The 230,686-nt window shown below is 65.6% G+C and carries 201 protein-coding genes, 1 tRNA gene, 6 rRNA genes and 2 riboswitches (2 of these 210 cut by a window edge); of the genes, 110 read left to right on the forward strand and 98 right to left on the reverse strand.

All coding sequences use genetic code 11. The features are described 5' to 3' along the window. Positions 1–843, forward strand: partial view of a DEAD/DEAH box helicase gene (locus tag C3B78_RS18070; protein WP_104999289.1) — the 3' end only. The gene continues 2,598 nt to the left of window position 1, outside the view; 843 of the gene's 3,441 nt are visible here — the last part of the coding sequence; the start codon falls outside the window, past its left edge; the stop codon is at positions 841–843. A 261-nt stretch (positions 844–1,104) separates the two neighbouring features. Here the strand turns inward: C3B78_RS18070 and C3B78_RS18075 are convergent, their stop codons facing one another. Beyond that, positions 1,105–2,394, reverse strand: coding sequence for an ammonium transporter (locus C3B78_RS18075; protein WP_104999290.1), 1,290 nt, complete (start codon positions 2,392–2,394; stop codon positions 1,105–1,107). Positions 2,395–2,800: 406 nt separating this feature from the next. Between C3B78_RS18075 and C3B78_RS18080 the strand changes: the two genes are divergently transcribed. The 7 genes from C3B78_RS18080 (at position 2,801) to C3B78_RS18105 (ending at position 12,775) form a co-directional block, all read left to right on the forward strand. Then, positions 2,801–3,853, forward strand: coding sequence for a HupE/UreJ family protein (locus C3B78_RS18080; RefSeq protein WP_158677290.1), 1,053 nt, complete (start codon positions 2,801–2,803; stop codon positions 3,851–3,853). Beyond that, positions 3,850–7,491 carry an outer membrane protein assembly factor BamB family protein gene (locus C3B78_RS18085; RefSeq protein ID WP_104999292.1) on the forward strand — a complete coding sequence of 1,214 codons (3,642 nt, stop codon included), beginning with the start codon at positions 3,850–3,852 and terminating at the stop codon, positions 7,489–7,491. The genes C3B78_RS18080 and C3B78_RS18085 overlap by 4 nt, the downstream gene beginning before the upstream one ends. 242 nt (positions 7,492–7,733) lie before the next feature. Continuing rightward, positions 7,734–8,867, forward strand: a complete 1,134-nt coding sequence (locus tag C3B78_RS18090; protein WP_234005457.1) for a Gfo/Idh/MocA family protein — start codon at positions 7,734–7,736, stop codon at positions 8,865–8,867. Next, entirely contained in the window at positions 8,867–9,610 is a 744-nt protein-coding gene (locus tag C3B78_RS18095) for a ThuA domain-containing protein (protein WP_104999293.1), read from the forward strand. The genes C3B78_RS18090 and C3B78_RS18095 overlap by 1 nt, the downstream gene beginning before the upstream one ends. Before the next feature lie 15 nt (positions 9,611–9,625). Next, positions 9,626–9,808 carry a hypothetical protein gene (locus C3B78_RS19780; RefSeq protein ID WP_158677291.1) on the forward strand — a complete coding sequence of 61 codons (183 nt, stop codon included), beginning with the start codon at positions 9,626–9,628 and terminating at the stop codon, positions 9,806–9,808. A gap of 98 nt (positions 9,809–9,906) precedes the next feature. Next, on the forward strand, positions 9,907–11,808 hold the full coding sequence (locus tag C3B78_RS18100) for an alpha-amylase family glycosyl hydrolase (protein ID WP_104999882.1): 1,902 nt from the start codon (positions 9,907–9,909) through the stop codon (positions 11,806–11,808). A gap of 109 nt (positions 11,809–11,917) precedes the next feature. Next, positions 11,918–12,775 carry a prephenate dehydratase gene (locus C3B78_RS18105; RefSeq protein ID WP_104999294.1) on the forward strand — a complete coding sequence of 286 codons (858 nt, stop codon included), beginning with the start codon at positions 11,918–11,920 and terminating at the stop codon, positions 12,773–12,775. On the opposite strand, the gene C3B78_RS18110 is transcribed toward C3B78_RS18105, so the two are convergent. Further along, entirely contained in the window at positions 12,757–14,667 is a 1,911-nt protein-coding gene (locus tag C3B78_RS18110; RefSeq protein ID WP_104999295.1) for an FAD-binding monooxygenase, read from the reverse strand. The two genes, C3B78_RS18105 and C3B78_RS18110, sit on opposite strands and share 19 nt — an antisense overlap. Before the next feature lie 220 nt (positions 14,668–14,887). On the opposite strand from C3B78_RS18110, the gene C3B78_RS18115 reads away from it, so the two are divergent. The 6 genes from C3B78_RS18115 to C3B78_RS18140 are packed head-to-tail and all read left to right on the forward strand — an operon-like array spanning position 14,888 to position 21,337. Then, on the forward strand, positions 14,888–16,363 hold the full coding sequence (locus tag C3B78_RS18115) for a fumarylacetoacetate hydrolase family protein (RefSeq protein ID WP_104999296.1): 1,476 nt from the start codon (positions 14,888–14,890) through the stop codon (positions 16,361–16,363). Continuing rightward, on the forward strand, positions 16,356–17,051 hold the full coding sequence (locus C3B78_RS18120) for a GntR family transcriptional regulator (protein ID WP_104999297.1): 696 nt from the start codon (positions 16,356–16,358) through the stop codon (positions 17,049–17,051). The genes C3B78_RS18115 and C3B78_RS18120 overlap by 8 nt, the downstream gene beginning before the upstream one ends. A gap of 58 nt (positions 17,052–17,109) precedes the next feature. Beyond that, positions 17,110–18,624 carry a 5-carboxymethyl-2-hydroxymuconate semialdehyde dehydrogenase gene (gene hpaE / locus C3B78_RS18125; RefSeq protein ID WP_104999298.1) on the forward strand — a complete coding sequence of 505 codons (1,515 nt, stop codon included), beginning with the start codon at positions 17,110–17,112 and terminating at the stop codon, positions 18,622–18,624. A 38-nt stretch (positions 18,625–18,662) separates the two neighbouring features. Beyond that, positions 18,663–19,760, forward strand: coding sequence for a 3,4-dihydroxyphenylacetate 2,3-dioxygenase (gene hpaD / locus C3B78_RS18130; protein ID WP_104999299.1), 1,098 nt, complete (start codon positions 18,663–18,665; stop codon positions 19,758–19,760). Between the two features lie 3 nt (positions 19,761–19,763). Further along, positions 19,764–20,549: a 2-oxo-hept-4-ene-1,7-dioate hydratase gene (hpaH, locus tag C3B78_RS18135; RefSeq protein ID WP_104999300.1), complete on the forward strand. Its 786-nt coding sequence runs from the start codon at positions 19,764–19,766 to the stop codon at positions 20,547–20,549. Beyond that, positions 20,534–21,337 (forward strand): HpcH/HpaI aldolase family protein, encoded by an 804-nt coding sequence (locus C3B78_RS18140; RefSeq protein WP_199775287.1) that lies wholly within the window; start codon positions 20,534–20,536, stop codon positions 21,335–21,337. The genes hpaH and C3B78_RS18140 overlap by 16 nt, the downstream gene beginning before the upstream one ends. Before the next feature lie 73 nt (positions 21,338–21,410). On the opposite strand, the gene C3B78_RS18145 is transcribed toward C3B78_RS18140, so the two are convergent. Beyond that, the gene (locus C3B78_RS18145; protein WP_104999301.1) at positions 21,411–21,668 is read right to left on the reverse strand and encodes a metal-sensitive transcriptional regulator; all 258 of its coding nucleotides are present in this window, start codon (positions 21,666–21,668) and stop codon (positions 21,411–21,413) included. A 121-nt stretch (positions 21,669–21,789) separates the two neighbouring features. Here C3B78_RS18145 and C3B78_RS18150 point away from each other — a divergent pair, with 121 nt between their 5' ends. The 6 genes from C3B78_RS18150 to C3B78_RS18175 all read left to right on the forward strand — a co-directional run bounded on the left by C3B78_RS18150 (position 21,790) and on the right by C3B78_RS18175 (position 26,861). Further along, positions 21,790–22,422, forward strand: a complete 633-nt coding sequence (locus tag C3B78_RS18150; RefSeq protein WP_104999302.1) for a rhodanese-like domain-containing protein — start codon at positions 21,790–21,792, stop codon at positions 22,420–22,422. Further along, positions 22,419–23,315 (forward strand): sulfite exporter TauE/SafE family protein, encoded by an 897-nt coding sequence (locus C3B78_RS18155; protein ID WP_104999303.1) that lies wholly within the window; start codon positions 22,419–22,421, stop codon positions 23,313–23,315. Before C3B78_RS18150 ends, C3B78_RS18155 begins: the two co-directional genes overlap by 4 nt. A 117-nt stretch (positions 23,316–23,432) precedes the next feature. Next, entirely contained in the window at positions 23,433–23,729 is a 297-nt protein-coding gene (locus tag C3B78_RS18160; RefSeq protein WP_104999304.1) for a rhodanese-like domain-containing protein, read from the forward strand. 103 nt (positions 23,730–23,832) lie between these two features. Further along, the gene (locus C3B78_RS18165) at positions 23,833–23,970 is read left to right on the forward strand and encodes a hypothetical protein (RefSeq protein ID WP_442778249.1); all 138 of its coding nucleotides are present in this window, start codon (positions 23,833–23,835) and stop codon (positions 23,968–23,970) included. A gap of 228 nt (positions 23,971–24,198) precedes the next feature. Further along, positions 24,199–25,608 (forward strand): MBL fold metallo-hydrolase, encoded by a 1,410-nt coding sequence (locus C3B78_RS18170; protein WP_104999305.1) that lies wholly within the window; start codon positions 24,199–24,201, stop codon positions 25,606–25,608. A gap of 11 nt (positions 25,609–25,619) precedes the next feature. Next, positions 25,620–26,861, forward strand: a complete 1,242-nt coding sequence (locus tag C3B78_RS18175; protein WP_104999306.1) for an MFS transporter — start codon at positions 25,620–25,622, stop codon at positions 26,859–26,861. Positions 26,862–26,872: 11 nt separating this feature from the next. Here C3B78_RS18175 and C3B78_RS18180 read toward each other — a convergent pair whose 3' ends face one another. The 7 genes from C3B78_RS18180 to C3B78_RS18210 form a co-directional block, all read right to left on the reverse strand. Further along, positions 26,873–27,259, reverse strand: a complete 387-nt coding sequence (locus C3B78_RS18180; RefSeq protein ID WP_104999307.1) for a hypothetical protein — start codon at positions 27,257–27,259, stop codon at positions 26,873–26,875. A gap of 206 nt (positions 27,260–27,465) precedes the next feature. Then, entirely contained in the window at positions 27,466–27,891 is a 426-nt protein-coding gene (locus C3B78_RS18185) for a heat shock protein transcriptional repressor HspR (RefSeq protein ID WP_104999308.1), read from the reverse strand. A gap of 14 nt (positions 27,892–27,905) precedes the next feature. After that, positions 27,906–28,877: a DnaJ C-terminal domain-containing protein gene (locus C3B78_RS18190; RefSeq protein WP_199775288.1), complete on the reverse strand. Its 972-nt coding sequence runs from the start codon at positions 28,875–28,877 to the stop codon at positions 27,906–27,908. 95 nt (positions 28,878–28,972) lie between these two features. Then, positions 28,973–29,653, reverse strand: coding sequence for a nucleotide exchange factor GrpE (locus C3B78_RS18195; protein WP_104999310.1), 681 nt, complete (start codon positions 29,651–29,653; stop codon positions 28,973–28,975). Positions 29,654–29,655: 2 nt separating this feature from the next. Next, entirely contained in the window at positions 29,656–31,533 is a 1,878-nt protein-coding gene (gene dnaK, locus C3B78_RS18200; RefSeq protein WP_104999311.1) for a molecular chaperone DnaK, read from the reverse strand. 250 nt (positions 31,534–31,783) lie between these two features. Further along, positions 31,784–32,074: a hypothetical protein gene (locus tag C3B78_RS18205; protein ID WP_104999312.1), complete on the reverse strand. Its 291-nt coding sequence runs from the start codon at positions 32,072–32,074 to the stop codon at positions 31,784–31,786. A 127-nt stretch (positions 32,075–32,201) separates the two neighbouring features. Next, positions 32,202–34,409 (reverse strand): MMPL family transporter, encoded by a 2,208-nt coding sequence (locus tag C3B78_RS18210; protein ID WP_104999313.1) that lies wholly within the window; start codon positions 34,407–34,409, stop codon positions 32,202–32,204. Between the two features lie 202 nt (positions 34,410–34,611). Here C3B78_RS18210 and C3B78_RS18215 point away from each other — a divergent pair, with 202 nt between their 5' ends. From C3B78_RS18215 to pabB, 7 genes are all read left to right on the forward strand, one after another. Then, on the forward strand, positions 34,612–35,145 hold the full coding sequence (locus tag C3B78_RS18215; protein WP_104999314.1) for a MarR family winged helix-turn-helix transcriptional regulator: 534 nt from the start codon (positions 34,612–34,614) through the stop codon (positions 35,143–35,145). Between the two features lie 71 nt (positions 35,146–35,216). Then, a complete protein-coding gene (locus C3B78_RS18220; protein WP_104999315.1) occupies positions 35,217–36,035 on the forward strand; it encodes a methyltransferase domain-containing protein in 819 nt (272 codons plus the stop codon). A 50-nt stretch (positions 36,036–36,085) separates the two neighbouring features. After that, positions 36,086–36,709: a LysE family transporter gene (locus C3B78_RS18225; RefSeq protein ID WP_104999316.1), complete on the forward strand. Its 624-nt coding sequence runs from the start codon at positions 36,086–36,088 to the stop codon at positions 36,707–36,709. 116 nt (positions 36,710–36,825) lie between these two features. Then, on the forward strand, positions 36,826–37,371 hold the full coding sequence (locus tag C3B78_RS18230) for a low molecular weight protein-tyrosine-phosphatase (RefSeq protein ID WP_234005458.1): 546 nt from the start codon (positions 36,826–36,828) through the stop codon (positions 37,369–37,371). Between the two features lie 110 nt (positions 37,372–37,481). Then, positions 37,482–38,558 carry a GTP-binding protein gene (locus C3B78_RS18235; RefSeq protein WP_104999317.1) on the forward strand — a complete coding sequence of 359 codons (1,077 nt, stop codon included), beginning with the start codon at positions 37,482–37,484 and terminating at the stop codon, positions 38,556–38,558. Next, positions 38,555–38,677 (forward strand): type B 50S ribosomal protein L36, encoded by a 123-nt coding sequence (gene ykgO / locus C3B78_RS18240; RefSeq protein WP_104999318.1) that lies wholly within the window; start codon positions 38,555–38,557, stop codon positions 38,675–38,677. Before C3B78_RS18235 ends, ykgO begins: the two co-directional genes overlap by 4 nt. A 16-nt stretch (positions 38,678–38,693) precedes the next feature. Further along, entirely contained in the window at positions 38,694–40,781 is a 2,088-nt protein-coding gene (gene pabB, locus C3B78_RS18245; RefSeq protein ID WP_104999319.1) for an aminodeoxychorismate synthase component I, read from the forward strand. Positions 40,782–40,787: 6 nt separating this feature from the next. On the opposite strand, the gene cls is transcribed toward pabB, so the two are convergent. Further along, on the reverse strand, positions 40,788–42,227 hold the full coding sequence (gene cls, locus C3B78_RS18250; protein ID WP_104999320.1) for a cardiolipin synthase: 1,440 nt from the start codon (positions 42,225–42,227) through the stop codon (positions 40,788–40,790). A 132-nt stretch (positions 42,228–42,359) separates the two neighbouring features. Between cls and C3B78_RS18255 the strand changes: the two genes are divergently transcribed. Then, complete coding sequence (locus tag C3B78_RS18255; RefSeq protein ID WP_104999321.1) at positions 42,360–43,289, forward strand: aminodeoxychorismate lyase; 930 nt, start codon at positions 42,360–42,362, stop codon at positions 43,287–43,289. 65 nt (positions 43,290–43,354) lie between these two features. After that, positions 43,355–43,819 carry a pyridoxamine 5'-phosphate oxidase family protein gene (locus C3B78_RS18260; protein ID WP_104999885.1) on the forward strand — a complete coding sequence of 155 codons (465 nt, stop codon included), beginning with the start codon at positions 43,355–43,357 and terminating at the stop codon, positions 43,817–43,819. 42 nt (positions 43,820–43,861) lie between these two features. Here C3B78_RS18260 and C3B78_RS18265 read toward each other — a convergent pair whose 3' ends face one another. Continuing rightward, positions 43,862–44,560 (reverse strand): TetR/AcrR family transcriptional regulator C-terminal domain-containing protein, encoded by a 699-nt coding sequence (locus tag C3B78_RS18265; protein ID WP_104999322.1) that lies wholly within the window; start codon positions 44,558–44,560, stop codon positions 43,862–43,864. 246 nt (positions 44,561–44,806) lie between these two features. On the opposite strand from C3B78_RS18265, the gene C3B78_RS18270 reads away from it, so the two are divergent. The 4 genes from C3B78_RS18270 (at position 44,807) to C3B78_RS18285 (ending at position 47,362) form a co-directional block, all read left to right on the forward strand. Next, positions 44,807–45,061 (forward strand): hypothetical protein, encoded by a 255-nt coding sequence (locus C3B78_RS18270; RefSeq protein ID WP_104999323.1) that lies wholly within the window; start codon positions 44,807–44,809, stop codon positions 45,059–45,061. A gap of 279 nt (positions 45,062–45,340) precedes the next feature. Next, positions 45,341–45,455, forward strand: a riboswitch (SAM riboswitch). Positions 45,456–45,468: 13 nt separating this feature from the next. Then, complete coding sequence (locus tag C3B78_RS18275; RefSeq protein WP_104999324.1) at positions 45,469–45,747, forward strand: DUF1737 domain-containing protein; 279 nt, start codon at positions 45,469–45,471, stop codon at positions 45,745–45,747. Next, entirely contained in the window at positions 45,744–46,154 is a 411-nt protein-coding gene (locus C3B78_RS18280) for a rhodanese-like domain-containing protein (protein ID WP_104999325.1), read from the forward strand. Before C3B78_RS18275 ends, C3B78_RS18280 begins: the two co-directional genes overlap by 4 nt. Further along, entirely contained in the window at positions 46,154–47,362 is a 1,209-nt protein-coding gene (locus C3B78_RS18285) for an O-succinylhomoserine sulfhydrylase (protein ID WP_104999326.1), read from the forward strand. The genes C3B78_RS18280 and C3B78_RS18285 overlap by 1 nt, the downstream gene beginning before the upstream one ends. Before the next feature lie 41 nt (positions 47,363–47,403). Here C3B78_RS18285 and C3B78_RS18290 read toward each other — a convergent pair whose 3' ends face one another. Beyond that, complete coding sequence (locus tag C3B78_RS18290) at positions 47,404–47,706, reverse strand: DUF1905 domain-containing protein (RefSeq protein WP_158677292.1); 303 nt, start codon at positions 47,704–47,706, stop codon at positions 47,404–47,406. Between the two features lie 183 nt (positions 47,707–47,889). Between C3B78_RS18290 and C3B78_RS18295 the strand changes: the two genes are divergently transcribed. Further along, the gene (locus C3B78_RS18295; RefSeq protein ID WP_104999328.1) at positions 47,890–49,590 is read left to right on the forward strand and encodes an HNH endonuclease signature motif containing protein; all 1,701 of its coding nucleotides are present in this window, start codon (positions 47,890–47,892) and stop codon (positions 49,588–49,590) included. 32 nt (positions 49,591–49,622) lie between these two features. Here the strand turns inward: C3B78_RS18295 and C3B78_RS18300 are convergent, their stop codons facing one another. The 5 genes from C3B78_RS18300 to C3B78_RS18325 form a co-directional block, all read right to left on the reverse strand. Beyond that, entirely contained in the window at positions 49,623–50,852 is a 1,230-nt protein-coding gene (locus C3B78_RS18300; RefSeq protein ID WP_104999329.1) for a glutamate--cysteine ligase 2, read from the reverse strand. A 67-nt stretch (positions 50,853–50,919) separates the two neighbouring features. Continuing rightward, entirely contained in the window at positions 50,920–52,443 is a 1,524-nt protein-coding gene (locus C3B78_RS18305) for a UDP-N-acetylglucosamine 1-carboxyvinyltransferase (RefSeq protein WP_104999330.1), read from the reverse strand. A 578-nt stretch (positions 52,444–53,021) separates the two neighbouring features. Then, complete coding sequence (locus C3B78_RS18315) at positions 53,022–53,822, reverse strand: energy-coupling factor transporter transmembrane component T family protein (RefSeq protein ID WP_104999331.1); 801 nt, start codon at positions 53,820–53,822, stop codon at positions 53,022–53,024. Next, positions 53,819–55,375 carry an ABC transporter ATP-binding protein gene (locus tag C3B78_RS18320; protein ID WP_104999332.1) on the reverse strand — a complete coding sequence of 519 codons (1,557 nt, stop codon included), beginning with the start codon at positions 55,373–55,375 and terminating at the stop codon, positions 53,819–53,821. Before C3B78_RS18320 ends, C3B78_RS18315 begins: the two co-directional genes overlap by 4 nt. Continuing rightward, entirely contained in the window at positions 55,375–55,998 is a 624-nt protein-coding gene (locus C3B78_RS18325; protein WP_104999333.1) for an ECF transporter S component, read from the reverse strand. The genes C3B78_RS18320 and C3B78_RS18325 overlap by 1 nt, the downstream gene beginning before the upstream one ends. 64 nt (positions 55,999–56,062) lie before the next feature. Continuing rightward, positions 56,063–56,203, reverse strand: a riboswitch (TPP riboswitch). A gap of 85 nt (positions 56,204–56,288) precedes the next feature. Between C3B78_RS18325 and C3B78_RS18330 the strand changes: the two genes are divergently transcribed. The 5 genes from C3B78_RS18330 to C3B78_RS18350 all read left to right on the forward strand — a co-directional run bounded on the left by C3B78_RS18330 (position 56,289) and on the right by C3B78_RS18350 (position 59,213). Beyond that, a complete protein-coding gene (locus tag C3B78_RS18330; RefSeq protein ID WP_104999334.1) occupies positions 56,289–56,831 on the forward strand; it encodes a heme-degrading domain-containing protein in 543 nt (180 codons plus the stop codon). Between the two features lie 130 nt (positions 56,832–56,961). Then, positions 56,962–57,513 carry a DUF4383 domain-containing protein gene (locus C3B78_RS18335; RefSeq protein WP_104999335.1) on the forward strand — a complete coding sequence of 184 codons (552 nt, stop codon included), beginning with the start codon at positions 56,962–56,964 and terminating at the stop codon, positions 57,511–57,513. Further along, positions 57,500–58,597: an iron-containing redox enzyme family protein gene (locus C3B78_RS18340; protein ID WP_104999336.1), complete on the forward strand. Its 1,098-nt coding sequence runs from the start codon at positions 57,500–57,502 to the stop codon at positions 58,595–58,597. Before C3B78_RS18335 ends, C3B78_RS18340 begins: the two co-directional genes overlap by 14 nt. A 58-nt stretch (positions 58,598–58,655) precedes the next feature. After that, a complete protein-coding gene (locus C3B78_RS18345; protein ID WP_104999337.1) occupies positions 58,656–58,871 on the forward strand; it encodes a CDGSH iron-sulfur domain-containing protein in 216 nt (71 codons plus the stop codon). Positions 58,872–58,949: 78 nt separating this feature from the next. After that, positions 58,950–59,213: a DUF4235 domain-containing protein gene (locus C3B78_RS18350; protein ID WP_104999338.1), complete on the forward strand. Its 264-nt coding sequence runs from the start codon at positions 58,950–58,952 to the stop codon at positions 59,211–59,213. 18 nt (positions 59,214–59,231) lie between these two features. Here C3B78_RS18350 and mnhG read toward each other — a convergent pair whose 3' ends face one another. The 6 genes from mnhG to C3B78_RS18380 are packed head-to-tail and all read right to left on the reverse strand — an operon-like array spanning position 59,232 to position 65,630. Further along, positions 59,232–59,633 (reverse strand): monovalent cation/H(+) antiporter subunit G, encoded by a 402-nt coding sequence (mnhG, locus tag C3B78_RS18355; RefSeq protein WP_104999339.1) that lies wholly within the window; start codon positions 59,631–59,633, stop codon positions 59,232–59,234. Then, positions 59,623–59,901, reverse strand: coding sequence for a monovalent cation/H+ antiporter complex subunit F (locus C3B78_RS18360; RefSeq protein ID WP_104999340.1), 279 nt, complete (start codon positions 59,899–59,901; stop codon positions 59,623–59,625). Before C3B78_RS18360 ends, mnhG begins: the two co-directional genes overlap by 11 nt. After that, entirely contained in the window at positions 59,898–60,443 is a 546-nt protein-coding gene (locus C3B78_RS18365; protein WP_104999341.1) for a Na+/H+ antiporter subunit E, read from the reverse strand. The genes C3B78_RS18360 and C3B78_RS18365 overlap by 4 nt, the downstream gene beginning before the upstream one ends. Next, on the reverse strand, positions 60,440–62,044 hold the full coding sequence (locus C3B78_RS18370) for a Na+/H+ antiporter subunit D (RefSeq protein ID WP_104999342.1): 1,605 nt from the start codon (positions 62,042–62,044) through the stop codon (positions 60,440–60,442). The genes C3B78_RS18365 and C3B78_RS18370 overlap by 4 nt, the downstream gene beginning before the upstream one ends. After that, positions 62,041–62,562, reverse strand: coding sequence for a Na(+)/H(+) antiporter subunit C (locus tag C3B78_RS18375; protein ID WP_104999343.1), 522 nt, complete (start codon positions 62,560–62,562; stop codon positions 62,041–62,043). Before C3B78_RS18375 ends, C3B78_RS18370 begins: the two co-directional genes overlap by 4 nt. Further along, positions 62,559–65,630: a Na+/H+ antiporter subunit A gene (locus tag C3B78_RS18380; RefSeq protein ID WP_104999886.1), complete on the reverse strand. Its 3,072-nt coding sequence runs from the start codon at positions 65,628–65,630 to the stop codon at positions 62,559–62,561. Before C3B78_RS18380 ends, C3B78_RS18375 begins: the two co-directional genes overlap by 4 nt. A 194-nt stretch (positions 65,631–65,824) precedes the next feature. Between C3B78_RS18380 and C3B78_RS18385 the strand changes: the two genes are divergently transcribed. The 3 genes from C3B78_RS18385 (at position 65,825) to C3B78_RS18395 (ending at position 68,998) form a co-directional block, all read left to right on the forward strand. Further along, complete coding sequence (locus C3B78_RS18385; protein ID WP_104999344.1) at positions 65,825–67,228, forward strand: MFS transporter; 1,404 nt, start codon at positions 65,825–65,827, stop codon at positions 67,226–67,228. Positions 67,229–67,328: 100 nt separating this feature from the next. Beyond that, on the forward strand, positions 67,329–67,811 hold the full coding sequence (locus C3B78_RS18390; RefSeq protein ID WP_104999345.1) for a cation:proton antiporter regulatory subunit: 483 nt from the start codon (positions 67,329–67,331) through the stop codon (positions 67,809–67,811). A gap of 5 nt (positions 67,812–67,816) precedes the next feature. Then, the gene (locus C3B78_RS18395; RefSeq protein ID WP_104999346.1) at positions 67,817–68,998 is read left to right on the forward strand and encodes a cation:proton antiporter; all 1,182 of its coding nucleotides are present in this window, start codon (positions 67,817–67,819) and stop codon (positions 68,996–68,998) included. 30 nt (positions 68,999–69,028) lie between these two features. Here the strand turns inward: C3B78_RS18395 and dcd are convergent, their stop codons facing one another. Further along, complete coding sequence (gene dcd, locus C3B78_RS18400) at positions 69,029–69,604, reverse strand: dCTP deaminase (protein ID WP_104999347.1); 576 nt, start codon at positions 69,602–69,604, stop codon at positions 69,029–69,031. Between the two features lie 146 nt (positions 69,605–69,750). Here dcd and C3B78_RS18405 point away from each other — a divergent pair, with 146 nt between their 5' ends. After that, a complete protein-coding gene (locus tag C3B78_RS18405) occupies positions 69,751–71,463 on the forward strand; it encodes a CAP domain-containing protein (protein ID WP_104999348.1) in 1,713 nt (570 codons plus the stop codon). A 3-nt stretch (positions 71,464–71,466) separates the two neighbouring features. Here C3B78_RS18405 and C3B78_RS18410 read toward each other — a convergent pair whose 3' ends face one another. After that, positions 71,467–71,946 carry an SRPBCC family protein gene (locus C3B78_RS18410; RefSeq protein WP_104999349.1) on the reverse strand — a complete coding sequence of 160 codons (480 nt, stop codon included), beginning with the start codon at positions 71,944–71,946 and terminating at the stop codon, positions 71,467–71,469. Positions 71,947–72,183: 237 nt separating this feature from the next. On the opposite strand from C3B78_RS18410, the gene C3B78_RS18415 reads away from it, so the two are divergent. The 3 genes from C3B78_RS18415 to C3B78_RS18420 all read left to right on the forward strand — a co-directional run bounded on the left by C3B78_RS18415 (position 72,184) and on the right by C3B78_RS18420 (position 73,648). Next, a tRNA-Gly gene (locus C3B78_RS18415) sits at positions 72,184–72,257 on the forward strand. Between the two features lie 99 nt (positions 72,258–72,356). Beyond that, complete coding sequence (locus C3B78_RS19910; RefSeq protein ID WP_199775289.1) at positions 72,357–72,497, forward strand: hypothetical protein; 141 nt, start codon at positions 72,357–72,359, stop codon at positions 72,495–72,497. Continuing rightward, complete coding sequence (locus C3B78_RS18420; RefSeq protein ID WP_104999350.1) at positions 72,497–73,648, forward strand: N(5)-(carboxyethyl)ornithine synthase; 1,152 nt, start codon at positions 72,497–72,499, stop codon at positions 73,646–73,648. The genes C3B78_RS19910 and C3B78_RS18420 overlap by 1 nt, the downstream gene beginning before the upstream one ends. Before the next feature lie 7 nt (positions 73,649–73,655). On the opposite strand, the gene C3B78_RS18425 is transcribed toward C3B78_RS18420, so the two are convergent. Further along, positions 73,656–75,050 (reverse strand): MFS transporter, encoded by a 1,395-nt coding sequence (locus tag C3B78_RS18425; protein ID WP_104999351.1) that lies wholly within the window; start codon positions 75,048–75,050, stop codon positions 73,656–73,658. 142 nt (positions 75,051–75,192) lie between these two features. Here C3B78_RS18425 and C3B78_RS18430 point away from each other — a divergent pair, with 142 nt between their 5' ends. Together C3B78_RS18430 and C3B78_RS18435 are read left to right on the forward strand one after the other, a co-directional pair. Then, on the forward strand, positions 75,193–76,047 hold the full coding sequence (locus tag C3B78_RS18430) for a LysR family transcriptional regulator (RefSeq protein WP_104999352.1): 855 nt from the start codon (positions 75,193–75,195) through the stop codon (positions 76,045–76,047). Positions 76,048–76,206: 159 nt separating this feature from the next. Continuing rightward, positions 76,207–76,524 carry a hypothetical protein gene (locus tag C3B78_RS18435; RefSeq protein WP_104999353.1) on the forward strand — a complete coding sequence of 106 codons (318 nt, stop codon included), beginning with the start codon at positions 76,207–76,209 and terminating at the stop codon, positions 76,522–76,524. Positions 76,525–76,638: 114 nt separating this feature from the next. Here the strand turns inward: C3B78_RS18435 and C3B78_RS18440 are convergent, their stop codons facing one another. Then, complete coding sequence (locus C3B78_RS18440) at positions 76,639–80,145, reverse strand: bifunctional proline dehydrogenase/L-glutamate gamma-semialdehyde dehydrogenase (RefSeq protein WP_199775290.1); 3,507 nt, start codon at positions 80,143–80,145, stop codon at positions 76,639–76,641. 312 nt (positions 80,146–80,457) lie between these two features. Beyond that, positions 80,458–81,921 (reverse strand): amino acid permease, encoded by a 1,464-nt coding sequence (locus tag C3B78_RS18445; protein ID WP_104999354.1) that lies wholly within the window; start codon positions 81,919–81,921, stop codon positions 80,458–80,460. Between the two features lie 153 nt (positions 81,922–82,074). Here C3B78_RS18445 and C3B78_RS18450 point away from each other — a divergent pair, with 153 nt between their 5' ends. The 4 genes from C3B78_RS18450 to C3B78_RS18465 all read left to right on the forward strand — a co-directional run bounded on the left by C3B78_RS18450 (position 82,075) and on the right by C3B78_RS18465 (position 85,714). Then, positions 82,075–82,989, forward strand: coding sequence for a LysR substrate-binding domain-containing protein (locus tag C3B78_RS18450; protein ID WP_104999355.1), 915 nt, complete (start codon positions 82,075–82,077; stop codon positions 82,987–82,989). Between the two features lie 144 nt (positions 82,990–83,133). After that, positions 83,134–83,559 carry an aspartate 1-decarboxylase gene (gene panD / locus C3B78_RS18455; RefSeq protein ID WP_197432448.1) on the forward strand — a complete coding sequence of 142 codons (426 nt, stop codon included), beginning with the start codon at positions 83,134–83,136 and terminating at the stop codon, positions 83,557–83,559. A gap of 66 nt (positions 83,560–83,625) precedes the next feature. Beyond that, positions 83,626–84,552 (forward strand): AEC family transporter, encoded by a 927-nt coding sequence (locus C3B78_RS18460; protein ID WP_104999357.1) that lies wholly within the window; start codon positions 83,626–83,628, stop codon positions 84,550–84,552. Positions 84,553–84,571: 19 nt separating this feature from the next. Continuing rightward, the gene (locus C3B78_RS18465) at positions 84,572–85,714 is read left to right on the forward strand and encodes an FAD-dependent oxidoreductase (RefSeq protein ID WP_104999358.1); all 1,143 of its coding nucleotides are present in this window, start codon (positions 84,572–84,574) and stop codon (positions 85,712–85,714) included. Positions 85,715–85,720: 6 nt separating this feature from the next. Here C3B78_RS18465 and C3B78_RS18470 read toward each other — a convergent pair whose 3' ends face one another. The 3 genes from C3B78_RS18470 to C3B78_RS18480 all read right to left on the reverse strand — a co-directional run bounded on the left by C3B78_RS18470 (position 85,721) and on the right by C3B78_RS18480 (position 91,198). Next, a complete protein-coding gene (locus C3B78_RS18470) occupies positions 85,721–87,199 on the reverse strand; it encodes an MFS transporter (protein ID WP_104999359.1) in 1,479 nt (492 codons plus the stop codon). A gap of 59 nt (positions 87,200–87,258) precedes the next feature. Next, positions 87,259–89,889: a trehalase-like domain-containing protein gene (locus C3B78_RS18475; RefSeq protein WP_199775291.1), complete on the reverse strand. Its 2,631-nt coding sequence runs from the start codon at positions 89,887–89,889 to the stop codon at positions 87,259–87,261. A gap of 319 nt (positions 89,890–90,208) precedes the next feature. Continuing rightward, positions 90,209–91,198 carry an LLM class flavin-dependent oxidoreductase gene (locus C3B78_RS18480; RefSeq protein ID WP_104999889.1) on the reverse strand — a complete coding sequence of 330 codons (990 nt, stop codon included), beginning with the start codon at positions 91,196–91,198 and terminating at the stop codon, positions 90,209–90,211. Between the two features lie 143 nt (positions 91,199–91,341). On the opposite strand from C3B78_RS18480, the gene C3B78_RS18485 reads away from it, so the two are divergent. The 6 genes from C3B78_RS18485 (at position 91,342) to C3B78_RS18510 (ending at position 98,864) form a co-directional block, all read left to right on the forward strand. Beyond that, positions 91,342–92,214 carry an aldo/keto reductase gene (locus tag C3B78_RS18485; RefSeq protein WP_104999360.1) on the forward strand — a complete coding sequence of 291 codons (873 nt, stop codon included), beginning with the start codon at positions 91,342–91,344 and terminating at the stop codon, positions 92,212–92,214. 24 nt (positions 92,215–92,238) lie between these two features. Further along, positions 92,239–92,937, forward strand: a complete 699-nt coding sequence (locus C3B78_RS18490; RefSeq protein WP_104999361.1) for a type 1 glutamine amidotransferase domain-containing protein — start codon at positions 92,239–92,241, stop codon at positions 92,935–92,937. Between the two features lie 308 nt (positions 92,938–93,245). Then, a complete protein-coding gene (locus C3B78_RS18495; RefSeq protein ID WP_104999362.1) occupies positions 93,246–93,869 on the forward strand; it encodes a TetR/AcrR family transcriptional regulator in 624 nt (207 codons plus the stop codon). 132 nt (positions 93,870–94,001) lie between these two features. Then, on the forward strand, positions 94,002–95,519 hold the full coding sequence (locus tag C3B78_RS18500) for an aldehyde dehydrogenase family protein (RefSeq protein ID WP_104999363.1): 1,518 nt from the start codon (positions 94,002–94,004) through the stop codon (positions 95,517–95,519). Further along, positions 95,520–97,163, forward strand: coding sequence for a GMC family oxidoreductase (locus C3B78_RS18505; protein WP_104999364.1), 1,644 nt, complete (start codon positions 95,520–95,522; stop codon positions 97,161–97,163). It begins immediately after the preceding gene. Positions 97,164–97,253: 90 nt separating this feature from the next. After that, positions 97,254–98,864: an APC family permease gene (locus C3B78_RS18510; RefSeq protein ID WP_104999365.1), complete on the forward strand. Its 1,611-nt coding sequence runs from the start codon at positions 97,254–97,256 to the stop codon at positions 98,862–98,864. A gap of 152 nt (positions 98,865–99,016) precedes the next feature. Here C3B78_RS18510 and C3B78_RS18515 read toward each other — a convergent pair whose 3' ends face one another. Beyond that, the gene (locus C3B78_RS18515) at positions 99,017–100,246 is read right to left on the reverse strand and encodes an ROK family transcriptional regulator (RefSeq protein WP_104999366.1); all 1,230 of its coding nucleotides are present in this window, start codon (positions 100,244–100,246) and stop codon (positions 99,017–99,019) included. A gap of 80 nt (positions 100,247–100,326) precedes the next feature. Between C3B78_RS18515 and C3B78_RS18520 the strand changes: the two genes are divergently transcribed. The 7 genes from C3B78_RS18520 (at position 100,327) to C3B78_RS18550 (ending at position 108,924) form a co-directional block, all read left to right on the forward strand. After that, positions 100,327–101,604, forward strand: coding sequence for an ABC transporter substrate-binding protein (locus tag C3B78_RS18520; RefSeq protein WP_199775292.1), 1,278 nt, complete (start codon positions 100,327–100,329; stop codon positions 101,602–101,604). Between the two features lie 39 nt (positions 101,605–101,643). After that, positions 101,644–102,582 (forward strand): carbohydrate ABC transporter permease, encoded by a 939-nt coding sequence (locus C3B78_RS18525; RefSeq protein WP_104999368.1) that lies wholly within the window; start codon positions 101,644–101,646, stop codon positions 102,580–102,582. After that, the gene (locus tag C3B78_RS18530; protein WP_104999369.1) at positions 102,579–103,469 is read left to right on the forward strand and encodes a carbohydrate ABC transporter permease; all 891 of its coding nucleotides are present in this window, start codon (positions 102,579–102,581) and stop codon (positions 103,467–103,469) included. The genes C3B78_RS18525 and C3B78_RS18530 overlap by 4 nt, the downstream gene beginning before the upstream one ends. Positions 103,470–103,561: 92 nt before the next feature. After that, positions 103,562–105,238, forward strand: a complete 1,677-nt coding sequence (locus C3B78_RS18535) for a glycoside hydrolase family 13 protein (protein ID WP_104999370.1) — start codon at positions 103,562–103,564, stop codon at positions 105,236–105,238. Then, positions 105,238–106,035: a polyphosphate--glucose phosphotransferase gene (gene ppgK, locus C3B78_RS18540; protein WP_104999371.1), complete on the forward strand. Its 798-nt coding sequence runs from the start codon at positions 105,238–105,240 to the stop codon at positions 106,033–106,035. The genes C3B78_RS18535 and ppgK overlap by 1 nt, the downstream gene beginning before the upstream one ends. 152 nt (positions 106,036–106,187) lie before the next feature. Then, positions 106,188–107,861 carry a helicase HerA-like domain-containing protein gene (locus tag C3B78_RS18545; RefSeq protein WP_104999372.1) on the forward strand — a complete coding sequence of 558 codons (1,674 nt, stop codon included), beginning with the start codon at positions 106,188–106,190 and terminating at the stop codon, positions 107,859–107,861. A 70-nt stretch (positions 107,862–107,931) separates the two neighbouring features. After that, complete coding sequence (locus C3B78_RS18550; protein WP_199775293.1) at positions 107,932–108,924, forward strand: hypothetical protein; 993 nt, start codon at positions 107,932–107,934, stop codon at positions 108,922–108,924. A gap of 139 nt (positions 108,925–109,063) precedes the next feature. Here C3B78_RS18550 and C3B78_RS18555 read toward each other — a convergent pair whose 3' ends face one another. From C3B78_RS18555 to C3B78_RS18635, 17 genes are all read right to left on the reverse strand, one after another. Next, a complete protein-coding gene (locus tag C3B78_RS18555) occupies positions 109,064–109,882 on the reverse strand; it encodes an endonuclease domain-containing protein (RefSeq protein ID WP_199775294.1) in 819 nt (272 codons plus the stop codon). A gap of 222 nt (positions 109,883–110,104) precedes the next feature. Next, positions 110,105–112,132 (reverse strand): NHL domain-containing thioredoxin family protein, encoded by a 2,028-nt coding sequence (locus C3B78_RS18560; protein ID WP_104999373.1) that lies wholly within the window; start codon positions 112,130–112,132, stop codon positions 110,105–110,107. Continuing rightward, positions 112,132–114,300: a cytochrome c oxidase assembly protein gene (locus tag C3B78_RS18565; RefSeq protein ID WP_104999374.1), complete on the reverse strand. Its 2,169-nt coding sequence runs from the start codon at positions 114,298–114,300 to the stop codon at positions 112,132–112,134. Before C3B78_RS18565 ends, C3B78_RS18560 begins: the two co-directional genes overlap by 1 nt. A 114-nt stretch (positions 114,301–114,414) precedes the next feature. Next, positions 114,415–114,702, reverse strand: coding sequence for an HU family DNA-binding protein (locus C3B78_RS18570; protein ID WP_009358243.1), 288 nt, complete (start codon positions 114,700–114,702; stop codon positions 114,415–114,417). A 470-nt stretch (positions 114,703–115,172) separates the two neighbouring features. Further along, positions 115,173–115,289, reverse strand: a 5S ribosomal RNA gene (gene rrf, locus C3B78_RS18575). Positions 115,290–115,519: 230 nt separating this feature from the next. After that, positions 115,520–118,645 (reverse strand): 23S ribosomal RNA (locus tag C3B78_RS18580). Positions 118,646–119,140: 495 nt separating this feature from the next. Next, positions 119,141–120,663: ribosomal RNA gene (locus C3B78_RS18585) — 16S ribosomal RNA — on the reverse strand. The 16S, 23S and 5S rRNA genes sit together here, the layout of an rRNA operon. Before the next feature lie 563 nt (positions 120,664–121,226). Further along, entirely contained in the window at positions 121,227–124,304 is a 3,078-nt protein-coding gene (locus tag C3B78_RS18590; protein WP_104999375.1) for a glycoside hydrolase family 2 TIM barrel-domain containing protein, read from the reverse strand. A gap of 121 nt (positions 124,305–124,425) precedes the next feature. Beyond that, positions 124,426–125,433, reverse strand: coding sequence for a LacI family DNA-binding transcriptional regulator (locus tag C3B78_RS18595; protein ID WP_104999376.1), 1,008 nt, complete (start codon positions 125,431–125,433; stop codon positions 124,426–124,428). 114 nt (positions 125,434–125,547) lie between these two features. Next, positions 125,548–125,664: ribosomal RNA gene (rrf, locus tag C3B78_RS18600) — 5S ribosomal RNA — on the reverse strand. Between the two features lie 233 nt (positions 125,665–125,897). After that, a 23S ribosomal RNA gene (locus C3B78_RS18605) occupies positions 125,898–129,023 on the reverse strand. 495 nt (positions 129,024–129,518) lie between these two features. Next, positions 129,519–131,041, reverse strand: a 16S ribosomal RNA gene (locus tag C3B78_RS18610). A 665-nt stretch (positions 131,042–131,706) separates the two neighbouring features. Next, entirely contained in the window at positions 131,707–132,012 is a 306-nt protein-coding gene (gene rpsN, locus C3B78_RS18615; protein ID WP_009358853.1) for a 30S ribosomal protein S14, read from the reverse strand. 2 nt (positions 132,013–132,014) lie between these two features. Then, positions 132,015–132,182 carry a 50S ribosomal protein L33 gene (gene rpmG / locus C3B78_RS18620; protein ID WP_013602737.1) on the reverse strand — a complete coding sequence of 56 codons (168 nt, stop codon included), beginning with the start codon at positions 132,180–132,182 and terminating at the stop codon, positions 132,015–132,017. After that, positions 132,182–132,418, reverse strand: coding sequence for a 50S ribosomal protein L28 (gene rpmB, locus C3B78_RS18625; protein WP_013602738.1), 237 nt, complete (start codon positions 132,416–132,418; stop codon positions 132,182–132,184). Before rpmB ends, rpmG begins: the two co-directional genes overlap by 1 nt. A gap of 253 nt (positions 132,419–132,671) precedes the next feature. Next, positions 132,672–133,433 (reverse strand): SGNH/GDSL hydrolase family protein, encoded by a 762-nt coding sequence (locus C3B78_RS18630; protein ID WP_104999377.1) that lies wholly within the window; start codon positions 133,431–133,433, stop codon positions 132,672–132,674. A gap of 52 nt (positions 133,434–133,485) precedes the next feature. After that, positions 133,486–133,965 (reverse strand): MarR family winged helix-turn-helix transcriptional regulator, encoded by a 480-nt coding sequence (locus tag C3B78_RS18635; RefSeq protein ID WP_104999378.1) that lies wholly within the window; start codon positions 133,963–133,965, stop codon positions 133,486–133,488. Positions 133,966–134,035: 70 nt separating this feature from the next. Between C3B78_RS18635 and C3B78_RS18640 the strand changes: the two genes are divergently transcribed. Continuing rightward, positions 134,036–134,323: a YciI family protein gene (locus C3B78_RS18640; protein ID WP_104999379.1), complete on the forward strand. Its 288-nt coding sequence runs from the start codon at positions 134,036–134,038 to the stop codon at positions 134,321–134,323. A 41-nt stretch (positions 134,324–134,364) separates the two neighbouring features. On the opposite strand, the gene C3B78_RS18645 is transcribed toward C3B78_RS18640, so the two are convergent. Beyond that, positions 134,365–135,210: an SGNH/GDSL hydrolase family protein gene (locus C3B78_RS18645; protein ID WP_104999380.1), complete on the reverse strand. Its 846-nt coding sequence runs from the start codon at positions 135,208–135,210 to the stop codon at positions 134,365–134,367. Between the two features lie 340 nt (positions 135,211–135,550). Here C3B78_RS18645 and C3B78_RS20180 point away from each other — a divergent pair, with 340 nt between their 5' ends. Beyond that, positions 135,551–136,507: a glycoside hydrolase family 16 protein gene (locus C3B78_RS20180; RefSeq protein ID WP_234005459.1), complete on the forward strand. Its 957-nt coding sequence runs from the start codon at positions 135,551–135,553 to the stop codon at positions 136,505–136,507. Between the two features lie 22 nt (positions 136,508–136,529). Here the strand turns inward: C3B78_RS20180 and C3B78_RS18655 are convergent, their stop codons facing one another. The 8 genes from C3B78_RS18655 to C3B78_RS18690 form a co-directional block, all read right to left on the reverse strand. Beyond that, positions 136,530–137,585: a siderophore-interacting protein gene (locus C3B78_RS18655; RefSeq protein WP_104999381.1), complete on the reverse strand. Its 1,056-nt coding sequence runs from the start codon at positions 137,583–137,585 to the stop codon at positions 136,530–136,532. Continuing rightward, positions 137,582–138,397, reverse strand: a complete 816-nt coding sequence (locus C3B78_RS18660) for an ABC transporter ATP-binding protein (protein WP_104999382.1) — start codon at positions 138,395–138,397, stop codon at positions 137,582–137,584. Before C3B78_RS18660 ends, C3B78_RS18655 begins: the two co-directional genes overlap by 4 nt. Position 138,398: 1 nt before the next feature. After that, a complete protein-coding gene (locus C3B78_RS18665; protein WP_234005460.1) occupies positions 138,399–139,505 on the reverse strand; it encodes a FecCD family ABC transporter permease in 1,107 nt (368 codons plus the stop codon). Positions 139,506–139,507: 2 nt separating this feature from the next. Then, positions 139,508–140,599: a FecCD family ABC transporter permease gene (locus C3B78_RS18670; protein WP_104999383.1), complete on the reverse strand. Its 1,092-nt coding sequence runs from the start codon at positions 140,597–140,599 to the stop codon at positions 139,508–139,510. 25 nt (positions 140,600–140,624) lie between these two features. Beyond that, a complete protein-coding gene (locus C3B78_RS18675; protein ID WP_104999384.1) occupies positions 140,625–141,716 on the reverse strand; it encodes an iron-siderophore ABC transporter substrate-binding protein in 1,092 nt (363 codons plus the stop codon). A 207-nt stretch (positions 141,717–141,923) separates the two neighbouring features. Next, complete coding sequence (locus C3B78_RS18680) at positions 141,924–145,373, reverse strand: ATP-binding protein (RefSeq protein WP_104999385.1); 3,450 nt, start codon at positions 145,371–145,373, stop codon at positions 141,924–141,926. Continuing rightward, complete coding sequence (locus tag C3B78_RS18685) at positions 145,370–146,176, reverse strand: DUF4194 domain-containing protein (RefSeq protein ID WP_104999386.1); 807 nt, start codon at positions 146,174–146,176, stop codon at positions 145,370–145,372. The genes C3B78_RS18680 and C3B78_RS18685 overlap by 4 nt, the downstream gene beginning before the upstream one ends. Then, positions 146,173–147,627 (reverse strand): DUF3375 family protein, encoded by a 1,455-nt coding sequence (locus tag C3B78_RS18690; protein WP_104999387.1) that lies wholly within the window; start codon positions 147,625–147,627, stop codon positions 146,173–146,175. Before C3B78_RS18690 ends, C3B78_RS18685 begins: the two co-directional genes overlap by 4 nt. A 229-nt stretch (positions 147,628–147,856) precedes the next feature. On the opposite strand from C3B78_RS18690, the gene C3B78_RS18695 reads away from it, so the two are divergent. From C3B78_RS18695 to C3B78_RS18705, 3 genes are all read left to right on the forward strand, one after another. Further along, positions 147,857–148,159, forward strand: a complete 303-nt coding sequence (locus C3B78_RS18695; RefSeq protein ID WP_104999388.1) for a hypothetical protein — start codon at positions 147,857–147,859, stop codon at positions 148,157–148,159. A 61-nt stretch (positions 148,160–148,220) separates the two neighbouring features. Next, a complete protein-coding gene (locus tag C3B78_RS18700; RefSeq protein ID WP_104999389.1) occupies positions 148,221–150,266 on the forward strand; it encodes an acyl-CoA dehydrogenase family protein in 2,046 nt (681 codons plus the stop codon). Positions 150,267–150,330: 64 nt separating this feature from the next. Next, positions 150,331–151,170 carry a YrzE family protein gene (locus tag C3B78_RS18705; RefSeq protein WP_104999390.1) on the forward strand — a complete coding sequence of 280 codons (840 nt, stop codon included), beginning with the start codon at positions 150,331–150,333 and terminating at the stop codon, positions 151,168–151,170. Here C3B78_RS18705 and C3B78_RS18710 read toward each other — a convergent pair whose 3' ends face one another. Beyond that, positions 151,171–151,569, reverse strand: coding sequence for a YchJ family protein (locus C3B78_RS18710; protein ID WP_234005461.1), 399 nt, complete (start codon positions 151,567–151,569; stop codon positions 151,171–151,173). A 163-nt stretch (positions 151,570–151,732) separates the two neighbouring features. Between C3B78_RS18710 and C3B78_RS18715 the strand changes: the two genes are divergently transcribed. The 5 genes from C3B78_RS18715 to C3B78_RS18735 all read left to right on the forward strand — a co-directional run bounded on the left by C3B78_RS18715 (position 151,733) and on the right by C3B78_RS18735 (position 156,781). Further along, positions 151,733–152,524, forward strand: a complete 792-nt coding sequence (locus C3B78_RS18715; RefSeq protein WP_104999391.1) for a hypothetical protein — start codon at positions 151,733–151,735, stop codon at positions 152,522–152,524. 27 nt (positions 152,525–152,551) lie between these two features. Then, entirely contained in the window at positions 152,552–153,556 is a 1,005-nt protein-coding gene (locus tag C3B78_RS18720; protein WP_104999392.1) for an aldo/keto reductase family protein, read from the forward strand. A gap of 199 nt (positions 153,557–153,755) precedes the next feature. Further along, positions 153,756–154,880 (forward strand): sulfite oxidase, encoded by a 1,125-nt coding sequence (locus tag C3B78_RS18725; protein ID WP_104999393.1) that lies wholly within the window; start codon positions 153,756–153,758, stop codon positions 154,878–154,880. Between the two features lie 57 nt (positions 154,881–154,937). Then, a complete protein-coding gene (locus C3B78_RS18730) occupies positions 154,938–155,321 on the forward strand; it encodes an RNA-binding S4 domain-containing protein (RefSeq protein WP_104999394.1) in 384 nt (127 codons plus the stop codon). Continuing rightward, positions 155,318–156,781 carry an amidohydrolase gene (locus tag C3B78_RS18735; RefSeq protein ID WP_104999395.1) on the forward strand — a complete coding sequence of 488 codons (1,464 nt, stop codon included), beginning with the start codon at positions 155,318–155,320 and terminating at the stop codon, positions 156,779–156,781. The genes C3B78_RS18730 and C3B78_RS18735 overlap by 4 nt, the downstream gene beginning before the upstream one ends. Positions 156,782–156,793: 12 nt before the next feature. On the opposite strand, the gene C3B78_RS18740 is transcribed toward C3B78_RS18735, so the two are convergent. Beyond that, positions 156,794–157,300 (reverse strand): hypothetical protein, encoded by a 507-nt coding sequence (locus C3B78_RS18740; protein WP_104999396.1) that lies wholly within the window; start codon positions 157,298–157,300, stop codon positions 156,794–156,796. Between the two features lie 117 nt (positions 157,301–157,417). Here C3B78_RS18740 and C3B78_RS18745 point away from each other — a divergent pair, with 117 nt between their 5' ends. The 3 genes from C3B78_RS18745 to C3B78_RS18755 all read left to right on the forward strand — a co-directional run bounded on the left by C3B78_RS18745 (position 157,418) and on the right by C3B78_RS18755 (position 160,753). Then, positions 157,418–159,040: an HNH endonuclease gene (locus C3B78_RS18745; protein ID WP_396136745.1), complete on the forward strand. Its 1,623-nt coding sequence runs from the start codon at positions 157,418–157,420 to the stop codon at positions 159,038–159,040. A 149-nt stretch (positions 159,041–159,189) separates the two neighbouring features. Further along, complete coding sequence (locus C3B78_RS18750) at positions 159,190–159,807, forward strand: uracil-DNA glycosylase (protein WP_104999397.1); 618 nt, start codon at positions 159,190–159,192, stop codon at positions 159,805–159,807. A gap of 22 nt (positions 159,808–159,829) precedes the next feature. Continuing rightward, positions 159,830–160,753 (forward strand): hypothetical protein, encoded by a 924-nt coding sequence (locus C3B78_RS18755; protein ID WP_104999398.1) that lies wholly within the window; start codon positions 159,830–159,832, stop codon positions 160,751–160,753. 21 nt (positions 160,754–160,774) lie between these two features. Here C3B78_RS18755 and C3B78_RS18760 read toward each other — a convergent pair whose 3' ends face one another. The 3 genes from C3B78_RS18760 to C3B78_RS18770 all read right to left on the reverse strand — a co-directional run bounded on the left by C3B78_RS18760 (position 160,775) and on the right by C3B78_RS18770 (position 162,825). After that, positions 160,775–162,025, reverse strand: coding sequence for a type II toxin-antitoxin system HipA family toxin (locus tag C3B78_RS18760; protein WP_104999399.1), 1,251 nt, complete (start codon positions 162,023–162,025; stop codon positions 160,775–160,777). Then, a complete protein-coding gene (locus tag C3B78_RS18765) occupies positions 162,022–162,291 on the reverse strand; it encodes a helix-turn-helix transcriptional regulator (protein ID WP_104999400.1) in 270 nt (89 codons plus the stop codon). Before C3B78_RS18765 ends, C3B78_RS18760 begins: the two co-directional genes overlap by 4 nt. A 120-nt stretch (positions 162,292–162,411) precedes the next feature. Continuing rightward, complete coding sequence (locus tag C3B78_RS18770; RefSeq protein WP_104999401.1) at positions 162,412–162,825, reverse strand: hypothetical protein; 414 nt, start codon at positions 162,823–162,825, stop codon at positions 162,412–162,414. Between the two features lie 89 nt (positions 162,826–162,914). Between C3B78_RS18770 and C3B78_RS18775 the strand changes: the two genes are divergently transcribed. From C3B78_RS18775 to C3B78_RS18795, 5 genes are all read left to right on the forward strand, one after another. After that, positions 162,915–163,946, forward strand: a complete 1,032-nt coding sequence (locus tag C3B78_RS18775) for a hypothetical protein (RefSeq protein WP_104999402.1) — start codon at positions 162,915–162,917, stop codon at positions 163,944–163,946. Between the two features lie 108 nt (positions 163,947–164,054). Next, positions 164,055–164,756: a FadR/GntR family transcriptional regulator gene (locus tag C3B78_RS18780; protein ID WP_104999403.1), complete on the forward strand. Its 702-nt coding sequence runs from the start codon at positions 164,055–164,057 to the stop codon at positions 164,754–164,756. 29 nt (positions 164,757–164,785) lie between these two features. Beyond that, the gene (locus C3B78_RS18785) at positions 164,786–165,844 is read left to right on the forward strand and encodes an asparaginase (protein ID WP_104999404.1); all 1,059 of its coding nucleotides are present in this window, start codon (positions 164,786–164,788) and stop codon (positions 165,842–165,844) included. A gap of 6 nt (positions 165,845–165,850) precedes the next feature. Beyond that, the gene (locus C3B78_RS18790; protein WP_104999405.1) at positions 165,851–167,272 is read left to right on the forward strand and encodes an aspartate ammonia-lyase; all 1,422 of its coding nucleotides are present in this window, start codon (positions 165,851–165,853) and stop codon (positions 167,270–167,272) included. Between the two features lie 16 nt (positions 167,273–167,288). Continuing rightward, the gene (locus C3B78_RS18795; RefSeq protein ID WP_104999406.1) at positions 167,289–168,803 is read left to right on the forward strand and encodes an amino acid permease; all 1,515 of its coding nucleotides are present in this window, start codon (positions 167,289–167,291) and stop codon (positions 168,801–168,803) included. 108 nt (positions 168,804–168,911) lie between these two features. Here C3B78_RS18795 and ggt read toward each other — a convergent pair whose 3' ends face one another. After that, positions 168,912–170,750, reverse strand: coding sequence for a gamma-glutamyltransferase (gene ggt / locus C3B78_RS18800; protein ID WP_104999407.1), 1,839 nt, complete (start codon positions 170,748–170,750; stop codon positions 168,912–168,914). A gap of 164 nt (positions 170,751–170,914) precedes the next feature. Here ggt and C3B78_RS18805 point away from each other — a divergent pair, with 164 nt between their 5' ends. The 4 genes from C3B78_RS18805 (at position 170,915) to C3B78_RS18820 (ending at position 175,004) form a co-directional block, all read left to right on the forward strand. Continuing rightward, positions 170,915–171,862 (forward strand): L-lactate dehydrogenase, encoded by a 948-nt coding sequence (locus C3B78_RS18805; RefSeq protein ID WP_104999408.1) that lies wholly within the window; start codon positions 170,915–170,917, stop codon positions 171,860–171,862. Positions 171,863–172,013: 151 nt separating this feature from the next. Then, a complete protein-coding gene (locus C3B78_RS18810) occupies positions 172,014–172,262 on the forward strand; it encodes an SCO4226 family nickel-binding protein (protein WP_104999409.1) in 249 nt (82 codons plus the stop codon). Between the two features lie 147 nt (positions 172,263–172,409). After that, positions 172,410–173,735 carry an ATP-binding protein gene (locus tag C3B78_RS18815; protein ID WP_104999410.1) on the forward strand — a complete coding sequence of 442 codons (1,326 nt, stop codon included), beginning with the start codon at positions 172,410–172,412 and terminating at the stop codon, positions 173,733–173,735. Between the two features lie 9 nt (positions 173,736–173,744). Next, positions 173,745–175,004, forward strand: coding sequence for a low temperature requirement protein A (locus C3B78_RS18820; protein WP_104999411.1), 1,260 nt, complete (start codon positions 173,745–173,747; stop codon positions 175,002–175,004). On the opposite strand, the gene C3B78_RS18825 is transcribed toward C3B78_RS18820, so the two are convergent. Together C3B78_RS18825 and gluQRS are read right to left on the reverse strand one after the other, a co-directional pair. Continuing rightward, positions 174,982–175,659 carry an HD domain-containing protein gene (locus tag C3B78_RS18825; protein WP_104999412.1) on the reverse strand — a complete coding sequence of 226 codons (678 nt, stop codon included), beginning with the start codon at positions 175,657–175,659 and terminating at the stop codon, positions 174,982–174,984. The two genes, C3B78_RS18820 and C3B78_RS18825, sit on opposite strands and share 23 nt — an antisense overlap. 9 nt (positions 175,660–175,668) lie before the next feature. Continuing rightward, positions 175,669–176,550, reverse strand: coding sequence for a tRNA glutamyl-Q(34) synthetase GluQRS (gluQRS, locus tag C3B78_RS18830; protein ID WP_104999413.1), 882 nt, complete (start codon positions 176,548–176,550; stop codon positions 175,669–175,671). Between the two features lie 340 nt (positions 176,551–176,890). Between gluQRS and C3B78_RS18835 the strand changes: the two genes are divergently transcribed. Then, positions 176,891–177,349, forward strand: a complete 459-nt coding sequence (locus C3B78_RS18835; protein WP_199775295.1) for an Lrp/AsnC family transcriptional regulator — start codon at positions 176,891–176,893, stop codon at positions 177,347–177,349. A gap of 15 nt (positions 177,350–177,364) precedes the next feature. Here the strand turns inward: C3B78_RS18835 and C3B78_RS18840 are convergent, their stop codons facing one another. Further along, positions 177,365–177,820 carry an Lrp/AsnC family transcriptional regulator gene (locus C3B78_RS18840; protein ID WP_104999415.1) on the reverse strand — a complete coding sequence of 152 codons (456 nt, stop codon included), beginning with the start codon at positions 177,818–177,820 and terminating at the stop codon, positions 177,365–177,367. A gap of 105 nt (positions 177,821–177,925) precedes the next feature. Between C3B78_RS18840 and C3B78_RS18845 the strand changes: the two genes are divergently transcribed. Continuing rightward, entirely contained in the window at positions 177,926–178,573 is a 648-nt protein-coding gene (locus C3B78_RS18845) for a LysE family translocator (RefSeq protein ID WP_104999416.1), read from the forward strand. A gap of 6 nt (positions 178,574–178,579) precedes the next feature. On the opposite strand, the gene C3B78_RS18850 is transcribed toward C3B78_RS18845, so the two are convergent. From C3B78_RS18850 to C3B78_RS18875, 6 genes are all read right to left on the reverse strand, one after another. Then, on the reverse strand, positions 178,580–179,557 hold the full coding sequence (locus C3B78_RS18850) for a hypothetical protein (RefSeq protein WP_104999417.1): 978 nt from the start codon (positions 179,555–179,557) through the stop codon (positions 178,580–178,582). 45 nt (positions 179,558–179,602) lie between these two features. Then, the gene (locus C3B78_RS18855; RefSeq protein WP_104999418.1) at positions 179,603–179,977 is read right to left on the reverse strand and encodes a nuclear transport factor 2 family protein; all 375 of its coding nucleotides are present in this window, start codon (positions 179,975–179,977) and stop codon (positions 179,603–179,605) included. A gap of 39 nt (positions 179,978–180,016) precedes the next feature. Beyond that, on the reverse strand, positions 180,017–180,520 hold the full coding sequence (locus C3B78_RS18860; RefSeq protein ID WP_104999419.1) for a DUF456 domain-containing protein: 504 nt from the start codon (positions 180,518–180,520) through the stop codon (positions 180,017–180,019). A 114-nt stretch (positions 180,521–180,634) separates the two neighbouring features. Then, on the reverse strand, positions 180,635–181,834 hold the full coding sequence (locus C3B78_RS18865; RefSeq protein WP_104999420.1) for an NAD(P)-dependent malic enzyme: 1,200 nt from the start codon (positions 181,832–181,834) through the stop codon (positions 180,635–180,637). Positions 181,835–182,118: 284 nt separating this feature from the next. Then, complete coding sequence (locus C3B78_RS18870) at positions 182,119–182,727, reverse strand: TetR/AcrR family transcriptional regulator (protein WP_104999896.1); 609 nt, start codon at positions 182,725–182,727, stop codon at positions 182,119–182,121. A 129-nt stretch (positions 182,728–182,856) separates the two neighbouring features. Further along, the gene (locus C3B78_RS18875; RefSeq protein WP_104999421.1) at positions 182,857–184,146 is read right to left on the reverse strand and encodes an MFS transporter; all 1,290 of its coding nucleotides are present in this window, start codon (positions 184,144–184,146) and stop codon (positions 182,857–182,859) included. Between the two features lie 123 nt (positions 184,147–184,269). On the opposite strand from C3B78_RS18875, the gene rraA reads away from it, so the two are divergent. Both rraA and C3B78_RS18885 read left to right on the forward strand, forming a co-directional pair. Beyond that, positions 184,270–184,767 carry a ribonuclease E activity regulator RraA gene (gene rraA / locus C3B78_RS18880; RefSeq protein WP_104999422.1) on the forward strand — a complete coding sequence of 166 codons (498 nt, stop codon included), beginning with the start codon at positions 184,270–184,272 and terminating at the stop codon, positions 184,765–184,767. Between the two features lie 336 nt (positions 184,768–185,103). Then, entirely contained in the window at positions 185,104–186,543 is a 1,440-nt protein-coding gene (locus C3B78_RS18885) for a sugar porter family MFS transporter (protein WP_104999423.1), read from the forward strand. 28 nt (positions 186,544–186,571) lie between these two features. Here C3B78_RS18885 and C3B78_RS20325 read toward each other — a convergent pair whose 3' ends face one another. From C3B78_RS20325 to C3B78_RS18905, 4 genes are all read right to left on the reverse strand, one after another. Then, positions 186,572–186,853 (reverse strand): GNAT family N-acetyltransferase, encoded by a 282-nt coding sequence (locus tag C3B78_RS20325; protein WP_311218526.1) that lies wholly within the window; start codon positions 186,851–186,853, stop codon positions 186,572–186,574. 120 nt (positions 186,854–186,973) lie between these two features. Beyond that, positions 186,974–188,137: a mannitol-1-phosphate 5-dehydrogenase gene (locus C3B78_RS18895; RefSeq protein WP_104999424.1), complete on the reverse strand. Its 1,164-nt coding sequence runs from the start codon at positions 188,135–188,137 to the stop codon at positions 186,974–186,976. Then, positions 188,137–190,128, reverse strand: a complete 1,992-nt coding sequence (locus C3B78_RS18900; RefSeq protein ID WP_104999425.1) for a PTS mannitol transporter subunit IICBA — start codon at positions 190,126–190,128, stop codon at positions 188,137–188,139. Before C3B78_RS18900 ends, C3B78_RS18895 begins: the two co-directional genes overlap by 1 nt. Before the next feature lie 48 nt (positions 190,129–190,176). After that, positions 190,177–190,899 carry a TetR/AcrR family transcriptional regulator gene (locus C3B78_RS18905; protein WP_104999426.1) on the reverse strand — a complete coding sequence of 241 codons (723 nt, stop codon included), beginning with the start codon at positions 190,897–190,899 and terminating at the stop codon, positions 190,177–190,179. Positions 190,900–191,058: 159 nt separating this feature from the next. On the opposite strand from C3B78_RS18905, the gene ptsP reads away from it, so the two are divergent. Further along, a complete protein-coding gene (gene ptsP, locus C3B78_RS18910; RefSeq protein ID WP_104999427.1) occupies positions 191,059–192,744 on the forward strand; it encodes a phosphoenolpyruvate--protein phosphotransferase in 1,686 nt (561 codons plus the stop codon). 24 nt (positions 192,745–192,768) lie between these two features. Here ptsP and C3B78_RS18915 read toward each other — a convergent pair whose 3' ends face one another. After that, the gene (locus C3B78_RS18915; protein WP_104999428.1) at positions 192,769–193,551 is read right to left on the reverse strand and encodes an alpha/beta fold hydrolase; all 783 of its coding nucleotides are present in this window, start codon (positions 193,549–193,551) and stop codon (positions 192,769–192,771) included. A gap of 48 nt (positions 193,552–193,599) precedes the next feature. Here C3B78_RS18915 and C3B78_RS18920 point away from each other — a divergent pair, with 48 nt between their 5' ends. Beyond that, positions 193,600–194,007, forward strand: coding sequence for a helix-turn-helix domain-containing protein (locus tag C3B78_RS18920; protein ID WP_104999429.1), 408 nt, complete (start codon positions 193,600–193,602; stop codon positions 194,005–194,007). Between the two features lie 12 nt (positions 194,008–194,019). Here the strand turns inward: C3B78_RS18920 and C3B78_RS18925 are convergent, their stop codons facing one another. Then, a complete protein-coding gene (locus tag C3B78_RS18925; protein WP_104999430.1) occupies positions 194,020–195,240 on the reverse strand; it encodes a PucR family transcriptional regulator in 1,221 nt (406 codons plus the stop codon). Between the two features lie 233 nt (positions 195,241–195,473). On the opposite strand from C3B78_RS18925, the gene ald reads away from it, so the two are divergent. Continuing rightward, entirely contained in the window at positions 195,474–196,592 is a 1,119-nt protein-coding gene (gene ald, locus C3B78_RS18930) for an alanine dehydrogenase (protein WP_104999897.1), read from the forward strand. Positions 196,593–196,661: 69 nt separating this feature from the next. On the opposite strand, the gene C3B78_RS18935 is transcribed toward ald, so the two are convergent. The 6 genes from C3B78_RS18935 to C3B78_RS18960 all read right to left on the reverse strand — a co-directional run bounded on the left by C3B78_RS18935 (position 196,662) and on the right by C3B78_RS18960 (position 204,884). After that, positions 196,662–197,726 carry a Gfo/Idh/MocA family protein gene (locus C3B78_RS18935; protein ID WP_104999431.1) on the reverse strand — a complete coding sequence of 355 codons (1,065 nt, stop codon included), beginning with the start codon at positions 197,724–197,726 and terminating at the stop codon, positions 196,662–196,664. A 209-nt stretch (positions 197,727–197,935) separates the two neighbouring features. After that, on the reverse strand, positions 197,936–199,654 hold the full coding sequence (locus C3B78_RS18940; protein WP_104999432.1) for an ABC transporter family substrate-binding protein: 1,719 nt from the start codon (positions 199,652–199,654) through the stop codon (positions 197,936–197,938). A gap of 54 nt (positions 199,655–199,708) precedes the next feature. Continuing rightward, on the reverse strand, positions 199,709–201,946 hold the full coding sequence (locus C3B78_RS18945) for an ABC transporter ATP-binding protein (protein WP_104999433.1): 2,238 nt from the start codon (positions 201,944–201,946) through the stop codon (positions 199,709–199,711). Beyond that, positions 201,943–202,932: an ABC transporter permease gene (locus tag C3B78_RS18950; RefSeq protein ID WP_104999434.1), complete on the reverse strand. Its 990-nt coding sequence runs from the start codon at positions 202,930–202,932 to the stop codon at positions 201,943–201,945. Before C3B78_RS18950 ends, C3B78_RS18945 begins: the two co-directional genes overlap by 4 nt. A gap of 2 nt (positions 202,933–202,934) precedes the next feature. Then, positions 202,935–203,918, reverse strand: a complete 984-nt coding sequence (locus C3B78_RS18955) for an ABC transporter permease (RefSeq protein WP_104999435.1) — start codon at positions 203,916–203,918, stop codon at positions 202,935–202,937. Positions 203,919–204,275: 357 nt separating this feature from the next. Then, positions 204,276–204,884: a TetR/AcrR family transcriptional regulator gene (locus C3B78_RS18960; protein WP_104999436.1), complete on the reverse strand. Its 609-nt coding sequence runs from the start codon at positions 204,882–204,884 to the stop codon at positions 204,276–204,278. 123 nt (positions 204,885–205,007) lie between these two features. Between C3B78_RS18960 and C3B78_RS18965 the strand changes: the two genes are divergently transcribed. The 6 genes from C3B78_RS18965 (at position 205,008) to C3B78_RS18990 (ending at position 210,178) form a co-directional block, all read left to right on the forward strand. Continuing rightward, positions 205,008–205,565, forward strand: a complete 558-nt coding sequence (locus tag C3B78_RS18965; protein ID WP_104999437.1) for an NAD(P)H-dependent oxidoreductase — start codon at positions 205,008–205,010, stop codon at positions 205,563–205,565. A gap of 111 nt (positions 205,566–205,676) precedes the next feature. Next, entirely contained in the window at positions 205,677–206,921 is a 1,245-nt protein-coding gene (gene ligD / locus C3B78_RS18970; protein WP_104999438.1) for a non-homologous end-joining DNA ligase, read from the forward strand. Between the two features lie 127 nt (positions 206,922–207,048). Then, positions 207,049–207,837, forward strand: coding sequence for a hypothetical protein (locus C3B78_RS20185; RefSeq protein WP_234005463.1), 789 nt, complete (start codon positions 207,049–207,051; stop codon positions 207,835–207,837). Between the two features lie 88 nt (positions 207,838–207,925). Then, on the forward strand, positions 207,926–209,218 hold the full coding sequence (locus C3B78_RS18980; RefSeq protein ID WP_104999439.1) for an aminotransferase-like domain-containing protein: 1,293 nt from the start codon (positions 207,926–207,928) through the stop codon (positions 209,216–209,218). A 44-nt stretch (positions 209,219–209,262) separates the two neighbouring features. After that, positions 209,263–209,691 (forward strand): universal stress protein, encoded by a 429-nt coding sequence (locus C3B78_RS18985; protein WP_104999440.1) that lies wholly within the window; start codon positions 209,263–209,265, stop codon positions 209,689–209,691. Between the two features lie 151 nt (positions 209,692–209,842). Next, positions 209,843–210,178, forward strand: coding sequence for a hypothetical protein (locus C3B78_RS18990; protein WP_104999441.1), 336 nt, complete (start codon positions 209,843–209,845; stop codon positions 210,176–210,178). 32 nt (positions 210,179–210,210) lie between these two features. Here the strand turns inward: C3B78_RS18990 and C3B78_RS18995 are convergent, their stop codons facing one another. From C3B78_RS18995 to C3B78_RS19015, 5 genes are all read right to left on the reverse strand, one after another. Further along, on the reverse strand, positions 210,211–210,831 hold the full coding sequence (locus C3B78_RS18995; RefSeq protein WP_104999442.1) for a phosphatase PAP2 family protein: 621 nt from the start codon (positions 210,829–210,831) through the stop codon (positions 210,211–210,213). Positions 210,832–210,840: 9 nt separating this feature from the next. Continuing rightward, positions 210,841–212,325 carry a dihydrolipoamide acetyltransferase family protein gene (locus C3B78_RS19000; RefSeq protein ID WP_104999443.1) on the reverse strand — a complete coding sequence of 495 codons (1,485 nt, stop codon included), beginning with the start codon at positions 212,323–212,325 and terminating at the stop codon, positions 210,841–210,843. A gap of 21 nt (positions 212,326–212,346) precedes the next feature. Continuing rightward, positions 212,347–213,327, reverse strand: a complete 981-nt coding sequence (locus C3B78_RS19005) for an alpha-ketoacid dehydrogenase subunit beta (protein WP_104999444.1) — start codon at positions 213,325–213,327, stop codon at positions 212,347–212,349. Next, complete coding sequence (pdhA, locus tag C3B78_RS19010) at positions 213,327–214,568, reverse strand: pyruvate dehydrogenase (acetyl-transferring) E1 component subunit alpha (RefSeq protein WP_104999445.1); 1,242 nt, start codon at positions 214,566–214,568, stop codon at positions 213,327–213,329. Before pdhA ends, C3B78_RS19005 begins: the two co-directional genes overlap by 1 nt. A 149-nt stretch (positions 214,569–214,717) precedes the next feature. After that, positions 214,718–215,836: a histidinol-phosphate transaminase gene (locus C3B78_RS19015; RefSeq protein WP_104999446.1), complete on the reverse strand. Its 1,119-nt coding sequence runs from the start codon at positions 215,834–215,836 to the stop codon at positions 214,718–214,720. A 126-nt stretch (positions 215,837–215,962) separates the two neighbouring features. Here C3B78_RS19015 and C3B78_RS19020 point away from each other — a divergent pair, with 126 nt between their 5' ends. Together C3B78_RS19020 and C3B78_RS19025 are read left to right on the forward strand one after the other, a co-directional pair. Further along, a complete protein-coding gene (locus C3B78_RS19020; protein ID WP_104999447.1) occupies positions 215,963–216,841 on the forward strand; it encodes an endonuclease/exonuclease/phosphatase family protein in 879 nt (292 codons plus the stop codon). 115 nt (positions 216,842–216,956) lie between these two features. Continuing rightward, complete coding sequence (locus C3B78_RS19025) at positions 216,957–217,382, forward strand: phage holin family protein (protein WP_104999448.1); 426 nt, start codon at positions 216,957–216,959, stop codon at positions 217,380–217,382. Positions 217,383–217,414: 32 nt separating this feature from the next. On the opposite strand, the gene C3B78_RS19030 is transcribed toward C3B78_RS19025, so the two are convergent. Then, a complete protein-coding gene (locus tag C3B78_RS19030; RefSeq protein ID WP_104999449.1) occupies positions 217,415–218,761 on the reverse strand; it encodes a hypothetical protein in 1,347 nt (448 codons plus the stop codon). Continuing rightward, the gene (locus tag C3B78_RS19035; RefSeq protein WP_104999450.1) at positions 218,761–219,063 is read right to left on the reverse strand and encodes a hypothetical protein; all 303 of its coding nucleotides are present in this window, start codon (positions 219,061–219,063) and stop codon (positions 218,761–218,763) included. The genes C3B78_RS19030 and C3B78_RS19035 overlap by 1 nt, the downstream gene beginning before the upstream one ends. A gap of 186 nt (positions 219,064–219,249) precedes the next feature. Between C3B78_RS19035 and purB the strand changes: the two genes are divergently transcribed. Together purB and C3B78_RS19045 are read left to right on the forward strand one after the other, a co-directional pair. Next, positions 219,250–220,692, forward strand: coding sequence for an adenylosuccinate lyase (purB, locus tag C3B78_RS19040; RefSeq protein WP_104999451.1), 1,443 nt, complete (start codon positions 219,250–219,252; stop codon positions 220,690–220,692). Positions 220,693–220,796: 104 nt separating this feature from the next. Further along, complete coding sequence (locus tag C3B78_RS19045; RefSeq protein ID WP_104999452.1) at positions 220,797–221,468, forward strand: histidine phosphatase family protein; 672 nt, start codon at positions 220,797–220,799, stop codon at positions 221,466–221,468. On the opposite strand, the gene C3B78_RS19050 is transcribed toward C3B78_RS19045, so the two are convergent. From C3B78_RS19050 to C3B78_RS19060, 3 genes are all read right to left on the reverse strand, one after another. Further along, positions 221,465–222,385 carry a serine/threonine-protein kinase gene (locus tag C3B78_RS19050; RefSeq protein ID WP_104999453.1) on the reverse strand — a complete coding sequence of 307 codons (921 nt, stop codon included), beginning with the start codon at positions 222,383–222,385 and terminating at the stop codon, positions 221,465–221,467. The genes C3B78_RS19045 and C3B78_RS19050 overlap by 4 nt on opposite strands. Then, positions 222,382–222,714, reverse strand: a complete 333-nt coding sequence (locus C3B78_RS19055) for a hypothetical protein (protein ID WP_104999454.1) — start codon at positions 222,712–222,714, stop codon at positions 222,382–222,384. Before C3B78_RS19055 ends, C3B78_RS19050 begins: the two co-directional genes overlap by 4 nt. A gap of 73 nt (positions 222,715–222,787) precedes the next feature. Continuing rightward, on the reverse strand, positions 222,788–223,294 hold the full coding sequence (locus C3B78_RS19060; protein ID WP_104999455.1) for a MarR family winged helix-turn-helix transcriptional regulator: 507 nt from the start codon (positions 223,292–223,294) through the stop codon (positions 222,788–222,790). Positions 223,295–223,448: 154 nt separating this feature from the next. Between C3B78_RS19060 and C3B78_RS19065 the strand changes: the two genes are divergently transcribed. The 5 genes from C3B78_RS19065 (at position 223,449) to C3B78_RS19085 (ending at position 228,744) form a co-directional block, all read left to right on the forward strand. Continuing rightward, complete coding sequence (locus C3B78_RS19065; RefSeq protein WP_104999456.1) at positions 223,449–223,952, forward strand: GNAT family N-acetyltransferase; 504 nt, start codon at positions 223,449–223,451, stop codon at positions 223,950–223,952. 92 nt (positions 223,953–224,044) lie between these two features. Beyond that, positions 224,045–224,485 carry an acyl-CoA thioesterase gene (locus C3B78_RS19070; protein WP_104999457.1) on the forward strand — a complete coding sequence of 147 codons (441 nt, stop codon included), beginning with the start codon at positions 224,045–224,047 and terminating at the stop codon, positions 224,483–224,485. A 242-nt stretch (positions 224,486–224,727) separates the two neighbouring features. Then, positions 224,728–225,804 (forward strand): extracellular solute-binding protein, encoded by a 1,077-nt coding sequence (locus tag C3B78_RS19075; protein WP_104999458.1) that lies wholly within the window; start codon positions 224,728–224,730, stop codon positions 225,802–225,804. A 55-nt stretch (positions 225,805–225,859) separates the two neighbouring features. Next, positions 225,860–226,927: an ABC transporter ATP-binding protein gene (locus tag C3B78_RS19080; protein WP_104999459.1), complete on the forward strand. Its 1,068-nt coding sequence runs from the start codon at positions 225,860–225,862 to the stop codon at positions 226,925–226,927. After that, a complete protein-coding gene (locus tag C3B78_RS19085) occupies positions 226,924–228,744 on the forward strand; it encodes an ABC transporter permease (protein ID WP_104999460.1) in 1,821 nt (606 codons plus the stop codon). The genes C3B78_RS19080 and C3B78_RS19085 overlap by 4 nt, the downstream gene beginning before the upstream one ends. Before the next feature lie 205 nt (positions 228,745–228,949). Here C3B78_RS19085 and C3B78_RS19785 read toward each other — a convergent pair whose 3' ends face one another. Beyond that, positions 228,950–229,366 carry a hypothetical protein gene (locus C3B78_RS19785; RefSeq protein WP_199775433.1) on the reverse strand — a complete coding sequence of 139 codons (417 nt, stop codon included), beginning with the start codon at positions 229,364–229,366 and terminating at the stop codon, positions 228,950–228,952. Here C3B78_RS19785 and C3B78_RS19095 point away from each other — a divergent pair. After that, positions 229,248–230,087: an ACT domain-containing protein gene (locus tag C3B78_RS19095; RefSeq protein WP_104999461.1), complete on the forward strand. Its 840-nt coding sequence runs from the start codon at positions 229,248–229,250 to the stop codon at positions 230,085–230,087. The genes C3B78_RS19785 and C3B78_RS19095 overlap by 119 nt on opposite strands. Positions 230,088–230,144: 57 nt before the next feature. Here C3B78_RS19095 and C3B78_RS19100 read toward each other — a convergent pair whose 3' ends face one another. Next, positions 230,145–230,686, reverse strand: partial view of a diacylglycerol/lipid kinase family protein gene (locus C3B78_RS19100; protein ID WP_104999462.1) — the 3' portion only. It continues 379 nt past the right edge of the window; only the last 542 of its 921 coding nucleotides appear in the window; the start codon falls outside the window, past its right edge; it ends in the stop codon at positions 230,145–230,147.

The following is a 230,686-nucleotide window of genomic DNA, read 5'->3' on the forward strand; positions in this document are numbered from 1 at the left end:
CGCTTCGCCGAGTACTACCAGAAGCCGGTGGAAAAGAACGGTGACAAGGGGCAGCTGGACAAGCTCCGCCGCCGGGTCCGTCCGCTCATGATGCGCCGCACCAAGGACCAGGTGATCAAGGACCTGCCGCCCAAGCAGGAGCAGATCCTGGAAGTGGTGCTGAACCCGCGCCACCAGAAGGTGTACCAGACCCACCTGCAGCGCGAACGGCAGAAGATCCTGGGGCTGATCGAGGACGTGAACAAGAACCGGTTCACCATCTTCCAGTCGCTGACCCTGCTGCGCCAGCTGAGCCTGGACGCCTCGCTGATTGACCCGTCGCTCTCCGGCGTGCGCTCAAGCAAGCTGGACGTGCTGTTCGAGCAGCTGGAGGACCTGGTGGCGGAGGGCCACCGCGCCCTCATTTTCAGCCAGTTCACCGGCTTCCTGGGCAAGGTGCGGGAGCGCCTGGACGAGGAAAAGATCGAGTACTGCTACCTCGACGGCGGCACCCGCAACCGTGCGGACGTGGTCAACGAGTTCAAGAACGGCAGCGCGCCGGTGTTCCTGATCTCGCTGAAGGCCGGCGGGTTTGGGCTCAACCTCACGGAGGCGGATTACGTGTTCCTGCTGGATCCCTGGTGGAACCCGGCCTCGGAGGCGCAGGCCGTGGACCGGACCCACCGGATCGGGCAGGCCCGGAACGTGATGGTCTACCGGCTCGTGGCCAAGGACACCATCGAGGAAAAGGTCATGGCCCTGAAGGCCCGGAAGTCGCAGCTGTTTTCGGATGTCATGGAAGGTGACGCCCTTGCGGGCGGAGCCATTACTGCGGAAGACCTTGCCGGCCTGTTCAAGGAGTAGCGGCGAAGGCGGGGCTTCGTGCCCTACGTACGGTTCAGGGCTGCGCTTCAACCCTGAAACCGGCAGAGCGGCCGGGCGCTGCCGGCTTCCCGATTGCGATCTGCACCGCTGTGGGAGGCTCCCCGGATCGGTGTTCCTGGGAGTGGCAAAAGGGCCAGGCCCCCGGAACTATAAGCCAGCTGCTGCTGGCACCGGTCCGGAGGCTGGCCCTCTGCCTGACTCGTCATCCGGATGGCATGCAGCCGGACTTCTTGGGTATCCCTACACGCGCTGCGGAGAGCCCAGCTCCACCGGATCCTCATCCGTAAGGTACGCGAGCTCGGAGTGTGCTGCGAGGTCGATGCCGCGCATCTCGTCCTCGGGATTGATCCGCAGGCCAATCGTCTTGTCCAGGATCTTTGCGAGGACCCAGGTGATGCCGAACGAGTAAACCAGCACCGTCACAGTGGCGAGGGCCTGGACACCGAGCAGTTCCACGCCGCCGCCGTAGAAGAGTCCGCTGACTGCGTTCGGTGCTGCGTCGGTGGCGAAGAGGCCGATCAGCAGGGTGCCAAGGATGCCGCCCACAAGGTGGACGCCAACAACGTCGAGCGAGTCGTCGTAGCCGAGGCGGTACTTCAGTTCAATGGCCAGCGAGCATACGGCCCCGGCGATCGCCCCGATGGCCAGGGCGCCCAGCGGGCTTACTGAGCCGCAGGCGGGGGTGATGGCCACGAGCGCTGAGATCAGGCCGGACGCTGCACCCATGCTGGTGGCTGCCCCGCGGCGGAGCCGTTCCACCAGGGACCAGGCCAGGAGGCCTGCCGCGGCAGCTACGGCGGTGTTGAGGAAAACCACCGACGCCGACTGGCCGGCGGACAACGCGGAGCCGGCGTTGAAGCCGAACCAGCCCACCCAGAGGAGGCCTGCGCCCACCAGCACCAGCGGGCGGCTGTGCGGCTTTGCATGCTCCACTTTCGGCCAGCCGGAGCTCTTGCCGAGCACCAGGGCCAGCGCCAGGGCTGCCGCGCCGGCATTCATGTGCACGGCGGTTCCGCCGGCGAAGTCGATGGCCTTGATCCCGCTGGCGATCCAGCCGCCGGTCACGCTGCCGTCCGCCGAAGTGAAGGCGAAGACCCAGTGCGCGATGGGGAAGTAGACGATTGTGGCCCAGATGCCGGCGAACAGCATCCAGGCGCCGAACTTCATGCGGCCCGCTGCTGCGCCTGCCACCAGCGCCGTGGTGACGCAGGCGAAGAACAGCTGGAAGGCGGCAAACAGGATGACCGGGATGGACGCCTCCTCATCCGCGGCCAGCAGCTGCCCCATGCCGGGGAATTCGGTGACGTCACCGATCAGCCCCAGACCGCCCACCGAGTTTCCGAAGGCCATCGAGTACCCGAACAGTGCCCAGAGGACGGCCACCAGGCTGGCGCCGCCAAAACACATCATCATCATGTTGAGAATGCGGCGCGACCCCACCATGCCCCCGTAGAACAGGGCCAGGGCGGGGATCATCATGCAAACCAGCGCCGAGCTGGCCAGTATCCAAGCGACATTTCCCGAATCCATGGGAAACCCCTTTCGTGATGCGAAGAGAGAACGGAAATCGCCCGTTGAGGCACTCCGGGGGAGGGACGCGGAGTCAGTACCACGTTCATCGGAGGGCAGCTATTGCCGTCTGGTTCCAACTGTAGGGCGGCCGTGATGGGGTGGGTTTCCGGTGTGTTAAATCATCGTTTCAGTCAGCCGCATGCGAGTTTCAGGCGTCCCGCTGAGCGCAGGAGCAGTGGTCCCTTGAGCGAAACCTGAGCTGATGTCCGCACACCGGCTCCCTGCCGTTCACTGCATATTCACAATCCTGTCAGTGGCGCGGTGTGGATTGGAGATACCTTTTACTCCGCACCCTGAATTGAGCATCCCCGTGCCACCCGTGTCCCTACTGCGCCAAGGCGCCGGGCTTCTGTTATTGGTCATCATGTTCCTGGTATCCGGGGGCCTTCCCGCCTCCGCCCATGTCAGGGATTCGACGGGATACTCGGATATCACGGCCAATGGGGCAGAGGTTTCCTACGCGCTGAGCCTCGAATACGAAATGCTGGCGCGGGCGGTAGACCTTGGGCCGGAGGCCTTGTCGGCCAGCGACGACACCCAAAGGCGTGCTGTCCTGATGGCTGCGACGGGCAACCTCGAAGCCTACCTTTCGGAGCGGGTCACCATCTTCCTCGACGGGGCATTGTGCAAGCCCGCATTGGAAGGTACGGCCATCAGGAGCCGTGAAGAGGTTCCCTACGCCGAGCTGGACCTGGCGTACGACTGCGGCGGGTCCTCCGGCTCCTACCTGGTCAAATACGGCGTCTTCAGCGCCGGCGACGCCGCAGCCGATGACCATTCGAACATTGTGGAATACAGCCTGGGCGGCCACGAAGGCCAGACGGTCCTGGACAGCGGCCACACGGAATTCACTGCCGGCGGAGGGTCCGTGGTAACAGCCGCCGCCCGCTTCGGGGCCATGGGCGTGGAACATATTCTGTCAGGTCTGGACCACGTGCTGTTCGTCGTCGCCCTGGCCCTGGGCGCGGCCACCCTGCGGAGCCTACTGGGGGTGGTCTCCATGTTTACCCTGGCGCACAGCGTGACCCTCATCAGCGCCCTCCTCGGCTGGATCAGCGTTCCCTCAGAGGTGGTGGAACCGCTGATCGCCCTGTCCATTGCCTTCGTAGCCATCGAAAACCTGCTGGGCGCAACGCGCCGGCGCCTGCCGGTGGTGTTCGTCTTCGGCCTGCTCCACGGGCTGGGGTTCGCCGGATCCCTCCGCGTCACCGAAGATTTCAGTTGGAGCCTGGCCACGTCCCTGCTCAGCTTCAACGCCGGAATCGAGGCGGGGCAGGCGCTGCTGCTCCTTGCCGCCTTTCCCCTGATCCTGCTCGTGCGCCGGAGCGGCTGGTCCGTTCCGGTGTTGCGTGGGGCGACCGTCGCGGTCGCAGCTGTTGGTCTCTTCTGGTTCATTGAAAGGTTCCTTTTCGCATGAAACTCACACGCCCGGTACCCGACGCGGGTTCCGGGAAGCGCAACCTACGCCTGGCCCTCTATGCCGGCACAGCCGCCCTCGGCGGCCTTGTCATCGCCGCACCGGTGAGCACCGCCGTCGGCGAGGCCCTCAATCCCCCTTTGGCAGCGGTCTCCGGCACGGTCTTCGAAGACCGCAACGGCAACGATGCCTTCGACCCGGGCGAGCCTGCCCTTCCCGGCGTCTCCGTGTCCGACGGCGCCACAATCGCAGTGACCGATGCCAACGGCAAGTACAGCCTGGAGACGCGAACGGAGCGGCGGAACACGGATATCGTCTTCATCACCCAGCCCGCCGGATACTCCGTGGGCACCGACGAGTTCATGGCCCCCCGTTTCTACCGCAATCTGGGCCTCCTGGCAGCGGACGAGAAGAAGACTGCCGACTTCGCGCTGACCAAGGACGCGAAGTCGGCGCAGAGCAACTTCACTTTCGGCAACATCGCCGACCCGCATGTGAACGCGCAACTCCCGGAACAGATCCAGGAAATCAACGCGACGGGCCAGGAACTCGGCTTCATCCAGGTAAGCGGTGACCTCACCAACAACGCCACCGACGCCGAATTCAACGCTTACAAGGCCGCCACCGCCCTGTCCAAGGTTCCGGTGTGGCCTGCCGTGGGCAACCATGAATACGCCTCCGGAACCGGCTACGCCAACCGCATCAACAACTACCGCAACCACGTGGGCCCCGAGTGGTACTCCTTTGACTACGGGAACCGCCACTTCCTGGTGCTTGAAAACAACGGCAGCGCCCCCTTCGACGAGCAGCTGGCGTGGGCAAAAGAAGACCTGGCCAAGAACGTCGGGGACAAGGAACTGGTGGTCCTGGCACACCAGCCGATGAACGTGCCCTTCGGCTCGCAGAACATGTACGACCAGTACGGCGCCCTGCTGGAGCAGTACAAAGCCCAGCTCATCCTGGTAGGCCATGAGCACTCCAACGACGTGGAGCCGGACAGTGCGTTCGCGGGCACTGCCAAGCACGTCCAGACCACCTCGAGCTCCTACAGCATCGACAACTCACCTCGCGGCTTCCGCTACGTGTCCATGACGGACGAATCCTTCGAAAACCCGGTCCGCAACTACGGCGCGGAGAAGGACCTGACCATCACCAGCCCGGCTGACGGCAGCACCGTTCCCCTGGACGGTTTTCCGGGCATCCAGGCGAACGCCTACGACACCACGGACGCTCCCGTGAAGGCCCAGTTCAGGATCGACGGCGGTAACTGGCGCCCGCTGGCATCCACCGGCGAGTTCACCTGGCATTCCGACCTGCAGGGTGACCTGCGGAAGGTGGGCAAGCACACCCTCGAGGTCCAGGCCACGGACGCCACCGGAGCCTCTTGGACCAAAACCTCTACATTCACCTTCACCGCTGACAAGGCCATCACCCCGGTGAAGGGCGCCGACTGGTCACAGCACCACGGCGACCAAGGCCACACCGGCGTCACGGCAGACCGCATTGATGCAGGACAGCGCCTGGCCTGGTCCTACCGGACGGAGGGCACCTTCCTGACGGGTTCACCCGCGATCGTCAACGGCGTGGTCTACGCCGGCACCCGGGACGAGAACGGCGAGGGCAACAGCGCGGTGCACGCAGTGGACCAGGCCACCGGCAAGCAGCTGTGGAGCTACACGGTGCCGTCCTCGGTGCACGGAAGCATCGCCGTCTCCGACGGGCTGGTCTTTGTTCCCACCCTCCGCGGCAGCCTCTTCGCCGTTGACGCCGCCACGGGGCAGCTGAAGTGGCAGCATGATCCGGAGCCCGCGCCCGAAGGCTACAACCAGCGCACGTACGGCTACTACGGCGTGACCGTGGCCGACGGCAAGGTCCTCTACCCGTACCAGACGCGCCACGGCGAAGCGAAGCAGGGGCTCCTGATAGCCCTGGACGTGAAGACCGGCTCGCGGGTATGGGCTTCGCCGATGAGCGGCAGCACCATGAGTGACGGAACGCCTGCAGTGGCCGATGGCCGCGTGTACGTGGGCAACCAAACGGCGGACCGCGTCATGGCCTACGACCTGGCTACCGGCCAGTCGCTGTGGACAGGAGCTGCCACCCTGGGCGGCTGGCAGGACGGCATTCCCTCCGCAGCTGACGGCCGCGTCTACATCGGCTCCGGCAACGGGATCATTGCCCGGGACGGCGCCACAGGCCAGACCCTGTGGACCTACCGGAGCCAGCACCCGTCCTTGGTCAACGGCAACGCCACCCCGGCCGCGCCCGCCATTGCCGGCAATGTCATTTACATGGGCTTCCCCTCGGGTGCCGTGACGGCCCTGGACGCCACCACCGGCGCAGTGCTGTGGGACCGGCTGCTTCCCGGTGAGCGGTACCGGGGAGGCGTGCACACCTCGCCTGCGCTGAGCGGTGACACCCTTTTCGTCGGAGCGAACAACGGCAACTTCTACGCCCTGGATGCCCGCACCGGCCAGCCCCTCTGGCAGCACAACATCGGCACATGGGTGGCAGCGGGCCCCGCAGTCAGCGGCAACACCGTTGTGGCAGGCGCCCTGGACGGCAACCTCTACGCCTTCACCCCCGGCGGCACCGCCGCCGAACGTTGGTCCTCCGTTTCGGGGACGGTAACCCAGGCGGGCACCGGCCAACCGGCGTCAGGGATCACCGTCCAGGTGATGCGTGACGGCGTCCCGGCGGGCACCACCACCACCGCAACTGACGGAACGTACCGGCTCGGCCTTGAACAGGGCGCCGGCACATACACTGTCCAGGCTGCCCAGCTCGGTTCGGCCACAGCCGCCAAGCAGATCGAAGTGCCGGCAGGGCAGTCACCAACCGTGGACCTTGAATTGCGACCGGTGAACGTGGATGCCAGCACGGGCAAGCGCCTGGCCGGCAGCCTGGTGGAAGCCGGAGTCCAGGACATCGTGATCGAAAACAGGAAACTGGCCCTGGCCATTTCCAGGGTGTTCAATGACCCGCAACTGGACCAGTCCACTGCCGGCAAGCCGCTGGACATGGCCATCACCGGCCAGCCGGACCAGTTGGACTGGATCAACCTGCCGTACGTTGCCACAGCTGAACCTACAGGCGGGAATGCGTGGGCGCAGACCCAGGTCCGCACCGATTCCGTGGAAATCCTGGAGAACACCGGCGAGCGCGCCGTTGTCCGGGCATCGGGTACCTCCGCGGAGCACCCGGGACTCATGGTGACCACAACCTATTCGGCGAATGCCGGGGACCAGTGGATCACGGCGAAATCAGAATTCCGGAACACCTCCCAGGCTGCGCTTCCGCTCTGGGTTGGTGACGCCATGGACCATGACGGCACCGGCCAGCGAAGCGGCGTGGCCGGCCACCCCGTAATCAACACGGGCACCGCGGCCAGCTATGAGCCCAACGGAAACTGGATCGGCCAGGCTGGAACAGGTGCGGACCAGCAGACGTACGGGCTGGTCTACACGGCGGAGAGCGGCAGGTTCACCGGATACGGCTTCCGCAACTGGATCATGAGCAAGTTCCAGGTTGAGATCCCCGCCGGCGGCAGCCACACCCTGGACCGCCGGATTGTGGTGGCACCCAACGGGGGAGCTGAAAACCCGTTCGCGGTACTCGACCAATTGGCCGCCCAATAGGTTAGGCACCACACAAGACCATCAGGGGGAGGGCCGGCTCACGGCACTCCCCCTGATGCGTTCCTGAAACAGGACCTCGTCGCGGTGATTTTGGGCGGTCGCCCGCCGACCACCTCGCTAATCATCCTTGTGCTCCTTTGCCAAAGGCGTATCGTGTCCGGCATGACTGCCGGTGCCGTCAACGGCTGAGAGAACTCCCCAACCCAAGTACCAGTAACACCGACACAAGATAAGGAAAATCCGTGAGCCACGAGCAGTCCCCCGGACAGCATGCCGCATCCCGCGAAGAACCACGGCCCGCCGAACTGAGGGTGGGCGTGGTAGGCATCGGCTGGGCCGGCCAGCAGCACCTGAAGGCCTACCACTCCCTTGACGGCGTCAGCATCGTTTCGCTTGCCGGCATGGAGCAGGAACTCCGCGACTCGCTGCAGGCCGAATACGCCATTCCGAACGGATTCGCGGACTGGAAAGACATGCTGGACCACGGCGGACTCGACGCCGTCAGCGTGGCAGTGCCAACCTTCCTGCACGCCCCCATCACCGTCGCCGCCCTGGAACGGGGAATCCACGTCCTGAGTGAGAAGCCCATCGCCCGCAACGCCGTCGAAGGCCAAGCCATGGTGGACGCTGCCCGCAAGGCCGGGCGCGTCTTGGACGTCGCCTTCAACCACCGCCGCCGCGGCGACATCCAGGCGCTGAAGGGCGTCATCGATGCGGGCGGGCTTGGCCGGCCGTACTACGCCAAGGCATCCTGGCTGCGCCGCTCCGGCATCCCTACCCTGGGCAGCTGGTTCACCAACCCGGAACTTGCCGGCGGCGGACCGCTCGCGGACATCGGCGTCCACGCCCTGGACTATGCACTGCACCTGCTGGGCGAACCGAAAGTTGTGGCAGTCTCCGCCGCCACCCACTCCGAGCTGGGCCCGCACGGGCGCGGCGGCGGCAGCGCCTACTCCGCCCTGGCATCCAGCCACGCGTTCGACGTGGAGGACTTCGCCTCGGCGTTCCTCCGGCTCGAGGGCGGCGGAACCCTGGTGATCGAGGCGAGCTGGGCCACCTACCGGGAAACGGACGACCTCCTGGACTTCACGGTTTACGGAACCGACGGCGGCGCGGAGCTCAAGGTGCAGGGCGCGCCTTTCCCGCCTGTGGGCCAGCTGCGGGTGTTCACGGACAAGGACGGCGAAAGCGCCGACTACGTCCCGCCGGTACTGCCCGGCCGCGCCCACGATGCAGTGGTGGAAGACTTTGTATCGGCAGTCCGCGGCGGCGGGGCAACCTGGGCAGAGCACGACGGCTCGCTGGCGCTCTACCGGGCCCAGATCATCGACGCGTGCTACAAGTCAGCGCTGGAGCAGAGGGAGGTTCGGCTCTAATGAACGGCAAACTGAGGATCCGGGTGTGGAACGAAGGTGTCCACGAGGCCATCAACGAGCCATCCCACATCGGGGAGATCTACCCTGAGGGCATCCATGGCGCCATCGCCGCGGGACTCCGTTCCTTCTACCCCGAGGCAGACATAACGACGGCGGTCCTGGCCACCGATGATCAGCATGGCCTTGACGAGGAGGTGCTCGCGGAGACGGACGTCCTGCTGTGGTGGGGACACATGGCCCATCATGAGGTGAGCGATGCCGTCGTCGAACGCGTCCACCGGCACGTCTTGGGCGGCATGGGCCTGATCGTGCTCCACTCGGGGCACTTCGCCAAGGTGTTCACCAGGCTGCTGGGCACCAGCTGCTCGCTCGCCTGGCGGAACGACGGCGAGCGAGAGCTCGTGTGGACCGTGAAGCCCTCGCACCCCATCGCCGAAGGCGTGGACAGCCCCATCGTCATCCCGGAGCAGGAGATGTACGGCGAGCTGTTCGATATCCCGGAGCCGGACGACCTCATCTTCATCAGCTCCTTCGCGGGCGGCGAGGTGTTCCGTTCCGGCGTCACGTTCACCCGGGGCAAGGGACGCATCTTCTACTTCAGCCCCGGCGACCAGGAGTACCCGGTGTACCACAACCCGCAGGTCAAGCGGGTCCTGGCCAACGGCGTGAAGTGGGCGGCCCGCCCCGGCCTGCACCGCTCGGCCCCGGAGGTCACCAACCCGGCCCGGGACTGGTTCAGCTAGGGCTGGCCCGCGTAGGTGAGTCACGCCGCCCGCGGCCTGGGAACCCTGGCGACAGCAGCTGCGGGTTTTCCCATAGCCGGTGCCGGTGCCGGTGCCAGCGGGTACAACTCGGGGATGACTACCCCGGCACTGGTGCCAGGCCCCGAGGTAACCGTCGCCGCGCGCAAAACCGGGGAACCCGCCGTCGGCCGCTCCTAGTTTCACCCCGCCGGCGCGCCGCGGCAGCCGCACCGTGGAATACTTCCGTACAGGTTTTGCATGCCGGATCCGCCGGCACACCGGAAGGGGTCTGGGCCATGGAGGAATTCGCCAGTGTGGACGAAACAGTGCGGCAGCACGTCGTCGATGCCCTCGCGCAGGCGGGCACCGCCCCCGATCGCGCCTTTCAGCAGCGGTTCGACGCGCACTTCCCGGACCTGTGCCGCCTCTTCAGCACGCTGTACGGATCCCGGCCGGACTGGCAGGACCAGCTGGCCGCTTTGGTGGTCCAGGGTGCGCGTTCGTGGGAGGAACGCCGGGCCGAGCTGAAGGCCCTGGACGCCGAACGGGAGGCCAACGGCGGCTGGTTCCTGTCCAACAACATGCTCGGCGGCGTCTGCTATGTGGACCGGTACGCAGAAAGCCTGGAGGGGCTGCGCAGCCACATCCCGTACTTCAAGGAGCTGGGCCTCACCTACCTGCACCTCATGCCGCTGTTCCTGGCGCCCGAGCCGCACTCCGACGGCGGCTACGCAGTCTCCAGCTACCGCCAGGTCAACCCGAAACTGGGCACCATGGAACAGCTTCGTGAGCTTGCCTCCGAGTTCCGCGCCCACGGCATCAGCCTGGTGGTGGACTTCATCTTCAACCACACGAGCGACGAACACGAGTGGGCCCGCAAGGCGGCTTCGGGGGATCCGGAATACAGCGACTACTACTGGATCTTCCCGGACCGCACCATGCCGGACGCCTTCGAGCAGAACGTCCGAGAAATCTTCCCGGAAAACCACCCGGGGTCCTTCATCCGGATGGAGGACGGCCGCTGGGTCTGGGCAACCTTCCACACCTACCAATGGGACCTGAACTATTCCAACCCGGACGTCTTCCGGGCCATGGCCGGGGAGATGCTCTTCCTGGCCAACCAGGGCGTGGACATCCTGCGCATGGATGCCGTGGCGTTCATCTGGAAGCAGCTGGGCACCCCTTGCGAAAACCTGCCCGAGGCCCACATCCTCCTCCAGGCCTTCAATGCCGTCTGCCGGCTGGCCGCGCCGTCGCTGCTGTTCAAGTCCGAGGCAATCGTGCATCCGGACGAGGTGGCCCTCTACATCGATCCGGCCGAGTGCCAGCTCTCCTACAATCCGCTCCAGATGGCGCTGATCTGGGAATCCCTGGCCACCCGGGACGTCTCGCTGCTGGCACAGGCCCTGAAGCGGCGGCACAACATCCCGGACGGCACCTCCTGGGTCAATTACGTGCGCAGCCACGACGACATCGGCTGGACCTTCGCCGACGAGGACGCGGCAGAGCTGGGCATCAACGGCTTCGACCACCGACGTTTCCTGAACTCCTTCTACGTCAACCGCTTCCCCGGCAGCTTCGCCCGCGGCGTCCCGTTCCAGGACAATCCCAAGACCGGCGACTGCCGGATTTCAGGTACCACGGCGTCCCTGTGCGGCATGGAAGTGGACCCGGCCGAGGCGGTGGAGCGGATCCTCCTTGCCCACTCGGTGGCCTTCAGCACCGGCGGCATCCCGCTCCTGTACCTGGGGGACGAGGTGGGGCAGGTCAACGACTACGGGTATGCAGAAGAGGAAGGGCACGACGCCGACAGCCGCTGGGTGCACCGGCCCCACTACCCGGCGGGCCAGTACGCCCTCCGCCACGACCCGTCCACCCCCGCGGGCGCGGTGTACGCCGGCTTGAAGCGGATGATCGAGGTCCGGGCGGCCACGCCTGAACTGGCCGGTACCCGGCTGGTCGATTTTGCCACCAACAACCGTTCCGTCCTTGCCTACCAGCGGCCCGGTGCCGCGGGTGAAACACGGGTCCTGGCCCTGGCCAACTTCAGCGACCACCCCCAGGCCCTGCCCGCCGAAACATTCTCCGGATACTCCCCTGCCGCCGTCGACCTTCTCTCCGAAGCCGCGCTGCAGCTGGACGAGGGAATTACGCTCCTCCCCCGCCAGTACCTCTGGCTGCGCGTCACTCCCGTTTAGCCCGTCCCATCCCAACTAGGTAGCGCTAAGTGTCGTTTTGGCCGCCCAAAACGACACTTAGCGCTACCCAGTTGGGCGGGCGGGGGCGGGGCGTGAAACCATACGGATCATGGCCCAGAAGATTGCGTACCAGGGTGAGCCCGGCGCCAACTCCAATATCGCGTGCAAGCAGATGTTCCCCGACATGGAAAGCGTGCCGTGCGCGAGCTTTGAGGACGCGTTTGAACTCGTGTCCAGCGGCGAGGCCGAGCTGGCCATGATCCCCATCGAGAACTCCATCGCCGGCCGGGTGGCGGACATCCACATCCTGCTGCCGCAGTCCAACCTGCAGATCGTCGGCGAGTTCTTCCTGCCCATCCACTTCGACCTGCTGGGCATCCCGGGCAGCACCATCGAAGGTGCCACCGAGGTGCACAGCCACATCCACGCCCTGGGCCAGTGCCGCAGGCTCATCCGCGAGCACGGCCTCAAGCCCGTCATCGCCGGCGACACCGCGGGTTCCGCCCGTGAAGTCAGCGAGTGGAACGATCCGCGCAAGCTGTCCCTCGCTCCCCCGCTCGCCGCGCAGATTTATGGCCTGGAGGTGCTGGCTTCGCGGGTTGAGGACGACCCCTCCAACACCACGCGCTTCGTGGTCCTGGCCCGGGAAAAGGAGCTGCCGGCGCGGGATGAGCTTCCCGGACCGGCAGTCACCAGCTTTGTGTTCCGTGTCCGCAACGTCCCCTCGGCCCTGTACAAGGCGCTGGGCGGCTTCGCCACCAACGGCGTGAACATGACCCGGCTGGAAAGCTACATGGTGGGCAACGAATTCGCGGCCACCATGTTCATGGCCGACGTCGAAGGCCACCCCGGGGACCTGCCGTTGAAGCTGGCCCTCGAGGAACTGGACTTCTTCACCACCGAGGTGCGGATCCTGGGCGTCTACTCCGCCGCGGACTACAGGACTGCTCAGACCGTCAGCGGCTGACCCGCTGCATGGCGCGGCTTCAGGAGACCGTCGAAGAACTCTGCCAGCTCCGCCGTCGCCGTGAGTGGCAGGACGTTGGCCACGTACTGGTCCGGGCGGACCACCACCACCACGCCGCCGCGGTCCAGGCCCCGCAGCTCGAAGATGTCCGCCTTGGGATCGGTGCCGTACACCTTCTCGTAGTCGGTCAGCTTGAACGGGCCCACCTGCGGCTTGAACACCGCCGGCACCGCGTTGATGTCAACGGCCGTGTGGGGCTGCTGGTAGACCACCTTCACGTCGAACCAGGCGTCGGGATCAGCGTCCGACGGCGTCGCGGCCAGCGGTGACTGCGGCGAGTTCGCCAGCCACTCAGCGAAGTCCGCGACACCTGAGTGCCCGCCTGCCGGTGCCGCGTCGGCGAAAACGTAGATCCGCCACCGGCCGTCCGCGGTTGCATGGTGGCCCAGGTGCATCGGGTTGGTGTCGCTGACCCGGACCACCGGCGCCGATTTGAAGCGCTTGCCCACGGGAAAGCCCGTGGCGAGGGCCTGGTGGTCAGCGGGCGCAACGAGCATCGAGGGGGCGTACTCGGTCATGAACCCGGCAGGGAACTCGGCGGTACGCACATAGAAGTCCTCCAGGTCCGAGGGGTGGGCGAACTCCTCGGGCTTCTTCGCCATCATGGCGGACCACTCTTTGTCGAAGTCGATGAGGTTCTTCGCCACCACCTGCCGCTCCTCCGAATAGGTGGAGAGCAGCGCTTCCGGGCTGCGGCCTTCGAGCACGTGCCCCAGCTTCCACGCCAGGTTGAAACCGTCCTGCATCGAGACGTTCATCCCCTGGCCCGCCTTGGCGCTGTGCGTGTGGCAGGCGTCGCCGGCGATGAAAACCCGCGGGGTCCGGGTACCGCGCTCCTCCGGAAGGACGTCGTCGAACCTGTCCGTCAGCCGGTGCCCCACCTCGTACACGCTGTGCCAGGCGACGTCGCGGACGTCCAGCGTGTAGGGATGGAGAATCTCGTTGGCCTTGTGGATGATCTGCTCGATGGTGGTGCTGCGGACGGCGTGCTTGGTGCTGGGGTCCACTATGCCGAGGTCCACATACATCCGGAAGAGGAAACCCCCCTCGCGGGGGATCAGCAGGATGCTGCCCTTTTCGCCCTGGATGGCGCATTTGGTGCGGATATCTGGGAAGTCCGTGACCGCCAGGACATCCATGACACCCCAGGCGTGGTTGGCGGTGTCTCCGGCCAGGTGGCAGCCGATCGCTTCCCGGACCTTGCTCCTGGCGCCATCCGCGCCGATGACATATTTGGCGCGGACCGTGCGTTCCTGGCCCTCGTCCGGGGCCGAGGTGCGGAGCAGGGTTGCCCGCACGGGGTACTCCCCCTCGTCCTCGACCACCAAGCTGCGGAATTCGTAGCCGTAGTCCGGGGTCAGCCGGGTGGGGGAATTCGCCGCGACCTCGGCAAAATAGTCCAGCACGCGGGCCTGGTTGACGATCAGGTGCGGGAACTCGCTGATGCCCGTTTCGTCGTCCACCGCCCGGGCGCTGCGCACAATGCGGGAGCGGTCCGCGGGATCCGGCTTCCAGAACGCCATCTCGGTGATCCGGTACGCCTCGGCGGTGATCCGCTCGGCGAAGCCAAAGGCCTGGAAGGTCTCCACGCTCCGGGCCTGGATCCCATCAGCCTGGCCGATGGGAAGCCTGCCCGCGCGGCGCTCGATGATGCGCGTGGTGACATTCGGGAACTGGGACAGTTGCGCGGCTGCGAGCATGCCGGCAGGTCCGGTGCCCACAATCAGCACGTCCACTTCGTCCGGAAGGTCAGCAGGGCGGTCAATGCCCACGCCTGCCGCGGGCTTGACCCGGGGGTCTCCGGACACGTAACCGTGGTGGTGAAACTGCACGGGATTCCTCACTTCATTGTGTGGCGGCTCAGCTGCCGTAGCTGTTCGATAATAGAATTTCGGGTTCCATATAAGAAACCACTGCGATCGAGCACCACAGTACGCCACCTATGACGGGGACTACAAGGGACGCCTGATTCGCCCGGAGAAGGGGGTTGACGAACGCCAGCGCCGGGGCGATAGTGATCGTATACGATTTTGTACTTGATGAGGAGACGCTTTGGAGCAGGTCAGCGGGGACACCCTTGCAGCGGCACGCAAGGTGATCGCGGTGCACATCAACTACCCCAGCCGCGCCGCGCAGCGTGGACGCACCCCGGCCCAGCCGTCGTACTTCCTCAAGCCGTCGTCGTCGCTCTCGTTGAGCGGCAGCACAGTGGAGCGGCCTGCCGGCTGCGAGCTCCTGGGCTATGAAGGGGAGATCGCCCTGGTCATCGGCAAGGCCGCCCGCCGCGTAGGGCTCGAGGACGCGTGGAGCCATGTGGCTGCCGTGACTGCCAGCAACGATCTCGGCGTCTACGACCTCCGCTACGCGGACAAAGGCTCGAACCTCCGGTCCAAGGGCGGCGACGGTTTCACCCCCGTGGGCCCGGCACTGATCCCGGCAGACGCCGTCGACCCCGCCCGGCTGCGCATCCGCACCTGGCACAACGGCCAGCTCGTCCAGGACGACACCACGGAGGAACTGCTTTTCCCGTTCGCCCGCCTGGTGGCCGACCTCTCCCAGCTGCTCACCCTCGAGGAAGGGGACATCATCCTCACGGGCACCCCCGCCGGCGCCTCCGTGGCCAGGCCCGGGGACGTGCTGGAAGTGGAAGTCTCCGCCGGTGAGCTCACCACGGGCCGCCTGGTCACCAGGGTGGAGGAAGGCACGACGCCGTTCGCCGACTTTGGTGCCGGGCCGAAGGTTGATGACGCGCAGCGGGAGGAGGCATGGGGTTCGCGCGAAGCGGCCGGACTTCCCGCTGAGGTGACGGCCGCCGTCGAGCCCTCTCTCTCCCCCGGACTGAAGGCAAAACTCGAAAGCGTCGCCACGGCCACCCTGTCGTCGCAGCTGCGCAAGCGCGGCCTTAACAACGTCAGCATCGACGGGCTGCAGGCCACCCGCCCGGACCGGCGCGTCGTCGGGCTGGCCCGGACCCTGCGCTACGTCCCTAACCGGGAGGACCTGTTCAAGTCCCACGGCGGCGGGTTCAACGCGCAGAAGCGCGCCATCGACTCCGTGAATGAGGGCGAAATCCTGGTCATGGAGGCCCGCGGTGAAAAGGGCACCGGGACGGTGGGTGACATCCTGGCCCTGCGCGCGCAGGTCCGGGGCGCCGCGGCGATCATCACGGACGGCGGCGTCAGGGACTACGCCGCCGTGGCCGGGCTGGACATGCCCACCTATTTCGCGAATCCGCATCCGGCTGTGCTGGGCCGCCGCCACGTTCCGTGGGACACGGACATCACCATTGCCTGCGGCGGTGCAACGGTGCAGCCCGGCGACATCATCGTTGCAGATTCGGACGGCATCCTTGTGGTCCCGCCGGCCATCGCCGAAGAACTCGTGGAGGACTGCATCCGGCAGGAACAGGAGGAAGCCTTCATCTTCGAGATGGTGAAGCAGGGCAACAGCGTTGACGGCCTCTACCCCATGAACGCCGAGTGGCAGGCACGGTACGAGGACTGGAAAGCGGGCAGGAGCAATGACTGAAACAGCCCTGGCCGCCGGCAGCAAGTCCCAACAGGCCTACGACGCAGTGAAGGCCCGGATTGTGGAGGGAACCTACTCTCCCGGGTACCGGCTGGTGCTCGGCAGCATCGCCAAGGACCTCGGGTTCAGCGTAGTCCCGGTCCGGGAAGCCATCCGACGGCTTGAGGCCGAAGGACTGGTGACGTTCGAACGCAACGTGGGCGCCACCGTGGCCGGGATCGACCCCACTGAATACCTCTACACCATGCAGACCCTGAGCATCGTGGAAGGTGCCGCCACCGCACTGTCCGCACCACTCATTGGTGACGCGGACATCGCACGTGCCCGTGCAGTGAATGAGGAGATGCGCGAGTGCCTCGAGCATTTTGATCCCGTCCGCTTCACCCGGCTCAACCAGGACTTCCACAGCGTCCTGTTCGAGCACTGCCCCAACCCGCACATCCTGGACCTGGTGCACCGCGGCTGGAACCGGCTGGCAGCACTGCGGTCCTCCACGTTCCGCTTTGTCCCCGGCCGTGCCCGCGAATCCGTGGACGAGCACGAAGGGCTGCTGCAGCTCATCGAATCCGGAGCAGACGCCGATTCCATCGAGAAGGCCGCCCGCCTGCACCGCTCCGCCACGCTGGACGCCTACCTCGCCCAAGCCACCCCCACAACCAGCAACGCGGGGTCACTAAACACCCAATAAACGGCCCCAATCGGGCCGGAAGTGACCCCGCGTTGCCCTACCACGAAGGAAAAGAACGATGACGTTTACCGCTCCCGTGACCACCAGCCATTACGTGCCGCAGGACCTTCCCACCTCCATCCAGCACTACATCAACGGCCAGTTCGTTGACTCGGTCTCCGGGAAGACCTTCGACGTCCTGGACCCGGTCTCCAACACCAACTACGCCACCGCCGCTGCCGGCCAGAAGGAGGACATCGACCTCGCTGTCGCCGCAGCCCGCGAAGCGTTCACCAACGGCCCGTGGCCGAAGATGAAGCCCCGCGAACGCGCCCGCATCCTGAACAGGATCGCGGACGCCGTCGAGGCCCAGGAATCCCGGCTCGCCGAACTGGAAACCTTCGACACTGGCCTTCCCATCACCCAGGCCAAGGGCCAGGCCCTCCGCGCAGCCGAGAACTTCCGCTTCTTCGCGGACCTGATCGTGGCCCAGTTCGACGACGCCATGAAGGTCCCCGGCTCGCAGATCAACTACGTGAACCGCAAGCCGATCGGCGTGGCGGGCCTGATCACGCCCTGGAACACCCCCTTCATGCTCGAATCCTGGAAGCTTGCCCCGGCGCTGGCCACCGGCAACACCGTGGTCCTGAAGCCCGCCGAGTTCACCCCGCTCTCGGCCTCGCTCTGGGCCACCATCTTCAAGGACGCAGGACTTCCCGACGGCGTGTTCAACCTGGTCAACGGCCTCGGCGAGGAAGCCGGCGACGCCCTGGTCAAGCACCCTGATGTCCCGCTGATCTCCTTCACCGGCGAGACCACCACCGGCCAGACGATCTTCCGCAACGCCGCCGCACACCTCAAGGGCCTGTCCATGGAGCTCGGCGGCAAGTCACCCTGCGTGGTCTTCGCCGACGCCGACATGGACGCCGCGATCGACTCCGCCCTGTTCGGCGTGTTCTCACTCAACGGCGAACGCTGCACCGCAGGCTCGCGCATCCTCGTGGAGCGGAGCATCTACGACGAATTCTGCGAGAAGTACGCGGCCCGGGCCAAGAACATCGTGGTGGGCGATCCGCACGATCCCATGACCCAGGTTGGCGCCCTGGTCCACCCCGAACACTACGAGAAGGTGGCCTCCTACGTGGAGATCGGCAAGTCCGAGGGCCGGCTCCTGGCAGGCGGCGGCCGCCCCGATCACCTGCCCGAAGGCAACTACATCGCCCCCACCGTGTTCGCCGACGTCGCACCCGACGCCCGGATCTTCCAGGAGGAAATCTTCGGTCCCGTAGTGGCCATCACGCCGTTCGAGAACGACGACGAAGCCCTCGCCCTGGCGAACAACACCAAGTACGGCCTCGCCGCCTACATCTGGACCCAGAACCTCACCCGCGCCCACAACTTCGCGCAGAACGTCGAAGCCGGCATGGTCTGGCTGAACAGCCACAACGTCCGCGACCTCCGGACCCCGTTCGGCGGCGTCAAGGCCTCGGGCCTGGGCCACGAGGGCGGCTACCGCTCCATCGACTTCTACACGGACCAGCAGGCCGTCCACATCACCCTCGGCAGTGTCCACACCCCTAAATTCGGCGCCTAGCAGCGCTTCCAGACCCCTTTCAACGAAGAGAGACCATCATGAGCAACCCCTTCACCGGCCCCATCCCCACCCCCAGCGTCCCGGCGCCGGACATCGTCCGCTGCGCCTACATGGAAATCGTGGTCACCGACCTCGCCAAATCCCGCGCGTTCTACGTGGACATGCTCGGCCTGCACGTCACCGAGGAAGATGAAAACGCCATCTACCTGCGCACGCTCGAGGAGTTCATCCACCACAACCTGGTGCTCCGCAAGGGACCCATCGCCGCCGTCGCCGCTTTCGCCTACCGGGTGAAGTCCCCCGCCGAGGTGGACGCCGCGGAGGCCTACTACAAGGAACTGGGCTGCCGGACGGAGCGCCGCAAGGAAGGCTTCACCAAGGGCATCGGCGACTCCGTCCGCGTGGAGGACCCGCTGGGCTTCCCCTACGAGTTCTTCTACGACGTGGAGCACGTGGAGCGCCTCACCCAGCGCTACGACCTCTACTCCGCCGGGGAACTGGTCCGCCTGGACCACTTCAACCAGGTCACCCCTGACGTCCCGCGCGGCCGCAAATACCTTGAAGACCTGGGCTTCCGCGTCTCGGAGGACATACAGGATTCCGACGGCGTCACGTACGCTGCGTGGATGCACCGCAAGCAGACCGTGCACGACACCGCGCTCACCGGCGGCAATGGCCCGCGCATGCACCACATCGCGTTCGCCACGCACGAGAAGCACAACATCATCCAGATCTGCGACAAGATGGGCGCCCTGCGCATCAGCGACCGGATCGAGCGCGGTCCCGGCCGGCACGGAGTGTCCAACGCGTTTTACCTCTACATCCTGGACCCGGACGGCCACCGCGTAGAGATCTACACCCAGGACTACTACACCGGCGACCCTGACAACCCCACCATCACCTGGGACGTCCACGACAACCAGCGCCGCGACTGGTGGGGCAACCCCGTGGTCCCGTCCTGGTACACCGAGGCCTCCCTGGTCCTGGACCTGGACGGAAACCCGCAGCCGGTCGTCGTCCGTGAAGAGAAGAGCGAAATGGCCGTCACCGTGGGCGCCGACGGCTTCTCCTACACCCGGAAGGACGGCTCCCCCGAAGGTGACCGGACCGGCTTCAAGCTGGGGGCGCAGGTCTAGGTCATGCTGGATGACAGGACGATCGAGGCCATTGCCGATGAACTGCTCGAAGCCGGCCGCAGCCGCAAACCCGTGCCGCGCCTGACAGCCCGGTACCCGGAGATGACGGTGGAGGACTCATACGCCGTGCAGCAGTTGTGGCGGCGCCGGAACGAGGAGGCCGGCCGGACCCTGGTGGGGCGAAAGATCGGCCTCACGTCCAAGGCAATGCAGGATGCCACCGGCATTACCGAACCTGATTACGGCGCCATCTTTGACGACATGGTGCTGGAAACCGGCTGCTCCGTGGAGTGGGACCAATACACCCACCCGCGGGTGGAAGTCGAGCTCGCTTTTGTCCTCAAGGAGGGGCTGAAAGGCCCTGGCTGCACCATCTTCGATGTCCTGAACGCCACCGATTACGTGGTTCCGGCCCTCGAAATCCTGGACTCCCGGATCGAGATGGAGGGCCGGACCATCGTGGACACCATCGCGGACAACGCGGCCATGGGTGCGATGGTGGTGGGCGGCCGTCCGGTGAAGCCCGACGCCGTGGACCTCCGCTGGGTCTCCGCGATCCTCTACAAAAACCAGACAGTGGAGGAGACCGGCGTCGCAGCCGGCGTCCTGGACCACCCCGCCAACGGGGTGCACTGGCTGGCAAACAAAATCGCCGCGCACGGGGATGCACTGAAAGCCGGCGACATCATCCTGGCCGGCTCCTTCACCCGCCCGCTCTGGGTGTACAAGGGAGATACTGTCCACGCCGACTACGGACCCCTGGGGAGTGTCACATGCCGCTTCGAATAGAGGACACCTTCCGGTCCGCTTTGGCCGCCGCCGACCGGCCCCTCGCCGGGATGTGGGTGTGCTCCGGCAGTCCGCTCATAGCCGAACTATGCGCCGGGTCCGGCCTGGACTGGCTCCTGGTGGATGCCGAGCACAGCCCCAACGGGCTCGAATCCATCCTTGCCCAGCTCCAGGCCACCCACGGCTACCCGGTCCACACCGTGGTCCGGCCGCCGGTCAACGACGCCGTGGTGATCAAACAGTACCTGGACCTGGGCGTGCAGAACCTGCTCATCCCCATGGTCAACTCGGCCGCTGAAGCGGAAGCCGCCGTGGCCGCAACCCGCTACCCGCCGCAGGGCGTCCGCGGGGTCGGTTCGGCGCTGGCCAGGGCGGCCCGCTGGAACCGGGTGCCGGAATACCTCGCCAGGGCCGGCGAGACCATCAGCGTCACCGTCCAGATCGAATCCGAAGCCGCGGTAGCCGTCGTGGAAAACATCCTGGCGGTCGACGGCGTGGACGCCATCTTCGTGGGCCCGTCCGACCTCGCCGCCTCCATGGGCATGCTGGGACAGCAGGAACACCCCGAGGTGCGCGCCGCCGTCGAACACTGCCTTGCCGCTGCCAAGGGCGCCGGGACGCCGGCCGGCGTCAACGCCTTCAACCCGGACACCGCAAAGCACTACCTGGACAACGGGGCGGACTTCATCCTGGTGGGCGCCGACGTCGCCCTCCTCGCAAGAGGCTCCGAAGCCCTCGCCGCGCAATACATTAAGCCGGGCGGCGGCGACACTCCGGCCAGCTACTGACTTAACGCAAAGGGCCGCGCCGGGGACAGTTTGGGGGATCTGCCCCCGGCGCGGGGTCTGTTGTTCCGCCTGCCTAGGCGAGGGAGAGGAAAAGCTTCTCCAGCTCTTTCCTGTCCATGGTGGCGTCCTCGCGGACGATGCACTGCTCCAGGCCGCTGGCGATGATCGCGAAGCCTGCCCTGTCCAGCGCCTTCGATACGGCGGCGAGCTGCGTGACGATGTCCTTGCAGTCCCTGCCCTCCTCCAGCATCCGCGTAACAGCGGCAAGCTGGCCCTGGGCGCGCTTGAGGCGGTTGACCACTGGGGCCAGTTCAGTCGAGTCGAGTTCCATGAGGTCTCCGTGGGTGGGGTTCTTGCCTCCAACTATATACCCCTCGGGGTGTTTTGCGTACCCCGGGGGGTATCTGTAATACTCGGTGGGGTATTCAACTTCCCCCGACGAGAGGCCAGCAATGACTTCCCCTTCCACGGCACCGGCGGCTACCGCCCTTGCTCCCGAGACCCTGCGCACCTGGATCGAACAGCACCAGGACCTCGTCGTCATCGACGTGCGCTCCGCCGCAGAATTCGAGTCGATGCACATCCGGGGCTCATACAACGTGCCCCTGCCACTGTTGTCCGAGCACAGCGACGAGCTCGCCGCCCGCCTGGGCTCCCGCGTGGTCCTGGTATGCCAGTCCGGAGCGCGAGCCGAGCAGGCACGGCAACGGCTGGGCAAGTCGGGGATCGACGGCGCCTATGTCCTGACCGGCGGGGCGCCCGGCTTCGCCGCCGCCGGCGGGGACGTCGTCAAGGGCAAGGACCGCTGGGACCTGGAGCGCCAGGTCCGCCTCGCCGCAGGGTCCCTCGTGGTCCTGGGCCTGGCCGGCGGCAGGTTCGTCTCCCCGAAGATCCGCATGCTCGCCGGCGCCATCGGCACCGGCCTCACGTTTTCGGCGGCCACCAACACCTGCGCCATGGGCCAGGCCCTCTCGGCGATGCCGTGGAACAAGGCCGCCAAGGAACCCACGCGCGAAAGCGCCATTCTGACCCTCCCCGTCGCCAACTCTCCCGCCGCTGGAAACGAGGAGGCAAAGGCCTCATGACCGTCACCCTCCTCCTGGTCCTTGCCTTGTCAGTGGTAATCGGGCTCTCGCTCGGTATCCTGGGCGGCGGCGGATCGATCCTGACAGTCCCGATCCTGGTGTACGTGGCCGGGTTCGAGGCCAAGGAAGCCATCGCAGCCTCGCTGTTCGTCGTCGGCGTCACGTCCGCGGTCAGCGTGTTCAGCCACGCCCGCGGCGGCAGGGTGATGTGGCGGACCGGCCTGATTTTCGGCACGGCCGGCATGGCCGGCGCCTTCGTCGGCGGCCTGCTCGGGGGCCATATCCCGGGCCAGGTCCTGCTCATCGCGTTCGCCATCATGATGGTGGCCACCTCAGCGGCCATGCTTCGCGGCAGGAAGAAGAACGACGACGGCGCGGCACCAGTGAAGCATGAGCTTCCCCTTGGCAGGGTGCTGCTGGACGGGGCCATCGTCGGGCTCGTGACCGGCCTGGTGGGCGCGGGCGGCGGATTCCTTGTGGTCCCGGCGCTTGCGCTCCTGGGCGGCCTGCCGATGTCGGTTGCCGTGGGCACCTCCCTGGTGGTCATCGCCATGAAGTCCTTCGCCGGGCTCGCCGGATACCTCACCACGGTGCAGCTCGACTGGGGCATCACCCTCGGCGTGACCGCCGCGGCAATCGTGGGCACCCTTGCCGGCTCCAGGCTCGCCGCACGCATCCCCGAAACTGCGCTGCGCAAGGCTTTCGGCTGGTTCGTCCTGGCCATGGGGACCTTCGTCCTTGTCCAGCAGGCCCCTGCCGACCTGCGGTGGTTCCTCGCCGCCGGGATAGCCGCCCTTACCGCCGCCACCGCCGGCGTCTGCTGGTTCTTCATCAGCTCCTGCCCACTGCGCAACCGGAGCAGCAAGCGCAGCAACGTCCCCTCACCCGCCTGAACCCGCCACCACCAGCCAAGGAGAACCCCATGGGCCTCATCCTGCTGGACCGGCTGCAGGCCGGCACCGCCGGCATCAACAGGAACAACAGCCCACACCATTTCGAAGGAGAATCCCATGGCTGAAATCACCGTCACCGACGCCGAACAGCGTCTATCCACCGCCCGCATCCTTGATGTCCGCGAGGACTTCGAGGTCGGGGAAGGCATGATCCCCGGCGCCCTGCACATCCCCATGGGCCAGCTGCAGGCACGCCTGTCCGAATTGGACCCTGCCGTCCCCGTCATAGTGGTCTGCCGGAGCGGCAACCGTTCAGCCCGCGTCGCCGATGCCCTTAACGGCGCCGGCTTCACCGCCGACACCATGGCCGGCGGCATGGTCGCCTGGACCCGCGCCGGCCTGCCCAGCACCTGACTCCTGCACCCCGCCAAGAACCGCCACAACAAAAAGCCCGAAAGGACACGAAAGACCATGGCTACCATCGACGTCACGGAGCAGAGCTTCGCTGAGATCCCTGATGGCCTTCAAGGACAGGACACTCGTCTTCTCCCAGCCGGGAGCCCTCAACGCCACCGGCCTCGAAGAAGTCATCCAGGAAGCAAGGAAGCCGGGCATGGACAAGCTTCGCGCGGATGCAGCCCAACAGCCAGCCTGAGGCACGGACCGCGGCGCCACCGTGGCGCACCATGCTCGCCGAACGCGGATACAGCACCGTGAACGTCTCCGGCGGAATCACCGAGTGGTACACAGCGGCCGCCCCGTCGCCCACTCACCGCCGCCACGCCGTTCCTGACAGGCAGCAGCATGCTTGTGGTATACCCCCAGGGGTATTATTATTGATACCAGAGACCGCCCCCACCCCTTTCACGAAGGAGAGCAACAGATGCTTATCGAGCGTATTTACGATGAAGACCTCGCCCAGGCCAGCTACCTGATCGGCTGCCAGGCAAAGGGCGAAGCCGTTGTTGTCGACGGCCGCCGCGACATCGCGGTGTACCAGGACCTCGCCAGGAAGAACGGCATGAAGATCGTGGCCGTCACCGAAACCCACATCCACGCGGACTACCTTTCCGGCACCCGTGAACTGGCCGCCGCCACCGGGGCAACCATTTATGTCTCCGGCGAGGGCGGCCCGGACTGGCAGTACGCATTCGACGGCGAGCGCCTGTTCGACGGCGACACGATCACCCTCGGGAACATCAGCATCAAGGCGCTGCACACCCCCGGACACACTCCGGAGCACCTCTCCTTCCTGGTGACGGACGGCGCGTTCAGCGACCAGCCGGGCTACCTGCTCTCCGGGGATTTTGTCTTCTCCGGCGACCTGGGGCGTCCCGACCTGCTCGACGAGGCCGCCGGCGGCGTCGACACCCGCTTCGTGGGGGCGAAGCAGCTCTTCACCAGCCTCCGGGACAAGTTCCTGACCCTGCCGGACTATGTCCAGGTCCACCCTGCCCACGGTGCCGGCAGCGCCTGCGGCAAGGCGCTGGGCGCCATCCCGTCCTCCACAGTGGGCTACGAACGCCTCTACGCCTGGTGGGGCCCCTACCTCGCCGCCAACGACGAGCAGGGCTTCATCGACGAACTCCTCGATGGCCAGCCGGACGCCCACGCCTACTTCGGCCGCATGAAGCGCGAAAACCGCGAGGGCCCGGCCGTCATGGGAGAACGCGCACCGCTGCCCCGACTCGCGCCCGGCATCGTGGCTGCAGGCCTGGCAGAGGACACCCTGACCTTCATTGACACCCGCCCCAACAGCGAAGTCCATGAAGGCACGGTGGCACGTTCCCTGAACGTCCCTGCCGGTAAATCAGTGGCCAGCTACGGCGCCTGGGTGGTCAACCCGGAAACCGACAAGAACCCGTTGGTGCTGCTGGCACCGGACCAGGACACTGCCCAGGACATGTGGGACCACCTGGTGCGCGTCGGCATCGACAACGTCGCCGGCTACGTCACCAGCCTCGAAGGCCTCCCCACCGCGGTCCCGAAGCTCATCCAGCCCGAGGAACTCAAGGACTTCGACGCCGCGAGGGTCCTGGACGTCCGCAACAAGACCGAGCACACTGCGGGACACATCCCCGGATCGCACCAGCTCAGCGGCGGCCGGGCCATGTGGCACCTGGATGAACTTCCCGCCCACGGCACCATCGTGACCTACTGCCAGAGCGGGGTACGCAACTCGGTCGCGGCCAGCGCGCTGCGCCGCGCCGGGTACGACGTCGTCGAACTGGACGGCAGCTACGCCGGCTGGAGCGCCTGGAAGCAGGCACGGGAATCCGTGTCCAGCAACTAAGCAAAGCAGGAATGACAGTGATCGCATTGGGACTGCGCCAGAACCTGGCGCAGTTCCTGCTGCTTGTGGCAGTCAACGCGCTGGTGGGCGGCACCTTGGGCCAGGAGCGGACGGTGTTGCCGATCCTGGCCAAAGAGGTCTTTGGGCTGGACCTCTACACGAGCGCCCTGACCTACATTTTGGCGTTCGGCGTGGCCAAAGCGGCCACCAACTACTTCGCCGGGACCCTCTCGGACCGCTACGGGCGCAAGCCGGTGCTCGTCGCCGGCTGGCTTGTTGCCCTTCCCGTCCCGTTCCTCCTGATCTTCGCGGACTCCTGGAGCCTGATCGTTGCAGCCAATGTGGTCCTCGGCATCAGCCAGGGCCTCACCTGGTCCACCACCGTCATGATGAAAATGGACCTTGTGGGCCCGGAACGCCGGGGCCTTGCCATGGGACTGAACGAGGCGGCCGGCTACCTCGGGGTTGCCGGGACGGCGCTGGCCACCGGCTTCATCGCCTCCACGTACGGGCTGCGGCCCGGACCATTCCTGCTGGGCGCGGTGTTCATCGCCATCGGCCTCGGGCTGACCGTACTGTCCGTGCGGGAAACCCACCACCACGCCAAATCCGAGGCCACCAGCCACATCCCTGTCCATGCCGGAACGCATGGCACCCTCAGCACCCGCCAAATCTTCACCCTCACCAGCTTCCGCGACAAATCGCTGTCATCAGTGAGCCAGGCCGGCATGGTGAACAACCTCAATGACGGACTGGCATGGGGGCTGTTCCCGGTCCTGTTCGCCGCGGCCGGGCTGGGCCTTGAGCGCATCGGCATCCTGGCCGCGGTGTATCCCGCCGTGTGGGGTGCGGGGCAGATGGTCACAGGCCCACTCTCGGACCGGATCGGCCGCAAGCCGCTGATCGCCGGGGGCATGCTGGTCCAGGCCGCAGCACTGGCCATGGTGGCCGTAGGACATGACTTCGGCACCTGGCTTGCCGCCGCCATCCTGCTCGGCGCGGGCACGGCGATGGTCTACCCCACCCTGCTCGCGGCGATCGGCGACGTCGCCCATCCCCTCTGGCGTGCGCGTTCGGTGGGAATCTACCGGCTCTGGCGCGACGCCGGCTTCGCGGTGGGCGCCCTGCTCTCCGGCATTCTCGCCGACGCTTACGGCATCCCGGCCGCCGTGGGCGCCGTCGCCGCGATCACCGCAGCGTCCGGCATCCTGGTGGCCGTACGGATGCGCCGCTCAGATCATCGGCGGGACTAAGGCGACGCCTGTTACCCCATTGCGGGGGCGACGGCGGTCCGGCCGGAGAGTTGGCGGCGCGCCCAGCGGGCAAGTTTCTTGCCCTTGCCCTTCCACCAGTTGTCCTCGTCCTTGTCGTGGTGCAGGCGGAAGATGATGGCCATCAGCACGAACATCCCCATCACCACATCGATCCAGGACGCCAGCACCAGTGCGATCAGGACGGTCAGTCCGTTGACGATGATGGACGGCACCGCCAGGGTCCGGAAGACGGTGCTTGCCAGGTAGCGCCGGTGGGACCTCGGGACGGACAGCGCGCGCACCATGTCGAAGCAGACGCACACCACCACAATCGTCTGCCCGAAGGCGAGCAGCAGTTGGCCCGGAAGCGAGCCGCTGAACGCTGCCACCGACTCCATCCCCGGGCTCATCGGTGCCCCCCGCGGGCAGGGCTGCTAAAAGCGGAACCACGCATGGAAAACCCCCAGAATCATTGGAACCACTGCTGCTGATCCAGCAGTGGTTCCATTGAAGTTTCCGGGGGCTCCGGGGTCACGAGTAGTGAGTACTCTAATTCCGGCCGGCACCGGGGGCGCGGTACTTAGGTCCGGCCTGCCGCGAGCAGCTAAGTGCCGAGGGAACGGGGCCGCCAGAGCACCACGGCTTGCGAGCGGGGGCGCGGGCGCTGGCCCCGTGCCAGGCTCACCACGTCGCCGGCCGCGCCGGCCGCGAAGATCCGTGCGTCCAGGGGCTGCCGGCGCCGGCCGAGTTCCTCGGTCAGCTCCGCGATCCGGCCCTGCAGGGCGGCCACCTGGTTCTCGAGTTCCAGGATCCGCTTGATCCCTTCCAGCGACACGCCCTCCTGGGACAGCCGCTGCACTTCACGCAGCATGGTCACGTCCCGCTGGGAATAGCGGCGGGACTTTCCGGGAGCGCGGCTGGGCGAGACGATACCCAGGCGGTCGTACTGGCGCAGCGTCTGGGGGTGCATGTCCGCAAGCTCAGCCGCCACCGAAATCACGAAAATGGGCTGGTCAGCACTGACGTCCACTGCACACCTCCCTGCTACAACCGGGCCTTGGCGGCCAGGCCCTCACGGACATCGGCTCCCGCTGTGGCCTCGGCAAACGCCTTGACCGCCGATTCGGCTTCTTTGTTCAGGTTCTTGGGAACGGCGACGTCGATGGTCACCAGCAGGTCGCCGGTCCCCTTCGGCGTCTTCACGCCTTTGCCCTTGACCCGCAACGTACGGCCCGACGGCGTCCCGGCCGGCACGCGGACCCGTACCTTTTCGCCGTCGATGGTGGGCACCTCGATGTCCGCTCCCAACGCAGCCTCGGGGAAGGTGACTGGGACGTGGATGCGGAGGTTGTCGCCGTCGCGCGTGTAGAAGGGGTGCGGCTGGACCGAGACGGACACCACCAGGTCCCCGTATCCGGCAGCACCGGGCTGGCCCTTGCCCCGGATCCGGACCTTTTGGCCGTCCTTGATGCCGGCGGGCACCCGGACGTCAATGACTTCACCGCTCGGTTCCCGCAGGCCAATGGTGGTGCCGCGAATGGAACCGGCAAAGGAAATGCTCGTGGAGGCCGTGCGGTCCGCACCCTTCTGGGGCGTCCGCTGGAACCCGGTCTGGCCAAAGCCGCCGCCGAACAGATCGGCGAACTCCGGCGGAATGCCGCCGGCGGAAGGGTTGAAGCCGCCGGCATGCCGGCCGGTGTTGCCCGTGAACAGGCCGCCGAACATGTCCTCGAAGCCGCCGTTGCCCGCTCCGGCACCGCCCGGAGCAAAGCGCGCGCCGCCGCCCATGGCCCGGATGGCGTCGTACTGCTGGCGCTCGTCGGGGTCCGAAAGCACCGAGTAAGCCTCGGAGATGTCCTTGAACTTCTTCTCGGAAGCCGTGTTCCCCGCGTTCGTATCAGGGTGGTGCTGCCGGGCCAGCTTCCGATAGGCCTTCTTGATATCGGCGTCGGAAGCGTCCTTGGCAACACCAAGGATCTTGTAAAAGTCCTTGTCCACCCAATCCTGGCTAGCCAATGGCGTTTCCTTTCAAGAATCTGTGCCGAGATGACAGTTCGCGCCAATGTTCTGTCGAACCACTGCCGCGAACTGTCATCCCGATGGGAGTAATGCTAGGCCGGAACGGCCACGATCACCTGCGCGGCCCGGAGGACGCGTTCGCCTGACTTGTAGCCGGAGCGGAGCACCTGGCTGACGGTGTCAACCTCGATGTCCTCGCCGGGCTGCTGGATCAGGGCCTCGTGGATCGTGGGATCGAACTCCACGCCGGTCTCGTCGATCCGAACCAGGCCGTACGTCTTCAGCGCGTTCTCCAGCTTGGCGGCGATCGCGGCGAACGGACCGTCAACGAGGTCGCCGTGCTGGCGGGCCGCATCCACGTCGTCCAGGACCGGCAGCAGGGAGTTCAGGACGCCGATGACGGCCATTTCCCCGGCCACCGCGCGGTCGCGTTCAACGCGCTTGCGGTAGTTGACGTACTCGGCCTGCAGGCGGAGGAGGTCGTTCCTTAGCTCGGCGGCCTCAGCCGTTGAGCCTGCAGAACCAGCGCCCTGGGCCACGGACTCCTCGGCCGGCACCTCCACCCCGTTGAGGATCTCCTCAGCCTGGGCGAGCGCATCGCCGTCGGAATCCTTGGCAGCGGCGGCATGGCCGCCCTCGGGATGCCGGGCCTGCCCGGTCACCGGGTCAACCTTGCGGTTGTCCCGGATGACCGGCTCACGGCTGTCGCCCCGCTGGTCCGTGTTCTCATGGCCTGCGGAAGTGTGCTCTTCCTCGTTACCGTGATGGGGCATGGCTACTTCTTCGCTTCGTCTTCGTCGATGATCTCGGCGTCGACAATGTCCTCATCGGACGCAGAGCCTGCCTTGGCCCCTGCCGAAGCACCTTCCGCGCCGGCAGCACCGGTAGCGCCGTCGGGGGAACCCGCCTGGGCGTAGATGGCCTCGCCCAGCTTGCCCTGGGAAGCCTGCAGCTTCTCGAAGGCGGCCTTCACGGCAGCGTCGTCGGTACCTTCAAGTGCCTTCTTGAGGCTGTCGACGTCGGCCTGGACCTCGGTCTTGACCTCTTCAGGCAGCTTGTCGGCGTTGTCCGCGATGAGCTTGTCCACCGAGTACGCGAGCTGCTCGGCAGTGTTGCGGGTGTCGGTTGCCTCGCGGCGGGCCTTGTCCTCGGCTGCGTGCTCCTCGGCGTCACGGACCATGCGGTCGATGTCTTCCTTGGAGAGCGCGGTGCCGCCCGTGATGGTCATGGACTGTTCCTTGCCGGTGCCCTTGTCCTTCGCGGAGACGTGGACAATACCGTTGGCGTCGATGTCGAAGGTGACCTCGATCTGCGGGATGCCGCGCGGGGCCGGGGCGATGCCGGTCAGCTCGAACGTGCCCAGCGGCTTGTTGTCGCGGGTGAATTCGCGCTCACCCTGGAAGACCTGGATGGCCACCGACGGCTGGTTGTCGTCGGCAGTGGTGAAGGTCTCGGACCGCTTGGTGGGAATGGCGGTGTTGCGCTCGATCAGGTGCGTCATCACGCCACCCTTGGTTTCGATGCCGAGGGACAGCGGAGTGACGTCGATCAGCAGGACGTCCTTGCGCTCACCCTTCAGCACGCCGGCCTGGAGTGCTGCGCCAACAGCCACAACCTCATCCGGGTTCACGCCCTTGTTGGGTTCCTTGCCGCCGGCGAGTTCCTTGACGAGCTCGTAAACGGCGGGCATACGCGTGGAACCGCCCACCAGCACGATGTGGTCGATATCGGAGAGCTTGATGCCGGCTTCCTTGATCACGTCGTGGAACGGCTTCTTGGTGCGCTCCAGCAGGTCCTTGGTGAGGTCCTGGAACTTGGCGCGGGTCAGCTGCTCGTCCAGGTGGACCGGGCCGTCGGGGGTGACGGACAGGTACTGGAGGGAGACGTTGGTGCTGGTGGAGGAGGAAAGCTCCTTCTTGGCCTGCTCAGCCGCTTCACGGAGGCGCTGCAGGGCGATCTTGTCCTTGGACAGGTCGATGCCCTTGACCTTGAGCTGGTTCAGCAGGTAGTCAACAACGCGCTGGTCCCAGTCGTCGCCGCCGAGGCGGTTGTCACCGGCCGTGGCGCGGACCTGGATGGTGGAGAAGTTGTCCTCGTCCTTGCCGACTTCCAGCAGGGAGACGTCGAAGGTGCCGCCGCCGAGGTCGAAGACCAGGATGAGTTCGTCTTCCTTGCCCTTGTCCAGGCCGTAGGCCAGCGCCGCGGCGGTGGGCTCGTTGACGATGCGCAGCACGTTCATGCCCGCGATTTCGCCGGCTTCCTTGGTTGCCTGGCGCTCGGCGTCGTTGAAGTAGGCCGGGACGGTGATGACGGCGTCGGTGACCTTTTCACCCAGGTAGGACTCGGCGTCGTTCTTCAGCTTCATGAGGATACGCGCGGAAATTTCCTGCGGGGTGTACTTCTTGTCATCGATGGACTTGGTCCAGTCGGTGCCCATGTGGCGCTTGACCGAGGCGATAGTGCGCTCGATGTTGTTGACGGCCTGGCGCTTGGCGATCTCTCCCACCAGGACTTCACCGGACTTGGAGAATGCAACGACGGACGGCGTGGTGCGGCCGCCCTCGGCGTTGGCAATAACGGTGGGCTCGCCACCTTCGAGAACGGAGACGACGGAGTTGGTGGTTCCGAGGTCAATACCTACTGCACGTGACATGAGTTGCTTCCTTCTTTCCTTGGAAACTGGTTGGCGCCCACTGATTGAGCGTTCTGCACTCAACTTTACTCAGCGCACAGATGATGTCAATCCGAAGTTGAGCGTACTGCACTCAACTTCTCGCTTGGGACGACCGGCAAAGGCCCCCACTCCCGCCCAATGGCGCGGTTTCCGGACCTTAAATGCGGACGACGGCGGTTCCCCGTTTCGCTCCTGGAGAACCTGCCGCCGCGCTGCTTTTGCAGCCGTATTACCTGTCGCCGTCCGGGCGGCCGTGCAGGGGCCCCCGCTCCTCAGCAGTGGTGTTCACCTGCCCGTCGGTGAGCCCTTCGCGGATGGTGTCAGCTTCGTGCGCCGTGCCCACAGTACCGGCGCCCCCATAATCGCCGTCCTCATATTCGCCGTCCTCACGGTTCACGGCGGCGTCCCCCACAGTGCCGGCATCGCCGTAGTCGCCGTCCACATACTGCCCGCCTTCGCCTTCCAGGCCCGGCGCTGTATTGCCCTTGCGGGGCTGCTCATCGGCGTGATGTTCCGTCATGATGACTTCTCTCCCTTGAGATTCCGCGTCCATACGGGCGCATTTGCAGTCTATCGAGCGGGCCTTTTAGCCAACAGGGCCGCGGCGCAGGGGCTTCAGGGGACACGGCACGGGCCGGGTCCGGCGTTTAGCGGCGGCCTGCACCCTCCACCACGGGCTCGGGGCTGCCGCCGGTTTCCTGCTGGATGGCCGCATCCGGTTCCGGCCGCGCCGGTCTGCCCGGCCACCAGATGCGGGGCCCGATGTCGTAGGCGAGCGCCGGCACCAGCAGCGACCGGACCAGGACAGTGTCCAGCAGCACCCCGAACGCCACGATAAAGGCCAGCTGCACCAGGAACATGATCGGAATGACGCCCAGCGCGGCGAACGTGCCCGCCAGGACCACCCCGGCGGAGGTGATGACGCCGCCGGTGACGCCCAGGCCGCGAAGGATGCCGGGCCGGGTGCCGTGCTTCAGGGACTCCTCCCGGACCCTGCTCATCAGGAAGATGTTGTAGTCCACCCCAAGGGCAACCAGGAACACAAAACCGAACAGCGGAACTGTGGCATCTGCCCCCGGGAAGCCCAGGATGTTGTTGAAAACAAACGCGGAAACGCCCATGGCCGCGGCGTAGGACAGCACCACCGAGAGCACCAGCAGCACCGGCGCCAGGATGGAGCGGAGCAGCAGCATCAGGATGAAGAGGATCACCACCAGGACCACCGGGATGATGATCACCAGGTCCCGCTGTGCGGTGGTGTTGGTATCCAGCGCCGTCGCCGTTACGCCGCCCACCAGCGCTTCGGGGTCCACGGCCTTGACGTCCGCGCGCAGCGCCTTGACCGCTTCCTCCGCTTCAAGGGAATCCGCGGCGGAGTTGAGGGTGGCGTTGATGAGCACTTTCCCGTCGCGGACGTCCGGTGCGCTGGGAGCGCCGGGGGCTCCGGTGATGGGCACGGAACCCTGGGCAAGGAGATAAGCCTCGCCCACGCCGTCGGCCGCTTTCACGGTGTCCAGCACTTCCTGCGCCTTGCCTTGGTCCGCAACCACGACGGCGGGGCTGCCGCTGCCGGCGTCGAAATGCCGCGCCAAAGCATCCTGGCCGTCAACGGCGTTGGATGCCGTGAGGATGACGTCGGTTTGTGGAACGCCGTTGGCCTTGAGCTGCAGGACGCCGGCCGAGGCAACCACGAGCAGCAGGACCGAGGCGATCCACACCAGGCGGGGCCGCCGGGAGACCAGGGACCCGGTGGCACGCCACAGGCCCTTCTGGCCTTCCAGCCCGGTGACCAGCTCGGGTTCGCGCTGGTCCGCGGGGAGCAGCTTGGGACGGAAGGGCCAGAAGGCAGCCCGGCCCAGCAACGCCATCAGGGCAGGGAGCAGCGTCAGCGCGGCAAACAGCGAACAGAGGATGCCGGCTGCGGCCACGGGACCCAGCGCCTTGTTGGAGTTGAGGTCGGAAAAGAGCAGGCACAGCAGGGCGATGATCACCGTTGCGCCGGAGGCCAGGATGGGCTCGAAAGACGCTTTCCACGCGGTCAGGACCGCGGCAGTGCGGTTGGTGGTGTGGGTCAAGGCTTCGCGGAACCGCGCCACGTACAGCAGGGCATAATCCGTGGCGGCGCCGATGACAAGGATGGACAGGATGCCCTGGCTCTGGCCGTTCAGCTGGATCCATCCGGCCTTCGCCATGCCGAACACCAGCAGGATGGCGGCACACAGCGCAAAGACGGACGTCAGGAGCACCATGACGGGCAGCAGGAGGGAGCGGTACACCACCAGCAGGATCACGAACACCGCAGCCAGGGCCACCAGCAGGAGGATGCCGTCGATTCCGGCGAACGCGGCAGTGAGGTCCGCCGCAAGCCCGGCCGGGCCGGTCACGAAGGCCTGCATGCCCGCCGGGGCCCTCTCGGCTATGGTGTCCCGCAACTCCTGCACGGCTTCCGTGACGTCGGCCGAGGAATCGATGGACGCGATGAACTGGACGGCTTTGCCGTCCTCGGAGGGGATGGGTCCGATTACCGCGCCGCCGAGCTGCAGCTCCTCAAGTTCCGCCCGCAGTCCCGCAACCTCCCCCAGCTGGACCGGGGTGAAGGCCTCGCTGCTTTCGATCACGACGACGCCCGGAACCTCATCCGAGTCACGGAATTTGGCCTGCCGGTCCTGCGCCTCAGTGGCCTCGGCGCCTGCCGGAAGGAAGGAGGCCTGGTCGTTGGAGGAGACCTCTTCGAGCCGCCCGAATGTTGGGCCTCCGACCCCCGCCAGCGCCAGCCATGTCAGCACCAGGATCACGGGAAGCAGCCAGCGCAACCAGAACGGGACACGTTCCTTGCCGGTTGAAGCGGTTCTCATTTCATGCCTTCCAGGGGAGGGATGCGGGCGGAATTGGTTCCATCTTAGATTATCTCTGTGATAGAGATAAGTGGTTGGCTAGCTTTTCTCGTTCCCGCCCGTACCTCCATGCCGGCCGGGCTCAAGTAATATCCGTCAGGACGGACGGCCAACGGCCGAGCGCCGGCGCCGTGCACCGGCGCTCCAAACTCAGGAGGTGGACATGGCAGGCAATACCGGCCCGGCCTTGCAGGGACCTCCCCCCGGCCCGCCCGCGGGACCGCACCCGCTGGTCCTGCTCCTGCAGGAGTTCACGTTGGAAGCCAACCGGTACGTGGATGCAGCAGGCGGGCGGAAGGACATGCACCGCACGGACCTCAATGCCCTGGCCGCGATCATGCGCCACACGGCGAAGGGGAACGTGGTGACGCCCGGGCTCCTGCGCAAGGAACTGCACCTGAGCTCGCCCGCCACCACAGCCCTGATCGACCGGCTGGACAATTCGGGTCACGTGACCCGCGAACGGCTTGGCCCGGACCGCCGGCAGGTCCAGCTGAAGATGACCCCCAAGGCCTTCCAGGACGGCGGCACCATATTCGCCCCGCTGGCGCGCCACTTGGGAACTGCCATGGCCGCGTTCACTCCGGAGGAACTGGAGACTGTCAGCCGTTTCATGACCGCCATGGTGGAAGCCACGGTTGCTGCGCGGGAAGAATCGTCCGCAGGCCAATCGGACACCGCCGCCCCACCCAACTAGGTAGCGCTAAGTGTCGTTTTGAGGGGCCAAAACGACACTTAGCGCTACCTAGTTGGGGGTAGCGTTTGGTTATGAGTGCGCAGCAGCCTGAAGACGACGTTTACACGCACGGCCACCACGAATCGGTGGTCCGCGCCCATGCCGCCAGGACAGCCGAGAATTCGGCAGCGTTCGTCCTGCCGCACCTCACGCCCGGCTGCAACGTGCTCGACGTCGGCTGCGGCCCGGGCACCATCACGTGCGACTTCGCCGCCCTGGTGGCGCCGGGAAAAGTGACTGGCCTGGACCGTTCACCGGACATCATCGCGCAGGCCAAGGCCCTCGCCATGGAGCGCGAGGTGCCGAACGTCGAGTTCGTGGCCGGCAATATCTACGATCTGGACTTCGAGGACGAGACTTTCGACGTCGTCCACGCCCACCAGGTGCTTCAGCACCTCACAGACCCCGTGGAGGCGCTGCGTGAGATGCGGCGGGTGGCCAAGCCCGGCGGCATCGTTGCCGTGCGCGACGCCGACTTCCACGGCATGAGCTGGTACCCCGCCATCCCGGAGCTCGACGAGTGGATGGAGCTGTACCAGCGCATCGCCCGCAGGAACGGGGCAGAACCCGACGCCGGGCGGCGCCTTGTCAGCTGGGCGCAGGCCGCCGGCTTCACCGACGTCGCGCCCTCCAGCAGCAACTGGCTCTACGCCACCGGCCAGCAGCGCCGGTGGCAAGCCCGGGTCTGGGGCGAACGCGTGCTGCACTCGGCCTTCGCGGAGCAGGCACTGGAGTACGGCTTCGCCAACCCGGCGGACCTGGCAAGGATTTCCGCGGGCTGGCACCGCTGGGGATCCACCGACGACGGCTGGTTCCTGATCCCCAACGGCGAGGTAATCGCGCGGGCGTAGGGCCCGCCCATCCGCCAGGCAGCCATGGCGGGCACACGTAGGATTGACTGGTGCAATTCTCCCTTTGGCTCGCCCTGGCGGGCGCCGGCGTCCTGATCAGCTTCACCCCCGGCGCCGGAGCCATCAATACCATGAGCAACTCGCTCAATGCCGGGTTCCGGCGTTCCATGTGGGGAATTCTCGGCCAGCAGGCAGCACTGGTGATCCACGTGGTGATCGTTGCCCTTGGCGTGGGGGTGCTCGTTGCCAGCTCGCCCGTCGCCTTCAACGTGATCCGCTATTCGGGCGCCGCCTACCTGGTGTACCTGGGCATCCGGCAGTTCCTCAGCAAGCCGGACCTCGAACAGGAGAAGATTGCCGGCCTTCGGAACGAGCCCGCCTGGTCCATCTTCCGGCGCGGGTTCTGGGTGAATCTGCTGAACCCGAAGGCCATCATTTTCTTCCTCGCCTTCATGCCCCAGTTCATTCGGCCGGAGCAGCCCCTCCTGGCGCAGTACGCCGTACTGACGGCAACCATCGTCGCCATTGACATCCTGGTGATGTGGTTCTTCTTCGCCGCCGCGGCCCGGTCCTTTGAGCGGTTCACCCACAGCGCCCGCGGCCAACTTGTCCTCAACCGGTCCTTCGGGGTGCTGTTCGTGGCCGTGGGCATCTTGCTGGCCTTTCTCCACTGAGAGGCGGCGCGCTCCGGCCGGTCCAGGGAAGGGCATCTGACCGAAAAGTCCAGAATCTTTACAAACCAGTCAAGCATTGTGAATCACCCGCTAGCCAACAGGAGCAAATAGCGCGCATGCTTAGCATCATGAACTCACCGTCGAGCCCATACCGCGTGATCGCCGTCTGCACCGGGAACATCTGCCGGTCCCCCATGGCCGAGTTGATGCTCGCCGCGGCCCTGGGCCACGCAGGGCTTGGTGGCCTGGTCACGGTGGACTCCGCGGGAACAACCGGATACGAGGCCGGACGGCCCATAGACCCGCGGGCGGCCAGGCGGCTGGCAACGACGCAACTTACCTCCAACCGGCACATTGCCCGCCAGTGGCAGCCGGAATGGTTCCGCGAACGGGACCTGATCCTGGCACTCGACATCGACCACCACGCCTGGTTGAGCGAGTCCGCCCCGGGCCAGGAGGCCCGGGACAAGATCCGGATGCTGCGCAGCTTCGACCCGCAACTGGCGGAGAAAGACCTTCTTGACCAGGGCATCGAAGACCCCTGGTACGGCGGCCATGCCGATTTCGACACCGTCTGGCATCAGATACACGCCGCACTTCCCGGACTGGTGGATTACATCAAAGTGGCCGCCGTCCGGAACGCCGAGCTCCAGCAGGCTTAGGCAAGCAGGACGGGACAGCCAGGCGGAGCAAAAAGGCGCGACGACGGCAGGCAGCCAAAGGCTGACCCTCCATTTGTAGTTGAGAACCATTCTCAACTAAGTTGGACAACATGAACCTCACCGTCATCAGTTCCCTTGATGCACTCTGCCGGCAGCAGGCGTGCGAAGACCTTGCGGCAGCCCATCCCGGCAGCCTGGTGGTCCTTCATGACCTCATGGAGGACGGGCTCGTGGTCCGACGCATATTCAGCGGCCGGATCCTCCTGGAACGCGAAGAGACCATGCTGGAACACGGCTGCCTCAGCTGCGCGGTCCGGCTGGATCTTGTCCCCAGCATCGAACGGCTGCTCCGGAACAGCAAGGCCCCCATTATCATCGGCCTGCCGCCTGCCGTCCCCGCATCAGCCGCGGTGTCCGCACTGCGGCGCGGCCCCACCCGCGCAGCCACCGTGGGTACCGTGCTCCTCGCGTGTTCCCCGGATGCTTTGGAAGACCAGATTTGGGATGCCCACACCTTGTTTGAATCAGGCTTCACTCCCGCACCGGAAGACGAGCGGACGCCGGGCGAATTCCTGGTGGGCGAACTCGCCTTCGCGGATACCGTGTTGCTCACCGAGCCGGACATTGTGCCGCCGGATCCACTTGGCCGCGAACGCGGGCTGCACCTGCTCCGTGAACTCGCTCCGCACGCGGAGGTGGCCCGTGATGCGGCAGCAGTCCGGCAGGGACTGCACCGATACGCCGACGCGGTGGCCAGGACAGCACCCGGACACGCGCATCCGCCCGGTTCCCCGGCCCGCAGCACGGAGTCGCCGTTTGCCACGGTGTTCCACCGCATCGAGCGGCCGCTGCACCCCGGGCGGTTCCGGGACGCACTGGCAGCTCTGGCAGAGGGATGCTGCCTCCTGCGCGGCCAGCTGTGGATAGCTTCCGCCCCGGCCTGCCGGATAGGGATCCAGGGCATCGGCCCCCGCGTGTGGCTGGAGAACCTCGGTGCCTGGCCAGAGGGCGATGCCGCACCCAGGGCGGGAAACCAGGCGGCCGGCTACGGCACCCCGGCCTCCTCTGTCATCGCAGCGACAGGCGAGGACCTTGACGCAGGGGAATTCGGGAACCTGCTGATGTCCTGCCAGCTCACCGATGAAGAACTGGCATTGCACCACCACCAAACAAGGAGCACGGCATGAAGGTACGGAATTCACTCCGCGCACTGAAAAGGATCCCCGGCGCACAGGTTGTCCGGCGGCGCGGGAGGACCTTTGTCATCAACAAGAAGAACCCCCGGATGAAAGCGCGGCAGGGATGACGGTACTGTCTAATCCATGAGCCCAGCCCCCGTCATCATTGCCATCGACGGGCGCTCGGGCGCAGGAAAGACCACCCTTGCCATTGAACTGGCAGCGCGCCTGCGCGCCCACCACCGGGTTTCGCTGTTCCACCTCGAGGACCTCTACCCCGGCTGGAACGGCCTGATGGTCGGCATCGACCGCTACGTTGCCACGGTGCTGGAACCCCTGAGCCGAGGCGAGGCCGCCACCTGGACCAGCTGGGACTGGGAGAAACATTACGACGGCGACTCCCGGGTCACGCTGCCGGCCGAGATTGTCATCGTTGAGGGAGTGGGCGCCGCCGCGGCTGCGGCCCGGCCCCTGCTCAGCGCCGTCATCTGGGCGGACTCACCGGAGGAGATCCGCCGCACCCGGGCGCTGGACCGCGACGGCAGCACCTACGAACCCTACTGGGACCAGTGGGCGGCGCAGGAAGAGGAATGGCTGGGCGCCGACGACGTCCCGCAGCATGCCGACGTACGCGTAATGAACCGCGCGGACGGGGCTGCCCCCGCGGACGTCCTGCAACTCCTGCCGTACCTTCCCGCCCTTGCCCCTGCGCTGTCCCCCGAACTTTCGGCGCGCCGGGGCCTCAGCGTGCGCACTGAACAGCTGGACGGCAGTCCGGATCCAGCAGCGCTGTTCAAGTCCCTCTACGGCACCTCGGCCAACGCCGTCTGGCTCGACTCCTCGGACACGGGCTTGGCCGGGCTTTCCCCGAGTGGCCAAGCGGGCTCCGGGGCGGCAGGGCGGAGCCGCTTCAGCATCATGGCGGACGACGCCGGGATGCACGGCCAGTCCATGACGCACCGTTCCGGACATAGTGAGCTCAGGGCAGGTTGCGCCACCGCCACGGTGGACGGCCCCTTCTTCCGCTGGCTGGACACAGTCTGGGGCAACCCGGCGGTCAGCACCCCTGACGGCTACCCCGGCGAGTTCACCCTGGGTTGGCTGGGCTGCCTGGGCTACGAACTCAAACGGGAGACCGGCGGCTCCGATCAATCCGCACCCACCCCTGATGCTTCGTTGATCTTCGCCGGCAGGGCCGTCGTTTTGGACCACGCTGCCGGGACTGCCTGGCTCCTGGCGCTCGACGCCCCGGATGCAGACGAGTGGCTGGAGGACGGGCGCGCAGCCGTCGAGGCAGCGGCCCATCCCGCCGCGCAGGCGGCCGCGGCGGCCCAAGCCGGCGGCAGCAACGGCGTCGTACTTCCGGAAGCGCCCGCATTCCGCAGCCGCGATACCGGCGGGCAGTACCGGGAGAAAATCGCTGCCGCCCAGCACGAAATCGCCGAGGGAAACACGTACGAGGTCTGCCTGACCACCACTCTGTCAGCGAAGGTTTCGGCGGCCACGATGGATCCGTGGCAGGCATACCTGGCCCTGCGCCGGAGGAATCCGGCCCCGTTCGCCAGTTACCTGACGTTCGGCGGGCTCTCGGTGGCCAGCACCTCGCCCGAGCGGTTCCTGAAGATAGCGTCCGACGGCGGCATGCGCGCCGAGCCCATCAAAGGCACCCGCCGCCGGGGTGCCGACCCGCAGGAGGACGCGCAGCTTCGCACGGAGCTGGCGGCGTCGCTGAAGGACCGCGCCGAGAACATCATGATCGTGGACCTGCTGCGGAACGACCTAAGCCATTTCGCTGTCCCGGGCTCCGTCACGGTCAGCAGGCTCTGCGCCATCGAAAGCTACGCCACGGTGCACCAGATGGTCAGCACCATCGATGCGCAGCTGAAGCGGGGATCCTCGCGGGCCGAAGCCGTGGCTGCCTGCTTCCCGGCGGGCTCGATGACCGGCGCGCCCAAGATCAGCACCATGGCCATCCTGGACCGGCTCGAAGGTGGCGGGCGCGGGCTCTACTCCGGCGCCATCGGCTACTTCTCGCTGAACGGCGCCACGGACCTCGCCGTCGCCATCCGGACCCTGGTGGTCGACGCCCCCGGCGACGGAACGGCGGAACTGACGCTCGGCGTCGGGGGCGCCATTACTGCCGACTCGGTGCCGGACGAGGAGTACGACGAAATCCGGACCAAGGCGTTCGGAGTGCTCTCCACGCTGGGGACGGAATTCCCGGATTCCTGAAGGCTGCTACTGGACCGTTGCCGTCAGCCGCGCCACGTTGTCCACGTAACGTGCCGCGAGCGGCCGCTGGAGCCAGTCCGCCAGTCTCAGCTCGTGGGAGATGTCCCGGTAGGTATCCTCCACTGCACGCATCTTGGTGACGATGTCCTCGCCCAGCAGCATCACGGACACCTCAAGGTTCAGGGAGAAGGAGCGCATGTCCATGTTGCTGGAGCCCAGGACCGCCACTTCGTCGTCGATGGTGAAGTGCTTGGCATGGAGCACGAACGGGGCCTTGTACAGGTAGATCCGGACGCCGGCTTCGAGCAGCGCCTCATAGTAGGAGCGCTGGGCGTGGTGGACCAGGAACTGGTCGCCCTTCTCGGAGACGAACAGCTCCACTTCCACGCCGCGCTGGGCGGCGGTGGTGATGGCATAAAGCAGCGAATCATCCGGGACGAAGTACGGGCTGCAGATCGAGATCCGGTGCTGGGCGGAGTAGATGAGCGTGTTGAAAAGCCGAAGGTTGTTCTCGGTGATGAACCCCGGGCCGCTCGGCACCACCTGTGCAGTCACGTTCCCCGGGTGCGGGTTGGACGGGAGCTGCAGCTGGTGCTCCAGGGATTCGTCGGTTTCGCTGAGCCAGTCGGTGGCGAAGACGACGTTCAATGTGGTCACGATGGGCCCGTGCAGGCGCGCCATCAGCTCCACCCATTCGCGGCCCGCCTTGCGGTGCCGGGGGTTGTTGTAGGAGGGCTCGATCAGGTTCTGCGAGCCGGTGAAGGCAATCTCGCCGTCGATCACCATGATTTTGCGATGGTTCCGCAGGTCCGGCCTGCGCCACTGGCCGTGGATGGGCAGGAGCGGAAGCATGCGCTTCCACTGGATCTTGCCTGCCCGTAGCCGCTTCAGGAGCTTCCGGTAACCCTTGACCCGCAGGGTGCCGATGTGGTCGAAGAGCACGCGGACCTCGACGCCGCGCTCGGCCGCCTCCTCCAGCGCTGTGAGGAGATCGTCGGTGATGTGGTCCGTGCTCATGATGTAGAACTCGGCGTTGACAAACTTTTTCGCCTTGCGCACGGCCTCGGTCATCTGCAGGATCGAGTCCGGATAGCCGGGGATCAGGTCCACGGAGTTGCCGTCCACCATGGGCAGGGAGCCGAGCCGGCGGTTCAGTTCCGCGGCGGACTTCACCCATTCAGGTCCGGGGTAGTCGCTTTCGACGTCGGCAAGCGAGGAGATCCCGGCGCGCACCCGGTCGTTCACCTGCTCCTGCTGCGCCCGGCGGCGGCTGGACAGCTTGAAGTTGCCGAACAGCAGGAACAGCAGGATGCCCAAGAACGGCACGAAGAAGATGCCCAGCAGCCACGCCATCGCCGTGGTGGGACGCCTGTTTCCCGGAATGATGCCCAGAGCCAGCACCCTGATCAGGAGGTCGGCGACGCCCAGCAGCACCACCACCCACATCGGCGCGGTGCCGGCAAGCGAGAATGGCCACAACACGAAATTAACCCCCGGAGGATGGGCTCCCGGCGGACCGTTTCCAGCCAGGGCGCTCTGCCCAGCTTATCCGTTGCGGCAGCGCACTAAGCTGGAGCCATGACCTCTCCAGCTTCCGTGGTTCTCGTTTTCCTCGATCCCGCGTTCCCGGACGGCCGGCTCGCCGATGCCTCCAAACCCCAGCTCATGGTCACGGACCAGGGCGCAACCCGGGGGGACGGGATCTTTGAAACCATGCTGGCTGTAGGCGGCAATGTGCGGAAGATCCAGGCCCACCTGGACCGCCTGGCCGGTTCCGCGGACGCCCTTGACCTGGTTATCCCGGCTGAGGACGGATGGCGCAGGGCCATCACCACTGCATTGAACGAGCACCGGTCCCGGCATCCGGCCGCCTCTGCCGCCGAGGACGAACTCGTCGTCAAACTGGTAGTGACCCGCGGAGCGGAGGGCGCCGCGGCGCCCACCGCCTGGGTCCAGGTGTCCCCCACCGGGGCGTTGGCGCGGCGCCAGCGCGAGACGGGAATCGACGTCATCCTCCTTGACCGTGGCTACGACAGCGGCGCCGCCGAGCGCGCCCCCTGGCTGCTGCTCGGCGCGAAGACGCTGTCCTACGCGGTCAACATGGCCGCACTGCGCCATGCCCACAAACAGGGCGCGGACGACGTCATCTTCATCTCCTCCGACGGCCGGGTGCTGGAGGGGCCCACCTCCACCGTGCTGCTGGCCCACGCAGGAACGTCCGACGACGGCGCTTCCGTCAAGCGCCTCATCACACCCCAGCTGGACAGCGGCATCCTGGCAGGCACCTCGCAGGGCGCGCTGTTCACCGCGGCGAAGGCTGCGGGCTGGGAACTGGGCTACGGCCCGCTTGAGCCGCAGGACCTGCTGGACGCCGACGCCGTGTGGCTGATCTCCAGCGTCCGTTTACTGGCGCCGGTGAACCGGATCGACGGCAAGGAAATCGGCACGCCGTCCGTCCAGAAGGAGCTGACCGCCGAACTGAACGAGTTGTTCGCGGGCATCCAATAAGGGGCCCGTGATTCCGGCCCCTGCACCCTAGGTCCGGCGGGGGAAGTGGCCGTAAGGTGTGGTTCATGGACTCGCAGACGCAGCCGAATGACAACCTGACCTTTGACGAATGCTGGGAACTCCTGGCCAATGACACTGTCGGCCGCCTTGCACTGGTGGTTGACGGCCACCCCGAGATCTTTCCGATCAACTACGTAGTGCACCGCCGCAGCATCGCGTTCCGTACCGCCGGCGTCACCAAGCTGTGGAGTGCCCTGGCAGAGAGGCCTGCCGCCCTGGAGATCGACGGCTACGATCCCCATACCGAAGAGGCCTGGAGCGTGGTGCTGCGCGGCGATACGGCGGTCATCGAGGACCAGGCGGACAAGGACGCCGTGGACAGACTGGGGCTGGAGCCATGGCAGCCGGGAGAAAAGGCAAACTACATCCGCCTGACAGCCCGCGCCCTGACCGGCCGCCGTTTCAAGGTTAACCGGCCGGACGTCTGGGCCACGCGGCAACAGGACAAGCGGCGGGCCTCGTTCGAATAACCCGACCGGAACGCCTGCCCCGACGGCGGGCTAGCCGGCTGGCTAGGCGTCCTGAAGGGACAGTTGGGCTTCAAGGCCGGAGAGCAGGATACTCAGCCCTTGGTCGAGTTCCGCGGATCCTTCGTAGTCCGCCAGGGCGGGGGCCAGCGCACGCAGCCGCGGGAACTCCTTGGCAGGCAACCGGTGCAGTCCCAGCCGCAGTAGCACTTCGTTTTCCTCCGGGTCCACAACGAATTCCTGCAGCTCATTCAGGATGTGGCCGTAGAGGAAGCCGTAGTAAGCGCGGTAGACGTGGAGGGCATCCGCGGGGCTGAACCCTGCCCCAATCAGCAGGGACAGGATCTGCTCGAGAGGACGCAGCGTGCCCAGCGGCCGCAGCCCCAGCGGGGTGGAGAGCGGCCTGGTCACGAGCAGCGGCACCACATTGGGGTGCTGGAGCGCAAGATTCCGAAGGTCGTGCGCGATGCGGCGCAGCTGGGCTTTCCAATCGGGATCTTCGGGGTGGATAGTGAGTTCGTTGAGCACCAGTTCGGTGACGCCGTCCAGCAGTGCGGCGCGGTTCTCCGCATAGCGGTAAAGGCTCATTGGGTCCCGGCCCAACTCCTGGCCAAGGCGGCGCATGGTCAGCGCCTCCAAACCTTCCTCGTCAACGACTTCGAGCGCCTTGGTCAGCACGAGCTGCCTGCTCAGCTTTTGCTTTTGGGCCGGCCCGGCGGGGGACTGGGTTTTCGGGGAGGCCATGATTTCCGTCCTGGAAGGCAGCAAGCCCTCTTACCCGAATAGGTAATCCATTCGCTTGCCGAATTGGTTGTCTACGAGTAAAGTCTACATTGTAGATGCGGCCGTGACACCGCCCCGTAGCCCTTGATTTCACCTAGCCCCTGATTTCCGCGGGCATTCTCAACACTCGATGCCCCGTGCACGGCATTGAGGTCCGCTGCTGTAGCCGAACGGCGGCACCACCGCACGTAGCGAAGGGAAGCCGTCATGGCGCATTCGCAGTTCGATCTCTTTCTCAAAGAAGCCACCTACATTGACCAGGCCTCCGACGCCACCCTCGACCGGGACCGCCTTTATGGCCTGTACACCAGCTGGTGCTTCATCAACCAGCAGCAGCCCGGCCCCGAGTCCGATTTCTGGATAGCCATGAACTGCCGCATCAGGCACGGCCGCAAAGGGCTGCGCATGAAAGGCCCCGCTGCTGCCGACTACATCCTGGCCAGCTACCCCGGCCTCGTCTAAGCACCAGCGTCGAAACGAATCCGGCGTGGACCACGTGCCTTGGGGCACGGCGTCCACGCCGTTCCTTTTGGGCGCGGCACCTACTGCTACATCAACTGATGCTGCCGCTCCCCCAGGTCCCGCACGGTGCCCTGACACCCAAGGAGGAGCCGCCGTCGTACTTTGGATGAAGATGCCGGACGGCGGCCAGGCTCCACTGCGGCGCCCTGGGTACTTCAGTTACGCAACATGACGACGGCGGCGGTGCGGGGCCGGGCGGCAAGTGTTACGTTCTTGGGGAGTAATGAGTACCGGCGCCAAGCCCTGACTGGCCGGTCGGCAACCCTCCTTTCGCGGCGGGGTGCCTCAGGTGAACACTCGGCATATCGACCCATTCGAGCTGCAAGCGTGAGAGAAGGAGATCCGTCGTGTCTGACGCACCTGCCCCTGAAGAGAAATTGTCGTACCGCCTCATCAGCGGGCCGGATGACCGGGCCTTTTGCGAGCGGATCTCCGCCGCGCTGGCGGAAGGCTATGTCCTGCACGGCAGCCCGGCGGCAACCTTCAACGGCAGCAGTGTGATCGTGGCGCAGGCGGTGGTCCTGCCCTCAGCCATCGCTTCCGCGGACGCTGCCGTGGCGGACGCTGTTGACGACCTCGAGTCCACCGGCGATGACCTCGACTTCGACGGCGAGGGCCACGCATGAGCTACGCCGGAGACCTGACCCCGCAGGAGGCCTGGGAAAAGCTCGAGCAGGGCGCCATCCTGGTGGACGTGCGCACGGAGGGCGAATGGGCCCACATCGGCATTCCTGACACCAAGGCCACCGAGAACGATCCGCTGTTCATCCAGTGGACCTTCCCGGGCGGAATCCCCAACCCTGACTTCATCACCGACCTTAGCCGGCAGGCGCCCGAGGACAAGTCGACCGAACTGGTGTTCCTGTGCCGTTCCGGCCAGCGTTCCATCGCGGCCGCAATGGCCGCCACGCAGGCCGGCTTCACCTCCTACAACGTCCTGGAGGGCTTTGAGGGCGAGCCGGACCGTTACGGAGAACGTACCGTCAACGGCTGGAAGAACCGCGGCCTGCCGACCAACCTGGGAAAGAACTAGTGACCTTCAACGAAGACGCCGCCGGCTGGAGCCCCGACACCCAGGCCGTCCGCGGCGGGCTGGACCGCACCAACTTCCAGGAAACCAGCGAGGCTGTCTTCCTGAACTCCGGTTTTGTATACGAATCCGCCGCCGCTGCGGAGCGGGCCTTCACGGGCGAGGACGAACGCTTTGTCTACTCGCGCTACGGCAACCCCTCCGTGGCCACGTTCCAGGAGCGGCTCCGCCTCCTGGAAGGCACGGAGGCGTGCTTTGCGACGGCGTCCGGCATGTCCGCGGTGTTCACCGCCTTGGGTGCGCTGCTGGCTGCCGGGGACCGCGTGGTTGCGGCTCGTTCGCTGTTCGGCTCCTGCTTCGTGATCCTCAACGAAATCCTTCCCCGCTGGGGCGTGGAGACCGTCTTCGTGGACGGTCCGGACCTGGAACAGTGGCGCGAGGCCCTCTCCCAGCCCACCGCCGCCGTCTTCTTCGAATCGCCGTCCAATCCGATGCAGGAGATCGTGGACATCGCTGCCGTCAGCGACCTGGCGCATGCGGCCGGGGCCACCGTCGTCGTCGACAACGTCTTTGCCACACCCCTGCTGCAGCGGTGCGGACAGTTCGGCGCCGACGTGGTTGTCTACTCGGGAACCAAGCACATTGACGGCCAGGGCCGGGTGCTGGGCGGCGCCATCCTGGGCACCAAGGAGTTTATTGACGGGCCGGTGAAGCAGCTGATGCGCCACACCGGACCGGCGCTGTCCGCGTTCAACGCCTGGGTCCTGACCAAGGGCCTCGAGACCATGGCGCTGCGCGTCAACCACTCCTCGGCGTCAGCCCTGCGCCTCGCGGAATGGCTGGAGGAACAGCCTGCCGTCAGCTGGGTGAAGTACCCGCTCCTGAAGTCGCACCCGCAGTACGAGCTGGCCGCAAAGCAGATGAGCGCCGGCGGAACGGTCCTCACCTTGGAACTCGCCCCCTCCGGCGGGCGCTCGGGCAAGGAGGCGGCGTTTGCGCTGCTGGACGGCCTGCGGATCATCGACATCTCCAACAACCTGGGCGACGCCAAGTCGCTCATCACGCACCCTGCCACCACCACGCACCGGGCGATGGGACCTGAGGGCCGGGCCGCCATTGGCTTGAGCGACGGCGTGGTGCGGCTTTCGGTGGGGCTGGAGGACGTGGACGATCTGATTGGCGACCTGGAGCAGGCGCTGAAGCAGATCTAGCAGTCCGGCTGCGGCACCCGGGCCGAGCCGCGGCCCGGGCCTCAAAGGTTATGCAGGGAAAGGTGGACGGCTACTTCGTCACCGGCGCTAATCATTGCCTTGTCCCTGATGTCCTTTTTGACGGGCAAAAGGTACGTGCCGGTCTTGGTATCCGCGAAGAGCGAGGTTTGCCATGCCTGGCCGGCGATTTCCGCCGTAACTTTGACCGAACCGAAGGCTTTGCTGTGGCCAGCGGTTCGCGCGCGGATATCGTCCGCGACGTTGACCGGCAGGGTCAGGAAATGCCAACCGGCTTCCCCGGGATAGAGCCACAACCCGGCCTTAAAGGAATACGACGCCGTCACGCGCTGAGTATGGCACGGGACGTTGGCAGGGCACCACAGCTCGTCGCACCTGCAACCGGCATTTTGTCCCGGAAAGGCTAGGACGCCGCTTCCCCGAATAGATGGCACAAAAAGATTCAAAAGTATTTCATGAAGGGCTTAGTACGGCCTAATAATGTCGGACCCCCTCACGATGATGGAGGTATGGAATCGAGCGCGGCGGTGGTGCAGGCGGAGGAAGCGGTTGACGCTTCTGTCGCTGCGTTTATGGCTGCGCTTGGTGAAAGTTACTCCGCTTCCGGTTGTTTTGGCGAAGGCGGGCCTGCCGCTTCCGGTGACGGTGACGCCGGCGTTCTCGGTGATGATCCGTTGCAGCGGGTTGTTGATGCGGCCTTGGACGTCCTGGGCGGGGTGGCGCGGTCGGAAGCGAAGTTGGCGGCGGCGAAGGCGCTGGCTGCGGCGGTCCTGGCCGGGGCCACAAGGGCGATGAATCCTCCGCCCGGATCCCCTTACGAGGCTACGGCGCAGGACCGGAGCCTGGTGGCCGAGGTCGGGTGTGCGCTGGCCATCGGTGATCGGGCCGCCGGTGCTTTGCTGGCTGAAGCCCATGCGCTGACCACCTCGCTGCCCCGGACGCTGGCGGCGTTGCAGGCCGGGACCATCTCCTGGGCACATGCGCGGACCATGGTGGACCAGGCTGTACGCCTTGACCCGTCCGCGGCAGCGGCCCTGGAGGCGCACTTCCTGGACCCGGAGGCACCTGACGTGGAGGCACCTGATGTGGAGGCACCTGGTGCGGTGCGCGGGTGTCCGATGGGGGAGATGCCCGCCTACCGGTTCAAGGCCAAGGCCCGTACTTGGCGGGAACGGCACCATCCGGAGAGCCTGGAGAAGCGGCACGCCAAGTCGGCGGCGGACCGGCGGGTGGAATACTGGCCGGACAATGACGGGATGGCCTGGATTGCCGCGTACCTTCCCGCGGACCAGGCCTCGGCGGTCTGGAACCGGCTCACGGCACTCTCCCGGGGCCTGCAGGGACCGGACGAGGCCCGCACCCTGACCCAGCTAAGGGCCGACAGTTTCGCCGCAGGGCTTCTCAACGCAGGGCTCCTCGGCGGCACCGGCAGCGGAGGCAACGGGACTGCCTCGCCCCGGGCCGAGGTCCTGGTCACCGTGCCCGTGTTCTCGCTGATGGGCCTCACCGGGGAACCGGCCATGCTGGACGGGTACGGGCCCATCCCGGCGTCCATGGCCCGGGATCTCGTCGCCGGCGGTGCGAACTCTTTCTACCGGGTGCTGGTGGACCCGCGGGACGGGGCGCCGCTGGAAATCGGCCGTACCAGCTACCGGGTCAGCAAGGCGATGCGGAACTGGCTCAGGCTAAGGGACGGCAAATGCCCCTTCCCCGGCTGCAGCAACCACTCCCTCGACAACGAGGCCGACCACCTCCTCGCCTGGCACAACGGCGGCACCACCGGGATCAGCAACCTCGGCCAGCCCTGCCCGAAACACCACAAACTCCGGCACACCAGCGCCTGGAAACCCACACCAGCCACCAAGGACGAACCACCCGGCTGGACCTCACCCACCGGCCGCCACTACACAAGCGAACACCAGGACTGGGAACCACCACGATGGCCGGAAGGGCATGCGGGACTACGGAACGCATCTTCAGCGGCTAGGCCGAAGAGTCAGGACTTGTACGTGCCCGAGTACTTCAACATGCCCGACGACCTTGAGGTACCTGCGTGCTTTGCACTGCCGGAAGAGTTTGACCTGGTGAAGGACCTGGACCTCCCGGATTTCGATGTGCCCGAAGACCCTGGCCCTTCCGAAGACGAACTGCCGAAGGACCCGTTTCCGGAATGGCACCTCTGGCTCAGCGAATTCGTCTCGGTCCCCTAACCTACGCCTTTCTGCCCCCAAACCACTGCCCGCTAGGACTGCCTGACGCGCAGCAGTTCCGGGGCTTCGTCCACCTTTGAAAGATCCAGCCCGCCGCGCATGGTCACGTCAACTGCGTGCTTTACCACTGCATCGAAGCCAAGGTCTCCGCCTTGCGACGCGGACAGGACTTTGTCCCGGACCCTCCGCTGTTCGGCAGCTCCTGTACCGCGCGCAATGATGTCCTCCACCCCTTGCCGGGCCAGGGCAAGTTCGCCCTGTTCCTGCAGTACCGGGGCGACGTAGTCCACCAGCGAGCGCACCACGTCAGCAGCCCTCGCCGGACGGAACGTGCCAAAGTCAAGCAGTTCCCCGCACAGGCCCGCACTGCTCGCCTGCCAGGATGCCATGCGCAAAAGCACCGTGGGCACGGGGGCAGGATCGACGCCGTCCTGCCACTCCCGGCTCGCAGTCTCCACCAAGGCGCGCACCAGGACAGCAATAAGTGCGGCGTCCTCAGCGCGGAGGCACACATCGGCTACGCGGACTTCCACCGTGGGATGGTTGCGGGAGAGCCGGGCGTCAAAATACAACATGCCCTCATCCAGCATGACCCCGCTGTCCAGGAGCCGCGTGACCACCCGTCGGTACGCGGAGTAAGTGCCATAGATACCCGTGGGCCCGGCCGTCGGCCACCGGTTCCAGGCCTGGGTCCGGTAGCTCTCAAAGCCGGTCTGGATGCCGTTCCAGAAAGGTGAATTGGCACTCAAGGCGGTAAGGACGGCGAGCTTGTCACGGATACGGTCCAGGACGGCCACGCCTTCGTCGTGCGACTCAATGTAGGTGTGCACATGGAAGCCGCACGTCAGCTGCTCCTGGGCGGTCAGGCCAAAGCGCTCAAGCATCCGCGCGTAGCGGGGGTCCGGAGTGGTGTGGCTGGCCAAGCCCAGCGGCGAGGTGGCCAGGGCTGCCACCCGGGCATGGTTTTTCTGGGCTGCCTTATCCGCCAGTGCCCGCCCGGCGCGGATCTGTTCCAGGAGTTCACGGTACTCCAGGCAGGGCCGGGTCTGGGTTTCGATCTGTTCCAGCTTGAGCTCGGCGCTCAGGCCCATTTCGTCGTCGTCGTAAACGGTTTTGTCTTCCGTCTCCAGAAGGCGGGGGTCGTCCGGCGCGTCGTCGGCGGCCATTCGGCGGCCGGACAGCAGCGCGTCCGCCAGGGCAAGCGGCTCCCCGCTCTCCGGATCAACGATCAGGAGCTCTTCCTCGACGCCGAAAGTTCGCATACCGACATTCTCCGACAACAGGGACGAAATTGAGGGTCAACAGCACTTCATGACGAAGCGTGAATGGTTAGTCCTGGAAGTATTCCACTTTCGCCCCGATGGTGTTGAGCCGTTCCGCCAGGTCCTCGTAGCCGCGCTCGATGACATAGATGTTCCGCAACTCGGACACTCCCCGCGCGGCAAGCATCGCCAACAGCAGGCACGCTGCCGGGCGGAGCGCTGGCGGACAGCCAACCTCGGCGGCGCGCCACCTGGTGGGGCCGTTGACGTAGATCCGGTGCGGGTCAAGGAGCTGCACCTGGGCGCCCAGCCGGTTCAGCTCGGTCAGGTAGATGGCGCGGTTTTCGTACACCCAGTCGTGGATCATGGTCTGGCCATGGGCGTTCGCCGCGATGACCGCAAAGAAGGGCAGGTTGTCGATGTTTAGCCCGGGGAACGGCATCGGATGGATCTTGTCCTCCGGAGCACGCAACTCGGAAGGCTTGGTGGTGACGTCCACCAGCCGGGTCCGGCCGTTGCGGGCCGTGTATTCGCCCGAGATCTCCAACTGCTGCCCCATTTGCCCCAGGGTTGCCAACTCGATTTCCATGAACTCGATCGGCACGCGCCGGATGGTCACCTCCGAGTTGGTGACAATCCCGGCGGTAATCAGGCTCATGGCCTCGATGGGATCCTCCGACGGGAAGTACTCAATCTCGGCATCGATTGATGGTCGCCCGGTGATCTTCAGGGTGGTGGTCCCCACCCCCTCGATAACCACCCCCAGCATCTCCAGGTAGAAGCAGAGGTCCTGCACCATGTAATTGGGGCTGGCATTCCGGATAACAGTGGTGCCTTCGCGGTGGGCTGCGGCCATGATGGCGTTCTCGGTGACGGTGTCGCCGCGCTCAGTCAGGACAAAGGAGCGGTCCCGGGTGTCCGCGGACGGGGCCTGCACCTCGTAGAAGCCCGCCGTCGCTTCCACCGAGAGTCCGAACTGGCGCAGTGCCTGCATGTGCGGCTCCACCGTCCGGGTACCAAGATCACAGCCGCCCGCATACGGAAGCTTGTACCTGGCTGACTCAGCGAGCAGGGGTCCCAGCAACATGATGACGCTCCGCGTGCGGCGTGCGGCGTCAACGTCCATCGCGCCCAGGTCCAGGACCGCCGGGCGGCGGAGCCGCAGGTCGGTGTCGTTGAGCCAGGTGCATTCCACACCGATGCTGGTCAGGACTTCAACGATCCTGTTCACTTCTTCGATGCGTGCAAGGCGGCGAAGAATGGTGGTTCCCCGGTTGATGAGGCTGGCGCACAGCAAAGCCACTCCGGCGTTCTTGCTGCTGTTGACGTCCACCGAACCCGAAAGGGTGCGCCCGCCTTCAACGCGCAGGTGGGTCATCTGCGGCTTGCCCACGTTCACGATGCTCCTGTCGAAGATCGCTTCAAGGCGCTGGATCATTTTCAGGCTCAGGTTCTGCTTGCCCTGTTCCATGCGGGCAACGGCGCTCTGGCTCGTCCCCAGCTCGGCAGCCAACTGTCCTTGGGTCCAGCCCTTCTCGGCCCGGGCATCCCTCAACATGGCGGCAACGTGTTCAGCGGTTTCCTGCGTCATACTCAAGTTTATATCATAAATGAGTTAAGCGCCCCGGTTATCCGGCCTAATCAGCAGCCGCCGAAGAGCGTTTACCCGAACGATGCGATCGAAGGGCGTCGGATTCCTTGACCGAGCCCTTCAAGGGCGGGAGACTGACGCTGGTCCAACGGCAAGGGAGGCAGTATGCGCCGAACACCAGCACCGCCCATGCCAGGTAGCGGGGCATTTCCGGCCCGGAGCACTCGGAGCGTGCCAGGAATGGCGGCACTGTTACTCGCGGCCCAGCTCCTCATCTGCGGCTCGCCAGCGTACGCGGCGCCCTCCCCGGGAGAGGGAGTGCAATCGCTCCTTGGCTGGATGTGGAGACCGAAAACAGCTGGTCGTACACGGACAAGGACGCCAACCGGACAGAACTGTCAGCGGGTCGAGCAACCTTTACTCACTCCCGAGCTGGCCGGCAGGATCCCGGAACGCGTAAGGAGCAGCGATGGCCAGTGCGTCTGCGCCCCTCACCGGCGGCGGCGAGGTGGAGTTGACCCAGTTTGTATCGAGGGGTTCCGACTACGACTCTTCGTGCCCGTAGGCCTGGCCGGCTGTCAGTTCCCCAGCCACACCATGTTCCAGGTGCCCAGGGAGACGGAGGCAAAAACCGCTGTTGCCGCCATCACCACACCGCCGGCAATAACCCACGCATCCAACACGCTGTAGGTCGATTCGCGGGCCCACGTCCGGCGGCCGCCGCCAAAGCCGCGGGCTTCCATGGTCACCGCGAGCCTCGAGGCCCGGCGGATCGCCTGGACCAGCAGCCCGAAGCTCTGCCCCAGCGTCGCCTTCACGCGCTGCAGGGCACTGCCGCGGGAACCCACCCCCCGCGCGCGGCGGGCCATCCCGATGGTCTGCCATTCTTCGGCCATCAGGCCCACCAGCCGCATGGCGGCGAGGGTTCCCAGCACGAACCGGTGCGGGAGGCGCGCCTTCTGCGCCAGCGCATCAGCGAGGTCTGTGGGGTCGGTGCAGCTCATCAGCAGCACTGCCGGCAGGGCAATCGCCAGCCCCCGCAGCGTGAAGCCCACGCCCAGCTCCAGGGACCCTTCGCTCATGGTCCAGATGCCGACGTCGACCAGCGTCTTTCCGCTGTCCGGCGCCAGGATGGAGGTGCTCCAGCCTCCCACTGCGGCGGCGAGGATCAGCGGCCAGCCGCGCTGCCACAGCAGGGCGGGCGTCAGGCCGGCCAGGGGAAACAGCAGGACTTCAAAGGCCAGCGCCACCGATGCGGACACCCAGTCGATGGAGAGTGCCAGCACGGCCGTGATGAGGAAGACGGCGGCGAACTTGCTGAGGGGGTTCGCCCTGGCCAGCAGCGCATTGTTGCCGCGCAGGTTCAGCTCCTGCCTCATGGTGCCGCCGTTTCCGCCGGAGCCATCCGCAGTTCCGTTCCGCCCAGCGCGGCCGTGAACTCGGCGTCATGGGTCACGGAGACCACGGCGGTGCCGCCGTCCAGCAGCTCGGACAGGAAGGATGCCAGCTCCGCCCACGTGTTGGCATCCTGGCCGAACGTAGGCTCGTCCAGGACCAGCACCTGGGGATGCGCAGCCAGGACCGTCGCCACGGACAGCCGCCGCTTCTCCCCGCCCGAAAGCGTGTAGGGGTTGGCGTCCACAAGGTGGGTGAGCCGCAGGCGCTCCAGCAGCTCGTCCACGCGCTCCCCGCCATGGCCAAGGTGCCGTGGGCCAAACATCAGTTCGTCCAGCACCTTCCCGGTGACGAACTGGTGCTCGGGTTCCTGGAACACGGTGCCGATCCGCTCGATGAGCTGCTCGGCTTTCCACTTGTACGGGTCTATTCCGGCGCCGCGGCTCAGGTCCAGCGTGGCCGAAACCTTCCCGGCCACGGGTTCGAGAAGCCCGGCGAGCGTCAGGGCAAGCGTGGACTTCCCTGCCCCGTTCGGCCCCGTCACCGCCAAGGCCTGCCCGGCACGGACCTGGGCGGAAATATCCGCCTGCACGGGTACCGGCGGCACCTTCCGGAAGCCGCTGCGCCCCGCCCGTTCACGGGACACCGCCAGCTCCTCGGCAGCGAGCAGGAGGCCACCCGTCCCCCGGGCCGGATCCGCCGCACGCAGCCGGGTGTCCGGGACATAGCCGGGCACCCACACCCCGGCGGCAATCAGCATGCTCCGGGCTTCCCTGAGCACTTGGTCCGGCGGGCCGTCCAGCAGCACGGCGTCCTTCGCGTCGGTGCCGGGCTGCAGCACCACAATCCGGTCCACCAGGTCCTTCCACACGGACACCCGGTGCTCCACCACCACCAGCGTGGCGCCGGTTTTGTCCAGGCATCGCGCCACGGCGTCGCGGACCTCCAGCACGCCGGCCGGGTCCAGGTTCGCCGTCGGCTCGTCCAGCAGGATGAGACCGGGACGCATGGCAAGGATGCCCGCGAGCGCCAGCCGCTGTTTCTGCCCGCCGGAGAGTACCGACGTTGGATGGTCCAGCGGGAGGTGGGAAAGTCCGACGTCGTCCAGCGCCTCGTGCACGCGGCTCCAGATGGCGTGGCGGGGCACGGCGAGGTTCTCGGCGCCGAAGGCGGCGTCGTCACCCACGCGGGACAGGACCACCTGCGTTTCGGGGTCCTGCTGCATGAGGCCGGCGCGCCCGCGCTGCTCGCGGGGGGAGGCTCCGTCAACCAGCAGCGAACCCGACTCGTCGGAATCGCCGGCCGCGCCGCCGTCGTCGTCCACATCCCCCAGGACCCCCGCCAAAGCATGGAGGAGGGTGGACTTGCCTGCGCCGGAAGGCCCCAACAGCAGCACCCGCTCTCCCGGGCGGATGTCCAGGTCGAGGGCATGGACCGCCGGCTTGGCGCGCCCGGCATGCCGCCAGCCCCAGCCGCGGGCCGCGACGGCGGCGGGACGCACTGCGGTGGGCGCGCCCTGGCGGGAAGGTGCGGACATCAGGAGAAGACAGGCTCCGTTGCTGCCTTCCGCGACGCGAACGAGCTCAGGACTCCGGTCCTGGCCAGCCCGCGGGTGGCGATCCATGACAGGGCGCCGGCGATAATCGCGCCGGAGATGGCGGTGAAGACGATGTACACCAGCTTGTCCCCGCCGGAGTAGGCGATGTTCCAGCCCCACGGAGCGAAGGAGTCGTTGAGGCCGCAGAAGAGACCGGCGGCGGCACCGGCCAGCAGTGCCACGGGCAGGTTGAACTTCCGGTACACGAAGATGGCGAAGATGATCTCGGCGCCGAGGCCCTGGACGAAGCCGGAGAACAGCACGGAAGCCCCGTACTGGGACCCCATGAGCAGCTCACCGGTGGCGGCTACCGTCTCGCAGAACAGCGCGGCGCCGGGCTTGCGGATGATGAGCATGCCCAGCACGGCCGGGATCATCCAGCCGCCGGCGATCAGGCCGGTCAGTGGCGGGTAGGTGGCGTTCATGGGGCCGGACACTGCGGCCGCGCCCTGGGACCAGGCCCAGAAAATGACGCCGCCGGCAATGGCAATGAGGGCCGCCACCACGATGTCCACGACTCGCCAGGACTTGCTGCTGGTCTTCTTGACTGCTGTTGTTGCCATGTGATCCTCCTGAGGAACAGGAGGGGAAAGTGGACGCGGCTGCCGGCTATGCTGCCGCTGCGCGCACTTCGAGAACTCGACTCCCTTGCGCCGGTACTAACCGGATCAGGTTCGAGGGTCTGCGGCTGCCCGCACTCTCAGCGCCCACCTGCGGATCCTGGCATTGCCAGTGATGCCCGACGGCGGCGCTCCCCTGTCGTTGAATGTTGCTTTTGCTTGAAATGATTCGTTGCAGAAATACCCTGTTGGGCGTTGCCAGTTTACACCGCGGCGGGGGTAGATTGTGGGCCATGGCTGCCAATCCCCCGCATGTGACCGACTTCGACCCGGATTCCGATGCCATCCAGCCGGAGGGATCTTTGGCGGCACTGATCGCCCGGATTGAAGGCGAAGTCCGGGAACTGCAGTTTCCCGGCTTCTCCCTGGACGACTCCCTGAACCTGGGACTGCTCCTGGTGGAGCTGGGGAAGGAGCGCGGGCTGCCTATCGCGATTGACATCACCAAGGGCCAGCAGGTGCTGTTCCATGCGGCCCTGCCCGGTGCGACGCCGGATAACGATCACTGGATCCGGGCGAAGCAGCGCACTGCGGCACGGTACGAGATCCCCTCACTGCTGGTGGGATTGCGCGGCCGGCTTCGCGGCGGCCGGATCGAGGACCAGGGCTGGTTCGACCAGCGCCGGTACGCCGCGCACGGCGGCTCCTTCCCGCTGTACGTCACCGGAGTGGGCGCCGTGGCCACTGTTACGGTTTCGGGGCTTCCCCAGGTGCAGGATCACGACCTGGTGGTCGAGGCCCTGCGTGAAATCCTCCGCTCCGCGGGAGCGGACTGATGCCATGCTGGCGGAGCGACCCGCACGCTGGACGCACGTCCACCCGGCAGCAGAAACACAAAGGCTGCTTAGCATTTATTTAGTAATCATGCTTACTATGTTGTCTCCCGGGTTTTGAGGAGAACAGGACATGGCAGCCAGCACCCGCCTGACGGGCCCCCGAACACGCCTGCAAAATGCCGCCCTCGGAATTGGCACGGTCTTCTTCCTGTTGGGCATCTTGGGCTTCATCCCCGGCGTTACCTCCAACTATGGCTCGTTGGGCCTTGCCGGACCTGGTTCAGGGGCGCTGCTGCTGGGCGTCTTCCAGGTGTCCGTGCTCCTTAACGCGGTACACCTGGTCTTCGGGCTTGCAGGGGTCCTGATGGCGCGGACGCATCCCCAAGCCAGGAACTTCCTTATCTACGGCGGCGTGGCCTATCTGCTCCTCTGGCTGTACGGCTTCCTGGCGGGTGACACCACGCCTGCCAACTTCCTCCCTGCGAACAACGCGGACGACTGGCTGCACCTGGCCCTCGGCCTGGCCATGATTGCGCTGGCCATCACCCTGGCTGCCCGAGGCCCCGCTGTCCCCGCAGGCGTTGGCAGCAGCGATAGCAGCAACCGGCCCGGAAGCCCCAGCAACGACGTCGCGGAACCGGCACCAACGCCGGACCTGAAGGAGCACTATGAAAATCCCTGAAGCGCGCGGTCCCGCCAGCGCCGCCTTGTTCGCCCTTCTCACGGAGGTACCCTGCTCCATTGGCACCCGCCCCGACGGCCGAACCGCCGACGCCGGAACTGCCGATGACCGCGCCGCGGGGCTGCACCGGGCGGTCAGCAGCCAGTTGGCCGCCACCCCGGACATCATCGGCGATGACGACCTCCAGCTGACGCTCTTCTGCCTCTACGAGCTCCACTACACCGGGCTCGCAGGCGTCAGCGATGAGTGGGAATGGGCGCCGGGACTGATCCAGGTCCGCCAGCTGCTGGAAAAGCCGTTCGAGGCCGCGCTCAGGCGGACCGCCCGTGAAGCAGCCGGCGAACTGGAGCTTCCCGCGGCCTCGCGTCCCACCAGCGACGCTGTGGCCGATGTCCTGTTCGGCCTCGCAGCCCGAGATACCGGCCCCAGCCTCTCCCGGTACGTGGCGAAGAAGGCCAGCCTGGATCAGCTCAAGGAATTCCTGATCCATAAGTCCATCTACCAGCTGAAGGAGGCCGATCCCCATACCTTTGCCATTCCCCGGCTCGCCGGGCGCCCCAAGGCCGCGCTGGTGGAAATCCAGGCGGATGAGTACGGCGGCGGACGTCCCGAACGGATGCACAGCGCACTTTTCGCCCGCACCCTGCGGGGCCTGGGGATGGCGGACGAATACGGCGCCTACGTCGATTCCGTCCCGGCCGTCTCCCTCGCCGCAGTGAACCTGATGTCCCTGTTCGGGCTTAACCGCCGGTTGCGGGGTGCCATCACCGGGCACCTGGCCATCTATGAGATGACCTCCTCCCAGCCCAACCGCCTATACGGCAGCGGCTTCCGGCGGCATGGTTTCGATGCCGCCGTCACCCACTATTTCGATGAACACGTGGAAGCAGACGCCGTCCACGAGCAGATCGCCGGCCGCGACCTGGCCGGCGGCCTGGTGGAAGCCGAACCAGGACTTCTTGGAGATGTACTGTTCGGTGCCACGGCAGCCATGGCGCTGGACGGCAGGCTGTCCGCCCATCTCCTGCAGTCTTGGGAGAACGGCGGGACCTCACTAAGGGCGGCAGTGCCGGCAGCAGCATGAGCGGCGCAAGTTCCCCGCCGCCGTCCATCACCCCCGGCAACCTCAAACAGGAGCGCGAATGAACCAGGAACCGGCCGAGAGCTCCATCGTGGTGTGCCCCGACGGTCCGCTGATTGTGCGCGGCGACTTCGAGATCGTCACGCCCTCCGGGGAACCGTTGCCCCGTGAACGGAAAACCGTGGCACTGTGCCGCTGCGGGGCGTCAGCCATCAAGCCCTATTGCGATGGGACGCACAAGATGGTCAAGTTCCGGACGGAACCCCCGGCAACCTGAGCAGCGCCTGCACCGGCCGGCCGCAATCGCCGGTTAGGCTAGGGACAGCCCGTTTTCCGCCCGCAAGGAGTACTAGGAATGAACCTTTTCATCAAGCTGCTCGGCACTGGCGTGAGCCTCGGCGCAGGCTTTGTCGGCACCAAGCTCGTCAACGCCATCTGGGAAAAGACCACCGGCCGGAAGCCCCCCACCGGCAAGCACGAGGACGTCCCCACGAGCCTTCACTCGGCTCTGACGTTCGCCCTGATCTCTGCCTCGGTGAGCACCATCATCCAGGTCCTGGCAAACCGTGGCACCCAGCGCGCCATCACCCGGTTCGCCAAGAGCCAGGACATCGTCTAGCAGCACGCCGAACGGTGTTCAGCCGTCGCCGGAACCCTCCTCACGGGCGGTTTTGGCGGCGGCTTTTTGCACCACGGCCTCAAGCTCATCGGAGGTGAGGAGCTCGCGGTGGAGGTGCTTGGTCCGGTAGCCGGCCCGGCCCACCATGTGTGCTGAAACGGGCACGGTGAGCAGCTGGAAAATCCACGCGACCAGCAGTACGGGCCACACCCACCAGGTGCGCAACTGGAGTCCGATGGACGCCAGGAGCAGGAACAGCCCCAGCACCTGCGGCTTGGTAGCGGCATGCATGCGGCTGAGCAGGTCGGGGAAGCGAAGCAAGCCGATGGCCGCGCCGAGCGACATGACGGCCCCGACGATCATGAACACAGCGGACAGCACATCCACCCAGGCATCCAGGCCAGTGGAGTCAGGACTCATTGGACTGCTCCCTCCGGTCCGCCACGAACCTTGCCACCGTCACGGACCCGATAAAGCCGATGATGGAAATGGCCACCACCAGCATCAGGTTGTTCAGGTGCCTGTTGACGGCCATGTCCACGCACAGGGCACCGCCCAGGATGGCCAACAGGACGTCCGTGGCCAGCACCCGGTCCAGCAGTGAAGGTCCCCTGGAGATCCTGATGATGGCACCGGCGGCGGCCACCGAGAAGATTACGGCAGTAACAGCCAGGACGGTCTGCATCATGCGCCCGCCTCCATTCGCACGGTTTCGAGTTCTTCCTTGGTGCCCATGATCCTGATCAGCCCCGCTTCGATGGACCGCACCTCATTTTTAAGGTTTTCGACTTCCTGCGGGGAACTGATGTTGAGGGCATGCAGGTAGAGGGTGGACGTGGAGCGGTCCACCTCCACCACCAGCGAGCCCGGAATCAGGGAAATCACGTGCCCCGTGGCCGTGACCATGAGGTCCTGGCGGCTGCGGAGCGGGACGGCGACGACGGCGTTGGTCACCTTTGGCCCCTTGGCGATGGCAAGGTACAGGAGCTGCGCGCTGGCAGCCACCACCTTGGCCAGGAAGACGAGCGCGAAGGGAACGGCGTACAGGATGTTGAACCGGCCGCTCAGTTCCACCGGTGGAAGGTAGAACAGCCGCGCGACCGCCACGGCCAGCAACGCCCCGAACAGGAGGTTGCCGGGGCTGAAGTCCTGCCACAGGGCACCCCAGACAATGACCAGCCAGACTAGGAGCGGCAGCTCCTGGCGGAGGGAAATCCGGCGGCGGCTCATTTTCCCCCTCCCGGCGTGGCAACCATCGGGACGTCGACGCCTCCGCCCAGGACAGCGTGGATGTAGGAGGTCCGGTCCAGCATGTCGCGCGCAGCCTGGTCAGAGACCGTGAACAGCGGCCCCGCGAAAACCGTCAGGGCAACGCCAAGGACCACCAGCCCCACTGTCGAGCCCACCATGGTGCGCGGCAGCAGTGTGACGGTGTTCCGTTTGGCGCCAGGGCCGTCGGCCCGCCCGGCGGCCGGCGCAAGCAGCACGGGATCCGGGTGTTCGGCGTCCGAGGGCCGGCGCCAGAACGCGCGGTTCCACACCCTCGCCACGGCAAGCAGGGTCAGCAGGCTGGTAAGCACCCCGCCGATCACCAGCACGTACGCCAGCGGCGTCCCCAGTTCAATCCCGGCCTGCATGAGACCCACCTTCCCCAGGAATCCTGAGAAGGGCGGAATCCCGGCCAGGTTCATTGCGGGGATGAAGAACAGCAATGCCAGCAGGGGCGACAGCTTGGCGAGGCCGCCCAGCCGGTCCACCGAGGAGCTCCCGCCGCGGCGTTCGATCAGCCCCGTCACCAGGAAGAGGCTGGTCTGGATGGTGATGTGGTGCGCCACGTAGAAGACCGCCGCCCCCAGCCCTGCCGTCGAGGACATGGCCAGGCCGAACACCATGTACCCGATGTGGCTCACCAGGGTGAAGGAGAGCAGACGTTTGATGTCGCTCTGCGCCAGGGCACCCAGGATCCCCACCACCATGGTCAGCAGCGCGGCCACCATTAACGGAGTGTTAAGGGAGTCCCCGGGAAAGAGCAGCGTCTCGGTCCGGACCATGGCGTAGACGCCCACTTTGGTGAGCAGGCCGGCGAACACTGCGGTGACCGGCGCCGGCGCCGTGGGGTAGGAGTCGGGCAGCCAGAAGGACAGCGGGAACACGGCCGCCTTGATGCCGAACGCCACCAGCAGCATCACGTGCAGGAGGGTTCTGGTGCCTTGGTCCAGCTCGCCGAGCTTCATGGCAAGATCGGCCATGTTGACGGTTCCGGTGGCCCCGTAGACCATGGCGATCGAGATCAGGAACAGCACCGACGACACCACGGACACCACCACGTAGGTGACGCCCGCCCGGATGCGGGGCCCCGTGCCGCCCAGGGTCATCAGCACGTAGCTTGCCGTCAGCAGGATCTCGAAGCCGACATAGAGGTTGAAGAGGTCCCCGGAAAGGAACGCGTTGGACACGCCGGCCACCAGGATCAGGTATGTGGGGTGGAAGATCGAGACGGGCGCGTCCTGGTCGCCGTCGGCCATGCCCTGCCCAGTGGCGTAGACCAGCACGGCCAGGCTCACCGCCGAGGAGACCACCAGCATCAGGGACGAGAACTGGTCCACCACCAGCACGATGCCCCACGGCGGCAGCCAGCCGCCGATGCTCACCGCAGCCGTGCCGCCGTCCCACACGGAGGCCAGCAGGAGGCATTCGAGCAGGAGCGTGAGGGACAGCAGGAGGATGCTGACCACCCGCTGGGCCCGTGAGTGGCGGATCAGCAGGAAGGTCAGGGCGGCACCCACGATGGGAAGTATGACGGCGAGCGGCGCGAGGCTTGCGAGGTTCACTTTCCGCCTCCTTCCGGGCCGGCGGTGATGTTTTCCGAGCCCGGCTTTTCTTCCGCTGCTGCCTGCTCCGCGGGTATTTCGCGGCCGCCGGCCAGGACGGTGGCCAGCGGGAACTCGGACGTCTCTGCGGGGACCTCGGCGTCGTCCTCGGCGTCGAAGCTTGGTGTTTCCGCAACCCTGAGGTCCTCGATGTCGGCCTGGATCTCATCCCGGCGGGCCAAAACCCAGGTGCGGTAGATGATGCCGAGCATAAAGGCGGTGACGGCAAAGGAGATGACGATGGACGTGAGGATCAGCGCCTGCGGAAGCGGATCGCTGTAGTCCCCGGCCGCAATGTCCTTTGAGTACAGCGGCGCGGGCCCCGCGTACCCTCCCGTGGCCAGGATCAGGAGGTTGGTTGCATTGGCCAGAAGCATCAGGCCCAGGAGGACGCGCGTCAGGCTGCGTTCCAGGATCAGGTAGATGCCGCAGGCGTACAGGGCTCCCATGATGATCAGGAGGGTCAGGTTCACGCTCATGCTTGGCCCCTTGCGGTGGTCTCGGGAGCCATGCCTTCGGGCTCGTGCTCCCAGTCGGGAGCTGGTGCGGGTGCCTGCAGGGTGGAGTCCTGCCCTTCGGCCGGCATTCCTCCTGCAGCCGCGGACCGCTCTTCGAAGTGTTCGTCGATCTCGGCTCCGAGGCTGCGCAGGACGTCCAGGACCAGGCCCACCACCACGATGTACACACCGATATCGAAGATGGTGGAGGTGACGAACTTGATGTCGCCGAAAACCGGGAGCCACAGTTCGATGATGGCCGTCTGGAAGACCTGGCCGCCCAGCAGCAGCGGCACTGCGCCCGAAGCCGCGGCCACGGCGAGCCCGATGCCCAGCAGTGCACCTGCGCTCACCGGTGTGGCTTCGCGAAGCTCGAACCGTCCCCCGGCCAGGTACCGGATGGTCAGGGCCAGGCCCGCCGTGAGGCCGCCGGCAAATCCGCCGCCGGGCAGGTTGTGGCCGGCCAGCAGGAGGTAGAGCGAGAAGATGATCATCGAGTGGAAGATCAGCCGGGTGACCACCTCGAAGATAATGGACCGGCGCTCCGGTGCCAGGGTCCGGCCGGCAACGATCCACGCATCCCGCGCGGACGCGGCGAACTTCCGGCTGACGGCCAGGGCTGCCGCGTCCCGGGTGCCGGGATCGACGCCGCGGTGGCGGCCCACGGTGCCCTCGGCCACCGTGGCGGACTTCAGGATCCGGTCGCCGCGGCCGCGGACGAAGATCAGGCTCGCCACGCCGGTGGCGGCCAGCGCCAGGACCGTGATTTCACCGAACGTGTCCCAGGCCCGGATGTCCACCAGGGTCACGTTGACGATGTTGAGTCCGCCGCCGCCCTCGTAGGCCAGGCGCGGGAACTCCAGGGAAACGGGGGTGGCGATCCGTGCACCCATGGCGTAGATCGCGGCGAACACCATGGTGGCACCGAAGCCCAGGCCGATGACCACGCGCACCACACGGTACTTGCCGCCGGTGCGGTCCCGGAGCTCGGCCGGCAGGCTGCGCATCGCCAGGACGAAGGCCACCAGGATGATGGTTTCCACCAGCATCTGCGTCAGGGCAAGGTCCGGGGCACCCTGCAGCGCGAACATCAGGGCAATGCCGTACCCGGTCACGGAAACCATCAGGACCGCCAGGAACCGCTTGTTGGCCTTCACCGCGGCCAGCGCGCCGATCACGATGCCGGCACCCACCACGAGCTGGAGCGGGGACCCGGGATCCACAAGGTAGATTCCGTCCGGCAACGGCTTGCCGGCCACCACGATGGCGGACAGGGGAAGAACGAACGCGACGCTGAGAATGACGGCCAGGTAGTAGTACAGCGAACCGCGCTGGGTGCGGCCGGTAATCCACACCGCCGCGTCATCCAGCGCACCGATGGTGTTCTGGTATGCCTTGTCCCCGTCCACCCAAGGCGGCACCAGGGACTGCGCCCTCGCGACCGCGTTGCGGCCAAGGTACATCGCCAGGCCGAGTGCGAAGGTAAGCGCCGTCAGGCCCAGCGCAGGAGTGAAACCATGCCACAGCGCCAGGTGGCCGGCCTGCCCAGCGGCTGACCCGGCGTCGGACGCGGTGGACGCAAAGAGGGCGGCGTACGGCTGGATCCACGCATCTACGGGCGCCGGCCACAGCCCGTAGGCGGTGGTCATGAGGCTGAGGATGGCCGGCGCGGCCAGGAAGGACGGCCTGATGGCTTTGAAGGGCGTGGGCTCCACCCCTGCCTTGACGGCGAAAGCCCCCCACATGAAGCGCGCACTGTAGGCGAAGGTGAGGACGGAACCCAGCACCAGGCCCGCAAGGACCACCATGCCCCACGGCCCGGCAGCCGGGTCACTGGCGTGGTGGACAAAGGCCTCGAGCACCGACTCCTTGGCCACGAAGCCGGCCAACAGCGGGACTCCCGCCATGGACGCGGCACCAATGGCGGCCACCACCCCAAGCGCACGCGAACTCCGGAACACCCCGGACAGCTTCCGGACATCACGTGTCCCCGACTGATGGTCGATGATGCCCACCACCAGGAAGAGTGTGGCCTTGAACAGGCCGTGCGCAAGGAGCATCGCCAGGCCCGCGAGCGCGGCATCCGGTGTACCAAGGCCCACCACCATGGTGAGGAAGCCCAGCTGGCTGACGGTGCCGTGGGCCAGGATGAGCTTGATGTCGGTCTGCCGCAGCGCCCGGTAGCCGCCCACCAGCATGGTGGCCAGGCCAAGTCCCAGCACCACGGGCTGCCAGTAGGCCGTCTCGGAAAAGCCGGGGGCGAGCCGGGCCACCAGGTAGACGCCGGCTTTGACCATCGCCGCGGCGTGCAGATAGGCGCTGACGGGGGTCGGCGCCGCCATGGCGCCGGGAAGCCAGAAGTGGAAGGGCACCAGGGCGGACTTGGTGATGGCGCCCACCAGGATGAGCACGACGGCGGCGGTCACCAGGGAGCCGGAGCCTCCGCCGGTGAGGGCGGGCGCCTGGTCCAGGATGCCGGAGATGCGGTACGTTCCTGCCGCGTGACCCAACATAATCAGGCCCACCAGCATGGCAAGCCCGCCGGCCGTGGTGACAATCAGCGCCTGCAATGCGGACCGCCGTGCGGCCAGCCTGGTCCGCGCGAATCCGATCAGGAGGTAGGACAGGATGGTGGTGAGTTCCCAGAAGATGAACAGCAGCAGCAGGTCATCGGCAACCACCAGCCCGAACATGGCGCCGGCAAAGGCCAGGAGCTGCGCACCGAAAGCGCCAAGGTCCTGGTCCTTCTTCTTGAAGTACCGGGCGCAATAGACCAGCACCAGGGAGCCGACACCCAGCACCAGCAGCGACATGACCCAGGCCAGTGCGTCCATCCGGAAGGCAAGCTCAAGCTTGAGTCCGGGAATCCAGGGGACTGCTTCGCTGACGTGTCCCGTTCCGGAATAGATAGGCCCGTGCTGCAGCAGCAGCCAAACGAAGGAGGCCGCAGGAACGGCGGCCAGTGCGTAGAACGCGTTGCGGCCCCACGCCCTGAACAGGAGAGGCGCGAGGACAGCCACCGAAAAATGCACGGCAAGGACTGTGATCACTGGTATCTCCGCGTTCGTCAGGGATTCGATTGTCAAGAGTTGGAGCAGGCGGTTCATTCGTTAGGTCCGGGAAGGCTCAGTTTATCAAGGCTTCGGTGCCGCTTTCCCCGTCTTTGCCGGCCTGCCGCCCGCCGACACCGGCGCCCGGAGTTCGGTCCGCGTCCTGTTCGCCACAGGCGGATACGATGCATCGTATGAACAGCGCCAGCGCTCCCGGGGCCACGCAGCCGTCCTCGGAACTTGAATCCGGGACCCGGGCCACCAGCAAGGGCCGCATCTTGGCATGGGCGTCCTGGGACTGGGGATCGGCGGCCTTCAACGCGGTGATGACGACGTTCGTTTTCACCGTCTACCTCACCTCCAACGCCTTCGGCGGCGAAGACCGGGCCTCGGCGGTCCTCGGAGGTGCGCTGGCAGTCGCAGGCCTGGCCATCGCACTGCTGGCACCGGTCACCGGCCAGCGCTCAGACGCCGGCGGCCGGCGGAAGCTGTGGCTGGGAGTCAACACGGCCGCCGTCGCCATCCTCACGGCGCTGTGTTTCTTCGTGTTCCCGCAGCCGGAATTCCTGCTGCTGGGCGTGACCCTCATTGCGCTGGGCAACGTGTTCTTCGAGTTCGCCGGCGTCAACTACAACGCCATGCTCGCGCAGATCTCCACGCCACGGAACATCGGCAAGGTCAGCGGCTTCGGTTGGGGCGCGGGCTACCTCGGCGGCATCGTGGCCCTGCTGATCGTGCTCCAGCTGTTCGTCCAGCCCCGCTTTGACTGGTTCGGGGCGTCCACGCAGGACAGCTTGAACATCCGCCTGGTGGCAGTCTTTTCAGCGCTCTGGTTCTTCATCTTCGCCCTTCCCGTGCTGTTCGCCGTTCCCGAACTCCCCCGCGCCGCCCAGGCACGGCGGCTGGGCTTCCTGGCCAGCTACGGCCTGCTGGTCCGGCGGATCAAGGCCATCTATGCCACCAGCCCGCACACCATCTACTTCCTGCTGGCCAGCGCCGTGTTCCGTGACGGCCTGGCCGCCGTCTTCACCTTCGGCGGGATCATCGCCGCGGGCACCTTCGGCTTTGAGCTGTCCCAGGTGATTTTCTTCGCCATCTTCGGGAACGTGGTGGCGGCCGTGGGCGCGGTCATCGGCGGGTTCCTGGACGACCGGATCGGCCCCAAGCGGGTGATCATTGGATCGCTGGCGGGCCTCCTGGTTGCCGGCACGGCCATCCTGGTGCTCGGAAACGGCGACTACGTGTTCCTGGGCATGGCCTGGGCCGGCAGCACCACCTTCTGGGTATTCGGGCTCTTCCTTTGCCTGTTCGTGGGGCCCGCCCAGTCCTCATCACGGGCCTACCTGGCCCGGCTCGCCCCGCACGGGGAATCCGGCGAGCTCTTCGGCCTCTACGCCACCACAGGCCGCGCCGTCAGCTTCCTGGCGCCGGCGCTCTTCACTTTGAGCATCGCGGCGGCCACTCCGTTCGTGGCGCAGGGCGAGGCGCAGCGCTGGGGCATCCTGGGCATCATGGTGGTTCTCCTGGCCGGGCTGCTGGTCCTGCTGCCGGTCAAGTCCCCGGACAAGGCCCCCATCGCGGTGGTTCCGGCCACCTAGGTGCCAGCGGTTTCACGGCATGCCGGCTGGCCCTGCGATACCTCCCGGTCCCGTGTCCGCCCCCACACCAACCGGGGCCTGGGGAGACTAGGCTGGGAGCATGAACGTGGACGAAACCGACCTTCCCGGCTTGGGCCGGCGCAAGGATTTCATGACTGCCTCCGGCCGCCGGATCGGCGTGGTGGAGCTGCGTGAGGGCCAGACGGAACTCATTGTTTCCGCCTGGGACGATCCCGATACCTGCCAGGCATCCATACCCCTTACCAGCGAAGAGGCCGCAACCCTCGGCAATCTCCTCGGCGGGCAGCACCTGGCCATGAAGCTGACGGAAGAGCACAAGGACGTTCCGGGAATTGTGACCCGGCAGTTCTCCATCGCTCCAGACTCCCCGTTCCAGAACCAGCCCATGGGCAAGGCCTGCATCCGTACCAGGTGCGGCGTCTCCATCGTGGCCATCATGCGCGAAGGCGAGGTGCTCCCCTCGCCGGGACCCGACGTCGTCCTTCACACAGGCGACCTGCTGGTGGCTGTAGGCACCCAGGAAGGTCTCGACGCAGCAGCCGATATCCTGCGTAACGGATAAACGCCGTGGATCCGCTGGCCCTGACCCTCGTTGAACTGGGGGCCGTTGTGTTCTGCCTCGGCCTTCTGGCCAGGCTGGCCGGCCGGATCGGAATGTCACCCATCCCCCTTTACCTCCTGGGCGGGCTGGCCTTCGGGGCCGGCGGGATCGTCAAGCTGGAGGGGATGCAGGAGTTCGCCCATCTCTCCGGGGAAATCGGCGTGATCCTGCTGCTGCTTATGCTCGGGCTGGAATATACGGCAGCGGAGCTGTTCACTGGCCTGCGGCGCTCCTGGCAGGCCGGCGTCCTGGACCTGGTGCTCAACTTCCTGCCCGGGGCGGCCCTCGCCTACCTGCTCGGCTGGGGCGGAGTTGGCGCCATGGTGATGGGCGGCGTCACCTACATCTCCTCGTCGGGGATCGCTGCCAAGGTCATCACGGACCTGGGCCGGCTGGGCAACCGGGAAACGCCGGTGGTCCTGTCCATCCTGGTGTTCGAGGACCTGGCTATGGCCATCTATCTTCCGGTCCTGACCACCATCCTTGCCGGGGTCAGCTTCATTGGCGGCCTCACCACGGTGGGTATTGCCCTTGCCGTTGTGAGCGTGGTGCTGATGGTGGCATTGCGCCACGGGCATCACGTGTCGAAGGCCGTCCACAGCGAGAACTCGGAGGTGTTCCTCCTGAACGTGCTGGGCGCCGCGCTGCTGGTGGCAGGCCTGGCCTCGGCCATGCAGGTTTCCGCGGCGGTGGGCGCCTTCATGCTCGGCATCGCCATCTCAGGGGCAACGGCCCACAATGCCACCCGCATCCTGGAACCGCTCCGGGACCTCTTCGCAGCCATCTTCTTCGTGGCTTTCGGGCTCAACACCGATCCTTCATCCATTCCGCCGGTGCTCGGCTGGGCCCTGGTGCTGGCTGCCATCACCGCGGTCACCAAGATGGCCACCGGAATCTGGGCAGCCAAGCGTGCAGGCATTGCCAGGCCCGGACGGTTTCGTGCCGGCGCCACGCTCATTGCGCGCGGCGAGTTCTCCATCGTCATCGCCGGGCTGGCAGTGGCGTCAGGAGCGGTTGCGGATGAACTGGCAGCCCTTGCCACTGCGTACGTCCTGCTCATGGCCGTCATTGGTCCGCTGGCTGCCCGGTATGTTGAGCCGCTGGTAAGGCCCCTGCTGCGCCCTCGGAGCGTGGCCGCCAAAGCCTAGGTACGCGGGCTTGATGGGAGCCGTGCGCACCTAAATGGACGTGCGGTGGAAGTTCAGGTGGCTGCGGCTCGCCGTGGGGCCGCGCTGGCCCTGGTAGCGGTTGCCGTACTGGCCCGAGCCGTAGGGATGCTCCGCCGAGGAGGACAGCCGGAAGAAGCACAGCTGGCCAATCTTCATGCCGGGCCACAGTTTGATGGGCAGCGTGGCCATGTTGGAAAGCTCCAGGGTGACGTGGCCTGAAAAGCCGGGGTCAATGAAGCCCGCGGTGGAGTGCGTCAGCAGCCCCAGCCGGCCCAGGGAGGACTTGCCCTCCAGCCGGGCGGCGATGTCGTCCGGCAGCGTGACGGTTTCATAGGTGGAACCCAGCACGAACTCGCCCGGATGCAGGATGAACGGCTCGTTCTGCTCCACCTCCACCAGGCGGGTGAGTTCCGGCTGTTCCTCCGCCGGGTCAATGTGTGCGTACTTGTGGTTATCGAACAGGCGGAAGAATTTGTCGATCCTCACGTCCACGGAGGACGGCTGGACCATCGCCGGTTCGTACGGCTCAAGCACGATCCGCTGGGAGTCTATTTCGGCACGAATATCGCGGTCAGAGATCAGCACCGTCCCAAATTACCGCATGGCTTATCAGTACCCGTTATCCACAACTGCATTCTTTCGTTGTTGCTGGCGTCTGCTGGGGCTAATGTTGCCTCAGTGATTCAGGCGCCGGATGGTCTCCCGGATGGCCCAACAGAGCTGGGGTTGTTGTGAATAGATTGGTGGCGCCCGCTTTTATTGGCGCGCTCTGCGCTTTGGCGCTGGTCTCCTCGGGGGCCGGCACGCCGCCCCTGCCGCTTTCGCCTGGTGTGACTACTGGAGCGGCGGGCCCGTCCAGCGTCGTCCTGGGCACGGCCACCGTGAAGGACGACGCCGGGGCCTCCACGGGTGAGGGCCCGGCCGCGTCGGGGCTCACCCCCGCCGTGGAACCCGGCATCCGTCCGGCGTCACCCGCGGGCGCCGACGTCACACTGGCGCCGGAGCCCGCACCCGCCGCACCGTCAGCTGATGCCCTCGCGGTACCCTCCCCGAGTACGGCCACCGCGGAGCCGGCTCCCGGGGTCCCATGGATTCCGCCGCTCTGGGCCCCGGATGAAGAACTGGCCTCACCGGCGCCCTCCCGCTTGGCGGCTCCCGAGTCAGTCACGGCCTTGCCTTCGACGGAGGCCCTGGTTCCGGACAGCAATGCGGCAGCGGTTCTCACAGTCTTCACCAAGATCAATGAGTACCGGGCGTCCAGGGGCCTTAATCCGGTGAAGTACCACCCAACAGTGGCCGGGCTGGCGCAGGAATGGTCGGACAGCATCGCGTCCCGCGAGGTGATTGAGCACCGCGCCAGTTTCTGGACCGACCCGCGTGCCCTCAGCCCGAACAACGGCGCCGGCGAGGTCATCGCCATCCGCACTGACCGCGATGCCGCACTACTCGTGGAATGGTGGAAGAGCTCCGCCGGCCATAACGCCATGCTGCTCGATCCGCGCTTCAACGTCATGGGCGCCGGCATCTCGTACACGGACCGCACGTACAAAATCTGGGGAGTGGTGAACTTCTTCGGCTACACCACTCTTCCAGCCGGCACCCTCGACGCTCCCGGCGGCACCGGGTCGGGCAATGCTTTCCCGCCGGCAGCACCGAGCGTATGCGATGCGCCCGTCAAACATATGCCGCCCACGCTTGACCTCTCCGCCGCCGCGATCAAGGGGCCGGGGGACCTCGTGACCGTGGACTCCGCGGGACAGCTCCTTGCCCGCGCTGCCACCGGCGCGCGCACCTTCGCCGCAGCCAGGGTCATCGGTTCAGGCTTCGCGGGTGCCAAGGACGTTTTTGTTACCGACTGGGACCGGGACGGCACCTATGACCTCCTGACCCAGTGGACCAACGGCACCGTGACCCTGAGCCGGGGCAACGCCACAGGCGGATTCCAGGCCGCTGCCACCCTCGGGAACGGGGGATGGGAGTCCCTCACCCTTGCCGTGGGTGGCTGGTGCGCCAACAACCGGATGCCGCAGCTTCTTGCCCTGGACGGAGCCGGGAGTCTCTTCCTGTATCCGAACAAGGGCCTGGGCGACCTCGCGGAGCGCGCCTTCGTGGGCTCTGTTGGCGCCGCCCGGAAGCTGTCCATGGTGGATTACGACGCCGACGGGTTCCAGGATGTCCTCGCGCTGCGTGCTGACGGATCGGTCCAGCTCCACCGCGGCTGGGGCACCCCCGCGCTGCGCGCCGAAACAAGGCCTACAGTCGCCACCGGCTGGGGAGACGTGACAGGCATCAGGGCACTGAGGGACGTCACCGGGCTGAACTCCACGGGGCTGGCGCTGCGCCGGGCAACGGACGTTGTCCAGTACTGGGACCTGACCTCTGGAAGCCTCGCGGCGCCGTCGAACATCCCCGGACCCTGGACCGGACAACGGCTGGCGCAGTAGGTGCTAGATGGCCGGCTGGAGCTCCAGGACACCCTTGAGGCGTTCCAGCTGGGCCACTTCGGAGCGGACGTTCCGTTGAAGCATCCTGTTGAGGAAGCCGAGCCTATTCAGGAAGCCCGGCAGGTTCAGGAATCCGACGGGCCCCTCCGCCCGGGCTTCGAGGGCGAACCGCACTCGCGTCCCCCCGGATTCCGTGCTGAGGTAATACCCGCCCGAGCGGTGCGCGGGTCCGGAGATTACGTGGAACTCGATCTCCGCGCCAGGCCTGGCCTTGGTGATTTCCAGTTCCGCCGGAATGCTCAGTCCGGACCGCCCGGCTACCATCTTCCGGTAAACCGCGCCCTTGGCGGCAGAAGCGCCCTGCAGCAGCGTGACGCTGCGGACCGAGTCGCACCATAGCGGAAGATTGGTGGCATCCAGCAGGTACAGATACACGGCCATGGCGTCACGACTGATCAGGACCTCGTGCTCCGCAAATGCCATGGGGATCTTCCTGTGTAAACGTGGGCTGGCCGCAGCAGCTGCGCCCCCCGGCACCGCAGCTACCGGTTCAGGTTAGCCAGCGCTCCGCGCGCCCACCTAGCCAGGGCCGGGGACGTTATTGAAGAGTTACTGGATGACGCGCGGGCCGGCCAGGACACGGGGCTCCGGCGCCCTGAATGGGCGGGGCGGGCAGACATCTGCGCTAAGCTATGTTCTGCCCCTCTTCGGCGGGGCATTGCGGCTGTAGCTCAATGGTAGAGCGCTAGCTTCCCAAGCTTGATACGCGGGTTCGATTCCCGTCAGCCGCTCCATGTTGTCAGCGGGGCCGCCAGCGCCCGCCGGGCCCATTAGGTGCCTGCGTGTATCGTCAGAAGTCAGGAACCTCTTCGGTTCCGCTACAGGAGCAATACATGGCTGACAAGTCCCCGCGTCAAACAGCATCGAAAAAATCCGGCAAGTCCATCAAGGAAAAGCGCGCAGACAAGAAGGCCGCTTCCGCCCCCGCCAGCTCCCTGGACATCACGTCCAACAAGGCCGCCAAAAAGAAGTGATGGGCCCGGAGAAGAAACTGGCCCTGGGCGTACTGGCATCAACGAAAAAGCCGGACGAGCGCAGGCTCCCCATTCACCCGCTGCACTTTGAGCGCATTGCGCCGGAGGTCCGCGAGCACATCATCCTTGAGCACGGCTACGGTGAACGCTTCGGCGTTTCGGATGCGCACCTCGCCACCCTGGTGGGCAGGATGGCCGGCAGGGAGACGCTCCTGGCGGAGGCCGACGTCGTCCTCCTGCCGAAGCCGCAAGCGGAGGATTTGTCCGACCTGCGGGACGGCCAGGTCCTCTGGGGCTGGCCGCACTGTGTCCAGGACCGTGCCATAACGCAGCTGGCCATTGACAAGAAGCTCACGCTGATAGCTTTCGAGGCCATGAACCACTGGGCCAGTGACGGCGGTTTCGGGCTGCACGTCTTCCACAAGAACAACGAGCTCGCAGGGTATTGCTCGGTGCTCCACGCACTGGCACTGACCGGCTCAACCGGCGACTACGGACGCCGGCTCAGTGCCACAGTCATCGGTTTCGGCGCTACGGCACGCGGCGCTGTTACGGCCTTGAACGCCCACGGGATCCACGACGTCCAGGTGCTGACCAACCGGGGAGTCGCCGCCGTCGGCGCCCCCATCCACTCGGTCAACATCGTCCAGTTCGATCACGATGCCGAAGCACCCTTCCTCAGCCAGGTGATCACCGAACGGGGCCGCGTGCCGCTGGCGCCGTTCCTGGCCGAAAGCGACATCGTGGTCAACTGCACCCTGCAGGACCCCAACAACCCGCTGACCTACCTGCGCACGGAGGACCTCGCGGCCTTCAACCCGGGCAGCCTCATTGTGGACGTGTCATGCGACGAGGGAATGGGATTCAGCTGGGCCCGGTCCACCACCTTCGCCGACCCCATGTTCACGGTGGGCGGCCACATCAACTACTACGCAGTCGACCACAGCCCGTCCTACCTCTGGAACTCCGCCAGCTGGGAAATCAGCCAGGCCCTGCTGCCGTTCCTGGAAACTGTCATCAGCGGCCCCGAGGCGTGGGACGGCAACGAAACCATCTCCCGTGCCATCGAGATCCGTGACGGCGTGGTCCGCAACAAGGACGTGCTCGAATTCCAGAAGCGTGAAGAGGCGTACCCGCACCTGGCGCTGTAGCCGCGGGCTACGCTGCCGCCCGCCGGACAATCCTCACAGGCTGCCGGCGGTCCCTGAGGTCCACCCTCAGCAGCAGCGAGCCCTTGCGCGCCAAGATCAGTGCGACGGTCACCGCCGCGAGGGCCGGCACCCCGCCGGAGACCAGCAGCGCCACATGCGGATCGGCATGTTCGGCGATCCAGCCGAGCATGGGGCCGCCAATGGCCTGGCCGCCGATCAGCACCATGATGTACAGGCTCATCACCCTGCCCCTGATGCCCATATTGGAGCTGACCTGGACCAGCTGGTTGGACCCGGTGAGGAACATGAGGCACCAGAACCCGGACAGCACCATCACCGCGCCGAACACCGGCATGGACGGGGCCAGGGCGGCCAGGCAGAGCATGGCGCCGTACATTCCGGCGCAGAACACCACGGACCGGAGCCGGAGCTGGCGCCGCCGCGTGGACGCCACAGCCCCGGCCAGCGCGCCAAGCGCCACGAGGGCGTTGAGGAGGCCGTAGCCGCCGGCACCAACGTTGAAGACGTGGTCCGCGTAGGCCGCGAGCACCACCGGCAGCCCCATGGCGAAGACCGCGATAAAGCCGGCCATCAGCCAGGGCCAGTAGATGGTGGGCTTTCCCAGCGCGTACCGCAGCCCCTCGCGCAGCATTCCCTTGCTCTTCGGTGCGGGCGCGCTGAGGAACAACTGGTCCTTGCGCAGGATGAGCAGCATGGCCACGGTGGTGCAACAGGCGAAGGCGTTGCCCGCAAAGGCCCATCCCGCCCCCACGGCCGTCAGCAGCCATCCGGCCAGGGCGGGGCCGATCAGGCCGCCCAGCTGGAAGGTGGTGGAGTTGACGCTGATGGCGTTGCGCAGGTACTTCGGCCCTACGAGTTCGTTGACGAAGACCTGGCGTGCCGGCTGGTCGAGCACGGTCACCAGGCCAAGCACCAGTGCAATCACGTAAACGTGCCACACCTCAATGGCGCCGCTGAGGGCAAGGACTGCCAGCGCGGCGGCCAGGACCGCGGCCATGCCCTGGCACAGGATCAGGATCTTCCGCTTGGCGAACCGGTCCGCGATCATCCCTCCCCACGGCCCGAGGAGCAGGGACGGCAGGAACTGCAGCGCCACGGTGATGCCAACCGCGGTCACGGAGCCGGAGAGCTCCAGCACCAGCCAGTCCTGGGCGATCCGCTGCATCCAGACGGCGACGACGGCGATGAAGTGGCCGATCGCGAAGATGCGGAAGTTGGGAACGCTCAGGGAAATGAACGTGTGCTTCCATGGCAGGCGTTCACTGACGACGGCGACGGGCTGGGTCTGATTGGCATGGGTTTGGCTACGCGGCGGGGCGGAGTGTGCGGTGTCGATGACGGGCTGGGTTACGGTTGCCGATGAAGGCGGTGGGGGTGCCACAGGTGTGTCCTCACAGTGCGTGCGGTCCGGGATGTCCTTAACGCTAGGCTGGAGGCACGGATTATGGAGACGTATTGTCCCTATAAGTCCTATTGCAGAGCGCAATACGTCCCCGCCCGCACCGACGCCACCGGAGTCCATCGTGTTCGACCCAGCCCAGCTGCGCTCTTTCCTGGCCGTGGCGGAAACACTCAGTTTCACCAAGGCCGCCGAGCGGCTCGGCCTGGCGCAGCCCACGGTCAGCCAGCACGTCCGCAAGCTGGAGGCGGCCGCCAAGCGGGTCCTGGTCAGCAGGGATACGCGGGACGTCCGGCTCACTGACAACGGGGACGCCATGGCGGGGTTCGCGCGGAACATCCTGGCTGCGCATGACTCCGCTTCACGGTACTTTTCCGGGTCTGCAATGCGGGGACGGCTGCGGTTCGGCACTGCTGACGACCTTGCCATTACGGGCCTGCCGAGGATCCTGCGGGAGTTCCGCCAGATCTACCCGCAGATCAACCTGGAACTCACGGTGGGCCAAAGCGACCAGCTGTACCGGAAGCTCAACGCGGGGCAACTGGACCTTGTGTTCGTGAAATGGGTGGCCGGAGCCAAGGACGGAACGGTGGTGCAGCACGATTCATTTTCCTGGGTGGGCCTGGAGCAGACCACGCTGGACGCGGCAGCGCCTGTCCCGCTCATCGCCTACCCCTCCCCCAGCCTGAGCCGGAAACTGGCAATCGACGCCCTCGAATCCCACGGCAGGACCTGGCGGATCACCTGCACAACCCGGCAAATCAGCGGCGTGCTGGCGGCGGTCCGGGCGGGGATCGGCGTCGCTGTCATGCCGTCGTCGCTCGTCCCGGAGGACCTGAAGATCATCACCCGGCGCTTCGACCTGCCCGCGGTGGGCGACGTGGACTTCACCCTGATCCGCAACCCCCTGGCCAATGCCGAGGTCATTGACGCCCTGACGCAGTCAATTGTGGGCCGGACCATTAACCGACCAGCATAACGCTCCAAGATGTCCCCCCGGCGAAGCCATGCCGCTGTTTCCATTGATTGCGGAAGGCTGCATCCCTTATGCTGAATTTTCCAGGGTCAAGCAGCCGGCCGTCATACAATCACGAGGCCGCTCCTGCATGCCAGGATTCCGGCTCGGGACAGGCAGCCAATGACGACAGCCAAGAACCCCCATTACAGCCCGGCCCAAGCCCACTCACACGCCCCTGCGCGCCAGCTTGGAACCCGCAATTCCAGGCTCGGTGCAGGCATTGCCACCACCGACACCGGATACGTCGGCAAACCTAACTGTGACAGGTGCCGCACTGACGAGTTTGTCTACCTTGAGTCTTACATTCCGCCCACCTACCGGCGCGACGGTTCGGTAGGCACCCTGGGCGAAGTCGCCTACACCTGCACCCGCTGCGAGGATTTCTCCGCCCACAGTGTTCCAGTCACGTGGACGCCGCCCGGGTGGTACCTGGGCTAGCTTCCGCAGGGCAAAGAGGGCCGGACGGCCACCGCAAAGGTGAACGTCCGGCCCTCTTTGTGCCGAAAGGTTACGCCGGCGGACTCCTCGAGCGGGGCGTCTGGAAAAGGGCGCCTAGATCAGGGCGTCGGAGAGGTGGTTGGGAGTTCCGAACCGGTGGGCGGTGATGCTGACGGCCTGCTCGTGCAGGAAGGGCAGCAGTTCCACGCGGCCGGCTTCGGTGACCGGGTGCGCGTAAATTGCCAGGTCGGGACGGCCGCCCGTGGCCTTGGCAAGGCCTGCCGCGTCGCCGCCGATCAGGCGGACGCGTGCGCCGGAAAGCTTCCCCGCCGCGGCGAGCCGGCCCGCGGAAGCCAGCCATTCGGCGTCGGACTCCACTGCTACTTCGATGTCCAGCGCGGTGAGCACCGGGCGCAGCTGGGCGGGAAGTTCGACGGCGGAGGACACCGTGAGTGCCGAACCCGCCAGCACACCCGCTGCCACTGTCCGGACCAGATGGCCCAGCGGCGCGCCTTCAGACAGCCGGACCGTCACGGGCAGGCTGCGGTAGCGGAAGATGTTGCGCTCCGCGCTGAGTCCGGAGACATCCTTAGCTGTGCCGAACTCCTCGGTCCACGCCTGGGCGTCGGACGCCAGGGCCCGCTGCACGGACTCGAGCTCGGCGGGCTGCAGGACAGCGCCGGCAGCGTTGAGGATCCGCCGCACGCCGGGGTGGGTGACAGCGGCATTCGCCGAGGCCGTGGCGGGCGCCCAATCACCGAGCCCTGCCAGGTAGTTGGGCCCGCCGGCCTTGGTACCTGCGCCAACGGCGGACTTCTTCCAGCCGCCGAACGGCTGGCGCTGCACGATGGCGCCGGTGATGCCGCGGTTCACATACAGGTTTCCGGCCTGGATGCTGTCCAGCCAGACGCCCAGTTCCTCGGAGTTCAGGGAGTGCAGGCCTGCGGTGAGGCCGTACTCGATCTGGTTCTGGATGGCGATGGCTTCTTCAAGGGTGTCGGCGGTCATCACGCCCAGGACGGGTCCGAAGAATTCGGTCAGGTGGAAGTAGGAGCCGCGCTTGACGCCGTAGCGCACGCCCGGGCTCCAGAGCCGGCCGGTGTTGTCCAGCTTTTTCGGTTCCACGGCCCAGTTCTCGCCCTCGCCCAGGGTGGTGAGGGCGTTGAGGAGCTTGCCCTTGGCCGGTTCGATGATCGGGCCCATCTGGCTGGTGGGGTCCTCGGGGTAGCCCACCTTGAGGGAGGTCACGGCGTCGATGAGCTGGTTGTGGAACCGCTTGGACTTGGCGACCGACCCCACCAGGATCACCAGCGACGCGGCCGAGCACTTCTGGCCGGCGTGGCCGAACGCCGAGTAGGCAACGTCCTTTGCGGCCAGGTCCAGGTCCGCGCTGGGGGTGACGATGATGGCGTTCTTGCCGCTGGTCTCGGCCAGCAGCGGCAGATCCTGGCGGAAGGACCGGAACAGTTCGGCGGTCTCGTAGCCGCCGGTGAGGATCACGCGGTCAACGGCCGGGTGGCTGATGAGCTGCTTGCCCAGTTCCCGCTCGCCCAGCTGCACCATGGTCAGGACGTCCTTGGGGACGCCTGCCTCCCAGAGCGCTTCGATCATGACGGCGCCGCTGCGGGCGGCCTGCTTGGCGGGCTTGATCACGACGGCGGAGCCGGCGGCGAGTGCCGCGAGGGTGGACCCGGCGGGGATGGCCACCGGGAAGTTCCAGGGCGGGGTTACGACGGTGAGCTTTGCCGGGACGAACGTGGCGCCGTCGACCGCGTCCAGCTTGCGTGCGGACTCGGCGTAGTAGTGGGCAAAGTCCACGGCTTCGCTGACCTCGGGGTCGCCCTGGTCGATGGTCTTGCCGGTTTCGCTGGCCATGACCTCAAGCAGGTCGGCGCGGCGCGCCTCCAGGACGTCGCCGGCGCGGTGCAGGATTTCTGCACGCTCGGCACCGGAGAGTGCGCCCCAGGCCTTGCCTTTCTCCACGGCGGCCTGGATGGCGCCGTTCAAGGTTGCCTCGTCATTGATGAAGGCTGCTTTCACGGAGGCGTTGCCCAGGGTGGAGGACGGGACGCGGTCCAGGATGGCCCGGCCCCAGTCGCGGTTGGCGGGCAGGGACGGGTCAGTGTCCGGGGTGTTCTCGAAGTGGTCGTGCGGCCTGGGGACGGGCGGCACGCTCCGGTCCTGCTTTCGGTTGGGCGCCGGGACACGGTTGTCCAGTTCGGCGAGCGAGGCGAGGAAGCGCTGCTTCTCGCGCTCGAACAGGGCTTCATTCTTGTCCAGCTCGAACACGGCGGACATGAAGTTGTCCTGGCTGGCGCCCTCTTCGAGGCGGCGGATCAGGTAGGCAATGGCGACGTCGAACTCGGCCGGGTGCACCACCGGCGTGTAGAGCAGCAGGGAGCCGACGTCCTTCTTGACGGCTTCGGCCTGGCCCTGGGCCATACCCAGGAGCATCTCGAACTCGATGCTCTGCCGTGCGGTATCCGCGATGCCGCGCTGCTTGGCAAGGAGCCAGGCGAAGGCGATGTCGAACAGGTTGTGGCCGGCTACGCCGATCCGGATGTTCTTGATCCGCTCGGGGTGCAGGGAGTAGTTGATGACGCTCTTGTAGCTGGTGTCCGAGTCCTGCTTGCTGCCCCAGGTTGCCAGCGGCCAGTCGTGCAGGGAGGATTCCACCTGCTCCATTGGCAGGTTTGCGCCCTTGACCACGCGCACCTTGATGGCGGCGCCGCCGTGGGCACGCCTTTCAGCCGCCCAGTCCTGCAGCCGGATCATCGCGGACAGGGCATCCGGGAGGTAGGCCTGGAGCACAATGCCCGCTTCCAGGTCCTTGAACTCGGGCTTGTCCAGGATCCTGGTGAAGACCGCGATGGTCATGTCCAGGTCCTTGTACTCCTCCATGTCCAGGTTGATGAACTTGGCCTTGGGAAATGACGCTGCGCGCTCGAATAGCGGGGTGAGCTTCTCGACGACGTGTGCAACGGCCTCGTCGAAGGCCCACGGCGAGTGCGGGGCCACCGTGGAGGAGACCTTGATGGAGACGTAGTCGACGTCGGGGCGTGCCAGCAGGGTGTGCGTGCCCTCGAGCCGGCGGGAGGCCTCGTGCTCGCCCAGTACGGCTTCGCCGAGGAGGTTGACGTTGAGCTTGATGCCGTCCTTGCGGATCTTGGCGATCGCGGGGCCGAGCTTGGCGTCGGTGGCGTCAACGATCAGGTGGCCCACCATTTCGCGCAGGACCTTGCGGGCAATGGGGATGACCACCTGCGGCATGACCGGAGCCATGGTTCCGCCCAATGCTACGGCGCTGCGCATATACCAGGGCAGGAACGCAGGGACCTTGGGCGCCAGTGCGGCGAGGTTGCGGGCGGCAACGTTCAGGTCCTCGGGGCGGACCACGCCGTCCACGAAGCCAACGGTGAATTCCAGGCCGTTGGGGTCCTTCAGGACGCCGGCGAGCTGCTGGGCGGAAGCGTCCACGGGCACCTTCGTTGCCTCGGTCAGCCAGTGGCGGACCAGCGCCACGGCGTCGGTTGCCAGGGCCTTGGCCTGCGGCACATCGACGTCGACGGTCTGCGGCGCAGTTCCGGCGGCGGCTGCGGGTTCCATTGCAACGTGGGTCATTGTTTTCCCGATCTTTCTGGGGTTCAAGGAGGTCTTAGCAACCAGTATGAGCTTCCAATCACATAAGATAAAGCGATCTTTTCTAAGCAATACAGGTTAGAAAAACCAACTCTTCTTCCCGCCGCCGGACCGGTCGGAAACTCCCCGCACCCTCTCTCACTTCCTGCGCGTTTCGGTGCAACCCTCTCTCACTTAATGCGGGAAAAGCGGGGACGCTCTATCACCCTCCACAGGAAGGTGATAGAGCGTCCGTGTTTGGGCGACGTTAAGTGAGAGAGCGTCCCGGTTCGGGCGACGTTAAGTGAGAGAGCGTCAGCCGACGGGCCGGTGCATCTCCACAATCTCCTCATGCCGGGGGCTGTTGGGGTTCATCAGGGAGTTCTTCTTGCCATAGAAGAAGTAGATGGCCAGGCCGATGACCAGCCAGACGCCGAACCGCACCCAGGTCTCCCAGTGCAGCTGGAACATCAGGAATGCGGAGGCCAGGACGCCGAATGCGGGGATGACCGGCATCAGCGGCAAGCGGAAGGTGCGCGGAGCGTCCGGCTTCTTGTAGCGGAAGATGATCACGGAGAAGCAGACGACGACGAACGCGGCAAGGATGCCGATGTTGGTGAGGTCCGCGACTTCCTTGATGGGGAATACCCCGGCCAGGAACGCTGAGGCAACGCCGGCGATCCATGTGACCCGCTGGGGCGTTCCATGGCGGTCCGTCTTGGCGAACCAGCCGGGAAGCAGCCCGTCGCGGCTCATGGCGAACCATACGCGGGTGACGCCCAGGAGGAATGTCAGCATCACGGTGAGGATGGACAGCACAGCAAACACCGAGATGATCGTGGCGATGACCGGAAGGCCCACGCCGGTGAAGGCTGACGCGAAGCCGGCTTTGGGATCGATGTCCTTGTAATTCTGCATGCCGGTCAGCACCAGGGTGGCGGCCACGTAGAGCAGCATGGCGATGATGAGGGACAGGATGATGGCCTTGGGCATGTGCTTCTTGCCGTCGGTGGCTTCCTCGGCCGCGGTGCTCATGGCGTCGTAGCCGAAAACTGCGAAGAAGACCGTGGCTGCGCCGGCAAGCACGGGACCGAAGCCGCTCGGCATGAACGGGTTGTAGTTGTTGGTGTCGATGTAGAAGACGCCAAGGCCGATGATGAAGAGGATCAGGATGACCTTGACGGCCACAGCCACCAGTTCGAACCGGCCGAACGCCTTGGTGCCGCGAGAGAGGATCCAGGTGACCAGCAGGCAGACCAGGATGGCAGGGAGGTTGACGATGCCGCCCTTGCCTTCATCCGCCGTCGAGGTCATCCAAACAGGCATATGGATGCCGATGCCGGAGAGGAAGGCGTCAAAGTAGCCGGAGATGCCGATGGCCACCACAGCCACGATGGCGATGTATTCCAGCAGCAGGTCCCAGCCGATGAACCAGCCGATGATCTCGCCCAAGGCCACGTACCCGTAGGTGTAGGCGGAACCGGCGCGCGGAATCATGCCCGCAAACTCGGCGTAGGAAAGCGCCGCCGCCGCCGAGGCGAGGCCTGCCACCAGGAAGGAAATCAGCACCGCGGGCCCCACCCCGGGTGCGGTTTCGCTACCGGCGGCCACCAGCCCCGCGAGGGAGAAGATGCCGACGCCGATAATGCCGCCAACGCCGATGGCCGTCAGCTGCCAAAGCCCGAGTGACTTAAAGAGGCCACTGTGTTTGTTCTCTTCTTCAATGTCGTCAATGGGCTTGCGCCGCATGATCGACTGGGTCATGTCTCTACTGCTCATCAGGAACTCCTGCTTGGGGTGCTTCCCCGTCACGGCGCGCGAAAAATCGCTTGTGACGGGGGTAACTCGGTCTCAACAGTATGCAAGCGGGGTTGCGTTAGATAAAGTGACTACTTCTAACCTATATTCATTAGTTTCGGTAAGGATTTCCTTATGCTTGACGTTCGCCGGCTTCGCCTGCTCCGGGAACTAAGCATCCGGGGGACGCTGGCGGAGGTGGCAGACGCACTCCAGTACAGCCCGTCGTCGGTCTCCCAGCAGCTCGCGCTGCTGGAGAAGGAAGTGGGGGTTGAGCTGCTGCGGAAGACCGGGCGGCGGGTGCAGCTCACCCCGCAGGCGGAGGTCCTGGTGGCCCACACCGCGCAGCTGCTCGAAACCATGGAACAGGCCGAGGCGGACCTTGCGGCGTCCCTGACCACCGTGACCGGGACAGTGCGGATCGCCGTGTTCCAGTCGGCCGCGCTGGCGCTCATGCCCGAGACCCTCACCCGCATGGCCGGCGCGTATCCCGAAGTGCGCATCGAGATGATCCAGCGTGAGCCGGAAACGGCGCTGCACGAGACGTGGGCACGCGACTTCGACCTGGTCATCGCCGAGCAGTACCCCGGCCACGCCGCCCCGCGCTATCCCGAACTGGACCGCGTCAAGCTCACTACCGACGCCATCCGGCTCGCCGTTCCCCCCGCGTCCGACGGCGGCCCCGCCATCTCCTCGATCGAGGACACCGCGGAACTCGCCTGGGTCATGGAACCACGGGGGGCGGCGTCCCGCCACTGGGCCGAGCAGGCCTGCCGGAGCGCGGGGTTCGAGCCCGACGTGCGTTTTGAAACCGCCGACCTCCAGGCCCAGATCCGCCTCATCGAGTCCGGGAACGCCGTGGCGCTGATGCCGGACCTGGTGTGGACGGGGCGCGGCACCACCGCCCGGCTCCTTGACCTGCCGGGCAAGCCGCACCGCACGGTGTTCACCTCCGTCCGCCGTTCCAGCGCCCAGCGGCCCGCGATCCTCGCAGCCCGGGAGACCCTGGCGGCCACTGCAGCGGCCGTGGCACAGCAGGACGCCGGGTGACCAGCCGCCGTCGTGCTGTATCCTTCCAAAATTGGCGCCGCCGAGCGTAGCGACGGGGCTCGGGCACTGCGCAGGAGCCGTCCCTGCCTCACTGTTCCCTGCATCACTGCGCCGACGGGCCCCCAACGCTAGACTGATGCCGTTATGAATCGCACAATGTTCAAGTCCAAAATCCACCGGGCCACCGTCACGCACGCCGACCTGCACTACGTAGGTTCGGTCACCGTTGACCTGGACCTGCTCGAGGCCGCCGACATCCTTCCCGGCGAGCTCGTCTCCATCGTGGACGTGACCAACGGCTCGCGGCTTGAGACCTACACCATCGCCGGCGAGCGCGGCTCCGGCGTGATCGGCATCAATGGTGCAGCGGCGCACCTCATGCACGAGAACGACGTCGTCATCCTGATTACCTACGCCCAGATGACCACCGAAGAGGCCAAGGCCTATGAACCGCGGGTGGTCCACGTGGATGAAAACAACCGGGTGATCCAGCTGGGCAATGACCCGGCCGAGGGCCTCACTCCGGGGATGATGCGGCCCCCTTTCGCGCTTAACAACGCCACCCTGTAACCGGAGGGTGCTTTCCGGCAGACGGCTCCCCCGCACACCCTGGGCTGATTCCCTGCGGATTGTCCCTTGCTAGGGGTACTCGCCGGGTTTTTTGTGGTCTGGTGCATCATCCTGGTGGGCTGGTTCGTGGGCCGGCAGAAGATCCTGGGTGACAACGCCCGGCAGGTCCTCAGCTCCCTCACCTTTTTCGTGGCCAGCCCCGCCCTGCTCTTCGAAACGCTGAGCAAGGCCCGCCTCGCAGAGGTTTTCGCGGCGCCGCTGCTGGTTGCTGCGGTCTCGGCAGTGGCCACCGCGGCCATTTTCTTTGCCATCGCCCGGTTCTGGCTCAAACGCCCGCTGCCCGAGTCCCTGATGTCCTCCATGGCGGCCTCACTGGTGAACTCCGCCAACCTGGGCATCCCCATCGCGGTGTACGTCCTGGGCGACGCAAGCTACGTGGCACCGCTGCTCATCTTCCAGCTCGCCTTCTTCACGCCGCTGTTCCTGATGCTCCTGGATTCAAGCACCAGCTCCCACCGCACCACGCCGCTGAACTTCATCGTAATGATCCTCCGGAATCCCATGATCGTGGGTTCCGCGCTGGGCCTGGCCGTGGCCGGGACAGGCTGGCAGGTCCCGCAACTGGTGATGGAGCCCATCCACCTGATCGGTGGCGCGGCGATTCCGGCCATGCTGATCGCGTTTGGCATGAGCCTGAACGGCACCCGGCCGCTCCAGGCCTCGGAAGGCCGGCGCCTGGACACGCTGCTGGCCAGCGGCTTCAAACTGGCCGTCCAGCCCGCGCTGGCATATCTTTTTGCACGGTTCGCGCTGGGGCTTGAAGGCCATGTCCTGTTCGCCGTGGTGGTCACCGCTGCCCTGCCTACAGCGCAGAATGTCTTTGTGGCTGCCAGCCGGTACAAGACCGGCCTCACCGTGGCGAAAGACACCGTGCTGATTACCACCGTTGTGGCCGTGCCGGCGATGATCGGCGTGGCATTGCTGCTGACCTGACCCGAGTTTCGGAGGGCTGATGAATACTGTTCTGGACACCGCGGTGATCGGCGGCGGCGCCATGGGCTCGGCCGCCGCGTGGGCGCTGTCCCGCCGGGGCCGGCATGTGACTTTGGTGGAGCAGTTCGGGCCGGGGCACAGGATCGGGGCCTCGCACGGCACCACCCGCAACCTGAACCCCGGTTACCACCGTCCCGAATACGTGGCCATGCTGGCAGAGGGGCTGGCGCTGTGGGATGAGCTTGAGCAGGAAAGCGGCGAGACGCTGCTGGCGCGGACGGGGGTTGTGAACCACGGACCGGACCCCCGGCTTCCGGACACCGCCGAGGCATTGACGCAGGCGGGCATCCGCGCGGAGCTCCTGTCCCCGGCCGCGGCCCGGGAGCGCTGGCGCGGCATCCGTTTCGACCAGCAGGCACTGCACATGCCCGACGGCGGCCAGCTCAACCCTGAAGCAGCGCTTCCTGCATTACAGCGCCTCGCCGCAGCCCGCGGTGCCGAGATCCGGCACCACACCAAGGTGGTGGACCTGCAGGTGACGGACGACGGCGTCCGGCTGGGCTTGGAGTCCGCCGCCGGCATCGAGGAGGTCACTGCTGCGCAGGTGGTGGTCACGGCCGGCGGCTGGACGGAGAAGCTCCTGGGCCGGGTGTTCAGCAACAACCCCGGTACCGGGCTGCGGATTCCCAGGCTGCGGGTCACGCAGGAGCAGCCGGCACACTTCCGGGTGGCGGACGCGGGCGCAGTGTGGCCCGGCTTCAACCACTACCCCGGCACCGGGGCGGACTACCGGGGCTGGTATTCCCCCGTGTACGGCATGCAGACGCCCGGCGAGGGGATCAAGGCCGGCTGGCACGGCGTGGGCCCGCCCGTTGACCCGGACCGGCGCTCCTTCCAGCCCGAACCCGGGCAGCTCGCCGCCCTGCAGGACTACGCGCGGACGTGGCTGCCAGGCGTGGACGCCGATTCCTTCGAGGCCATCAGCTGCACCTACACCACCACCCCGGACGAGGACTTTATCCTGGACCGGATCGGCCCCGTGGTGATCGGTGCCGGGTTCTCCGGGCACGGGTTCAAGTTCACCCCGGTGATTGGGCGCATCCTCGCCGACCTCGCCACAGGCACCCGTCCCGCGCCGGAGATCTTCCGCGCTTCCCGCTAAAAGCGCCTACCGCGTGTTGTCCTCCGCTTCGGCGAGGGCCGGCTCCCCGTCCGTGCCGCCGTCGTCGTCCTTTCCGGAGGCGCCCGCCCCCACCGCCGGCATGGCCAGCACGGCCGCCACCGTGAGGATGCCGCCCACCAGCGCGGCCAGGAACACGGCACCGGACGCAGCCACGACTGCGGGTGCCGCGCCTTCCCCGGCCGTGGTGGCGTAGACCGCGTTGGCCACCGCACCGAAGACGGCCACACCCAGCGCGCTCCCAATGGACCGCGCGAACATGTTGGTGCTGGTGACCACGCCGCGCTCATTCCACTCAACGCTGGACTGGGCAGAGATCAGGGTGGGAGTGGCAACCAGCCCCAGGCCGAGCCCCACGACGAAACAGCTGGCGGCCACTGGAGCCACGCTGGGTGTGGCGGCCGTAAGTGCCAGGACCAGGAGTCCCGCCACGGTCACGGAGATCCCGATCAACGCCGTGGCCTTGAAGCCGATTCGCAGGTAGAACCGGCCCGCCTGTGAAGCACTGAGGGGCCAGCCGAGGGTCAGGGCCGCGAGCGCCAGGCCTGCGATAAGGGGTGAGGTTCCCAGCGCACCTTCCAGGAACGTGGGCACATAGGAGGTCAGCCCGATCATCACCGCCCCGACGCCGAAGGACACCAGCGTGGTGGTGCCCAAAAGCCTGCGCGAAACCACCCAGGACGGCAGGACCGGCTCCGCCGCCCGCCGTTCCACCGCCAGGAACACCGCCAACAGCGCTGCGCCCGCAACAAAGAGGCCGATGCTGACCGGGGAATTCCACGCCCAGCCCTGGCCGCCCCGGAGGGCACCAAGGATCAGCAGGCCCAGCGAAACCGCCAGCAGGGCCGCCCCGGCGTAGTCCACCCGGTGCTTGGCGCGTTCAACATTTTCGTGCAGGGTCCTGAGCAGCATCCACCCGGCAAGGAGGCACAGCGGAATGTTGACCAGGAAGATTCCGCGCCAGATCCCCAGCGAGGAGAAGATCCCGCCGAGGCTCGGGCCCACCACGGAGGAGACAGCCCAGACGCTGGCCAGGTAGCCCTGGACCTTGGCCCGCTCCTCCAGCGAGTAGATGTCCCCGGCGATGGTGATGGAGACCGGCAGGACGGCGCCCGCACCGAGGCCCTGCAGGGCGCGGAACGCTATGAGTGCGGGCATGCTCCAGGCGATGCCGCAGAGGACGGACCCAAGCAGGAAAAGCCCAATTCCCGCCAGGATGATGGGCTTGCGGCCCAGCATGTCGGACAGTTTGCCGTAGATGGGCACCGAGACGGCCTGGGCCAGCAGGTACGCGGAAAACAGCCAGGGGAAGGACTCAAACCCGCCCACGTCCCGGACGATCGACGGGACGGCGGTAGCCACGATGGTGGAATCGATGGCCACCAGGCCGGTGGACAGCATCAGGGCAATGAGAATGGGGCCCCGTTCAGAGCGGAACCCCACCCCCTGGGCGCGCGCGGTCTTCATGAGTCTCGTTTCAGTCTTGGGTCCCTGCTACCACTCTAGGTACCCACGACCGGGGCCCGCTATCGCCTGCCCTGGTGTGCGTCCAGGAGCCGCGCGCAGCGGATGAAGCCCAGGTGCGAGTACGCCTGCGGATGGTTCCCCAGGTGTGTCTCCGTGCCGGGATCGTACTCCTCCGGCAGCAGCCCGGTGGGACCGAAAAGGTTCACCAGCTGGTCGAACAGGTCCCAGGCCTCATCGATGCGGCCCACGGCCACATACGCTTCGATCAGCCAGGTGGTGCAGATGTGGAACCCGCCCTCCAGGCCCGGCAGGCCGTCGTCGTACCTGTACCTGAAGACGGTGGGACCCACGCGCAGTTCCCGCTCCACGGCGGTGACGGTGTCCAGGAAGCGCTGGTCCGAAACGTCCAGCAGGCCGGAGAGCCCGATGTGCAGGACGGCGGCGTCGAGGTCCGGGCTGTCGTAGGCCACGGTGTAGGACCTCGCCGACTCGTCCCAGCCCTCGCGCAGCACCTCCGCGCGGATGGTGCCCGCCAGGGGAGCCCAGGCCGGGTCCGGCTCCCGGCCGTGGCGGGCGGCCGTCCGCAGCGCCCGGTCCAGCGTCACCCAGCACATCACCTTGGAATAGACGTGGTGGCGCGCTGCGCGCCTGGCCTCCCAGATGCCGTGGTCCGGTTCGTGCCAGCGGGCCTGGACGGCCGAGGCCATCTGGACCATCAGGTCCCAGTGGCCCTCAGCGAGCGCACCCTCCCGCTCGCTCAGGGCGTGGATCAGTTCGGCAACCGGGCCAAAAACGTCCAGCTGGACCTGGTGGTCCGCGGCGTTGCCGATCCTGACCGGACGTGAGCCCGCGTACCCCGGGAGGCTGTCGACGACGGCCTCCGTGGAGAGCGGCGCGCCGGTCACCGAGTACAGGGGGTGCAGCCACTCGGGGCCGGGTGCATGTTCGAGGATCCGGCCCAGCCATGCCAGGAAGCCCGCGGCCTCCGCCGTGGAGCCGAGGTCCACCAGCGCGTTAACCGTCATGGACCCGTCCCGCAGCCAGCAGTACCGGTAGTCCCAGTTCCTTGTGCCGCCGATCCCCTCCGGCAGTGACGTGGTGGGGGCTGCGAGGACGGCGCCGGTGGGTTCATGGACCAGGGCGCGGAGCACCAGGGCCGACCGCCGCACCAGGGAGGGTTTGACGGACGGCAGGACAAGTCTCTGCACCCACTGGCGTGCGTGCAGGGCCACTCCGGCACGCCTCTCCGTCTCCCCGCCGGGGTCCGCGGGCTGCGGTTCGGTATCGCCGCAGCGCAGGTTGAGCACCACCGGGCCGTCCTGCAGGTTCACCGCCGCCGTGGCCGTGGCATGGCGCCCGTCCGAGGTGATGCTGAAGGTGATGCCAGGCGCGAACAGGATGATGGGCTCCGAGGTCCCCACCACATGCAGTTCCCCGCCGCGGGCCTCCATGCTGAACGGGGCATTGGCGTAGTCCGGCCGGGGAGCGAAAGTAATCCGGGCGGCTCCATGGCCGGTCAGCACCCGGACCAGACTGGTGATGCCGTCCGGCGCAGGCTCAAGGTAGTCCGTGACCGTGACGTCCGCCCACCGGGTCTCAACAATCATGGTGCTGTCCACGTACCGCTGCCCCAGCACCTGGGAGGCCTTGACCGGCTCCACGGAAAAGTGGCCGGCCGCGTCTCCGCCGAGGATGTGGGCGAAAAGTGATCCGGAATCCGGCAGCGGATGGCTCATCCAGCAGACCTTCGCGTCCGGCGTCAGCAGCGCGGTGGAGGATCCGTTGCCGATCATCGTGTGCCGCTCAAGGCCCACCGCGTCCTCGCCGAACAGCCAGGCCCGCCGCAGCTCGAAGAGGAGGGCCAGGACCCGGGCGAAGGCTTCCGGATCGCGGACGCGGTGGGCCGCAGCGGTCTGCCCCTGACCGACCTTAAGTCCGAGGTCCGGCCCGCGCAGGGTGGCGATGGCCAGCTCGTCACTGTAGGCGTCCCCGGCGAACATGGCGGCGCTTGCCCCGAGCCGTGACCGGAGGTTTTCCAGTGCCTCGGCCTTGGACGGTTCCACGACGGACAGGTCCAGCACGGAACCGTCCACAATGAAGAACAGCCCGTGGGCGCGGGCAATCTCCCGGGCGGTTTCCGTCACGGACTCCACCACGTCCGGCGGCGCCGGGCGGGTGTGGACGGAAACGGCCACGGGTTTGCGTTCAATCCAAATGCCTTTCTGGAATCCCACGGCCTCGTTGAGCTCCGCGTTGACCTTCTGCAGGACCGACTCGGTGGCCAGGGTCTGCGCGTGCGCGAAGCCCATGTCCGACTCCGCGCCATGCGAACCAATCAGGTGAACCTCAACGGGCAGCCGCGACACCGCCGCAAGGTCGCGGAGCGAGCGCCCCGAAATGATGGCGGCGTGGGTATTCGGCAGGGCAGCCAAGGCGCGCAGGGCTATCGCCGCATTGCCCAGGGGCAGGATCTCGGTGGAGATCCCTTCGGCGTCGCACAGGGTCCCGCCGTAGTTGCAGGCCACCAGCAATCCCGGAACACGCGCCAGCACTTTCAGCTCGGCCAGCAGCGCAGGCGTCAGGCCGTTGTCCGCCGCATCCGACTGGATGAAGGCGCGGAGCATGTCCAGCGGAAGGGACCGGGTGAGCAGTGCGGAATCCGCCACGCTTTGGTTCAACGGCGTCGGCATGCGGGTACCCCTTTGAGGCCGGACCAGGCCGGGACTACAGCCGCTGGATCGCCCGCGGACTACCGGTTGGTGCCCCTCCCGGGAATCCCAGTAATTCCCGAGGGGGCAGTTCCCATGGTCAGCCCCGGCAGTTTCCCCCGAAAGTCCTCTTTATTGCGTATGTGTAAAAGTCCGACGGACAGCGCCGCGCTCACGCAGGGCAGCGTCACGCAGGGCAGCTTCTTGGACCACGACGCCGGTGCCTGCCCCGCGGAACCGGGGAACCCGCCGTCGTGCCTCCCCAAAAGGGTGCTGGGCGTGACGCGCAGGACTCCGCCCGCTACACCCGGACCAGCCCGGCAGCCTCGGCCAGGAGTTCCACGGAGCGCAGCCGCGCCTCGGTGCCGGTGCTCTGGTGGGCCACGGTGAGTTCGTCGGCGTCGGCGTGCCGGCCGAAACCGTCCAGGTAATCGAGGACGACGTCGGGAGTGCCCACCGCGGAGTAGGTCATCATCTGGCTGACGTGCTGGCCCTGCGGGGAGTCGAGGATCATGTCCGCTTCGTCGTCGGTGAACTCGCGGCCGCCGCCGAAGAACAGGGACACGCGGGCACGCTTGGTGGCCTGCAGCATGGCCTGCGCCTCGGAGGCGGAATCCGCGGCGATGACGTTGACGCCGGCAATGACGTGCGGGGCATCCAGCTGGGCGGAGGGCTTGAACTCGCGGCGGTACAGGGCCACGGCATCCTGCAGGGCGTTCGGCGCAAAGTGGGAGGCAAAGGCGTACGGCAGTCCCAGCTGGGCGGCGAGGCGCGCGCCGAAGAGGGAGGATCCCAGGATGTACAGCGGCACGTTGGTGCCCTTGCCGGGCGTTGCTTCAACGCCCTGGATGCGGGTGGGGCCGGTGAGGTAGCCCTGGAGTTCCAGCACGTCCTGCGGGAAGCTGTCCGCGGACATGGGGTCACGCCGCAGTGCGCGCATGGTGTTCTGGTCGCTGCCGGGGGCGCGGCCCAGTCCGAGGTCGATGCGGCCGGGGTGCAGGGTTTCCAGGGTGCCGAACTGTTCCGCGATGGTCAGCGGCGAGTGGTTGGGCAGCATGACGCCGCCGGCACCCAGCCGGATGCTTTCGGTGTGGGCGGCCACGTGGGCAATGAGCACGCTGGTGGCGGAGGACGCGATGGAGGACATGTTGTGGTGCTCGGCGTACCAGACGCGCCGGTACCCGAGCTTTTCAGCGCTTTGCGCCATGGCCACGCTGCCCGCGAAGCTCTCCGCCGCCGTCTGGCCCTTGCCGATGGTTGCCAGGTCAAGGATGGAGAGTGGAAGAGTCACGGTAAGTGCCGGCCTTTCGGGAATGTTTCGCAGGAATGTGCCCGCCGGGTCGCGGGCGGGCACGAAAGGCATAACGGCGGCGGCGCCCGGCTTATTTCTGGAACCTGCGGAATACTCAGCAAACTTAGGATGTTGCCGCCCCTATGAGCCTAGAGACAACGAACCAGTTGGAACTGTCCGAAACGATCGATTTGAAGGATCTGGGAACCGTGCACCGGCTCGGCTTCGGTGCCATGCGCATCGTGGGTGACGGCGTCTGGGGTGAGCCCGCGGACCGCCGGGCCGCCGTGGAGGTGGTGCGCCGCGCCGTCGAACTCGGCGTTGACTTCATCGATACCGCAGATTCCTACGGCCCCAACATCAGCGAGGAAATCCTGGCCGAGGCGCTGTACCCGTACAACGACGGACTGAAGATCGCCACGAAGGTGGGCTTCACCCGCACCGGGCCCGGCAAGTGGATCCCCGTGGGCCGCCCCGAATACCTGCGCCAGCAGGCAGAACTGAGCCTGCGGAAGCTGAAGGCGGACACCCTGGACCTGCTCCAGCTGCACCGGATCGATCCCAAGGTGGACGCCGATGAGCAGTTCGGTGTGCTCCGCGAGCTCCAGGATGAGGGGAAGGTCCGGGCGCTGGGCCTCTCGCAGGTCAGCGTGGCGGAGCTTGAGGCGGCCGGCAAGCACTTCACTGTCTCCACTGTCCAGAACCGGTACAACCTGACGGACCGGAGCTCCGAGGACGTCCTGCGCTACTCGGAGGAGAACGGCATCGGCTTCATTCCGTGGGCTCCCATTTCCGCAGGTGAGCTTGCGCAGCCGGGAGGGCCGCTGGACGAGGCCGCCACGCGTTTGGGTGCCACCACATCACAGGTGGCACTGGCCTGGCTGCTGCGCCGCTCCCCCGTGATGATGCCGATCCCGGGCACCGGGTCCGTGAAGCACCTGGAGGAAAACCTGGCCGCGGCCGGTGTCACGCTGGACGAGGACACCTACGCTGAACTTGAAGCAGCGGGCGAGTAGGGAAGCGCGGACAGGAGCAGCATTATGGCAAGCATTCTGATGGTTGTATCGGCCGCCGATTCCCTCACCATGAAGGACGGCAGCGAACACCCCACCGGGTTCTGGGCGGAGGAACTGGTGGTGGCACACCAGGCCCTGCTGGACGCCGGCCACACTGTCCACATCGCCACCCCCGGGGGCGCCAGGCCCACCGTGGACCAGGTGAGCCTCGCCGCGGAGTCCGCGGGCGGCGAAAAGCGCGCAGAGGGCTTCCGCGACTACCTGGCCAAGATCGACGGCGAGCTCTCGCGCCCGCTGGTGCTTGCCGACGTCGACCTCTCCTCCTACGACGCCGTGGTCTTGCCGGGCGGGCACGGGCCCATGGCCGACCTGTACAAGGACGCCGACCTCGGCCGGCTGCTGGCCGCCGCGGACAGGGAGGGCAAGGTCATCGCGCCCTTCTGCCACGGTCCCGCCGGGCTGCTCAGCGCAACGGACGACGGCGGCGCTTTCGTTTTCGCGGGGCGTCGCCTCACGGTGTTCAGCAATGAGGAGGAACTGGGCGGCGGCACCGGTGAGAACACGCCGTGGCTGGTGGAGGACGCGTTAAGGGACAAGGGTGCGGTCATCGAAAACGCTGCCGCCTGGACGTCCAATGTTGTGCGGGACGGCAACCTGATCACGGGCCAGAACCCGCAGTCCAGCGAGGACGTGGCCAAGGAAGTTATCAAGGCGCTGGGCTAGCCCACACCGCAGACAGAGAAGGGGCCCGGTCTGGTGACCGGGCCCCTTCTGTGCGGCGCACGTCCTTGGGCGCCGGTGCTGCTGGCGCTACTTCAACTTGAAGTTGGCGCTGATCGAGGAGCCGTCTGCCGCCTTCATCGTGAGCTGGTAACTGCGGCCGGGGTACGTCCCACCAACCCATCGGCACCGGCGATGAGATCGCGGAACAGCTGTAACGCACACGCCGGATTCCAGGAAGGACCCAGGCCCTGCCCCGCGGCTTGAACCCGAAAGTGCACTCGTGACGGGTTTGGCAATAGTCTGGCCAGATGGGGACAACCACAGTGAACAATGGCGAACAGACTGACAGGCAGTCCCGCATCCTCGAAGCAGCGCTCGATCTGCTGTCCCGCCACGGCATTTCCGGGGTGAGCATGCGTGCGGTGGCGCGCGAAGCCGGGGTGGCCCTGGGCCTGGTGAACTACTACTACGACGACAAGACAAGCCTGATCCGCGCGGCCCTGCGCCGGGTGGACGAGCACGACCTCCTGCTGGTTGCGCAGGATCCCTCGTCTCCCCCGGACGAGCAGCTGCGCAAGTCCCTGCGGCGGGTAGCAGGGGCCGACCTGCTGACCACACGCTACCTGTCCCTGCGCCTGCACCTTTGGGCCCTCGCGCAGGCAGACGAGGACTATGCGCAGATCAATGCTGCCGCCTTCGACCGCTATATCGACGGCCTGGCGGCATTGGTGTCCAACGCCCTGCCAGGGCTCTCCTGGGAGGAATGCCGCGCGCGGTCATCCGACATTGTGGTCATACAAAACGGCATGTGGTTGACGTCGCTTCTTGGCGTGGACAAGGAATCCATCCAGCGGAGCATCGCACGCACGGAGCAGATCGCCTTCGCACCGCCGGGCGATGCGAGCAGCCAGGACGCGCTTCAGGGGCAGTAAAGAACGTCCCGTCCCGGCGGCTTCCCCGTTCTCCGTAATCTTGGTTCTCCGTAATCTTGGTTCTCCGTAATCTTGAACGTTTGTTCAAGATAGGTATTGAACAGTCGTTCAACCTCCGCTACTGTCCTCCGTATGACTTACGCCACACCGTCCAACCACGAGACAGCATCCACCCTCTTCATCAACGGCGCGTGGGAACCGGCAGCGTCCGGCGCAGTGCGCCAAATCCACAACCCCGCCGACGGTGAACTGGCCGCCACAGCCTCCGAGGCCGGCCGGGAAGACACCGAACGGGCCATCGCTGCGGCCCGGGCGGCCTTCGACTCCGGAGTCTGGTCAAGTGTTCCGGCGCCCGAGCGCGGGTCCTTCCTGCTCAAGGTTGCCGAGGAACTCCGTGAGCGGCGGGAAAAGTTCGCCCGCGCCGAGTCACTGGACACCGGGAAGCGGATCGCCGAAAGCCGCATCGACATGGACGACGTCGCCGCCTGCTTCGAATACTTCGGCCGGCTCGCCGGGCAGCAGTCCGGCCGCGTGGTGGACGCCGGGGACCCGGCCGTCGCCAGCAGAATCGTCTACGAGCCCGTAGGCGTCTGCGGCCTCATCACTCCGTGGAACTACCCGCTGCTCCAGGCCGCGTGGAAGATTGCACCAGCCCTGGCCGCCGGCTGCACCTTTGTCCTCAAGCCCTCCGAGCTGACCCCGTCCACCGCCATCCTGGCCATGCAGCTGCTGCAGGACCTCGGCCTGCCGGACGGCGTCGCCAACCTCGTCACCGGACCCGGCGCGGAGGCGGGCGCACCGCTCTCGGAACATCCCGCCGTCGACCTCGTTTCCTTTACCGGCGGCCTGGAAACCGGCAAGCGCATCGCCGCGGCCGCCGCCGGCACTGTCAAAAAGGTGGCACTGGAGCTTGGCGGCAAGAACCCCAACGTCGTGTTCGCGGACGCGGATTTCGACGCCGCCGTCGACAACGCCCTGAATGGCGCCTTCGTCCACTCCGGGCAGGTCTGCTCGGCCGGAGCGCGCCTGGTGGTGGAGGAATCCATCGCGGAGCGCTTCGTGGACGAGCTGGTCCGGCGGGCACAGGACATCAGGCTGGGCGGCCCGTTCGACGAGGCTGCAGAAACCGGGCCGCTGATCTCCGCGGCCCACCGGGACAAGGTCCACGCCTACGTCCAGCGCGGCATCCAGGAAGGAGCGCGGTTGCGGTGCGGCGGCGCGGCGCCGGCCGGGGAAAAGTACGACGGCGGCTTCTACTACCAGCCCACCGTCCTGGACCGCGTGGCAAGGGGCATGTCCGTGGTCATCGAAGAGGCCTTCGGCCCGGTGGTGACCGTGGAGACTTTCGGCACGGAGGACGAAGCCGTGGCCACCGCCAACGACACCATCTACGGGCTTGCCGGCGCCGTCTGGACCCAGGACGCCGGAAAGGCACAGCGCGTTGCATCCCGGCTGCGGCACGGAACGGTCTGGATCAACGACTACCACCCCTACCTTCCGCAGGCGGAGTGGGGCGGCTTCGGCCAGTCCGGCGTCGGCCGCGAGCTGGGCCCCACCGGCCTCGCGGAGTACCAGGAAGCCAAGCACATCTACCAGAACACCAGCCCCCAGGTGACCGGCTGGTTCGCGGACCACGGCAAGGAGAACTAGATGCACTACGACAACATCGAGGACCTCAGCGAGCGCGGGTTCGACTACGTCGTGATCGGCGGCGGATCCGCCGGAGCCGCTGTTGCCGCCCGGCTGAGCGAGGATCCGGACGTGACCGTGGCCCTCGTGGAGGCCGGACCGGATGACCGCAACCTGCCCGAAATCCTGCAGCTGGACCGCTGGATGGAGCTGCTCGAGTCCGGCTACGACTGGGACTACCCGGTGGAACCGCAGGAGAACGGCAACTCCTTTATGCGCCACGCCCGCGCCAAAGTCATGGGCGGCTGCTCCAGCCACAACTCCTGCATCGCCTTCTGGGCCCCGCGTGAAGACCTGGACGAGTGGGAGTCCAAGTACGGCGCCGCCGGCTGGAACGCCCACACCGCCTGGCCGCTGTACAAGCGGCTGGAGACCAATGAGGACGCCGGGCCGGACGCGCCCCACCACGGGGACTCCGGCCCCGTGCACCTGATGAACGTGCCCCCGGTGGATCCTGCCGGCATCGCTCTCCTCGATGCCTGTGAACAGGCCGGCATTCCCCGCGCCAAATTCAACACCGGGACCACCGTGGTCAACGGCGCCAACTTCTTCCAGATCAACCGCCGCGCGGACGGCACCCGGTCCTCCAGCTCGGTCTCCTACATCCACCCCATCATGGAGCGCGAAAACTTCACCCTGCTGACCGGCCTCCGCGCCCGCCAGCTGGTCTTCGACGCGGACAAGCGCTGCACCGGGGTGGACGTGGTGGATTCTGCCTTCGGCCGGACGCACCGGCTCGCCGCACACCGCGAGGTCATCCTGTCCACCGGCGCCATCGATTCGCCCAAGCTGCTGATGCTCTCGGGCATCGGCCCGGCAGCACACCTCGCGCAGCACGGGATCGAGGTCCTGGTGGACTCCCCCGGCGTGGGCGAGCATCTGCAGGACCACCCCGAAGGCGTGGTGCAGTTCGAGGCGAAGCAGCCGATGGTGCAGACCTCCACCCAGTGGTGGGAGATCGGCATCTTCACCCCCACCGAGGACGGCCTGGACCGCCCGGACCTGATGATGCACTACGGCTCTGTCCCGTTCGACATGAACACCCTGCGGCACGGCTACCCCACCACGGAGAACGGCTTCAGCCTCACCCCGAACGTCACGCACGCCCGTTCGCGCGGCACCGTCCGGCTGCGCAGCCGGGATTTCCGCGACAAGCCCATGGTGGACCCGCGCTACTTCACGGACCCCGACGGCCACGACATGCGCGTCATGGTGGCCGGCATCCGCAAGGCCCGTGAAATTGCCGCCCAGCCCGCCATGGCGGAATGGACCGGCAGGGAACTCTCGCCCGGCATCGAGGCGCAGACGGATGAAGAACTGCAGGATTACATCCGCAAGACCCACAACACGGTGTACCACCCGGTGGGCACCGTCCGGATGGGGCCGGACGACGACGGGATGTCACCTTTGGATTCCGAACTGCGGGTCAAGGGCGTCACCGGCTTGCGCGTGGCCGATGCGTCGGTCATGCCGGAACACGTCACCGTCAACCCCAACATCACCGTCATGATGATCGGCGAACGCTGTGCGGACCTCATCCGCGCCGGCCGGGCCGGCGACACCATGACCATGGAAGAAATGGAGCTCACCGCGTCCCTCGCCTAAGCGGCAAGGTTCCGGCGGCAGGGCATCAACCTTCCATGCGCCACAGCCGGCCGGTCATCACTATCGTGCTTTTCTGATTTAGGAGTCCACATGGCGGAACCCAGCAAGAGTATTGATTCAAGCGGCATGGACGAGTTTGGCTACACGCAGACCCTGGACCGGAGCATCGGCAAGTTTGCCAGCTTCGCGGCAGGGGTCAGCTACATCTCCATCCTCACCGGCGTATTTCAACTGTTCTACTTTGGCTTTTCCATGGCCGGCCCGGCATACGCGTGGTCCTGGCCCCTAGTCTTCGCCGGCCAGCTGATGGTGGCACTGTGCTTCGCCGAACTGGCTGGCCGGTACCCGGTGGCGGGGTCGGTGTACAACTGGGCCAAGCGGCTGGCCTCCGGGACCTGGTCCTGGCTGGCCGGCTGGCTGCTGCTCATCTCGTCCATCGTGGCGCTCGGCGCCGTGGCCCTGGCGCTGCAGCTCACCCTGCCGCAACTTTGGTCCGGCTTCCAGCTCATCGGAGACGGAACCGGCACCTACGACTTCGCCCTCAACGGCGTGCTGCTGGCGAGCATCATGATCGGCATTTCCACCATGATCAACGCTTTCGGCGTGAAGCTGATGACCAGGATCAACAGCATCGGCGTCTTCGTGGAGCTGATCGCGGCCGTGCTGCTGATCCTCGCCCTGGGGTGGCACGTGGTGCGGGGGCCTGAGGTCTTCTTCGACACCGCAGGCTTCGGGGAAGGCCACGACCTCGGCTTCTTCGGCGTGTTCCTGATCGGCGCCATGGCCTCCGGCTACGTGATGTACGGCTTCGACACCGCCAGCTCCCTGGGCGAGGAAACCAAGGACCCCAAACGCACGGCACCCAAGGCCATCCTGCGCGCCATCACGGCGTCCTTCGTGCTGGGCGGGCTGATCCTGCTCTTTGGCATCCTCGCCGCTCCGGACCTGGCCGACCCCAAGCTCGGGGCCGCCGACGGCGGGCTGCAGTACCTGGTGCTCTCCGTCCTCGGGGGCCCCTTCGGCAAGGCCTTCCTCGCCTGCATCGTGGTGGCCGTGGTGGTCTGCACCCTGGCCGTCCACGCCGCCGCGATCCGGATGATGTTCGCCATGGCGCGGGACAACAACCTGCCGTTCAGCCGGCAGCTCGGCAAGGTGTGTCCGGTCCGCCGGACCCCCACTGTCGCTGCCATCGTGATCGGCGTTATGGCCGTCATCCCGCTGCTGGTCAACGTGATGCAGCCGGCAATCTTCACCATCATGTCCAGCATCAGCATCGTCCTGATCTACCTGTCCTACCTGCTGGTCACCGTTCCCCTGCTGCGCAACCGGTTCCTGAAGAAATGGCCGTTGGCTAGCGACGGCTCCGAGCCCGGCTTCAGCCTGGGCAAGTGGGGACTGCCCGTGAACATCCTCGCGGTCCTCTGGGGCGGTGCCATGACGGTAAACCTGGTGTGGCCGCGCCAGGAGATCTACAACTCGGTGCCGCCGTTCGAGTGGTACCTGCAGTGGGGCGGGGTGCTCTTTGTGGCAGCGGTCGCCGGCGGCGGGGCCCTGCTGTACCGGCTGAAAATCCGGCACCAGACGGGGGTGCTGGCGGAGCATGCCGCCGCGGTTGCGGCGCACCCGTCGTCAGGTCCGGCTGTTCCAGCGGCTCCGGCGGCTCCGGCGGAACTGGACTCGGTCGACGCCAAAGTGCATTAGGGCCAGTGTCCTACACCGTCAGCTGACGGTCTTCAAGGAAGGGGCGACGACGGCACTCACCTCAGTGCCGCCGTCGTCCCTTCTTTTAGCGTTCCTCCAAGGCCTCCGTTGATAAAGGGCCAAGGTCCCCTCCCGCCGTCGGCCTACCGGTTTCAACGGAGTTTGCCCCGCAGCTCTTCAGGAACGGGCGGCCGCGGGAGGAACGCGCCAGGTTCGTGCTTGATCCGTGTCAAAGCGGACTCGATGGCGCCTTTGACCACCACCTCTGCTCCCAATGTGCTCGCAACGAGTTCCGGCAGCGGCAGGTCCGAATCCGTAGGCAGCAGGCTGCGTGCGTGTTCGAGGACAGGTTCGATAGCCCGTGAAATCCCTCCTGCGATGATGACGCGTTCAACGTCCAGGAGGCTGGAGAGCACAACCGCAATCCGCGCCAGTCGGTCGCCGAGCCGGGCGATGATGTCCGCTGCGAACGGATCTCCCTCGCGGGCTGCCTGGAATACGTCCTCCGCGGTGATTTCCCCCTCGGGGATATGCCGCAGCATGGTTTTGCCCTCGTATGAGTGAACGCGCGAGCGTGCCCATTTCCGCGCAAGTGCGCCAAACCCGTCCGTGCCCCCTTCATCGGGCACGAACTTGCCGGCGGTAAGAGTGTCGAGGAATCGCATCTCGCCTGCGCCGCCCCGCGGTCCTCGCAGCAAGTGCCCATCGACGATCAGGCCGGCGCCGAATCGCTCGCCTGTCAGCAACGTTGCTTGATTAGCTGAGGGGCCGTGGGCGCGTTCGGCAATAGCGGCGAGGTTGGCGTCATTCTCGACGATGACCATGCCCGTCAGATGGGAGGCGAAGCCGGAATTCATCAGATGCCAGAAGTCGCCTTCAGGGGACATGCCATAAGCGTCGATCGGCGCGGGAACGCCGACGACGGTGAGTAAAACGTCGTCGAGGGTGCGTCCGATGTCGTGGAGGGTCAGACGGATCATCTCTCGTGCACTCGCACCGCGGCCGGCACGCCCCAGCGCATGCGAGTCCATACTTTGCCGACGCGTGTTCAGCTCGCGGCCGCGCAGGTCGGCGACGATGGCCGTGAAGTAGGACTCCCCCGCGTCCAGCCCAACAACAACGCCGGCAGCCTCACGCACGTGGTAGCGGCGGGCCGGCCGGCCTTTATGAGTACGGCCATCGGACTGCCCGTCCTCCACTTCCTCAAGCCAGCCAATGTCGACCAGCCCGTCACAGACGCCGAGTACCGTGGCGCGTGTCAACCCGGTCGCGGCCATGGCCTCCCCGGCTGTGAACACCTGTTCCTCGAGGGCGAAGCGAAGCAGTGCATCGGAGTTGATTTGCCGCAACAGCTGCGTTGAGCTCGCCGACGTCGTATCCATCCCTTGACGATATCGCCCGCATCCCTCATCCTCATATAGGACCTAAATATAAGATCCAAATAAATTCGACTTAGGAGCCGATGTTGCCACCTTTGACGTCCGCCGGGACGCGAGTCTCCCGTCGCACCTTCCTTGCCGCCTCCGGGGGCGCGTTGGCCGCTTTCGCCCTCGCCGGTTGTGCACCGGGAGGCACACGCCCCACCGTCACGTTCCACCAGTCCAAACCTGAAGCTGTCCCATACTTCCGCGATCTGGCGGCAAAGTTTTCTTCGTCGCAGGACCAGGTCCGCGTCCTGCATGACATGGCGACAAATCTTTCTGCCAGCTTTGTGCGCAGCAGTCCGCCGGATCTCGGTTGCCTCAACTACAACCTTGAGATGGCCAGGTTCATGGAGCGCGGGGCACTCTCGGACCTTTCGGATCTTCCGGCAGCGGCTTCCATCCGGGACGACGTCCTCGACCTTACGAACTGGTATCCCACCTACCCGGGCCGTACGAGCGTCATCCCCTACTCGGTCATGGCTGCCTCAGTCATCTACAACCGCCGCATCTTCGAGCAGAACGGGCTGTCCGTCCCGACAACCTGGGATGAACTGATCGAGGTATGCGAGGTGCTCAAGGCAGCCGGCATCACACCGATCTACGGCACTTTCCGCGACCCCTGGACGATTGCCCAGGGCTTGTTCGACTACACGGTCGGCGGCATGGTCGACGTGCGCGACTTCTACAAGGCAATGCACCGGATCGGCGAGAAGGTCGGACCGGATTCCGAGGTGTCGTTCCAGAAAACGCTGCTTGAGCCAGTGAAGCGCATGGTCCAGCTGACGTCGTACGTCAACCCCGATGCGTCCAGCCGCGGCTACGGGGACGGCAACACTGCCATGGCGCAGGGGCAGGCAGCGATGTACTTCCAGGGGCCCTGGGCCTTCGGAGAGATTGAAAAGGCCGGCACAGATGTGGATCTCGGCACCTTTCCGCTGCCGATGACCGGCGACCCCGCCGACCTGAAGGTCCGCGTTAACATCGACCTTTCGCTCTGGGTTCCCGAAGTCGCCAACGCCCAGGAGGGTGCCCGCGACTTCCTTCAATACCTCATGGAGCCGGAGATCCAGAACTCCTACAACGCCGAATTCCTGGGCTTCGGCACCACCAAGGACGCGCCAGCGGTGACTGATCCCCGGATCGTTGAGATGCAGAAGTACTACGACGACGGCCGCTTCTACATGGGAGCCTCACAGTTCATTCCGAACTCCATTCCCGCCGCGAACTATCTTCAGTCGATCATCGGCGGCGCCGACGTCGAGAGCACACTGCGCCGGCTTGACGCCGACTGGGCGCGCCTGGCTTTCCGCGCGTGACCACCACTTCCGTTCTAATGCACGAAACGAGGACCATTCATGTCATCGACGACTAAGCCTTCCACTAGAGCGGTGGTGACGGCCCCGGCAGCGACCAGAGCGACGGTTGCGCGAAAGCGCCGCCTCGATCCGATCTACTACTTCTTCCTGTTCCCGGCGCTGGCGATTTTCACCCTCGCCGTCACGCTGCCGGCTGTACTCGGATTCGTCTACAGCTTCACGAACTCCGTCGGCTTCGGCGACTTCGACTTCATCGGCATCCGGAACTTCATAGCGGTTTTCCAGGATGAAGGGGTCCTCAGCGCCTACGGCTTCACGCTCGCCTTTGCGCTCGTGACCGTCATCGCCGTCAACGCCGTGGCCTTCCTCCTGGCGCTGGGACTCACGTCCCGTGTCCGCTTCCGCGCTGCACTGCGCACAATATTCGTTATCCCCATGGTGATCTCGGGCATCGTCATCGCGTTCGTCTTCCAGTACCTCTTCTCGAACTCGCTGCCGCTTGTGGGCCAAAGCATGGGAATCGAACCGCTGGCGACGAGCATCCTCGCCAACCCCGATCTGGCGTGGCTGGCGATCGTCTTCGTCGCGGCGTGGCAGTCCATTCCGAGTGCGATGCTGATTTACATCGCAGGGCTTCTCACGGTTCCTGCCGAGGTCTACGAGGCAAGCTCCATCGACGGAGCTTCGCCCTGGCACAACCTGCGGCACATCACCCTGCCGCTCGTCGCCGGGTATGCGGTGATCAATATGGTCCTTGGCTTCAAGAACTACCTCAACGCCTACGACATCATCGTTGGCCTTACCGACGGCGGCCCCGGAGTCGCCACACGCAGCGTCGCGATGTCGATCTTCCGCGGCTTCGAAGGCGGCGACTACGCGTACCAGATGGCCAATGCCGTGATCTTCTTCCTCATCAGCATCGTCATCGCACTCATCCAGCTTCGCTTCACTCGTGGCAAAGGAGGGGTCGCAGCATGAGCAGCGCACCCAGCACCATCACAGCAGGACCCGCGGCCGCCGGGAAGAAACATCCGATCCGCGCCGTCAAAGAACGCAGCAACTGGCCTGCGACCATCGTCCTTATCGTCTGCACGCTCAGCGTGCTCGTCCCGTTGTACGTCACCATCAGCATGGCGTTCAAAACCACCGGCCAGGCGGTGGACGGCAACGCCTTCTCGCTGCCGAGCCCCCTGACCTTCGACAGTTTCGTCCAGGCATGGACGCTCACGAACTTCCCGCGCGGCTTCGGAATCTCGGTGTTCGTGTCCGTGACCGCCGTTGCGGGGGAAATCATCGTGTCGGCGCTGGCAGCCTACGCGATCGTCCGCAACTGGGACCGCCGGCTCTTCCGCTGGTCCTTCTTCTACCTGCTCGCGGCGATGTTCATCCCGTTCCCCGTGGTGGCGCTGCCGCAGATCCAGCTCACGGGCCTTATCGGACTGGACAATCCACTCGGCGTTGCGATCCTGCACATCGTCTTTGCCCTGGCGTTCAACACGATGCTTTTTACGGCCTTCCTGCGCTCCATCCCGCTGGAGCTGGAGGAAAGCATGCGCATTGACGGCGCCGGCACGTGGCAGGTGTTCTGGAAGCTCATCTTCCCCCTGCTCGGGCCGATGAGCGCCACGGTGGGCATCTTCGCCTTCATCGCGTCATGGAACGACTTCATGATGCCGTCACTCATCATTTCCGACCCGGAACTGCAGACGATCCCGGTGCTGCAGAAGATCTTCCAGACGCAGTTCAGCAACAGCTACAACGTCGCCTTCGCCTCGTACCTGATGGCGATGGCGCCGGCGATCGTCGTCTACCTCTTTACCCAGCGCTGGGTAATGTCCGGCCTGACCCAGGGCGCAGTCAAGTGACCCCAGCGGCCCAACCGACCACAGACACAAAAGTAAAGGACCAAGTCTTGCCCTCTATCGCCACCAAGGCAACCAGCACCGGGCCCAAACAGATGACCGACCCCGACTGGTGGCGCCAGGCCTCGGTCTACCAGATTTACCCCCGCAGCTTCGCCGACTCCAACGGCGACGGTATCGGTGACATCAACGGCATCACCGCCAAGGTCCCTTACCTGAAGGCCCTGGGAATCGATGCGGTCTGGCTGAGCCCGTTCTACCCTTCAGCCCTCGCCGACGGCGGCTATGACGTGGACGACTACCGTGACGTTGACCCGCGGCTCGGCACTCTCGAGGACTTCAACGACATGGCCTCCGCCCTGCACTCCGCCGGCATCAAGCTGATCGTGGACATCGTACCCAACCACTCCTCGAACCGCCACGAGTGGTTCCAGGAAGCCCTCGCCTCCCCGAAGGGATCCCCCGCCCGCGACCGCTACATCTTCCGCGACGGACTCGGCGACAACGGTGAACTTCCGCCGTCAGACTGGGACTCCGTGTTCGGCGGTCCCGCCTGGGACCGCATCACAGAACCCGACGGAACTCCGGGGCAGTGGTACATGCACATCTTCGCCAAGGAACAGCCGGACTTCAACTGGGACAACCGCGAGGTTCGCGAAGACTTCCTGAAGACCTTGCGCTTCTGGTCCGACCGGGGAGTGGACGGTTTCCGCATTGACGTCGCCCATGCCCTGACCAAGAACCTCGAAGAGTCCCTGCCCACCAAGGCAGACCTCGAAACCCAGGGCGAGGCGCTGTACCTTGCGGGTGCGCATCCGTACTGGGACCGCGACGAAGTCCACGAGATCTATGCCGAGTGGCGCAAGCTCTTCAACGAGTACAACCCGCCGCGCACCGCTGTTGCCGAAGCCTGGGTCCACGCAGACCGCCGGGCACGCTACGCCAGCCCGGAGGGCCTCGGCCAGGCCTTCAATTTCGACCTGCTGCAGGCAGACTTTGACGGCGCCCAGTACCGGAAGATCATCACCAAGAACCTCGCCGAGGCCCAGGCTTCCGGCGCTTCCTCCACGTGGGTGTTCTCCAACCACGACGTCGTCCGGCACGCCACACGCTACGGGCTGCCGGTCTCCGGACCTTCGGCCGAGGGCGGGATCATGGCCGGCGAGGCAGGCAAGCAGTGGCTGCTGGCCGGCGGCAGGCAGGAAGACGTCGACGTGGAACTCGGCCTGCGCCGCGCCCGAGCCGCCTCATTGCTGATGTTCGCCCTTCCAGGCTCCGCGTACCTCTACCAGGGCGAGGAACTGGGCCTGCAGGAAGTCGGCAGCGAAATCCCCGACGCAGAACGCCAGGACCCGGCCTTCTTCCGCAACAAAGGCGTGGAAATCGGCCGCGACGGCTGCCGCGTGCCGCTGCCCTGGACAGGCTCGGGCACCTCGTTCGGTTTCGGGATCGGCGGTGCCCACCTGCCGCAACCGGAATGGTTCGCAGGCTACTCAGTGGAAGCCCAGCAGGCCCGGGAAGAGTCAACCCTGTCCCTCTACCGCAGGGCGCTGGCCCTGCGGTCACGGCTGCAGACCACCGAAGCGCTGGAATGGCTGGAAACCGGCCGGCCTGACGTCCTGGCCTTCCGGCGCCCCAACGGCGGGACCTCCGTAACGAACTTCGGCACGGAAGCCTTCGAACTGCCCGCCGGCAAGGTACTGGTCTCCAGTTCGCCGCTCACGGCAGGTTCCCTGCCCGGAGCAGCCACGGCCTGGCTCCAGGAAGCGTGATGGCAGGACCCTCGACCGATACCACGGACGTGCCGTCCGGACTGGATTTCGGGATCGGCATCGATGTCGGCGGGACGTGGATCAAGGGCGCAATCATCAACATGGGCAGCGGCACCCCGGTTGGCGGCGTCCGTCGCCTCCGGACACCTGCCTGCGGCACGGTTGATGCAGTCGCAAACACGCTGGACCAGCTCATCGACGAGCTCGAATCCGAAAGCCCCGGCCATAGCGCCCCTGCTGTCGGCGTCGCCATCCCCTCGATAGTCCAACACGGAGTGGCCAGGTCGGCAGCAAACATGGACGCCGGCTGGATCGGACTGGATGTTCAGGCCTACTTGCGGGAACGGCTTGGCCGGCCTGTTTGCGTGGTGAATGACGCCGACGCCGCTGGTATGGCAGAAGCCCATTACGGCGTCGGGAAGGACAAACACGGCGTTGTCCTGGTCCTCACGTTGGGAACGGGCATCGGATCAGCACTCATCGTTGATGGAAAGCTGGTACCCAATTTCGAGCTGGGGCACCTGGAAGTCGGCGGGCACAAGGCAGAATCCCGGGCATCGGCCGTCGCCCGCGAAAATGCAGGGCTCAACTGGATTGAGTACGCGGACCGGCTCCAACAGTACCTGTCACATGTGGAGTTCCTCTTCTCGCCCGACCTGATCATCATCGGTGGGGGAATTTCGGAATGCAGCAACGAATACCTGCCTCGCCTGTCACTGCGCGCCCCGGTCATCCCGGCCAGCCTGGAAAACTCTGCGGGCGTGGTGGGTGCTGCCTTGCAGGCAGCTGCAGCCTGAGGGCATCCGACGAAACCGTCCCCAAAGAGGGGCCGACGGCGGCACTCACCACGGCGCCGTCGGCCCTTCCAACGAAGCTGCCACCCGCCCAAGCGGACCTTAGTCACGAGCACGGACCGGTGCGGGGTTGCGGCCGCCGCTAAGCTAACGCCATGGCCAACAAAACCACAGCAGAGAAGCTTGCCACCCTCCGGAAGGGCTACACGCTGGAAGGCGCCACCATAGAGCTGGGAGCCGCGATCGTGGACGGCGAGCTCCACAAGGACGCGCCGGTGCGGCTGCCGCTTTCCATGATGAACCGGCACGGCCTCGTGGCAGGTGCCACCGGCACGGGCAAGACCGTCACGCTGCACATGATGGCCGAGCAGCTCTCCACCGCCGGCGTGCCGGTATTCCTGGCTGACATCAAAGGTGACCTCTCCGGGCTGGCCACCGCCGCCGTCGGCAGTGAAAAACTCACTGCGCGCACGGAGGGCATCGGGCAGCCATGGCAGGGCAAAACGTTCCCTGTGGAGTTCCTGGCCCTGGGCGGCGACGGCAACGGCGTCCCGGTGCGGGCTACGGTGTCCTCCTTTGGGCCCATCCTGCTCTCGCGGATCATGGAACTGAACGACACGCAGGAATCGAACCTGCAGCTTGTCTTCTATTTCGCGGACAAGAACGGCTTGGAACTCATTGACCTGAAGGACCTCCGGGCGGTGATCCAGTTCCTGACGTCGGCTGAGGGCAAGGACCAGCTCGAGGAACTCGGCGGGCTGTCCAAAGCCACCGCCGGGGTTATCCTGCGCGAGCTTGTAAGCCTTGAGGCGCAGGGGCTGGAAAGGTTCTTCGGGGAACCCGAGTTCGATACCGCGGAGCTGCTGCGGACCGCCCCGGACGGCCGCGGCGTCATCACCTGCCTGGAGCTGCCCACCCTGCAGACCAAGCCCATGCTGTTTTCCACCTTCCTGATGTGGCTGCTCGCCGACCTGTTCGAGGACCTCCCCGAGGCCGGCGACCTGGACAAACCCAAGCTGGTGTTCTTCCTCGATGAAGCCCACCTCCTCTTCAACGACGCCTCCAAGGCCTTCCTGGAGGCCATCACCACCACGGTCCGTCTCATCCGCTCCAAGGGCGTGGGGATCTTCTTCGTCACCCAGACCCCCAAGGACGTCCCCGCCGAGGTCCTGGGCCAGCTCGCCAACCGGGTGCAGCACGCCCTCCGCGCGTTCACCCCCGAGGATGCCAAGGCGCTGAAGGCCACCGTGTCCACCTTTCCGCTCAGCGACTACGACCTCGAGGAAACCCTGACGTCCGCCGGCATCGGCGAAGCCGTCATCACCGTCATGAATGAGAAGGGTGCCCCCACCCCCGTTGCGCTGACCCGCCTGCGGGCGCCCGAGTCCGTGATGGGTCCGAGCGACGAGGCTTTGGTCCGCAGCACCGTGGCGGCTTCAGCCCTGCTGGCCAAGTACGGAACGGCGGTGGACAATCCATCGGCCTTCGAAAAGCTTTCCGGGAAGGCTGCCGCTCCCACTGGGCCGGCTGCCGATGGCCGGGAGGGAGTTCCGGGCGCGGCCGACATCGATGCCGAGGCACGCCGGATCGAAGAAGAGATCCTCGGCCGGCCCAGCAGCCGGCCGGCAGCTTCCGGCGATGGCACGCGCCGCACCCGTGCGGAAGAGCCACGGGAACCACGGCCCGAAGCGCGCGACTCGATGATGGGAGATTTGGGTGATGCGCTGGGCGGCGGCCTGAAGAGCATGGCCAGGTCCATTGGCACGCAGCTTGGCCGCGAGCTGCTGCGCGGGGTGTTCGGCACGTCGTCCCGGCGGCGCCGCCGCTGACCAGGTACCGCATCCGCCACGCCCGACTGCCGCCGTCGGCCGCATGGCAGGTAACGTAATGACAGTGCAGATGAGTCAAGCGTTGGTGAGGATCGCGGCCGGATGGCTGCTGGGACTCATGCTTGCCGTCGCCGGAGCCGTCGTTGCGGTGAACATGGTCAACAATACGGTGGCCGGCCCGCAACAGCCGGTCCGCGAGTATCTGGAGGCACTGCAAAGCGGCGACGGCGGCAAAGCCCTGGGGTTGCTTAAGGCCACTGTGCCGCCCAGCAACGCCGCCATGCTGGATGGCACCGCCCTGCAGACTGCGACGTCCCGGTTCACCAACGTGGATATTGGTGACGCGGAGGAACGTCCGGACAACCAGGTCATGGTGCCCATGCAATACACCATTGACGGCAGCCGGCTCCGCACCGAGTTCCTGCTGGAGAAAACCGGAACCGAGTGGATCTTTTTCAACACGTGGGCCTTTGTGCCGTCGAGGCTTCCCACCATAGATATCACCGTGGTCAATGCCAGCGAGGCCACCGTCAACGGGGTGCCCGTGAACATGCCGAACGGCCGGAACTCCTTTGCGGTGTTCTACCCGGGCGAGTACGAGGCCACCGTGAACGGCCAGTACTTTTCGGCGTCACCCACCAGGGCCACCGTGACGGCGCGGGACGCCCCCGTAGCACCGCTCAACCTCCTTACCCAGGCCACGGACACGCTGAAGAAGGACGTGTCGGCGAAGGTGAAGGAATTCCTGGACAGCTGCGCAGCCGTTGCCGCCAAGGAGCAGAAGCTCCAGCCGGACTGCCCGTTCTATTACGCCAGCAACAACCGGGTGCAGGACGGCAGCATCAAGTGGACCGTGACCGAGTACCCCAACGTCTCCATCGAGCCCTTCGACGGCCGCTGGGTGGTGGCTCCGCTCGACGGCAAAGCCAGGGTTGAGGCCCTCCAGCAAAACCTGTTCACCGGCGCCTGGTACCCCCTCAGCGAAGAGGTGGACTTCAGCTTCACCACCCGGCTGGACGTTTCAGGAGACTCGGTCAAGGTCACGCCGGTGCTGAGCTTCTAGGCCCCGCCACAACGGCCGGTGGCCTGCCTCCGTCAAGCAGGGCACGTTTTTGGCCTCAGCCTCCGGACATTTCCCCGGACTGCCGCGTTTCCCGTCTCCGCAAGTCTCCAAAACCGGGCTCCGCGTGATGCGCGGCTTGCTAGCGCCGGCGACCCAGAACCGCCAGAACCTGGGCCACCATGGCTTCCGGGCGGTACACCACGTCCGAGTAGTAGTACCGGAGGGCTGTGTATCCCTGGAGCACGGACTCGTTATTCCGCCGGTGGTCCTTCTTGACCTGGTTCCACTCGGCGTGGTGCCTCCCGTCCAGTTCCACCACCAGCCATCCGTCCAGCAGCAGGTCAACGTACCCCACCCGTTCCAGGTAGGCCTGAGGCTGAACGGAGATGCCCGCCTGGCGGAAGTAGGTCCGCGCCAGCGTCTCAAGGAGTGAATCCGCGCCCCGGTCCACCCACTGCAGGACCGCCCGCGCTTTGCCGTTGCGCTTGCCGGGAAGGCGCTGCTGGAGGAACCCGACTGTCATGTCGCCCCTGGACACAGCGCTCTCCACCATGACCAGTGATTCAGCGAACGGAAGGCATCGCAACGCGTGAATGAGGACATCAGCGAGGGCTGCAACCGGCCGGTTCGCGCACGGCGGCAGCAGCAATCCCGCGTGGTGGACCGCGTCGGCCCGGACGGCGGCTGCCCTCCGGTGGTAAACGTGGCGGGGTCCGGCCGATGGCAGGGACCAGAGGCTGTGGTAGCCGGCGGCGCTGGAACAGGTCAGCAGCTCCCGGTTCCGCAGCAGGGCAACGAGTCCGGCAGGCGCCGTCGGAAGCGCATAAAGTCCTCGTTCCGGCTGCAGAACCCCGCCGCGGACGGCGCGGCGAAGGGCGGCATCGTCCACGCCGAGCCGGGCAAGCGCGGGCCGGCGGGCAGCACCGCCGCAACGTTCCAAGGCCTTTGACACTTCCATGGGGCCATGGTGGCCACTTTGAGGAGCGTTTGGCAGCGGCACCCTGCGGTATGTGGACAGTCGAGCCGGCAGTGCCGTCACTGCAAGCACCCTTTTGCGACCCTCACGGCCACAGACCCCCGCAAAATCAAGGCCGAGGTAAGGCCCCAATGCCAAAAGGCTGCCGTCCGTGACGTGTCAGTCCCGGACGGCAGCCTTCAGCTAAATTACGACGACGGCGCGTCAGTCCATCCCGCGGAGGTCCAGTACCAGCTCGCGGTCGCCGTCGCCCTGCAACAACACAGGGATGCCCCAGTCCTGCTGGTAGAGGTGGCAGGCGGCGTGGTCCGGGATTTCGCCGTCCTCGGTCTCGGGGCCGTCACAGGCAGCAGCCCGGGCGGTGATGTGCAGGACGCCCTCGGCCACATCAGGCGAAAGCTCCAGCGTCCGCAGCAGCCCCACGGAGGTTCCGCCGCCGGACACCAGGAGCTCCGGCGGGGTGGAGGAGATCTTCAGCTGCGTGGGATCGCCCCAGCGGTCGTCGAGCTTCTGCCCGGTGGGGGCAGTGAAGCGGACGGTCAGCTCAAGGGGCCCAGGCGCCACGGGGCTCTTGGGCCGGTGGGTCTGGACCGCTCCCTCGTCCACCTGCTGGGCTTCCTTGGGGATGGGAACGAACACCACTTGGTGCTTGTTGGCCTCAACCACCACCAGCAGGGGCTCGGAACCGGCCGAGTGCGTGTGGTCAACAATCACGTCTGACGGCTCCAGGAGGCCGCGCGCGAGCGTTGACACCGAGCCCGAGGCGGGGTCGTAGCGGCGGACGGCACCGTTGTAGGTGTCCGCGATCGCCACCGACCCGTCCGGCAGGACAGTCACGCCCAGGGGGTGCTGCAGCCGGGCTTCCGCGGCCGGTCCGTCCCGGAAGCCGAAGTCGAACAGCCCCTTGCCGATGGCGGACTCCACCGTGACGCTGCCGTCGTCCTCAATCACCAGCTTGCGGAGGGCGGACGTCTCGGAATCGGCCACCCAAATGTTCCCGTCGGCGTCCTCGGCCAGGCCGGACGGCTGGGCGAACCAGGCCTCGTGCGGGGCACCGTCCAGCAGGCCCTCCAGCCCGTTGCCGGCCACGATGGCAACAGAGCCGCTGACGGGATCGAAGCTGAAGATCTGGTGCGTCCCGGCCATGGCGATCACCACGGCGTTGAGCTTGCGCGACCAGACAACATCCCACGGCGAACTCAGGGCAACATCCAGCGGGTGCCCGCCTAGCTCGCCGGTGAATCCCGCCGCATCCTCATCCACGCGCGCGGGTCCCGCCTCCAGCAGCCGCTGGACGCCGCTGCCGGCCAGGGTTGAGGCCTTGCCGTCCGCGAGGGACAGTCCGCGGAGACGGTGGTTGACGGAGTCGGCAATAACGACGTCGTAACCCGCCTTGGCTGCCACGTCTTCCGGCAGCAGGACCAGGCCCTGGGGTTCGTTGAACTGGGCCACGGCAGTGTCGCCGGCGGCCGGGCCGTCGGAATAGCCCTTGACACCGGAGCCAAAGGTGCCCAGGACGGTGTGGAAGTCGGTGCCGAGCTCCACCAGGCGGTGGTGGCCGGTATCGGTGACCAGCCACGAGCCCTTCCTTGCCGCGGAACCGGCGGCCGCGGCACCCGCCGCAGTACCGCCGTCGGACGTTCCCGCCAAGGCGCCTGAACCGCGGCCCGGCGGGAGGAAGAGCGCCTTGCCGGGAAAGCGCAGGGTGCCAGACGTGGGTTCGGGGGCCACGTAGGGGCCGGAACCGCGGTGCAGGGTCCCCTTGGCTTCGTGCTGGGCGATGAGTTCGGGAATCAGCACGGCCAGGCCGTCCGCGTGCCCTTCGCCGGAGAGGTGCGCCACGATGTAGCCCTCGGGATCGATGACCACCAGGGTGGGCCAGGCCCGCGCGGTGTAGGCCTTCCAGGTCTCCAGCTCCGGATCGTCCAGGACGGGGTGGTGGATCTCGTAGCGTTCCACGGCGGCGGCCAGGGCCACGGGATCAGCCTCGTGCTCGAACTTGGGCGAGTGGACGCCCACTGTCACCAGGACATCGGAGTACTGTTCCTCCAGCGGCCGCAGCTCGTCCAGGACGTGCAGGCAGTTGATGCAGCAGAAGGTCCAGAAGTCCAGCAGCACGATCTTGCCGCGGAGGGATTCAAGGTCCAGTGATTTGCCGCCGGTGTTCAACCAGTTACGGCCCACCAGTTCGGAGGCCCGGACCCGGGCATGGGTGCGTACGGTTTCGCTCATCAGCGTCCTTCCAGCTTGTTTCGTTCAGCCAGCTTGGCATCGCGTTCAGCCAACTTGGCAAACATATCGTTGTAAGCGGTGAGATCGGCGTCATTATTCCGGTCCGCCGCCCGGTCCACCCGTTTGGTCTCCCGCGCGTCCGACCGGGACCACATGATGGCGACGCCGATCGCCACCAGGAGCGTGGGCACCTCGCCGATGCCCCAGGCCACGGCGCCGCCGGTCTGCTGGTCTGCGAGGGCCGACTGGCCCCAGGCCCTGCCCAGGTTCCCGAAGTAGTCCGCGGCCAGCAGGTTGGTCCCGCCCATGATGGCCACGCCGAAGAACGCGTGGAAGCCCATGGTGGCCAGGAGCAGGACGAGCCGCATGGGGTACGGCGCCCTGAGCGGAAGGGGGTCGGTGCCGATCATGCTCAGGATGAAGATGTACCCGGTCAGCAGGAAGTGCACAATCATCAGCTCGTGGCCCACATGCTCGCGCATGGCGAAGCCGAAAAGGTCCGAGTAGTAGAACAGCACAATGGAGCCGGCGAAGTTCGCAGCGGCAAAGAGCGGGTGGGTGACCAGCTGCGAGAACTTCGAGTGGACGAACACCAGCAGCCACTCACGCGCCCCGCGGGAGCCGTCTCCCCGGGCAGGCAGGGCCCGCAGTGCGAGGGTCACGGGCGCCCCCAGCACCAGGAAGATCGGCGCCACCATGGTCAGCGCCATGTGGTCCACCATGTGCGCGGAGAACAGCACCCGGCCATAGACCGACGGCGGCCCGGAGGTGATGTAGGTGAGCACCATCAGGCCAATGACCCAGTTCACGGTGCGGAACCACTGCCACTTGTCACCGCGCCGGTGGATCTTGGCCACGCCGAGGAGGTAGGACACGAGCCCGAACAGCGCGGCGGCTATCCAGAGCCAGTCCAGGCGCCACTCTGTCAGCCAGCGCTCGGGCGTTAGTTCCGGGGGAAGCTCGTACCCGGTGAGGATGAAGGCCGGCGTGGCATCGGGCGCGAAGGTTGTGGGCTCCGGAGGGGCCGACCGGCCCAACGCGACGGCGACACCGGACGTTGCTCCCATCACCAGGAATTCCGCCAGGACCAGCTGCCAAAGGACACGCCGCGAGGACATCGTGGAGCCCTTCCGGCCCAGCTGGGGGATCACCCACTGCCGGTGCATGAGCCCGATTCCGCCCAGGACCAGGGTGGCCGTCGCCTTGGCCAGGATGAGCTGGCCGTAGGGCGAACCGAAGAGGTCGGCCCAGTTCGTGACCCGGATGCTTGCGTTGATGATGCCGGACGCGAGCACAAGTATGAAGGCGAAGCCCGCGAGCGACGAGAAACGGCGGAGCGTGGGTTCCGTGATGTCGACGGAAGCTGCGGCTTTGGGGCCGGTCAGGATTCCGGACAGCAGGGCCAGCATGATGATGCCGCCCACCCAGGTGCTGACCCCCACGAGGTGCAGGCCCAGGGAGTTGATGGCGCCTTCGTGGTCAGACGAGCTGGAAGAGTGGCCGATCAGGGCCGTGGGTACCAGGCCAGCCAGGGCGAGGATCAGGGTCAGTGCCAGGCCGCCGAGGGACCGCACTCCGAACAGGGCTGTTGTCACGACTGCGGCGATGATGGTGACGGCCAGCCAGGCCCGTCCCGTCTCGATATCCGTCATGAAGTAGACCAAGGCCTGGGTGAACTCGGCGTCGCCGGAGAGACCTTGTCCGGCAACATCAGAGTAAGTGAGGACCAGCACCGCGATGGCGGACAACGTCCACGCTGCACCTGCGGCGGAAGCTACCGTCAGGGCGCGGCTGAAGGCTGGGTGTTCGGGTGCCTCACTGCCCTCTTTGCTCCGGCTGCGGGGCCCCGCGTTCCTGGGAAGGATTCCGACGGCGAAGACCAGGCCGCCGATGACGGTGGCCAGCGAAACATTGTGGATTGCCTTGCTGACGGGGAGTCCCCAACGGACAAGCGCTCCAGGATCAGAGACTGCCCTGGCGCCGGCAGCCCCGGAGAAGACGAGCGCCGCTGCCAGGCCCAGGAAGAGGGCGGCCAGCCCGGCCAGTTGCCATGTCCGGGAGATCCCCAAGGCACCGCTGTCCCCTGCCGGCGCACCGTTTCCCCGTGCTCCCTTGCCGGGAGCGGACGGGGGCCGGGTGGAACGTGGTTTTGCGGCAGAAGACACCATTCCATTGTCCGCTACGCCTGCCCGGGCCGCGAATCGGCTTAAAGGCAAAAGGAGCGGCAACCTGGTGGTTGCCGCTCCTTGTCCGCTCCGGCTGCGTGCCGGGGAGGAAGAAGCCTACTTCTTGTTGGAGACTGCAGCCTTCAGCTTGGAGCCGGCGGTCAGCTTGACGCTGTGGCCTGCTGCGATCTGGATGGTCTCACCCGTCTGCGGGTTGCGGCCGGTGCGTGCAGCGCGGTCGGTACGCTCGACGGCGAGCCAGCCCGGGATGGTGATCTTCTCGCCCGCTGCGACAGAAGTCTCGAAAACCTCGAACAGTGCGTCGAGGACGGAGTTGACGGCTGCCTGGCTGGTGCCGGCCTTGCCAGCTACCTCTGCAACAAGTTCACTACGGTTCTTAGCCATTTATGTCCTCCTGGACGGTCATGATTCTGGAGCCTATACGCGGCATGCGTACAAGCCACTGTTCGAAAACTTACCAGCTTGGGCCTCCGCGTTCCGCAAATTCCGCGTGTTTCCGCGACTTTTTGAGGTTAATCACCGGATTTTCAGGGTTTTTCGCCCCGGATTCAGCCGCCAGCGGACGCTCTCGCAGTTGATGTGGGTTTTTCTGTGACGCTGTCGCAGTTGATGGGGAGTTTTTTGGGGGTGCTCTCGCGGTTTGGTCCTGGTGGTCGACGGCGGGCGGGCCGGGTAAGTGCGAGAGGGTACCCCGGGAGGGGACGTTAAGTGCGAGAGGGTACCGGCGGGAGGGGGCGTTAAGTGCGAGAGGGTCCCGGCGGGGGACGGGGGTGTGGTGTTGTCTGTTTGGTGTGGGGTGGGTGTTTAAATGCGGGAGGCCCCAACCTGGTGGTTGGGGCCTCGACCTAATGGTTGTCCGGCGGTGACCTACTCTCCCACACCCTCCCGGGTGCAGTACCATCGGCGCTGTGGGTCTTAGCTTCCGGGTTCGGAATGGGACCGGGCGTTTCCCCCACGCTATGACCGCCGTAACCTTGTTACCCGTCCGCCCGGGTGTGACCCGGGGGTGGGAAGTGTTGTGGTTACAACATGCTGTCCTGCCCGTGTAAGGGGCAGGGTGGTGTTGTTATTCAGTTGGTGTTCCCCGACAACGTTTGGTTTGTTGTTTGGGAACCACATAGTGGACGCAAGCAGTCTTGATTTTTCTTTTTACCAACCCTGGTGTGGAACCGCTTTTGAACCGGTTTCACGGGTGTGGTGTGTGGTGTAAGTTATCGGCCTATTAGTACCGGTCAGCTTCACGAGTCGTTAGTCCTCGCTTCCACATCCGGCCTATCAACCCAGTGGTCTGGCTGGGGGCCTCTCACACACGAGGTGTATGGAAATCTCATCTTGAAGCGAGCTTCCCGCTTAGATGCTTTCAGCGGTTATCCCATCCGAACGTAGCTAATCAGCGGTGCACTTGGCAGTACAACTGACACACCAGAGGTTCGTCCGTCCCGGTCCTCTCGTACTAAGGACAGCCCTTCTCAAATTTCCTGCGCGCGCAGCGGATAGGGACCGAACTGTCTCACGACGTTCTAAACCCAGCTCGCGTACCGCTTTAATGGGCGAACAGCCCAACCCTTGGGACCTACTCCAGCCCCAGGATGCGACGAGCCGACATCGAGGTGCCAAACCATGCCGTCGATATGGACTCTTGGGCAAGATCAGCCTGTTATCCCCGAGGTACCTTTTATCCGTTGAGCGACGGCCATTCCACAATGTACCGCCGGATCACTAGTCCCGACTTTCGTCCCTGCTCGAGATGTCTCTCTCACAGTCAAGCTCCCTTGTGCACTTACACTCGACACCTGATTGCCAACCAGGCTGAGGGAACCTTTGGGCGCCTCCGTTACTTTTTAGGAGGCAACCGCCCCAGTTAAACTACCCATCAGGCACTGTCCCTGACCCGGATTACGGGCCGAAGTTAGATGTCCAAAGTGACCAGAGTGGTATTTCAACGATGACTCCACCCGAACTGGCGTCCGGGCTTCAACGTCTCCCACCTATCCTACACAAGCCACTCCGAACACCAATACCAAACTATAGTAAAGGTCTCGGGGTCTTTCCGTCCTGCTGCGCGTAACGAGCATCTTTACTCGTACTGCAATTTCGCCGAGTTTATGGTTGAGACAGCGGGGAAGTCGTTACTCCATTCGTGCAGGTCGGAACTTACCCGACAAGGAATTTCGCTACCTTAGGATGGTTATAGTTACCACCGCCGTTTACTGGGGCTTAAATTCTCAGCTTCGCCTTGCGGCTAACCGGTCCTCTTAACCTTCCAGCACCGGGCAGGAGTCAGTCCGTATACATCGTCTTGCGACTTCGCACGGACCTGTGTTTTTAGTAAACAGTCGCTTCCCCCTGGTCTCTGCGGCCCCGATCCCCTCCCACCAGCAAGTGGTGTTCAAGGTTGGGGCCCCCCTTCTCCCGAAGTTACGGGGGCATTTTGCCGAGTTCCTTAACCATAATTCTCTCGATCGCCTTAGTATTCTCTACCTGATCACCTGTGTCGGTTTGGGGTACGGGCGGCTAAAACCTCGCGTCGATGCTTTTCTCGGCAGCATAGGATCACCGAATCCCCCCAAACGGGGGTCCCATCAGATCTCAGGCATCATGAACAGCGGATTTGCCTACCGTTCGCCCTACATCCTTAGACCGGGACAACCATCGCCCGGCTCGGCTACCTTCCTGCGTCACACCTGTTAATACGCTTGCCTCCCAGGATCAGGTCCTGCGCTCCACCAAAACCCTTCACCCACAAGGGGTGTCAGGCAGGTCTCGGGCAGTTAGTATCCCCTGTTCAGCATGGGCGGTTTTTCGCCGGTACGGGAATATCAACCCGTTGTCCATCGACTACGCCTGTCGGCCTCGCCTTAGGTCCCGACTTACCCAGGGCAGATTAGCTTGACCCTGGAACCCTTGATCATTCGGCGGACGGGTTTCTCACCCGTCTTTCGCTACTCATGCCTGCATTCTCACTCGTGTAGGCTCCACCGCTGGTTTACACCGCGACTTCACCGCCCACACGACGCTCCCCTACCCATCCAAACGCCTGAACCACAAGGGCTTAGCTAATATTTGAATGCCACAACTTCGGCGGTGTACTTGAGCCCCGCTACATTGTCGGCGCGGAATCACTTGACCAGTGAGCTATTACGCACTCTTTTAAGGATGGCTGCTTCTAAGCCAACCTCCTGGTTGTCTTCGCAACTCCACATCCTTTCCCACTTAGCACACGCTTAGGGGCCTTAGTTGGTGGTCTGGGCTGTTTCCCTCTCGACTATGAAGCTTATCCCCCACAGTCTCACTGCTGCGCTCTCACTTACCGGCATTCGGAGTTTGGCTGACGTCAGTAACCTTGTAGGGCCCATTAGCCATCCAGTAGCTCTACCTCCAGCAAGAAACACGCAACGCTGCACCTAAATGCATTTCGGGGAGAACCAGCTATCACGAAGTTTGATTGGCCTTTCACCCCTACCCACAGCTCATCCCCTCCATTTTCAACTGAAGTGGGTTCGGTCCTCCACGACGTCTTACCGTCGCTTCAACCTGGCCATGGGTAGATCACTTCGCTTCGGGTCTAGATCACGCCACTGCAACGCCCTATTCAGACTCGCTTTCGCTACGGCTGCCCCACACGGGTTAACCTCGCGACGTAACACTAACTCGCAGGCTCATTCTTCAAAAGGCACGCCGTCACAGCTACAAGGCTGCTCCGACGGATTGTAAGCACACGGTTTCAGGTACTGTTTCACTCCCCTCCCGGGGTACTTTTCACCTTTCCCTCACGGTACTGGTCCGCTATCGGTCATTAGGGAGTATTTAGGCTTATCAGGTGGTCCTGACAGATTCGCACGGGATTTCTCGGGCCCCGTACTACTTGGGATACTCTCACAGGCGGTACACAACATTACGGTTACGGGGCTAACACCCTCTCTGGCCGGCCTTTCAAAACCGTTCACCTATGCCTGCACATCACACCCCACCAGCCCGGCAGAACTGGTATGGAAAGTCCCACAACCCCGACCATGCAACGCCCGCCGGCTATCACACATGGAACGGTTTAGCCTGATCCGCGTTCGCTCGCCACTACTAACGGAATCACTATTGTTTTCTCTTCCTGCGGGTACTGAGATGTTTCACTTCCCCGCGTTCCCTCCACGCACCCTATGTGTTCAGATGCGGGTCACCGAGTCACTCGCGCGCTCGGCGGGGTTTCCCCATTCGGACACCCTGGGATCACAGTCCGGTTATCGACTCCCCCAGGCTTATCGCAGATTCCTACGTCCTTCTTCGGCTCCTAATGCCAAGGCATCCACCGTGTGCTCTTAAAAACTTGACCACAAAAGATCAAAAACGCTAATTTTCGAGAGAACCACGAAAACCACTGCACCATCCCGAAAGACAGCACAACAGATCCAGGTTCATATTCTTGGAAATTGCTTCTTATAAAAGATGCTCGCGTCCACTATGTAGTTCTCAAACAACAACCCCAAACCACACACCCCACACACACAACATGCATGACCGGTGCAGCCAGGAAACCAGAAACACACAAACCCGCAACCCCACCCCAAAAAAAGGGCAAGACCACGGCCCTGTTGCCTCAGGACCCAACAGTGTGCCAAACACTAAACCACCCGCACCCACCAGCACCCTTCCAGGAACCCCCGCAAAGAGGAACCGTACTAAGCACCGGAAAGAACCGGCAGCCGCTATTCGTTGATATTCCACCCTTGAGCACCCGCCGCAGAACTAGCGTCTGCGCAACGGGCTGTACTCCTGACAAACCCCCGCACCGCATACACGGCACGAACAATCTGTAGGTGCTCCTTAGAAAGGAGGTGATCCAGCCGCACCTTCCGGTACGGCTACCTTGTTACGACTTAGTCCCAATCGCCAGTCCCACCTTCGACAGCTCCCTCCCACAAGGGGTTAGGCCACCGGCTTCGGGTGTTACCAACTTTCGTGACTTGACGGGCGGTGTGTACAAGGCCCGGGAACGTATTCACCGCAGCGTTGCTGATCTGCGATTACTAGCGACTCCGACTTCATGGGGTCGAGTTGCAGACCCCAATCCGAACTGAGACCGGCTTTTTGGGATTAGCTCCACCTCACAGTATCGCAACCCTTTGTACCGGCCATTGTAGCATGCGTGAAGCCCAAGACATAAGGGGCATGATGATTTGACGTCGTCCCCACCTTCCTCCGAGTTGACCCCGGCAGTCTCCTATGAGTCCCCACCATCACGTGCTGGCAACATAGAACGAGGGTTGCGCTCGTTGCGGGACTTAACCCAACATCTCACGACACGAGCTGACGACAACCATGCACCACCTGTAAACCGACCGCAAGCGGGGCACCTGTCTCCAGGCGTTTCCGGTTCATGTCAAGCCTTGGTAAGGTTCTTCGCGTTGCATCGAATTAATCCGCATGCTCCGCCGCTTGTGCGGGCCCCCGTCAATTCCTTTGAGTTTTAGCCTTGCGGCCGTACTCCCCAGGCGGGGCACTTAATGCGTTAGCTACGGCGCGGAAAACGTGGAATGTCCCCCACACCTAGTGCCCAACGTTTACGGCATGGACTACCAGGGTATCTAATCCTGTTCGCTCCCCATGCTTTCGCTCCTCAGCGTCAGTTAATGCCCAGAGACCTGCCTTCGCCATCGGTGTTCCTCCTGATATCTGCGCATTTCACCGCTACACCAGGAATTCCAGTCTCCCCTACATCACTCTAGTCTGCCCGTACCCACCGCAGATCCGGAGTTGAGCCCCGGACTTTCACGGCAGACGCGACAAACCGCCTACGAGCTCTTTACGCCCAATAATTCCGGATAACGCTTGCGCCCTACGTATTACCGCGGCTGCTGGCACGTAGTTAGCCGGCGCTTCTTCTGCAGGTACCGTCACTTTCGCTTCTTCCCTACTGAAAGAGGTTTACAACCCGAAGGCCGTCATCCCTCACGCGGCGTCGCTGCATCAGGCTTGCGCCCATTGTGCAATATTCCCCACTGCTGCCTCCCGTAGGAGTCTGGGCCGTGTCTCAGTCCCAGTGTGGCCGGTCACCCTCTCAGGCCGGCTACCCGTCGTCGCCTTGGTAAGCCATTACCTCACCAACAAGCTGATAGGCCGCGAGTCCATCCAAAACCACAAAAAGCTTTCCACCCCCCACCATGCGATGAGGAGTCATATCCGGTATTAGACCCAGTTTCCCAGGCTTATCCCAGAGTTAAGGGCAGGTTACTCACGTGTTACTCACCCGTTCGCCACTAATCCCCCAGCAAGCTGGGATCATCGTTCGACTTGCATGTGTTAAGCACGCCGCCAGCGTTCATCCTGAGCCAGGATCAAACTCTCCGTTGAAGTAAAACAGACACAACCCCAAGCCCCGGGAAAACGGAACAAAAAGGCTGCACAAAATTTGAAACCAGCTGTAAAAACCAGACCACCCACAGGGGCGGACAGCCCGGTCAATTCAACCAATCACTAAAACAATTGGTATCAACAAACTTGGCACACTATTGAGTTCTCAAACAACAGACACACCCGGCACCACCACCAGCAAAAACCACCGTGGATCGCTCCGGAGCAACTTTTCAAACTTACCCGGTTTCAAGGAGCTTTGCAAATCGGCGTTTCCGCGATTTTCTCTGCTCTGAAACCGGCCCCGCCCGCGTTCGGCGCGCCAAGAGGCGAACCATTTTCAGGCTGTTTGGTAAGGGGTTTGGCCGCTATTTTTCCGCTTCAGCGGCGGCGACTCAGAAAACAATACACGGCGCGAAGCCGCTCCGCAAATCCTCTCCCAGGGACGGGGCCTACCCCTGGAAACCCCGGATTTCCGGGGTTTCCAGGGGTCTTTGGCCTTAGCCGGCACGTCTGCGCCACGCCCTCCAGCACTATGGACTGGCTCACATTTTGCAGCTCCCTTAGCTGCGCACCCTCAGGGTCAGGGAGAAGTCGGCTTCACGGGGCTCAAGACGGTACTGCGCCAGCACACCGGGACCACAAGCAGCGGTTCCCACCCCCCTGAGCGCATGGTCCAGATAGAGGTAGCTTCGGCCATCCGCCCTCAAGTCCGGCCGATGCGTCGCGGCGTGCAGGACGTCCTGGCTGTAGGGCCGGACAGTCAGCGCAAAAGAATCTCCCGCTATCTCCAGCGCCCGGTCCCCAAACCGCAATGCAGCCGACCGCACGCCGGACCGGGCGCCGCATTCCTGGGGCCGCACGTAGTCCACATCCATCCCCGAAAGCGGAATCGAGAACCAGCCCGTCCGCGCTCCCTGCCCCGTGTCCGGGTAGCTCTGGTGGGGACCCTGGCCGAACCAGCTCACCAGCTCCGCCTCTTCTCCCAGCACAAGTTCCAGCCCTATCCGCGCCCATTCCACGCCGTAGCCTCGATCGGTCCACGCGCCGTCCGGCCGGACCGAGGTCCGAAGCCCAACAGCTTCGCCATCGCTGGTCCAGGCATAGTCCACCAACACTCCATACTGTTTGTCGGCAGCGCTTACGCGCGTCCGGACGGTCAGGACTTCGCCGCCGTTTCGCCCGCCGTCGGCAGTGAAAGTACTGGAGCCAGGGGCGGCGCCGGCAGCGGCGTCCGCCGTGATACCCAGCAAACGGGTGTGGAGCCGGTTGAGGCCGGCGTCCTTCCACCGGGCGGCCAGGGGACGCTCGTCGGCGCCGCCCCATTCACGGCCAAGGTCGTTGTCCGTGGGGGCCCACCACAGATTCAGCGCGAGCTTTTCCACGGTGATGCCGCCTATGGAGGTGGGCATGCCCGTCACCCGGCTGAAGACGATGGGTCCCAGCGTCAGTTCATCCTGCTGGACGTGCACCGCTGCAGCCTGCGCCGGTCCAGCCGGAGCGCCAGGCTCCCTGACGGACTGCCCCCAGGCAATTTCGTGACCAGCGGCAGCCCAGGCGGAATCAGCGGCGAGGACTGCGCTGACAGTCAGTACAGCAGGCCGGCCGTCATGCTCAGAGACGGCAAGGGCAGCGACACTGGCAGGCAGGGCAATGACCGCTTCCGCCTGTGGTGCCACGCGCGGAACGTCCAGCGTGCCGGCGTCGAGGGTCCTGCCCTGGGATTCCACCACATAACCGAAGCTGAACGCAGCAGTGTCCGCAAAGTCCTGGCCGTTGCGCAGTGTGAAACCGGACCAGTCGCCTGCCACCGCGATGCGCAGCGGCTCAATGACCTTCTTGAAGTCCAGCAAGCCCGGCCGGGGTTTGCGGTCCGCATCAACCAGGCCGTCAGTGACGAAATTGCCGTCGTGAACTTCCTCGCCGAAGTCCCCGCCGTAGGCGTAGTGCTCACCACCGTCCGGGGAGGCGACGGTAATGCCGTGTTCCAGCCACTCCCACACGAAGCCGCCCATCAAGCGCGGGTACTTCTCGAAAAGTTCCTGGTACTCGCTCATGCCGCCGGGGCCGTTGCCCATGGCGTGGACATACTCGCATAGGACAAATGGCATCGCCCTGCGCCGGGCATCCAGCGCGGCATCTTCGAGCGCCGGCTCAGTCCCCTGCCCGATCAGGGCAGTTTCCGCCTGGCTGGCGTACATCCGGGAGTAGACGTCGACGTGCGCGCAGGACCAGTCGCCCTCGTAGTGGATGGGCCGGGAAGGGTCCCGGTCCTTGGTCCAGCGGGACATGGCGGCAAGGTTCCTGCCGGTGCCCGCCTCGTTGCCAAGCGACCACATGATCACCGCGGGGTGGTTCTTGTCCCGCTCAACCGTCCGGCGCATGCGGTCCACCAGGGCTGTTTCCCACTGCGGGTCGTCGCTCGGGTTTTGGGCCCAGCCGGCGCTTTCAAAGCCATGCGTTTCAAGGTCGCACTCGAGCACGACATAGAAGCCGAGCTGGTCGGCAAGTGCCAGGAACTCCGGGTGCGGCGGGTAATGGGAGGTGCGTATTGCATTGATGTTGTGCTGTTTCATGAGCCGCAGTTCGGCCTCCACTACGTCCCTGGGAACCACGCGGCCGAAGCGAGGATGGTGTTCGTGGCGGTTAACGCCGCGCAGCAGGATCCGCCGTCCGTTGACCTTGAATTGCGCGTCCTCGATGGCGATGCTGCGGAAGCCGAGCTGCAGCTCCACCGACTCTCCGGGGGTGCTGACGGTGGCCTCATAGAGCCGGGGCACCTCCGCAGACCAGGGTTCGACGGCGGGGATGCGCAGTTCCGTGCCTGCAGACAGTTCCGCATCCAGTTCGGCAACGCGGACGACGGCGTCAATCGCCTGTCCGCCCCGGGTCACCTCCACCTTGAGGGTGCCTTCGCCGGTGGCGTGGTCGTAGCCTGCGTGGACGAAGACGTCGTCGATGCCGGCCTCAGGCCTTGCCTGCAGCGTCACATCGCGGAAGATGCCGGGAAGCCACCACATGTCCTGGTCCTCCACGTAGCTGGCGGCCGAGAACTGCGCCACCCGCACAGCAAGGATGTTCTGCCCCTGAACCAGGATCCCGGATACATCGAATTCATGGGCCAGCCGGCTGCCGCGCGTAGTTCCAAGCTCTACTCCGTTCAGCCACACGGTTCCGGCGGACTCGATGCCGTCGAATCGCAGCAGGGCGTGCGGGAAGAACTCGGGGCCGGCCTCAAAGGCAACCAGGTGGTCGCCAATGGGATTGGCTTCCGGCACATGCGGCGGCTCCACGGCGAAGGGAAACTGGACATTGGTGTAGGCGGGAGTGCCATGCCCGTGCATTGGCCAGCAGGATGGTACGGGCAGGCTCTCGAATCCATCCAGGTTCTCGCCCCGCTGCCAGCCGGCTTTCGGTGCGGTCCGGATGCCGGAACTAAGGCGAAACTGCCAGTCGCCGTTCAACGACAGCCGTGGCGCGTCGCTGAGAAGGGAAGCGCGCGGAAGCAACGTACCCTTGCCCGGTCCAAGAGATTCCAGGTCCCTGATCTGGCCAGCCCCAAGATCCAGGCATCGGGCTGCTGAACCGGTCATGATTTCGGGCGTGCTGTCCGCCGTGGCGGTAAGGGAGTGGGCTGGCATGGGTTTCCTTGCTTCAGGGAGGCTGGGGTCGGGGTGCGGGAACCGTGGTCTCGACTGGCTCTACGTGAACGTTCACGGCCCGCCGTTCAAGCCTATCCGTTCACGTCTGCTTTGAGAAGGGTCAGGCCGACTGGCGAAGCACCAGCCGGTGCTTGAGGACCAGGGCGGCGTCCGGGCTTCCAGCCTCCACTGCGCCGGACAGCAGATCTGCCACAAGTCCGACGGCGGCCCGACCTACCGCACGCAGGTCCAGTGCGAGCGTGGTCAGCTCGGGCGAGATGAGTTCGCCCAGGGGTATGCCGTCCATGCCGATCACTGCACAGTCCCGCGGCACCGCCCTGCCGGCGGCGTGCAGGGCTTTGAGGGCTCCAGCCGCCATGAGGTCGTTGAACACCAGGAGCCCGTCGACCGTGCCGTGCTGCTCGAGCAGGGAGCGGACTGCGTCCCGTGCCGCCGGGGCTGTGTCCGCTGCCTGGCGGATGATGATGTCGATGCCGGCGTCGGCGGCCGCTGCCGCAACAGCGAGCCCGCGGGTGGTGGCCGGCCCTCCTTCGTCCGAATCCAGGTAGGCGATCTGCCGGCACTGTGCCGCCAGGAGGTGCTCCAGTGCCATCCGTGCCGCATGGACGTAGTCAAAGGAGATCCAACCGGCGGCCTGTCCTGCCGGGTTGTCCAGGACCACCACAGGGCGCCGTCCCATCAAGGACTGGGCTTGATGCGAACTGGCCCCAAGGTAGCCGATCAGGGCATCAACCTGGGGCGCGAGCCGGGCCACGGCATCGAGGCCGTTTCCGCTGCCGTGGCCAAAATCATCCATGACCACGTTCCAGCCCCGCTGGGTGGCTTCCTCCACCACGCTGGATGCAAAGGCCGGGAAATAGGGGTTTGTGAGATCCGGAATGGCCAGCCCCAGTGAGGTTCGGGCGCCCTGCACCAGGCCCTTGGCAAACCGGCTGGGGGAATAACCGAGCTCTGTTGCCAGCGCCTTGACGCGCTCACGGGTGGCCGCGCTGATTCCCGGCATGTCGTTCATGGCCCGGGTGACTGTCTGCCGGGATACTCCTGCGGCGGCCGCCACGTCCAGGATGGTGGCGCGGCGGACCTGTGGGCCGCTGGAACTCGAGGTCATGACGGTAAGTCTAGGCTGGTGGTGGGCGGGGTGTGGTGTTGTCTGTTTGGTGTGGGGTGGGTGTTTAAATGCGGGAGGCCCCAACCTGGTGGTTGGGGCCTCGACCTAATGGTTGTCCGGCGGTGACCTACTCTCCCACACCCTCCCGGGTGCAGTACCATCGGCGCTGTGGGTCTTAGCTTCCGGGTTCGGAATGGGACCGGGCGTTTCCCCCACGCTATGACCGCCGTAACCTTGTTACCCGTCCGCCCGGGTGTGATTCCGGGGGTGGGAAGTGTTGTGGTTACAACATGCTTTCCTGCCCGTGTTCGGGGGCAGGGTGGTGTTGTTATTCAGTTGGTGTTCCCCGACAACGTTTGGTTTGTTGTTTGGGAACCACATAGTGGACGCAAGCAGTCTTGATTTTTTCTTTTTACCAACCCTGGTGTGGAACCGCTTTTGAACCGGTTTCACGGGTGTGGTGTGTGGTGTAAGTTATCGGCCTATTAGTACCGGTCAGCTTCACGAGTCGTTAGTCCTCGCTTCCACATCCGGCCTATCAACCCAGTGGTCTGGCTGGGGGCCTCTCACACACGAGGTGTATGGAAATCTCATCTTGAAGCGAGCTTCCCGCTTAGATGCTTTCAGCGGTTATCCCATCCGAACGTAGCTAATCAGCGGTGCACTTGGCAGTACAACTGACACACCAGAGGTTCGTCCGTCCCGGTCCTCTCGTACTAAGGACAGCCCTTCTCAAATTTCCTGCGCGCGCAGCGGATAGGGACCGAACTGTCTCACGACGTTCTAAACCCAGCTCGCGTACCGCTTTAATGGGCGAACAGCCCAACCCTTGGGACCTACTCCAGCCCCAGGATGCGACGAGCCGACATCGAGGTGCCAAACCATGCCGTCGATATGGACTCTTGGGCAAGATCAGCCTGTTATCCCCGAGGTACCTTTTATCCGTTGAGCGACGGCCATTCCACAATGTACCGCCGGATCACTAGTCCCGACTTTCGTCCCTGCTCGAGATGTCTCTCTCACAGTCAAGCTCCCTTGTGCACTTACACTCGACACCTGATTGCCAACCAGGCTGAGGGAACCTTTGGGCGCCTCCGTTACTTTTTAGGAGGCAACCGCCCCAGTTAAACTACCCATCAGGCACTGTCCCTGACCCGGATTACGGGCCGAAGTTAGATGTCCAAAGTGACCAGAGTGGTATTTCAACGATGACTCCACCCGAACTGGCGTCCGGGCTTCAACGTCTCCCACCTATCCTACACAAGCCACTCCGAACACCAATACCAAACTATAGTAAAGGTCTCGGGGTCTTTCCGTCCTGCTGCGCGTAACGAGCATCTTTACTCGTACTGCAATTTCGCCGAGTTTATGGTTGAGACAGCGGGGAAGTCGTTACTCCATTCGTGCAGGTCGGAACTTACCCGACAAGGAATTTCGCTACCTTAGGATGGTTATAGTTACCACCGCCGTTTACTGGGGCTTAAATTCTCAGCTTCGCCTTGCGGCTAACCGGTCCTCTTAACCTTCCAGCACCGGGCAGGAGTCAGTCCGTATACATCGTCTTGCGACTTCGCACGGACCTGTGTTTTTAGTAAACAGTCGCTTCCCCCTGGTCTCTGCGGCCCCGATCCCCTCCCACCAGCAAGTGGTGTTCAAGGTTGGGGCCCCCCTTCTCCCGAAGTTACGGGGGCATTTTGCCGAGTTCCTTAACCATAATTCTCTCGATCGCCTTAGTATTCTCTACCTGATCACCTGTGTCGGTTTGGGGTACGGGCGGCTAAAACCTCGCGTCGATGCTTTTCTCGGCAGCATAGGATCACCGAATCCCCCCAAACGGGGGTCCCATCAGATCTCAGGCATCATGAACAGCGGATTTGCCTACCGTTCGCCCTACATCCTTAGACCGGGACAACCATCGCCCGGCTCGGCTACCTTCCTGCGTCACACCTGTTAATACGCTTGCCTCCCAGGATCAGGTCCTGCGCTCCACCAAAACCCTTCACCCACAAGGGGTGTCAGGCAGGTCTCGGGCAGTTAGTATCCCCTGTTCAGCATGGGCGGTTTTTCGCCGGTACGGGAATATCAACCCGTTGTCCATCGACTACGCCTGTCGGCCTCGCCTTAGGTCCCGACTTACCCAGGGCAGATTAGCTTGACCCTGGAACCCTTGATCATTCGGCGGACGGGTTTCTCACCCGTCTTTCGCTACTCATGCCTGCATTCTCACTCGTGTAGGCTCCACCGCTGGTTTACACCGCGACTTCACCGCCCACACGACGCTCCCCTACCCATCCAAACGCCTGAACCACAAGGGCTTAGCTAATATTTGAATGCCACAACTTCGGCGGTGTACTTGAGCCCCGCTACATTGTCGGCGCGGAATCACTTGACCAGTGAGCTATTACGCACTCTTTTAAGGATGGCTGCTTCTAAGCCAACCTCCTGGTTGTCTTCGCAACTCCACATCCTTTCCCACTTAGCACACGCTTAGGGGCCTTAGTTGGTGGTCTGGGCTGTTTCCCTCTCGACTATGAAGCTTATCCCCCACAGTCTCACTGCTGCGCTCTCACTTACCGGCATTCGGAGTTTGGCTGACGTCAGTAACCTTGTAGGGCCCATTAGCCATCCAGTAGCTCTACCTCCAGCAAGAAACACGCAACGCTGCACCTAAATGCATTTCGGGGAGAACCAGCTATCACGAAGTTTGATTGGCCTTTCACCCCTACCCACAGCTCATCCCCTCCATTTTCAACTGAAGTGGGTTCGGTCCTCCACGACGTCTTACCGTCGCTTCAACCTGGCCATGGGTAGATCACTTCGCTTCGGGTCTAGATCACGCCACTGCAACGCCCTATTCAGACTCGCTTTCGCTACGGCTGCCCCACACGGGTTAACCTCGCGACGTAACACTAACTCGCAGGCTCATTCTTCAAAAGGCACGCCGTCACAGCTACAAGGCTGCTCCGACGGATTGTAAGCACACGGTTTCAGGTACTGTTTCACTCCCCTCCCGGGGTACTTTTCACCTTTCCCTCACGGTACTGGTCCGCTATCGGTCATTAGGGAGTATTTAGGCTTATCAGGTGGTCCTGACAGATTCGCACGGGATTTCTCGGGCCCCGTACTACTTGGGATACTCTCACAGGCGGTACACAACATTACGGTTACGGGGCTAACACCCTCTCTGGCCGGCCTTTCAAAACCGTTCACCTATGCCTGCACATCACACCCCACCAGCCCGGCAGAACTGGTATGGAAAGTCCCACAACCCCGACCATGCAACGCCCGCCGGCTATCACACATGGAACGGTTTAGCCTGATCCGCGTTCGCTCGCCACTACTAACGGAATCACTATTGTTTTCTCTTCCTGCGGGTACTGAGATGTTTCACTTCCCCGCGTTCCCTCCACGCACCCTATGTGTTCAGATGCGGGTCACCGAGTCACTCGCGCGCTCGGCGGGGTTTCCCCATTCGGACACCCTGGGATCACAGTCCGGTTATCGACTCCCCCAGGCTTATCGCAGATTCCTACGTCCTTCTTCGGCTCCTAATGCCAAGGCATCCACCGTGTGCTCTTAAAAACTTGACCACAAAAGATCAAAAACGCTAATTTTCGAGAGAACCACGAAAACCACTGCACCATCCCGAAAGACAGCACAACAGATCCAGGTTCATATTCTTGGAAATTGCTTCTTATAAAAGATGCTCGCGTCCACTATGTAGTTCTCAAACAACAACCCCAAACCACACACCCCACACACACAACATGCATGACCGGTGCAGCCAGGAAACCAGAAACACACAAACCCGCAACCCCACCCCAAAAAAAGGGCAAGACCACGGCCCTGTTGCCTCAGGACCCAACAGTGTGCCAAACACTAAACCACCCGCACCCACCAGCACCCTTCCAGGAACCCCCGCAAAGAGGAACCGTACTAAGCACCGGAAAGAACCGGCAGCCGCTATTCGTTGATATTCCACCCTTGAGCACCCGCCGCAGAACTAGCGTCTGCGCAACGGGCTGTACTCCTGACAAACCCCCGCACCGCATACACGGCACGAACAATCTGTAGGTGCTCCTTAGAAAGGAGGTGATCCAGCCGCACCTTCCGGTACGGCTACCTTGTTACGACTTAGTCCCAATCGCCAGTCCCACCTTCGACAGCTCCCTCCCACAAGGGGTTAGGCCACCGGCTTCGGGTGTTACCAACTTTCGTGACTTGACGGGCGGTGTGTACAAGGCCCGGGAACGTATTCACCGCAGCGTTGCTGATCTGCGATTACTAGCGACTCCGACTTCATGGGGTCGAGTTGCAGACCCCAATCCGAACTGAGACCGGCTTTTTGGGATTAGCTCCACCTCACAGTATCGCAACCCTTTGTACCGGCCATTGTAGCATGCGTGAAGCCCAAGACATAAGGGGCATGATGATTTGACGTCGTCCCCACCTTCCTCCGAGTTGACCCCGGCAGTCTCCTATGAGTCCCCACCATCACGTGCTGGCAACATAGAACGAGGGTTGCGCTCGTTGCGGGACTTAACCCAACATCTCACGACACGAGCTGACGACAACCATGCACCACCTGTAAACCGACCGCAAGCGGGGCACCTGTCTCCAGGCGTTTCCGGTTCATGTCAAGCCTTGGTAAGGTTCTTCGCGTTGCATCGAATTAATCCGCATGCTCCGCCGCTTGTGCGGGCCCCCGTCAATTCCTTTGAGTTTTAGCCTTGCGGCCGTACTCCCCAGGCGGGGCACTTAATGCGTTAGCTACGGCGCGGAAAACGTGGAATGTCCCCCACACCTAGTGCCCAACGTTTACGGCATGGACTACCAGGGTATCTAATCCTGTTCGCTCCCCATGCTTTCGCTCCTCAGCGTCAGTTAATGCCCAGAGACCTGCCTTCGCCATCGGTGTTCCTCCTGATATCTGCGCATTTCACCGCTACACCAGGAATTCCAGTCTCCCCTACATCACTCTAGTCTGCCCGTACCCACCGCAGATCCGGAGTTGAGCCCCGGACTTTCACGGCAGACGCGACAAACCGCCTACGAGCTCTTTACGCCCAATAATTCCGGATAACGCTTGCGCCCTACGTATTACCGCGGCTGCTGGCACGTAGTTAGCCGGCGCTTCTTCTGCAGGTACCGTCACTTTCGCTTCTTCCCTACTGAAAGAGGTTTACAACCCGAAGGCCGTCATCCCTCACGCGGCGTCGCTGCATCAGGCTTGCGCCCATTGTGCAATATTCCCCACTGCTGCCTCCCGTAGGAGTCTGGGCCGTGTCTCAGTCCCAGTGTGGCCGGTCACCCTCTCAGGCCGGCTACCCGTCGTCGCCTTGGTAAGCCATTACCTCACCAACAAGCTGATAGGCCGCGAGTCCATCCAAAACCACAAAAAGCTTTCCACCCCCCACCATGCGATGAGGAGTCATATCCGGTATTAGACCCAGTTTCCCAGGCTTATCCCAGAGTTAAGGGCAGGTTACTCACGTGTTACTCACCCGTTCGCCACTAATCCCCCAGCAAGCTGGGATCATCGTTCGACTTGCATGTGTTAAGCACGCCGCCAGCGTTCATCCTGAGCCAGGATCAAACTCTCCGTTGAAGTAAAACAGACACAACCCCAAGCCCCGGGAAAACGGAACAAAAAGGCTGCACAAAATTTGAAACCAGCTGTAAAAACCAGACCACCCACAGGGGCGGACAGCCCGGTCAATTCAACCAATCACTAAAACAATTGGTATCAACAAACTTGGCACACTATTGAGTTCTCAAACAACAGACACACCCGGCACCACCACCAGCAAAAACCACCGTGGATCGCTCCGGAGCAACTTTTCAAACTTACCCGACTCTCCGCTCCGATGCAAATCCGTGTTTCAGGATTCTCATCGGCGGGAAGTCGTCCCCACCTCTTCAGGAGCGCTCGAAAGCCCTGCCAGAATTTGGTCTTGATTTTGGGGTTTTGGCCGCCCGCGGTAACCAGCTCTTCGCTGTCTCCCTCGCGGCGACTTAGAAAACAATACACCTCCCCGGGCACCTCCGCAAATCTCCCTGGCAAGGCGCCCTGAACCCCGTGTTTCCGCGGCTGGACGGCCCATCGGCCCCCATGGAAACCCATCCGGCGTCGTACTTCGTTCCTGTGTGCTGCAGCACAGTGCCTGGCCGCCGGATCGAAGGACGCCAACCGGAGAATTTTTAGACAGCAAAAGGGCCGGCAACCGTGAGGTTGCCGGCCCTTTTCAAGCAGCTGGTATCAGCAGTGCTGGATTACCAGGAAGACTTGGTGATGCCCGGAAGTTCGCCCTTGTGGGCCATGTCGCGGAAGCGGACACGGGAGATGCCGAACTTCTGGAAGGTTCCGCGGGGGCGGCCGTCGATGATGTCGCGGTTACGCAGACGGATCGGGGACGCGTTGCGGGGCAGCTTCTGCAGGCCCAAGCGGGCCGCTTCGCGTGCTTCGTCGGTTGCGTTTTCGTCAACCAGGGTCTTCTTCAGCTCGAGGCGCTTTGCAGCGTAACGCTCCACGATGACCTTGCGCTGCTCGTTGCGAGCAATCTTGGACTTCTTAGCCATGTTTAGCGCTCCTCTCGGAATTCGACGTGCTGGCGGATCTTGGGGTCGTACTTCTTCAGGACCATGCGGTCCGGATCGTTACGACGGTTCTTGCGGGTTACGTAGGTGTAACCCGTGCCCGCGGTCGACTTGAGCTTGATGATCGGACGTACGTCCTTGTCCTTAGCCACTAGAGCTTCACCCCACGAGCCAGGATCTGGGCGACGACTACGTCGATGCCGCGTACGTCGATGGTCTTGATGCCACGTGCAGAGACCTGCAGCGTGACGTTACGGCGCAGGGACGGAACCCAGTAGCGCTTCTTCTGAATGTTCGGATCGAACCGGCGCTTGTTGCGGCGGTGCGAGTGCGAAATGCTGTGCCCAAAGCCCGGCTCGGCTCCGGTCACTTGGCAGTGTGCTGCCATGACTTCTCCTCAAGAATTGAAAGTAATGATCCGCATATCTGCTGCTGGACCATGCTGCTAAGGGCGACCCAAAAATGAAGAAGGGCAACGGTTAGTCACGCAACTTGAGCCCCTAACTACCGGCCACCCTGGAGAAATTACCGGGCAACCGGAGCAATTGCGCACGCTCCGCGCACTTAGCGCCTACCAAGTCTACGAGTTCGCGCAATTAAAGACCAATCCGGCGCTGGAGGGTGTATAAGCAGGCCCGGGGTTAGAGGTGCGTGAGCTGTGGGTACCTCGGCTTAAGGCCGTCCCCGGACGACTTGCCGGTGACCCGGCGGACCACCCACGGCCCGGCGTACTCGCGGAACCACCGGGCGTTGGCCCGGAGGGCGTCCAGCCCGCTGAGTTCGGGGACGGGCGTCATGGGCGGGATGTCGATGGAGTGGTCGTGCTCCAGGACGTCCAGCACCCGTTTGGCCATGTTGGCGTGCCCGGCAGCGGACATGTGCATCCGGTCCTGCGCCCACATGCCCCAGTCGTAGTACTCGCTGAAGCGCCAGTAGTCCACCAGCAGCGCGCCGTGGTCGCCGGCGATGCCGCGGACCAGTTCGTTGTAGATGGCCGTGCGCCCACGCATGGTGCTGAACACCTTCGATCCACGCGCGTCGAATCCCGTGAACATCACCACGGTGGCACCGGTGGCACGCAACTTGGCGATGGCGTCGTCGTACTCCACCAAAAGGTCATCGATGTCGATCCTGGGGCGCAGGATGTCGTTGGCCCCCGCGTAGATGCTCACCAGGGTGGGTTTAAGTTCGACGGCGGCGTCCACCTGCTCAGCCAGGATGTGGCGGAGCTTCCTCCCGCGGATGGCGAGGTTGGCATAGCCGAACGCGGGGTCAGCGGCTCCCAGCTGTTCGGCCACGCGGTCCGCCCAGCCGCGGACGCCATTGGGACGGGTGGAATCGTCGTCGCCCACACCCTCCGTGAAGGAGTCGCCAAGGGCAACGAACCGGGTTGTGAAATCCATTCGGATAGTTTGCCATCAGTTGTTGGAAGCAACCAACCGCGGGCGCGGCACCCTAGTTTTCCCGCAGGATCCAGTGGTCCGCATCCAGCCGGCCCACTACCTTTTCGCCGATCCGGGCCAGGTCAAGGACGTCCTGCTCGGTGAGGGCATCAAGGAACAGGTCACGGACGTCCTCCACATGCCCCGGTGCAAGGCCCACGATGGTTGCCATCCCCTCGTCGGTGAGGTGGGCGGTGGTGACCCGGGCATCATGGGGATGCGGCCGCCGCTCCACCCAGCCGCGCTTCTGCAGCTTGGTCACCACGTGCGAGAGCCGGGACAACGATGCACTGCTGCGGGCAGCAAGTTCGCTCATGGGCAGGAACCTGCCTTCCGCCTCGGAGAGCATGGCCAGGACGGTGTAGTCGAAAAGCGAGAGCTTTCCCGCTGTGTGGAGCTTGGTGTCCAAGGCCGCGGGCAGGAGGGTATTGATGCTCACGAGGGCCAGCCAGGCTCGGCGTTCGTCGGCGTTGAGCCAGCGCGGTTCGGTCATTCCCTCATTCTACGAGAGCGGCCTGGTTGATCCTTCAAGTAGGTCCTGTGGCGGCCGGTAGGCTGGGGCCATGTATGTTGTTTCGCTGAGTTACCGGGTTCCGCAGGACATCGTCGACTTCCACAATGAGGGCCACATTTCCTGGCTGCAGAAGGCCTTTGATGACGGAGTCTTTATTGCCGCAGGCCGCAAGGTGCCGCGGACCGGCGGCCTGCTGCTCTCCCAGGCCGACCGCGCCACCCTCGCTGCCTGCCTGAAGCAGGACCCGTTCTACACGAACGGCGTTGCGGACTTCGAAGTCATGGAGTTCCACGCCGCAAGGGTGGCGCCGGGCTACGAAATCCTCCTGGACAGCTAAATCTGCCGGACAGCTGAGGCCTAAGGCTCAGGCCGGGGACGCTAGTTGGCTTCACTGAAGCGGGACTCCGCCGCCAGCTTCTTCAGCCCGCCTTTCCGCGGCACCTTCACCGGTTCCGGCCACCGCGGGGTCAGCTCGTCCCCCAGGGTGACGCCGCGAAGTTTGCGGCCGAAGAGCGGCAGTACCCAGTCGTGGATCCAGCGCCGCTGCTGCCGCTCCCACTCCCGCAGGCTGGGCCGTAAGGGCGGTTCCCAGTCCTTGGGCGTGATCTTGTGGGGCACGCCCAGCCGGTCCAGCACCTGCCCTGCCAGGTATTTGTGCCCGGCCTTGGACATGTGGAGCCGGTCCGAGTCCCACATCCGCCGGTCATGGAAGGCATCGAGGGACCAGTAATCCACCAGGACTGCGCCATATTTTGCCGCAATCGCCCGAACCCGCTGGTTGTAGAAGGTGTTGCGCTTCTTCAGCGGTTCCAACAATGCTGAGACCTTGACGTCGAACCCGGTAAAGAGCACCAGGGTGGCTCCGGTCTCCGCCAGCTGTGCCACCAGGTCTTCATAGTCGGCCATGAGGGCCACCATGTCCGTCTTCAGGTCCAGGATGTCATTGCCGCCCGCGTACAGCGTCACCAGGGCGGGCTTCATTGCCAGTGCCGGTTCCAGCTGCTCGTTGATGATCTGCCGGAGGCGTTTGCTCCGGATGGCCAGGTTCGCGTACCGCCAACCCGGCTGGGCCTTGGCCAGTTTTTCCGCAACCCGGTCCGCCCAGCCCCGGACGCCGTTGGGCAGCCGCTCATCCCGGTCCCCGACGCCCTCGGTAAACGAATCGCCCAAAGCAACGAATACCCGCCGGCCCTCCAGCTCCGGAAGCAAAGGATTAGCACCCATTCGACGAAAGTAGCCGCCCAAAGAGACGCCAAGGTAAACGGACAGCAACAGGATGCGCAGAAGGGCGACAGCTGCCCGCAGAGTCCGCGAATCGGGGCCAGATCGGCCCGATCAGCGGCTACTTGGCCCTTGTCGCATTTTTGCGGCCGATGGTCACGATCAGGTAACGTGGGCGGCTGGCCCCAACGCAGGGCCCCGGGCGCCCGATCACTGGACCCCGCTGCGCCCCTTCGGCGCCTGCTAGCTCTGGCCCCGCCAAGGGGGCCCAAAGATGCTTTCCGCACTCGTCAACGTCTCAAGTGCATCAGCCGTTTCTTCCTGCCCTATGCCCGGAGGTATCTTGTTCAAGAAAATAGCCATCGTCACGACCATGGGCGCTTTGTCCCTGACAGGATGCGGCCCGGCCCCTACGACCAACGGGGCGGCTGACCCATCCTCGGCCGACGGCGCGTCCGCGCCCGCCACTCCAGGCCCCACTGACACAGCCACAGCGTCTCCCGCGGCCACGGCTTCGAGCAGCCAGACTCCAGCTGCGGAGGGGACAACCGAGGCGACACCGGTCACCTCTGCGCCGGCGCCTCCCGCGGCACCCGCGCCTGCGGCCGCTCCTGCGGCCGCCCAGCCGGCCAGCCAGGCTCTCGCGACGACGGGTGACGGTGCGCAGGCAGCTACCGCCTTCGGTTGGGGCCCGGTCCTGACGGGCGACGAATTCTCCTACACCGGCGCACCGGACCGGACGAAATGGAGTGTCTATAACAGTGCAGGGCATGCAGGCAAAGGCCTGCGCAGCCCCCAGGCCTGGTCCGTTGCCAACGGCGTAGCCACCGTTAGCGGAGACGCAGCCGGCACCACTGGAGGCATGTCGGCAAAGTTCGCGGAGCAAAGGTACGGCCGTTGGGAAACGCGCATGAAAACCAATGCGCGGGACCCGAAATACCACCCGGTCCTGATCCTCAACAACAACAGTGCCCCGAACTGCGCCGAGATCGATTATGCCGAGGGCAGCTCAGTCACCTCCGTGATGAGGTTCTTCCTGCACTACGCCTGTGGTGGAGCGGATTTCCAGACCACAGCGGCGACGCCTGTCGATGGCACGCAGTGGCACAACTACGCGGTGGAGTGGACCCCGGACGGCATCAGCGGATACGTCGACGGAGTAAAGACCTTCACGGACACGAACCCGGCGCACCAGCCCTCTACCGTAATGAAGCAGACAGTGCAGCTGGATTGGTTCCCGGACGGCTCCGCCACCAAGCCATCGCAGATGCAGGTCGATTGGGTCCGCGTCTACAAGTAAGGCAGCCCTTTTCCGGCTGAGGCTACAGCTCGGCCTTGCCCTGGCGCCAGTAGCCCATGAACGCGACCTGTTTCCGGTCGATTCCGACGTCCCGGACCAGGTAGCGGCGCATGTCCTTGATGACGGCGGCTTCCCCGGCGATCCAGGCGTAGAAGGGCATGGCGCCGGCCGGTCTGCCGGGGTTCTTGGTGGCCGCGATCCCGGCTGTTTCCATCCGCGCGGGGGTCTCCCAGAGGATGTCCACGTCCACGTTGACGTCCTCTGGATCGGGGCCCGCACCGCCGTCGGCCGCTTTGATGCCAACCCAGCCGGGCACGGGGACTGCTTTCCGCACCGCGTCCTGGAGCAGTTCCCCGTGCGGCCTGGACCGTCCGATCGAGGCGCCCCGTGCGAGCCAGGTGATTTCGACGTCGGCGGGTGAGGTCAGTTCGAGGAAGTCGCCGGCTTCGGGGACTTCCAGGAAGGCGTGCCCGCTCATATATTCCGGCAGGCTTTCCAGGATGGCGGAGATGGCCGGGACCGATGTCTCGTCGCCGGCCAGCAGGATGCGCTGCGCCAGTCCGGGGCGCCATTCGATTCCTGAGTAGGTCTCGGCGGTGACGCAGTGCGCGGCCCTGTTGTTTGGCCCGATGATGGTGATGGCGTCGCCCGGCTTGGCGTTGAGGGCCCAGTTGGCGGCCGGCCCGCCGTTGCCAAAGTGGTCAAAGTGCATCACGAAGTCGACGTCGATCTCCGGGTAGACAGCGTCAAGGCGCGACTGCCGGACGGTGTAGGTCCGCATCGAGCCCCGAACGGCGGGATCCATGGCGAGCCATTCCCGGTACCAGCCGGCCTGGCTCATTTCGAACACCGGGAGGGGCAGCGGGCTGCCGTCCGCCGCGAGGGACGGGATCATGAGCTTGATCCGGAGGTCCAGCGTTTCGCCGTGGACGCCGAAGTCCCGCAGGGAGTACCCGCCGAACGTGATCCTGCGGAAGTTGGGGCTCAATTCCTGGACCGATGTCACAGTGACTTCGAACGCCAGGGTCATGGGCTCGGTGTTCATCGTCTTTGCGGCGGCAGTTTCCCGGGTTTTCATGAAACGAGCTCCAGTTCGTTGGCGGGGACGCGGTGGCGGCCGATGGGAATGACCAGGGGTGTTCCGGTAATGGGATCGGGGATAACGCGGGACTCGAGGCCAAAGACATTGCGGACCAGGCCCTCCGTGACCACCTCGGAGGGTGACCCGACTGCCACCACGGCTCCGCCCTTCATGGCGATGACGTTGTCCGCGTACCGGGCGGCCAGGTTCAGGTCATGCAGGACGATGGCAACGGTGGTGCCGCGCCGCCGGTTCAGGTCCGTCACGAGGTCCAGGACTTCCACCTGGTGCGCGAGGTCCAGGTAGGTGGTGGGTTCGTCCAGGAGGAGCACGTCGGTTTCTTGCGCAAGGGCCATGGCAATCCATACCCGCTGCCGCTGTCCGCCGGAGAGTTCGTCCACGTTCCGCCCGGCGAGGGCCAGCGTCTCGGTGGCTTCCAGTGCGCGCTGCACTGCAGCTTCGTCCTGCGGGCTCCAGCTCCGGAAGAAGCCCTGGTGCGGATAGCGTCCGCGGCCCACCAGGTCCCTCACGGTGATGCCGTCCGGGGCTGTGGGGTGCTGCGGGAGGAGGCCCAGGGTACGGGCCAGTTGGCGGGCGGGCAGCGAGTGGATGTCCTTGCCGTCCAGGGCGACGGTGCCGGCCGCAGGTTTGAGGAGCCGGGACAGCCCGCGGAGGAGGGTGGACTTCCCGCAGGCGTTGGCACCCACGATCATGGTCACCTTGCCTTCCGGGATTTCGGCGTTGAGCCCGTCCACCACGCAGCGCTGGTCATATTTCAGCGTCAGGTCCTTGGCGTTGAGAACTGCCACGTCAGGCTTCCTTTCGGTTGGCCGTGACCAGGAGCCACAGCAGGAACGGGGCACCGAGCGCACCGGTGATGACGCCCACCGGCAGGACGGTGCCGCCCAGCAGCAGGGGTGCAAGGTTGGCGGCCAGGTAGTCCGCCGCAAGGACAATGAGGGCACCCACCAGGGCCGACGCCGGGAGGCTGGCCTTGCCGGTAAGGCGCCGGGCAATGGGCCCGGCCAGGAAGGCGACGAACGAGACAGGGCCGGCTGCCGCCGTCGCCACGGCCGCGAGCGAGACGGCGATGATGACCAGCGCCAGGCGCGTGGCACCGACGCGGACGCCGAGGCCCGCGGCGGCATCCGGGCCAAGCTCCAGGATGCGCAGCGGGCCGGCGATGGCTGCAACGGAGGGAATAAGGACGGTGAGGGCAAGGGCCAGCACCCCTGCCCGGTCCCAGCTGGCGGAGTTTAAGGAGCCGTTGAGCCAGACGAGGGCATCCGCTGCGGTGCGGATGTCGGCGCGGGTCATAAGGAAGCTCACCACGGCATGCAGCGCGGCGGCGATGCCCACTCCCGCCAGGATGAGCCGGTTGCCGGCAGCATCCCCCCGGCCGGTTCCGCCCATGGCGCCGCTGGAGATGGCGTAGATCAGCGCCGCGACACCGAGCGCGCCGGCAAGCGCTGCCCCGGAGACGGCCGCGCCGGACGCGCCGAAGATGACGATGGCGGTCACGGCGGCGGCACTGGCGCCGTAGCTGATGCCGATCACGTCCGGGCTGGCCAGCGGGTTGCGGAGCATCGTCTGGAACAGGGCTCCGGCCAGGCCGAACGCCACACCGATCATGGTGCCGATGACGGCACGCGGCAGCTTGTTTTCCATCACGATGAAGCTGGCACCGGGGATCTTTTCCCCGCCTGTCAGGTGCCCGATAAGGATTTTGAAGAAGTCCGGGATGGTCACGGTGTAGCTGCCCAGCAGCACGGACACTGCGAAGAGGATTACGACGGCGGCGGCGAGGACGGCGGTCCGGTTCACCCGCAGCCGTCCCCGGCGTTGCCCTGTCAGTTGTGGTCCCTTAAAGCCGGTTGTGGGAGCCGCGTCTGACAGGTCGACGGGGGTTTTGGTCATGCTCACAGTCCGGCCCCCTTGCTGCGGCGGATCAGCCAGACGAAGACCGGTGCTCCGACGAGGGCGGTCATGATGCCGGCCGGGACTTCGCCGGGAAGGAGGACCACGCGGCCGATGATGTCGGCCCCCAGCAGCAGCGCCGGTGCGAGGACCAGGGAGAACGGCAGGATCCAGCGGTAGTCGGGGCCGGTGAGGAAGCGCACTGCGTGCGGGATGACCAGGCCCACGAAGGCGATGGGCCCGGCAAGGGCAGTGGCGGAACCGCACAACAGCACTATTCCCAGGGCAGTGACGGCCCTTGCCAGTCCCACGCGCTGGCCGAGGCCGCGGGCAATGTCGTCGCCGAGGGCAAGGCTGTTGAGGACGCGGCCGGTCAGCAGCACAATGAGTGCTCCCGCGGCAAGGAATGGAAGTCCGGAGAGCACCACGGACCAGTCGCGCCCGGCGATGCCGCCCACCTGCCAGAAGCGGAACCGGTCCAAAGTGTCCTGGCTGGAGACCAGGATGACGTTCATCAGGGAGTAGAGGCCCGCATTCAGTGCGGCGCCCGCCAGGGCGAGCTTCACCGGGGTGGCCCCGTCCCTGCCGAGCGAGGCAATGAGGTACACCACCACGGCGGCAGCAGCCGCCCCCACGAAGGCGAACCAGATGTAGCCGGAGAGGGAGGCGATGCCGAAGACGTAGATTCCGGTCACCACGGCGAGGGCGGCACCGGCGTTGACGCCCATGATGCCGGGGTCAGCCAGCGGGTTGCGGGCCACGCCCTGCATGGCTGCACCTGCAAGGCCCAGCGCACCGCCGGCCACCAGGCCAAGGACCGTGCGGGGAATACGGGCGTGGACCACGGCATGGTCACCGTTGGCGGGGTCGAACGCGATGAGCGCCTGCCAAACGGTGGCCAGGGGAAGGCCCCGCGCGCCAATGGCCAGGGAGGCCCCGGCAAGCAGGGCAAGTACAACGACGGCGGCCAGCAGCCAGGCGGCGCGCGGCCCTCCAAACGTGCGGCCGGGGGCATGTACTGCAGGCCCCGTGCCCGGCACGAAGGTGCCGGGCGCCGGCTCCTGGCGGGCCGCCGTCGTCGTACTGTCCGTCATTTATCTGTTCCTACCTGAGCGGTGCTTACTTCACGGCATCCGCTGCGGTGGCCAGCTGCGGCAGGAACGTATCCAGCGACCACGGCAGGCTCAGCGGGGAGGAAGCGGAGATGGACAGCGTCAGGGTGTTGTCCGAATCGGCAACCAGGGCGCCGTTCTTGATGGCCGGGATCTGGCTCAGCAGGGGATCTGACTTGATGGAGTCAGCGGTGGCTGCATCCGGCACCCAGGTCACGAAGATGTCCGATTCGAGCTCATTGGCCTTTTCAGTTGACCAAGGGAGGAAGAACTCCTTGGAACCCTTGGACTTCTCCTCCACGATCGGGGCCAGCTTCATGCCGATCTCGTTGAGGAAGCGGGGGCGGTTGTCCATGGCGGTGTAGACGTTGACGCCGTCGCCCTTGGCCGGCTCGAGGTTGCCGTAGATGAAGCTCTTGCCGGCGAGCTGCGGGTACTCGGCAACCTTGTCCTTAATGGCGGCCTCGGTGTCGGAAATCAGCCTGGTTGCCTCGGCGTCCTTGCCGAGTGCCTTGCCGATGATGGAGGTGGAGTCCTGCCAGGAGGTTCCGTACGCGATTTCCGGATGGGCCACAACCGGGGCGATCTCGCTCAGTTTCTTGTAGTCCTCCTCGGTGAGGCCGGAGTACGCGGCCAGGATGACGTCCGGGGTGAGCTTGGCGATCTCGGTGAAGTTGATGCCGTCCGCCTCGGAGTACTGGACCGGGGCCTTGTCCGAGCCGAAGCCTGCGCCGAGGTCCTCCAGGGCTGCGTCCTTCCAGGGCGTGGAGCCCTGCTCGTTGCCGCCCCATTCGTTCTTGGGAACGCCCACCGGGACAACGCCCAGGGCAATGGCCACATCGTCATTGACCCAGGAAACGGTAGCTACCCGGGTGGGCTGCTTCTCGATGGTGGTCTTGCCGTACACGTGCTCGATGGTGACGGGGAACTGCGCGCTGCTGGCGCTGGATGCGCTGGCGTCCGAGGTGGAGGACGCGGGGCCTGTTGAACAGGCGGAGAGGGTAAGTGCCGCTGCGGCCAGGACGGCCGTTGCCTTGCCGGCTGATTTGAACAGCGTGCGGCGGGTGGTGCCGGGTCCGGAGAAGAGGGGGGAAGTCACAGAACTCCTTAAGTGAATGAAGCGAACTTAAGTAAGGCTAACCTAGCCTCGGGGCCATTACGCAAGGTTTCTGTAACTTATTCCCCATCGTGACGAAGCACACACCCCGCCGACGCTCTCTCACTTAATGCAGGAAAAACCCAAACCCTCTATCACCGGGTGATGGAGGGTCTGGGGAAAAGGCACATTAAGTGAGAGAGGGTTCCGTCAGCGCAGGACGATATCCACCGGGTTCGCTTCGGAGCGCCAGGCGCCTTCTTCGCCCGGCCGGGGCTTGATGACAGGCGCGGTGAGCACGCCGGAGCGGTTTGTCCGCTTGTCGCGGAGGATTTCGGTGACGGAACCGAGGTGCCGGGAGAGGTCGATGACGTTCTCCGGGGCAGCCAGCAGCAGCTGGAAGCCGAATTCGTGCAGCGCCTTGATCCCGGCGCCCGCAAACTCCTCTGACGCCAGAACGAAAGCCTCATCCATCATCACGGTGCCGTACGTGGTGAACCCCTGCTCGGCGATGCCCAGCTGGTAGCTCAGGGCCGCGGCCATGATGAAGGCCGTGAAACGCTGCCGTTCACCGCCGGACATGGATCCGGTGTCCGCGTGCATAAAGACCTCGGTTTTCCCGCGCGCCTCGCGGTGTTCCTTGCACTGGATGAACAGGTGGCCGCGCACATCCAGCACCTCGGCCCGCCACCGCCTGTCCTCCGGCGCCTGTGAGCCCAGCCGCTTCACCAGGGTTTCCAGGGACTTATAGCGGGCCGTGAGCTCGGCGTCGTCGTCCCTTTCCTGGCCGGCCCCCTCCGCCTTGGAGGCGTCCGGGCGGACGGGCCGGGCGTGCCGCGCCTTGAGGGCGTTATGGATGGCGTCCTTGAACTGTTTGGCAGTGGGCGGCAGCGTTTGCTTGATGTCGAGCTCCAGGAAGCTGCCCTCGTGGAAGTTGACCTGCGACAGGATGCCGTTCAGCGGAAGGATGCGGCTGGTGATGGAGCGGCGTTCCTCGTCGAGCAGGTGCAGGAGGGTGCTGAAGGATTCGTGCGTGCGCTGGTTGAAGAACTGCCGGAATTCCGCCTCCTGGGCGGGCAGCCCGTCGCTCACGATCGCATGGTAGCGGGTCTCGAACTCGCCCGCGGCGCCGATGGTGGTGCCATGGTCCGCGGAGATGGCGCTCCCCCACTCCCGGACGAACCCCTCGAAAATCCTCGTCAGCCGCTCCGCCGTGGACTGCCCGCGCGACTCCGCTGCGTGCAGTTCACCCAGCAGTCCGGTCCGCACCCGGTTGGCCAGGTTGTCCAGCTCGTGCATCTCCGTCACGTCGCCGAAGTCGGCAAAGTACGGTTCCAGCGCGCTGACCGTAGCGTCCGACGGCGGAGCCTGGGCCAGGCGCTTGCGTGCGGCTTCCAGCAGCGAATCCGCCGCGGTCAGCTGCCGGTCCAGCGACTTGTATTCGCTTTGCAGGACGGCGGCGGCCTCGGTGCTGGACTGGTGCTTCTGCCGCGCTCCTTCGATGGCCGCGCGGAGGGGCTCCAGGTCCGCCTGGGCGGCCAGCGCATCCTTGAGTCGCTGTTCGATCCGGGCCAGCTCCTCGGCAGCAACCTCCGCCGAAACCTGTTCCCACGAACGGTGGTCCTCCGCGACCCGGCGCAGGGCCTCGAGCTGCCGGCTCATGCCCTGGTGCGAATCCTCCCGGCTTTGCGCGAGCTCCGCCGCCTTGGCAACCTCCTGCCGCAGGTCCTCCACCTGGCCGGCCACGAGTTCCAGCTTGGCGGCGTTATCGAACCCGAGGACGTAGTCCTGCCGGCTGGTAAAGCGGTCGTCCTTTTCCACCGTGTGGCGGTTGCGCTTCACCACGCCGCCCAGGCTGAGGCCGCGGTCCAGCCCGGCGAGCTCGTCCGGATCCTCAACGCAAGGGTAGGCAAAATCAAGCGCGATCCGCTCACGGATCCAGGATCCCGCTTCGGCGGCGACGCCCGTGGTGAGGATGTCCAGCTTGGTGAGCAGGTCGCCGTCGTGCACGTCCTCCAGCGCCAGCGCACCACCGGATAGCGGCTTGGACACGTCAACCGCCCGCAGCGCTCCGCGCACGTTGTGGCCGTTGAGGTAGCGGGTCACGGCAGCGAAGTGGGCACCGGGCACCAGGAGCGTGGTGGCGAGGTTGCGGAGCGCACGCTCGGCGGCTGGGCGCCATTTTTCCTCCCCCTCGGCAAGGTCCATCAGCTCGCCGGCGAACGGCATCCTGTCCTCGGGTATGCCGGTGGCGGCGGCGATCGCTGCGCGGTTTTCAATGCTCGAAGGCGGCAGCAGCGACTTGCGCGTCTTCAGCGAGACGAGCTCCTGCTCGGCCGCGGCCAGCTCCCGCTTCTTCGTGGCGTGCGCGTCGAACGCTTCGAAGCGCAGCTCCTGCAGGGCCTGGGAGTCGTCCTTGAGCTCTGCCGACCTCGCGGCCGCTTGCTCGTGCGCCTGTTCCCAACCACCGGAGGACCACTCCAGCTGCAGGCCGGCATCGGTCAATGCCTGGCGCGCCGCCTCCTCCACCTGCTCGCGGAGCTTCAGGCCCACGCGCGCGTTCTCCAGCGACTGCTCAATGGCGGAAATCGCGTTGCCGCCCTGGTTGTTGTAGTCCGCCTCCAGCTGGCGCAGCTCCTTGGCCAGCCCGTCCCGGACCGCCCGTTCGGCGCCGAGCTCCTTGGCCTTCGCCTGGGCCAGCTCCTTGAAGCGGAGCAGTGTCTTTTCGTGGACCGAGACGGCCAGCTGCTGCTTGTAGGCCTCGAATTCCTCGCCGGCCAGGTCCCGCAGCCGGTTCGCGTCCAGGAGCGCCTGCGCGTACTCCTTGTTGAGCCCGGGAACCGGGGCGAGCTGGTCCCGCTGCTGCCGGACGTCCTCCAGCCGCTGCCGGATGGACATCAGGTTGCTGAATTCCTCCACGACGTCGTCCGCTGCCGCAAGCGTGGCCGGGGCGTCCAGGACCTGGTCGCGGAAGAAGGTGTTGACGCTGCCGCCGAGGCCCTTGCCGGCCTGGATCACGCGCAGGAGCGGAAGGGCCTGGTCCGAGTTGATGCCGAGCAGCCGGCGGAACCGTTCCGCAAACGCCTTGTGGACATCGAAAACCTGGGCCTCCGGGAAGATCGCCTCCAGGGCAGCCTTGGTGAACCGTTTGTCGGCGATGCCTTCCAGCGTCTCCAGGTCCAGCGGCTGGTGGTCCACAAGGTAGAAGCGTCCCACGCTGGACTCCGTGCCGTTCTTGGGCAGGTCGAACAGCGCCGAAACGGTCACCCGCGTGCCCGCGGCGTTGTCGAACGTCAGGGCGACGGCGGACCAGGTGGCACCGGGCCGCTGGAAGGCACTCGCCGAGCCCTCGCCCACGGCCTTGTCGCCCACCTTGCCACGCATGTACGTAAACGTGGTCCGCTTGTCCTCCACTGCACCGCCGGACCGCTGGGCGGCGGCCTCATTGGACCTCGGCCGGGCGTCGAACACCCGCAGCATGGCATCAAAGAGCGTCGACTTGCCGACGCCGGAGTTGCCGGTCAGCAGCGTGCCGTTCCGGTCCACGTGCATCGTGTGCGCCCCGTGGAACGTGCCCCAGTTGACCACCTGCACCAGGGCAAGGCGCATCTGGCCGGGGTTCGTCAGCTCGCCCATAGGCAGCATGCTCGCGATGCTCACTGGGCATCCTCCACTTCAGTTGCATCCCCGGTCCCGACGGGGTCAATCACCGGATCCGTGTCCAGCTCTATTAATGCCTCGGTGCCCGCAGGATCCGTGGTCGCCGCCACCAAGGCTTCTATTTGGGCCGGGATGTCGCCGATGTTCTCGAAGGGGAGGGCAAGGGGCAGCGCATTGGAAATGGTGTAGACGTCCTCCAAGCCCGTGGGCAGGAGGAGCTGGCGGGCCAGCAGCTTGGTGATGGCCCTGTTAACAACGTCCGAATCCCGGAGCGCGTCCTGCTGGCCCGCGGGCTGGTAGTGCGCCACGAGGTCGGCGATCTCCTCGCGCGTGATGGTGGGGTCCGTCTGCGCCGTGACATGCCGGTCCAGCAACAGGCGCAGCCGGAGAAGCACTATGGTCTCCACCCGGCTGAGCGCACGCTGCTGCCGGAGGATGCTGGAGCGGGCGCTGCCCCCGATCGCGTCCGGATCCACCGGCCGCAGGACGGCAATCTTCCGTTCGTGGTCCAGTTCCATGGTGAGGAACAGCTCCGACAACCGGCTGCGCAGGATCACCTGGTTGTCCAGGAGGACGGTCCAGAGCTTCTCGTCCCGGCCGCCGTCGATATACGGACCCTTGAGGAGCTTCACCAGCGCCTGCCGCACCTTCATGGAGAGCACGCCCGTATCACCCGGGAAGAGGGCCGCACCGTCGACGAACGTATCGCGCGGGGTGACGGCGAAAGGCCGTTCCGCACCGGAGGCCGCCCCTTCGCCGCGCTCTACCTCCGGGGCCGCCGTCGTCGTCATTTCTTCAGTCATCGTGAATCCTTTGGAAGCGTGACCAGCGGCAGGTAGGCCCTGCGTGGGGTTCCGTCTATCTGTTCGAAGTCCAGGGCGTCGAGGGCTTCCTTGTCGAAGCCCGCTCCGGCGTGGAGGGCGTGGGAGAGGAGCGCCCGGATGGTGTTGATGTGCTGCTCTTCCGGGGGCAGCTGCTGCCAGGCTTCGGAAAGGGTGGCGGCGCCGGCCATGGCCGCGCGCACCACCTCGGGCTTGGCCTTGCCGGTCCTCGGCGAGCGCACGCGGTCGGCATCGCTGAACGCGATGGGACCCGCAAGTTTGGGCGGAGCGGCGAACTCGTCGGGGTCGAAGAGCTTGACCATGGACAGCGACTCGAATCCGGCGTTGAAGAGGACAGGACCGCGGACCAGGCCGGGGCGGTCCCGTTCGTACGGAAGGGACCGGATGGCCTGCTCCGCTTCCCGGAGCACCTGGCGGAGCCGGACTGACTGGCGGAAGTCGTCGCTTTGGACGTAGGTGTTGAGGCTTTCGCTCAGCTTGCCGTAGATCCGCTGGATCTGGCTGTGCTGCTGGCGAAGCTCGGCCACCAGGTTCTTCAGCGTTTCCCGGTCCTCGGGCGAGAGGTCGTCGGCGAACTGCCGGCTGAGGACCTCGCCGATCGCGGACCGGAACCTCAGCTGCTGCTGCGGGTCCTCGAGGAACGCGGTGAAGGAACGGAAGGTCCTGCCCTCGGGGCTCTGGCGGAGGCGCTTGTCCGCTTCCAGGACCTGGGCCATGGTGGCGCCCTTGGTGAGCGACTCCTCGATGATCTGGTTGCGCAACCCGCCCACCAGTTCCTCGATCCGGTCACGCATCTTCTTGTAGTCGGCCGGCAGGCTCGCGGCGAGGTCCAGGATGTTGCCCGCGGCTTCCACCGCCTCGTCGTCGTCCAGCAGGCCGTCGAACTCGCCGGAGCTGATGTCCTGGATCAGCTGCCGGCGTTCTTCAATCTCCTCTTCCAGCGACTCGAGGCGGGCGCTCTGGTCCGGGTTGGTCTCGTTGGCGAGCTTCTCGACGTCGCCCAGCAGCGTGCCGAGGCGTGATCCGTTGAGCGTGGAGCGTTCGCTGGAGAGGCTGTCCAGGAAGGCAAGCACGCGGGCGGCCGGTTCCGTTACCTCGTAAACGATCTGGCCGGACTGGTTCCGCCGCGTCAGGAACTGCCGGCGCGTCCACTCATCGCCAAAGGACTTTCCATTGGCCCCGCCGCCCAGCCCGGGCTCCTGCCGGCGCAGCTCCTCAAGGAAGGAGTCGACGTCGGCGTGGAACTCCTCGAGCGGAAGCTGGGGGCGGGTGCGGGTGAAGGATGCCTGCAGCACCGCGATCACCCAGGGGGCCGAGCGCGTCAAGGCCCAGGCAGGTCCTTTGGTCAGGAGTTCGAGGTCCCGGAGCCGGGCGCTGATGGCCTCAGCGGATGACCTGGCGGAGCGGGGCACACACTCTCCTTGGGCTGTTTGCGGGGGCGGGGCGGCGGCTTGGATGGAAAACTGCCAACTACAAGGTTAACGCAGGCGCCGCGACCGCTTCGTGACCTACCCGGCCGTAGTGTTTCGATCCCATACCAACAGCTTCTGCCGGCCCGGCTGCTATGGCTGGGCGGAGAGGTCCCACCCTACGCTTCTGCTACTGATCTCAACCAAAGCAACGTCGCAGCAGGGGGACTCAATGCACTTCGATCTCAGTTCAGTTGAAACCGCCACCATGGTCTTCGCGGGCACCCTGGTGTTCGCCGTGATCCTGGCGGTATTCGTCCTGGCGGCGGGACTGGTTGCCCTGGTGCTGCTGGGAATCGGAAAGCTGGGCTGGACCGTGGTTTCCACAATCCTCCTGGCCGTGGTCCACGGTATCAACGCAGGCTGGGACAGGCTGGTCCATCACGCGGCGGGGGTGGATGTTTCCGGCGATTTCCAGGCCCAGCACTCCCCTAGCACCGGAACCTACCCGCGGGTAATCTTGAGGGACAGCTGAAGGGTTCTCCAACCCGGCGGATCCATGGCTACACCGGCCATTCCGGCCAAGGAGATAACCCATGAGCTCCGCCACTGACAGCACCTCCGCAACAAGCCCCGCCACCGGCCTCACCGTTTCCACCGCAACCGCAACGGACGCACACCCCGGGGAGACCCCCGTTCCCGCCGGAAAACTTGGTGCCGGCGCCACAGCCCAGGATGCCCGCGCCGTAGCGGAGGCCGCTCGGGAAACCGGCTGGGAGCGCCCGAGCTTCGCGAAGGGGCTGTACTTGGGCAGTTTCGACCTCGGGCTGGTCCACCCCTGGCCGGCCCCCGATCCTGCCTCCGTGGAGCGGGGCGAGGCATTCATGGAGCGCCTGACCGGGTTCGCCCGCACCATGGACGGCCGGGTGATCGAGCGCGAGGCCAAGATCCCGGACGAGTACATCCGGGGCCTGGCGGACCTCGGTGTTTTCGGAATGAAGATCCCGGAGGAATACGGCGGCCTTGGGCTCTCCCTGGTTTACTACGGCCGTGCCCTGGCGCTCCTGGGCAGCGTCCATCCAAGCCTCGGCGCGCTCCTCTCGGCCCACCAGTCCATCGGCGTGCCGGAACCGGTCAAGGTTTTCGGAACCCCTGAGCAAAAGCGCGAGTACCTGCCGCGCTGCGCCGCCGGGGCCATCACCGCCTTCCTGCTGACGGAACCGGATGTGGGCAGCGATCCCGCCCGGCTGGGCAGCACGGCAACGCCAACGGACGACGGCGATGCGTACCTCCTGGACGGCGTCAAGCTTTGGACCACCAACGGAGTGGTTGCGGAACTGGTGGTGGTGATGGCCGTGGTCCCTGCGCACACTGATGCGGACGGCACCATGCACAAGGGCGGCATCAGCGCGTTCGTGGTGGAGATGGACTCGCCGGGCATCACCGTGGAGAACCGGAATGCGTTCATGGGCCTGCGCGGGATTGAGAACGGCGTCACCAGGTTCCACCAGGTCCGCGTGCCGGCTGCCAACCGGCTGGGCCGCGAAGGCCAAGGCCTGAAGATCGCGCTGACCACGCTCAATACCGGGCGCCTTGCGCTGCCTGCGCTGTGCGTGGCCTCCGGCCGGTGGAGCCTGAAGATTGCCCGGGAATGGTCCAACGCCCGCACTCAATGGGGCAGGCCGGTGGGCGAGCACGAGGCCGTGGGCAAGAAGATCGCCTTCATCGCGGCTTCCGCCTTTGCGCTGGATGCGGTGTTCGAGCTCTCGGCCGAACTTGCGGACGCCGGCCAGAAGGACGTGCGGATTGAAGCCGCCCTGGCCAAGCTCTGGGCCACGGAGATCAGCTGCCAAATCGCCGACGAACTGGTGCAGATCCGCGGCGGCAGGGGCTTTGAGACCGCCGAATCCCTGGCTGCACGCGGCGAGCGCGCCGTCCCGGCCGAGCAGCAGCTGAGGGACCTGAGGATCAACCGGATTTTCGAGGGGTCCTCGGAGATCATGCGGCTGCTGATCGCCCGGGAAGCGGTGGACGCGCACCTGGCCGCCGCGGGCGAGCTTGCATCCCTTGACGCAAGCCTGTCCGATAAGGCGAAGGCCGCCGTCGGCGCTTCCGGTTTTTATGCCAAGTGGCTCCCCAAGCTGGTGGCCGGGGCCGGCATGGACCCGCGCTCGTACAGCGACTTCGGCCGGCTGGCCAAGCAGCTGCGGTTCGTGGAGCGCTCGTCCCGGCGCCTTGCACGGCAGACGTTCTACGCCATGGGCCGCTGGCAGGCCAGGCTCGAAAGGAAGCAGGCGTTCCTGGGCAGGGTGGTGGACATCGGCGCCGAGCTGTTCGCCATGACGGCCTGCTGCGCCCGGGCGGAGATGCTGCTCCGCACCGCTCCCGAAAAGGCCGCCAGCGCCTACGAACTCGCCGAGGCGTACTGCGAGCAGGCCAGGGTGCGCGTGGACGAATACTTCGACCAGCTATGGCGGAACACGGACGACGGCGACCACGCCCTCACGCGGAAGGTCCTCGCCGGAGAGTACACCTGGCTGGAGGAAGGCGTGCTGGACCAGTCTGAAGGAACGGGTCCGTGGATCGCCGACGCCTCTCCCGGCCCCTCCCAGAAGGACAACCTGCACCGCAGGTACCGGTAAAGCTGCAGGTCACAAAATAGTAAGCATCCTTGCTATCCCTCCGGGCCGATGGTTGAGTGGATTCATGAGCAGCTCAACAGACCCAGACAACCTGCCTTCGAGGCGAGCCCGGGAGGACGCTGACCGGAACCGAAACCAGCGCGACGATACCGCCGGCGGCGAACCCACCCGCTCCTACCCGCAGGTGCCGGCAACCGATGCCGCCCCTACCTCCGCCTACGACCGCGTGCCGGCGGACCGCACAGGATCCTCGGGCGCCTACGCCGAGCGGGACTACGTCGCCACGCCCCCTGCCCCGGCTGCTGATCCGAACCTCACAGACCGGCAGACTGCCGTCGCCCGGGAAAAGGAACGGTTCGGCGGCATCAAGGTGGGCTCCGCGTTCTTCGGCTGGCTCACGGCCACGGGCATGGCCGTCCTGCTGACCGCCCTCGTGGCGGCGGCCGGAACCGCCGTTGGCCTTGCCACCAACACGGACGTCAATGAGGCCGTCAACCAGGCGGCGCAGAACCAGGGCACGGTGGGGCTGGTGGGCATCATTGTCCTGCTGGTCATCCTGTTCCTGTCCTACTATTGCGGCGGTTACGTGGCAGGACGCATGGCGCGCTTCAACGGCGCCAAGCAGGGCGTCATGGTGTGGATCTGGGCGCTGATCGTGGCAGTACTCGTTTCCATCCTTGGCCTCGTGTTCGGACAGCAGTTCAACGTCCTGGCCAACCTGAACAGCTTCCCGCGCATCCCCGTCAATGAGGGCCAGTTGACCACCACCAGCATCATCGCCGCCGTGGTGGTAGCCCTGGTGGCCCTGGTAGGTGCAGTATTGGGCGGACTCGCGGGCATGCACTTCCACCGGAAGGTGGACCGGGCCGGGTTCACGCCGGACAGTGACTACGCCGACGAGTAGTCAGGCCAGCATCTCCCCGTCCAGATAGAGCCACCGCCGATGTTCCCGGATGAACCTGCTGTTCTCATGCAGGACCCCGCGTTCGCCGCCGTGCCGGTAGTAGGCCTTGAACTCAACGGTCCCCGCGGTATCCAGCGGCCCGCCCCGGGAGGTGGAGAGAATATCCAGGCGCCGCCACTCCATCCCCGGATCCAGTTCCAGTTCCGCCGGCGCTGTCCGGGGATGCCAGGTGCGCAGCAGGTAGTCACCGTCAAGAAGCACGAACGCGCTGTAGCGGGCGCGCATCAACTGCTCCGCGGTGGCGGCCTCCGCCGCGCCTCCGTGGAACCGCCCGCAGCACTGTCCGTACGGCTCTCCGGACAGGCACATGCAGTTTTTGTGGTCCCTGGAGTCGGTCATCCCACCGATGCTGTCACATGGGTAACAGCTTTGCTACAACCAGGGAAGCGGCCGGGCACCCGGCGGCACGGCCCCGCAAAAATCCGTAAGGTGGAGAAGGTGCCGGCGCCCGGGCAGGGTGGTGCCGGCCCCGGCCCTGTTGCCGGCAGAGAGGAGAGATGACGTGGAAAATCCGGATACGCTCATCCTGAACCTGACTTTTTTGGGCACCGTGGGAGTCGCCTTCCTGATGTTCCTGGTCCTCTTCCTGCTGGGCGTCATCACCCTGGTCCTGGCAGGACTTGGCCGGCTCGCCGCCGTCTTGCTGTTGGCCCTGTTCGGCAGGGGCACCGGCAACGAATCACTCCCGCTGGTGCGCTTGACGGCGCCGGCCGGCAGCCAGCAGGGCCCGGGCAGGGCGGCCGACGGCGGTGCTGGCGCGGCATCCGCAGCGCGCCGGCCACGCCCCGGGCTGCTCGTGCGGGCCTTCCGCCGCCGGCCGGAAAAGACGCCCCGCGATTGGCGCACCGCGCTGAAGCCCGCCCGCTTGAAGTCCTCGCTGCGCACCGCCGTCGAACACCACCCTGCACTGGCTGCCGCCCGCCGCGAACCGCCCGTCCTTGCCGGGGACTGGGCCGCCGCCGTCGCAGATGCGGACGCCCGCGCAAAAGCCAGGGCGCGCGCAGCAAAGCCGCAAATAAAACTCTCAGTGCGCGATCTTCCTGATCCGAGAGTGCCGGCTGAAAAGGTGGCGGAAGTGGCGCCGCTGGTGGAGTCCGCGCTTGATACCAGCCGTCCTTCCCGCGAGCTGCCGCGGTCCTTCAAGAAGCCGCAGGCTCCCCACCCCCTGGCTCCGCTGGACACCGGCTCGCTGGCATCCCTCTCCGGTCCGGCGCATATCCTCAAGGCTGCGGAAAGAGGCAAGGGAGCAGGAACCACGGGCCCCCCTTCAAAGGGCAAACAGCCCTTACCCTGAGCAACCATCTGGGCTAGCGTGAAACCCATGGAATTCAGATACCTCGGAAACAGCGGATTCAAAGTCTCGGAAATCACATTCGGCAACTGGCTCACACACGGCTCGCAGGTTGAAAACGACGTCGCCTCGCAGTGTGTGCGCGCCGCCCTTGACGCCGGCATCAGCACGTTCGACACCGCCGACGTCTATGCCAATACGGCTGCGGAAACAGTCCTGGGCGAAGCCCTGAAGGGCGAGCGCCGCGAATCCCTCGAGATCTTCACCAAGGTTTACGGCCCCACCGGCCCCAAGGGCAAGAATGATCTTGGCCTGTCCCGGAAGCACATCATGGAGTCCATCAACGGCTCCCTCCGGCGGCTCCAGACGGACTACGTGGACCTTTACCAGGCCCACCGCTACGACTTCGAAACACCGCTGGAAGAAACCATGCAGGCGTTCGCGGACATCGTCCGGCAGGGCAAGGCCATGTACATCGGCGTCAGCGAGTGGACCGCGGAACAGCTGCGTGAAGGCCACGCCCTGTCCAAGGAACTCGGCTTCCAGCTGATCTCCAACCAGCCGCAGTATTCCATGCTGTGGCGGGTCATCGAGGCAGAGGTTGTCCCGGCGTCGGAGGAACTGGGTGTCTCCCAGATCGTCTGGTCGCCCATGGCCCAGGGCGTCCTCAGCGGCAAATACCTTCCCGGCCAGCCCGCACCGGAAGGCAGCCGCGCCACGGACCAGAAGGGCGGAGCCAAGATGATCGAGCGCTGGATGCGCGACGACGTCCTGGCCGGCGTCCAGGACCTCAAGTCCATCGCCGAGGAAGCCGGGCTGTCCATGCCGCAGCTGGCGGTGGCCTGGGTGCTGCAGAACCCGAACGTTGCCTCAGCCATCGTGGGCGCCTCGCGCCCCGAGCAGATCGCGGACAGTGTGGGCGCTGCAGGCGTGACGCTGGAACCGGAGGTCCTGAAGAAGATCGACGACGCCATCGGTTCACTGGCCGAGCGCGATCCCGCCCAGACCAAGTCCCCGGCCAAACGGGAAGCATAGGCGCCCCTCTGGCGTCCGCCGAGGAGAGTATCCGGCCTGGGCTTCACGCATTCCCGGCAGCGGCCCCTGCCTCCCGCCCCGCCGCCTTCGTTGACGGACAGCGGCCTTCGTTGACGGACGGCCGGGGCGGGCGTAAACCTGAGGCACGGGAGCTTCCAGCCCGCCGAGCAGAATCCCCAGGCGAAAGAGTCGCAGCGCCATGAAACAGGCCTCCACGAACCAGCAGTCTTCCGGTCCGGCTGCGGCGGCGCCTCCCGCCCCGCCCGCTGCCGGGCCCACCACTGGCCCGCTCACCCGGGAGGAACTTCAGTTGGGTGCGCGCAACCACTCCATGCCGCTGGAGGCGCTCCGCCGGGACATCACTCCGCCGGGGCTCCACTACGTGCTGACGCATTTCGATATTCCGGACATCGACGCTTCCTCGTGGCACCTCCGGATCAGCGGCGCGGTTGAAATGGCCCTGGAACTGAGCATGGCGGCCCTGCGCAAGGACCCCGCCATCACGGTACCCGTCACCTTGGAGTGCGCGGGGAACGGACGCTCGCTCCTGGATCCGCGGCCGCTTAGCCAGCCGTGGATCATGGAGGGCGTGGGCACCGCGCACTGGACCGGGGTTCCGCTCGCCTACCTCCTGGGCAAGGCGGGCGTCCTGCCGCACGCTGTGGAGGTGGTGTTCACAGGATCGGACCAGGGCGTCCAGGGCGGCGTCACCCAGCGCTACGCGCGGAGCCTGCCGATCCATGAAGCGATGCGTCCCGACGTCGTCCTTGCCTACAAAATGAACGGCAGCGAACTGCCGCCGCAGCACGGATACCCGCTCCGGCTGGTAGTGCCCGGCTGGTACGGCATGGCCAGCGTGAAGTGGCTGGAATCCATTGAGGTGGTCACGGCCCCTTTCCGGGGCTACCAGCAGGAGGTTGCCTACCGCTACCAGGATTCAGCGGACGACGCCGGGACTCCCGTTTCGCGGATCAGGGTGCGTTCGCTGATGGTTCCGCCGGGCATCCCGGACTTCTTCACGCGCACGCGGCTCCTGAAGCCCGGTCCGGTACTCCTGCAGGGCAGGGCCTGGTCCGGGAAGGGCGCGGTCACCGGCGTGGAGGTCGGCATCGACGGCACCTGGCAGCCCGCGCACCTGGATAAGCCCGCCGGCGGATACGCGTGGCGGAAGTGGACCATGCCGTGGGTGGCGGACCGGGGCGAGCACGAGCTCTCCTGCCGCGCAACGGATGAGACCGGTGCCACCCAGCCCTTGGAGCAGTCCTGGAACTATCAGGGCATGGGCAACAACATGGTGCAGCGGGTGAGTGTGACCGTGGAGTAACCGTTTGGCCTGCCTGGCCTCCGCGCCCGGGAGCCGCGGCTATACTCGGTGCCAGCCATGACCAGCCTTCCTTCCTCCCCCGCCAGCGTCCGCATCGATGCGTGGCTGTGGGCCATCCGCGCCTACAAGACCCGCTCCGCGGCCACCGCCGCCTGCCGAGCCGGCCATGTCCGCCTGAACGGAAGCCCGGCCAAGGCATCCGCGACGCTGGTCACCGGCGACACCGTGACCGTGCGGATGCCCGGCTACGAACGCATCCTTGAAGTGCGCCGGCTGATTGCCAAGCGCGTTGGCGCCGAGGCGGCCTCCCACTGTTTCACCGACCACACGCCGCCTCGCCCGGTTGCCCCGGCACTTGGCCTGCCGCAGCGCGACCGGGGCGCGGGCCGGCCCACCAAGAAAGACCGACGCGAGATGGAACGGCTCCGCGGTTCCGCATGAGCGACCTTGTCCTGGAGAACGTGCGGATGCCGGGGGACGCCGCTCCCGTCAGTGTGCACATCAGCGGCGGCCGCGTGAGCCGGATCGGTACTGCCGGGGAGTCCCCGGGCAGAGCGGCCGTGCTTGATGCGGAGGGGCTCTACATCGTGCCGGGCCTGTGGGACGAGCACGTCCACATGACCCAGTGGGCGCTGCACGCCAACCGGATCGACCTCTCCGGTGCGGTGACCGCCCGGGATGCTGCCGCCGTCGTCCGTTCCTTCGTGTCCGGCGCCGACCCCTCCGTGACCACTGTCGGCGTCGGCTTCCGTGACGCCCTATGGCCGGACGCGCCCTCGCTGGCTCTGCTGGATTCCGCCACCGGCGGCCGGCCGACGGCGCTGGTCAGTCACGACCTCCACAGCGTTTGGCTCAACTCGGCCGCGGCCAGCCGGTACGGAGTGCACGTGGACCCCTCCGGACTACTGCGGGAAGAGCCCGCTTTTGCCCTGACCCGGGAACTGGGACGGCTGCCGGACAGTGTCCTGGATGGCTGGGTCCGTGACGCCGCCCGGGCGGCTGCTGCCCGCGGCGTGGTGGGCGTGGTGGATTTTGAGATGACATGGAACCGGGACCCGTGGCTGCGGCGCATCGCCGGCGGGTTTGACGCCTTGCGTGTGGAGGCGGGTGTCTATCCGGCAGACCTTGAACGCGCCGTTGCCGAGGGCATGCGAACGGGGCAGCAGGTGGACGGCGGCGGCGGGTTGCTGAGCGTGGGACCGCTTAAGGTGCTCATTGACGGTTCCCTTAATACCCGGACTGCCTATTGTGTGGATCCTTACCCTTTCGGCGGGCGCGGGCTGCTGACAGTGAATCCTGGCGAGCTGGCGGCGTTGCTGGGCCGGGCGCGGGACACCGGGTTTGTTCCCGCCGTACACGCCATCGGGGATGCGGCCAACCAGGTGGCCCTTGACGCTTTTGAAAGCGCGGGCGTTGGCGGCCGGATCGAACATGCCCAGTTCGTCCGCCGGGAGGACCTTGCGCGCTTCGGGCCGCTGGGGGTGGCGGCCAGCGTCCAGCCGGTCCATGCGCTGGATGACCGGGACGCCGCGGATTCCAACTGGGCCGGGCGGACGGAGCGGGCCTTTCCGCTGCGGTCACTGCTCGATGCGGGGGCTTCGCTGCTGCTGGGCTCGGATGCACCGGTGGCGCCGCTTGAGCCGTGGCTGGCGATGTCCGCCGCTGCCCTGCGCGCACGGGGCGACGGGCGCGGGCCGTGGCATCCGCAGGAAGCCATCACGCGGGAGCAGGCCCTCCTGGCTTCAGCCCGGGGGCGCTCGCGTGTTTGTGTTGGCGACGCCGCTGACCTGGTGCTCCTCGATGGGGGTCCGCTGACTGTGCCGGACGGGGAGTTCGCGGCAATGCCGGTGGCGGCCACGATGCTTGCCGGACGTTTTACATACGACGGCGGGTTGGTTTAGCTCCAGGTGCTTCTAGCCTTTGACGCGGGCCCTCACGAGGTTTGCGAAGGGGAGCTTTCCGTATCCTTCGATGAAGGCGGAGTGGTACTCCGCCTCGGCCTTGTTGAGTTGTTCCTGCGCGACTTCCTTCCAGGCGATGACCAGCTTTTCGGCGTCTGCGAGCTGCCAGACCAGGCGGCCGTCCCAGTGCCCCGGCGGCTTGCCCTGCCCGAAGTCCAGGAACTCCTGGATTTGCCGCCTGAGTCCGCGGTTGCCTTTGCTGCCGGGGCCGGCTTTGCCCAGGTAAAGGACAGCGGCAGTGTCCACCCATTCTGCGGCCAGGGCCGCTTCGGGGAGTGACGGGTCCCTTTTCTTGAAGACGCCGGCGGTGCTTTTCCTGAGGAAGCGGGGTTGGAACCCTTCCGGAGCCAGCACTGCGAAGAGCCCGGTTCCCTGGGGGATCCGCATGGCATCGAGCGCGCCGATTGGCCGGAAGCCGGCGAAGCCCTCCGCTTTCAGGCCCTTTTTGGTGAACTCCATACCTTCATTCAACAGCACCGCCTGTGCCTGTACGGCTTGCAGGCGAAGGTGCCTTGTTTATCCACATAGCGTTGAGGGGTGGGTGCCGTGCCGGGCCTGGGCTGGAAGGCTTAGGTTATGGAAGCGGTGGTGACGGGCCTGGAGGCGAAAGCAGGGCTGGATGCGGGTGGGGGGCTGGTGCCGGGTGGCCTTCCGGGGCCTTGTGTTGCCGACGTCCTGCGCGCGTTGGCTGCCGTCCGTCCCGCCGTTGACGGCCTAGGCATGATCGACCAGCTCCGCGGGTTTGAGGACCTGAAGTCGTTGGCTGCCGCGAAGCAGGCCGAAATCGCCGCGGCTTTCGACCTCACCCGGCGCCGGGAACAGGCAGCGGCCGGTGTCCCCGCCGCTGAACAGGGTGCCGGGGTAGGGGCGGAAATAGCGTTGGCGCGGCGGGAGTCCCCGGCCCGCGGGGCCAGGCTCCTGGGCCTGGCCAAAGCCCTGGCCACCGAGATGCCCCGCACCCTGGCAGCTTTAAGGTCCGGGCAGCTGAACGAATGGCGGGCCACCCTCATCGTGAAGGAAACCGCCTGCCTGTCCGCCGCAGACCGGTGCGCCGTGGACGAGGAACTCGCCGCCGACACCGGCGCCCTGGCCGGCGCCGGGGACCGGACCATCACTACCGCCGTCCGCGCCGCCGCGTACCGGCGCGACCCGCACACGGTGGCTAAACGCGCGTCCCGCGCCGTCACGGAACGCTGTGTCAGCCTGCGGCCGGCGCCGGACACCATGACCTACCTGACCGCGCTCCTCCCGGTAACCCAGGGCATCGCCGCCTATGCGGCCCTGACCCGCCACGCGGACACAGTGAAGTCCGCCGGGGCGAAGTCCGCCGGGGATAACCGGTCCCGCGGCGCGATCATGGCCGATGCCCTCGTCCAACGCATCACCGGCACCCCGGGAGGGATCACCGGCATCGAAATCCAGCTCATCATGACCGACCGCACCCTCCTCCAAGGCGACAGCGAACCCGCCCGCCTCACCGGCTACGGCACCGTCCCCGCCCACTGGGCCCGGAAAGCAGTCCAAGGCGAATTAGGGTCACTTGTTACGGATTCAGCAGGAGCTGCAGGCTCAGCAAGGGCGGGCGCCGGAGCCGACCGCGACCCGGGCTCACCAAGGGCGGCGGGCACTGATACCGACCACGATGCCGGAGTCACGATCTGGCTGCGCCGGCTCTACACGGCCCCCGGCACCGGGGACCTCCTGGCCATGGATTCCAAAGCCCGGCTCTTCCCGCCCGGGCTCCGCCGCTTCCTCCAGATCCGCGACGATACCTGTCGCACCCCCTACTGCGACGCCCCGATCCGCCACCACGACCACATCCTCCCCAGGCACCAGTCCGGCCCCACCACCAGCACCAACGGCCAAGGCCTTTGCGAAGCCTGCAACCACACCAAAGAAACACCTGGCTGGACCGCCAAACCAGTAAGCAGACCAGGGCAGCGTCACTCAGTGGAACTCCAAACCCCCACCGGCCACACGTACCACTCCACCTCGCCGCCGCTGCCGGGAACAGCACCGGCTAATACACCCCCTCCTGACACAGCACTGGCCGACACCGCATCAGTTGGCATGCAAGTAGGCGCGAGGCCGGCGTCCTGGCCGGCACTTGACGGGCTGCCGTGGCGCCATCGCCGAAAACACCGGCAACGGGCCAAAGCAGCCAAGCGCGCCCATCGTTGGCAATCCCTGACGGCGTGAGGAAGAGGCACCTGCGGGCCACGGAAGGTACATAGCGACGTTGCGTCTGCGCAAGGGAGAGAGAACTTCCCCTGCCCACCCTCCAGCGTGGAAGCGTAGAGTGGCCTAAGACGCCTGATTCTGGACGCCTTGCTGCTGAGGGAGAAATCGTGACGATTGATTGGGACGAGAAAAAGGCCCTGCTACAGGAACCGAACATTGCCAAGGTCACGCAGCTGTGCGATGAACTGATGGAGAAGAAGCCAGGGTCTGTCGTCCCCTATATCGACCCTGTGCATGACGAGGATGAGTGCCGGATTGTCAGCCTGCAGGTCAGCCCCGGGAAGGGCACCGAGTCCGGCTTCGTCTCGCATTACAACGACGACGAGGCCGCCCGCCGCGCCACCCAGATCTACGAACTGGCCGAACTCGATCCCCGCTACGTGATGCCGTGGAACGCCTACCCCTGGGTCCGCGACCCGGACATGCCCTCCGCCCTGAATGTGCAGGAGAAAACGGACGGTCTGCGCCCGTTCCGGCAGTTCTTGAAGATCAACTCACGGGTTTCGGCAATCATCGCCCACGGGACTGATGCCTCAACCTTCCTCACCCTCTTCGAGAAGACCTACCACCAGTCCCTGAAAAACAGCGGCATCAAGATATACAAGGCCACCGCCCTGGGAGGGCGCGCCTTCGCCGTCTCGGAAGCGAAACAGGAAGAGCTCCTGGCCAAGAACGTGGACGTTTACAAGGACGCCATGCAACGCGCAGGGATCCAGCACCTCTAACGGCCTTCCCGCCGTGGACGTGATGGAGTGGCTGCTCGATTCCGATCCCGCCATCCGCTGGCAGGTCCTCCGCGACCTCACCGCTGCTTCGCCCCGGGAAGTCCTTAAGGAGCGGGAACGGGTAGCCAGCCAGGGCTGGGGTGCGCGGATGCTCGCGCTGCAGGGGGCCGACGGGCAATGGGACGGCGGCACGTACTGGCCCGCAATCGACAACGACCCTGACGGCCAGCCCTGGACTGCAACCACCTACAGCCTGTTGCTCCTGCGCGACTTCGGCCTCAGGCCGGACAGCCAGGAAGCCCGCCAGGCGGTCACCCTGGTCCGCGAGAACAGCCATTGGGAGGAAGGCAACCAGCCCTTTTTCGACGGCGAAGTTGAACCCTGCATCAACGGCATGGCCGTGGCGGTTGGGGCATACTTCGGAGAGAACGTGGACAAAGTGGTGGAACGGCTGGCCCGGGAGCAACTCGGTGACGGCGGCTGGAACTGCGAGGCCGAACGGGGCTCCACGCGTTCTTCATTCCACACCACCATCTGCGTCCTTGAAGGGCTCCTTGAGCATGAGCGTGCAACCGGCGGAACCTCCCTATCCCGGGAGGCGCGGCGCCGCGGAGAGGAATACCTGCTGGAACGTCGGCTGTTCAGGCGGAAATCCACTGGCGCAGTGATCAGTACCGGCTGGCTTCAGTTCTCCTACCCCACCCGGTGGTTCTTCGACGTGCTCCGCGGGCTGGACTACTTCCGCGCCACTGGCAACGGACCGGACGAGCGACTGGCAGAAGCAGTGGAAGTGGTCCGCTCCAAGCGGCAGCCGGACGGCACCTGGCTCCTGGAAAACACCCACGCCGGCAAGATCCACTTCCCGCTGGAAGCAGGCGACGGACACCCAAGCCGCTGGAACACCCTGCGGGCACTGCGGGTCCTCAGGTGGTGCGACGGCTCGTAGCGGCACCGCGCACAATCCCATTTAGCCTTCCAACAGCCTTCTCCGGTGCTTCAACTCCTTGACCCATGCCCTGGTGACGAGGTCCGGGAACGGCGAGCCGCCGTCGTCGTTATTCTTCTGTCCGGCCCCGTCCAGGCCGCGGAAAGCCGTCCCGGATTCCAGGTCCGCCAAAAGCGGTCCCGACGCCTTTAAGGCCATCTCCAGCACCTGCGCAGCCGCCCGCCCGGTAAGTCCGAGCTCCGTCGCCCAGCCCAGGAAGTGGCGGCGGGAAATCCCGGTCCTTTTGCCACTTATGGCCAGCGCCAGAGTCTTATCGCCGTACACCACTGTGGAGGGGATGTCGTAGACCGGCGCAATGGTCCACTCGCCCGAAGGCTGCTGGACCATAGAGACGTTTTTGGCATGGAGGTCACCGTTGCCGCTCAGCCACGCAAACGCGCACTGGATGGCGAGGTTCCGCAGGGCGGGGAGCGGTGCCGAGCAATATTCCGCGAGCGCGTGGAAGACCTGCGAGTAGCTGACGTTGTACTTGTCCGCGGGGTAGAGCTTCAGCACCTGCGCGCCGTCTTCGACAGCCAGTCGCCGCACCTTATTTGATCCGCCGCCGGGCACGGGAACGCGGTCGAAACGCTCCACAAGCAGCCCCGGTCGGCCCGCAATATCACGCATCAGCCGGACGCGGCCCAGGGGAATCCTCAGCTTGGCCGCGTAACGAAACATCACCAACTCGTTCTCCACCACATGCGGGAACTCCGGGGCATTGAGTTTGAGGATGAACTGGCGCCCGGCCCCGGCCACCGGCACCGAGATCATTCCCGCGGACAGCTTGTCCTGCACGCCCGCCAGCGCCACCGGATCGATCAGGTCGGGGTCTCCCAGCAGCTGGTCGAAATCCACGGGTTGCTTTGGATCAAGCCGGACCGCGTGGTCATCCGGATCCAGCTGCTCCCCGTGGCCCACGATTTGCACGTCACCCACAGGGTTGGCACCGGCCGCGATAAGCAGGGAGAGATCGTCATCGGCGCTGGTCTTGATGGACCGCCGCAGCGCGTTAAGGCGCCGGCCCTCAGGCAGTAGCCCGGTGAAGTAGGGCGGGGCGGCACCTGCGGCGGACAGCAGCGGTTCGCTGCTGAGCGGCAGGGAAGTAGCGACGGCGGGTCCCCCGGTTTGGAGGTAGGCGGGCAGGTAGCTGAACTTGGTGCCGCCGTCGTGCCGTTCGAGGCGCGCGGCCAGCACGCCCGCCTTGTAGATGTCAGCGATGCGGTGCCTCACTCTTCGGCGCCGTTCCCGAGGGGCGGCATGGAGAGCGCGCGTGCAGCATGGGTGGTGCGCGTGGCGGTCTGCAGCTCCAGCCCAAGCGTTTCGAGGATCGCTAGAAGGGAATCCAGCTGGACGCTTGGCTTGCCCTGCTCCACGAAGCGCACGAAACGCTCGGAGACGCCTGCCATGTCGGCGAGGTCCTGCTGCGTCAGGCGGAGGAACGTGCGGCGAGCGCGCACCTCGGCTGCGAGTTGTTCGGAAAAGGAAGGCGTGGCTATCCCTCCTCAGGTACGAACGTGCCGATTGGCCATAGCCAATAGCCTACTCCGACCAGAAGGGACGCGTAGAAGGCATTTTCGGTACGATCATGCCGGACATCGACCACCAAGGTGGACACGCTAGAAGAGCGGTGCGGTGTTCTTCTCCACAAGGGCGGGGTTCCCCAGGGATTCACGCTTCTTCTTGAGGAAACCGGCCCGCTGGTACCGCTGCGCCATGATGAACCCGGCGGGCGTGCCCTGCTCGTAGGATTCAACGAAGACGGCCTCCTGCCGCCCTTCCGACGTTGTCATGAAACCGTCCCAGGCAAGGGCGACGCGATCTGGCAGCGGTTCCTGCAAAACCGACTGGCGGGCGGCCGCAACGCCTGCCTCAAGCTTGCCGTCCACAAGATAACGCTGCAGGCTCCGCTGTCCACCATGCTCCCGGATGACAAACGGGACCAGGTCCGTGCCGGACGAGACCACCGAGTCGATGGCGTGGTCCAGGGCCATAAATGCAAGGTTGACGAGTTCCTCCGAGTATTCATCCATAGCAGGAGGCTAACCGGGCGCGCAGAAGAAAAGAACAGGCGGATGATAAAAAGTAGGTAGATAATCAACAACTACCAGGTGGATGGCTCGTGGAAAACGTGGAAAACGAACTTGACCGCCGACGCATCAAAATCACGCAGTGGAAGTGGCTAAGCACCGACTTCAGCGGATATGACGGCATGCCAAACCGCTCAGTTGTGGCGAATGCCGTGGTAAAAGAATCGCGAATGTCCGGCAGGGCAAAGGCTTTCATTGCGGCATTTGTGGCATTTGTCTTCCTGCTGCCGACCCTTCTCACCAACTTAACTGGGGATAATGATCTTCCCCTGAGCATGTTGCGCTGCTTTGTAATGCTGCTGGCGGCGCTGATGGCCTTAAGCGGGAGTACGTTGTACGTCATTCTCGGAGCGGCGGTATCAGGGCTGTTTGCTTTTGGCTCGCTGAGAGCGTTTGCCGAAGGCGCCAGCCTTGAGGGCATGATCGGATTTTTTACCCTCGCTGCCGCATTTGCCGTGGCTTGGTACAGTGCGCCGCTCTTTAGAAGGAATAAAGTTTCGGTATCCGGCAACCAGTACGTGTACGGGGACCAGCCGAGAGAGTGGGGCCGGGGTTCCAGCGATTCCACGCGCAGCAGCATCTGGGTGATGGGCCTGCTTCTCAACAAGCTCGTCAAAATTCCCGGTATTTATGTATTCCACGGGCTAAAGTCACCCGGAGCCAAGCGAATTGACGTTGAGCATGCGGTATCCCACGGAAATGCCGTGTATTTGATCGATTCATGGTTCGACTGGCCCGACAACTACAGCTGGCACCTGAACAGGAAGGGTAAGGCGATCACTTCCAAAGGCGATGACGGCCACCGGCATACACAGATTGCTGACGCTGCAGATCGTTACCGCGCAGCCTTGGGCCCGGACGTGAACGTTGTCCCCATCATGACGATCGTGGCTGGAACCGCCACCATCGGACCCGAAAGATGGTCGCCTCGTGGCGTTGGGCTTTTCACGGCTGAAGAGCTGTTGGGGTTCATCGGAGATGGCGCAGCGGAGAGCCTCCCCGCATGGCGTGACCGCCCCGAGGTTCGCAAACTACTCGCCTCCACGGTCGTAAGCTACGCCTGAGGGAGCCACCCTTCTCCCGGACGGCGCACATCTCTGCCGCATCCCGCGCACCGGGCGTGCTTGATGCTTCACATTGACACGCGCTGTGACCCCTGCCATATTTAACACGTGAACCTGTCAGACAGCCGGACAGCAGGACAGCCTGCACCCCTCGCGCGGCTCAGCGCTGCGGAAGCGGTGTTCAACGCGATCCGGCAGGACATCGAGTCCGGCCTGGTCCCGGTGGGCAGCAAGCTCAGTTCCGAGGCCAGCCTCTCGCAGCAGTACGGGGTAAGCCGTTCGGTCATCCGTGAAGCCCTGCGCTCCTGCACCGCGCTGGGCCTGACGGTCACCAAGACGGGCAAGGGGACATTCGTCGTCGCGGACAAGGTGGCTAACGACCTCACGCTCGGCCAGTACTCCGCCCGCGACCTGACCGAAGCCAGGCCGCATATCGAAGTCCCTGCCGCCGGACTGGCAGCCGAACGGCGCACCGAGGAGGAACTGGAAACGCTCCGGCACCTGGTGGATGCCATGGCCACCGAGACTGATCCGGAATCCTGGGTTGCCCTGGACTCCACCTTCCATGCAGCCATCGCCGGCGCCAGCGGAAACAAGGTGTTCGCGAGCGTGGTGGCGGACATCCGGGGAGCCCTGGCCCACCAGTCCGAAACCCTGAACATGGTTGCGGACAGGCAGCACGCCTCGGACATGGAACACCAGCAGATCCTCGCCGCCATAGAGGCCGGCTCCCCGGAAGCGGCGCGCAAAGCCATGGCCCACCACCTCCACGCCGTAGGCAAGGCCCTCGACTCCATCCTCAACAACTAGCCACAGCCAAGTACCCCACAAAGGAATCCATGCCCTCCCCCGCGCTTTCTGCTGCCCACAACGCTGCCGCGCTGCTTCCCCAGCACGCTCCCCTGGTCACCGCCACCCGCGACGGACTGGTCGAAAGCATCCATTACGGATCGGCCGTCGCCCTCGAAGCGGACGGCACATTCGCGGCGGCGGCGGGAGAGCCCTTGGCGCCGTTCTACCCCCGGTCCTCCCTCAAGCCGCTCCAGGCCGTCGCCATGGTCCGCGCCGGGCTCGAGCTCCCGGCGGACCTCCTGGCCTTGGCCGCGGCGAGCCACTCCGGCGGCGCGAAGCACCGCCAGGGAGCGCTGCGGATCCTCGAACAGCACTGCCTCAGCGTCAGCGATTTCGGTAACAGCCGGGACCTCCCCTACGGCGCAAGCGAGCGCGAGGAATGGCTGCGCAGCGGGGGCCGTTCCACGCAGCTCACCCAGAACTGCTCCGGCAAGCACGCAGCCATGGCGGCCACGTGCGTTATCAACGGCTGGCCCGTCGAGGGCTACCTGGACCCGTCGCATCCGCTGCAGCGGCTCGTTGCCGCCACAATCACCGAACTCACCGGCGAAGAGCCGCTCGGCCTCAGCACCGACGGCTGCGGCACGCCACTGTTTGCCCTGACGCTGCGCGGCATGGCCCGCGCCTTCGGGCGGATTGCCCGCGCCGCCGCCGACGACGACGCCGGCTTTGGTGCACGCGGTGCCGAAGCCGCCGTCGGCCTCGCCATCCAGCAGCACCCGGACATGGTGGCCGGGGAAGGCCGCGACGTCACCGAACTGATGCGCCTGCTGCCCGGCGCAGTAGCCAAGGACGGCTTTGAAGGTGTCCAGCTGGTGGGTTTGGCGGACGGCCGCTCAGTGGCGGTGAAGATTTCCGACGGCGGCGACCGCGCCCGGATGCCGGCCACCGTCACGCTGCTGGAGGCGCTCCGCGTGGACACTGCCCCGCTGGCTGACCTCGCAACCGCTCCCGTCCTGGGCGGCGGCCGCCAGGTGGGCCTGCTGCAGGCCACCGATTTCCTGAACCACCCTTCCCTGTCCACACCCGTCAACGAAGCCCTGTAAGGACACATGACCACCGCCGATACCACCGCCCCAGCACTGAGCCGCTCAGAACACGACCTTCTCGGCGACCGCGACATCCCCGCCCACGCGTATTGGGGCGTCCACACGCTCCGGGCCGTGGAGAACTTCCCCATCACCGGCCAAAAGCTCTCGTCCAACATGCACCTGGTCCGCGGCCTGGCAGCGGTCAAGCTGGCCGCCGCCCGCACCAACCGCGAACTTGGCCTGCTGGATGCCGAACGCGCGGACGCCATCGAGCAGGCCTGCCAGGACGTGCTGGACGGCCAGCTGGCCGACCAGTTCGTGGTGGACGTCATCCAGGGAGGTGCCGGGACGTCGTCGAACATGAACGCCAACGAGGTCATCGCCAACCGCGCCCTCGAAATACTGGGCCACCCCAAGGGCGACTACGCCCGCCTCCACCCCAACGACCACGTCAACCTCAGCCAGTCCACCAACGACGTGTACCCCACGGCGGTCAAGCTCGGCACCATCTTCGCTGCGCGGGAACTGCTGGACGCGCTGGCGGAACTGGAGGAAGCCTGCGCCGCAAAGGCCCTGGAATTCCGCACCGTGGTGAAGATGGGCCGCACCCAGCTGCAGGACGCGGTGCCCATGACCCTGGGCCAGGAATTCGGCAGCTACGCCATCACCATCGGCGAAGACCGGCTGCGCCTGGCCGAGGCCGAACTGCTGATCCACGAGATCAACCTTGGCGCCACCGCCATCGGCACCGGCCTGAATGCCCCCGCAGGCTATGCGGAAGCTGCGTGCCGGCACCTGGCGGAAGTGACCGGCCTGCCGCTGGTGACCGCGCCGGACCTGATCGAAGCCACCCAGGACGTGGGCGCCTTTGTCCACCTGTCAGGTGTACTCAAGCGCGTGGCCGTGAAGCTGTCCAAGATCTGCAACGACCTCCGCCTGCTCTCCTCCGGCCCGCGCGCCGGATTCGGCGAGATCAACCTGCCGGCCGTCCAGTCCGGCTCCTCAATCATGCCCGGCAAGATCAACCCGGTGATCCCGGAAGTGGTCAGCCAGGTGGCCTACGAGGTGGTTGGCAATGACGTCACCATCACCATGGCCGCCGAAGCCGGACAGCTCCAGCTCAACGCCTTCGAGCCCGTCATTGTCCACAGCCTCCACAAGAGCATCTCCCACCTGGAAGCCGCGTGCCGCACCCTGACGACCCGCTGCATCCGGGGCATCACCGCCAACACCGAACACCTCCGCCGCACGGTGGAGCAGTCCATCGGCCTAGTCACAGCCCTCAATCCCCACCTGGGCTACGCCACCGCCACCGCCATCGCCAAGGAAGCCCTCGCAACAGGCAAGGGTGTAGCCGAACTGGTCCTGGAACACGGCCTCCTCACGGACACGCAGCTCCAGGAACTCCTCAGCCCCGAACGCCTCGCCAACCTCAGCAAGTAGCCACTAAGGACACCCCATGACGAATTCCCCCATCCCAGACCACATCATCGACGGCGGGCACGCCCACGCCTCCGAAACCGCCCTGCATGCCGAGGACAAGGGTTACCACAAGAATTTGAAGCCCCGGCAGATCCAGATGATCGCGATCGGCGGTGCGATCGGCACCGGCCTGTTCCTCGGCGCGGGCGGCCGGCTCAACGCCGCGGGCCCGTCCCTGGTCATCGCCTACGCCGTCTGCGGGTTCTTCGCGTTCCTGATCCTGCGCGCCCTGGGCGAACTGGTGCTGCACCGCCCGTCCTCGGGCTCCTTTGTTTCCTACGCCCGTGAATTCTTCGGCGAGAAGGCCGCGTTCGTGTCGGGCTGGTTCTACTGGATCAACTGGGCCACCACCACCATCGTGGACATCACCGCCGCGGCCCTCTACATGAACTTCTTCGGCAACTACATCCCCTGGATGGCGGCAGTCCCCCAATGGGCCTGGGCACTGATCGCCCTCGTGGTGGTCCTTTGCCTGAACCTCGTCTCGGTGAAGGTCTTCGGCGAAATGGAATTCTGGTTCGCCCTGATCAAGGTCGCCGCCCTGGTCCTCTTCCTCATCGCCGGCACCTACTTCGTCATCTTCGGAACCCCCGTTGACGGCCAGCAGGTCGGCCTGAGCCTCCTCTCGGACAACGGCGGCGTCTTCCCCAACGGCCTGCTCCCCATGATCATCCTCATGCAGGGCGTCCTGTTCGCCTACGCCTCAATCGAACTGGTCGGCACCGCCGCCGGCGAAACCGAGAACCCCGAGAAGATCATGCCCAAGGCCATCAACTCCGTGGTCTTCCGCATCGCCGTGTTCTACGTCGGCTCCGTCATCCTCCTGGCCCTGCTGCTGCCCTACACCTCCTACGAAAAGGGCGTCAGCCCCTTCGTGACGTTCTTCGGCTCCATCGGCATCCAGGGCGTGGACGTCATCATGAACCTCGTCGTCCTCACCGCCGCCCTGTCCTCCCTCAACGCAGGCCTCTACTCCACCGGCCGCATCCTGCGCTCCATGTCCGTGAACGGCTCCGCCCCCAAATTCGCCTCCCGCATGAACAAAGCAGGCGTCCCCTACGGCGGGATCGCCATCACCGCCGGAGTGTCCCTCCTCGGAGTCCCGCTGAACTACCTCGTCCCGGCCCAGGCCTTCGAGATCGTCCTGAACGTCGCCTCCGTAGGCATCATCATGACCTGGGCAACGATCGTCCTCTGCCAGATCCAGCTCAAACGCTGGGCCGACAAAGGCTGGCTCGAACGCCCCTCCTTCCGCATGATCGGCGCCCCCTACACCGGCTACCTGTCCCTGCTCTTCCTGGCGGGCGTACTGGTGATGGTCTTCATCGACTCCCCCCTCACCATGCTCGTCACCGCCATCGCCTCGGTCCTGATGGTCGTCGGCTGGTACGCCTGCCGCACCCGCATCCGCGAAATCGCCGAAACCCGCGAAGGCTACACCGGCCTCTCCCCCGTCATCGCCAACCCGCCGGCGGCCGCCTTCAAGAAGTAAACCACCGTCCTTAACGTCCGACGGCGGCACGCAGGTTCTGAAGCTCCAGAAACCTGCGTGCCGCCGTCGCGGTTTAACGCTTGCCGCTTATAGCGGCTGGCGGACCGATTACTTCGCGGGATTCACTACCATCGCCGATCCGCCGCCGCGCCTTGCCGGCTCGGCCGCGGCAACCACCAGTCCGTCATCCAGGAACTCAATGGCCGTGACGGCGCCGATTTCTGCAGCCGAGGTTCCGGGGGTGCCCGCTGCCACAAGCTTGTGCTTGTACGTCGACGTCAGGACGGGCCCGTACGTATCGATGAATGCCTGTTCAGCCACGACATTTTCCGTGTTCCGCTGGGTGGCGCGGGGAGCAGCCAGGGCCTCGGGGATGGCCATCCCCAGGTCAATGCGGTTGATGAGCGTCTGCAGGACGGTGGTGATGATGGTGGAGCCGCCCGGCGAGCCGAGTGCCAGGAAAGGTTCGCCCTCTTTCAGGACGATGGTGGGCGACATGGACGAGCGCGGCCGCTTGCCCGGCTGGATCCGGTTGGGATCCGATTCGCTGTACACCACCGAGAAGTCCGTAAGCTCGTTGTTGAGGATGAACCCGCGGCCCGGAACCACGATGCCGGACCCGCCGGTCTGCTCAATGGTGAGGGTGTACTCCACCACGTTGCCCCACTTGTCTGAAACTGTGAGGTTGGTGGTGGAGATGTTCTCTGTGTCCTTCTCATCAGCGAGCGCTGCCGGCTTCACCGGGCACACGCCGTCGTACGACGTGACGTCTCCGGCGGTCTTCAGCGGCTTGACGGCCGCCTCCAGCGGATTGATCTCGCAGGCCCGTTCCTTGCCGAACACCGGGTCCAGGAGCGCCTTCGTGGGAACGTCCACAAACGCGGGATCGCCCACGTACTTGGCGCGGTCCGCGAAGGCAAGCGCGCTGGCTTCGAGGTAGTGGTGCAGCACCTTGGGCTCGTCAGCCTTCAGGGATGGAAGATCGAACACCTCCAGGATGTTCAGCGCCTCACCCACCGTGGTTCCACCACTGCTGGACGGGGCCATCCCATAGACGTCGTAGCCGCGGTAATTCACATGGGTGGGCTCCTGGTCCAGCGCCTCGTAGTCCTTGAGGTCCTTGGTGGTCATGACCCCCGCCGGGCCGGGCAGGGTGGAGCCGGGAACCATCGGCGGGTTCTGGACTGTCTCCGCGATCTCCTTCGCAAGTGGACCTTTATAGAAGGCCTTCATGCCCTTCTTAGCCAGGAGCTGGTAGGTGTCGGCGAGGCCGGGGTTCTTGAAGATTGTCCCCACGGCCGGTGCGTTGCCACCTGGCAGGAAGAGCTCACTAGTGGATGTAAAGGGCTGGAACCGGTCCATGTTGTCCAGCGTCTGCTGCTGGAATGTGGCATCTACAACAAAGCCCCTGCTGGCGACCTCGATGGCCGGCTCAAGGGCCTCCTCCAGGCTGACGCTCCCCCAGCGCTCCAGTGCGCGCTCCCACGTGGCAGGCGTGCCGGGAACGCCCACCGACATGCCGCTCGTGGCCTGCTTGCGGAACGGGTACGCCGCACCCGTGGCAGGGTCAATAAATGCATCCTGGGGCATGGCGGCCGGGGCTGTCTCGCGGCCGTCGATGGTGCTGACTTTGCCGCTGTCGGCGTCGTAGTAGACAAAGTAGCCGCCGCCGCCGATACCGGCACTGTACGGCTCCGTAACTCCCAGGGTGGCTGCTGCCGCGACGGCGGCGTCCACGGCGTTGCCGCCCTCGCGGAGGACTTCGATGGCCGCCGCCGAGGCTTCGGGGTCCACGGTGCTGACGGCACCGCCGTACCCGGTGGCGACGGGTTGTTTTTGGGTTTGCCGCTCATCAGCGGAAGCGGCGGGGCTCATGATGGCACCTGTGGTCACGCTCATGGCCAACGCTGCGGTTACGGCAGCGAGCCGGCGTCCCAGATATGGCATGGTTGCTCCTGAATGGGTGGGGTGAGGTGGCTCACACGCTACTCCTCGGGCATGACACTCTCAACGGTGCCGCCTACCCTGGCTGGCTCGGTAGCATGAAAGCCATTGGGCAGCAGGACCATCAGCGCCGGCCCGCCTCCGGGCCGGGGAAGACGAGGTACTCCATGTCAGGATCGACGCTCGCCATTGTCGGTGCGGGGAGCGTCGGGACCTCCCTGGCGTACGCCGCCCTCATCCGCGGGTCAGCCGGCAACGTCGCCCTGTTCGACGTCAACGCTGCCAAAGCCGAAGCCGAAGTCTTGGACCTCGCCCACGGCACCCAGTTCGCTGCGGCCGCTGCGTCCGTGACCGGCGGCGGTGACATCGCGGTGACAGAGGGTGCGGACGTCGTCGTCATTACCGCCGGGGCCAAGCAGGCGCCGGGGCAGACGCGCCTGGACCTGGCCGGAACCAACGTCCGGATCCTGGAAGACCTCATGGCGCCGCTGCTCGAGCGCTCCCCGGACGCCGTCTTCGTCCTGGTCACCAATCCCTGCGACGTGCTCACGGTGGCAGCGCAGAAGATCTCCGGCCTCCCAGCGGGACGCATCCTTTCTTCAGGCACCGTCCTGGACACCTCCCGGCTGCGGTGGCTGCTGGCACGCCGTGCCGGCGTGGCCGTGGCCAGCGTCCACGCCAGCATTATTGGCGAGCACGGGGATACGGAGTTCCCGGCCTGGTCCACCGCCACCATCGGGCCCATCCCCGTCCGCGACTGGAAGGTGGACGGCGAGCGCGTCTTCACTCCCGACTACCTTGCCGAAACGGCACGCGAAGTGACGCAGGCGGCCTACAAGGTCATCGCCGGAAAGGGCGCAACCAACTACGCCATCGGCCTCTCCGGCGCACGCATCGTGGAAGCGGTCCTACGGGACGAGAAAGCGGTGCTGCCGGTTTCCACGGTCCTGGCCGGACAGCACGGAATCTCAGGGGTGGCGCTCTCGCTGCCGAGCATTGTGGGACGCGGCGGCGTCCACACCGTCCTCGAGATGCCCATGGACGACGGCGAAGTGGTGGCCCTGCAGCACTCCGCGGATACCTTGCGCAACGCGCTGGACACCCTGGGAGTCTGACCGGCCTGCTCTCACTCCCTGTCCTCCAGGGGACCTTCGTGTCACAGGCATTCCATTCGTCAACGCGGCCTCTTGACGGCCCAAAGGCATAGGTCTAGCCTCGGCCACATCCTGCTGTTCAACGATGACCAAGTTAAGGAGCACAGCCAGCATGCCCGAGTTCATGGATGTCCACCACAATATGGTCGGAATCACCAAGGAAGCCCTCCTGGAGGCCCATAACGCCGACCTTGCCATTCAAGGCGACGAGAACGTTGACTTCAAATCGGCTTGGGCCGATCCTGAGTCAGGCTTGGTCTACTGCCTGTCAGAGGCCCCCTCAGCGGACGCTGTGCGGCGTATCCATGAGCGGGCGGGCCACCCCGCGGACGAGGTCCATCCCGTTCCGATCAAGGTCTGACCACTGACCCGTAGACCGTAATGTAATGCAACGCTCCCGCAACCCTTCGTCGCGGGCTGATCGCTTATGCTCGGCAGAGTGCTTTACCTTGCTGCCATATGCACTTCAGCGATGCAGTTCAACGACGAACCACCCGGGAGACACGGTATGACCAACTGGCGCATCAGGGATTTCCATTCGGCAGACCTCGACGGCATCCTGCACCTGTGGGAGACCCTCAAGGCGAACAACGTGGAACCCGTCTATGCCCTCTCCGAGGTGCTGGCATCCTGCGAAAAGGACCACGCCGTGGTGGCGGTTCAGGGTGAGCAGGTGGTGGGCGCCGCCGTCGGACGGGCCGCCCACGACCAGGGATGGATTGTCTTCCTGGCAACGCTGCCCGAGTACCGCGGCCGGGGCATCGGCACTTCCCTCCTCGCCGCCGTCGAAAACCGGATGGCACCGCACGGCCTGAACAAGCTCTCGGCCCTCATGCCGGAATCCGAAACCCGGGTGGAGGCGTTCCTCAGCCGCGGCTTCGCGTTGAAGAAGAACCTGCGCTACTTCGAGCGCACCATTCCCGTCCAGCGGCAGGAGCTCGGCGCGCTGGGCCAGCTCGGCGGGCGCGTGCTGGCGCGGGACCTGTGGGAAAACGTGGCGGGCATGCGCAAGGAGAAGGAACTGCTGGAACGCCGTCTGGTCCTTCCCCTGGCCGAGGCGGACCTCGCCGATGAGTTCGGCGTAGTGCCGCCGCGCGCCGTCGTCCTCTTCGGCCCGCCGGGCACGGGCAAGACCACCTTCGCCAAAGCCATCGCCTCACGCCTGGAATGGCCCTTCGTGGAGGTCTTCCCCTCCCGGCTCGCGGCCGACCCTCAAGGACTCGCCGGGGCACTGCGCCAAACCTTCCTCGAAATCGCGGAGCTGGAACACGCGGTGGTGTTCATCGACGAGGTGGAAGAGATCGCCGCCCAGCGCTCCGGCGAGCCGCCGTCACCCCTGCAGGGCGTCACCAACGAGCTCCTCAAGATCATCCCGGCTTTCCGCGAACAGCCCGGCCGGCTGCTGGTGTGCGCCACCAACTTCATCCGCGCCCTGGATTCCGCCTTCCTGCGGCACGGCCGGTTCGACTATGTCATCCCCATCGGGCTGCCGGACCGGCAGGCCCGCGAAGCCATGTGGCAGCGCTTCATCCCCGCCCCCGTGGTGGACATCGTGAACGTGGAGTTGCTCGTGGACAAGACCGAGGGCTTCTCCCCCGCGGATATCGAGTATGCGGCCCGCAGCGCGTCCCAGCGTGCGCTGGAAAAATCTGTTTACGGCAAGGACAGCGACGGCGGGCTGGCTTCCGGCGGCACGGCCTCTGTCCGCGAGGCGGTGCGGAAGGGGCCCTCCACCCAGGATTACCTCGACTCCATCGCGGACACCCGGACCACCGTCAGCGCCGAAGTGCACCAGGACTTCCTGGAGGACATCGACGCTTTGGGGCGCGTGTAGCTTTTATTTATGTCCTCCAACCCCTTCCGCCATGCCATGGCGCGCATGGGCGGCCGTGACCCGCATGAGAAGCACCGCGCCGCTACCCCGCTTGAGCTCTTCTTCGACCTGACGTTTGTGATCGCGTTCGGTGTGGCGGGCAGCCAGTTTGCCCACGAAATAGCGGCAGCCCACGTTGTCCCCGGCCTGCTGGGGTTCTCCTTCGCAATGTTCGCCGTGATCTGGGCGTGGATCAACTTCACTTGGTTCGCCAGCGCCTACGACACCGATGACTGGATCTTCCGGGTGGTCACCATGGTCCAGATCGTGGGTGTCCTGATCCTCGCCATGGGCATTGAGCCCATGTTCCATTCGCTGGTGGAGGGCGACCACGTGGACAACGCCGTGATGGTGGGCGGCTACGTGATCATGCGGCTGGCCCTGGTTTCGCAGTGGCTCCGGGCCGCACGCCAGGATCCTGCCCGCCGTGAGACGTGCCTGCGGTACGCCAGGTACCTGGCCCTGGTGCAGCTCGGGTGGATCGCAGTGCTTTTCATCGAGGCGGACGTTTTGACCACGTTGCTCATGATCGTCCCGCTGGTTGCGCTGGAAATGGCCGCGCCCTTCGCGGCCGAGCGCAGGACCAGGACCCCTTGGCACGCACACCACATTGCCGAACGGTACGGGCTGCTGGCCATCATTGCCTTGGGCGAATGCCTGATCGGCGCCATTGAAACCCTTCGGGCCATCGTGGCAAACCACGGCTGGAGTGTTGATGCGGCGCTGGTGGGCTTCGGCGGCACGGCCCTGGCATTTGCCATGTGGTGGATCTACTTCATGCTGCCGGCCGGACGCGCCCTGCACCTGCGCCGGCACCGGTCGTTCCTCTTCGGCTACGGCCACATCCCCATTTTCGCCGCCATCGCAGCCACCGGCGCCGGCCTCCACGTGGCCGCCTACTATATCGACCACGAGGCCCGGATCAGCGCCGCCGCGGCCGTGGCCAGCATCGCCATTCCGGTGGCACTGTTCAAGGGCTCCATAACATGGCTGTACAGCGTCATGGTGGGCGCAGACCGCACCGTTATCACCGTGGCCGGCGGCGTGCTGGCAGCAATGGCTGCTGCCGTCGGCCTGGCCGCGGCGGGCGCGTCAGTCCCCGCCTGCCTCTTCGTGATTGTGCTGGCGCTCGGCGCCTCTATTGTGATCGATGAACGCCGGGGCTCAGAACGGCTGCACCTCGCCCTTCAGAAGCTGGAAGCAGGAACTACCGCTCCCCGGAGGACATAGCGCCAGGAGCCTCCCCTTCGTCCGCGTCCGCCTGCCGGGCAGCCCCGGCGGCGGCAGCCGGCTCCTCATAGGACAGGTTCTCGTAGTCCGTGGTGTCTTCCTCATCCAACTGGTCATCGAATTCCGCCAGCAGCCACGGATTCACCCGGGCCAGGATCTTCCGCACCTCGTCAACCTCGACGGCGGCATAGAGTACAGGGCGGGCGTCACGGTATTTGGTGACCGGCGGCTTGTCCGGCCACTTCTCGGCCAGCGCCTGGACGCGCTCAGGCAGCGAGTTGTGCGCGTTATCCGCAATCTTGACCAAGGCGGCGTCATGGTCCTCGGCGATCTCGCGGATAACGGCCTGGTAGTCGTCCGGGGTGCTGTGCAGGCGGTTGGTGACCCGTTCAATGATCTGCACGGCCCGCTCGGAGACGCCCATGTCCAGGAGGGCCTGCCGGGTCATTGGGGTGTCCTCGGCAATGTCGTGGAGATAGCCTGCAATGCGGATGTCGTCGTCAAAGTCAGCTAGGGCGTCTCCCACCGCGAGTACATGGTCCTTGTAGGGCCGCTTCAGTTTGTCCTTCTGGCGGTTGTGCGCCACCTCGGCCAGCACCTTGGCTGTCTCCGGCGTGAAACTGCTGGCGGGCGGTTGTTCCGTGGGTTCTGGCATGACTCCAGCCTACGGGCCGGACCACACCCAAGGCTCCCTTGGCAGGGCATCCGGATCAAACGATGCAAGCGCCCTGGGCAGCGGACCCGGAGGCAGGCCAAGGGACTCGAGCAGCCGGTCCCGCACTGCGGCCGCATCCACTCCCAGCGCTGACAGGTCGGCAAGCGTAACCGCACCGTCGCGCTTTGCCAGCCTGGCGCCGTCGTTATTCACCACCAGCGGCACATGGGCATATTCCGGAGAAGGAATATCCAGCAGCGAGGCCAGGTACGCCTGGCGGGGGGTGGAGGGCAGGAGGTCGTCGCCGCGGACCACTTGGTCGATGCCCTGCTCGGCATCGTCAACCACCACGGCAAGGTTGTAGGCGGTCACTCCGTCATTGCGGCGCAGCACGAAGTCATCCACGATTCCGGTGAATTCCCCGTGCAGCCCATCGTGTACGCGGTACTCCGCAACATCGGCGCGGAGCCGGATGGCCGCAGGACGGATGGAGCGCTTGAATTCCCGCTCTGCCGGGCCGAGGTTCCGGCACGTCCCCGGGTACGCACCCTGGGGCGCGTGCGGAGCGGACGGGGCCTCCTGGATTTCCCTGCGGGTGCAGAAGCACTCGTAGGTGAGGCCGGCATCCTGCAGCCTGGAGATCGCCGCGGCGTAAAGGGGCCCGCGGTCCGTCTGGTGGACGATGCCGCCGTCCCACGTCACGCCGACGGCGGTGAGGTCGCGCAGCTGCACCGCCTCCGCACCCGCCCGCGCCCGGTCCAGGTCCTCCACCCGGAGGAGGAACTTCCGGCCGGTGGAGCGGGCAAACAGCCACGCAAGGACGGCCGTCCGGAGGTTCCCTACATGCAGCTCGCCGGATGGGCTGGGGGCAAAGCGGCCGGCTGGGGTCATGGCTCAACACTATGCGGGAGGCTGGGTGGCGGGGACAACACAAGAGCCCCTCAGCTACCGATGACTTCGGGAATCCGACGCCGGTAGCTCAGGGGCTCTTGCCGTGTTTGCAGAGTGACCATGGTGTGAACAAGAGTCAATCAAGGGCAGCCTCCTTGCGGGAAACGATGTTCCGCCGTCCGGGTGGTGTGCCGGGAAGCGGTAGCCTGCGAGCATCAGCGGTAGCTTCTGCCTTGTTGCCATCATTTCAACAGAGAGCCTACAGTTGGGGCAACCAGCAGGACTTTGATTGATCAGTTTGACCGGTCCTCAAGGCTCCGATCGACAGGAAGTGGTCAGATTGCAGGAATTGGACCCCACCGACAAGCGGATCCTGAACGCGCTTGACGAAGATCCGCGCGTTCCCATCATGGTGCTCGCCCAGCGGCTTGGGCTGGCCCGCGGAACGGTGCAGTCGCGGCTGGAGCGAATGACGGCGTCGGGGGCCCTGCGACCCAACAGCAGCAGGGTGGTTCCCGGAGCGCTGGGGCGCGGGGTGGCGGCGGCAGTCAGCGCCGAACTGGACCAGAGCCACCTCAACGAGGCCATTGCCGCCCTCCGGGAAATCCCGGAAGTCCTGGAGTGCCACGCACCCGCCGGCGACACCGACCTCCTCATCCGCGTGGTGGCCACCAGCCCGGACGACCTCTACCGCGTGTCCGAGGAAATCAGGCTCTGCCCCGGTATTGTGCGCACCTCCACCAGCATGTTCCTTCGCGAGGTCATCCCCTACCGCACCACCGGGCTGCTCAGGGAGTAGCAGCAGTCCGGCGCGCTACACCGGGGGTCCTGCATTGGACTTCAGGTTCTTCATCACCAGGGTGGAGGTCAGGCGCTCGACGCCGGGCAGGGACGTAAGCTCGGCGTCGTAGAAGCGCTGGTACGCGGGCAGGTCCTCGGCAATGACTTTGAGCAGGTAATCAGGCGAGCCGAAGAGGCGCTGGGCCTCCACGATGTTGGCGTTTTCCGCCACGCGGTTCTCGAAAATCGCCATGGTGGCCTGGTCCACCTGGCGCAGCGTGACAAAAACGATCGCTTCAAACCCCAGCCCCACGGCGGCAGGATCGATGTCCGCTTTGTAGCCCCGGATGACGCCCGATTTTTCCAGGTCCCGGAGCCGCCGGTGGCATGGCGCCACAGTCAAGCCCACCTTGGTGGCGAGCGCGGTGGCCGTCATCCTGCCGTCCTCTTTGAGGTAACGCAAGATATTCCTGTCAACATGGTCAATCACGCAAGAATCTTACATTCTGTGGGCTTCTGCGGGCGAAAAAGGACAGCACTTCCGGAGCCGAAGTATCTAGGGTTTCTTCTGTCGGACCTCGTGGCAGGAGAAAGAATGAACCCGGAGCTGTTTTTGGCCTTTGTGCTGGTGGCGGCCGCCTTGGCCTGCACGCCCGGGGTGGACTGGGCGTACTCCATCGCGGCGGGGCTCCGGCAACGCAGCTTTGTCCCCGCGGTGGCAGGGTTGTGCGGCGGATACGTCCTCCACACGATCCTGCTGGTGGCGGGATTGGCCGCCGTCCTGACGGGAGCACCCGGGGTGCTGGGCTGGATAACCCTGGCCGGCGCCGGCTACCTGATGTGGCTGGGCATCAGCACGCTGCGCTCCTGGCGCGGGGCGAGTTTCACGGCCAGGCCGGGCAGCGACGGCCAGACGCGGCTCCGCACCTTCCTGCAGGGTATGGGCACCAGCGGCATCAACCCCAAGGGCCTGCTTTTCTATGTGGCGCTCGTCCCCCAGTTCGTGAGCGCAGAGGCGCCGCTGCCCGTACCGGTGCAGTCCGGCCTGCTGGGCATGACCTTCGTGCTGCTCGCGGGACTCGTGTACACCGCCGTCGCGTTGCTGTCCCGCACCCTGCTGCAAAGCCGGCCGGGCGCCGCCCGCGCAGTGACGCTCGCCAGCGGGGTGATCATGGTGGCACTGGGCGTGGTGCTGCTCGGGGAACAGCTGCTGCCGGTGCTCGCCGGCGTAGCCGCCGGCTAGGCCGAGCTAATCGTCGCTGAGCCTTTTCCAGTCCTGTTCCCAGATCCGGCGCATCTCTTCGTCCTTGCGGATGGGCACGGGGGCGGCGATCTCATTCTGCGGCACCGGGTCCTCGCGGCGCCGCCCCCAGTCGCGCGGGTTGAGCGAGCGCCTGCTGGAATCCAGCACGAGCAGCGCGCGGTCTGTCAGGGCGTCGTTGCGCAGCACCATGTGGGTCTTGCGCCGGCGAAGCACCTCGGCGATCGCCTGGTGGGCGGCCTCCAGCCTGCCCTCCCTGCGCAGGGCGCGGGCCCGGACCAGCAGCAACGCCGCCGAGAGGTCGTCCGCGTTCAGGAGGCCTTCGGTCCAGTCGATCACCGTACGGCTGCGGCCCAGGCTCAGCGCCAGCGAGCAGCGCGCCAGGGCCATGGGGAGCGACGGCGGCAGTCCGGCCAGCGCGTCCAGCGCGGCTTCGGTGCGGCCCGTCTCGCGCAGTGAATGGGCGAGTGCCAGGAACACCGACTCCTCGCTGAAGAGGACCGGCACCTCCACGCGTTCGGCGAGTTCGATCCGGGTGACAATCCGCGTCAGGTACGTGGACGAGTAGCGGTTGGCGTCGTCGTCGTTCCTGGTGGTCAGCCCGCGCTGCAGCAGTTCCGACGCCCGGAGATAGCCGCCGTGCTTGTAGACGAGGAGGCCGGACATCAGGTAGCAGAGCCCGGCCCAGCCAGGATAGGCACGCCCCAGGGTGATCAGCCGTTCCGGCTCCCGGCTGGTGAAAATGGCCTCGTGGACTGCCTTGGCGGGCTTGGGCAGCATCCGCTTAAGCCGGGGGATCTCCCCGTCCACGGAGAGCAGGGCCGGGTGGCGTCCACCCAGCACACCGCTGAGGATGTCGCCCACTCCCCCGGCAAGGTCATGGACCGGCGTGCGCAGCTGCGGCTGCCCGAAGGGGGTGAGGTCCCGGCTGTCCCAGTAGATCGGTGCAGTATCCCCGGCGGTCATCTTTCCATGCTAACCGGAGGTTCCCTGTGCGGCGGCCGCCGGTGCCTAGGCCCGTTCCATGAACCATTCAGTGAAGGAAGCAGCGCGGCCGGCTCCGTCGAACCGGATGATCCAGAGGTTGTCGTAGCTGGGGCGGTCGCCCGAATAGACGGTGACGCCCTGCACGAAGGCGGTGTTGCCGTCGGCGCCCAGCAGCTCCCAGCTGAACGTCCAGTCGCCCTGTTCGTCCCGGGCGGCGAGCCAGCCTTCCACAATGCCGTCCCGGCCGAGCCACGGGTCCGGATCGCCCGGCCGCGTTTCATACCGCGCATCTTCCGTGAAAAGTGCACGGATGTCCTCGGGCCGGTTGCTGGTCCAGGCGGCCTGGTACTTGTCCATCCAGCCCTGCACGTGCCCGCGCGCTGATGTTGGTTCAGTCATGGTGCCGTTCTACGCCCTGCGGTTCCGGCCCGCAAGCACTCAGCCGCTGGCGGCAGCGATCCACACGCCGACCACCCAGGTGCTGCCCGCCAGGCAGGCCAGGCCGAACTCGGCGAGCATGCCCAGTCCCGTGGCCTTCAGGGCGGCCCAGCTGGAGGTTGTTGCGGAGCCGATGTTCCGGGTGCGAAGGAATTCGCTGAGCAGGAGTCCGGCGGCGAAGCCCACGAAGAGTCCCACCACGGGGATGATGAACATTCCCGCCACGCCGGCCACCAGCGCGGCCACGATGCTTCGGCTGGGGATGGCGTGCTCCTTCAGTTTCCTGCCGGTAAGGACAGCACTGGCAGCCATGCCCGCCACCACGAACATCATGGCAATCGCGAACACCACCCAGCCCGCGGTGCCGGCGCCGCCCCAGATTGCCCACGCCAGCAGGCTTGCGCCAATCAGGATGCTGCCTGGAAGCACCGGGACGACCGTCCCCGCCACGCCTACGAGGATCGCCAGGCCGCACAGGATGGTCACGACAGTTTCGGAGGTCATGGACTCCAGTCTATGGTTGGCGCCCTGTTAACCCCCGACGGCGGTGCCTCCCGCGCAGGGGAGGCACCGCCGTCGTACATTCCACTAAGGGTAGGTCCGCCAGGGAAAGGCTGCTTACTCCGCTTCCACTGCAGCAGCGACGGCGGCCGTGACCGCCGGGGCAACGCGCGGGTCCAGCGGGCTGGGGACGATGTAGTCGGCCGACAGGTCCTCCGCCGCGAGCTCGGCGATGGCGTACGCCGCGGCCAGCTTCATGGCGGGGGTGATGCGCCGGGCGCCGGCATCCAGGGCGCCACGGAAGATGCCCGGGAAGGCCAGGACGTTGTTGATCTGGTTGGGAAAGTCGCTGCGGCCGGTGGCCACAACGGCGGCGTACTTGGCTGCCACCTCGGGCAGGACCTCGGGGTCCGGGTTGGAGAGCGCGAAGACGATGGCGTCCTGGTTCATGAGCTTCAGGTGTTCCTCGTCCAGCTTGGAGGAGGAGACGCCGATGAAGACGTCCGCGCCGGCGAGGGCCTCGGCCGGGCCGCCTTCCACCCCGCGGGGGTTGCTGCGGGCCGCGATGTCAGCCTTCTTGCTGGCTGTGTCCGCCGCGAGGTCCGCGCGGCCGCTGTTGATGACGCCCCGGGAATCCAGCAGGACGACGTCGGTGATGCCGGCAGCGAGCAGGATTTCGGCGACGGCGATGCCGGCTGCCCCTGCGCCGGAGACCACAACCTGCAGGCCCTCCAGGGCGCGGCCGGTGACCTTGGCGGCATTGGTGAGGGCTGCAAGGGCAACGACGGCGGTGCCGTGCTGGTCGTCATGCATGACCGGGCAGTCCAGGGCCTCGATGAGCTTTTCCTCAAGCTCGAAGCAGCGGGGTGCGGAGACGTCCTCGAGGTTCACCGCACCGAAACTGGGGCGCAGGCGCACGAGGGTCTCCACGATTTCATCCACATCGGTGGTGTTGAGCACCAGCGGGATGGAGTCCAGGTCGCCGAACGTCTTGAACAGGGCGGACTTGCCCTCCATGACGGGCAGGGAAGCGCTGGCTCCGATGTTGCCCAGGCCAAGGACGGCGGTGCCGTCACTGACCACCACCACCAGGCGCTGGGCCCAGGTGAGGGTGCGGGCGAGTTCGGGCCTGGCGTGGATGGCGCGGCTGACCTCAGCCACTCCCGGAGTGTAGGCGATGGAAAGATCGCGTTTGCTGGACAGCGGAACGGTGCTCGCAATGGAGAGCTTGCCGCCCTGGTGGGCGTCGAAGATCTCGGCTTCGCTCAGCGCGGTGGCTGCGGAATTGTCAGTGGCTGCAAGTGCGTCAATGGACACGTCGTTGTCTCCTGGTGCTGGCCGTGGGCGCACGGCACGTGGGGCTCAAGTCCGGGATGGCTCGAGGCAGTGGCGATGGTGCGGCAGGAAACCCAAGGGGTGGCGGGTCCGTAGGAGCTTGGGGGATGGTCCCTGCTGCTCCGTTTGAACCATGGTAGGCGGCACAAGGGGGCCGCCATTTCGATTTGACGCGGCCCAAACCGTGCCACAACGTTTTAGCAAGGCATCTTGTGATGTACGCCACGCCAATATGGCTGATTTAATGGCGGATTGGTCTAGACCTGTTACGCGCTCTGGTGGAGTGTGTAGCGTGGCTCGCCGGTTCCGGAAAGGCGTGTGCAGGCTTTCTTGAGGTCTTCCTCAGCCTCGAAGAGGGACAGCCGCCGGTTTCTCACGGACTGGACCAGACCAGTGACTGTCAGCAGCAGCACCCGGGCCGCCGTGGCATCACCGCACGCCGCGGTCAGTGCTTTCTCCCCTAAGGCATCGATCTCACGGAGGAGCCCGGTGGTGTCCCGGTCCGGGAGGTAGACGCCGCGGGTCAGGCACTGCTCCACTGCCGGCTGCATGACACGCATGTGGAAGATCTCCATCACCAGCCCGGCGAGCGCCCGGCCGCGGAAACGGGCCGCAGTGGTGCGGGCCGGCCCTTGGAGTTCCTCCAGCTGGTGGCGGTACAGGGCGAGCATCAGGTGGGTGGGGGAAGGGAAATAGCGGTAAAGCGTGCCGAGCGGGACATCGGCCTTGGCTGCCACCTCAGGAAGGTCAACCGAGTCCAGGCCCTTGCGCGCGAAGCCTCCTGCAGCTTCCAGGATCTTGGCGTAGCGGAACCGCTGGCGGGGCGCGGAGGGCCTGGGGGCCATGGGCGGATGGTCTGGAAGAATCTCGGGCATCAGCATTCCGGGGTTGTGTTCCTATGGTGCGGTCCTCCCCATGCCGGACCGCCTGCAATCCGGTTCAACTATACGGCACACCACTGTGGCCTAATTAGTCAGGTGCCTTACTTCCGGCCCTTCTGAACGTCAGCGGACGCTCTTGATTTTCACCACAAAAACCGCCCCGAGCAGGCCGATGACGGCAGCGGTGACGAACAGGGAGCGATAACCGCCCCCGTACGCCACAGCCATAAACGCCAGGAACGGGGCCACCACCTGGGGCAGGGAATTGGCCACGTTGATGATGCCCATGTCCTTTCCCCGGTCCACGGCAAAGGGGAGGACCTGGGTCAGCAGTGCGAAGTCCACCGCCAGGTACGCCCCGAAGCCAATGCCCAGGACTGCCGCGCCGGCCAGGGCTCCGGGCCACACCGGGAAGAAAGCCATGATGGCGCCCGCCATGGCGATGGTGATGGAAGAACCGATGACGAAGGGCTTGCGCCGGCCCACCCTGTCACTCCAGGGGCCGGCCACCACCGCGGTGACCATCACCATCACCGCATAGATGCCGGTGAGGACCAGCACTCCCGCCGCCGGGTCCTCGTGCCTGATGATGTCGCGAAGGAAGAAGAGCAGGTAGACAATGGTCAGCTGGTTGCCCACGTTCACCAGGAAGCGTGTCAGCCAGGCCCAGGCGAAGTCCGGGTAGGCCCGGGGGCTGACCCAGAAGCCTCGGACGAATTCTCCCGGCCGGAACGCCGGGAGCTTGCCTTTGGGCAGCGCAGGATCGTTCCGGTGGAAGAGGTAGGGCAGCACCGACACGAGAAGGGCTGCAGCGCAGAGCCAATAGCCCACCATGAAGTTTCCGGACACCGCGGCGCCGAACACGGCGCCGGCAAGGATCCCCAGGGTCTGGCCCATGGCGGCCAGGCCGCCGACTCCGCCGCGCTGCTTGACCGGCACCCGGTCCGGGACGGCCGCCGTGATGGCAGCGTACGCGGCGTTGGCACCGAGCTGGACGAGGCACCAGAAGAGCACCATGAGCGCCACGGTGGCTGCCCCGGACATCGCAAGGAGGGCGGCGGCTGCCAGCACGGCACCGGCCAACACCCACGGGGCACGGCGGCCATAGCGGGAGGTGGTGCGGTCGGAGAGGGCACCGAAAAGCGGATTTGCCACCAGCGAGACCGCAGCGCCGCACGCCGTCACGAGGGAAAGGATCGCTTCCTTGGCGGGTGCGTCGATGCTGATCGCCTGCTGTCCAATGAAGACATTGATAGGCCCAAAGAAGGCGGCGTTAATGCCCACGTTCACAAGCACCAGCCCGGTGACCCACCGCGCGGTGACCTTTCGCGTCGGCTCGGCGAGCGCCGCCGTCGGCTCCTCGGGTCCCGCGGCACCGCGTCCAAGTGGCGCGGGAGTGTTGGACAGGCTCATGATGTGTTTCCCCCCGGACGGCTGGTTGGCGACGGAGTCAGACTATCGTGGGCGTAACTGTGCGGCGGTGCCGTACGCCGGAACGGCGCCACCAGCGTCACCGAGGATCAAGGAGAGAACCACATGAACGCAGCGCCCACGCCCGCGGAGGGCACCGCTGTCAATACCGCAGACCTCTACGACGAACGCGGCGATGAACTGGCATCGATATCGTTGCAGTTCCAGTCCCTGGGCGGCCGCTCGCACTTCAGCGGCCGGGCGCGGACCATCCGCTGCTTCCAGGACAACGCTCTGGTGAAATCAACCTTGGCCGCGCCGGGTAACGGCAGCGTGCTGGTGGTGGATGGCGGCGGCTCGCTGGCCACGGCCCTGATGGGGGACATGATCGCCGAAAGCGCCGTGGCAAACGGCTGGGCCGGCGTCGTCATTAACGGCGCAATCCGGGACCGGGAAGCCATCGCCCAACTGGATCTCGGCGTGAAGGCCTTGGGCAGCAACCCGCGCAAGAGCGCCAAGGACGGCGCCGGCGAAGTTGATGTGGATGTGGAGATCGGCGACGTGACCATCCGAACGGGAGCCATGATCTGGTGCGACCCTGACGGCATCCTGGTGGAACGGTAGCTTCCGCGGCATCGGGGCCGAAATTTTTTGGCTGCCGGGTCTTCCCCATCCTGGGCACGGCCATCCTCACCGCTGCCGCCAGTGTCAGGGACTCTCCCTCGGCGTGGACACCGGGCCGTGGTCTCCCGGCGTGATCGCGGACCTGATGCGGACCGCCATGGCGAGCCCGGACCCCGCCGTCGTCGTCTTCTGTGTTGGAGGGCGACAGTCCGAAAGTGGAACCGCGGGCGGTGACGTGCCACACTGTGTAGCGCGTGTGCGCCGGCCGTCCCGGCCGGTACCGCAGCCGACGACGTCCGCACCGCATCCACCAAACCCCCAGACCAAGGGAGAACCATGCCCACTGCACAGGAGCAGACAACCGCCCGGATACCGCAGCGGGTGATCTGGCTGGCGCTCGCGGGGGCGGTGGGCGGATTCCTGTTCGGCTTCGATTCGTCGGTGGTCAACGGCGCGGTAGATGCCATGAAGGACGAGTTCGCACTGTCCGAGGCCGTGACCGGCTTCGCGGTGGCCATCGCGCTGCTGGGATGCGCTGCCGGCGCGTTCCTTGCGGGCAAGGTGGCGGACCACTACGGGCGCATTCCCGCCATGAAGCTTGGTGCTCTGCTCTTCCTGGTCAGCGCGCTGGGCACCGGCTTTGCCTTCGGCGTCTGGGACCTGATCTTCTGGCGCCTGGTGGGCGGGCTCGGAATCGGCCTGGCTTCGGTGATCGCCCCCGCCTACATCTCGGAGATCTCGCCGCGGCACGTAAGGGGCCGGCTGGCCTCGCTGCAGCAGCTGGCCATCACCACGGGTATCTTCGCAGCCCTGCTGTCCGATGCGCTCCTGGCCACCAGCGCCGGCGGCGCCGACCAGCCCTACTGGCTGGGGATCGAGGCCTGGCGCTGGATGTTCCTGGCCGCAGCCCTGCCCGCCGTGGTGTACGGCTGGGTGGCGTTCACTCTTCCCGAGTCGCCGCGCTTCCTGGTGTTCCTGGGCAAGGAGGATGAAGCGCGTGCGGTCTTTGACTCGATTGCTCCGGCAGAGGACACTGACCGGCACATCCGCGAGATCCAGGACGCCATCGAGGAGGACAAGCTGGCGGGCCAGAAGGGCTCCCTGCGCGGCCGGACCTTTGGCCTGCAGGCAGTGGTATGGGTGGGCATCGTCCTATCCGTTTTGCAGCAGTTCGTGGGCATCAACGTGATTTTCTACTACTCCACCACCCTGTGGAAGGCGGTGGGCTTCCAGGAGAAGGACTCCCTGGCCATCTCGGTGGCCACGTCCGTCACCAACATCCTGGTCACCCTGGTGGCCATTGCCCTGGTGGACCGCATCGGCCGCCGGCCCATCCTGCTGGCAGGCTCCGTGGGCATGGCCGTGTCGCTGGGCGCCATGGCCCTTGCCTTCTCCACCGCCGTGGGCTCTGGTTCGGAGATTTCCCTGCCCGGTGTGTGGGGTCCGGTGGCCCTGGTGGCTGCGAATGTTTTTGTGGTGAGCTTCGGCGCGTCCTGGGGACCGCTGGTGTGGGTGCTCCTGGGCGAAATATTCCCCTCCCGGATCCGTGCCCGCGCCCTTGGCCTGGCTGCGGCCGCGCAGTGGGTGGCGAACTTCGTGATCACGCTGAGCTTCCCGGTAATGGCCGCCGGCTCGCTGCCGCTGACCTATGCCATGTACGCGCTGTTCGCCGCGGCGTCGTTCTTCTTTGTCATGTTCAAGGTGCCTGAGACCAACGGCATGTCCCTGGAGCAGGCGGAGACCCTGTTCGTGGCCAAGGGCTCCACCCGCGCCTAAAGCGGCCCTCTCCCCGACGCTCTCTCACTTAATGTCGCCCACCCACCGACGCTCTCTCAGTTAATGTCGCCCACCGACCGACGTCAGAGCGGTGGGTGGTCAGCTGCATCAGCGTGCAGCCGCGGCGCCGGGATTCATCGATGGCCCACCGCACCATCAGGTTCCCGAGCCCTTTGCCACGGAGGCTCGCGGCCACCCGCACGCCCTCGATCTGCGAGCGCCAGCCGTCCTGCCGCGACATACGCGGGAGGAAACGGGGCAGGCACCTGGGTTGCGCATCACCGGACCAGCATTCCACCGCCAGAGACATCACAGCGCACGACGCCGGCACTCGGGTGGGTGCCGGCGTCGTGATTGCAGGAGGGTTGCGGGAAAACCCGCATTATCTGCGAGAGGGTTGGGGAAAAGGCCGCAGGAAGTGCGAGAGGGTTCAGGCCGGGGCCTTGGCCGCCTCTGCCTGCCGCTCTTCCACCAGGGTTGCCACGGCGTTGAACAGTGGATGGTCCGGTTCCAGGCCGGTAATGCGGGCGGTAGCGTCCGCCGGGCTGGAGGAGGCCAGGATGCCGGCCAGTTCCGTGGCCTCGGCGTCGGCGGGATCGTTGAACCGCAGCGCTGCGGCGATGGCGCCCAGGAGCGCCTCCGGCACAATGCCGCGTTCCGCGAGTTCGGCGGCGGGACCGATGAACCGTTCGTGCCGGCTTAGCTTCCGCAGCGGGGCACGGCCCACCCGGTGGACGGTGTCCGGCAGGTAGGGGTTGGAGAACCGGACCAGGATTTTCTGGACGTAGGCTTCCTGCTCGTCGTTGCTGAAACCGTGCTTGCTCACCAGGAGCTGCTTGGTTTCCTCCAGCACCGCCCGGACATCCTCGGCCACGTCCTGGTCGGCCATGGCCTCGGAGATCTTCGCCAGGCCCGCCTCGAACCCGAAGTAGGCGGCCGACGCGTGGCCGGTATTGACAGTGAACAGCTTCCGCTCGATGTACGGCGAGAGGTCATCCACAAAGGTGGCCCCAGGGATGACCGGTGCGGAATCACCGAAGGCAGTGCGGTCGATGACCCATTCGTAAAAGGTCTCCACCGTGACGTCCAGGCCCTGCCCTGGTTCCTGGTTGGGCACAATCCGGTCCACCGCGGTGTTCGCAAACACGGCTTTCCCGTCCAGCGCCCCGGCGGCTGCCCCCGGCTGGGAGGCAACCTCCTTGGCGAGGATGTCCGTGGCGTTGATAGCGTTCTCGCACGCCATCACCTCCAGCGGCGGAAGACCGGGGCCCCTTGCCACGATGCCCCGGGCAATGACGGGCGCCACGAACTTCAGGATGTGCGGGCCCACCGCGGTGGTGACGATATCCGCCGTCGCGATTTCCGCGACGAGCTCCGCTTCCTGCGTGGTGGAGTTCAGCGCCCGGAAATTGGTGACTGTCCGCACGGCAGGGTTCTCCCCCACCTCGTGGACCGCGTAGCTGTCCGCTGCAGCGAGCTGGCTGATGAGGTCCTCGGCAACGTCCGCGAACACCACCTCATAGCCGGCGTCGTGCAGGAGCAGCCCGACAAAACCGCGGCCGATGTTTCCGGCCCCGAAATGTACAGCCTTCACTATGCGTTGACCTTTCCGAAGAGCTCCAGGACTTCCTCCACCGAGGTGGCCGCCTCAAGCCGGGCAACCTGTTCCTTGTTGGTGAAGACCTTCGCGATGGCGGACAGGATGTGCAGGTGTTCGTTGTTGACTCCTGCGACGCCCACGACGAACTTGACCTGCTTGCCGTTCCAGTCGATCCCCTCCGGGTACCGGATCACGGAAACCGCGGACTTGCGGATGTGGTCCTTGGCGGCGTTGGTGCCATGCGGGATGGCCAGGAAGCTGCCCATGTAGGTGGACACGGACTGCTCCCGCTCGTGCATGGCCGCGATGTAGCCCTCGTCCACCGCACCGCGGTCCAGCAGGAGCCGGCCGGCTTCGTCGATCGCGGCGTCGCGCGTGGTGGCCGATCCGTTAAGCACAACGCTCTCGCGGGCCAGGATCTCGTGCGTGCCGGCACCGGGGGCGGCATCCACCGGAGCCTCGGCTGCTTGGGCACTGCTTGCCTGCCCGCCCTCGGTGTTGCTCTTCCGCACCAGTTCCACGATCTCGTCGTAGCGGGGGCTGCTCATGAAGTTGTCCACCGAGTAGTGGACGGCACTGGACGTGGCCGGCTTGGCCCGTTCCGTCAGGTCCTGGTGGGTGATCACCACGTCGTAGTCGTCGCGAAGGTTGGCGATGGCCGCGTTGGTGACCTTGACGTCCGGGAACCCGGCCGCCTTGATCTTGTTCCGCAGCACCGAGGCGCCCATGGCACTCGAGCCCATGCCGGCGTCGCACGCGAACACGATGTTGCGCACCGGCCCGGCCAGGACGGCCACGCCGCCCGCGCCGGCAGCCGCGCCGGCACCGGCCAGGCTGGAGGCAACGGAGCTCTTCTTGCCCTTCATCTGCTCCATCTTTGCGGTGGCGTCATTGAGGTCCACTTCGTCGCTGTGCTTGGTGGTCTTCATGATGATGGAGGCCACCAGGAAGGAGGCCGTCGTGGCCAGCAGGACCGCGAGGATCACCCCGAGATAGCTGTCGCGGGAGGTCTGGGCGAGCACCGCAAAAATGGAACCGGGGGCGGCTGGCGCCACCAGCCCCGAACCTGTGATGGCAAGGGTGGCCACACCGGTCATGCCGCCGGCGATCGCAGCAAGGATCAGCAGCGGCCGCATCAGCACATACGGGAAGTAGATCTCGTGGATGCCGCCGAGGAAGTGGATGATCGCGGCACCGGGAGCCGAAGCTTTGGCGGCTCCCCGGCCGAAGAACATGTAGGCGAGCAGGATGCCCAGGCCGGGGCCGGGGTTGGCTTCAAGCAGGAACAGGATGGACTTGCCCTGCTCCAGTGACTGCTGGACGCCCAGCGGAGTGAGCACGCCATGGTTGATGGCGTTGTTGAGGAACAGCACCTTGGCCGGCTCGATGAAGATGCTGGTCAGGGGCAGCAGGCCGTTGTCCACCAGGAACTGGACCACGTTGCCGGCACCCGCGCTGAACGCAGAAACCACCGGAGCGATGGCATAGAAGCCAAGCATGGCCAGCAGGGCGCCCCAGATGCCCGCGGAGAAGTTGTTGACCAGCATCTCGAAGCCGGGGCGGATCTTGCCCTCCCAGAGGGAGTCGATCTTCTTCATGGTCCAGCCGCCCAGCGGGCCCATGATCATGGCACCGATGAACATCGGGATGCCGGCACCCACAATCACGCCCATTGTGCCGATGGCGCCCACCACGCCGCCGCGGACGTCATAGACCATCCGGCCGCCGGTATAGGCAATCAGGAGGGGCAGCAGGTAGGTGATCATCGGCCCGACGAGGCCAACGTTCGGCTTTCCGTCCGTCTCCCCGAAGCCACCCAGTTGGGGAACAGGCACCCAGCCCTTCTGGATGAAGAGTGCCGTGATGATGCCCCAGGCGATGAAGGCGCCGATGTTGGGCATGATCATGCCGGACAGGAACGTCCCGAACTTTTGGACGTGCACGCGCGCGCTGGTGCGGGGTTTTGCAACTGTCTCTGTTGCCATGTGATTTCCTAACCGTCATTCCTGCTGCTCCGCAGGATGGTCCGATGTTTAAGAGCTTGTGGAGATGCGGTGGAGCCATTCGAGGAAAAGCTTGAGCTCCGAGCTTGAAAGCTGGTCAGAGTGCGATGCCTGAAGTGCGGCGTTCAGGGCGATCGCTGCCACTACTACCGAGGATCTCCCGGCATCTCCCGGGGCCGGGCCGCTGGCGGGCTCGGCTGACACCGCAAAGATCATGGCGTCCCGGGTCATGGTGGACAGTTCGAGGTTCCGCTCGGAGGCGGGCTCCGCAATCAGCATCAGCGTCACGCCCACGTTGGCCGCCAGGATGGACCTGGCCGCTTCCCTGGGCTGGACGTTCAGCTGGCCCGCCGCCGCTGCCTTGTTCAGCATCTCCTCCATGAGCGCCTCGGCGTCTGCGACGATCGCCGGGCGGCTTTCCGGGCGGATGTTGCCGAACATCACCAGGTACAGTTCCGGTTGATTCAGCCCGAACTGCACATGGTTGTCCCACATTCTCCGAATATCCTCGAGCGGCTGTCCGGAGGGGGCGAAATCCCTCTCGCCCGCTACGTAGTCTTCAAACCCTGCGGCGACGACGGCGTCAAACAGACCTTCCTTGTCACCGAAGTGGTGGTACAGCGTGGGAGCTGTGACCCCCGCCAGCTGCGTGATCTGGCGGGTGGAGACGGGAGCGCCCGCCGAGTTCGCCAGCAGCTCCGCGGCAGCACGGAGCAGTCGCATTTTGGGGGGAAGCTGGCCATCCAAACTCATAACCGCTACCCTAGCACCTATAGCATTGCTATATGAACTGAATCACATACAATTTTTTTCAGGCACGTTTCCCGCCTCCGGACGTAGCAGTCCGGGCGGACCGGCATGGCGCCGGCGGTATCGGCGGGCCTGGCAACCGGCAGAGAATGAGGACCTTCAGTGCAGAACTTCCCAGGAGTAGGCGTCAGCCCAGGCCGCGTCATCGGCACCATCCGGCAGATGCCCAAACCCATCAGCGAACCTCCCGCCAGCGAGCAGCTGGCGGCGGGGACCACCGCGGAGGAAGCAACCGCAGCCCTGAAGGCGGCCTCCCAGGCCGTGCACGATGAACTGAAGGACCGCGCCGCCCACGCCATCGGTGATGGAAAGGCCGTCCTGGAGGCAACTGCGCTGATGGCCAAGGACACCATGCTCATCAAGGGTGCCGCCAAGCTGGTGGCCCGCGGCACGTCCGCCGAGCGCGCCATCTGGGAGTCCGGCTCCTCGGTCTCCGAAATGCTCCACAACCTGGGCGGCTACATGGCGGAACGCGCCACTGACGTCCTTGATGTCCGTGCCCGGATTGTCGCTGAGCTGCGTGGAGTGCCCGCACCCGGCATCCCGGCATCCAGCACACCGTTCGTCCTGGTGGCCGAGGACCTGGCGCCGGCGGACACCGCTACCCTGGACCCCAACAAGGTCCTCGCGCTCGTCACCGCCGGCGGCGGCCCGCAGTCCCACACGGCCATCATCGCCCGGTCCCTCGGCCTCCCCGCCGTTGTTGCCGCCGTGGGCGTGGATGAGCTCCCCGACGGCACCGAAGTCTACGTGGACGGCGCCGCCGGCAACATCACCTCCGAACCTGACGAATCCCTGCGCGCGGCAGCGGAAGCGTGGGCAGCCACGGCTTCCCTGCTGGCCGAGTTCAACGGCACGGGCGCGACGGCGGACGGCCACCTGGTGCCGCTGCTCGCCAACGTGGGCGGCGGCAAGGATGCCGAGGCGGCAGCCAAGCTGGGCGCCCAGGGCGTAGGCCTCTTCCGCACCGAGTTCTGCTTCCTGGAACGTGACACCGAACCCAGCGTTGAAGAGCAGGCCGCGGCCTACAAGAGCGTTTTTGACGCTTTCCCGGGAAAGAAAGTGGTCCTGCGCACGCTTGACGCCGGGGCCGACAAGCCGCTCCCGTTCCTGACCGACTCCACCGAGCCGAATCCTGCCCTGGGTGTCCGCGGCTACCGCACGGACTTCACCACCCCCGGCGTCCTGGACCGGCAGCTGGAGGCAATCGCCCTGGCGGAGAAGCAGTCCCAAGCGGACGTCTGGGTCATGGCCCCCATGATTTCGACGGCGGAAGAGGCTGCCCGGTTTGCCTCCATGTGCGCGGACGCCGGCATCAAGACCCCCGGCGTGATGGTGGAGGTCCCGTCCGCCGCCCTGACCGCCGAAGCCATCCTTCGGGAAGTTGCCTTCGCCAGCCTCGGCACCAATGACCTCACCCAGTACGCCATGGCCGCAGACCGCCAGCTCGGCCCGCTCGCCAACCTCAACACGCCCTGGCAGCCGGCCGTCCTGCGCCTCGTTGGCCTGACAGTCGAAGGGTCCCGCGCGGAAGGAAACAACAAACCCGTGGGCGTGTGCGGTGAGGCGGCGGCCGACCCTGCCCTCGCCGTCGTCCTTACCGGCCTGGGCGTAAGCACCCTGTCCATGACGGCCCGCTCGCTTGCTGCCGTGGCGGCGGTGCTGAAAACCGTCACACTCGAGGAAGCCCAGCAGCTGGCGAAACTTGCCTTGTCCGCTCCAAGCGCCACGGAAGCGCGGGCATGGGTCCGGGAGAAGCTGCCGGTCCTGGAAGAACTCGGCCTCTAGGGACACCGTCCGGCCCGTGCCGCCCTATGCGGTCACGCCGAAACCATCCAGTGCACGAACCCAGCCACTGATGGCCCGGGCCGCCCTTCCAGGGGCAGTGTGCTGCAGAACGTGGCCCTGGCCCGGGATTTCAGCCACTGTGCCCTGCTGCGCAATGGCCGCGAGGCGTTCGCACCAGGGGCGGCGCGCAATGGGATCCTTGGCGCCGCGAAGGACCAGGCAGGGTTGGCTGATGCCGGCCAGCCTTTCCTCCATGGGGTATGCCATCATGACCGGCAGTTCGGTGAGGTACCAGCGCGGCCCGGCCCTGAAGTAGTCGCTGAACACGACGGCGTTCGATGTCAGGCTCTCCCTTAACAGTGCGTCGCGGGTGAGGGCCAGCGCCTGCCTGGTGACAGTCTTCCTGGGGGAATCCACCACCGGCCCCATCAGGACGGCACCGGCCACCCGGCCGGGTTTCCGGAGCGCCAGTTCCACCGCGAACTGCGCGCCCATGGAATGCCCCACAACCACATAGCTGGAAACGCCGGAGTCGGCCAGGACAGCGCCCACGAACTCCGCAAAATCATCGATCTGGAGCTGGCGGGGCGGCCTTGACGCCTTGCCGAAGCCCGGGAGGTCGAATGTATAGACATCCGCTTCCCTGGCCAGCTCGAGATGCAGCCGGGCCAGGTACCGGTGGGAAACTCCGATGCCGTGCAGCAGGACGTAGGCAGGCCGGTTAGGGGCTCCCGCGGGAAGGACTGAGGCGTAAAGCCTGCCCCGAAGCCCGCCCGCTTCCACATCCCGGCCGCCGCTAAGTTCCATTTGCCGAGCATACCGCCCGGGCGGGGTGGCCGCCGGTAGGCTGGGTGCATGGCACTGATAGCTCCGCGGATCACTGGCGCCCTCCCGTCGGAGGATGCTGAGAAGCTGGGCCGGGCGCTTGCGGGCAGCGACGACATCACCGTCTTCGTGGATGGCACGGTCCATCGGCTGCCGCCACTGGCGAGGGACGCCGTCGTCGATCTCCTGCACCGCTTCAGCCGCGGCGAAGCGGTGACCGTCAGCAGCGTGGAGGACATGCTCACCACGTCCAAGGCAGCCGAGCTGGCGGGCATTTCCCACACGTACCTGCGCAACATGACGGACCGCGGGGAGATCCCGGTGGAGTACCGCGGCACCCACCGGCGGATTCCGCGGGCCGCCATAACGGCCTGGTTGGAGAAGCAGAAGAAGGCCGAACAACCTGACGAAGCGAAGGAACCAGGGAACAGCGCCTAGGTTCTGCACGCCTCAGATGCGTGGCCGGCCCGCCCAGCGGCGCATCTTTAGCGCGGCATGGAGCTCCAGGCGGGGCATCCCTTTGAGCGGATCAACGCCGAGCAGCTGGCGAATCCGGCCCAGCCTGTTGTAGATGCTGCTGCGATGCAGGTGGAGCTTGGTGGCCACGTCCTGGACCGAGCCGTCGTTGTCGTACAGGAGTTCCAGGACCGGAAGCAGCTCCCCGTTGCGGTCGTGGTCCTCAAGCATGCGGAAGTAGACCGAAGCCGAGTCAGCCCAGGCACTCGCGCCTCCGCCAGCGGACGCGAGCAGCTGGTAGACGCCCGTGGCCCTGCAGTCCACGAGTTCCCCGAGCTGCGGATCCACGGCGGCAGCCTGGGCCGCCAGCTTGGATTGGCGGTACGCCGCGGCGAGCCCGCGCGGCCGGCCAAAGCCCTCGCTGATGCCCAAAATGATGCGCTGCACCGGACGGCCGGAACGCTTGGCAAGCTCCAGCTGGTAGTGGACCAGCACCTGGGCGTGGTTGGCCCGGCCGGACAATTCGCGGAACAGCACAACGGAATGGGTGTCCGTGCCGGCGCTGAACAGGGCGGAGTCGACGCCGATGGTCGCCTGGAGCGCGGCAGAGCGGTGGATGAGGGTGGAGGCGATGGGGTCGGATCCGCCGGCCCAGCCATCGGCGTCGAGCACTGTCACCACCTGCCAGGGACCGCGGCCCTGGATTTCCTTCCAGCCTGCAATGGCGGCCACGGCGTTGGGCTCGCCGGAGCAGGCGGCCAGGAACTCCCGTTCACGCCCCCGCCGGAATTCGGACTCGGCCGTGTTCGAATCGAGCAGGAGCCCTGACAACGTTTCAAGCTCGTGGTTGACGGCCGGCAACTGGGTGAGGATCGCGGTCGGATTCTCATCGGCGGAGTCCTGCTGCACCCACAGGTACCCCACCCGGAAGCCGCGCACCATCAGCGGAACGCACACCCGGCCCAGCATGCCCAGGTCCTGGTTGGCCGGCACCACCACCGGACGGACGGCGGTGGCAATGCCGTGCGAGAGCTGCCAGGCGCTGACGTCGGCCGGCACTTTCTTGCTCAGCAGGAAGTTCACCCGCACCCGGTCCGCGTGGGACTGGTTGGAGCTGTAGGCCAGCAGCACCCCGTCCAGATCCTCCAGTGACAGGCCACGGCCCAACTTCTGCGCCACCTGTTCAACCAGCTGTTCCACACCCTGCTGCTGCATGGGCCAACATTACTGCCTGGGCGGCTTCCGGGACGAACGGACACGAGGCGACACCTGCCGCCCTGCGGCTCGACAAATGTCCAGCACGAACCGGCAAAAACCCCGGAATGACGCGGTTCGTTTTCGGGCCGCCGCTCGCTTTCATGTCAGCTGGCTCACAACCGGATTTATCGTTGATACACGAAATCCTTCCGCACTTTCCGGCGTACCAAGCCGAGAACCTGGAGCCCACGATGATCATCGGCGTCCCTAAAGAAATCAAGAACAACGAGTTCCGGGTGGCCATCACCGCCGCCGGTGTCCACGAGTTCCGCAGCAACGGCCACACCGTCCTGGTGGAGCGCGGCGCGGGGCTGGGCTCCGGCATCACCGACGAGGAATACTCCATCGCCGGCGCCGAAATCGTCAATGAAGCCGACGACGTGTGGGCCCGCGCCGACATGGTCATGAAGGTCAAGGAGCCCATCAAGGCCGAGTACCACCGCTTCCGCAAGGGCCTGATCCTTTTCACCTACCTCCACCTGGCCGCCGAGCCCGAACTCACCCGCGAGCTCATCAACTCCGGCGTCACCGCCATCGCCTACGAAACCGTCCAGGAAGGCCGCACCCTTCCGTTGCTCGCCCCCATGTCAGAGGTTGCGGGCCGGCTTTCCGTGCAGGTGGGCGCCGCGTCCCTGATGGCACCCGCCGGCGGAAAGGGCGTGCTGCTCGGCGGCGTTCCCGGCGTCCGGCCCGCCAAGGTAGTTGTCCTGGGCGCGGGCGTTGCCGGCACGAACGCCGCAGCCATGGCACTGGGCCTGGGCGCCGACGTCACCATCATGGACATCAACATCAACCGGCTGCGCGAACTGGACGCCCAGTACCAGGGCCGGCTCAAGACCGTGGCATCCAACAAGTACGAGATCGAGAAGTCCGTGGTGGACGCCGACCTGGTGATCGGCTCCGTCCTGATCCCCGGCGCCAAAGCCCCCAAGCTCGTCACCAATGACCTCGTGGCCCGCATGAAGCCCGGCTCAGTCCTGGTGGACATCGCCGTGGACCAGGGCGGCTGCTTCGAGGACACACACCCCACCACGCACCAGGAACCCACCTACAAGGTGCACAACACCATCTTCTACTGCGTAGCCAACATGCCCGGCGCCGTACCCAACACCTCCACCTACGCGCTGACCAACGTCACCCTGCGCTACGCGGTGTCCCTCGCCAACCTGGGCGTCAAGGCAGCCTTCGACCGCGACCCCGCCCTGGCCGCAGGCCTGAACATCGCCGCCGGCCACGTGGCACACCACTCCGTGTCCGAGGCACACAACCTGCCGCTCGTCGCCGACTGGCACGAACTGGTTTCGGCTTAAGTAGTCCATCGATTGCTCCGTACGCGTCGTTTTGAACCCCCTGAACGACACTTACGGAGCAATCGATGCTTAATGCGCGAGCTTTCGTGCTTCTTCTATTAGTTTGAGTGCCTCGACGGCCTCTTCCGGCTTGACCGGGAGGGGCTTGGGGGACGTCGCTCCGCCGTCGAGGATTTTGTCCGCGAGGATACGGTAGAACTCGGGGTAGGCGCCGCGTTCGGTGGGCAGGGCGTCGAGGTGGCCATCGCGGCCCAGCAGTCCTGCCCATTCCGGCGCCTCCTCCCCGTATTCGGCGTCCAACGGGCTGCCTCCCGCTGCGATGTACGGCTCCTGCGGGTCCACGCCTTTCTTCGTGAATCCGCCAACGGAACCCAGCACCCGGAACCGCGGTCCCTGCTGGGCGCACATCATGTTCATGGTCAGGTGGCTCAAAACACCGGATTCGTGCCGAAGTACCAGGAACACGTCGTCGTCCGCCCTCTCGTCCGACCTGCGTGCCTTCAACTCTGCGTGGACCACGGAGGCCGGGCCAAAGAGCTGGAGCGCCTGGTCGATCAGGTGGCTGCCCAGATCGAACAGCGTACCGCCGCCCTCCGCCGCGGTGGCGCGCGCCTTCCAGGCCTTCGCGATGGCCGGGGACCACCGCTCGAAGCGGGACTCGAACCGCGTGACCTTGCCCAGCGCGTCAGCGGACAGGAGTTTTTGCACCGTCAGGAAGTCGCCGTCCCACCGCCGGTTCTGGAATACCGTCAGGAGCCGCCCCAGCTCCTCGGCCAGCGTGGTCAACTCCTGGCCTTGTCCACTCGTCACGGCGAACGGCTTGTCCACCACTACATCCACGCCTGCCTCCAGGGCCGCCTTGGCCAAGGGATAGTGGGTAGCCGGCGGTGTTCCCAGGACCACGAGGTCCACCTCATCCGCGCGGGCAAGGACCGCCTGGCCATCCGGTACTGTCCGCACCCCCGGATACCGGGCGGTGGCCGCGGCGTCCCTGCCGGGGTTGGAGGTGGCGATGAGATCCAGCGAATAGCGGGGGTCCGCCGCTATCAGGGGGGCGTGGAACACGCTTCCGGAAAGCCCGAACCCCACGACGGCGGTACGGATGGTGCGCTGTGAAGCTTGGTCCCCGGTCATGGTCCTACGCTACTCCCGCCAGGCTTGGTTGCGCGGCGCCGAAATGGGGGCGTTAGGTGAGAGAGCGTTCCAAGGAAACCCACGTTAAGTGAGAGAGCGTTCCAAGGAAACCCACGTTAAGTGAGAGAGCGTTGAGGGGCCGGGCAGACGGCGAAGGCCGGCACCCATGTCCCCAGGGAGTGCCGGCCTTCGCTATAGAGCGGGCAGCGCTACTTCTTTTCCCAGCCGAGGGTGGTCCAGTCCGGAACCTGCGAAAGGCTCTGGAACAGGGACGGGCCGTAGTTGGCCAGGCCGGTGCGGACGAAGGAGATCTGCGGGCCGTTCATGACCACGCCCATGGAGTAGTACTTCGCCATGTGCTCCTTCTCCACGTCCATGGCCGCCTTGTTGCGCTTGGCGTTGTCCTCGATGGACGCCAGGTCCGCGATCTTCTTGTCCAGCTCGGCGTCGCCCAGCTGGTTTTCGTTGGTCTTGGAGTCGTAGTACTGCTTGACGGCGGACGTGGCGTCCGCGCCAACCGTGTAACCGGAAACGCTCATGTCGAACTCACGGGCACCCAGGACCTTGCCGAAGTCGGCAGAAGCGCGCTGGTCGATGCCAACATCCATGCCGCCGGCCTGGAGCTGCTTCTGCAGTGTCTGGGTGAAGGCGAGGGTGGTGGGGTCGTCACCGAAGTTGCTGATCTTGAAGGCGGCGGGCTTGCCGTCCTTCTCCATGATGCCGTTGGCGTTCGCCTTGTAGCCGGCGTCGGTCAGGACCTTCTTGGCGGCATCCGGACCGGTTTCCTTCACGGGGTAGTTGTCCTGGTAGTACTCGGAGAAAGGCAGCAGCATCATGGAGCCGGAGCTGGGCTCTTCCCAGTTCAGGCCGTTGAAGCGGACCTTGCGGAGGGCTTCGCGGTCGACGGCGGCGAAGATCGCCTTGCGGACAGCCACATCGGTGATGCGCTGGGCGTTGAGGTTCATGCCGCCGGCAAACAGGCGCTGCCCGCGGCGGACCTCGGAGTCCTTGGTGCCGTCAAGCTGCTTGTAGAGCGAGATGGTGTTGGCGGACATGGCGTCGATCTCGCCGTTCTTGAAGGCAGCGATCTGGGCACTGGTCTCAAGCTGGCGGAACACCACGTTCTCCAGGACCGGCTTGTTGCCCCACCACTTCTCGTTGGGAACCAGGGTGACGGTCTTGGCTGCGGTGTCGTACTGGTCCAGCTTGAACGGGCCGGCCATCCACTCCGGGTGCAGTTCGCCGTTGAAGCCCTCGTTGAAGACTTCGGGGCTGTTCACGGCGGGATGGATCAGGCCGAAGAACAGGTCCTCCAGCGGGTACACCGGCTGGCTGGTCTTGACGATGATTTCCTTGTCGCTGCTGCCGGCCTCGACGGACTCAACAAACTCGTACGATCCCGAGGAGACGATGTCGTAGCCGGCATCCGGGCTCTTGAGGATGTTCCAGGTGTTCTGGAAGGCCTTGATGTCGATGGGGGTGCCGTCGTTGTAGGTGGCCTTCTCGTTCACCTTGATGGTGATGGTTTGCTTGCCGTCCTTGACTTCGTTCTTGACGTCCTCGCAGAAGTCCTTGTTGGGGGTCGCCTTGCCCTCGAAGTCGACTTTCCAGCAGCCGCCGATGCCGCCGCTGTTCACGGCCACCGGGTTCATCGGAATCTGCAGCGCGGAGTTGTCCGCACTGTTGCCGTTGTTGGAGAATCCGTTGAAATCCGGGCCGATGTTGCCCAGCGGAAGCGTGACCTTGCCGCCCTGTTCAAGATCGGCTGCCGGCTTCTCATTGATGCTGATGAGCTTGGAGAGGTCGCTGCCTGCCTCCTGGCCCTTGGCCGTTTCCGGCCCGGTGGACCCGCCACCGCCGCCGCAGGCCGTCAGCGCCAGAGCTGCGGCAATGGCCGCCGCTCCGCCGATCCTGTTCAGATTCCTCATGGTGTTCCCTTCGTTGTTGCGAGTGGTGGTGCTGGTGATGGGTCGGTAAAAAACCTAGGGTGCGTGGTGGTCCGCCGCGTCATGGACCACCAGCATGTCCTCGTCCAGCTCCCCGTCGGGAAAGAAGCAGGCGAAGCGTTGGTCCAGTGCAGGCAGCGGGTGCGCCGCCAGGGCCTGGGCCGCCGGCGACGGCGGTACGGGCTCCAGAGGTGGTTCAAGAGTCAGGCACTTTTCCTGCTTCGCCGCCGGCAGCGCTGCGAAAACGGGGCAGCGGGTGGCGAAGTTGCAGCCTTTGGGGGCGTCCAGCGGCGAGGGCAGGTCCCCCCGGAGGATGATGCGTTCCCGCGTGCGTTCCAGCTGCGGGTCCGGGACCGGAATAGCCGAGAGCAGGGCTCGGGTGTAGGGGTGGCGGGGATTGTCGAACACACGGTCCACCTCGCCGATCTCCACGATCTTTCCCAGGTACATCACGGCCACCCGGCTGGAAATGTGCCGGACCACGGAGAGGTCGTGGGCCACCAGAAGGTAGCTGAGGCCCAGTTCAGCGCGGAGCTTGTCGAGGAGGTTGATGACGCCGGCCTGGACGGAGACATCAAGGGCGGAGACGGGCTCGTCCAGGACAACGAGCTTCGGGTTCACGGCCAGGGCGCGGGCTATGCCGATCCGCTGGCGCTGGCCGCCGGAGAACTGGTTGGGAAAGCGGTTAACATGGTCCGGCTGCAGGCCCACCAGCTTCATGAGCTCCATGATGCGCTTCTTGATGGCCTGCCGGTCCATACCCGCGTTCTGGAGCGGCTCGGCGAGCACTTCGTAGACCGTGAAGCGCGGATCCAGTGCACCGGTGGGGTCCTGGAACACCATCTGGAGTTCACGGCGCATGGCGCTCTTGGCCCGGGCATCCGCGGCCTGCTTGTTGCTGATGCCGCCAATCACCACCTCGCCGTCCTGGTCCTTGTGGAATTCCATGATTTCCAGCAGCGTGGTGGTCTTGCCCGAGCCGGACTCCCCCACGATGGAGAAGCACTCCCCTTCGCGGATATCGAAGCTCAGACCGTCCACTGCCTTGATGGTGCCGATCCGTCTCTTGAGCAGCGCGCCCCGGGTCAGCGGGAAGTGTTTGCGCACATCCTTGAGCTGCAGGACCGTTGAGCGCTCCTCCCGCGGGATGGCGTCGAAACGTGAGACGGGCACGGGCGGGGCGGCGAAGACATCGCGGACATCAACGTCACCGCCAAGGGACTCCGATTTGATGCAGGCAGCGCTGTGGTACGCGCTGCCCGGTACCGGGAGGAGCGCCGGCTCGCCATCGAGGCAGGCGTCCGCGGCGAGCGGGCAGCGGGGCGCGAACGAGCAGCCGGTGGGTGTGTGGACCAGGTTGGGCGGCATGCCCTCAATGGGGACCAGCGACGCCTTTTCCGCGACATCAACGCGTGGGACGGCGCCGAGCAGGCCCATGGTGTACGGCATCCGCGGGTTGTAGTAGAGGTCATCCACTGCCCCCGTCTCCACCGGCTTGCCGGCATACATCACCATGATGTCATCGGCCATGCCGGCCACCACGCCGAGGTCGTGCGTGATCATCACGACGGCGGCACCTGTTTCCTCCTGCGCGGTATGCAGGACCTCCAGCACCTGGGCCTGGATGGTCACGTCCAGGGCCGTCGTCGGCTCATCCGCGATGAGCACCCGAGGGTTGTTGGCGATGGCGATGGCGATCATCACCCGCTGGCGCATGCCGCCGGAGAACTCGTGCGGGAAGGCCCTGAGCCGCTCCTTGGGGCTGGGGATGCCCACCATGGCAAGAAGTTCGACGGCGCGGGCCTCCTTCGCCTGCTTGCTCATGGCGGGGTTGTGGATGGTCAGCGCCTCGATGATCTGCGTGCCCACCGTGTAGACCGGCGTCAGGGAAGACAGCGGATCCTGGAAGACCATGGCCAGCTCATTGCCGCGGTACCCGCACATGGCTTTGTCGCTAAGGCCCAGCAGCTCCTTGCCCTTGAGCCGGACGGAGCCGGTGACCTCCGCCGTTGTGGGGAGGAGGCCCATGATGGCAAGGGATGTGACCGACTTGCCGGAGCCGGACTCACCCACGATGCCCAGCGTCCTTCCGGGCATCAGGTCGAAGTCCACTCCCCGGACGGCATGCACTACACCGTTTTCAGTGTTGAAGCGGACGTTCAGGTCCCGGACGGACAGGATTGCGTCCGTGGGTGCGTGCAGGCCCGCGACGTGCAGCCGCTCTACAGCTGACTGGGGCTGTCCAACCGGCCCGGCGGCAGTTTCGCTGCTCATGAGGCATTCCCCTTTACGCGGGTTTTCGGGGCGGTGCGTTTCCTGGCGCTGCCGGATGAACTTGAGCTGGGGTCGAAGGCATCCCGCAGGCCGTCGTTCATCATTGCCAGGGACCCGGTAAGGAGGAACATGACGGTCAACGGCACCCAAAACATCCAGGGGAAGGTCTGCACCTGGGACGTGGCGCCGCCGATCAGCACGCCGAGGCTCACATCCGGAACTTTGATGCCGATGCCGATGAAGGAGAAGGCAACTTCCGCGAGGATGGCACCGGTAACGCCGCGGGTGATGTCCAGGACCAGCAGCGACCCGATGTTGGGGACCAGGTGCCGCCACACGATCCTGCGTGCCGGGACGCCCATGTACTGGGCTGCCTTGACGAAGTCGCGCTGCATCAGTGACATGGACATGGACCGGATCAGCCTTGCCGTGCCCATCCAGCTGAAGACGAGCAGCACGATGATGAGCAGCAGCCACGACGGCAGGTCCCGCCTGAGCCCCTCACCTCCGCCGCTGGTGGCCACCGCCACTACCAGGAGGGCCGGCATCATGATGAGCGCTTCCAGGATGAAGAGCATCACCTTGTCCACCTTGCCGCCGAAGTAGGCCATGGTGCACCCGTAGACGGCGGCGACGAGCACCGAAACAAGCCCCACAATCAGGCCGATCAGGATGGAAATCCGCGTGCCCTCCACGGTCATCGCGTAGAGGTCGATGCCCGCCTGTGAGGTGCCCAGGTAGTGCTCGGCCGACGGCGGCATGCCGATGTTGAAGGGGTCGATCGTTTCCTTGTCCCAGGGGGTGAAGTATCCGCCCACGAAGGAAAAGAGGGTCAGGGCAAGGAAGATGGCAAGGCCCGCCACAGCCGTCTTGTTCCGCATGAACCGGCGGAAGATGATGGTGTTCTTGCCAATGACGACGTCGGCGTTCTCCAGGTGCGCGTCCTGGGCGACTGCGGCCGGATCAACCGCATTGAGGTTGGTCACGGCTACTGCACCCGCACTCTCGGGTCGACAAGGGTGGTGGCGAAATCCGCCAGTATGGCTCCGAGGGCGAAAATGACCGAACCGTACGCCAGGGTGGCGGTGGCGGCATTCACGTCCTGGAGCGAGATGGCGTCGATGCTCCACGAACCCACGCCTGGCCACGCGAAGATCTTTTCAGCGAAGAAGCCGCCTGCAAAGATGGCCGGGATTGTGAAGGCAATGCTTTGGGCCACCGGAATGAAGGAGACCCGCAGTGCATGCCGTGAGATCGCCTGGTTGCGGGTAAGCCCCTTGGCGCGGGCTGTCCGGACGAAGTCCGCGTTGACGTTGTCCAGGAGGTATTGGCGCTGGGCGATCTGGTAGGACCCCCAGCCCACCAACGTGATGGCCACCGTGGGAACCGCGTAGTGCGCCAGCATGTCGACGAACTGGGTCCAGCCAGGCTCTATGCCAGGGGTGGAGATGCCGGTGACGAAGAAGATGCGCTCGCCCACGGTTTCGTTGATATTGATGGCGCCCAGCTGCACCAGGAAGTAGGCAATCGGGGCGGGAACGATGTAGGCAAGGTAGCTGTACGACGTGATGGCCCGGTCCTGGAACTTGTACTGGCGCGCGGCCGAGTAGACTCCCAGGGCCACGCCGATCACCAGGGTGAGGATGATGGAGGCCAGGAAGAGTCGCGTGGAGATCCAGACACGGTCCCCGAACTCGGCGTTGATGAAGGCGCCGTTGGGGCTCCGGCCCCAGTCCCAGCGGGTCACGATCGCGGTGAGCCATTCGACGTACCGTTCCCACGGGCTGAGATCGGGATCGAGGCCCTTCAGCCGCATGGAGTTTGCCACCTGCTCCGGGGTTGGGCGGGGAATCCGTTCCTGTTCAAGCAGCGCGGGCTTCAGGGAGCTGACCGCCAGGAAATATCCGGCCGAGGTGGTCAGGAAGATCATGAAGATGTACGTGATGCCGCGCTTGGCGAGGTACCTGAACATGGGGCGTTATTTCCGTTTCGCCGCCACGGGCCGGGGGAAGGAGCACAGCGGTATCCACTGGCGCGCCGGGGTGTTGGGCCTGTCAACAATCACGTGCTGGATCCTTCCGTCATCCCCGGCTAAGCGGGGGTTGTGCCGCTTCACCAGGTCCTCCGCCAGCGGGTAGCTGGCCTCCCGCAGCCTTGGCAGGCCACGTCCTGATGGACTATGTCGCGGGTCACATTCCAGAGGAAACTACCACAGGCCCCGAGCGAAAATGCGGGCGGACGCCCGGAAAGCTACCCGCCCGTATCAGATCGTTATGAATAAGTTTGTGAAGTTCGCGTGACTGGACGGCCGGCCCGGAACTGGCGTAATCTACGCGCCGCGGACCACCCGTGTGACAAGCTCCCGCCATGAGGCCGCCAACCGTTCGGGGGCTACGCCGTGGACTTTCACCAAGGTCAGCAGCCGCTCCGGGTCAAGGGTGGCGCTAAGGGATCCCGCCATCAGCCAGGGGTCGGGTTGGAATCCCTCTTCCTGGAGCAGCACCTCGATATGGCGGTGCCAGAGCGCCGCGGGAGGCGCTTCGAAGCGGCCCCGCGCTGCATTCTCCGCCGCGAGCACGAGCTCGCCGAACTCCATCACGTAGGCGATTCTTGCGGCACCGAACGCGATGAGCCGCTCCAGCCCGGGAGCGCCGGGCCCCAGTGGCGGCGGCCCAAAAAGGAAACGCGCCTGGAAGGCGGCCTCCGATTCACTCAGGAGGGTCAGCATCAGCCCGGCCCGGCTGCCGAACCGGCGGAAGACGGTGCCTTTGCCCACGCCGGCGTGCTCAGCGAGCCGGTCCATGGTCAGGCCCTGGGCGCCGCATTCCTCAATAAGCTCCTGCGCAGCCTTCAGCAGTCGCTCCCTGTTCCGCGCAGCATCGCTGCGTTCGGGGGAGGGTTCCGGGGTCAGCCCGGGCCGCAGTGGGATGAAGCTCACACCAGCTATTCTAAGGCCCGGGAATAATAAGCGGACCGCAGTCCGTTTAGTCTGGTGAAGGCAGTAACTGCCCCAGCTTTCAAACGGCAGCGGCCCTCCCGCGGCCCCGATCCAGGAGTTCCAATGACCAAGAGCACCGTCCTTACCCTCGTCGGCAGCCTCCGCGCCGGCTCCACCAACCAGAAACTGGCCGAGGCAATCCAGCTGAACGCACCGGAGCAGGTGGACGTGGTGATCCACGAGAGCCTGGGCAACATCCCGTTCTACAACGAGGACATCGATGTGGAGGGCCAGGTGCCCGAGGCAGCCGCCGCGCTCCGCGCCGCCGCCAATGGGGCGGACACGCTGCTGCTCGTCACTCCGGAGCACAACGGAACGGTGCCGGCCGCACTGAAGAACGCCATCGACTGGCTGTCCCGCCCCTTCGGTGCCGGCGCCCTCGCCGGCAAGCCCACCGCCGTCGTCGGAACTGCCTTTGGCCAGTACGGCGGGGTCTGGGCACAGGACGAGGCCCGCAAGGCTGCTGGCATCGCCGGCGCCCAGATCCTGGAGGACGTCAAGCTCGCCGTGCCCGGCTCCATGGTGCGCTTCGCTGAGCTCCACCCGAAGGACGACGCAGAGGTGGTGGAGCAGATCAAGGGTGTGTTCGACGCCCTCGCGGCCGCCCGGCCCGCAGCTTAACCGCCTGCCTTCCGCGGTGCCCGGTGCAGAGATCTGCGCCGGGCACTTCTGTTTAACCCGGCGGCCGCGCCCGCTCTGGCCGCACCATCCGATCGTTGCTAGCGTGACGGCATGAGCCCGTCGAAGACCCCGGCCGAGACCCTCACAATCGCCGGGACAGAGGTCCGCATCTCAAGCCCCGACAAGATGGTGTTCCCGGAACCGGGGCTGACGAAGCTGGACCTGGTGCAGTATTACCTTTCCGTCGCGGAGGGCGCACTGCGCGGTGCAGGCGGGCGGCCGATGGTCCTCAAGCGTTTCCCCAAGGGCATCGGCGCCGAGCCGTTCTTCCAGAAGCGCGTGCCGGAGAACCACCCGGACTTCATTGACACGGCAACACTGCACTACGCATCCGGGACATCGGCCGAAGAGGCGGTCATCCGTGACGCCGCAGGCCTGGCCTGGGTGGTTAATCTCGGGTGCTTGGACCTCAACCCCCACCCTGTGCGCGCGGAGGACCTGGAGCACCCCGATGAGCTCCGCGTGGACCTCGATCCGATGCCGGGCGTGGACTGGTCTCAGATCGTCGACGTCGCCTATGTGGCGAGGGAGGTGCTCGATGACGTGGGCCTGGCGGGGTGGCCAAAGACCAGCGGATCGCGCGGGCTCCACATCCTGGTGCGCATCGCGCCGCAGTGGTCCTACCGTGACGTGCGGCTCGCCGCCGAGACCCTCGCCCGCGAGGTGGAAAGCCGCGCCCCGGGCCTGGCCACCGCGCGATGGTGGAAGGAGGAGCGCGGGGAGAGCGTGTTTGTGGACTTCAACCAGAACGCCAAAGACCGCACGGTGGCATCGGCCTACTCGGTCCGGCCCCTCCCCGATGCCCGGGTCTCCACGCCGCTGGCGTGGAATGAAGTCCGCTCCGCCCGGCCCGAAGAGTTCACGGTCCTTACAGTGCCCGGGCGCTTCGCTGCTATGGGCGACCCCCACGCGGGGATCGACGACGCCGTGGGGAACCTGGATGCACTCCTGGCTCTTGCTGCCGAGCTGGGAACCGCCGAGAAGGCGCCACGGGCCGGGGACGGCTCCGGCCGCCGGCAGTCCGTGATGCCGCTCATCGAAGTGGCCCGGACCAGGACCAAACCCGAGGCGCAGGCTGCCCTTGAGGAGTGGAAATCCCGGCATGCCGGCCTTGTCCAGGCCCTCCATCCCGCAGACGTCATGGTGGACGGGATGCGCGGATCGAGTTCGCTCTGGTACCGGGTGCGGGTGAACCTGCAGCATGTCCCGGAGGCGGAGCGCCCGGCTCAGGAGGACCTCATCGCGGACTACGATCCATGGGCTGGCAGGGAATGGCCGGGCCAGCCGGCGTCCTGACTGCGGTGCCGCCAGCCGCAAGGCCGTGACCAACTCTTATCCCAACCGGTACCTTCCCGGCATTCCCGTCCCAAAACCCCGGCCGTAACGTTAATCCACCGGACCGGACAAGGAGTGCGGTGGAGGCATGCCAGCAAGGTGGAATGCAGGAGAACGCAGGGCACGGCTGCGGGCAGCAGCAGCGGCCAGCCTCACGCTTCCGTTGTGGCTCGGCGCCTGTGCACTCCAGGACCCCCAGGAGTCGACCCGGGCGTCTTCCGTCCCGCAGGCACTCAACAGGAGCGCGCCGGCAGCAGCCCCGCAGTCCCTCACCCCCGCACCGCGGCCCCAGGATTCCGCGCCGTTGGAAGTACCGCCCACCCCCGCCGCACCCACGGACGAAACCGCATCCGGCCTCGCTGCCGGGCCGGGCGCGCCGAGTGCATCCCCCGCGGCAACCGGCAGTACCCCCGGGGACCGGCCAGCGGAAGCTTCGCTCCCCGCCGGCCCCGCAAAGGGCGAATCCAAGGCCGGCACGGTCACCGTTTACTACGTGCTCCTGGACGACGGCGGCAGGAACGGAGTGCGTTTCGGCTGCAATGACAGCCTGGTGGGCATAGCCCGCACCAGCCCTGCCGAAGAGGCGCTTCCTGCTGCCATCGGCGCGCTGCTGGACCCACCCGGCGACGTGCTGTCCAAGCATGAACCGGAGGCCTACAACGCCCTGTCCGGGTCGCGGCTGAAGTTCCTTTCGGGCAGCTTCGACGGCACCACTGTCACGGTGTATCTCGCCGGGGTCCTTCGGCCCGGGGGAACGTGCGATGTGCCCCGCATGGAAGCTCAGCTCACGCAAACTGCCGTGGCGGCCGCCGGCGCCGTCAGGGCAGAGATCTACGTGAACGGACGGACCCTGGCGGATGCCCTGGAGCTCGACTAGGGCGCTTTGCGCCTAGGGCGACTCCCGGCGTGACTCACAGATATACAATTGTTGCTTTTTAGGCAACAGTTCGCGCTATCCTGATGGTGTGAGCCACGAAACACTTGACGCCGCAGCAGGGACGCTGCCGGCCGAAGCCATTGATGCCATCGAGCGGGCGGCTACCTCCGCCCACCGCCATGAAGAACTGTTTTCAGAGCGGGCCGCGAATATCCGGCAGTCAGCCGTGAGGGATGTCTTTGACATCTCCATGCGTCCGGGCCTTGTCTCGCTCGCCGGCGGAAGTCCCTACCTGCAGTCCCTGCCGCTGGACCGGCTGGCCGCAACAGCCGCCAAAATCATCGCGGACGACGGGCTAACGGCACTGCAGTACAGCAGCGGGCAAGGGTCCGATGAGCTCCGCGCCCAGGTCTGCGAGGTGATGGCGGCCGAAGGCATCCTGGATGCCCTGCCGCAGAACGTGGTGATCACCGCCGGTTCGCAGTCCGCGCAGGATGTGGCCACCAAAGTCTTCTGCAATCCGGGCGACGTGGTTCTCGTGGAGGATCCCACCTACGTGGGTGCACTCAACACATTCGAGGCGTACCAGGTGCAGGTTGAAACCGTGGGGATGGACCAGTCCGGCCTGGTGCCGGAACTGCTGGAGGCGCGTATTGCCGCGCTCCAAACGGCCGGAAAAAACATCAAGTTCCTGTACACCATCCCCAGCTTCAACAACCCCTCGGGGATAACGCTCGCAAAGGAGCGGCGCCAGCAGGTGGTGGACATATGCCGCAACGCGAATATCCTGGTGATCGAGGACAACCCCTACGGCCTGCTCCGCTTCAGCGGTGAGCCACTGAAGCCGCTCCGCGCAGAAAACCCGGACGACGTCATCTACATGGGTTCCTTCTCCAAGATTTTCGCCCCCGGACTGCGGATCGGCTGGGCCTTGGTTCCCGAACACCTGCAGCGCCGGTACTACCTGGCGGCCGAAGCCGTGACGCTGTGTCCGCCGGCCTTCAACCAGATGCTGGTCTCAGCGTACCTCCGCGAGTACGACTGGAGGGGCCAGATCCAGACCTACCGCGAGCTGTACGCCGAACGCTGCACCGCCATGCTCGCCGCCCTGGCCCGGGACATGCCGGCTGGAACCACCTGGACCAGCCCCGAGGGCGGCTTCTTCGTGTGGGTGACCCTCCCGGAGGGAGTGGACACTTATCCCCTGCTGCACAAGGCGATCGACGCCGGAGTGGTGTTCATCCCGGGGGCCGCCTTCACGCCGTCGGACGAACCGTCCAACAAGCTGCGCCTGGCCTTCAGCGCCGTGCCCCCGGAAGCCATCGCCGAAGGCGTGCGCCGCCTGGCGCCGGTGCTGCGGGAAGCCATCGCCGCGCTGTAGCCTTGGCCTGACCAGCGCCATTGAAACCAAGCAAAGGAGCACACATGAGCGGAATCATCGTTGTAGGGGTGGACGGCAGCGGGACGGCAAAGAAGGCAGCCGAAGCGGCGCGGGACCTCGCCGCGGCCCTCGGAGCCTCCCTCCATGTGGTGTCCGCCTTCGACAGCGACAAGACCGAGGTGTTCGGCAGCGGCAGTGACCGGTGGATCGTGTCCGACGCCGATGCCGCCGAGCACGTGGCACGGACAGTTGCAGAATCGCTGGGCAGGGACATCAAGGTGACGTACTCCGCCGCCCGCGGCAGGCCGGCCGACGCCCTCATCAAGGAGGCCCTGCGGATGGAAGCCCGGATCATCGTGGTGGGAAACCGCAGGATGCACGGTATTGGCCGCGTGCTTGGCAGCGTAGCCAACAGCGTTGCCCACAACGCCCCCTGCGACGTATACATCGCCAACACGTACGACGCCGACTAGCAAGGCTCCGCGGACACCATGCGGGAGCCACGCCCCTGCATGGTGTCCGTTCTCACGCCCGAAAGCGCCCTTCCGGCGCTGCCCCGACGATAAAATTGGATAAGCCCCCAACGGTGCGGACACCCACTACCACCACCATCAAGGGGCCCCGATGATTACCCTCCAGCGCCGCCATCTCGCAGGCCACGACATCCTCCTGGCCCGCCACGGCAACCACATCTGCTCCATGCGGGTTGACCGCAGCAATGACCGGGTAGTTGCCTTGCTGGACGACGGCAGCGTGGACAGCGCGCCGAACCTCATCGCTCCCGGCCTGAGGCATCCCGAGACCGTGGGCAGCGTATTGCGGGAGGACTGGAAGCTCCTTACGGCCTGGGCCGGCATGGCAGCGGCCATGGCTTTACTCATGACGGGTGCAGCAGTGGTTCTTGGTACCACGGCAGACCCTGCCGCTTTCGAAATATTCGCCGCGTACACCTCCTACTAAGGAGCGAACCCACCTCCTGCCGGGTTGCTTGGCTAAGGCACCATCCAGCCCTTGAGGGCCCACCAGATCCCGCCCATCACCACGCCGCCAAAGAGCGAGCCGGCTATTACCTGTGCACGGGAATGCGCGCGCAGCACCACACGGGACCAGCCCACGGCGGGCACCAGGAGCAGTAGCGGAAGCCACGCCGGCCCAAGCATGAGCACGGCGATCACGGCTGAAGAGGACATCGCCGCCGCGTGCCCGCTGATCTTCCAGAACGGGCTAACGGCCGCCAGCACCACCACCCCCGCCACCACGGCAAGGACCATTGCCACCACGCTTTGCGGCGCCCCCGCGGCGTCCAGCACCAGGAGCCCGGCCAGGATGCAGGCCAGCGCCATCAGCAGCACAGGCGCACGCTGCCGGCGGTCGCTGACGTGGTGGTCCGTCACCTTCCCCATCCGTACAAGCAGGAGCAGCAGGAACAGCGGGAGCACACAGACAAACAGGGCGGCCAGCGCTCCGTAGCCAATGGTTCCGGGGAACCCCGGCTGCGTCATGGGGCTGATCAGCAACTGGATGCCCACCACCACGGGTGGCTGGAACACCTCCGTCAGCCATCTCGCGACCCGGTTTTTCAGCCGGATGGCGCGGCTGCTGTTGGCGGCCACAGTGCTGTCCTAGTCCAGGAGGAGCGCCGGTTCCTCCAGGATGGCGGCGACGTCGGCCATAAAGCGGGCGGAGAGATCGCCGTCAACCACGCGGTGGTCGAATGATCCGCCAAGCGTCGTGATCCAGCGCGGGATCACTTCCCCGTCCAGGACCCAGGGCTTCTGCTTGATGGTTCCGAAGGCAACGATGGCAACCTCGCCCGGATTGATGATGGGAGTGCCGGTATCAATCCCGAGGGCACCGATGTTGGTGATGGTGAGCGTGCCGCCCTGCATCTCGGCGGGCTGGGTTTTGCCGGCCCTGGCGGTGACGGCCAGGTTGTTGAGCGCAAGCGCCAGTTCCTTCAGGGACAGGTCCTGGGCGTTCTTGATGTTCGGCACCATTAGCCCGCGGGGTGTGGCCGCCGCAATGCCCAGGTTCATGTAGTGCTTTACCTGGATCTCGGCGCCGCCGGCTCCGTCCGCGTTGTCCACCCACGTGGCATTGACGCTGGGGTTCCGCGCTGCCGCCCAGATCACGGCCTTGGCAAGGATAAGCAGCGGCGAGACTTTGATGCCCTCAAAATCCCGGGACGCCTTGAGCCGCTTGACGAATTCCATGGTGCGGCTGGCATCAACGTCGACGAAAATACTGACGTGCGGCGCCGCAAACGCGGAATCCACCATGGCCTTCGCCGTGGCTTTCCGGACGCCCTTGACGGGAATCCGTTCGATCCTCTGGTCCTGCGGCTTGCCGGCCTTCCCCCAGAACCCGTCCGCCTTGTCCAGTTCCGCGTCCCGCTGGGCCTGGTAGCTGACCAGGTCCTCCCGCGTGACCTCGCCGCGTGATCCGGTTGCCACCACGTCCGCCAGGTCAATGCCCAGGTCCCGGGCGATCTTGCGGACCGGAGGCTTCGCCAGCACGCGGTTGACGAGGCCTGTGATGGTGCCTCCCAGGGTGGGGCGGTTGTCGGCGGCGGCGTCCTGGCTGGTGCCGGGCGCCGCCGCATCCTGGATTTCCGCCGTCGAATGCGGCTGCACAGGCTCAACCTCGGGGGCGTTCGCCGTAAAGGCGGCAGCCGGCGACGCCTTCCGCGGCCTGCGCTTCACGGCGTCGGCCTTGGGCCCCGAACCCACCAGTGGACCGCCGGCCAGGGCACTGTCCTGCGTGCCGGCGTCGGACGCTGCCCCGTCCCCGGCAGGAAGCTTGCCGTACAGCGGCTGCACGGGCATCTCCGGGGCGCGGGTATCCGCGGGGGTCGGGTCCCCGGCAACATCATCGCTGACGCTGATGATGGCGGTGCCGACGTCGATGGTCACGCCTTCAGGGACCAGCAGTTCAGTGACGGTTCCCGCAAAAGGGGAGGGCAATTCCACGAGGGACTTGGCCGTTTCGATTTCGCAGAGGACGTCGTTGATGGCGACGGCGTCGCCCGGCTTGACCTTCCAGGAGACGATTTCGGCCTCGGTGAGTCCCTCGCCGACGTCGGGCAGGTTGAACTTGTTGAGAGTCATGGTGTCCTCGGTTGGAAAGCCTCAGTAGGAGAGGGCGCGGTCCAGCGCCTCCAGGATGCGGTCAATGTCCGGAAGGTAGTCTTCCTCCACCTTGGCAACCGGATAGGGCATGTGGAATCCGCCGACGCGGATCACAGGGGCCTCCAGTGAATGGAAGGCACGCTCGCTGATCCTGGCCGCGATCTCACCGCCGATGCCGCCGAACGTGGGTGCCTCATGTGCCACGATCAGCCGTCCGGTCTTCTGCACCGAGGCCGTGACGGTATCGAAGTCCAGCGGCGAGATGGACCGGAGGTCGATTACCTCCACGCTGTGGCCGTCCTCCTCCGCTGCGTTGGCGGCGGCAAGGGCAACCGGGACCAGCGGGCCGTACGCAACCACAGTTGCGTCCGTGCCGCTGCGGAGGACGTGGGCCTTGAAGGGATCGCCCGCCCGGCCCGGCGCCTGCACGTCCACCTCGCCCTTGAGCCAGTACCGGCGCTTGGGCTCGAAAATGATGACGGGATCCTGGCACTCCACGGCCTGCTGGACCATCCAGTACGCGTCATGCGCATTGGACGGCGTGATGATGCGCAGGCCTGCAGTGTGCGCGAACAGTGCCTCCGGGGACTCCGAGTGGTGCTCAACCGAACCGATTCCGCCGCCGTACGGGATGCGGATGACCACCGGGACCGTGAGGTTGCCGTTGCTGCGGGCGTGCATCTTGGCCAGCTGGGTGGTGATCTGGTTGAAACCGGGGAAGACGAACCCGTCGAACTGGATCTCGCAGACGGGGCTGTACCCGCGCAGGGCCAGGCCGATGGCGGTGCCGATGATCCCGGATTCGGCCAGTGGGGTATCCACCACGCGGTCCGGGCCGAACTCGCCGATCAGTCCGTCGGTCACCCTGTAGACCCCGCCCAGGGGCCCGATGTCTTCACCCATCAGCAGTGATTTGGGGTTTTGCGTGAGGGTTGCGCGGAGGCCTTCGTTGATGGCCTTGGCAATAGTCATGGTGGTCATCAGAGGCCTGCCTTTGCTGCTGCCTGCGCCGTTTCTTCGCCAGGCTCACCGGCCGCGAACCCCGCGCTGTATTCCTCAAACCATGCAAGCTCCTCCGCCACCAGGGGGTGGGCTTCGGCGTAGGTATTGGCGAAGGCAGAGCGGATGTCAGGTGTCTCGAGGTCGTGGGTGGTGCGCCGGACGTAGGCGGCAAGCTCATCGCCGTCGGCCTTTACCTTCGCGAAGAAGGCGTCGTCGGCCAGGCCTTCCGAGCGGAGGTATTTCTCCACGCGCGCCAGGGGGTCCTTGGCCCGCCAGGCGTCTTCTTCCGACGACTGGCGGTACTTGGTGGGGTCATCGGCGGTGGTGTGCGCGCCCACCCGGTAGGTGAAGGCCTCGATCAGGACCGGGCCTTTGCCTTGGCGCGCGTGCTCCAAAGCCCATTCCGTGACGGCATGGACGGCTATCACGTCGTTGCCGTCCACGCGGATGCCCGGGAAGCCGTACCCCTTGGCGCGGTTGGACAGGGGGACACGGGTCTGGACGTTGGTGGGCACCGAAATGGCCCAGTGGTTGTTCTGGCAGAAGAACACCACCGGGGCGTTGTACGAGGAAGCGAAAACCATGGACTCGTGGACGTCGCCCTCGGAGCTGGCGCCGTCGCCGAAGTAGGCGATCACGGCAGCGTCCTCCCCTGCACCGGTGGCTCCCGTTGCTGCTGCCAGCTTCTGGTCGCGCTGGATCCCCATGGCGTAGCCCACGGCGTGGAGCGTCTGGGCTGCGAGGACCAGTGTGTAGAGGTGGAAGTTGGTGTCTTTCGGGTTCCAGCCGCCGTTTGACACTCCGCGGAACTGCCGGAGGAGCTCGGCCAGGTCCACGTTGCGGGTCAGGGCCACGCCGTGTTCGCGGTAGGTGGGGAAGATGTAGTCCTGCGGCTGGCTGGCCCTGCCGGAGCCGATCTGCGCAGCTTCCTGGCCGGTCAGCGGGACCCAGAGGGCCAGCTGCCCCTGGCGCTGCAGTGCCGTTGCCTCGACGTCAAACCGGCGGATTGCCGCCATGTCCGCATAGAGGCCGCGCAGGACTTCAGGGGTGATCTTCTGCGCGTACTCGGTGAAGACGGGGTCCAAACCAAGCTTTCCGTCCGGGCCCAGTAGCTGGACCATCTGCGCCGGGGGCTCGCCCATGACGGCCTCGGCATCAGCCTCGCGCTGGTCGTCTACCGCTGTTTCGTCGAACTCGGTGGAAGGCAGATGTGTGCCCATACCGTCTCCTCGCTTGCCGCATGCGGATGCAGTGCAATGTCGCTGGGATATATGCCTCAAAAGGAATAGATTCCATTTGAGGCATATATATTGCTGTACTGATCCTAACTTTATCTTCAGTAGGTAGCCGCAGAGCTACTTGTTAAGCGCTAGGAACCCTGTGGCGCGTTTGTATAGTTCGCACACAGCTGGAGGAACCGGGAGTTCGCCTCGGCCTCACCGATGCTCACCCTGACACCTTCGCCCGGGAATGCGCGGACGGACAGCGCCTTTGCCCCGGCCGCCTCGGCGAACTCGGCGCTGTGGGCGCCCAGTTTCAGCCAGACAAAGTTCCCCTGGGCATCGGGAACGGCCCACCCCAAGCTTCGGAGTCCTGCAGTGACCCGCTCCCGCTCATCAACCAGGCTTTGTACCCTTTCTACAACCTGGGGGAAGTTCTGCAGCGAAACAATTGCGGCCTTTTCAGCGATCTGCGACACGGCGAAGGGGGTTGCGGCCACCCTGAGGTGCTGCGTCAGCGCGGGGCTGGACACGCTGTAGCCTACCCGTAGCCCGGCCAGCCCGTGCGCCTTGGAGAAGGTCCGGAGCACCACCACGTTGGGGTACCTGCGGTACATGTCGATTCCATCCACCGCTTCGTCGTCCCGCACGAACTCCTGGTAGGCCTCGTCAATTACTACCACCACGTGAGGTGGGACGAGCCGGATGAATTCCTCGGTTTCCGCTGCGCGAAGGGCTGGGCCGGTTGGATTATTGGGTGTGCAGAGGAGGACCATTTTGGTCCGGGGCGTCACGGCGGCGGCCATCGCGGGGAGGTCGTGCCGGCCGTCGGCGGTGACGGGGATGCGCACGCCTTCAGCGCCGGAGAGGCCCACACTGATGGGGTACGCCTCAAAGGACCGCCAGGCGTAGATCACTTCATCCGGCGTGCCGTCGTCGTTCCGTCCCACGAAAGTGGCCAGGAGCTGGTTCAGGGCGCCAAGGCTGCCCGCACCCGTGACGATGTCGTCCGAAGGGACGCCCAGGAACGCGGACAGCTCGCCGCGGAGCCTGCTGCTGAGCGGGTCCGGATAACGGTTGAAGTCGGCCTGGTGCGCAATGGCATCCAGGACTGCGGGAAGCGGGGGCAGCGGATTCTCGTTCGAGGACAGCTTGTAGCTGGCCAGCCCGTCAACGGCCGCGGGGGGCTTTCCGGCGGCGTAGCGGGGTAGCCGGGCCACCACCGGACGGGGCTGGACACCGCCCGTCACTGTCTCAGATGACGTCATGCAGACCAGCCTACTTCGCGGCACCCACCTGCGGGCACTGCTGGGTTCACCGTCCCTTAACCACTGCGTCACCCGCCACTGATGGGCTGGGGATCCCACGAGGACCAAGCAGAAAGACAACCTCAAATGAAGCGAAAGCTTGCCGCAACGCTCTCCGCGGCCGCCCTGGCCGTCGCCGGCGTACTCAGTGCCGGCGCACCTGCCATTGCCGCCGAGGAGGAGGAGGTGAAAACGACCGGGCTGAGCGATCTCCGGGTCATGTCCTACAACATCCACCATGGTGCCAGCGGCGATGACGTGCTCGACCTGGATCGGATTGCCAGGGAGATCGAATCCACTGGAGCGCAGATCGTCGGCCTCCAGGAAGTGGACAGGCACTGGTCCGCGCGCAGCAATTACCAGGACCAGGCGGCGTGGCTGGCGGAGCGTCTCGACATGCACTATGCATACGCAGCGAACCTGGACCTCGATCCGGAGCCGGGACGTACTGACCGGCGGCAGTACGGTACGGCTGTCCTCAGCAAATACCCCATTCTCAGTTCGCAGAACCACCTGCTGACCAACATCCAGTATGCAGAGAAGCCGACAGAGCAAAGGGGCCTGCTGGAAACAGTCATCAATGTGGAGGGCAACCACATCGGTTTTTACAACACGCACCTGGACCACCGCCGCAGCGAGCAGCGCCAACTGCAGGTCAAGGAAATCCTGGGTATCACCTCCGAATCCGACCGGCCCTCGTTGCTCGTGGGTGACCTGAACGCCGTTCCGGCCTCCACCGAGATGCAGCAGCTCATGACACGCTTCACGGACGTTTTTGCTGCGCTCGGCCAGGACCAGGCCTACACGATGCCCGTGGAGAATCCTGACCGTAGGATCGACTACATCCTCGGCCACGGTGATATCCGGCCCCGTTCCGCAGAGGTCATCAGCAGCGCCGCATCCGACCATCTGCCAATCGTCGCCGACGTTTCGGTGGCACGGAAGCCGAACGGCCTGGTGCGCTAAAAAGGACCACTCGGCATGGGCCACCACGAAAGCCCGGTTGTGTGGACATCCGCACCACCGGGCGTTTTCGTTTGTGGGTGCCGCGCCCACGCTGGCGCTGTGACAGCATAGGACCATGCGTTCATTCATTGGCCGGGTCCTCATCAACGCATTGGCATTGTGGATTGCCAGCTGGGTTCTTCCCGGCCTGGATATCACCACATCTGCTACAACGGACGCAGTAGCCAAGACCGGCGTGGCAGAGGGAACGGACGTGGCGGGAACCATCCTGGCGTACCTGTTCATCGGCCTGATCTTCGGATTAGTCAATGCGTTCATCCGCCCCTTAGTGAGCTTCCTGTCCCTCCCAATCACCATCCTGACGCTGGGCCTCTTCACCATCGTCATCAGCGCCGCGATGCTGTATGTGACGTCGTGGATCAGCAGCTTCACGCCGGTCCACTTCACCATTGATTCGTTTTTCTGGACGGCAGTGCTCGCGGCCATCATCATCACCCTGATCTCGCTGGTGGCCGGCCGGCTTGTGGGCGTCCGCCGGTAAGCGGGCACTTCGCTGTCCGGCCTCGCCCGGGCCTAGCGTCCTGCATAACCACGTCCCGGTTTGTGCCAATCAGCGGAGGCCGCGGCAGGTGCGGGGGCCCTTGTCCTCGACAGGGAAAACCGCGTGGCCGTAGCGGTGCCTCCCGTCCCGAGTATGGCGCCCAGCGCCGCGGTGGACTCCACCAGCGAAGGGTCGCGGCTTTGTGCCACGAGCCGGGCACCGTTTTGGTAGCTGCTTAGCTGATGGCCCGGACCTATGCCTGCATCCTCCCCCGTCTGAACGTACAAGTCATTGGTCATGGTGACCGTGACCCGGTTTCTGGCGTCCGGGTTTGGTGCGCCGTCGGCCCCGGGGACCCAGTCCGTCCGGTGCTCAAGGTGGAGGCTGCTGACGTCCGGCTTTGATGCAATGTGGGCGACGGGCGATCCCGCGGTCAGGACGTACCTGAGGTCGTATTCCTCCAGGAAGGCGCCGCTTGCTGCCAGGTTCATCGCGTGGATGCCCCCTTGGCTGTAACCGACGCCCACTATAGGGTCACCCTTCCTGGCGCCGGCTGCTTCAAGGGCTTCCCGAACAGCCTTGTTGACACTTTCCGAGCTGTCTCCCACGCCTTCGACTATGCCGTCCAGGTCAAAGGGATTTGCGCCCCCCGCAGCGTCACGCAGCTGGGTCCCCGGGATCACCACCACATAGGCTCTACGCCCGCCGCCATCAACTTCGATGACCTCGATATAGCCGGCTCCGCGTTCATCAATTACCCGGACACGTTCCAGCAGGCCTGACGGAGAAGGGTCCAGGACAATCGGAATACTTTCCTCCCTGGTGACTGCCAACGGGCGAGGCTTTAGTGCTGGAATCACGACATCCGCCAGCGCCTTGAGGAAGGGGGAGACAAAGGCGGCATTGCCGATGACGTTCTCGGTGGCGCTTCGGCTGAGAAACCCTGTCCGCCAGAAGTCCGCGTGGCGTTGCAGCTCTCCTTCGACGTTTGGAACTCCAAGACCGCGGGCAGCGCCTGCCAGCCGCTCCGCCATTTCGTAGTCGTGCTTGCAGGCCCGGACCTGGCTGCTGATGCTCTGCAGTTCGGTCCGGACCACCTGGACGCTCCGCCCAGCCCCACCCACCGCATTCAGGGCCATGGTTCCCGTCCACCGGGGCAGATCCTGGAATGGAGCGAGGTCCTCCCAGACGCGGCGGACCTCAACCTCGATCCCGGCAAGCCTGCCTGCCAGGTCATCCAGTTTTTCGGCGCCGCCCGTAAGCTCCTCGAGCTGGAAGCTGATACCGCCCACGCCTCCCCGGATCGCCAGGGTGCCATGGTCCGCTGGGCCGGAGACCCGGATGGGCCCGCCGCTGCCCGAAGGCGTGGCCTCGGCCATCAGGGCCTGCCGCTGTAGGAGCAGGCCGCCGCCAAGGTCTCCTGGCTGTGCCTGGCCACAGCTGCCTTTGCCTCAGTCAAGGATTCAAGGGAACGGCGAAGGGCGACAGCCTGCAATGACACGGAATCCCGGTATGCTCGGCCGGCCGGCGACTCCCATTGCAGCAACTGGATGTCCCTGAATCCGGCCAGGACTTCCTCTGCCCGGACCAGGCAGACCGCCAAGCGATCGGCCAACTGGTCCACCTGGGAAACACGGATCATGCCGGCCTGCAGGTCAGCGCCCGCCAAGTCTCTGCCCATTGCCCTTCCACCACACCTTTGCCTGTTGCATCCGAAAACTCCCCGGCCCTATCCGGGAACTGCCTTTCCACTCCGGACGCTACGGAGCGGCCGCTCCGGACTGAAGAGCCGTCGCCGGCTATGTGGACAAGTAACGCGGACAGCGGCCGCTTAAGGGGGTGCCGGACTTCATGAAAGAATCAGCACATGCCTGAAACTGCCGCCACAGCTGACACCCGTACGCCCTCAGGACGCCTGGCACTCGCCGCGTCCCCGGAAAAAATTGCGCTCGGCCCGCTGGATGGCCGCTACCAGTCGGCTGTCGCACCCTTGGTGGACTACCTTTCGGAGGCGGCCCTCAACCGGGACCGGGTGGCGGTGGAAGTTGAATGGCTCATCCACCTGACCAGCAACAACGTCCTTCCCGGCGCCGGCCCGCTCGCCCCGGAGCAGGAGGATCAGCTGCGTGCGATCGTCACGGAATTCGACGCCTCCTCCGTGGCCGAGCTTGCTGACATCGAGGCCGTCACGGTCCACGACGTCAAGGCCGTGGAGTACTACATCGGCCGGCGCCTGCCCGCCATCGGGATCGAAAACCTGACGGCCATGGTCCACTTCGGCTGCACCTCCGAGGACATCAACAACCTGTCCTACGCCCTGGGCATCAAGGGCGCTGTGGAGGACGTGTGGCTGCCCGCGGCACAGGCCCTGGTGGCACAGATCAGCACGATGGCCGAGGACAACCGCGCCGTCCCCATGCTGTCCCGCACCCACGGCCAGCCCGCCACGCCCACAACCCTGGGCAAGGAACTCGCCGTCATCGCGCACCGCCTGAACCGCCAGCTGGACCGCATTGCCCGGACCGAATACCTGGGCAAGATCAACGGTGCCACCGGCACCTACGCCGCCCACGTCGCTTCCGTCCCGGGCGCCGACTGGCAGCAGGTCTCCAAATCCTTCGTCGAGGGCCTGGGCCTTACCTGGAACCCGCTGACCACCCAGATCGAAAGCCACGACTGGCAGGCCGAGCTCTACGCCGACGTCGCCCGCTTCAACCGGATCCTGCACAACGTCTGCACGGACATTTGGAGCTACATTTCCATCGGCTACTTCGCGCAGATCCCGGTGGCCGGCGCCACGGGCTCTTCCACGATGCCGCACAAGGTGAACCCGATCCGCTTCGAGAACGCGGAAGCCAACCTGGAGATCTCCAATGGCCTCCTGGACACCCTGGGCGCCACGCTGGTCACCTCCCGCTGGCAGCGGGACCTCACCGACTCCTCCAGCCAGCGCAACATCGGCGTGGCGTTCGGCCACTCCCTGCTGGCCATCTCCAACGTGGCCAAGGGCCTGGAGCGCCTGGACGTTGCGGAAGACGTTCTGGCGGGCGACCTGGACACCAACTGGGAAGTGCTGGGGGAAGCCATCCAGATGGTGATGCGTGCTGAGGCGATTGCCGGCGTCGAAGGCATGGAGAACCCCTACGAGCGGCTCAAGGACCTCACCCGGGGCCAGCGGGTGGACGCGGCCCGCATGCAGGAATTCGTGCAAAGCCTTGGCCTGTCACCGGAGGCCGAGGCCAGGCTGCTCGCCCTGACCCCCGGAAAGTACACCGGCATCGCCGACCAGCTGGTGGACCACCTCAAGTAAAAGTACGACGACGGCGCCGGGCTCCCAAGGCCCGGCGCCTTTCTTGCGGGTCATCCGGGCTTTCGGGCGTCGTTCAGGGGATAGGGGAGTGCGAAACTGAAAGCATGAAACTGCTGCTCATCCGCCACGGACAGACTCCCGGTAACGTGCTTGGCCAACTCGATACGGCGCATCCTGGCCCCGGCCTCACGGAACTCGGCGAACGGCAGGCCGAGGCCATGGCCCGCTCGCTGGCGAACGAGCCCATCGGCGCCCTGTACGCGTCCACGCTGATCAGGACCCAGATCACGGCCGCGCCGCTGGGCCGGCTGCACAGCCTGGATGTCGAGGTGCTGGAAGGCCTGCACGAAATCGAAGCCGGCTCCCTCGAGAAACTGACGGACCATGAAGCCTACAAGCGCTACATGGGGACGGTCTTCTCCTGGGCCGCCGGGGACCTGGACCGCCGGATGCCGGCAGGTCCGGACGGGCACACGTTCTTTGACCGCTTCGATGCTGCCATCCGCCGGGTCGTGGACCGGGCACTCGACCAGCAGCATGAGGCCGCTGCAGTGGTCAGCCACGGTGCGGCGATCCGCACCTGGGCGGGACGCCGGGCGGAGGACGCGGACCACGAATTCGCCGCCCGGCACGTGCTGGCCAATACCGGAATCGTGGCGCTGGAAGGCGATCCGGACAGCGGGTGGAAGCTCATCCACTGGGACGGAAGCCCGGTGGGCGGACTTGCCCTCGCCGACGCAACCGCGGAGGACCCCACTGGCCGGGACGTAGCCTAGGCCAGCTGGCGGATCCGCCGGGCGGGAAAAACCGCCATCCCGCGGCAGGGGCTGACTGCTTCGCCGGCGGGTACGGGAACGAGCCGCGCGGCCATGTCCGCCGCCTCCCCCGCCGTCGGACGTCCCGCGCTGTCCATGGCCGTCAGGGACCGGAGGAAGGAACACCAGCCGGAACCCAGGGAGTCCGGCACCTCCGGACTGCGAAGGGTCCTGGCCACGAGGGACTCGATGGCAGTGCCGGGAAACGCCTTGGTTCCGGTGAGCAGCTCCAGCAGGACCAGGCCCATGGCGTAGACATCCCAGGAGGCACGCGCCGGTCCTCCCGATGCCTGCTCAGGGCTCATGTAGTGCACAGTCCCGGAGGAGACGCCTGGTTCAGGAGCGGAGCCGGCAGGCGCCACGATGCCGAAATCGATGATGCGGACAGGGCTGCGCCGCAGGCCGCTCAGCATCAGGTTGGCGGGCTTGATGTCGCGGTGCACCATCCCCTGCCCGTGGAGGTGGGCCAGCGCCTCAAAGAGGCCCCGCGCCCAGCCGGCAACCACGTCGGGATGGTACTGGCTGATGCGGGCAGCGTCCGAGAGGCTGGGGCCCAGTGCAAGTTCTTCCACAAGGAAAGGGCGGCCGGCGAGTGCAGAGTTCCCGGGCAGCACGCCCTGGCCGATGAACCTGACGATCGAGGGGTGCTGCAGGCCCGCCAAGACGGCGGCTTCGTTGCTGATCCGCTCAAAGTGTTTGGCCGAGGCGCCTACCGCCACCTTCACTGCCACGTCGGCCCCGCCTTCCAGGTCCGCCGCGCGGAAAACCTGCGCGAGCGCGCCACGGCCAACAAGCTCCTGGAGCTGGTAGCGTCCCGCCACTGTAGGTGCGGCGGCGTTGACGGCCGGGGTTGATCGAAGGTGCGCGGGGGCGGTCATGCGGAGAGCGCCGCTGGACGGGCCGGAACCGGCATAACTGCCCCGTCCTCGGATCCGTGGCCATAAGGGGACTCGATCCAGGCATCCAGCTGGAAACCGCACCCGCACCGCCACACGGGGGGCAGGTGGACGGGGCCGCCGTTTTCAGGCTCGAAGGTGTAGCCGACGGCCGCAGGCCCCACGGCGGGGGTGACAAGTTCCATGGCGGAGCCGCAGTGGACGGCGGGACTGCTGACCGCCCCGTCCTGCGGAGGCGAAGCGTTGAAGGACGCGCTGCACGCAAGGGATTCCAACGGCAAAAGCTCAGTAAAGGTAACCAAGACGCTCACGACTCCGGCTGTAAGGATTACGGGAATAATCGTAAGCATACATATTGCTAGCTCATCTAGCTAGCTAGGCTAGTTACTTCTCTTCGTGTTGCGCCTGCTGCAGCGCCTCGGTCATCCGCTCCAGGAACTTAACCACCACCCGGGCCTCCTCCGCGGTCAGTCCTTCTGCCACGGACATCATCTGCCGGTGCATGGCACCGAGCGTCACGCGCACCTCCTTGTCCGATTCGACGGTGGGAACCACCACTACGGACCGCCTGTCCGTGGGATGGGCCTCGCGGCGCACATGCCCGCTCGCCACAAGCCTGTCAATGAGGGAGGTGGTGGATGCGCTGGTGATGCCCAGGAAGTGGCTGATGTCCTTGGGAACCACCGTCTTGCCGGAGGCCTGGACCCGCAGCAGGTAGCGCAGGGCGAGGATATCCGTTTCACCCATTCCCATGGAATCCCGGGTGGACCGGCGCACCGCCGTTTCAGCAGTCCGATAGTCCCGCAACGACTTCAATACCGCCGCGCTGTAGTCCAACTGACCATCCGGCCCGTACCAATACCCGGAGCCTTCATTACCCATAGAGCGCATGGAATCATACTAGTCCAGCTGATAACTAGGCAGCCAAGTGAGTTGGCGATGTGCATAAACTGCACGTTATCCCGCAGCTAACCGGGAAGAAACAACGGCGTAACGGCCGCCTCCTACTCTGGGTTTGCATAACCCTTCGGAGAATCGAGGCACAATGCAGACCAACCCGCGGCTTAACATCAGGCAGGTCCCCTGGTCCAACCCCGTGGGCGCGGATCTGCGCCGCGCCCAGCAGGCCGAACTGGACGCCCGCTTTGGCACCCCCGACCACGAACCCGGGCCGCCGCCGTCGGGCGCCGATTGCGCAGTCTTCCTTGTTGCGTATGACAAGGGCTCGGGACAGCCCGTGGGCTGCGGCGGCCTGCGGATGCTCGACGCGGAAACTGCGGAGATCAAACGTTTGTACGTGGTTCCGTACACCCGGGGTTCGGGTGTGGCGAGTTCCATCCTGGCAGCCCTTGAGGCGGAAGCCTTCAGGCAGGGAATCACGCGGATCAAGGCGGAAGCGGGATCGGCTCAGCCGGACGGGCGGAACTTCTACGAAAACTCGGGGTTTGAAGCCGTTCCGAACTTCGGACCCTACATCGGGGTTGCACACTCTTACTGCTACGCGAAGAGCATCAACGCCCGCAGCGCGGCCCATACCGCCATGGCCTAGGCTCGCGGGACCGGGGGGGCAGCCCGCCCCCGCCAGGCGTGCGGGTACGTCACACAGGATGCGCCTGCGCCGCCTTCAGCTAACCTCGCCCTATGGAAACAGCAGACATCACTTTCCGCACCCGCAAGTGGGTCCGGCCCGAGGACCTCAACGCGAACGGGACGCTGTTCGGCGGCAGCCTGCTGAAGTGGATCGATGAGGAAGCGGCCATCTACGCCATCCTCCAGCTCGGCAACGGCCGCGCCGTCACCAAGTACATCTCTGAAATCAACTTCGTCAGCTCCGCTGTGCAGGGCGATCTCATCGAGATGGGGCTGACCGCCACGCGCTTCGGCAGGACCTCGCTGACCATGCGCGCCGAGGTCCGCAACATGATCACCCGCCAAAGCATCCTCACCATCGAGGAAATCGTCTTCGTGAACCTCAACCCATCCGGCAAGCCGGAGCCGCACGGCTATACCGAGATCACCTACGACCGGGACAGGATCCCCACGCACCACCTCACGGAGACGCTGAGTGGAGACGCACAGTAGGGGCTGACGACGGCGGCGCGTACGTTCCGCCGTCGGGCCGCCGTTGCCGACGCCTGCCGCGGCGCCTTGGGCAACTTTTGCCGCCCGTTCATACGTACGCCTCCGACCGTTCTCCTGCCTGGACCAGAGTGGACAGCCGGGCTGTTTATCGAATCGATAGCCATAACAGCCGTGAATTCCGCATGCCCGGCGTTAGGCTTGCCGGACATGCTCCGATTCCAGTCCAGAAATGAGTCCAGATCGTGCGTAAATTGAAGACCTTGGCTGCCGCCGCCGTCGCCCTCACCCTTCTTGCCGGATGCGGCGGAGGGGCCGCCACCCCCGCCGCGTCAGGGGAGTCCTCCCCAGCTCCGGCAGGCGGTTCGGGAGAAACCCTGGTTGTCTACACGAACTCCAACGGCGAGGGCCGCGGGGACTGGCTGACTGCCAAGGCCGCTGAAGCAGGCTTCAAGATCGAGATTGTCGGTGCCGGCGGCGCAGACGCCACCAACAAGCTGATTGCCGAGAAGAACAACCCCATTGCCGACGTCGCGTTCGGGTTGAACAACATGTACTTCTCGCAGATCAAGGCCGCAGGCGCCCTAGAGCCCTACGAACCGGCCTGGGCCGGCGAAGTGGACAAGGAACTGGGTGACGGCGAGGCCTACTGGCCCTTGGTAAAGCAGGCAATCCTCCTTGGCTACAACTCGGAGAAGATCTCGAAGGACAAGGCCCCGCAGGACTGGACCGACCTGTGGACCAAGGAGGAGTTCAAGGACCGTTACGAGCGCGTAACCGGACTGGGCACCGCCACCGCGCAGCTCGTTTTCGCTGGAATCCTCAGCCGCTACCGGGACGATTCCGGCGACCTTGGGATCTCCGACGAGGGCTGGAAGCAGGTGGAGCAGTACTTCCAGAACGGCAGCCCGGCGGTTGCAAAGACCGATCTCTTTGCCCGCATCGCGTCCGGCGAAGTGGACATGGGCCAGATGCCGTCCTCGATCATCGCCGAGCGCGAGAAATCCTTCAAGGTGAATGTCGAGACTGTGATCCCGTCCGTGGGCGTCCCGCTCGCCGTGGAACAGATCGCCCTGGTGAAGGGCACCAAGAAGGAGGAGCAGGCCAAGAAATTCATCGACTGGTTCGGCAGCTCCGAGGTCCAGGGCGAGTTCGCAAAGCAATTCAATTCCATGCCGGTCAACAAGGAAGCCGAAGCCCAGGCCAACCCCGAGGTGGTGGACTTCTTCGCGGACCTCAAGCAGCAGGACATCGACTGGGAGTTCGTGCAGGAGAACATGGGCGCCTGGGTGGAGAAGATCGAACTCGAGTACATGACGTAACCGGTCCGCAGCCGGCCCCGTCAACCCGACCTTCGCTTCATCAGACAGGTTTGCCATGATCCGCTTGGACAACATCGAAGTTTCCTTTGGTGATTTCACCGCCATCCCCAACCTTGACCTGCACGTGCGCCCGGGGGAGTTTTTCACCCTCCTGGGGCCGTCCGGCTGCGGGAAAACGACTGCCCTGCGGACGTTGGCGGGCTTCATCCAGCCTTCCGCCGGCAGGGTGCACGTTGACGGCAAGGACGTTACCCGCCTTCCCAGCGACAAGAGGCAGGTGGGCATGGTGTTCCAAAACTATGCCCTCTTCCCCAGCATGAGCGTGTGGGAGAACATCGCCTTCGGACTCAGGGTCAGGAAGGAGAAACCGGCGGACAGTGACCGCCTGGTCCGGGACATCGCGCGGCGGGTGGAGCTCAGCGATGAGCAGTTGTCCAAGAATGTGGCGGAGCTGTCCGGCGGACAGCAGCAGAGGGTTGCCGTGGCACGGGCGCTCGTGCTGCGGCCCAAAATCCTCCTGCTGGACGAGCCGCTGTCCAACCTGGATGCCAAACTGCGCCACCAGCTACGGCAGCAGCTCAAGGACCTGCAGAGCGAGTTCGGCATCACCACGGTGTACGTCACCCACGACCAGGACGAGGCGCTGGCCATGAGCGACCGGGTGGCAGTGTTCAACAAGGGCGTGGTGGAACAGGTGGGGACGCCGCAGGAGATCTACGACCACTCGGCCTCGGAGTTTGTCTGCAACTTCATCGGCGACAGCTCCGCGCTGACCCCGGAGTTCGTGGCGGAACTGAACCGGCTTGCGGGGGCAGGGCTCAACACGGACGCCAAGTCCTACCTTCGGGTGGAAAAAGCGTCCCTGGACCGCGGGGCTGAAGGAGGCGGCGCCGTCGGACTTTCCGGCACGGTGGTGTCCCGCACCTACCACGGCCTGCACAGCCGCTATGTGGTGCGCAGCCACGGAGCGGACATCCGGTTGCTGGTGAAGGAGGACGGCGGCGCCCACCCTGAGCCGGGCACGGAAACCACGGTCTACCTCCAGCCCGGGCACGTCCTGCAGTACCACCCTGCGACGGGGGCTGCCCTTCGGCAGCAGCACCCGGCAGCAGTCCTGCCATGAGCAGCACCGCGGTCCGCAGCATGGCCCGCTCCCCCTTCGTGCTGGTGGTTGGCGTGGTCCTGACCTGGTTCATTGCGGCATTCCTGGTGTGGCCGAACATCAACGTCCTGATAGCCACTTTCTTCCCGGACGGCAGCTTCTCCGGGAGGGCGGCGGAAAAGCTCTTCTCGTCCCAGCGGGCCATGAAGGCGCTCGGCAACAGTTTCCTGCTGGCGGTGGCCCTGTCCGTCACGGTGAACCTGGTGGGCGTGTTCATTGTCCTGGTGACGCACTACTTCCGGATCCGCGGCTCCAGGATCCTGTTCCTCGGCTATGCATCCACCTTTATCTACGGCGGCATTGTCCTGGCCGCCGGGTACAAGTTCATTTACGGGGACAAGGGAATCGTCACCTCGCTGCTGGTGAAGGTGTTCCCCGGCATGGACCCCGGCTGGTTCTCTGGCTTCTTCGCAGTCCTGGTGGTAATGACATTCGCCACCACCACCAACCACATGCTGTTCGTGGCCAACGCGCTGAAGGGCATCGACTACCAGACCATTGAAGCGGCCCGGAACCTGGGGGCCTCAACCTGGACCATCCTGCGCCGGATCGTGCTGCCCATGCTCAAGCCCACCCTGTTCGCAGTCACCATCCTGTCCTTCCTCACCGGGCTGGGCGCCCTGAGCGCTCCGCAGGTGCTGGGCGGGCGGGACTTCCAGACCGTCACCCCAATGATCCTGACCTTCACTAACAGCCCCACTTCCAGGGACCTGGCTGCGCTGCTGGCGGTGATCCTTGGGCTGGCCACGATCCTGATGCTCGCAGTGATGTCGCGGCTGGAGAAGGGCGGCACCTACTTCTCGGTGTCCAAGGTTTCCTCGGCCCTGCAGAAGCAGGACATCACCAACCCGGCGGCCAACGCGGCTGTCCACGCTGTTGCCTACCTGCTGTTCGCCGTCTACACGCTGCCGGTGGTGCTGATTGTCCTGTACTCGTTCGCCGACGGCGCTGCGATTCAGACCGGCCAGCTTTCACTCGGCAGCCTGACGCTTGAGAACTACGTGCGGGTCCTCACCCAGCCGTCGGGGCTGCGGCCGTTCATCGTCAGCGTGGTCTATAGCGCCCTGGCAGCCATCATTGCCGTGGGCGGGCTGCTGTTTGTGGCCCGGCTGCTGCAGAAGTACAAAAACTGGGTGGCGTCGGTCTTCGAATACCTGCTCCACATCCCCTGGATCCTGCCGTCCGCGCTACTGGCCCTTGGCCTCATCATCAGCTACGACCACCCCAATCCCCTGGTGGGCGGGGCGGTGCTCACCGGCACCACCGTGATCCTGCTGATCGCTTTTGTCACGGTCAAAATCCCGTTCACGCTGCGGATGCTCAAAGCGTCCTTCGCATCGGTGAATTCCTCCCTGGAGGAAGCAGCGGCCATCATGGGCGCCAAGACGCTGTATGTCTTCCGGCGGATCCTCCTGCCGCTGGTGCTCCCGGCTGCCGCTGCCATCACGGCACTGAATTTCAACAGCCTGCTCGACGACTACGACACCGCCATCTTCCTGGCCCACCCCTTGGTCCAGCCGCTGGGCCTGGTGATCAAGGCGAACACGGACGGCGCGGAGGGCGTGGCCGGCGTCGCCAACACCTTTGTGTATACCGTGCTCCTGATGGTCATCACCGGGGTGACCATGTACCTGGTGTACGGCCGCTCCAGCCGGGGCGGGTCACGGAAGAAGCGGCTGCCGGCCCTTCCGCCCGCGTCCGCCGCGCCTGGCCCCGGCGTTCCCGGGACCACCGGGTCCGGGGAGGGCGCCCTGCAGCCGGCCGCTCCTGTTCGCTGATCAGCCGGCGGAACCGTTGACGCGGCGGCGCAGCTCGCCGAAGGCACAAAGTCCAACTACTACCGGACCCGCGCGGCCCTGGTGGAGGCGGTGCTGAACCGCATGGAGCAGCTCCACGGCCAGCTGCTCCAGGGCCTCGCTCCGTCGAGCCCGCCGGAAAACGTTGCGGAGCTTGCCGACCAGCTGGCCAGGCTGGTGCTGTCCCTCACCGGCCGCCCGGGCCCGGGACGTGGCGGACTACGGCGACGGCTTGATGCTCCACCTGCTCACGGTCCGGCGGGACGGGCAGCCAGCTGCTGCAGCCATCGCCGCAGCAGTCCGGCGGCTGCTTGCGCCCTGAGCGCGCCTTCCGCTGGCGCGTGTCCAGCCGGCCCGGCAGCACCAGGAAGAAGAGCGGAACGAAGGCACCCACGACGTCCTCCAGGATCCTACGCCCGGCACGCGTCGCGAGATCGGAACAGCCGGGCAATACCCCCGAAACAGCGCCGCGCCATCCTTGGACCATGAAGCCCAGCGCAAGGACCACTCCCGAGGCTGAACTGAGTTGCGAGGTCTGCGGCCTGATGCCGGAACCGACCCGGACGCGGCTGACCCTGGCCAACGTGGCGGTGATGCTTCCCATTGAGCTCCTGGTCCACGCGCTGGTGGTGGGCACCGAACTTTCCTACCTGGCCAAGGTCATGGTGTTGACTGTCACTGCCACTGTCCTTGTCATCTGGGTGGCGGAGCCCTCCGCGGCCCGGGTGCTCCGTAGCTGGCTGCATGCTCCGGCCCTGCGGCACCGGCGGCGGCTGGCTGTGGCGCCGGCGCTGTGGCGGGCGCGCACCGTCCTCCGGGATGAGCCGGGAGCGCTGCAGAAGGTGACCAAGGCCCTGGCCCGCCTGGACACGAACATCCTGAGCATCCACGTGCATCCGGTGGCCGGCGGAGTGCTGGACGAGTTTGTGCTGTCCACGCCCGGTGATGTGGATGAACACCAGCTGCTCGAGGCGCTGCAGCAGGCCGGCGGCACCCGGTCCCGCGCCTGGCCCACAACAGCCCTGGCCATGGCGGACGGGCAGACGAAGGCGCTCAGCCTCGCGGCACGGATCGCGGACGCGCCGGATGAGCTGCCGCTTGCCGTGGCGGAGCTGTTGCGGGCACGGATCCTTTCTCCGGCGGAGGCGCGCCTGGAAAGGCACGACGCCGGCACGCGGATCAAAATTCCCACGGCCTGGCACGGTCCCATCACCTTTGCGCGGCCCGGGGAGCCGTTCACCCCGGCGGAATCGGCCCGCGCCCACAGGCTGGCGGAGCTGGCCGAAATCCTGGCCCACCGTCCGGCCCCGGGTCTCCCCAACTAGGTAGCGCTAAGTGTCGTTATAGGGCCCCAAAACGACACTTGGCGCTACCTAGTTGGGCTACATCCGAATGATCAGGGCGGACGGGTCCATGGTCATCAGGACGTGCTTGCCCTGCCCTTCGTGGTCGCCGTCCAGCTGGTAGTCGTCGTTGTGCTCCAGGGTGATCTCCACGGTCTTGCCCTGGTAGTACTCCACCGCGGTGTCCTTGCCCCGGCCCTTGCCGATCATCCCCGCAACCACGGACAGCCATCCCAGCTTTCCGTGGTGCGGGGCCAGCACGGCCACATCGAGCAGGCCGTCGTCCATCTTGGCCTCGGGAAAGATCTCCAGGCCGCCCTGGACCTTGCCGCAGTTGCCCACCATGACGCTACGGACGCCGCGGTGCACGGCAGTCTTGCCGTCAATCACAATGGTGGCCTTCACCGGTTTGCCCGGGAGGTTGCGGATGCCGGCGTCCACGTAGGCCAGCCAGCCCACCTTGTCCTTCAGCTCCTCGTTGGTGTCGGCCATGATGGTGGCGTCGTATCCCACCCCGGCCATGACCAGGAACAGCTGCTCCTTGTCCGGGTCGCTGCGGCGGGCCCGGACGACGTCGATCT

Source organism: Arthrobacter sp. PGP41 (assembly GCF_002953935.1).
Lineage (GTDB): Bacteria > Actinomycetota > Actinomycetes > Actinomycetales > Micrococcaceae > Arthrobacter.

Coding starts and splice junctions, on each gene's coding strand:
- C3B78_RS18075 (WP_104999290.1), bottom strand. CDS start 2,394: ATGGATTCGGGAAATGTCGCTTGGATACTGGCCAGCTCGGCGCTGGTT.
- C3B78_RS18080 (WP_158677290.1), top strand. CDS start 2,801: ATGTTCCTGGTATCCGGGGGCCTTCCCGCCTCCGCCCATGTCAGGGAT.
- C3B78_RS18085 (WP_104999292.1), top strand. CDS start 3,850: ATGAAACTCACACGCCCGGTACCCGACGCGGGTTCCGGGAAGCGCAAC.
- C3B78_RS18095 (WP_104999293.1), top strand. CDS start 8,867: ATGAACGGCAAACTGAGGATCCGGGTGTGGAACGAAGGTGTCCACGAG.
- C3B78_RS18100 (WP_104999882.1), top strand. CDS start 9,907: ATGGAGGAATTCGCCAGTGTGGACGAAACAGTGCGGCAGCACGTCGTC.
- C3B78_RS18105 (WP_104999294.1), top strand. CDS start 11,918: ATGGCCCAGAAGATTGCGTACCAGGGTGAGCCCGGCGCCAACTCCAAT.
- C3B78_RS18120 (WP_104999297.1), top strand. CDS start 16,356: ATGACTGAAACAGCCCTGGCCGCCGGCAGCAAGTCCCAACAGGCCTAC.
- hpaE (WP_104999298.1), top strand. CDS start 17,110: ATGACGTTTACCGCTCCCGTGACCACCAGCCATTACGTGCCGCAGGAC.
- hpaD (WP_104999299.1), top strand. CDS start 18,663: ATGAGCAACCCCTTCACCGGCCCCATCCCCACCCCCAGCGTCCCGGCG.
- hpaH (WP_104999300.1), top strand. CDS start 19,764: ATGCTGGATGACAGGACGATCGAGGCCATTGCCGATGAACTGCTCGAA.
- C3B78_RS18140 (WP_199775287.1), top strand. CDS start 20,534: ATGCCGCTTCGAATAGAGGACACCTTCCGGTCCGCTTTGGCCGCCGCC.
- C3B78_RS18145 (WP_104999301.1), bottom strand. CDS start 21,668: ATGGAACTCGACTCGACTGAACTGGCCCCAGTGGTCAACCGCCTCAAG.
- C3B78_RS18150 (WP_104999302.1), top strand. CDS start 21,790: ATGACTTCCCCTTCCACGGCACCGGCGGCTACCGCCCTTGCTCCCGAG.
- C3B78_RS18155 (WP_104999303.1), top strand. CDS start 22,419: ATGACCGTCACCCTCCTCCTGGTCCTTGCCTTGTCAGTGGTAATCGGG.
- C3B78_RS18160 (WP_104999304.1), top strand. CDS start 23,433: ATGGCTGAAATCACCGTCACCGACGCCGAACAGCGTCTATCCACCGCC.
- C3B78_RS18165 (WP_442778249.1), top strand. CDS start 23,833: ATGGCCTTCAAGGACAGGACACTCGTCTTCTCCCAGCCGGGAGCCCTC.
- C3B78_RS18170 (WP_104999305.1), top strand. CDS start 24,199: ATGCTTATCGAGCGTATTTACGATGAAGACCTCGCCCAGGCCAGCTAC.
- C3B78_RS18175 (WP_104999306.1), top strand. CDS start 25,620: ATGACAGTGATCGCATTGGGACTGCGCCAGAACCTGGCGCAGTTCCTG.
- C3B78_RS18180 (WP_104999307.1), bottom strand. CDS start 27,259: ATGGAGTCGGTGGCAGCGTTCAGCGGCTCGCTTCCGGGCCAACTGCTG.
- C3B78_RS18195 (WP_104999310.1), bottom strand. CDS start 29,653: ATGCCCCATCACGGTAACGAGGAAGAGCACACTTCCGCAGGCCATGAG.
- dnaK (WP_104999311.1), bottom strand. CDS start 31,533: ATGTCACGTGCAGTAGGTATTGACCTCGGAACCACCAACTCCGTCGTC.
- C3B78_RS18205 (WP_104999312.1), bottom strand. CDS start 32,074: ATGACGGAACATCACGCCGATGAGCAGCCCCGCAAGGGCAATACAGCG.
- C3B78_RS18210 (WP_104999313.1), bottom strand. CDS start 34,409: ATGAGAACCGCTTCAACCGGCAAGGAACGTGTCCCGTTCTGGTTGCGC.
- C3B78_RS18215 (WP_104999314.1), top strand. CDS start 34,612: ATGGCAGGCAATACCGGCCCGGCCTTGCAGGGACCTCCCCCCGGCCCG.
- C3B78_RS18220 (WP_104999315.1), top strand. CDS start 35,217: ATGAGTGCGCAGCAGCCTGAAGACGACGTTTACACGCACGGCCACCAC.
- C3B78_RS18230 (WP_234005458.1), top strand. CDS start 36,826: ATGCTTAGCATCATGAACTCACCGTCGAGCCCATACCGCGTGATCGCC.
- C3B78_RS18235 (WP_104999317.1), top strand. CDS start 37,482: ATGAACCTCACCGTCATCAGTTCCCTTGATGCACTCTGCCGGCAGCAG.
- ykgO (WP_104999318.1), top strand. CDS start 38,555: ATGAAGGTACGGAATTCACTCCGCGCACTGAAAAGGATCCCCGGCGCA.
- pabB (WP_104999319.1), top strand. CDS start 38,694: ATGAGCCCAGCCCCCGTCATCATTGCCATCGACGGGCGCTCGGGCGCA.
- cls (WP_104999320.1), bottom strand. CDS start 42,227: ATGTGGGTGGTGGTGCTGCTGGGCGTCGCCGACCTCCTGATCAGGGTG.
- C3B78_RS18255 (WP_104999321.1), top strand. CDS start 42,360: ATGACCTCTCCAGCTTCCGTGGTTCTCGTTTTCCTCGATCCCGCGTTC.
- C3B78_RS18260 (WP_104999885.1), top strand. CDS start 43,355: ATGGACTCGCAGACGCAGCCGAATGACAACCTGACCTTTGACGAATGC.
- C3B78_RS18265 (WP_104999322.1), bottom strand. CDS start 44,560: ATGGCCTCCCCGAAAACCCAGTCCCCCGCCGGGCCGGCCCAAAAGCAA.
- C3B78_RS18270 (WP_104999323.1), top strand. CDS start 44,807: ATGGCGCATTCGCAGTTCGATCTCTTTCTCAAAGAAGCCACCTACATT.
- C3B78_RS18280 (WP_104999325.1), top strand. CDS start 45,744: ATGAGCTACGCCGGAGACCTGACCCCGCAGGAGGCCTGGGAAAAGCTC.
- C3B78_RS18295 (WP_104999328.1), top strand. CDS start 47,890: ATGGAATCGAGCGCGGCGGTGGTGCAGGCGGAGGAAGCGGTTGACGCT.
- C3B78_RS18300 (WP_104999329.1), bottom strand. CDS start 50,852: ATGCGAACTTTCGGCGTCGAGGAAGAGCTCCTGATCGTTGATCCGGAG.
- C3B78_RS18305 (WP_104999330.1), bottom strand. CDS start 52,443: ATGACGCAGGAAACCGCTGAACACGTTGCCGCCATGTTGAGGGATGCC.
- C3B78_RS18315 (WP_104999331.1), bottom strand. CDS start 53,822: ATGAGGCAGGAGCTGAACCTGCGCGGCAACAATGCGCTGCTGGCCAGG.
- C3B78_RS18320 (WP_104999332.1), bottom strand. CDS start 55,375: ATGTCCGCACCTTCCCGCCAGGGCGCGCCCACCGCAGTGCGTCCCGCC.
- C3B78_RS18325 (WP_104999333.1), bottom strand. CDS start 55,998: ATGGCAACAACAGCAGTCAAGAAGACCAGCAGCAAGTCCTGGCGAGTC.
- C3B78_RS18330 (WP_104999334.1), top strand. CDS start 56,289: ATGGCTGCCAATCCCCCGCATGTGACCGACTTCGACCCGGATTCCGAT.
- C3B78_RS18335 (WP_104999335.1), top strand. CDS start 56,962: ATGGCAGCCAGCACCCGCCTGACGGGCCCCCGAACACGCCTGCAAAAT.
- C3B78_RS18340 (WP_104999336.1), top strand. CDS start 57,500: ATGAAAATCCCTGAAGCGCGCGGTCCCGCCAGCGCCGCCTTGTTCGCC.
- C3B78_RS18345 (WP_104999337.1), top strand. CDS start 58,656: ATGAACCAGGAACCGGCCGAGAGCTCCATCGTGGTGTGCCCCGACGGT.
- C3B78_RS18350 (WP_104999338.1), top strand. CDS start 58,950: ATGAACCTTTTCATCAAGCTGCTCGGCACTGGCGTGAGCCTCGGCGCA.
- mnhG (WP_104999339.1), bottom strand. CDS start 59,633: ATGAGTCCTGACTCCACTGGCCTGGATGCCTGGGTGGATGTGCTGTCC.
- C3B78_RS18360 (WP_104999340.1), bottom strand. CDS start 59,901: ATGATGCAGACCGTCCTGGCTGTTACTGCCGTAATCTTCTCGGTGGCC.
- C3B78_RS18365 (WP_104999341.1), bottom strand. CDS start 60,443: ATGAGCCGCCGCCGGATTTCCCTCCGCCAGGAGCTGCCGCTCCTAGTC.
- C3B78_RS18375 (WP_104999343.1), bottom strand. CDS start 62,562: ATGAGCGTGAACCTGACCCTCCTGATCATCATGGGAGCCCTGTACGCC.
- C3B78_RS18385 (WP_104999344.1), top strand. CDS start 65,825: ATGAACAGCGCCAGCGCTCCCGGGGCCACGCAGCCGTCCTCGGAACTT.
- C3B78_RS18390 (WP_104999345.1), top strand. CDS start 67,329: ATGAACGTGGACGAAACCGACCTTCCCGGCTTGGGCCGGCGCAAGGAT.
- C3B78_RS18410 (WP_104999349.1), bottom strand. CDS start 71,946: ATGGCATTTGCGGAGCACGAGGTCCTGATCAGTCGTGACGCCATGGCC.
- C3B78_RS19910 (WP_199775289.1), top strand. CDS start 72,357: ATGGCTGACAAGTCCCCGCGTCAAACAGCATCGAAAAAATCCGGCAAG.
- C3B78_RS18420 (WP_104999350.1), top strand. CDS start 72,497: ATGGGCCCGGAGAAGAAACTGGCCCTGGGCGTACTGGCATCAACGAAA.
- C3B78_RS18435 (WP_104999353.1), top strand. CDS start 76,207: ATGACGACAGCCAAGAACCCCCATTACAGCCCGGCCCAAGCCCACTCA.
- C3B78_RS18440 (WP_199775290.1), bottom strand. CDS start 80,145: ATGACCCACGTTGCAATGGAACCCGCAGCCGCCGCCGGAACTGCGCCG.
- C3B78_RS18445 (WP_104999354.1), bottom strand. CDS start 81,921: ATGAGCAGTAGAGACATGACCCAGTCGATCATGCGGCGCAAGCCCATT.
- C3B78_RS18450 (WP_104999355.1), top strand. CDS start 82,075: ATGCTTGACGTTCGCCGGCTTCGCCTGCTCCGGGAACTAAGCATCCGG.
- panD (WP_197432448.1), top strand. CDS start 83,134: ATGAATCGCACAATGTTCAAGTCCAAAATCCACCGGGCCACCGTCACG.
- C3B78_RS18465 (WP_104999358.1), top strand. CDS start 84,572: ATGAATACTGTTCTGGACACCGCGGTGATCGGCGGCGGCGCCATGGGC.
- C3B78_RS18470 (WP_104999359.1), bottom strand. CDS start 87,199: ATGAAGACCGCGCGCGCCCAGGGGGTGGGGTTCCGCTCTGAACGGGGC.
- C3B78_RS18475 (WP_199775291.1), bottom strand. CDS start 89,889: ATGCCGACGCCGTTGAACCAAAGCGTGGCGGATTCCGCACTGCTCACC.
- C3B78_RS18485 (WP_104999360.1), top strand. CDS start 91,342: ATGAGCCTAGAGACAACGAACCAGTTGGAACTGTCCGAAACGATCGAT.
- C3B78_RS18490 (WP_104999361.1), top strand. CDS start 92,239: ATGGCAAGCATTCTGATGGTTGTATCGGCCGCCGATTCCCTCACCATG.
- C3B78_RS18495 (WP_104999362.1), top strand. CDS start 93,246: ATGGGGACAACCACAGTGAACAATGGCGAACAGACTGACAGGCAGTCC.
- C3B78_RS18500 (WP_104999363.1), top strand. CDS start 94,002: ATGACTTACGCCACACCGTCCAACCACGAGACAGCATCCACCCTCTTC.
- C3B78_RS18505 (WP_104999364.1), top strand. CDS start 95,520: ATGCACTACGACAACATCGAGGACCTCAGCGAGCGCGGGTTCGACTAC.
- C3B78_RS18510 (WP_104999365.1), top strand. CDS start 97,254: ATGGCGGAACCCAGCAAGAGTATTGATTCAAGCGGCATGGACGAGTTT.
- C3B78_RS18515 (WP_104999366.1), bottom strand. CDS start 100,246: ATGGATACGACGTCGGCGAGCTCAACGCAGCTGTTGCGGCAAATCAAC.
- C3B78_RS18520 (WP_199775292.1), top strand. CDS start 100,327: ATGTTGCCACCTTTGACGTCCGCCGGGACGCGAGTCTCCCGTCGCACC.
- C3B78_RS18525 (WP_104999368.1), top strand. CDS start 101,644: ATGTCATCGACGACTAAGCCTTCCACTAGAGCGGTGGTGACGGCCCCG.
- C3B78_RS18530 (WP_104999369.1), top strand. CDS start 102,579: ATGAGCAGCGCACCCAGCACCATCACAGCAGGACCCGCGGCCGCCGGG.
- C3B78_RS18535 (WP_104999370.1), top strand. CDS start 103,562: ATGACCGACCCCGACTGGTGGCGCCAGGCCTCGGTCTACCAGATTTAC.
- ppgK (WP_104999371.1), top strand. CDS start 105,238: ATGGCAGGACCCTCGACCGATACCACGGACGTGCCGTCCGGACTGGAT.
- C3B78_RS18545 (WP_104999372.1), top strand. CDS start 106,188: ATGGCCAACAAAACCACAGCAGAGAAGCTTGCCACCCTCCGGAAGGGC.
- C3B78_RS18550 (WP_199775293.1), top strand. CDS start 107,932: ATGAGTCAAGCGTTGGTGAGGATCGCGGCCGGATGGCTGCTGGGACTC.
- C3B78_RS18555 (WP_199775294.1), bottom strand. CDS start 109,882: ATGGAAGTGTCAAAGGCCTTGGAACGTTGCGGCGGTGCTGCCCGCCGG.
- C3B78_RS18560 (WP_104999373.1), bottom strand. CDS start 112,132: ATGAGCGAAACCGTACGCACCCATGCCCGGGTCCGGGCCTCCGAACTG.
- C3B78_RS18565 (WP_104999374.1), bottom strand. CDS start 114,300: ATGGTGTCTTCTGCCGCAAAACCACGTTCCACCCGGCCCCCGTCCGCT.
- C3B78_RS18570 (WP_009358243.1), bottom strand. CDS start 114,702: ATGGCTAAGAACCGTAGTGAACTTGTTGCAGAGGTAGCTGGCAAGGCC.
- C3B78_RS18590 (WP_104999375.1), bottom strand. CDS start 124,304: ATGCCAGCCCACTCCCTTACCGCCACGGCGGACAGCACGCCCGAAATC.
- C3B78_RS18595 (WP_104999376.1), bottom strand. CDS start 125,433: ATGACCTCGAGTTCCAGCGGCCCACAGGTCCGCCGCGCCACCATCCTG.
- rpsN (WP_009358853.1), bottom strand. CDS start 132,012: ATGGCTAAGAAGTCCAAGATTGCTCGCAACGAGCAGCGCAAGGTCATC.
- rpmB (WP_013602738.1), bottom strand. CDS start 132,418: ATGGCAGCACACTGCCAAGTGACCGGAGCCGAGCCGGGCTTTGGGCAC.
- C3B78_RS18630 (WP_104999377.1), bottom strand. CDS start 133,433: ATGGATTTCACAACCCGGTTCGTTGCCCTTGGCGACTCCTTCACGGAG.
- C3B78_RS18635 (WP_104999378.1), bottom strand. CDS start 133,965: ATGACCGAACCGCGCTGGCTCAACGCCGACGAACGCCGAGCCTGGCTG.
- C3B78_RS18640 (WP_104999379.1), top strand. CDS start 134,036: ATGTATGTTGTTTCGCTGAGTTACCGGGTTCCGCAGGACATCGTCGAC.
- C3B78_RS18645 (WP_104999380.1), bottom strand. CDS start 135,210: ATGGGTGCTAATCCTTTGCTTCCGGAGCTGGAGGGCCGGCGGGTATTC.
- C3B78_RS18655 (WP_104999381.1), bottom strand. CDS start 137,585: ATGAAAACCCGGGAAACTGCCGCCGCAAAGACGATGAACACCGAGCCC.
- C3B78_RS18665 (WP_234005460.1), bottom strand. CDS start 139,505: ATGACCAAAACCCCCGTCGACCTGTCAGACGCGGCTCCCACAACCGGC.
- C3B78_RS18670 (WP_104999383.1), bottom strand. CDS start 140,599: ATGACGGACAGTACGACGACGGCGGCCCGCCAGGAGCCGGCGCCCGGC.
- C3B78_RS18685 (WP_104999386.1), bottom strand. CDS start 146,176: ATGACTGAAGAAATGACGACGACGGCGGCCCCGGAGGTAGAGCGCGGC.
- C3B78_RS18695 (WP_104999388.1), top strand. CDS start 147,857: ATGCACTTCGATCTCAGTTCAGTTGAAACCGCCACCATGGTCTTCGCG.
- C3B78_RS18700 (WP_104999389.1), top strand. CDS start 148,221: ATGAGCTCCGCCACTGACAGCACCTCCGCAACAAGCCCCGCCACCGGC.
- C3B78_RS18705 (WP_104999390.1), top strand. CDS start 150,331: ATGAGCAGCTCAACAGACCCAGACAACCTGCCTTCGAGGCGAGCCCGG.
- C3B78_RS18710 (WP_234005461.1), bottom strand. CDS start 151,569: ATGACCGACTCCAGGGACCACAAAAACTGCATGTGCCTGTCCGGAGAG.
- C3B78_RS18720 (WP_104999392.1), top strand. CDS start 152,552: ATGGAATTCAGATACCTCGGAAACAGCGGATTCAAAGTCTCGGAAATC.
- C3B78_RS18725 (WP_104999393.1), top strand. CDS start 153,756: ATGAAACAGGCCTCCACGAACCAGCAGTCTTCCGGTCCGGCTGCGGCG.
- C3B78_RS18730 (WP_104999394.1), top strand. CDS start 154,938: ATGACCAGCCTTCCTTCCTCCCCCGCCAGCGTCCGCATCGATGCGTGG.
- C3B78_RS18735 (WP_104999395.1), top strand. CDS start 155,318: ATGAGCGACCTTGTCCTGGAGAACGTGCGGATGCCGGGGGACGCCGCT.
- C3B78_RS18740 (WP_104999396.1), bottom strand. CDS start 157,300: ATGGAGTTCACCAAAAAGGGCCTGAAAGCGGAGGGCTTCGCCGGCTTC.
- C3B78_RS18745 (WP_396136745.1), top strand. CDS start 157,418: ATGGAAGCGGTGGTGACGGGCCTGGAGGCGAAAGCAGGGCTGGATGCG.
- C3B78_RS18755 (WP_104999398.1), top strand. CDS start 159,830: ATGGAGTGGCTGCTCGATTCCGATCCCGCCATCCGCTGGCAGGTCCTC.
- C3B78_RS18770 (WP_104999401.1), bottom strand. CDS start 162,825: ATGGATGAATACTCGGAGGAACTCGTCAACCTTGCATTTATGGCCCTG.
- C3B78_RS18785 (WP_104999404.1), top strand. CDS start 164,786: ATGCCCTCCCCCGCGCTTTCTGCTGCCCACAACGCTGCCGCGCTGCTT.
- C3B78_RS18790 (WP_104999405.1), top strand. CDS start 165,851: ATGACCACCGCCGATACCACCGCCCCAGCACTGAGCCGCTCAGAACAC.
- C3B78_RS18795 (WP_104999406.1), top strand. CDS start 167,289: ATGACGAATTCCCCCATCCCAGACCACATCATCGACGGCGGGCACGCC.
- ggt (WP_104999407.1), bottom strand. CDS start 170,750: ATGCCATATCTGGGACGCCGGCTCGCTGCCGTAACCGCAGCGTTGGCC.
- C3B78_RS18805 (WP_104999408.1), top strand. CDS start 170,915: ATGTCAGGATCGACGCTCGCCATTGTCGGTGCGGGGAGCGTCGGGACC.
- C3B78_RS18810 (WP_104999409.1), top strand. CDS start 172,014: ATGCCCGAGTTCATGGATGTCCACCACAATATGGTCGGAATCACCAAG.
- C3B78_RS18815 (WP_104999410.1), top strand. CDS start 172,410: ATGACCAACTGGCGCATCAGGGATTTCCATTCGGCAGACCTCGACGGC.
- C3B78_RS18820 (WP_104999411.1), top strand. CDS start 173,745: ATGTCCTCCAACCCCTTCCGCCATGCCATGGCGCGCATGGGCGGCCGT.
- C3B78_RS18825 (WP_104999412.1), bottom strand. CDS start 175,659: ATGCCAGAACCCACGGAACAACCGCCCGCCAGCAGTTTCACGCCGGAG.
- gluQRS (WP_104999413.1), bottom strand. CDS start 176,550: ATGACCCCAGCCGGCCGCTTTGCCCCCAGCCCATCCGGCGAGCTGCAT.
- C3B78_RS18845 (WP_104999416.1), top strand. CDS start 177,926: ATGAACCCGGAGCTGTTTTTGGCCTTTGTGCTGGTGGCGGCCGCCTTG.
- C3B78_RS18850 (WP_104999417.1), bottom strand. CDS start 179,557: ATGACCGCCGGGGATACTGCACCGATCTACTGGGACAGCCGGGACCTC.
- C3B78_RS18855 (WP_104999418.1), bottom strand. CDS start 179,977: ATGACTGAACCAACATCAGCGCGCGGGCACGTGCAGGGCTGGATGGAC.
- C3B78_RS18860 (WP_104999419.1), bottom strand. CDS start 180,520: ATGACCTCCGAAACTGTCGTGACCATCCTGTGCGGCCTGGCGATCCTC.
- C3B78_RS18870 (WP_104999896.1), bottom strand. CDS start 182,727: ATGCCCGAGATTCTTCCAGACCATCCGCCCATGGCCCCCAGGCCCTCC.
- C3B78_RS18875 (WP_104999421.1), bottom strand. CDS start 184,146: ATGAGCCTGTCCAACACTCCCGCGCCACTTGGACGCGGTGCCGCGGGA.
- rraA (WP_104999422.1), top strand. CDS start 184,270: ATGAACGCAGCGCCCACGCCCGCGGAGGGCACCGCTGTCAATACCGCA.
- C3B78_RS18885 (WP_104999423.1), top strand. CDS start 185,104: ATGCCCACTGCACAGGAGCAGACAACCGCCCGGATACCGCAGCGGGTG.
- C3B78_RS20325 (WP_311218526.1), bottom strand. CDS start 186,853: ATGTCTCTGGCGGTGGAATGCTGGTCCGGTGATGCGCAACCCAGGTGC.
- C3B78_RS18900 (WP_104999425.1), bottom strand. CDS start 190,128: ATGGCAACAGAGACAGTTGCAAAACCCCGCACCAGCGCGCGCGTGCAC.
- C3B78_RS18905 (WP_104999426.1), bottom strand. CDS start 190,899: ATGAGTTTGGATGGCCAGCTTCCCCCCAAAATGCGACTGCTCCGTGCT.
- C3B78_RS18915 (WP_104999428.1), bottom strand. CDS start 193,551: ATGGAACTTAGCGGCGGCCGGGATGTGGAAGCGGGCGGGCTTCGGGGC.
- C3B78_RS18920 (WP_104999429.1), top strand. CDS start 193,600: ATGGCACTGATAGCTCCGCGGATCACTGGCGCCCTCCCGTCGGAGGAT.
- C3B78_RS18925 (WP_104999430.1), bottom strand. CDS start 195,240: ATGCAGCAGCAGGGTGTGGAACAGCTGGTTGAACAGGTGGCGCAGAAG.
- ald (WP_104999897.1), top strand. CDS start 195,474: ATGATCATCGGCGTCCCTAAAGAAATCAAGAACAACGAGTTCCGGGTG.
- C3B78_RS18935 (WP_104999431.1), bottom strand. CDS start 197,726: ATGACCGGGGACCAAGCTTCACAGCGCACCATCCGTACCGCCGTCGTG.
- C3B78_RS18940 (WP_104999432.1), bottom strand. CDS start 199,654: ATGAGGAATCTGAACAGGATCGGCGGAGCGGCGGCCATTGCCGCAGCT.
- C3B78_RS18945 (WP_104999433.1), bottom strand. CDS start 201,946: ATGAGCAGCGAAACTGCCGCCGGGCCGGTTGGACAGCCCCAGTCAGCT.
- C3B78_RS18955 (WP_104999435.1), bottom strand. CDS start 203,918: ATGTTCAGGTACCTCGCCAAGCGCGGCATCACGTACATCTTCATGATC.
- C3B78_RS18965 (WP_104999437.1), top strand. CDS start 205,008: ATGACCAAGAGCACCGTCCTTACCCTCGTCGGCAGCCTCCGCGCCGGC.
- ligD (WP_104999438.1), top strand. CDS start 205,677: ATGAGCCCGTCGAAGACCCCGGCCGAGACCCTCACAATCGCCGGGACA.
- C3B78_RS20185 (WP_234005463.1), top strand. CDS start 207,049: ATGCCAGCAAGGTGGAATGCAGGAGAACGCAGGGCACGGCTGCGGGCA.
- C3B78_RS18985 (WP_104999440.1), top strand. CDS start 209,263: ATGAGCGGAATCATCGTTGTAGGGGTGGACGGCAGCGGGACGGCAAAG.
- C3B78_RS18990 (WP_104999441.1), top strand. CDS start 209,843: ATGATTACCCTCCAGCGCCGCCATCTCGCAGGCCACGACATCCTCCTG.
- C3B78_RS19000 (WP_104999443.1), bottom strand. CDS start 212,325: ATGACTCTCAACAAGTTCAACCTGCCCGACGTCGGCGAGGGACTCACC.
- C3B78_RS19005 (WP_104999444.1), bottom strand. CDS start 213,327: ATGACCACCATGACTATTGCCAAGGCCATCAACGAAGGCCTCCGCGCA.
- pdhA (WP_104999445.1), bottom strand. CDS start 214,568: ATGGGCACACATCTGCCTTCCACCGAGTTCGACGAAACAGCGGTAGAC.
- C3B78_RS19015 (WP_104999446.1), bottom strand. CDS start 215,836: ATGACGTCATCTGAGACAGTGACGGGCGGTGTCCAGCCCCGTCCGGTG.
- C3B78_RS19020 (WP_104999447.1), top strand. CDS start 215,963: ATGAAGCGAAAGCTTGCCGCAACGCTCTCCGCGGCCGCCCTGGCCGTC.
- C3B78_RS19025 (WP_104999448.1), top strand. CDS start 216,957: ATGCGTTCATTCATTGGCCGGGTCCTCATCAACGCATTGGCATTGTGG.
- C3B78_RS19030 (WP_104999449.1), bottom strand. CDS start 218,761: ATGGCCGAGGCCACGCCTTCGGGCAGCGGCGGGCCCATCCGGGTCTCC.
- C3B78_RS19035 (WP_104999450.1), bottom strand. CDS start 219,063: ATGGGCAGAGACTTGGCGGGCGCTGACCTGCAGGCCGGCATGATCCGT.
- purB (WP_104999451.1), top strand. CDS start 219,250: ATGCCTGAAACTGCCGCCACAGCTGACACCCGTACGCCCTCAGGACGC.
- C3B78_RS19045 (WP_104999452.1), top strand. CDS start 220,797: ATGAAACTGCTGCTCATCCGCCACGGACAGACTCCCGGTAACGTGCTT.
- C3B78_RS19050 (WP_104999453.1), bottom strand. CDS start 222,385: ATGACCGCCCCCGCGCACCTTCGATCAACCCCGGCCGTCAACGCCGCC.
- C3B78_RS19060 (WP_104999455.1), bottom strand. CDS start 223,294: ATGCGCTCTATGGGTAATGAAGGCTCCGGGTATTGGTACGGGCCGGAT.
- C3B78_RS19065 (WP_104999456.1), top strand. CDS start 223,449: ATGCAGACCAACCCGCGGCTTAACATCAGGCAGGTCCCCTGGTCCAAC.
- C3B78_RS19070 (WP_104999457.1), top strand. CDS start 224,045: ATGGAAACAGCAGACATCACTTTCCGCACCCGCAAGTGGGTCCGGCCC.
- C3B78_RS19080 (WP_104999459.1), top strand. CDS start 225,860: ATGATCCGCTTGGACAACATCGAAGTTTCCTTTGGTGATTTCACCGCC.
- C3B78_RS19085 (WP_104999460.1), top strand. CDS start 226,924: ATGAGCAGCACCGCGGTCCGCAGCATGGCCCGCTCCCCCTTCGTGCTG.
- C3B78_RS19095 (WP_104999461.1), top strand. CDS start 229,248: ATGAAGCCCAGCGCAAGGACCACTCCCGAGGCTGAACTGAGTTGCGAG.
- C3B78_RS19785 (WP_199775433.1), bottom strand. CDS start 229,366: ATGGGAAGCATCACCGCCACGTTGGCCAGGGTCAGCCGCGTCCGGGTC.